Raw genomic sequence first — 230686 nt, forward strand, 5'->3', positions numbered from 1 at the left:
TGCTTGGCGACCATAGCGTTATGGACCCACCTGATCCCATGCCGAACTCAGTAGTGAAACGTAATAGCGCCGATGGTAGTGTGGGGTCTCCCCATGTGAGAGTAGGACATCGCCAGGCTTCAAATTTAGAATGTTGCATAAGCAGCTTTCATGCAAGCTTTGTGTGCTGGTATGGCTCAGTTGGTAGAGCGCACCCTTGGTAAGGGTGAGGTCCCCAGTTCAAATCTGGGTACTAGCACCATTTATTTGTTTAGCGACCATAGCACAGCGGTCCCACCTGATCCCATGCCGAACTCAGAAGTGAAACGTTGTAGCGCCGATGGTAGTGTGGGGCCTCCCCATGTGAGAGTAGGACATCGCTAAATCTTATTTTAAAACCCAGCCTTCGGCTGGGTTTTCTCGTTTATAAGCCCTCATATTTCCCATATCTCTTTATCTCTATATTTATCTATTATGTTATTATTTTGTACTAAACTTGCGTCTGCCTTTCTTTTTCTATAACGTTGATGGAAGTTTAGACGGCTAAACATCTTGTGTCGAAAGGAGTCAACAAAGATGCCAATAAAAATACCTGATCGCCTACCTGCTACTGATATTCTGCGCAGTGAAAATATCTTTGTGATGACAGAGAAGCGTGCTGCTAGCCAGGGGATCCGTCCGTTGAAGGTATTATTATTAAATTTAATGCCAAAAAAAATTGAGACAGAGACACAGTTCTTACGCTTATTATCCAATAGCCCAATTCAAGTAGATGTAGAGCTATTACGAATCGATAATCGTCCAACAAAAAATACTCCTCAAGAACACTTAGATACTTTTTATCGTCAGTTTGAAATGGTGAAGCAACGTAATTTTGATGGATTGATTGTAACGGGAGCGCCGTTAGGTTTAGTTCAATTTGAAGATGTGCTTTATTGGGAAGAAATTCAAATCATCATGAATTGGGCAAAAGAGCATGTAACATCAACTATGTTTGTTTGTTGGGCTGCTCAAGCTGGGCTAAAACTTCTCTATGACTTGCCGAAGCGTACACGAAAAGAGAAATTATCAGGTGTTTATCAACATCGAATTCATGATTGTCATCACCCGGTACTACGAGGGTTTGATGATACTTTCTTTGCCCCCCATTCTCGCTATGCTGACTTCTCTCATGATTATTTAACCAAGCATACTGATCTTGATATATTAGCGACTTCAGAGCAGGCTGGAGTATATTTAGCAGCAACAAAAGATAAACGTAATGTATTCGTAACGGGGCATCCTGAATATGATGTAGATACATTGCATAATGAGTTTGTACGAGATAGCGAACAAGGGATGGAGCCAGCAGTACCTGTGAACTATTATCCTGAGAATGATCCTTCGAATGCACCTATTGCGAGTTGGCGTAGTCATGGTCATTTACTATTTAGTAATTGGCTAAACTATTGTGTATATCAGCAAACGCCTTACGATTTAGAGCACTTCTCCGAAGCGAGTTTTACGAAAGACGAATAATAAAAAAGCCTGCATTGAAGTGCAGGCTTTTTTGTTGATGGAATAATTACTTATTTATTTTTTAATTCCCAAAGCTTGGCTTTTTCAATTAATGGGGTAATGGTTGAACCTTGGATCAGGATCGAGAATACAACCACTGAATATGTCATTACGAGGATGATTTCTCGGACATCGATCCCCTTCTCTGGAATTACCATGACTCCAGCAGGAATAGCCATTGCCATTGCTAATGCTAAACCTCCGCGTAAGCCACCCCAAGTGAGGATCTTGACTGACATTGGATTGTACTGGCGGTAGCGATTGAAGCCCACATATGGCAGTTTGACACTGATGTAACGGCTTAGAAGAACTAAAGGTACCGCAATAATCATTAGGATCCAGTCTTCTTGGTGGAAGCTAAAATCAAGCATGGTCATACCAATTAACAGGAATAAGACCCCATTTAGGAATTCATCAACCAATTCCCAGAAGTGATCTAGGTGCTCTTCACTTTCTTTTGAAAAGCCAATATAACGGGTCCAGTTACCAATCATGATCCCAGATACCACCATAGCAAGTGGGCCAGAGACATGAAGAACTTCTGCTAAAGCATAACCTGCGGTTGGAATACCGATAGTAAGCAGTAATTCCATAGAGTGATCATTGGTTGAGCTAATGAGGTAGTGGAAAACTAGACCAAGAATAAAGCCGTAAGCAATGCCACCAATCGCTTCTTGTAAGAATAGCTGGGTTACGCCCATCACTGTTGGTGCGGTATCACCAAAAGCAATGGTAAACATGGTGACGAAGATAACGAGGCCAAACCCATCATTAAATAAAGACTCGCCTTCGATTTGAGTCGAAATACGGCGAGGCGCATTCATTTTCTTAACGATGGCCAATACAGCAATAGGATCGGTAGGGGAAATCAATGCACCAAAGAGTAAACAGTAAATCAGATCTAGTTGAATTCCGATTAACTGGCAGATACCCCATAAACTGAAGCCAATAAAAAAGGTGGAGAATAAAGTGGCGCCCAGTGCTAATACGGTAATTTCCCACTTTTGATCTTCAAGATGGGGTAACTTGATACCTAAGCCGCCAGCAAATAATAAGAAGCCTAAAATGCCTTTTAATAGGAAATCTTCAAAGTTTATTTTGCTGATTTGAGTCGCGGCAACATCTTCAAGATGGAACCAACCGTTGTGTCCCGCAATGATGATCAATAGTGACAGGATTAATGATCCGGCAGTGATGGCAATGGTTGTTTGCATCTTACCTATTTTACTGTTTACAAAAGCAATAAGCATTGCTGCTGCAGCCAGAAAGCAGAGTGTGCTATAGACCGACATGCGTAACCTCTAGATTGGTGGGTTGTTAGAAAACTTGTGACGAAATAGTAAAACCATCAGTAATTAATGGCTACTGATAATTTGTTTTATTTTGAAAAGCTTTTGTTGTGTAAATTATATTTAGCTTTCTTTATCCCCAATTGAAGTGTGGTAGGATGTTACAAAGCTGTAATGGATTATAAGGATGTAGTGACGTGTTAAACAGCAAGGAATTACTGCATAAGCGGTTGGAAGAGCAAATCCTGATCATTGATGGTGGCATGGGCACCATGATCCAAGGTTATAAATTGGAAGAAGATGATTATCGAGGTCAACGATTTGCTGATTGGCATTCTGATCTAAAAGGGAATAATGATCTTTTAGTATTAACCCAACCCCAGCTGATTAAAGATATTCACCTCGCGTATTTAGAAGCCGGGGCGGATATTCTAGAAACCAACACTTTTAATGCTACAACGATTGCGATGGCGGATTACGACATGGAATCGTTGAGCGCGGAAATTAACTATGAAGCAGCGCGTCTCGCTCGTCTTGCTGCTGATGAATGGACCGCTAAAACACCAGAAAAACCACGTTTTGTTGCCGGTGTTTTAGGACCGACAAACCGTACTTGCTCTATCTCTCCTGATGTTAACGATCCTGGCTATCGTAATGTTACCTTTGATGAACTAGTTGAAGCTTATTCTGAATCGACACATGCCTTAATTCGAGGTGGCGCCGATATTATCTTGCTTGAAACTATCTTTGATACCTTGAATGCTAAAGCTTGTGCTTTTGCCGTTTCAGGGGTTTTTGAAGAGTTGGGTTTTGAACTACCAGTGATGATTTCAGGCACCATAACAGATGCCTCGGGACGTACTCTTTCTGGACAAACAACGGAAGCGTTTTATAACTCATTACGTCATGTTAAACCTATTTCCTTTGGTTTGAACTGTGCGCTTGGGCCTGATGAATTACGTCAGTATGTTGAAGAGTTATCGCGTATTTCAGAATGTGCTGTTTCAGCTCACCCAAATGCGGGTTTACCTAATGCCTTTGGCGAATATGATCTTGAAGCTGAAGAAATGGCGGAACATATCCGCGAGTGGGCGAAAAGTGGTTTTCTCAATATGGTGGGGGGGTGCTGTGGTACTACGCCAGAGCATATCCGCCACATGTATGAAGCGACTCAAAATCTTAAACCTCGCCAATTACCTGATATTCCTATTGCTTGCCGTTTATCAGGGTTAGAGCCGTTAACGATTGATGCTGATACCTTATTTATTAACGTTGGTGAACGTACCAATGTGACAGGCTCGGCTCGATTTAAGCGCTTAATCAAAGAAGAGCTTTATGATGAAGCATTAGAGGTTGCTCGTCAGCAAGTAGAGGCTGGGGCTCAAATCATCGATATTAATATGGATGAGGGGATGCTTGATGCGAAGGCTGCAATGGTACGCTTTTTAAACCTTTGTGCTACCGAGCCCGAAATATCAAAAGTGCCTATTATGGTCGATTCTTCTAAATGGGAAGTGTTAGAAGCAGGGCTTAAATGTGTACAAGGAAAGCCTGTTGTTAACTCTATCTCGATGAAGGAAGGTAAAGAAAACTTTATCACTCAAGCGAAATTACTTCGTCGTTATGGTGCAGCGATTATCGTAATGGCATTTGATGAAGTTGGTCAGGCGGATACTCGCGAACGTAAAATTGAAATTTGTACTAATGCTTATCGTGTGTTGGTTGATGAAGTCGGCTTTCCACCTGAAGATATTATTTTTGATCCTAATATTTTTGCTGTTGCGACAGGTATTGAAGAGCACAACAATTACGCCGTTGATTTTATTGAAGCGGTAGGGGATATCAAACGCACGCTGCCGTATGCCATGGTATCAGGCGGGGTGTCGAATGTTTCGTTCTCTTTCCGTGGTAACAATGCGGTACGTGAGGCTATTCACGCTGTTTTCCTGTATTACTGCTTTAAAAACGGTATGGACATGGGAATTGTTAACGCAGGTCAGCTTGCAATTTATGATGATCTGCCTGATGAATTACGCGATGCGGTTGAAGACGTTGTGCTTAATCGCCGTGATGATAGTACAGAGCGCTTATTAGACATTGCCGCTAAATACCGAGATAGCGGTAATGTTGAAGAAGATCGCAGCGCTGCAGAATGGCGCGGATGGCCAGTTGAAAAGCGTTTAGAGCATGCGCTAGTTAAAGGTATAACCGAATTTATTGTTGAAGATACTGAAGAATCTCGTCAGAAAGCCAGTAAACCACTCGAAGTGATCGAAGGGCCATTAATGGCTGGGATGAACGTTGTTGGTGATCTATTTGGTGAAGGTAAGATGTTCTTACCGCAAGTCGTAAAATCGGCTCGAGTCATGAAGCAAGCTGTTGCCTATTTAGAGCCGTATATTGATGCTGAAAAGCAGGCTGGACAAACCAACGGTAAAATACTTCTAGCAACCGTTAAAGGCGATGTTCACGATATTGGTAAGAATATAGTCGGCGTTGTACTGCAATGTAATAACTACGAGATTATCGATCTTGGAGTGATGGTGTCATGCGATAAAATTCTAAAAGTCGCCAAAGAAGAAAACGTCGATATTATTGGCTTGTCGGGTTTGATCACGCCATCGCTTGATGAAATGGTCCATGTTGCCAAAGAAATGGAGCGACAAGGATTTGATATCCCTTTGCTTATCGGTGGTGCAACAACTTCTAAAGCCCACACGGCGGTTAAGATTGAGCAAAACTACAATCAGCCAGTAGTGTATGTATCTAATGCATCACGCGCAGTAGGTGTTTGTTCTGCGTTATTGTCTGATGAACAAAAGCCAGCGTTTGTTGAGCGTTTAAACCAAGAGTACGATGTGGTACGTGAGCAACATGCGCGTAAGAAACCACGTACCGCACCTATTTCGTTAGAAGAAGCACGTGCTAATGCGGTTAATATTGATTGGCAAAATTATACGCCGCCAGTACCGAAAAAAGCCGGTGTTCACACCTTCACTGATTTCCCTGTAGCTGAAATTCGTAAGTATATCGATTGGACGCCATTTTTCATGACGTGGTCATTAAGTGGTAAATACCCAACGATTCTTCGTCATGAAGTTGTGGGTGAAGAAGCGACTAAGTTGTTTAATGATGCTAATAAAATCTTAGATGAGATCGAGAAAACAGGCATGATTAAAGCTAACGGTGTGTGTGGTTTATTCCCTGCCAATAATGTCGGTGATGATATTGAAGTGTACACAGACGATAGCCGAACTGATGTTTTAACTGTGCTGCATGGTTTACGTCAGCAAACCAAAAAGCCGAAAGGTCCTAACTATTGTTTATCTGACTATATTGCGCCTAAAGAGAGCGGCAAGGCTGATTGGATTGGCGCTTTTGCGGTAACAGGTGGGATTGGTGAATATGACATTGCTGAGCAATTTAAAGCAAAAGGTGATGATTACAATGCCATTATGGTACAGGCTGTTGCGGATCGATTAGCGGAAGCCTTTGCTGAATGTATGCATGAAATGGTACGTAAAGATATTTGGGGTTATGCAGCTGATGAAAATCTGAATAATGACGATTTGATCCGAGAAAAGTATCAAGGTATTCGTCCTGCACCTGGTTACGCCGCATGTCCTGAGCATACCGAAAAAGGTGCTATTTGGCAGTTACTTGATGCTGAGAAAAATACTGGCATGGTACTAACGGAAAGTTACGCAATGTGGCCTGGTGCTGCCGTTTCGGGATGGTATTTCTCACATCCTGATTCTCGTTACTTTGCGGTTGCTCAGATCCAGCAAGATCAGTTAGAAAGTTATGCTGATCGCAAAGGTTGGGATTTGATCGAAGCTGAGAAATGGTTAGGCCCAAATCTTTAATGCTTAATCAATCGTTAAAAAAGGCGCTCAATGCGCCTTTTTGTTTATCGGAACTTTATTTGGGTTAGTTAGAAAGAGCTTATTCCAACAAAGATGCGTGCAGTGTGCGAACCACGTCTTTAGCTTCATCTTCATTAATTAAGAAACATAAATTATGTGGGCTAGCACCGTAGCAAATCATACGAAGGTTATGATCTTCTAGCGCGCCAAAGATATCTTTTGCTGAGCCTTTCGTATCACTCATTTGGTTACCGATAAGTGCAACCAGTGATAGCCCTTGCTCGACGTCAACCACACATAATTGGCTTAATTCTTCAACGACTTGAAGCGGAAGCGTTGGCGCACCGCCACCCGTATCAGTTTGATCTAAGGTCAGTGAAACGCTGACCTCTGAGGTTGTGATGAGATCAACTGAGATTTTATGTTCAGCCAAGATACGAAAGACTTCGGCTAAAAAGCCATAAGCATGGAACATATTTAAGCTCGTGAGTGTCACCATGGTTTGGTTGGCACGTAATGCGAGTGCTCTAAATAGTGGCGCTTCTTCAACGGATTGTCGGATCCAAGTACCGCCTTGCTCCGGTGCTTTTGATGAACCAACAAATACAGGGATCTGTTGACGAACAGCTGGTACTAGAGTTGATGGGTGTAAAATTTTAGCACCAAAGTTTGCCATTTCAGAAGCTTCACTAAAACTGATCTCTTTGATCGGTTTAGCGGCTGATGTAATACGTGGATCGGTAGTGTATAAACCCGGTACGTCCGTCCAAATCTCTAATGTGCTAGCATTTACGGCTTCTGCGATTAAAGCGGCACTATAGTCACTTCCCCCACGACCAAGTGTTGTCGTAACACCCTGGCTGTTTGATCCAATAAAGCCCTGTGATACCACGATATTATTGTCTAATAGTGGTAATAATTGCTCAGTCGCTAATTGCTTAATTGTTTCTGGCTGTGGGATCGCTTTACCAAATTGATCATCAGTACGCATGATGGAACGAATATCTACACGTACAGCTGGGGCGTTTAGCTCGACTAATATTTGACTAAAAAGATGGGTTGAAAGCAGCTCGCCATGGCTAACAATTTGATCGGTCAATTGTGCAGAGGTTGTTGATGCCGCATGTTCAGCTAAGGTTGCGATGTTATCAAGTAGGCCGTAAATAGCGTCTTGAATATTTTCTGGGTGCTGAAGTTGATCAAGAACATCTTGGTGGGTTTGGGTCAGTGTCTGAATGCGCTGTTGGCGGGTCGTTGAATCGCTCACGCCATTGGCAAGTTCTACCAGAATATTCGTGACACCAGAGCAGGCGCTGATTAACACAATTTTAGTGTCTGGATTAGCAATAACAATGGCAGCACTTCGGCTCATTGCGGTGTAATCAGCAACACTGGTACCGCCAAATTTTGCGACAGTGAGTGAATCTGAATGTGTTGCAGCCTTGTCCATAATTAATTTCTCCCTAAATAGTAAACACATCACAAGGTAGGCTATTTTTTCGGGAGTATTCCCGACATCCTGTCAGGAGAGCATAAGAGGTGAATAGTCACTCACCCAGAAGCTCCCCACCAATGTCAATCATTGACCTTGGTGACAGCTAGAAGGATTCAACCTTCATAGCCGATATAACTCATCCCCTAATCAGTTATACCTCGGCGTTACTCTCCCTCTCATAATGGCGATTGGATGGGGTCCTGTCATTATGATACCTAGGTAACGCTCCTCTTCCGTTTTAAGTCGTACTGTTTGAATAATAAGTGCTTGAATAAAATATCATCTTATTGAATAAGATTCATCACCCTGTTGTCAAATGGAATATGACAATTTATTTACATATGATATTTCGTCAATGTGTGTCATGGGATCGGTATAGGTCGCTTGCACCAATGAAAGGGCTCTAATACTCTAAAATAGATAGCAACGCGTTCCACATAAAAATATCGACAGGGACAATGACTTTACGGAGCAAAAGAATGACAATTACCAGCTTTATCCCACCGCATCGAACCCTCATGGGGCCGGGACCATCAGATATTTATCCGCAAGTATTACAAGCGCTTAGTCGTCCTACGGTAGGGCACCTTGATCCATTATTTATCGGTATGATGGATGAATTAAAACAATTGTTGCAATATGCCTTTCAAACCCAAAATGCCTTTACTATCGCTGTTTCAGCGCCAGGTAGTGCAGGAATGGAAGCCTGCTTTGTTAATCTCGTTGAAGCTGGGGATAAAGTACTAGTTTGCCGTAATGGCGTTTTCGGGGAACGGATGCGGGAAAATGTCGAGCGTTGTGGTGGTGTTGCTATCGTTGTGGATAACGAATGGGGGGCGGCGGTTGATCCTGATTTAGTGGATCAAGCGTTACAAAACGATCCTGAAATTAAAATTGTTGCTTTTGTACATGCCGAAACCTCAACCGGCGCATTGAGTGATGCGAAAACATTGGCGGAAATTGCCCGTAAACATGATTGCTTAACGATTGTTGATGCGGTGACATCACTTGGTGGTGTTCCTTTGCTGGTGGACGAGTGGCAATTAGATGCGGTTTATTCAGGTAGCCAAAAGTGTTTGTCCTGCACGCCGGGGTTATCGCCATTAACGTTTTCTCAAAAGGCGATTGATAAGATCCAACGACGTAAAACCAAAGTACAAAGCTGGTTTTTAGATCAAAGTTTGGTGCTAGGTTATTGGAGTGGTGAAGGTAAGCGTTGCTATCACCATACTGCACCTGTAAACAGTTTATATGCGTTGCATGAAGCCTTGGTATTATTGCAAAACGAAGGGTTAGAAAATGCATGGCAGCGCCATCGAAATGTCCATGAAGAGCTTAAAGCAGGGCTTGAAAAGCTTGGGATCCAATTTGTGGTAGAAGAAATGTCACGTTTGCCCCAACTCAATGTGGTTTATATCCCTGAAGGCGTTGATGATGCTGAGGTACGTAATGAGTTGCTGCAACGTTACAACTTGGAAATCGGAGCAGGTTTAGGTGCGTTGGCAGGTAAAGCGTGGCGTATCGGTTTGATGGGCTATGGTGCGAGAAGTGAAAATGTTGCGCTGTGCTTAAAAGCGCTAGAAACCACATTGAAGTAATTTATTGATGAGTAAATAAAAATGGCTACCAATTGGGTAGCCATTTTTTATAGTTATTTAGCAGCAGACGTTGCCTTTGCTTCGCTGTTTTGCTGCTCAAAATTTAAAGATGGGAATAAGAACAGCGCTTCATCTCTGATTTGTGATGCTTGCTCTTTATTGCCGAGGGCATCGTAAGCAAGGATCAGGTTTTGATACAGCGCTGGTCGCGGCCACGTTTTCGCTTTCTCGGTTGCCCATTGAATATAGTCTTCAATTAGTGCTGGCTTATTACTGCTAATTCCGAGTTGCAGTTGGGTCAGTTGTAAATCCCAATCAAAACGGTTTTTCCACGACCATGGATTATTCACCTTAAGTAAGTATTCAATATTTACTGGTCGAGTGGTTTCAAATTTAGTTAACTGCCAACCTGAATACAGGGTCGTTATCATAAAGCTAGAGATAAAAATTGGTACAATAAGTGCGAAAACTTTCAGCCCTAGTACGTAGCTTAATGATTGGCGATGATATTTGGTGGTGAGGTTATCTACCCAAAATATCAGTATGATAAAGATCAGCCAATGGACTAATGAATGGTAGAAAGGATACTCAAGTTGGGTATGCAGAACGATAGGGAAAAACAATCCGATTAACGCTAATTGAGTACCAGCAGGCGCCTTTCTTATCTTTATTATTACTGCAAACGCAGCAAGCAATAAACCGATAAGTGGCACAATACCGCCTTCGTCAGCCCAGAGAAGTAACTCGTTATGTGGGTGATCTAAGCTCGGAACACCTGCATGCTGCGCTGGATCTTCATTGTGCCATAACGCAGTTTGTGTGATGTAAGCGGCTTCAAACTTTCCGTAGCCATAACCTGTTAGAGGCTTAGTTGTAAACATGTCATAGGCTTGTGGGAAGTGGATTGCTCTTAAACTTTCTAAACTGGTGCTGTTTTCTTTTGGTGACCAATTCTCTGTTGATGAAATATTCCATGCCAAACAAAGCCCTAATGTAACCATTAACAACCATAAACGTTGAGCTTGTTTTGCGGCAAAGCGACGTAAATACGGCAGCATTAGTACTATACCGATAATTGCGCCTAGCCAGCCTGTACGAGAGTTCAATACCACTAATATTGGAATCGTTAGTATAGGTGTTATCAGCAAAGTGACATGTTGCCATGACCATTTACCGCGATATAGCGGAATACGTGCTAATAGATACGTACCAATCACAAGCCCTGTTGCAAGAAAACTCGCCATCACATTTGGTTGTTGAAAAATACCATAAGGGCGGTTAGCGATAGTGTCATAGCCGATAGGGTTCTTTGCTGGGATCCAAAGGTATTGGTACCACGCAAATATGGCTTCAATGAGTACCCCAATTAAAATAAACCATAACAAACGTTGGCGTTGCTGGTGGGTAAAGACGAATTGCTGCAAGCTGACAAAAAACAGAAATCCAGCCCATAAGGTAAACAAGCGATTAAACGCCGCTCCAGCATCAGCATTGGAATAAAAAATGGGGATAGTCAGCAGTACACAACAAGCAAACAATAATAGTGTCAGGCGTGAATAACGCCAGATTTGTTGGCGACAAATTTCAAGTAAGCCGAAGGAGATAGCAAAACTAAAAGGGATCCAAACTGCAGCATTAAACGAGAGTTCAAGCCCTGAACCACCTGGATTGTGTTGGAAGTAGTGCATTGCAACAATGAAAATAACACCGATTGTTGCAAGGAAATAGCGTACCAATGGTTTAGAAATCCGTTTCTGTTCTAATCTGGTACCTTCGAGTTGTAACACTGTCATGGTTGTTCCTGAGTATGAATAAGCAAACAGGCTGAGTAAAATCAGCCTGTTATCATATGTTAGCGTGTTTTCATATTCTAACCTAGTAGCGGTTTAAGGAACCTTGCTGTATGTGAGCCTTTTACTTTAGCTACATCTTCAGGTGTTCCTGTTGCAATGATCTCGCCACCACCACTGCCGCCTTCTGGACCAAGATCGATGATCCAATCTGCGGTTTTTATTACGTCTAAGTTATGTTCGATCACCACAATGGTATTACCTTTATCACGCAATTTATGCAGCACTGTTAATAGCTGCTGAATATCGTGGAAGTGTAGTCCGGTTGTTGGCTCATCCAGAATATAAAGTGTCTTTCCGGTATCGCGTTTCGATAACTCTTTTGCGAGTTTTACACGTTGTGCTTCACCGCCTGATAAGGTTGTCGCCGCTTGACCTAAACGAATATACGATAAACCAACATCCATTAAGGTTTGTAACTTTCTTGCAATAGCGGGAACCGGATCAAAGAATTCTCGTGCATCTTCAACCGTAAGCTCTAACACTTCATCAATGGTTTTACCTTTGTAGCGGATCTCTAAGGTTTCACGGTTATAACGTTTTCCTTTACAGGCATCACAAGGGACATAAACATCGGGAAGAAAATGCATTTCAACTTTAATAACACCATCACCTTGGCAGGCTTCACAGCGACCACCACGAACGTTAAAACTAAAACGCCCTGGTTTATAACCACGGGAACGGGCTTCTTGAGTGCCTGAAAAAAGCTCACGAATCGGGGTGAAAATACCGGTATAAGTGGCAGGATTTGAACGCGGAGTACGACCAATCGGGCTTTGGTTAATGTCGATAACCTTATCGAAATGTTCTAGATCTTGGATCTCACGATACGGCGCAGGTGTGCCAGTTGTTGCACCATTTAATTTGTGATGAGCAATTTCAAAGAAGGTATCGTTAATAAGTGTTGATTTTCCTGAGCCAGAAACACCGGTAATACAGGTAAATAAACCAACAGGGATTTCAACATTGACATCTTTTAGGTTGTTACCGGTAGCGCCCAGTAGTTTGACGGTTTTTTCGGGATCAAACGGTGTGCGATCAGTGGGAATTTCAATTGCTTTTTTCCCGCTAAGGTATTGGCCTGTTAAAGATTCTTTTGATTTTAAGATATCTTTAACGCCACCTTGCGCAATGATATTACCGCCGTGAACACCCGCACCAGGGCCAATATCAATCACGTAATCAGCGGCACGAATAGCATCTTCGTCGTGTTCAACTACAATCACGGTATTGCCTAAATCACGTAGGTGAATCAAGGTTTTGAGTAGTCGTTCGTTATCACGCTGGTGGAGACCAATGGAAGGCTCATCTAAAACGTACATCACGCCCACAAGCCCCGCACCAATTTGGCTGGCAAGACGAATACGTTGTGCTTCACCGCCAGATAAAGTATCGGCACTGCGAGATAGGCTCAGGTAGTTTAAGCCAACATTGATTAAGAAACTTAAACGCTCGTTGATCTCTTTTAAGATCTTCTCTGCAATTTGTGCCCGTTGCCCCGTTAAGGCTAATTCATCAAAGAATTGGTGCGCGCCACTAATACTCATTTCACAGATTTGCGGCAAGTTAGTCTCACCAATAAACACATGACGTGCTTCTTGGCGTAAGCGTGAACCATGACAGCTTGCACATGGCTTAGTCGAAACAAATTTAGCTAGCTCTTCACGTACCGAGTTTGATTCGGTTTCACGGTAACGACGTTCCATATTATTGAGGATCCCCTCAAATGGATGGCGTCTTACGGTAATGTCACCACGATCGTTGATGTATTTAAACTCGATCTCTGTATTGCCAGAACCGTTTAAAATGACTTCTTTGACTTTCTTCGATAGCGAATCAAAGGGTGCTTCAACGTCAAACTTATAATGCTCAGAAAGTGATTTAAGCATTTGGAAATAGTAAAAATTACGTTTATCCCAGCCGCGTATAGCGCCGCCAGATAAACTTAATTCGCCATTTTGAATCACCCGTTCGGGATCGAAGTACTGCTGAACACCAAGCCCATCACAAGTACCACAGGCACCGGCTGGATTGTTAAACGAGAACAGGCGTGGTTCAAGCTCTTGCATACTATAACCACAGTGTGGACAGGCAAAATTGGCAGAAAATACCTGCTCTTCACCTTCTTCACCGGACATCGGTGCTATCACTACATTACCGCCTGATAGCTCTAAAGCGGTTTCAAAAGATTCGGCTAAGCGGATCTGTAGATCGTCACGAACTTTGAAGCGATCAACGACCACTTCAATGGTATGTTTTTTATGTAGTTCTAATGTTGGTGGATCGGAAAGATCGCAAACTTCACCATCAATACGGGCGCGGATATAACCTTGTGCAGCTAAGTTCGCCAGCGTTTTTACGTGCTCACCTTTACGCTCTTTAATGATAGGTGCCAGTAGCATTAGCTTACTGCCTTCTGGCATGGCTAAGACTTGGTCGACCATCTGACTCACAGTTTGCGCTGCAAGCGTAATGTCATGGGTTGGACAGCGAGGCTCACCGACACGGGCGTACAATAAACGTAGATAGTCGTAAATTTCGGTAATCGTACCAACGGTTGAACGTGGGTTGTGCGAGGTGGATTTCTGCTCGATGGAAATGGCAGGCGAAAGCCCTTCAATATGATCGACATCAGGCTTTTCCATCAGGGATAAAAACTGACGTGCGTAGGCAGAAAGAGATTCAACATAACGACGTTGACCTTCTGCATACAAGGTATCAAAAGCCAGAGAGGATTTCCCCGAACCTGATAACCCTGTGATAACGATGAGCTTATCGCGGGGGATCGTTAGATTAATATTTTTAAGGTTATGGGTGCGAGCACCCCTGACTTCGATGTTATCCATATCAGTGATGATTCTTTTATTTTATTTAACGACTAGTATTTCACAGCGGATCATAATGAGCAAAAAATACTGAGTAAAAACACAGTGAAATGGATAAAAAAAATCCCGCGGTTAAGCGGGATTGTGTGTTTATTTCTTGCCAGTTTTCTGTTGGGCTAGCTCTTTATGTTTACCTTTTTTGTAAACATGCTCAAAACAATAGTTAGTTGCATCGATATAGCCTTCAACACTACCACAGTCAAAACGTTTACCTTTAAACTTATATGCTAATACACAGCCTGTTTGTGCTTGTTGCATTAGGGCATCAGTAATTTGGATTTCGCCACCTTTACCGGGCTCTGTTTGTTCAATAATGTCAAAGATGTCAGGTGTAAGGATGTAGCGACCAATAATTGCTAAGTTACTTGGCGCAGTGCCGGGCTCTGGTTTTTCTACCATGTTATCAACACGGAATAGATCGTCACGTAGCATTTGACCTGAAATCACGCCGTACTTGTGTGTCTCTTCTTCTGGTACTTCTTCAACCGCGACAATGGAGCAGCGAAATTGCTTATAAAGCTCAGCCATTTGCGCCAGCACGCCTTGTTGTTCTTCATCGGTTACACAAAGGTCATCGGCAAGTATCACAGCAAAGGGTTCGTTACCTACAAGCTCACGTCCTGTTAGGATCGCATGGCCTAAGCCTTTCATTTCACGCTGACGAATGTAAGTGAAGTACGCTGAATCAATAATGTCGCGAATATCAACCAATAGCTCTTCTTTGTTAGTACCACTGATTTGATGCTCAAGCTCGTAATTCTTATCAAAGTGATCCATCAAGGTGTTTTTACCACGACCTGTCACAATACAAATGCGGTTCATGCCTGCTTGGATTGCTTCATCTACGCCATATTCAATCAAGGGTTTGTTAACTACGGGCATCATTTCTTTTGGCATTGATTTGGTTGCGGGTAAAAAGCGCGTACCGTAGCCTGCGGCAGGAAAGAGACATTTTTTTATCATCGTACATCCTAGTATGTATATAAAGTTATTACGTTTTATACTGCTATATTATTAAAGACTTAATGCATATATCAGCAAATAGAGCACCTTTCTTTTTAAATGCGAAAGACTTCATTATTTGCGACTTTAAAGTTTGTTACTTCAGATCGTAGACACGAACATAATCGATTAAAAATTCCTGTGGAAAAATAGAGTTATCTATTCCTTTCTGTCCCCCCCAGCCACCACCGATAGCGAGGTTTAAAATCAGGTACATTGGCTTATCAAATGGCCAGGCTTCACCGTTACGCTGCTGGGTATGATAGAGCTTACCATCGTAGTAGAAGCGAACTTCATTACTATCCCATTCTGTTGCGTAAGTGTGGAAACCATCTTCTAATTTGTCATCTTGGATCACGCCTGGTATGGAGTTACCTAAAGTCTGGTTACGATCCGATTTATGGGTCGTAGAGTATGCAAAGTGTGGGTTGTAGCCAACATACTCCATGATGTCGATTTCACCACATGCAGGCCAGCCAACGGTTTTAATGTTGTCGCCGAGTAGCCAAATAGCAGGCCATGTGCCACGCCCTTGCGGTAGTTTTGCGCGTACTTCAACGCGTTTATGTACCCAAGAATGTTTTCCCGCGGTGGTTAAACTGGCTGAGGTGTAATAGGCGTCTTTACGTTGTTGATACCACTGAGTGCCCTTGGGATTGTAATCTGCATTTGGTACGGTTTCTTTCAGCGCTTCAATCACCAAGTTTCCATTTTCAATACGCGAGTTTTTACTGCTGGTGGTGTAGTACTGATCTTCTTGATTACGAATAAACTTTGTTTCGTATGTCCAATCTTTAGGGTTCGGACGTGTACCTGAATTGAACTCATCCGCCCATATTAAACGTTTGTGTTGTTTATCAACAACGTGAGATGAAGTGTCGTGTTGCGCGGCAAAGCTATAGCCAGAAAATAAAAGTAATGTGCTAGCAAGAAGTGTTTTTTTCATGACAAAACCTATTTGTTAAGTGCTCTATTGAGACGCTTTTTTACGGGTAGCGATAATAATAATGCTGAGTGTGGATATTTAATCATGTCGATAAATGCCGAAAGATCTTTGTGCTTTAACTTGGCAACGATCTCTAAATATTTACGCGCTGTGTTCATATTTTTAGTGCGATATTGCTGAGCGTTTACCGCACTGGCATCAAAGTTAAAGCTATTAACTAATTGGGTGTCATATTTCAGCAAGGTATCGATATGTTCGATATTAATGACACGTGAGATAGACCCTTCGCGAATGGTATAAATATAGCCGCAGTAATCGACAACTTGCGCTTTTGCACCAAAAGCGAGGCAATTAGCCAAGAAATAATAGTCTTCGCCAATCTTCACTTCTGGCCAATATCGCACTTGATGTTGTTTGATAAACGCATTGCGAAACAGTGGCTTAACATAACCTGTTGAATGTACATCACTGAACATTAAATTGGTTGCAATGAGGTGGGCAAGGCTGAAGTCGCCAACAGGTAATTCAGCACGGTTATAAATCGGTGTTGTTTGTACACCATCTGCGGTTTGTTCACAGAAGTTATCAATAATGATGTCGGTATCATTCGCTGCCATTTTTAGCATGACAGAAAGGCGCTCTGGTTGCATCGCGTCATCAGAATCGACCACTGCAATCCATTCACCTTGTGCCGCTTGAAAACCAATATTTCGCGCTGCACCCGGCCCACCATTTTGTTCACTAGTGAGCACTTTTACCCGAGGGTCGGGATGTTTGCTGACAACTTCCACGGTATTGTCGGTTGATGCGTCATCGACCACTAACACTTCAAGCTCAACGTCGGTTTGCTGCAAAACAGAATCAATGGCTTGAGTAATAAATTGAGCAGAGTTCCATGCCGCCATGACAACGGAAACTTGAATTGGATTTGCCATCTATAGAATCTCGTAATAAGTCAGATCAAGTGTAGCTTTTAACGTTGGCAAATAAGCCGTAAAAGAACCCACAGCCATGGGTAAGATCGCCTAAGGAATTGAGGATGCTACGGCTTGGCAGTAATGCATCCGGCAGTAACATCAGTGCGCCTTTTGCTAAGTAAGCGGAGCCTTTGAATAGGCAGCGAGCATAGCTTTTTGCAGGAGAGTTAATGCAAGATTCAATTTGAAACTCGGTGGCACCAATACGGAAACGACGCTTGAGCGCCCATTTCACATTAAGACGCTCTGGGCTAATAAACTCACTAATGATCGCATTTTGTACCCATAATATCTTGCCGTCATGACGACCAACTTGTTGGAACAATGCCTTATCTTCACCACCGAAAATCAGCTGGTTATTAAACGCTAATTGGTTTTGCGCAAAGAAGTGTAAATCAAGCAAAACGTTATTGGTTGCCGCCCAAGAAAGCGCAGCACCATCTGCCAGTTTACGTTCATGGTAAACCTTGGCTGCGGTATATAATGTTGCTGTGTCATCAGGATAAATTGGAAATTGTGGCCCTGTAGTCACTTGAACCTGATTATTTTGTAAGGCGACAAATAACGTTTGGATCCAGTTTGGATCGGCAATTGCGTCATCATCAACAAAAGCCAAATAATCAAAGCCTTGCTGTTGACCGAAGCGTAACCCGTTATTACGTGCGAAAGGGATACCTGCTGTAGTTTCCAATTGATGATGGATAGTAAAAGGGGTGTGCTGATACCGAGCAATCGCCTCAACTACCGCTTGATTGTGAGTTTTATTGTTTTCAACAACCAAAATATCAATGCTAAATGTATCATTGATATTTTGCTGCTGTAGGCTCTCAATACACTGGCAGAATGTCGCCATACGTGAGCCCGTAGTTAAGGTTGTGAGCAGTACTCTTTTCATAATTTAGCCACGAATAAAAACGAACAAGATCAGTGAGTGTCACCGTATTGAGTGAGGTGCTGTTTGCCTAATAAACCACTTACCACGCCGAGGTGTAGGGCAACGCGCAACTTCCAAAAATACTTTTGGCTGGTTTCTTGATTTATAAAGCGCAACGCATAGACATAACTAAATCCTGCTTTAGCGCCAGCGAGGAATGTCTGTTTTAAGCGATTGAAGGTACTCGCGTTATCGAGTAGTAACATCTTGCCGTGGGTTTGCCCACAACGAAAACGACGTTGATACAGCCAGTCATACTCGGTGCGTGCTAGTGGTACATGCTCAGAGGCTTCTGCCTGCTGAGAAAAGGCAATGGTGCCACCTTTCATCGTTAACTGACGAAAGAAAATCGAATCTTCACCGCCAGAGCAACCGTATTCCAAATCAAAGCGCAGTGGGTGCTGTCGAATAAAATCAAGGTTGATTAAGGTATTACCGGAGTTGGCGGTTTCAATCTTGCCACTTGGTGCGATGATTGGCTCTTTTACTGATTGTAAATCGAGCGCTTTCACCCATTCAGGTGCTTGCTCTGGGTAAATACTGCGTACTGGGCCTATCACCACATCTGCTTGTTCGCGTTGTGCGGTATCAAGATGGGCGCTTAGCCAGTTCTCTACCACAAATTCATCGTCATCAAGGAAGATCAAATATTGACTATGATTGAGTGCCCACTCCAAACAAGCATTACGCGCAATTGAGATATTAGAGGCTGGCGCATGGAGATAATGAATCGCTAATGGCGACTGCTTGGCGTAGTTTTCGATTAAGGCTTTTGAATTAGCGTCCACCGAGTTATCAGCGATCACGATCTGTATTTGTTTACCGTCGGGGATCGCGACCTTCGCCAAGCTATCGAGCGTGTCGGTAACTTCTTGGCGATGATATGTACATAAACCGATCGTAATTACATTAGGATCAATCATGAACAGGCTTCCTTCTGAAGGCTGGGAAGAGCAAGGCTGCACAAAAACCGAGTGACCAACCAAAGTGCATGATCATGGCTGGGATCCCTGAAAGCTTAGCACTGAGTGGGAACTGATCTGACTTACCCGTCGCGCCGACGAGTAAACAGGCGGCGATCCACAATAGAGCGGGTAGAGCAAAAATAAAATGCCACTCACTAAGCAATAACGCCATGAGTAATACAGGTACCACTGATAATGGGATCAACTGGCGCAGTTTCGGGATCGTGTGGTGCTTTATACAGTTAGCGGCACGACCTTTGCCATAGTTGTAGTATTGCTTAAATAGCGATTCTGGCGTTTTACGAGGGAAGTAAGTCATGTCCGTTTGACCCGTTAGCCAAATTTTGTAACCCGCATCGGTTAAACGCTTATCTAATTCTGCATCTTCGTTGGCGATGAAGGTTTCATCATAGCCTCCTACCGCGCGGTATGCCGATACTTTCATTAGTGCATGATGACCATGCTCAACCCACTTACCATCATTTTGTGCATTGCGGTGTGGTGAGCCACCGTTACCTAATTTGGAGTTTTGCGCGATAGCCGCTGATACTTGAAAAGGCGTGTGACCTTCGGTGTACATACTGACGACAACAGAATCCGCTTGGTGTTTTTCTGCTTCACTGAGTAAAGACGCAATGAAATCATCTGGGTACTGACCATGAGCATCAATACGAATGAAGTATTCATAATCGTCACCAAATTGATCCACCGCTAAGTTCATAGCAGCACTTTGGATCTTATCTGGGTTGTGAAGCAATACAATGTGATCATCTTTTTCAGACCAACGCTCCACGATTTCTTGCGTGCCGTCATGGCTGCCACCATCAACCACAACCAGTTTACTGTTGTCTGTTAATGATGGAGAAAAATGCGTTAAAAGATCACCAATATGATCAGCTTCGTTTAAACAAGGAATGATAATTAAACAGCTCAAAATATAACCTTTAAGTCTTAGTTAAAAAGCAGAAATCACTAGCGGAAGGTGATTTTTTTATTGGATAAATCAATCGATAAAAAGTGTCGTGAGAATAGGAGCAACAACACGATATAACAGCTTAAAAAGAGAATGGCGCTAAAGCACAAATTGAAAAACTCGTGAGTAAACGGCATTAAAGGCAGATTCATCGCAGCGAATGCAGTAATACCTAATGCGGTGTAAATAGGCCATAAACTTTTTAAATAGCGGTAAAACGAGGTGTTAATTTCACTGGTCACCAAGTAGGTCGAGGTGAAGAAATACAGTGCATTAACACCTAAGAAGCTCCACAGTACTGCATGAATATCAATGGTTGAGGCAAAGTACAATGTCGGCAGATAAATAGCCGCAATGATCATTTGTACTCTAAACCACAAGCGAGATCGGTTCGTCACGATGATCGCAGTTTTGTTGATCATGCTGTAAGAGATAAACAAAAATGCAATACAGAAAAACTGAAAATAACCTGCCGAGGTGATCCACTTTTCTGAGAACAAGAAATTGAAGATCGTCTCAGAATAGATAAAGCCATATACGAACAGTGGAGAGGTGATCGCCCCTGTAATGAATAAAGCTTGGTGGATCGCCCGTTGTAAACTTTGTTGATCGTTTTGGCTGTTGGATAAATACGGCAATGACATGTCATAAGACGTGCCAGTTAAGATATCGTTGATGATATTCGATAAGCGTTTGGCAATATTGAAAAAGCCTAAATCGTATTTACCTATGTTGCTACCAATCACAAAAGATTCAAAGTGGGTAGAAATGCTCTCAACGGTTGTGATTAAGGTGTTATATAAACCAAATTCCCACGTTTCTTTAATTAAGCTCCAGCGGAATGACCAGCCCAACATTTTACGAGTCGGAATGTAGACAGCAACCAAGTTGAAAATCGAAATAATAGTTTGTGATAACACCAGTGCCCAGATATTAAAATCAAAGTAAAGCAAACTGAGGATAGTCAAAGCTGAAACCATCGCACCTAAAATAGTGCGGTAGCCCAAGGCTTTGTATTTTTGCTCACGAACTAATATAAACGTGAGGGTATGACCTGCCGCATCAAAGGGCATTTTTATCGCCATTAAATAGAAAGCGAGATTAAATACCTGAGACTGAAAGCTAAAAAGGTTTAAGGAAATAACAAAGCAAGCGATCAGTGCAAAAGCGAATCCCGATAAACTAAGAAACGCTAAAATGGTACTAAATTCGCGCTTGCCAAACTCGTGGTATTTAACAATCGCGCTTTGCCAGCCTGAGGGCAGAAAACTTGAAATAATATAGATGATGGATAGTGCAAGGGCGACTAAACCAAAGTCTTCTGGAGCCAGTATTCTTGCCGTATAAGTAAATACAGCGAAGTTAATGATCGGCGGAAATAGCTTACTGGAAAACAGCCACAACATACCGGATATGGATGACTTAGACATAGGGATGTTCTTTGATGTTGGTATCTAAGAGAGAGGCTCTCTGGAAAGTAATACGACAAGTGAGAACACTTGCCGCATTGGCGCGGTAATTAGTCGAACTTACCGTCAGTGTCTTTAGACCAACGTGTTAACGCTGTTTGTAGGTTGCCTGGTAGTTCTATGTGGTTTTCAACTAACCAGCCAGGGTAAACATTGGTTGAGCGGATCAACTTCATCACGCGGTCAGGGTGAATACCTATGTTTAGAAAGTTCACCAATTGCAGTAATTTAGCCGCACCAAGTACCACAAATTTTGGCACCATATAGACTTTAACGTCTGGGAAGTGCTCTGCTTTAAATGCCTCGATGATTTGTTCTAGGGTATAACGATCAGGGTAAGCACCGTTAAATAATTCAAAGTTATTGTCTGTTGCACGTGCCACTTCAATGGCAAAGATCAAATCTTCCACATAGATACAGGCTTTAATGGTGTCTTTTCGACCTGGGTAGACAAAGAAGCCTTTACGCATCATTGCTGCAAGGCGAGTAAAGTTGCCGCCTTCACCTGGGCCAAAGACGACAGCAGGACGAACAATAGTCAGTTGATGCTCACTATTGCGTTCAAGCCATGCTTTATGGATTTGTTCAGCTAACATTTTCGAGTAGCCATAGGCTGAGTTTGGCGTTAATGGGCTATTTTCATCTTTTTGCTCTTCACCTGGACCGTATGGCGAAATTGAACTGGTAAAGACGATTTCTTTAATATTATTACGCTCAGCAAACTGACAAACGTTATTAGCCCCTGCAATATTGGTTTCGTAGTACTCGTGAGTGGGGTGCCCTGGTGTGGTGTGAATCGCAGCAAAGTTGTAAATACAGTCAATAGGCTCATCAATCACTAAATCATTGAGGTTTCTAACGTCATGGTTTATGTAAGTAACTTCATCGTGATGCACTTTAGGCTCGCGAATATCAATCGAATAAACCTTCACCCCTTCAGCAATAAATTTCTTGATGTAATGGGAAGCAATGAAACCGGAACCACCAAAAATAGCCACTGTTTTCATGAAATATTACCTTTATTATTTAATCTTTTTGCTTTGTGAGCGCTACTTTCTAGCTCAATCCAGCAAAAACAAAACATGACATGTGCGAGGGTGAATTGGGCAAACCAGTCAACTTCAAGCACACTTCTTGATATGAAAAACACAAAGTACGCAACGGGAATGAAATCACTTTTTTGAAAGTGTCCGCAGGCAATTAAACGAATGTTATAAAGCAGTCGTGCCAGTATCAAAAGGTAGATGGTGAGGCCGACATAACCGAAATGTACTGTCCAATGGATAAACATGTTATGGAAGTTAAATCCCACCCCTGGTGGTACTAAACCAATTTTCCACACCGCATCGCCGATCGGATTTCCAATCTGGAATATAGCATCATAGCCAGCACCTAAAATGGGCGCTTGGGCAATGGCCTTATCCCCTTCAGCCCAAATTAGTGTTCGGCTGGTTAAGGTTGGATCTTTCCCGATTTCAATCATGAAGTGGTTAAATTCAGGAGTGCCAAAGATGATATAGACAAAAATGATGACACACATAGCGAGCAAATAAAGCAGATTAACGGTCGCTTTTTGTGCGCGTTGGGTGATCGCAAAATTGGAGAAATGATATAAACAAAAGCACGCAAAAATAGAGCCAAAAGACGTTACTGTCGCCCCCAGAGATTTGGCTTTTAACAGGACAGCAATAGAAAAGACGATCGACAATAGCCCGATAATCTTTTCGACTTTATTTTTAGCTAGGGTGTAAAACAAACCAAATCCCACGAAAAAACCAATCGAAGCGGTTTGTGCTAAAAAGTTCTTACTACCAAGATAACCAATTAAAACGGTTTCTCCTGTCATACCGTTCGTCTCTACCCGGTGAGAGACTAAGCTCAGCGCCATAATAATAATGACGCTGCCTGATAAGCCGACAAAGAACTGTTCTTTTTTGATGTTATAGGCAACGGCAATACCTATCACAGTTGTTAAAATAAATTGTATTGATGAGCGAAATGTCGCTTCTGGATATTGTGACCATAATACGGAAAGCAAAGCGAGTATCGGGTAGACCATCACCATCCAATTATATTGGATTCCTAATAATGTTCGGTGAAGGTGGAATATAATAACGGTGCCACCGACAAGAATAAATAATAGGGCGGCCACCGATCCTAGAAAGGTATTCCAAACCAGTGCAGAAGTGATAAGGAAAGAGGCAGTAATACCTATTGCAGTATCTTTTTTAATTTCAAGCATCGTTATTATTTAAAGCGAGCGAATAACAGAGAGTTAACCGCCCGCTAAACCTTTTTAAATAGCGGTTACATCACTTTATTGATCATAACGGCATCGATATTGATCCCATATGCACTGAACTTATGTATCGCTTGCTCTATGTCATTACGTTTGGTTTTATTCGCAGCGACAGTTAAGAGATTTACATCTGATATTTTTGCCACAATTAAGGCATCGCTACTAATAAGGCTTGCTGGTGTATCGATAATGATCTTATCAACATGCTGTTTTAATTCATCAAGTATGGCATTAAAACGCGATGATGAAAGCAGCTCTTGGGGATCGGAAACGGGCTCACCAGCGTTAATGACAAGCAAATTATCGAGGTGAGATTTCGCCATAATATCATTGATAGAAAGCGTATTATTGAGCAGCTCACTTAATCCTTTCGGTGTTGATAGTGCCGTTCCACGGTTATGAAGATCGACATGGATCAATGCCACTTTCTCTGTTTGTGCTAATGATTGTGCCAGATTAACAGCAAGTGTAGTCTTTCCTTCATTGGCTAATGCAGATGTGATCATCACGGTACGTTGATCTGGGGTTAATGCTAAATTCAATGCGGTTCTTATGTTACGGATCCCTTCAAAGAAAGCGGGTTTTTCTTTGATATTTAGCGTTTGTTCATCAATAGGACCTTTCTTTTTCGCTAGACGTTTCACAAACGGGAGATCACCTAATGAAAAGAGTGCGAAGTAACGTTCAAACTCTTCTGATGATTCAACCGTGGTATCGAAAAACTGGATAGCAAAAAGAATACAGAGTGCTAAGCCAAAGCCAACAATACCTGCAATCAAAACATTCTTTTTAATATTAGGGCCTGACGGATAAGCTTTTAGTGCGTAGTCCGTAAAGTGGGCAATAGAATCTTTGTAGTTATCTGTTGCAAGAGTTTCTTTTTGGCGATCAAGAAAAGCTTGAAGTAGCCGCTTATTGGTATCCACTTCTTGTTTAAGTGACTGATAATGTAACTTTTTAACAGCAAGTGATTGGAACTCTTCTTTTTTCTTGTTTATTTCAGCGGTGAGATCTTGTTCTTGACGTTGGTTGCTTTCAAGTTCTTTATGAATACCTTCAACTAAACGTGTCAGCATGCGATCTTTGCGCGCACGAATAGCTCTTAGTTGAGATTCTGCTTCAAGCATTTTCTCATGTTTAGGACCGTAGCGTTTTGATAGCTCTGCAACCAGATTTTCAGCATCTGTTTCCGCGTTAGTGATGTCTCGAATTTGTGGGTGATTAGAGATTTCACTGATTGAATCTATTTGGTTGTAACTAAGATGACGATTACCTCTTAGTGTGGTGTAAAGGGACTCTGTTTGTAAGCGTTTATCAGTTACTGCCGCTAACCGATTGGTTAAGTTAATCAATTCACTATTAGCAAGTTCATCAACCGCAATCGTATTAACCAATTTCTCTTTGGCTAAGTAGTCAGTGAGTTTTTTCTCTGAAGTATTAAGTTGCGCTTTTAATTCGGTTAAGCGTGAGGTTAACCAGTCAGAGGCTTTTTTATTTGTCTCTTCATTAATATCGACATAATAATTGATGTAAGCCTGACCTACAGCATTAGCAATATTGGCTGCTAAAGTTGGATCTTTAGAGGTGTACGTCACCATTACTAATTGGGTTTTAGCAACAGGCGTGATCAATAAGTTTTTAGCAAAAATCTGCAATGCTTTTAATTGTTCTGGTGTGGTGTGAGTCAAACTATCATTGACACTTACACTGCCATCAGAAGGCTGTTTTAAATCAATCAGCCATTGCTTAATTCTGGCTTTTATTGAACCGTGTTGTGATGCATCCGTCCCCATAAACGCAGCATTATTCGTGAGATCTAAATTCGAGATCACTTTTGCGGCAATCACATTGGAACGCAATAATGCATATTGTGTGGCATAAAATTCTTTTTGCGTAGGATCGTAATTGGGCAAAGTTTGCAATGAAATCGGTTTTAGTGGTGTTGCATCAATCATTAATGTTGATGTTGCTGAATAAGAGTTCGTTGCTAATGGAGACTTCAAAAAAACGACAGTACAGAAAACCACGGTCAGTAACACAATCCACTGCCAATTATTTTTGATGCGATTAAAATATTTAGAGAAATTAATCGTTTCGTCTTTTACAACCAACTCTTCTGGTGATTTAAATAACATATTAATTTAACTCTATAAAAATTAGAAAAAGCTTTGTCCAACGACAATGATATCGCCAGGTTGAATTTCCATATTGACACTGGCATCGTCAGTTTTTAATTTGTTGTCAGCATCTTTAATGGTGATGTCATCCGTGTCAGCGCGATCGGTAAAACCGCCAGCAAGTGCAACGGCTTTTTCTACACTCAGATTCGGTTGATACTCGTAACCACCAGGTCTTCTTACTTCACCTCCCACGTAAATTTGTTTGAAGTTCAGCAGATTTACCATCACTTGAGGATTAAGAAGGTAGTCACCTTTTAATCCTTGTGTGATTTCATTTTTAACTTGCGATAAGGTACGACCTTTTAATGTGATAGCGCCAAGGTAAGGGTAATTAATTTGGCCACTGTCAGGAATCAGGATTTCATCAAACGATAAATTGTCTTCGCCATAGACTTTTATTTGGATCTTATCACCGGGGGACAGTTGGTAATGTGTTGTATCAATTTGTGCCGCATAAACATGGGGAACAAAGGCAAATAAAAATAAGCATAAGTACGCTTTTAATTTATTTTTCATAGCGAATCCAATTTAAAATTAGCAGAAAAGTAGACAATATTTTGGTCGTAATCATTGATAGGGACGGTCGAGCGATTACTTTCTTTTGTCCATCCAGTAACAAAGGTTAAATAATTTCTAAAGACATACCCGATAGAGGTTTCATAGCCTGTGGTTTTATCGGTTCGAAGACCACTGGTATATTCGTCGGTTAAATAGTTTGCCTTAACTTCGCTGTACAGTCGGTTAAGCCAAAAGTGTTTCCATGAAAAATCGTAATACGTTTCTTTGCGATAATCGTTTTTGGCATCAGGGTCGAGAATTTCTCGTTTTGTCTCTAATCGAAATGTTGAACGTTTTACTGGTGACCAAGCGAAATCACCTCGCCATGTTAAGCCACTAAACGTTGGACGATCGGCTTGAGCAAAGCTTTTATTTTGCCAGCCAAGCATCAGTGAACCATTGGTATCTTTATTGATGCCTAATTTTGATCCCAAAAAGAAATAGCTCGTATTGTTATCAAGAGTGCTGCCTTCAAATCGATTATAGAGATAAGTACGATCTTGATTTTCTATTCGGATAAAAAACGCACTCACATCGGAAGGGCGGTAAGTAAATTGACCTTCCAGTAATAGATCATTGAAGTCATCAAAACGAGTCGAAGATAAATCACCAGGAGCCGGTAAGTATCGGTAGTTCTTAAAACGCTTAGTGTTAAAACCAGCACCAAACTCTAATCGCCCTCGTGCCCATTGTGCCCCATATATGTAATCAAGCATGCCGTGCTGCGCATCGTATTTAACCGGTTCAGTTACATAGGGAAGAAGATCATCGCGAATGTCGGAACGGCCGTCATGTGATTGTATATATTGATATTTGAACTTTATTTTATTACGCATTGTAAAATGCTGCTCAATATCTAATTCTAAGTTTTGATCAATAAAATTATCTTGTTCACTGTTTAAGAACGTTGCTTTCTTAGCATAGTAGGTAAGATCATAAGTATTGGTACTTTTTTCACCATTAATAATAAATCCGGGCGTTAGCTCTATAACAGGAGACGAAATAGGATTTTTGGCTACTTGGGTAATATTATCGTTAATTAAATATTTACTGAAGATAAAAGGACTTACTTTTACATGTAAAGGGTTAGCCCATACAGAAAAAGTCATACAGCTTGATAATAATAGAAGTACTATTTTTAAACGCATGTCTTTTTTGTGTTCTCTAAATTAGATACTAAAAATGAATAAGCCTACGACTCTGAGGCGTGTGTTATATGATAGGTTTCGATTATTTTTTTTACGCTACCGCCCTTAGGTTAAAGCTCCCAAAGTGCTTGTGGTGTTAACGCTAGAGTGACATTTTGTTGTCTTTTCTTTGAAATTAGCTTTAAAACGTCAGAAAAAGGTATCACATTAACTATTTCTGACACTTTACTTGGTGTTTGTTACATCTAAGTTATGGCGTTAAAAGTAAGTCAATGGTAGCTGCAAAATCATAGGGTTACAATTTTATAATTTTCAATAGTGGTAGTTTGTCCTGATATCACAATGAGTGATGATTTAGCTATCCTTGATTTGTACTACTATTGTTTTATCTCGATATAGGATAACGCGATAATTTGTGAAAGTGTCAGAAAATTGACATATTTGCATGGCACAACATTTTGCGCCAGTTGAGGTAAAGATATTTAGCTGATATCCGCTGAAATTGTGATTGCCGTTTTTATTGCGTTGTACTTGGACTATGTAAAAATTCTACTAGCGTGATAAACTGCGCGATTGAGTATAAACTTTCAATAAGCGGCTATTAGAAACCAATAGTACGCTATCAGATTTGGAGTGAACTATGGCCAGTCGTGGCGTAAATAAGGTTATCTTAGTCGGTAACTTAGGAAATGATCCTGAAGTTCGTTACATGCCAAATGGCGGTGCAGTAGCAAATATTACTATTGCGACATCAGAATCATGGCGTGATAAAAATACTGGCGAGCAGCGTGAAAAAACCGAATGGCACCGCGTTGCTTTATACGGTAAGTTAGCAGAAGTTGCTGGTGAATACTTACGTAAAGGTTCACAAGTGTACATTGAAGGCCAATTACAGACGCGTAAATGGCAGAACCAGCAAGGTCAAGATCAGTACACAACAGAAGTGGTTGTTCAAGGCTTTAACGGTACTATGCAAATGCTTGGTGGTCGTCAAAACCAAGGCGGCCAAGCGCAAATGGGTGGCCAACAGCAAAACAATAATTGGGGTCAGCCTCAGCAGCCGGCTTCAGCACCTGCTCCTCAGCAGAACTATGCGCCGCAGCAGCAATCAGCACCACAGCAGCAGGCTCCTCAACAGCCTCAGCAGCAGTACAATGAGCCACCAATGGATTTTGACGACGATATCCCGTTCTGACGGTTACCAGAGGCTGGTTTTTGTTAAGTATTAACTATTAAGTTATTTATAACAGTAGTTTAAATAAAAAGTTTACAGATAGTGTTGTAACTTCTGTAAACTTTTTTTATGCTATCCTTATTACTTTTGGGTTACCTTGTATTTCTGTAAAATTTTGTGAGTTTAGGGACGAAATGAAAATAAAGAAATTTAAAATGGAGAGTGGAGAAAACTACTCCATTCTTTTAGGTGAGGATGGTATGCCGTTGCCATACCACAATCTGTTTGTCACCCTACATTACAGAAATCAATCTAAGGCAAGTAACACCTGCTATCGTGTTTTTGAGCATCTTCGATTTCTAGAGGAAATTTGTCAGTTTGAAAAGATTGATCTCATTGAACGATGCAAGACAGGTAACTTTCTAACCAAGAAAGATTTTGAGAACATCAAAAAGCACTCAACGTTCCAAGTCGAATCATTCCGTGAAATGGTTGCCAGACATAAATCCTCAAATGTAGTGAGTATCAAGAAAAAGAAAGTCGAAACGGCTAGAGCAAATATAGTTGCCAATCCAGATGGCGATATCTCACCACAAACGACTTACACTCGATTAACGGTGTATGCGCAATTTATTGGTTGGCTAGAAGAAGAACTATTCCCCTACAAGGATTCTATGGCTGAGTTTGAGTTGAAAAAAATCAGGGGGAACAAGTTTGCCACCAGTGATGAAGCTCTTGACTGGGGGGATTGGAAATCACTTGAGCCTGTGGAGGAAATGCGAGTTTTTGATGTTGTTCGCCCTGATTCTCCTGAAAACCCTTGGAAGTCGGAATCTCTCCGTTACCGAAACCAACTTATAGTAAACATGTTATTTGCCATTGGTTGTCGCCGAGGTGAACTGCTCAAGATTAGAGTAAAAACGGATAATCATTCATCAGACATTAAGCAACGCTCAGTAGATGGTCGTTATTTCGTGGAGCTTCGCTCTAAAACTGACTACAGCGATACACGCTCAGATAGACCTGAAGCAAAGACCCTAGGGCGATACATACCGATGGACAAGCGCTTGGTTGCTATGTATGAAAATTACCTTATCTATCATCGTTCTAATGCCACTGGTTCTGAACATATCGAGTATTTGTTCGTTACCCACAACCACAAGACACATACCAATGCTGCATTATCTCTAGCTCAGGTGAATAAGATTTTTCGAGAGATTTCTGAGGTTGTTGGCTTTAGGGTTCACCCACACGCAGCCCGCCACACATGGAACGATAGATACAGTAAGCTTGCGGATAGACTCATTGCAGAAGGGAAAACAACGGAAGCTAAATCAGAAGCCGATAGGCGAAAGTTGATGGGGTGGTCGGAAAACTCAAAAAGCGCAAAGCGTTACGCTAAGCGGCATGATGATAAACGTGCTATGGGTATGGCGCTAGAACTCCAAGAAGAAGGCTCAACCGCAATAAACTCAATCGTCGGGCAATATGACGAAGATTTCTAAGTAAAGGAATAATAATTTGAATCACGATTTTGTGAATTTTGATCTTGCTACCGATAGCAAGGTAACAACATGTATTTCATTTAATGGCTTTGAGTTTGATTACCTTTCCGACCGATGGACTCTCAATCGGAATGTCACAGTATTGGTGGATTTCTTAGATTCTTTTGTGCTGCCGTTACAAGAGGATATTCGGGAAACGTTAGTGTTCTACGCTGAGACATCATCTGCTAAACACACGCAAAATATAGCGGTACACCTTAAACTTTACCAAACAATCACAGGTCAAAATGACTTAACTGAACAGGGTTTTGCATCGTTTAAAAATAAGCTACCTAAGAAGGATTGGTATAAGGTATCAATTGTAAGAGGAATGATACGCCAGATGCGATTCTTAGGGTTAGACAAGCATATTGATGACGCAGTATTTAAGCTGACAGATCAATGGAAATTAGGTGGTAATGATAAAGGGGTTGCTGTACTTACTCTTGATCCTGAGACTGGCCCGTTCAGTGATTTAGAGTTTGAAGCGATTGGTCTACATGCTGCCCATCGTTATGCTGAAGGAAAACTTCATGATGATGAGTATGCTTGCCTTTCCATGTTTAAAGCTTCAGGTCGTCGACCAGTTCAAATTGCCTCAATAAAATGTAAAGACTTCTCATATTCTGCTAAGTACACGGGTAGCCCAATGTATGTGGTGCTTATTCCTAAGGCAAAGGTTCGTGGCGGGAAGTTTCGTTGCATCCTTAAGCCATATGCTTTGGTTAACTCTGTCGCACAAGTCGTTGAGCAGCATATCAAAGAGCAGACAGTTAGAGTGGAATATGCCCTTGGTCGTAAGATGACGACTGAAGAGAAAGGTGAGCTACCTTTATTTATCGACGTTGACGTTATTGAGGAAATTCAATCAATTGGCGCTGACTCCTTGATAGATTATTTGAAATCTGAGCTACCTCATATCAAGACGAGTAACCTTACACGCAAGCTAAGTGGTGCTATCAAAAAATTGGGGATTATCAGTGAGCGAACTGGTGAACCATTAAAGTCAACGAGTTACCGATTTCGTTATACTTTGGGGACTAGGGCTGCAAGGGAAGGTGCTGGTACGCTTACCATTGCTAACCTGCTTGACCATGCTGATACACAGAATGTTCACGTTTATACTGCCAATACGCCAGAGCATGCGGTTTATATTTCAAAAATCATGAACCAACCGTTGGCTCGGTATGCTTCTGCATTCGCTGGTAAGTTGGTTGAAGATGAAGCCGAAGCCAATGCTGAAAATGCAGGGGCGGCACGTATTCCTTGCCGTGAAAAAGATTGTGATGTCGGTTCCTGTGGTACAAGTTGTTTCTGCCAAGATTATGCCCCTATTGCATGTTACCTTTGCCCTAAGTTCCGCCCATGGGCACATGCCCCACACCACCTCATTCTTGAATGGCTAGTCGAAGAGAGGGAACGATTAAAAGTAGACACGAATGGTGACATGCAAATCGTCTCAATTAATGACCGTGCCATCCTTGCGGTATGCCAAGTGATCCAGCTATGTAGGGAGTATAACAATGGCTGATGTATTGATTTTTAAGCCTAAGCATGAACTTGAGCATACAAAGAACCAAGCTGATTTCATTGAGTTCGGACGTCAAATTGCACCACTTAACGATAATTATATCTATGAAGAACATTACTGGAATAAAGTAGGTAACTTCACCATTTTTGGAGCTTCGAACCAAAGTAGAAAGCCAGAAGATTTACTAGATCAATCTTTAATTCCTTTTGCAAAGGCTTACGTTACCTATGGTGGTGGGACTAAAGCAGGCATTAACGTTAAGTTCCAAGCTTTACGCGCAATCAATACTGCTTGGCAGCGGTTACACAAGGGTGAAGATTTTGAAACAACCAAACTTACGGGAAAGGACTTCAATGAAGCTCAAACCGTAGTGAAGGAATCGTTAAGTGCAGGTGCTGCTTATCAAGCTGGGCGTGGTTTAAACAATCTTCTCAAGTTTTTGGTAGAGTATAAGTTACTCAAGTCATTTACTTGGAAGAGCGGAATCAGAAAGCCTACTGAAAATGCAACAGGGGACGATGCTGACAAAAAAAGGCAAGACAAAATGCCTGACGATAATGCTTTGATGGCACTTGCCTTCGTCAATGCACAAAAAACAGAAGACTTGAGTCCACGAGATATCTTCACTGTATCGACAATGAGCTTGTTGATGTCAGCCCCTAATCGTGGTTCTGAGCCGCTATATTTGCTTGCCAACCCTTTTTATCATAAAAAGTTGAAAGTTTGGGAAGTGCTTAAAATGGATGGTTTCACGAAAGATGACGTGAAGGCAATCCTTAAATACCAAGAAGAGAATAATATTGTTTTAGGGGCTGCTCGTGGTGTTGTATTTGACGATTTAGGCAATCTAACCGAGGACTCTCAGGAGAGTGATAGTGAATATCTAGACCTTAATGCAACAATCCAACTTAAGGGAATCAAATGGTATTCAGGTAAGGAGTTTGGGCATGCTCACAAATGGATACCAACGTGTATGTATGCCGTTGTTGATATGGCTATTGAACGTTTGCGAGTGCTGTCAGAGCCTGCTCGAACGTTTGCGAAGATGCTTGAAGATACTTCGGACTTCCCTCGACATGAACTTTGCCCTGATGTCCCAGAAGATCAGCTCCTGACGATGGATGAGGCAGCAATGGCACTGGGGCTTGATTTACCGAGTTATGGTGTCCTTTCTGATGCAAATAATCGTAAGAAATGGCACACAGCTAGAAACCAACTCTTAAAGCGCAAGGGCATCTTGCGAGAAAATTATCGAGTTACGCTTCGAGATTTGAATTTAATAGTCCGAAAAGATCTGCCAGAAGGTTTTCCATATATTTCATTTAATAATGGTAATGGGCGTGTAAAGGTTAAGTGGTCTGAAGCGTTATATGCTGGATTCGCTAATGACTTGGATACTATTAAGTCAAGCATTTCCACTGAGTTGCACATCCCGACTATTAATACGTTAAATGAAGACCTTGCACCTACAAGAAAAAAGAACAAAAAAACAGGTGAACTACGAACAGGTGCATTCTCGGTTTTTCAGCGTTGGGGACAAGGAGACTTGAGTATAACCTCACACCAAATCCGTCATATGTTGGACACCATGGCGGCAGTGAATGGTATGGATGGCAAGCTACGGGCGAATTGGGCGATGCGTAGTGACCCTAGACACAACTGTTATTACGACCATACAACTCCTGAGGAGTATGGTGCTGACTTTATTGAAGGCCGAGAAGAAGAGGTTGCTTCCCAAGGCTTGATGGAAAACCCTACCACCGGGGTTACTCAATTTCAGTTGCAGGTTGCGACACCACGAACGCTTCAAGAGCTGAACACTAAAGCAGCACTGACAGCGCATACGAACGAATTTGGTATGTGTGTGACGTCCTATATGGCAGAACCTTGTACGAAGTACAGAGACTGCATTAACTGCGATAAACAGGTTTGTGAGAAGGGTGATGATGGCAAATGCGAGCGTATCCGCAAACGTTTGAAAGACGAAAAAAGGCTGCTCAAAATGGACAAAAAGGCGGTTGATGATGGTGTTCAGGGGGCTGTACAGTTCTATGAACGCAGGAAACTAACTACAGAACGCTGTGAACAACTGCTTGCGATGATGGAAGACCCAAACATTGAGGATGGTTCTCTTATTAGGCTGCTGAACGTAGAAGATGTCACTCAGCTAGATCGAGCAATGGATGCCAATGGTAAAAAGCGCTTACCTAAGATTGAGAACTACCAACGAATCAAAGCCACTCAAAAGACCAAGAGGGTTACGGTTGATGAAATGATTGGTATTGAGAGTATTCCAGAATCATTTGATGACGAACTATTTGATGCTTTAGATGAAATGAATACGATGGATTTTTTTGAGGATTGATTGTTGTGGCTAAACACTTAACAGACACAGATATTAGCAACGTTTGTGAGCTTCTGGATGATTGGCCAACAGACTCCAAACTAACATGGGATAGATTGGTAGAGGCTGTGGCGCATGATTACAAGCTCACTACCACTAGGCAAACATTGCAGAAACAGCCTCGTATTAAGATAGCATATACTGAAGTTAAGAGTCTTGTTTCTGGTAACTCTCCAAAAGCTACTGCTGCTCGCAATAGACTCTTACCATCTAGTTTGAAGGCGGCTGCTGACCAGTTGGAAAAAAAGGAGCGAAGGATCAAGCGACTTGAGACTGAGAATCGTCGGCTCTTAGAGCAATTCCAGACTTGGCTGCACAATGCAACTCAGCACGGCATTACGATTGAGCAACTAAGCGAACCATTACCCTCAAAAAGTAGTAAGTGATGTCACCAGTCCACGCGTATGAACTCATTGCAAAAACGAGCACAGTCCAACCGTTTGGACTCATTGCAAAAACGAGTACAGTCCAACCGTGTGGACTCATGATAAATGAGTCTGTTGCGCCATGTATAAACTTGCGTACACATGACTCTTTCTATCTGCTGTTGACGTTTTTTGAAACCCTTAAAGAATTCGTCCAATTCCGTTGCGCCTGTCTTGTTCAATCTCACTGTATTGAAGATAGCTGACGACTAGTTTTATCGCATCATCATGGAGTATATCTACACTCAAGAGGTATATGTTGCCTTTCCTCACCTCGTCTTGGAGATGGCAGCAGTTATCAGCGAAATGAGACGTGTGCTGATTTCCTACTTCGACGTATTTGATCGAGCATATTTTTGCACTGCTGCCACAGTTTACGAACCTTGCGTTTGTCGACTTCCCTTAACCTTCATCGAACTAGAAACTTGTCCTTCAAACTTCTTTAAAAATCCATCTACATTTAGACCAGAAAAGAACGATAGAGCATATAGCAACGTCTCAGGATGTTCTGCTGATGTCGAACCAACAGCGACAAGACCCGTCGTGATAACAAGGTAAGTGACGTAACCCATTAGGCCAGAAGTAATAGGTCGGAATAAATACCAAACTAACCAAGCTGAATCCCATTGTTTTCTTTGACTATAATTCAAGTACACCGCTCTAAGGCAATATAAGACACCGCCACTGATTGCAACTAGCACACACTCTATAATCGGATTAATTGAAACAACCCATTCAGGGGTTGTATCTATGTTAGCTAAATACCAAACCCATATGGACACAGCTAACAAGGAAATTAGGTAGACACCTACACCTATAGCACTCCATAAATCTCTCAGTGTATATATCTTAGCCTTTGAAGGTTTTTCCAAAGGTGTTGCTTGTTGTTCTTCATTTGGCATTGAATTGATATTCCTTTTTGCCGTCAGTTAGGGCGACATAACTTTGCTCGATCCCTTTTGTTCCAAGGATTAGCATGATGAAATAGTTAAGCTGATGCTGAGAGTCCAAGAAAGTGCTTCTAATAGCCTGAGTGTCGTCCAAAGAAGGGGTAGGTAGGCTACAGGGGTGAGTGTGCCAGTCGCCGAGGTAATGCAGCCCATTATTGAAGTTCTCTTGTATGGTTTTATTTGCTTCACGTTTGTTCCATGAGAAACCAAAGCGTGACCTCTTATCTGCTATGCTGGGCGTAGATACTGATTGGATAGTAACTACTCCTGAGCGAATTTCTCCGAACAGAAAACCACCAGCCTCATTTTTGTTTCCGGTTTGTTTGTAATGATGCAATTGCTTAACGGCTTTTTCCGAAAAATACACCGATAGCCCATCTAGTGATTGAGAGGTGAATTGAACTTGTGTCATTTTATTAGAAGACTTTAAGAATTTTTGAACCGTCATCTATCATTCCGTGTTTCTGTTCCCAATCGTCATTCCATTTACCACCAACAGAATCTAAAAGCATGCGACTACCTACCCATACTCGGTAGCTGTCTGCTTGAGAGCCATTGCACGCTAGCTCGGTAATGGCATCTACTATCATACTATGGCCGAAACTAAGCTCTACACCGCCATACGGCTGAAATACGCCGCCACAGAAGTGAGTATCCTTAGTGGTTCGGTGATTGAACTTAGCGCAGCTTAAAAGTAGGTCTCCGGTGTTATCAAACAAAGAGCCATAGTTGAAGCTACCACTGTTGTTGATGTAGCAATGAGTAGCTACTGCGTGCGCCTCGGTAAAGCAGAAAGCAACGCTACAAGTAAGTCTCCCTCTCTCTATGAGGTCTTGTATGGCTTTGTCTGAGGCCCATTCCGCAGTAGCACTAACGATTAAGTCGCACTCTGAGGTTAGGATGTCTACAGTTTTGCCGTTTTCGAACCACTCTTGTGTCCCTGCATGTAGGACTTCTGCCCAAGGGTAGTTTCTTTCTATATAGTGCTTGCATGCCTCTGCTTTATTAACGCCGACGTAGGTCATGCCAAGAAGGTGTCGACCTACATTCGCAGCCTCTAGTGACTCACCGTCACACAGCACGAACTTACGGAAGCCTGCCTTTACGAGTAACGGGAGTAAACTAGAGCCTATAGAGCCAAGTCCAATAATACCAATGGTAGTTCCACTAGTTGTGGATAAGAGGGGGTTAGAGTCTCTACCTAGAACCCATGACGGGTCTCTTCGTTCCACATCCATACCGCGAACACCTAACTGAATACATCTAGTATCTAGAAAGCGTAGGGGTATATGGGTGTCTCTAAAGCCGTTTCCTATTGTAGATTCGTGTAGATCGAGTTGCCCAGCATGACCTCTCGTTCCTATACCGCCAACGCAGCTCATTGCTGTAATGACTGCCCCATTAGGGGTGTTTGTCTGGATTAAGAACGCAGGGTAGCGACGACTAGAACCTAATATTGTTGCGACTGCTTCTGCCGCCATAACTGGATTGCCACACTGATACTCAAGAATAGAAAGAATTTCTCCGAGATTCGTAGGGTACTCGGATGGCTTCCAAGCTTCACTTAGATTGATAAGTAGGGTAGTTGAACAAAACTTTTGGTTTGGTTTGATTCCGGTGTTGCTTAGCCAGTTATCAAGCTGCTCTTTTGTTTCGGCGAAGATAGTGCCTTTGCTGCTCTCATAAGCCACGTAGATCTCACGAGTCCTAGTGTCTTTGACATTACATAAGCAGGTAGCTTTCTTTTCTTTCAGAGGGGGGGTGTACGAGCGAACCCAATAGCTAAGTAAACCAGCACTGAAGTCGCTATCGAGACTGCCAGAAATTGTATCTTTTACGAGTGAGTGACTGTCTTTGACTAGGTGCTCAACATAAGTAATATCTTGTGGATCGAAAGATACCTCATCCCCCCAAACACAAAGCTTTCCGCGTTCTTCAACGTGCGGATACTTTAGTATTTCCAATGCTGGGTGTGTGTAGATATGCGGTGCACTGAATGGGAAACTGGCTCTGGCCGCCACGATTAACTGGATTGCCTTGTCTTCCTCTGGATGCTTAATTTCAGTTTGGATGCGCCAAATGGCAGCATACAGGCTTGAGGGTATTCCCAAGCCCTTAATATCCCTTTCGGATATTCGTTTAGCCGAATACCCTGTGAAAAGGAGTTGACCTAATGCATCAATAGAATCTGTGCGTTCATTAGGCATAAGTGGTTTTTCCACCTTTTTTAACGGCAGCCGGATTTACAACCTTAGAGAAGTTACGCGCTTCAGCCTTTGTGGTCTTAGTGGGTTTGTTGTTCTCAAACGTAATGAACAGTGAGTTAGGGTTACCATCACTGTCTTCACCTTGCTCCGCGACAGCCAAAAATTGACCGCCATTGTTGCCAGTTAGGATTTTTTCGTATTCATCTCTAGCTAACTGGGAAGGTGGTGTAGAATTACCAAACTCGTTACTGCTGCAAAGAATCAATGCATTTTCGTTCGCGAAGCTCAAAGCCGCGTGAGCTGACGCATTTAATTGTGGGTCATCGCACTTTGATTCACTGTCATTAGATAGTGAGCGCCAAGAGCAGTGGTGAGGGGCAAGAAGCACATCGTAAGCAAGCTCATTAAGTTGCCCTGTAGCTTCAAGTTTGTCATAAAGTACCTCCCAACACTTAACCTCTGCATCACCACCTATGAGGAACGATTTTTTGTGGGTGACATCGCAGTTAAGGGTTTCATCATAGAAAGCATGGTCTAAATCGAATCGGATAATAGTGCTGGAGTTATTCTTTGTTAGCTCTTCTTCGTCTTCAGCTACCTCTTGTTTGTCAGCGGGCGCGAGTAAGTAGGCGTTCAGTGATTGATCGTCAATACCGGACATGTGACCGAACGAGGTATAAAGTTCCGCTACAATCTGTTTAATATCATCGGTCTTTCCGTCCTCATCAGAAGACAAAATAATAACGCGATTGCCTTCGTCGCCAATAGAGCCGCCATCACGGTATAGCTTAACTCGACGCTTAACTTCAGTGTTGAATTTAACAGCATCGTCGCAGAGAGTGTTGTTACCATCGCAACCTGCCGCGGTAGCGCGGCGGAAGACACGAGGGGAGGACCATATTTCATTAATGCGAATCTTGGTTGAGTTGTCGCTCCAGTTATCTGGGTTGCCTCTATAAAACATAGTGCTGAAGCCAGTTATGTGATCTTTGTCTGGATGTGTGAGAACGAAAACGTCAACGTAAGGGCGGCCTTTGTCGTCAGTGTTTAGACGATCTTTTAGTCTTTCCTCTAAATATTCGTAATCAGAACCAGACTTGCGGTAGCAGTCAATTAAAATTGTTTTTCCATTTGCTGTAGTGATTAGGGTCATATCTCCGTTACCAACAGGGAAAACCTCAATTGATGGTACTGGCATAACTTGCTCCATTAGATAAAGATGGTAAAAGCATTAGTTCGCTTTCATATCAGACTGCTAATGAAAAATAAAATACAACGTTTGAAAATAATAACTTATTCACGTTTTTTATTAATTAATTTAGATGTTTACGGCCAAATAGAGCACAAATTTAGTCTGAAGGGATTATCTTGTTGATCAAAGGATATGATTGACTGAACTTCACCATCAATACTGGGCGCTAATTTAAGTGATTTTCCATACTTGTAATTGTTTATGAACTTCTAATTTGGGCAAAGGTACGATGCCACTGCACTAGTATTGGAGTCTTTCTTCGAGTTCATTCGCCATCCGTAGATTTGGGATTCATTTAAAGAAAGCTTTATTGCCGTCGCAACTACACCTACTTTATCCGCTAGCTTCAGGGGTTCTGCTTTAAAATCAGGGGGAGTGTGTAATTCTAGTTTTCTTAGGTGTTATTGTCAGTGGATGTCTTACTTAATTAAGTATTCAAACTGTTGGATTGGTTCAAATAGCGAAAAGCCCGACTGTAATACGCCGGGCTTTTGTTAGAGCTTATCTTTGAATTTGTAGTAGGCATAGATAGTTCCAGCGATGCCACCGAATGCAAAGGCTGCGTTAAAAAAACTTAAATCAGAAATCATTTTTTAATCCTCACTTACTTTAAGGAGCGCACCATTATCAAATATAGATTGGTGATGTTCAGATCCTAACAGTTGAATTTTTCGAATAGTGTGGTATTTCCATTAATCAAGATAGTCTATATAAAACAGCAACTCCCACAGACTAATAGGCAGTATAAGATCAACTTATAATTAAGATTGCCTTATTGTGGGGCATGATTAATCCCGTCTAGTTAACAACGTTAGCGAAGATTTGATGTGACTAAATCGGTTCAGCCTTAAAACATTGCAGAGGTCTATATTGTGATTCTGGACATCGACACACAGCAAAACGCAAAAAATTAAATAATCGACGAAAATTTAACTTTTTATGTTGCTGAATAGGTTAAATATAATTTTTTGTGTGTGGATATAACTTTTCCATTGGTGCTGATTGATACGATTAGAATGGATTACAGCATACAAGATGCTTAATGTTTTTTGTAAAGTTTTATTGTTTCTCATGAGTATTCTTTACGTAATTCTTTACTTTTTTTCTATGTGTTCATTTAAATACTTTTTTTTCAATTATTTATTGTTTGTTTTTTACTCAAGGTAATCACAACCATTCTAAATCCTGTATAAAATAATCATTGAATATTAAGAAGCAGCGTTTAACGCTGCTTTTTTTATATCTTGATAACGATAAGTCAGGCGCTTTTTTTAATAAAATCAATAAAACATTTCGTTTTAGTGTGTTGATAGTTCAACTTTAGGTAGTAGGCAAATGTCGTCTGTTGGGGCAGTTGTAAATGCGTTAAAACAGGGATCAGTAAACCATGGGCTAACTCTCGTTGTACGTTTTGTGGTGAGATTAATATTAGCCCCATATGTTCGACGGCACTTGCGATTAAAATTTCTGGATTTGAGGTAGTGAAATTACCTTGTAAGCGTAGCGTTAACCCATTATCGAAGGCATATTCATGGGCGTGATTATGCTGATTTAGTAGTAAGCAATTATGTTGTGTCAGTTGCTCTGGTGACTCAATAGGATCATATTGCTCTAAATAAGACGGAGAGGCGTAAAATCTCGCATTATCTGAAAATAGGGGGGTGGCGATATAACTGGCAGAATTAAAATTATCGATTTCACTACAAATAATAATGTCGAGATTTAAATCAGGTAATTGTCCTGGCGTGATGGTGTGAAGCGTAATATTGATATTGGGGTATCGCTGACAAAACGCGGCAATAATATTGATCAAAAAATGACTTCCCGTACTTAATGGGGCGCCAACATGTAATGTGCCACTCATCTTTTCATTAGTTGCCGTCGTTTCGGTGATCAGCTGTTGCCAATGTTCTAATAACGTCTGACTTCGCTGAAAAAAAACATCTCCGGCATCAGTAAGTGATAAATGGCGGGTTGTACGTTTTAATAAAGGGACCCCAAGCTGTTGTTCAAGCCAAGACAAACGTTTTGATAAGGCTGAGTTTGATATATCAAGATACTTCGCGGCTTGAGAAAGCGATCCTTGATGAATGACAGCGACAAAGCTTTTAGTGCAGGTGATCCAGTCCATGGTGATAACCTTTCCTTGTTTCTTTCACGCATAATATGAGATTGATTGTTTCATTATGCGATACATTGTGTTTTGCTCAATGTAACGTATCGCGTTAAATGAAAATAGCGCGTGACGGAATGATATTGTGGATATATTAACCTTAAAATGAAAAACACTTCATAATGGTGCTCTACTATATAAGTTGTAGCTGATAATAGTAAATTGATTTGAATAATAGTGTGTAGAGTTAGGATGTTATGAGAAAAGCCTCAGGGATGAAGTTAACTAATCGGTTAGTTGCTTTTGTTACAATGATTGTTATTTGCGCCATCTTCGTTATTTTCATCGGAGGTGCATTGAGTTTTCGTAAGCTTGGTCAGGATTACTTAACCCATTATTTAAACGGTGTTGTTCAAGTTATTGATCAAGAGCTTGCTGATCCTCAAGGTGGCGCATCATTATCTCGTTGGCTACCTAAGCTTTTAAAATCCAGTAATGTTATGGGGTTAACGGTAACGAGTCCACATGGCGTGGTGTACGCCTATAAAAGTATGGAGTCGATTACTGATCCTAATATTCTCTATGACAGTGAATATCAACTTCAACTAAACCCTCAGTACAAAGTGACAATTGAATCTATTCCACCTTATGCTGAGTCTACGTATTCACTCGGTGCGATGTCATTTATTAGTCTCGCTATCGGCATTGTTATTTTTGGTTTAGTACAAGGGGTACGTTGGTTAAAGCTTCAATTACGTGGCTCTGAATTATTAGAAACGCGAGGAAGAATGATTTTAGCCGGAAAGGTTGATGATTATGCGGTGGGTGATGATCATGAATGGCCTGGCACGGCAAGTTTAGCCATGGATCAATTAATAAAAGAACTGAAAGATGCCCGCCAAGGGCGTAGCCGCTTTGATACCTTTATTCGTACCCATACTTTCCTTGATCAACTCACAGGTGCTGCGAATCGTATCCTATTTGATAGTCGCTTAAAGTCCATGCTGCAAGAGCCTGATAATCAAGGCTCGGTTATCTTGTTACGCTTGGCTGATTGGGATGACGTGGTCTCTGAAGAAGGGAAGTTAATTGCTGATGAATTTATCCAAGATGTCAGTATTATTCTGTCTAATTTTATTCAGCGCTTCCCTGACACCATGTTATCGCGTTACTACGATGCTGAATTTGCAATTTTGATCCCACAACAATCAGCGAAAGAAATTAAACTCTTTATTAATCAACTATTGAATGCGCTCGAACGTTTGTCTCCGCCATTATCAATGGAACGAGACAACTGGTGCCATATTGGCGTGACGGACTTCGAAGGTGGGGAGCGGCGAGGTCGTATTATGGATGAAGCTGATATCGCATTGCGTAGCTCGCAATTACAAGGCTCAAACAGTTGGAATCGTTTTACCAAGGAAAGCCATTATGAAGATGATCGAGGCAGTGTGCGTTGGCGAACGTTGTTTGATCGGATTTTAACCCATGGTGGTCCTTTGTTGTATCAGCAGCCTATCTTTAATGCCGAGAATAACATTGTGATCAGTCGAGAAATACTTGCACGTATTCAAGATGAGCATAGAAAATTGATCAAAGCGTCATTCTTCATGCCTATTGTAAATCAAGTTGGATTCAATCAACGTTTTGATCGCGCTGTCATTAATCAGATATTCACGTTATTAAAAAGAGAATTAACACCAGAAGTTTACTCAATAAATATTAGTGCTTATTCATTATTAGATAAATCTTTTACGAAATGGTTATTCAATGAATTATTACAATTGCCACGACCATTACTGAGTCATGTGATATTTGAAATATCTGAAAGTCAATTAGTCAAAAACCTTGATGCCTTACGTCCGGTATTAAAAAAATTAGTAGGGCTTGGATGTAAACTAGCTGTTGATCAAGCTGGACGTACGATTGTAAGTACACACTACGTTAAAGAGGTAAAAGTTAATTACCTTAAATTGCACCGAGGACTTGTGAGAGATATTAATAAACGACAAGAGAACCAGCTTTTTGTAAGAAGTATGCTAGGTGCTTGTGATGACTCAAATGTTCAAATTATTGCTGTTGGTGTTGAAACCGATAAAGAATGGGAAATATTAAAACAATTGGGTGTTTCTGCAGGTCAAGGTCGTCTATTTGCCAAAGAAGATGTGATTTTATAAAAAATAACCATTTGTTTTATTTTAATAAATTCAATGTTTTTTAAACAGTATTAATTAAGTGATGTTTATCAATAATTTTATCGTATATCATTGGGGCGGTAATTAACTGCTGCTAACCTTATCAATAAAAAAGCATCATACAGGATGTATAGCCTTTTTCTGGTCGATTATGAAATACGTATTCTCTAAGCTTTTTCAGCGAGCGAGTTTTCAACCCTCTGCTGCTTTGGTTTTCTATACCGACACGGTTGTCCTTGTCCAAGCGAAAACTGAACATTTTATTGTTGATCGTATGGGGGTCTCTAATGTTTCTGATTGGAGCGATGCTGCACGCAACTTAATTACACAATACCAACTCTCAGGTACCGATTTAAAATTAGTACTAGGGCATGGTTTATATCAAAGTTTAGTGATTGATAAACCAGAAGTGAGTATTGATGAACTGTCAACCGCACTGCCTTTTTTAGTCAAAGATTTAGTCAATGAGTCGCCGTCTGAATTAGTCGCTGATGGTTTTCCTGCCACAGCTAAAGATCGTTTACAGGTTTTTGTCGCATCAAAACAACTGATCACTCAGGTTGTCTTAGCGTGTCATGATTGTGGTTGCCGTGTCTCGGATATCACAACAGAAGACATTGCATGGAGTCGCTTTTCTGATCCTAATCGTAGTCAACTTATTCTCCATGCTGATGTTGATGGTAATCTGCAGTTAACTGCATTTAATGAACAAATGCTGTGTTTTCAACGTCAATTACGTGGTTTTACTTTACCGTTATTTGATCGCCAAGCGCTGGATGGTGGTAGTTTTCAGCTGGATAATTTAGCGCTTGAATTACAACGTTCATTAGATTTCATTAGTGCGCAGTTACGTAATAATCCAATTAGTCAGCTGATCATCAGTTGTGATAACGAAGATAATCAAGCTTTAGCAGAAGAATTAAATAAACGTCTAAATATCAATGTAGAGGCGATTCAAGAGGTTGATCCTTTACTTGATACTAATGCTGCGCGTTTAGGCTGGGCGGCATTACAGCGGCCTAAAAACGCGATAATCAATCTATATTCTGACAATTTACTGCCAACTAAGCAGTGGATGACACTCACCAATATCGTTGCCAGTTGGGTGGCACTTATTGCCATTTTCGCGATGTGGGCGGGTTGGAATGCATGGCAGAACACGATTGAGCAAAAAAAATTAGCGCAACAAACATCCTTATTAAGTGCTGAACAACAAAAACTTGATCATGCCAGAGTACAAGTTGCCGCATTGCTGTCAGATCCTTTAAAAGAGAATCACGCCCATGAGCTTGAAAAAGAAATCGCGGCAAAGCGTGCCACCCTTAAAGTCATTGAAGAGCATGATGATAGTTTAAAGGTTGGCTATGCGGGATTGTTACAGCAGTTAGCTGATGCGGCGAGTAGCGATATCTCGGTTCAACAGATTTATGTCTCAGGCACTTCAATGGATTTAAGTGGGTTAGCACGTAACCCTGATGCTGTTCCTCGCTGGGTAGGAGCATTTAAAACTTATCCATCATTAGCTGAACGTCGTTTCCAAATGATGTCATTGGGTCGTAATGATAAAAATGTCGTGACCTTTCAGTTACAAGCTGAGCGTAAAAGCATCATTAAGGGGGGCGAACAATGATCAAGTGGGATGAGCTAAGTCAGCGTTTTGCTGCTTTGTCAGTGCGTGAGCAATGGTTAATTGCTATCACAGGTTGGTTTGGCATCTTGTTTATTGGCTATATGCTAATTATTGAGCCACAAATGGTGACCTTACAGACGGTTAAAACAGCATTGGTGGATACCAAGAATGATGTGATCACCGCACAAAATCAATTGATTGTTGCGAATAGAAAATTACAGCAAGATCCGGATAAAGCGATTAACCAAAAATTGGCACAATATCAGCAAGAAGATAAAGCCTTACAACAAGCGCTAGAAGCAAAAATTGGTAGTTTGATCACGCCGGTTCAAATGGCTGGCTTGCTAGAGCAAGTTCTACGTCATAGCTCGGCATTAAAATTAGAGTCAATGACGTCATTACCGTCATCCCAACTAGTGAGTGGTGATCAACAGGGGTACTTTGTTCACCCCATTCGCTTAACGTTTAAAGGGCGTTACTTTGATGTGGTGAATTACTTAAATAAATTAGAAGCATTACCGGTTAAATATTACTGGCGAAGCCTGAGCTATCAGGTTGATAAGTATCCATGGGCAAAGGTGGAACTGGAAGTGTATACCTTAGGTGAGAGTAAGGACTTTATTGGTGGATAAGAAAATGACATGGATGGCAGCTTTACTTTTAAGTTTATGCGCCTTCGGTGCTTATGCTGCTCAAGATCCTACTGCACCATTAGGTTGGGTGGCGAGTAAAGCCAAAACGAACCAAGCACAGGCACGATTGCCACAGTTACAAAGTATTATTTGTGATGGTCAGCAGTGCTCGGTGATTTTAAGTGGTCAAGTGGTCAGCCTTGGCGAACGCGTCAATGATTACACTCTGACAAATGTTTCTGAAAGTAGTGTTACTTTAAGTCGTAGTGGCAAAAAGTGGCATTTGGCGTTATTTGCTGAAAATATACGAACGAATTAAGGTTAAATATTATGCGTCGAATTCTTCTAGGGATCACCATTGCATCCTTAGCGGGCTGTTCAACTAATATGGGGCATCAAAACCCTGTTGAAGTGAAGAAGGCCTTAAATGAAGCTGCGAATGAAGCGAGTAGCCGTCCGTTAATGGAGCTACCGTCTGCGGTCAATGCTGATCTTATGCCATCACTTGATAGCAATATTAACCCTGCTAATTCTTCGTTAGAAAAGCGTTTTCGTGTTAATGCTAAAAATGTTGAAGCCAATGCATTTTTTACCAGTTTAGTAAAAGGCACGCCATTTAATATCGTCATTCATCCTGGTGTTACTGGCCGTATTACGATGAAATTAAATGATGTCACTCTCGATGAAGTGCTAAATGTCGTGTCTGATATTTACGGTTATAGTACGACGCGTAAAGGGAATATTATTCAGGTTTTCCCTGCAACGCTACGGACTGAAGTGATCCCCGTTGATTATTTACAATTACAGCGTAAAGGTAAGTCATTAACCTCTATTACCTCCGGTTCTATTAGTGATGGCGATAATAATTCATCATCAGGTGATGATAATAGTAGTAGCTCATCATCAAGTGGTGGTAATACCACAACGGGCGGCACAACGATTGAAACGACCTCGGACAGTGATTTTTGGACACAGTTAGAGAAAGTCGTGAGTGGCATGATTGGCTCTGGTGATGGTCGAAATGTCATGGTATCACCGCAAGCGGGTCTTATTTCGGTTCGCGCCTTCCCTAATGAATTACGTGAAGTTAAAGTGTTCTTGGGCATGTCTCAACGTCGTCTAAAGCGTCAAGTCGTGCTTGAGGCGAAAATTATGGAGGTGACACTTGATGATAGTTACCAACAAGGTATTGATTGGAATAACTTAACGCGCAGCATTGGTGGTACAAATATTGTTGTGAATGGTGTTGAAAATGCAGCAGATATTGTTGCTGGTGCACTACCCGGTGGTAATGCCATCTCAGAACTTTTAGGTGGTCAAACTAACGTTACTATTTCAGATGGTAACTTTAGTGCGGTGATGAGCTTCTTATCAACTCAAGGGGATTTGAATGTACTTTCTAGCCCGCGAGTGACAGCTGCAAATAACCAAAAAGCGGTGATCAAAGTCGGTGGTGATGAATACTTTGTGACAGACGTTTCAAGCAGCAACGTCTCAGGTGATAACAATAATGTTTCGCCAGATGTCTCATTAACCCCGTTTTTCTCTGGTATTTCGTTAGACGTAACGCCACAGATTGACGACCAAGGTGGCGTTTTATTACATGTTCACCCAGCGGTTGTTGATGTGCAGAATGAACAGAAAACGATTGAAGTCGGTACTGAAAAACCTATGGTATTACCGTTGGCAAAAAGTACTATTCGCGAATCTGATTCAATCATCCACGCCCGAACAGGTGATGTTGTGGTGATTGGTGGTTTAATGAAATCAAGCATTAATGATCAAGTCTCGAAGGTTCCTCTGCTTGGTGATATTCCTGGGATTGGTAATTTATTCCGTCATATCAATAAAGTGAAAAAGAAAACTGAATTGGTGATCTTACTTAAACCGACAGTTGTGACTGACAATACTTGGAAACAAGAAATTGAACGCTCTCGATCACTGATTAATGAATGGTTCCCTGAAGAAGGGTAATTCATGTATCTCGAACACTTTGGTTTTAGTCAGCAGCCTTTTTCTTTAACACCGAATACCTCTCTTTTCCATGCGCTGCCATCACATATTGAAGCGATTCAAACCGTGTTGGCAGCACTACAAATGGGCGAAGGGATCACACAGGTATCAGGAGAGGTAGGAACGGGTAAAACCTTAGTGTGTCGTATGTTGATGACCCAATTGCCAACTCATTTTGATCTTGCTTACCTACCGACGCCAGCCTGTAGTGGAATAGAATTAAAGCGTTCATTGGCAAAAGAATTAAGCCTACTACCCAATAGTGACCATGCTTTACTGACAGAGCAAATTCAGGATGAATTAATCACTCGCCGATTGAATGGTCAATCGGTGGTAGTGTTACTCGATGAAGCACAAGCGTTGTCAGATGATGCGTTAGAAGCGATTCGTTTATTCGGTAATTTAGAAACTGAACAAGAAAAGCTACTACATATCGTTTTACTCGGACAGCCAGAGCTTGATCAACGATTAGCCCAGCATCAATTGCGTCAATTACGTCAACGGATCACATTTCGTGCTGTTTTACGGCCATTAACCTTGGCTGAAACTGTTGCATATATACAACACCGACTGTATCAAGCTGGCTATACTGACATGGTGTTTAGCTTGTCGATATGCCGCGCAATTTGGTATGCCAGTGGTGGCATACCAAGATTGATCAATCAACTATGCCATAAGTCCTTACTTGCCACTTTTTGTGAGCAAAAATATATCGTTAGTAAAAAAGAAGTTCTCATGGCTATTCGGGATACCCTTGGTGCTAAACAACCTAAGTGGTCATTTCCTATATTGTGGGGATGGAGTCATTCATGAGTGAATTAAATCGCCGACTTAATGAGTTGAGCCAAGTAAAACTCGCTTCTGCATCACAGCAGGGCTCTCCATTACGTGCAGCAGAAATAGCACCTATACCAACATCAGCATGGCCGAAATGGGTAACTGTTGGTTGCTGCACCATGGCATTTGTCGGTATGGCGTGGTGGTTAAATCAACCTGATAGTGTTGTTACACCAGCCATGGCACAAACAGAAATAGCCGCAGAGCCTATTGTTGATCAACCTGAAACGACGAAAGAGATTGCATCAGTTAAACCGTTATCAACCATTGCAGTGAAAACACCTGTAGCATCAGATGAAATTAAAACGGCAGTTGTTACAGAACAACCACATTCAAAGCGTATTGATAAATCAGTCACAGCTGAGCTTACGAATATGCCTGTCGCTCAAGAATCTCTTGAAAGTGAAGATGAACAAAAAGAGTTACAAAGCTCTTATGATCAAGGCTATGAAAGCGGTTATGAAAAAGCATTGGCTGCGGTTGAGCGAGAGCATAAAGTCCAGTCAAAGCCACCTGCGCCAAAACCTGTTAAAAGTGAATTATCGATTCAAACTGTTTCTTTAACGCCAAAAGAATTGGCGCAAGTTGAATACTTAAATGCAGAAAAAGCCTTAGAGCAGCAAAACAGTAAACAAGCGGTTGTTAATTTAGAGTCGGCTTTAAATTATCGACCGGATTGGATCATGGCAAGGCAACGTTTGGCGGCATTGTATTATGGGCGAGGCAATGTAAGAGAAGCGATTGCGACGCTTGAAAAAGGGCTAGCAAAGCAACCGAATCAACCACAGTTACGTTTAACACTCGCAAAATTATTGGTCAATGAAAACCAAAATCAAGCGGCATTAGCTGTGTTAAATGATAAAAGTGGCAGCATGGATTCACAGTATTTAGCTATGCGTGGCGCGTTAGCACAAAGGTTAAATAACAATGTGGTAGCACTTCAAAGTTATCAACAATTAGTGCGTTTAGCGTCATTTGATGGTCGCTGGTGGATGGGATTAGCGATTGCTCAAGACCGGAGTGGTAATGCAGAGAAAGCCCGTGAGTCTTACCAAAAAGCGTTACAGCTAGGTAATATCTCAGCGTCATCACAACAATTTATTCAGCAGCGTTTAGTTGCATTAAAATCGCATAGGAGCTAGCCGATGCAAATTCGATTACGTAAACGCTTAGGCGATCTTCTAGTTGATGAAAATATCATTACTCAGCAACAACTAGAACAAGCACTGACAAAACAGCAATCAACGGGACGTAAGCTCGGTGACACCCTAATTAATTTAGGATTTCTTACTGAACAGCAAATGCTGCAGTTTTTGGCGCGTCAGCTTGATGTGCCGCTTGTTGATTTAACACGAGTGCAAGTGGATAGCGAACATGTTGGTTTACTTTCAGAAGTAAATGCGCGTCGCTTGCGTGCGTTAGTTTTAGGTCGGCATGGTGATACGGTTCGTGTTGCGATGAGCGATCCTGCTGACTTAGCAGCGCAAGAGGCGGTGTTTGATCAGCTCAGCCAGTACCGGGTTGAACTTGTGATTGCGCCAGAGCGTCAATTGTTGGCTGCCTTTGATCGTTACTATCGCCGTACTCAAGAAATTGCGTCATTTGCAGAGCAATTAAAAGCAGAACACCAAGATCACCACACTTTCACATTTGGCATGGAAGAGGCCGACAATGAAGAAGTGACTGTTGTAAAACTGATCAACTCATTGTTTGAAGATGCAGTGCAAGTGGGCGCTTCGGATATTCACATTGAGCCTGATGCTGATGTGTTGCGTATCCGCCAACGTATTGATGGTGTGCTGCATGAAAACCTGATTGATGAGAGCAGTATTTCTTCTGCGCTAGTATTGCGTTTAAAGCTCATGAGTGGCCTCGATATTTCTGAAAAGCGTCTGCCTCAAGATGGACGCTTTAACATGATGGTACGAAACCGCTCGGTTGATGTGCGTATTTCTACCATGCCAATTCAACATGGCGAATCGGTCGTAATGCGTTTACTTGATCAGTCCGCCGGTATTTTAAGCCTTGATGAAATCGGTATGCCTGATGATATCGTGCAGCGTTTTCGTCGCCAGCTAAAACGTCCTCATGGCATGATTTTGGTCACAGGGCCAACAGGTTCAGGTAAAACTACGACGCTATATGGCGCATTAAGCGAATTAAATAAGCCGGGTAAGAAACTCATTACTGCAGAAGATCCGGTGGAATACCGTTTGCCGCGTGTTAACCAAGTTCAGGTAAACAGCAAGATTGGGCTTAATTTCTCCTCTATTCTACGCACTTTTTTACGTCAGGATCCCGATGTCATCTTAATTGGTGAGATGCGCGATCAGGAAACCGTCGAAATTGGCTTGCGTTCGGCATTAACGGGTCACCTAGTTTTATCGACACTTCATACTAACGATGCGGTAGACAGTGCACTGCGTATGATCGATATGGAAGCGCCAGGTTACTTGGTGGCGAGTGCCGTTCGTGCAGTATTAGCGCAGCGATTGGTACGCCGTATTTGTAGTGATTGTGGTGAAGATGCGGCTTTAGAGCCGGGACAAAAAGCGTGGCTAGAAACCCGTTTCCCATTCTACAACAATCATGTTTTCCGTCGTGGACGAGGGTGTCATAGCTGTAACTTTACCGGTTACAAAGGCCGTATTGGTGTCTTTGAGTTACTTGAGATGCGCCAAGATATGATGGATGCGTTACGTCAAAATAATGCGGTGCTATTTACCCAGCTGGCGAGAAAGAGTGAAGGCTATAAACCGCTGGTGGAATCAGCAATGGAGCTTGCTTTAGCAGGCAAGACCAGCATTGATGAGGTACTGCTTCTTGGTGAAGGTGAAGTACTGGATGTTCTTAACTAGTAGTAGAGACGAAGATGGCAGTATTTAGCTACCGAGGGCGCGGTGAGAAAGGCCAATTAAAACAGGGAACGATTGAAGCATCAAATGCTAATGCCGCAGCCGATCTCTTGCTGCGTCAAGGTGTGATCCCCCTTGAGATCCGAGAAACGCACGGTAAAGCAAAAGGTCAAGCGTTTGATTTAAGTGCTTTGTTTCAAGCGCAATTACCGCTAGAAGTTCTCGTGATCTTTTGTCGACAGCTATACAGTTTAACCAAAGCAGGTGTCCCTTTATTACGGGCTTTTAAAGGTTTATCGCAAAGTGCGAGTCATCCTTTATTAAAAACAACCTTAGAAGCGTTAACCCTTGATTTGACGAATGGTCGCGCGTTGTCAGTGGCGATGCAGCAACATCCTCGGGTTTTTTCTCGGTTATTTATCTCGATGATCCATGTCGGCGAAAATACGGGTCGTCTTGATCAGGTATTGTTACAGCTTGCGAATTACTACGAACAAGAGATGAATACCCGTCGACAAATTAAGTCGGCGATGCGTTATCCCACATTTGTATTAACGGCTATCGTGATAGCAATGGGGATATTAAATACCAAAGTTATTCCACAATTTGCGTCGATGTTCTCGCGCTTTGGCGTTGAACTGCCATGGCCAACTCGAGTGTTGATTGGAACATCGAACTTTTTTGTTCATTACTGGCCGATGATGATTGGCGTATCCGTCGCTATTTGGTTAGGTATACGATTTTGGCGTAATACGCCAAAAGGTGCCGAAAAGTGGGATAACTGGCGCTTACGTATGCCTATTACGGGAAGCATTGTTAATCGTGCTCAAATGGCGCGTTTTGCGCGTACGTTTTCTTTAATGATCCGTGCTGGTGTGCCTTTAAATCAAGCGATTCAAATGGCAGCGGAATCGTTAGGTAATCGCTTTTTAGAAAACCGTTTGATAGAAATGAAGCAAGGGATCGAAGGCGGCAGCAGTATTTCACGAACCGCTACTAAATCAGGGGTGTTTACGCCACTCGTTTTACAAATGATTGCCGTAGGCGAAGAAACCGGTCAAGTCGATGAGTTGCTGTTAGAAGTCGCTGATTTTTATGATCGTGAAGTGGAATATGATTTAAAAACATTAACAGCTCGAATAGAGCCCATCATGTTGGTTGTTGTGGCAGGTATGGTGTTGTTATTAGCTTTAGGTATCTTTTTACCTATGTGGGGAATGCTCGATGTCGCTAAGGGATCGTGAGTTACAGCACAAAAAAAGGTTACAAAATGTTTCATGGCTAATAATTACATTTATATTAATAAGTGTTTTGTTATACGAATGGCAGCAAGTGCAAAAAAATGCCAAGTTGCTTCAGTTTGATTTAACCCGAAATAATTTGTATCAAGGTGCTGTAAACCTGCGTCAGAACTGGGAGTTAAATAATAGACCTCATTATGACAAGGTTGGTGATATTGCGTTTGAATATACCCAATTAGGATGGCCTATTGTATTGAAACAGGGGGAGTTGGACTGCCCTAAAATATGGTCTTTATTGTCAAATGGAATAGGAAGGCCTGAATATAATTCATTTGGTTATAGAAGTACTGATGATTCAAACAGTTATAATACATGTTTATATGATATAGGCATTAAGAAAAAATTGGCAATATTTTATATTAATGACAAAATACATATTGCCAGTAATTTGTCGCAATAGTGTCGAGTTTCTTACAGTAAGGATAGGGAAATGAAAAAAAACGCCGGCTTTTCGCTTATCGAATTAGTCGTTGTGATTATTGTGCTCGGGATCTTAGCGGCAACCGCTTTACCTCGGTTTATGAATATCACCGATCAAGCTAAGCAATCTGCAATAGAAGGAATGACAGGCGGTTTTGCAACGGCTGTGATTTCAGCAAGAGCACAATGGGAAGCGTATGGTCGCCCTGTTGATAGCGGAAATAAGAATACTGTTGATTACGACGGTACTGAATTTAAATTAACCCAAGAAGATACCACGTTAAATATACGTCCTGGTTATCCGTTTGCGTTAAACACCAGTGCAACAACTGATGTGGTCGATATGACGGCGACGGACTGTTTAGATTTGTTGCAAGAATTGATGCAAAACCCACCGTTAGCAACGACATCACGCGATGATCTAGCGAGTGGCAAAGATTTATTTTTCGTCACAGTTGAAGGCACAGGTGCCGCTAAACAGTGTCGTTATTACCAGCTAGCATCAGCTAGCAAAAATAGCTCTGGCGAAGTGAATCCATTCGCTGGGCATTCTTTTACTTACCAGCCGGCAGTGGGCCGTGTTGAAGTAGATTTGAAATAAATGAAAGGAATCAATATGAAAAGTCAAAAGGGTTTTACGCTTATTGAGCTGGTAGTTGTGATAGTTATTCTTGGTATTTTAGCCGTAACAGCGGCACCTAAGTTTATGAATTTACAGACCGATGCGCGTAATGCTTCGCTAGAAGGTTTAAAAGGTGCTATTCAAGGCGCAGCGGGTATTGCTTACGGTAAAGCGGCTGTGAAAGGCCAAGAGTCTGGCGATGGTGCGATTAGTGTTGCTGGTAGCACATTAGATTTAACCGAAGGTTATCCTGATGCAACATCTGCGGCATTAAGCTTAATTGTTAATGGTTTGCATAGTGGTAATACTGAGTGGAAAGCATTTCAGCCTAAAAATGCAGTAAGCGATACCATTTCATATACGTTTGCTAATCAAAAAGCTGATAACACTCAAGCAAAATGTTATGTGACTTATGCACAAGCTACATCAACATCAGCTGCAACAGTAACTGTCACAAAGTGTGATTAATTTTTATAGTTAGTTAAGGTTTCATTGGAGTTAATATGAAGCGCCAAAATGGTTTTACCCTTATTGAATTAGTTGTAGTGATTGTTATTCTAGGTATTTTAGCGGTTACTGCTGCACCTAAGTTTATGAATTTACAAGGTGATGCGCGTCATGCATCGCTACAAGGTTTGAAAGGTGCGATTCAAGGCGCATCTGGCATTGTTTATGGTAAAGCTGCAATTGAAGGTATCGAATCAACATCTGGTACTGTTAGTGCTGGAGCTGATAATGTCGCAACACTTTTTGGTTATCCGGAAGCAAGTGATAACGGTATTGTAAAGGCGATCGTTGGTACCGGTTCTGATGGTGACTGGGCATCGAAAGTTATTGGTACTGGCACAACAAAGGATGCAAAAGTTGTGTTTGCCCCAAAACAATATTCAACTCAATTAAGTGAAATTTCGGCTGTTGCTGCAGATGGAAGTTCAACAACTCCAGCTAATAAAGTTCCTAAAAATTGTTACTTAGTCTACGTACCAGCACAAAGTGCAACTGTACCTGCAAAAGTACAACTAGCTGATAATGCTTGTAAGTAATTTTAAACTTCGCTTCGTTTCGATGCTATTTAGTAAATAAGAGATAAAAAATGAAAAAGCAACAAGGTTTTACTTTAATTGAGTTAGTAGTAGTGATTGTTATTTTAGGTATTCTAGCGGTAACGGCGGCGCCTAAATTTATGAACCTTCAAAATGATGCGCGTAATGCATCGCTTCAAGGCCTAAAAGGAGCAATCCAAGGTGCGGCAGGTATTATGTACGGTAAAGCTGCGATTAATGGTGTAGAAAGTTCTAATACAGCTACAGAGGTTGATGGAATTAAAACCATATTTGGCTACCCAACAGCAAGTTCAGCAGGTATTGCTCTTGCAGTTAAAGGGTTAGAGTCAGATTCAACTGAGTGGGCTCCTGTCAATGGCTCTACTGGTGCTGAGACTGCTGGTGCATCGATTTCTTATACATTGAAAAACCAAGCAGATAAAGCTAGTGATACTAAGTGCTCTGTAACTTACACTGCTGCAACTTCTGCTGCTGCTGCTACAGTAGTCGTTCATGATTGTGAATAATTAGCAATTAGCTAAAACAAAAGGCGCAGTCACCCGGCTGCGCCTTTTTTGTTTTAATCTGATAAATTATATAACAATAAAATAGGTCATGTTTAGGTGGTAATGTGAAGCAGCAACAAGGTTTTACTCTCGTTGAACTCATTATGGTGATCGTAATTATAGGGATCATCAGTGCCACTGCTGCTGCTCGCTTTTCAGGTCGGAGCGAGTTTGATGCACCGCTTACCCGTGATCAGGCGATTTCTGTTATTCGCCAAATTCAAATATCTTCGATGCAAGGGCATCGCACTCCCTTAAATGTTTCTTCGCCATGTTTAGGCGTCTGCAGTGCCGCTAATTCAGAAACTGATGGTAGCTTGCGTCAATCACAAACCAATACCGAGTTTTCATTGGTTGATGGTGGAAATGCACGTGCTAAGTTGTACTTTAATTTGCTTGGGCAGCCAGTCAATGCAACATCTACGTTAGTGTGTGCTAACGGTTGTACCATTACGATTACGGCAAAAAATAACCAAACCGCCAGCATTTGTATTAATAGCCAAGGTTATGTATATAAAAAGGAAGATAAAGAGGTGTGCAGTAAGTGAATACTCACATAAAACAACGCGGTTTTACCCTTATTGAAGGGATCATCACTATTGTATTACTCGCGATTGCGATGATCACCTTGGTGAGCTTTCTTTTTCCTCAAGTTGAGCGCTCTGCGGTTCCTCAATATCAAGCGCGTTCAGCGGCAATGGCTGATGCGATTTTTAATGAAATATTAGCGCGTCAGTTCGACCAAAACTCAAATCCTAATGGCGACAGTGTTTATCGCTGTGGTGAGGATGATGCTAAAGGAAATCCTAATCCATGTACCTTGCCAGCACGTTTAGGGCCGGATGATTTTTTAGAAGCAACGAATCCAGCAATGGCTAATGATGTCGATGATTTTATTGGCTGTTGGGGAGATACAACGCAGTGCCCTAACCCTTATACATATAACGGCAATAATTATGTTAAACCCAGTTTAACTTCTCGCCGTGGCGAATTAACTGATTTAGTACCCAGTTTATCAACCGCAAACTATACCCATATTCATGCCACCATTAATGTTGAGAATATGTCCGAGTCTCTACCGACTCTGAAGAAAATCACAGTGAATGTGGATGCTGGACGCTATGGTAAATATGACTATATCGCCTATAGGGGGAATTATTGATGGCTAAGCCGCGCGGTTTCACGCTATTTGAAATGGTGATAGCAATTGTCGTGCTATCTATCATTATGATTGGTATTGGTAGTTATATTGCGATTGGTGTAAAGGGGTATACCAATACCGTTGATCGCGAGCGTCTGCAGTCTCAAGCCCGTTTTTTAGTTGCACGTATGACCAAAGAAATCCGTCATGCCGCGCCGAACAGTTTAAGTAATACATCTCATTGTCTGAGCTTTTATCCGATTATTGCTCCAGCGGTGTATTACGATAATTTACCGAATAACAGCAATACGATTGCGATCACTCCGTTACGTTTTTCTTCTAACTGGAGTAGTAGCGGTAATTTTGTTGCAGTGGGCTTTGCCTCATCTGAGCAATATAAAAATAACACCATAACTGTGAGTAGTATTACTGCGCCAGCTTCAAAAGATGAGACGTATCAATTGACATTAACGTCGCCAATCAAGGAGGCATCTTCTCCCGGTAATCGATTATATTTATACAAAGATAAGATCAGTTACTGTCAAGTGGGGACTACTATTGTGCGCAAGGTCAACGATGGTGATGGCATATTAATGGCTGAGAACATCGATAAATTTATACCTAATGTACAAACGGCGGGATTAAACAGTAATGCGATAGCGTTATTTACTATTCAGTATTTAGACTCACGCACTCAAGAAAAGTCAGATTATAACCATAGTGTACAGGTGATGAATGTCTTATAGCAGTTATAACAAGCAACGTGGTAGTGGCTTAATGATAGTGCTGTTCGTCATTATCGTTATGGGGCTCATGGCAATGGTGATGACGAAAATTGGTACCTCTAGTCAAACCATGACTACCAAAGAGGTGCTTGGAACACGAGCATGGTTTACAGCCCATTCTGCCAATGAAGTTGTATTAACTCGACTTTTCCCACTTGGAAACCCATTTCAGAGTGATTCCGATAAATGCATAACTTATCCATCATCTGAAATTGAAAAAATTATGCCGCCATTCCAAAAAGGGTGCCAAGTAATAAAGGTGGTATGTACAACGAAAAAGATTAGGTTATCAAGCGGTAAAACAGTCAATGAGTACCACCTAGAAAGTACAGCTACCTGCGGTAGTCATAACGTGGCGATGACACGTACCCAAGAAGTGTGGGCGAAAGATTTAAATGATTAAAAATTTTGTTTTTTTTATCTCCTTAATGATGTTGAGCGGTACGGCGTTGGCGAGTGAAGATGGGCCAGTATTCGACTTTGGGCAAAGTGATATTTCACGCCCCAATGGCTGTATTAACCAAGAATGTGAAATTGTCTTAAATAAAGAATTTACAACTAAACCGTTAATTTTCCTCATGCCGACCATTACAGATAATGGTCTTGATGCACCATCATCTTTAAAGATTACCCGAATTTACAAAAAAGGTAAGACGTATGCATTTGGGGTAAGACAGGTTTATCCGAAAGTATCGAATGCAATTCGTTTAGAAGATGAGGATAGTCTTTTAGGCTCTTGGGAGTCATGGGAAGCGAAATGGCATCATTTTAAAAATAAAACCTATACCTTATATCGTATTCCTATGCGTAAAATCACCTATTTTGCGATGGAAAAAGGCACCATTGCATTAGGCAATAATGGTCGTATTACTGCGGCAGAACTGACAGTACATAAACAGCTTGATGCTAAAGATCCTAAATTTCAAACCGGTAAAGGTGATATCGATTACGGCAAATTAAATCCATTAATAAAGAAAGGCAAAGTAACGCCGGTTACGATTCCTAGTGGATTTAAAAGTAAAACACCTGGAGGAATCGCAGAAATTCAGCCAAGAAATAAACCGTCTGTTATTTCGGCTACAGGTACAGAATCAGAGTGGATAACGCCGTTTATTATTCGTGGCACGATAAATCAAGGTACGAGCAATAATGGCCATTTTTATTTAGGCGTGGATAGCTCTGAAACTCAATATGTGCTTAATCATAATGTGACGATTGGTTATTTATTAGTTGAAGGTAGTGGTTTATACAAAGGGTTACAGTTTGCTTTAGGTCCAGCAGAAACGCCCAATACCCTAAAAGGGAATTATCATGGGATTGAAAAGATCACTAAGCCTGTTACGGAGCAATGTGCAGGCTTTACTGATTTAAAAGGCAGCGATTTTGATTTTTCGGATCAGTCAAAAAATCCCATCTTAGTGATTGCCTCTAAAAACTCCCGTTTAGGACCTAACGGAGGGTGGATCCGGTTATGTAAAAATCAACAAAAGCCGGGTAAAGATGTTCTTGAAGTAAGCTTTGTTACTGATGAAGACTTAAATGAGCATACTAACCCAGAACGTCAACATGCCAATGAGATGGTTGGTTTTATGGCTTTCCAGCGTCGTGCATCAGAAGAAGTCTGTAATGTATTCCCAGGTCCTGCTCAGACATGGCAAACCTCTACTGGCGCATTTAACGCTAGCCATAATGTCTTAATTAAAGGTTCAGCCGTAAAAGAAGGCAAACGCTATATAGGTTTTAAGACAATTAATTCAAGTGGTGGTGAGAATAATTACTGTAATGGCGAAGAATGTCATACGGCTCAGCCTTACCCGAGCTTATTTGCTAAAAAACAAGTGTTAGATACATGGCCTGCTGTTGATGATGGCGATTTACAATCGCAGCGAGACGTTGGCAATAAAACGGTATTTTGGTTTAACACTATTAATTTAAGTAATAAAGATATTATCTTTCCTACGGGCTCTGTTGTTCATGTGAAAAAGATGAGTTTGATCAGCTCAACCATGAAGCCACTATCTGGGATTGCTGACGATTTACTGATTGTTGTTCATGATTTAAAACCGGTGAATGATATTCTCCATGATTATATTGAGCTAAACAAAGGTAGTCAGATCACAGGCTTAATTTACTCTGAGCGTAATCTTATGATGAGTGATGGCTTGAGTAACCAGATCACGCGAATTACCGGTGCAGTAACGGCGCCTAACATCACGATGACTGGCGATGTGAATAATATAGAAACAGAGATTATAGGTAGTAGTGCCTGTTTTGATCCAGAGCCTGAACCTAAATTTGAACTTACAATCACACCGACAAAAGTCACGAAGACCTTATGTCATGCCCAGCAAGTTGATTTTAATGTGACATCGGAGGATGGTACTAAAGAATTTGATGGTGATATTACGGTTAATATTACCTCATCAACAGGCGGTATCTGGGCGGATAATTCAGCGCTCGCATCTTCTCATCAGTTTACTGCGGGTACACATACATTTACGTTGCCTGTAAAAAATCAACATGCAGTTATTTGGGTATTACCCACGGGGTCGGAGACGCTGAAAATAACGGCAAGTATTGAGTTTATGGCTGGTGATGAACCTAAAGGTCAATATACCTTTATCCCTGGCGGTTTCGCGATTGATCTAAATGATGGCCACAATATCGTGGCGGGAAAAGACGTTACCGCCACAATTAAAGCCATGACATGCCCAACTGGTAAGAATATCAAGCTAGTTGAAAATTATACTGGAACACGGTTATTAGACTTTTCAACGGAATATCAAGCGCCGAAAAAAGCAGCCGATCCCAATAACCCTATTACTGTCGAGATTGTAAAAGGAAAGCATATTGAATCAGCGACAGGCGCATCTAAGCAAGCAAAAGTAGAGTTCGAGAAAGGGAAATCTGAACCGCTTACTTTGCGTTATCGTGATGCGGGTGTTATTGCTTGGCATGTCTCTGATCCAAATTGTACTAGTGATAGCTGCACGTTAACGACAACCAAAACGAAGGAAGCAAAAGCGTTACGTGAGCTGCTGCCTAATGGGTTAACCGGTTCTGTTGCAATTAATGCAAAGCCGTGGATGTTCGCGATTTGTCCGTTAAAGCCTAATGAAGCTAATACATTAGATACAGCAGATGGCACGTCTAAAAGTGGTGAGGGGTATATTGCCGCGGGGTTACCTTTTAATGTGCTGCTTAAGCCTTTAGTGTGGCAGGAAGGTAGCTCCCAAGGAACAGTTATTGATTCATCTGATAATAAATACTGTAGCTATTCTGTAACGGAGAATTTCCTTGCTCCAGATGCGCCAACTATGGGAAATGGGTTGTTGATGCAGGCTCACCTAGCCTCACCTTCTAGTGGCGTTATGGGGACATTTACGCAAGGTCAAATGACAGTAAAACCGACCTTGAAAGGGGTATTACTTACTGGTAATAGATGGTCTGAAGTCGGCAGTATTTGGCTACAGGTTGGGATGAACGATTATATAGAGAATGGCAATAATATTAATCAGAGTAAACGTCAAATAGGGCGTTTCTATCCTAAGTATTTTGCTTTTTCTAAGAATGAAGTAACACCTGCGATAGGTTCATTCACTTATATGGATCAGCCATTTGATGCTGGGTTCACGATTAATGCTTTTAACGCGAATAATCAACCCGTTCAAAATTATGCCTTATTTGATCCGTCTCTTCAGAGTAAGTTTAGATTACAGTCGGGGAATAATAACGGGGGGTACGTACCATTAGATCTACGTTTAAAACAAATGCGCAGTGATAAATCGTTAATGTCTCCTAAAATCGGTGATTGGCAGCAAAATAGCCAAGGTAACTCTGAGGTTGTTTTTAAGCCGTCTAAACTGATATTCCAACGTAAAGAAAAAGATACTAACACCAGTATTGAAGATGGACCGTTTGACCAATGGCAGTTGCGAGTGAAACAAGGTGAAGCGTTTCCTGATCACGTAACATGGGCGGGGGAAGAGGTTAATGCACAAGGTGCACTAGTGGGAGTTAACGATCTCCGTTATGGACGCATGGTATTAGAAAATATCGGTGGTGATATTCGTAAATCACTAGCAGTGCCGTTAAGAATTGAATATTGGGATGGTACAGCATTTGTTAAAAATACGGATGATTCAGTATCGCAGTTTAATGGGGCAAATTACTGTCGCCAAGTGATCAGTATGTATCCTGAAAATAGTAAGAGCAGTGCTTATACATCCGGTAGTGGTAAAGTAATGATGGGCAAAGCCTTATCTGGAGACTTTATGGCGAACCCAAGCCAAATCTCTGGATATGGTACCAGTTCAAATAGTACTACTTTTAAACAACAGGTAAGATTTTGGCAGCGTTTGAGTGCGGTGAAACCAGGGGTAAAAGATAAAAACCCCATTAACTGTTTTGGCGCGTACTCTCATCAACCTTGGCTACGATACAATTGGCGGAATTTAGGTGATGAAGACCCATCGGCTATTGTGACTTTTGGCGTATATCGAGGTAATGACCGAATATTATACCGAGATGAGCCAGGGATCCCTGCTGCTGATTACCAGTAAGTCTTATTTATTCATCAGAAAGCCGAGAGTGTGATCTCTCGGCTTTTTTGTGTGTAATTATTTACTCTGAATGTAGATGTTTGCGTTATTAATAATTAAGATATTAAGTTGAAATTAGTCAAATACCCTTAAGGCACGGACTCGCTTTTTATTTTGGGTAAAAGGATGTTTATGCGTTTATGTCTTAAGTTAATCAACGTTTTATTTTTCAGTTTATTCTTTGCATGGCAAGCGCATAGTGCTCAGTATGAATTTGGTACATTTGATACCAGCACCTGTTCATCATTTATTTTACCTGAATCAGCAAACTCCTATGAGGATCAATCTGGTTGTGTTGTTAGATTAAAAAATGCATATGCGACTAAACCGCTTGTATTTTTAATGCCAACAATACCCAGCGATAATCCAGATAATGACGCCCCTCAGACCCTTGCTTTGTTAAATGTTACAAAAAAATCTTTTTCCGTAGCACAAATAGTTGCGCCACTGTCTAACTCCTATTCGTTATCACGTAATCAAATGCCAGTGATTTCTTATTTGGTTATTGAAGAGGGGGTTACAACATTTGAGGATGGACACCGAGTATTCGCAGGCAGTGTGAATACGAAAAGATATTCCGCAGATGGTAAAAGGTCTTCACCAGCTTATGAAAGAGTGGATCTCTCCTCGTACTCTTCATTGTTGAGTGAATCGCCGATTGTTCTCTCAGAAGTCCAAACGAAAAACAATGAACGCTGGTTAACGACCGCAACTAAAAATATTTCATCAATCGGATTTGACCTAGGTCTTGAAATTACGCGTGTAAATAAACGTGATATTGACGTTGAGGAACATGAGAAAATTGGTTATTTAGTCAGTGTTCCTAATATTGGTGAAACCAATGGTTATGACTATGAATTTTCATCAGGTGATATCGTTTCAAATTCGGGTAAACTGAAGCCATTACAGTACACATGTAATACTCCTATTAATCTTCGTCAAACTTATACCACTGTTCCAAATTTTATCGCCGGGAAGTTGCAGCGCCAAGGTGGACAAGGTGGCTGGGTTCGTCAGTGTAAGAAGTCCTTAACACAGGTGAGTTTTGTTGTTGATGAAGATATCCCACCATGGACGTATATAGGTCAACGCGCACATATAAAAGAAAAGGTGGGCTTTTTTGCTTTCGCTAAAAAGCCGCTGGCCAATAATATTTGTAAATATTTTCTAAGCCCAGCTCAAACATGGCAAGGTAATAGTGATCCGAGTTTACAAATTGGGAAAGATAGTCGACTAATAAATACGGTTGAAATCAAAAATAAAAGGTATGTCGGTTTTCGCCAAGAAAGTATAAATAATTACCTTGATAAAGGTTGTGATGATTCTCCATGTAATGAGAACCAAGATTTAATTGTAAAGAAAGAAAATAAGCCTCAACTTCCTAGCTTTAAAGAAAATAAAAGTAATAATGTCTTTGACGCTGGAAAACAAATTGAACCAGAGATCCCATACAGTGAATATAAAAATTTGTCTGTTAGAGGCGGATCTATAACGTTAAACAAAGAGATGAAAATTGAAACATTATCTTTAGATTCAAATAGTCAGCTAACATTAAAAACGGGCACCTACTGGATTGATAGTTTTATCGTAAATGGTTCTCGAATTGTTATTCCAGAAAATAATAAAGTAGTTATCTATACCAGAGGTTACTCTTTTAACCATACATCAGGAACTAATGGCGCTTTAATTAATGTAGATGGCAGTCCTGATAATTTGGTGATCTACGCCTATAATGAGCCACCAACTTCGACTTTGTTATTTAAAGATTTTAACGCAGTGTCTAACAGCTCTATTGTAAAGGCGCTTATCTATTCAGAGAAGAAAACGAACTTAAGTAACAATGCGATAGTATATGGTTCGGTAACGATTAATCAGATAGAACTAATTAATAAATCAAAAATTATTGGTGAAAGTGAGTGTTTTGACCCTAAACCTGATAATTATATTTTAGAGATTGAGCCATCAACTGCATTTTCATTAACCTGCGATTATTTGCCTGTTACGTTTAGTGTTAAAAATGAAGACGGAACGCTAGCTGACACCTATTCTGGTTCAGTATCAGTAACCACCAATATTTCAACAGCTGGAAAAGCATCGTGGTTTCCAATCAATAGTGAAACGCCTTATAAAGATGTTTCAGAAGTCGCTGACGTTAATATTAAAAATGGTGTTGGTCAGTTGCGGCTTAAAAGTCATGATTATATCGGCAATATAGCGGTTAAAGGACAATTAAATAATTCCCCATCAACCAACACCGTTAATGGTCGTTATACGTTTGTACCGTTTAAATTTGATATTTCGCCAAGTCCAATAAAAGTCATTGCGGGTAAACCTAGGGAAAATATTAAAGTAAAAGTCCTTGCTTGCAAAAATGATCAAGTAACGATTGCAACAGGTTATCAAGGTGATAAACCGTTAGTTATGACGAGTACTTTCTTACAGCCAGCAAGCCAGGGTAATGGCGACTTACAAATAAAGGCTATGAATAGTGACTGGCAAACGTCTCAAGAAACATTTTCTTTTGATAAGGGGTTAGCGACCTTTGCGCTGAAATATCCCGATGCAGGTATTGTAGGGTTAAACCTTGCAGATCCTAATTGCTCGTTATCAACCGGCTGCGATATTTTTTCTACAGATGATGAATTACCAACAGAGTTTGGGAGTTGGAAACAATTAGAAGGCTCTGTTGAAGTGCATGCCCGCCCATGGACACTTGCCGTGTGTCCCAAAAATCAAGATGGTGAATATATAAAAGCAGACGGTACATCATCATCAGGTGAAGGCTTTGTGGCATCGGGTGAGAAATTTGATGTTGATGTAAAACCTATTGTCTGGCGCAATGCGGGATCTGAAACTGCAGATATTAATAGTCGGTATTCAAGTAGCATTGATTTGTGTGAAAGCACAATTACACCTAACTTTTATAAATCAGATGCTCCAGCTGCAAATGTTAAATTATCTATTCCATCAGATCATTCAATAACACCTATGAATGGTGAGCCAGGTGAATTGCAAGGCATTAAAGTACAAGAACATACTAAAGCTTTAACCTATAAAGATTTATCTTGGAGTGAAGTCGGCAGTGTGCGTTTACAAGCGAATACGGCAGCACAATATTTGGGTATGGATGTTAATCAAGGCTATCGCAATATTGGCCGTTTTTACCCTAAATATTTAGAGCTTCAACCTAACCGCATTATATATCCAAACGGACATGATCAATTTGCTTATTTAAGCCAGCCATTTAATGTTCAAGTCATGATTAAAGCGAAAAATGCGTTGGGTAATCAAGTGAATAACTACAACAACTTTGATTTGGCGTATCAAGCTGATGTTGCACTGACTGCGTATGAGGATCCATCATTAACGAGCTTAAATCATCGTTTCTCATATCATCATATAACAGGCTTGACAGAGAAGAGCTTTAAGGGAAACTGGAATCGTGACGTTCAACAAACATGGCTATTAGCACGTAAGGTTATTGCAGCTATCAACCCAACAACAGAGGAAGATGGTCCTTGGTCTTCAAGTAATAGCCGCTTTGGTGGGTATATAACAGAAAATCAAGATCCCATATCTATTCGAAGTAGTACATCGGTTAAAAACGATGTTATCGATACATATACCATCGCACAGTTCGAAGAAACGCCTAATTTACGTTATGGGCGAATGGTTCTAGATGATGCGATCAGCCCATTTGATCAACCTGTTAGTCTGCCGTTAAAGATTGAATATTGGGATGGTAGTGAATTTCAAACCCATACTGATGATAGTGGCTCAACATACAACAGTAATTATTATTGTAAGCTGGCATTACATCCGGGTGATGGGACTAATACATCGACGTTAACAACTAATGTAACGGGAAAGGTCAGCGTTGGTGAAAGCGATGAAATTGAAGCTCATCCACAACTATCACCGCCTGCTAATTATAAAAAACAACAAACCCGTTTTTGGTTACGTATTGCAACCAACACACCAAGTAATATTGGTTGTAGCCAAACCAACAAAAAGCACCAACCGTGGCTAACCTATAATTGGCGAGAATTAGGTGATGAAGATCCATCCGCGATTGTGACATTTGGTGTATATCGTGGGAGTGATCGCATCGTTTATCGAGGTGAAAAAGGGTTAAATTAGGCCTTAGCGCAAATAAATTGCAAATCTGTGGTAGGTTTGACAATCCTTACCTTGTTTCAGTGTCTAGCGCTTGGTACATTTAGTGCAATTTAACGAATTTTGAGCTTTCAGGATTAGCCGAAGACTATGTTTAAAAAACTTCGTGGCATGTTTTCTAATGACCTGTCTATTGACTTGGGTACTGCCAACACCCTTATTTATGTCAAAGGACAGGGCATCGTTCTAGATGAACCCTCTGTGGTTGCAATCCGTCAAGACCGTGCAGGCGCAACAAAAAGTGTTGCAGCGGTAGGTCATGACGCAAAATTAATGCTTGGTCGTACACCAGGTAATATTGCTGCTATCCGCCCAATGAAAGACGGTGTAATTGCTGATTTCTATGTGACTGAAAAAATGTTGCAGCATTTTATTAAGCAAGTACATGACAACAGTATTCTTCGCCCAAGCCCTCGTGTGTTAGTTGCGGTTCCTTGTGGCTCAACGCAAGTTGAACGTCGTGCAATCCGTGAATCAGCACAAGGTGCTGGTGCTCGTGAAGTTTACTTAATCGATGAGCCAATGGCGGCTGCTATCGGTGCTGGTATGCCAGTGTCTGAAGCAACGGGTTCTATGGTGATCGATATCGGTGGTGGTACAACAGAAGTTGCAGTGATCTCACTTAACGGTGTGGTTTACTCATCATCGGTTCGTATCGGTGGTGACCGTTTTGATGAAGCCGTTATCAACTACGTACGTCGTAACTACGGTAGTCTTATTGGTGAAGCAACCGCTGAGCGCATTAAGCATGAAATCGGTTCAGCGTACCCAGGTGATGAAGTGCGTGAAATTGAAGTGCGTGGTCGTAACCTTGCAGAAGGTGTACCGCGTAGCTTTACGTTAAATTCAAATGAAATCCTAGAAGCTTTACAAGAACCACTAACAGGTATTGTATCTGCAGTAATGGTTGCACTAGAACAGTGTCCACCAGAGCTTGCATCTGATATTTCAGAGCGTGGCATGGTACTGACGGGTGGTGGTGCACTACTTCGCGATTTAGACCGTCTACTTACAGAAGAAACAGGTATTCCTGTGGTTGTTGCTGAAGACCCACTAACATGTGTGGCTCGTGGTGGCGGTAAAGCGTTAGAAATGATTGATATGCACGGTGGCGATCTCTTCAGCGAAGAGTAATAATGCCTGCGTTAGTTTTCTATAAAACAGGTTATAGCGTTAGATGAAACCTATCTTTGGCAGAGGACCCTCTCTGCAATTACGCCTGTTTCTTGCCATATTACTATCGGCTAGCCTTATGCTAGCCGATAGTCGTCTTGATGCTTTTGCCAATGTTCGTTATTTTTTGAACTCAGCAATCGCTCCGCTTCAGTATGCGGCTAATTTACCGCGTGAATTACTTGATGGCCTTAATGGTCAAATGAGTTCTCATCAGCAATTATTAGTTGAGAATAAAGCGTTGAAGCGTGATTTGTTGGTGATGAAAAGTAATGTTTTATTGCTTGATCAATTACAGCAAGAAAATCAGCGTTTAAGAAATTTATTAGGTTCACCGTTTGTTCGTGGTGAGCGTAAAATGATCGCCGAAGTGATGGCGGTCGACTCTGATCCTTATAGTCATCAAGTGATGATTGATAAAGGGCGTGTTGATGGAGTATATGAAGGCCAGCCTGTTATTAATGATAAAGGTATTGTTGGGCAGATCTCCTATGTTGGCGCGCATAATAGTCGTGTTTTATTACTGATTGATCCGACGAATGCTATTCCAGTACAAGTTGTGCGTAACGACATTCGTGTTATTGCAACAGGAACTGGAAAGAGTAATGAGCTTCAACTTGAGCATGTCCCAAGCAGCACGGATATTCGTGTAGGTGATTTATTGGTGAGCTCTGGGCTCGGTGGTCGCTATCCTGAAGGATATCCGGTTGCACGTGTAACTGAGTTCTCTTTTGACAATAAACGCCCATTTGCACAAATTATCGCTAAACCAACCGTGCAATTTGACCGATTACGTTACTTATTATTAGTCTGGCCAACCGATAGAATGAAAGCGGCAGAAACGTCAGCCACAAAATCGATTGCGCCTTCAAGTGCGGTTTCAACCATTTCTCCTGCAGTTGCTGTACCAGCAAATGGTGTAAAATCAACAGCGCCTATTGAGAACAAAAAGCCGAGCAGTGAGGTGAATAATGCCAACTAGCCAAGCACATGGCCGAATTTGGATTTGGTTGTCATTCGTTTTTGCGCTGGTGCTGCAAGCAGCTCCTTGGCCCGGAATGTTGGAACCGTTTCGACCTTCATGGGTTTTACTGGTTACTTGTTATTGGGTATTAGCCTTACCACATCGTGTTAACGTGGGAACTGCTTTAATTATCGGCTTATTGTGGGATTTGATTTTAGGATCTACGTTAGGTGTCCGCGGCTTAATGATGTCGGTGATTGCTTACATTGTTGCTTTAAATTTTAGAGTACTTCGTAACCTGTCATTAGGACAACAAGCGATTGTCTTCGCGCTGTTATCATTAGCCGGTAAGCTTATTGAATACTGGGCTGAATACTTAGTCTCAAATGTAACTTTTGAGCCACAACAATTATGGGCTGTCGTATTAAACTTTATATTATGGCCATGGTTGTTCTTATTATTACGGCGTATACGTCGTAAATTTTCGATTCGTTAATCGCAATAGCATAAAGGGGAAGCCAATTGGTCTTCCCCTTATTTATAATTAAATGTTTTTAAAGTATAAATGTAAGTTTGAGGTGTATCATGGCTGCTATTCAATTATATCTTGCTTCAGGTTCGCCTCGTCGAATGGAGTTATTAAATCAGTTAGGCTATCAGTTTGAACGTGTTGTGGTAGATGTCGAAGAATGCCACCAAATAGGCGAAAGCCCTGAAAATTATGTTCAGCGTTTATCGCGCGATAAAGCCTTAGCTGGAGTAAAAGCAGCACCGGCTGATTTACCTGTTTTAGGATCGGACACAATTGTTGTGGCTGATCAGCAAATATTAGAAAAACCTGTCGATTTTAATGATGCAGCGCGTATGCTGAAAATGCTGTCTGGTCGTCAACATCAAGTGATGACCGCAGTGACAGTCGCAACGAAAGAAAGGATTGAAACTAAGCTAGTGATCACGCAAGTGTGGTTTAAGCCTTTGTCAGATAACGAAATCAAAAAATATTGGCAAAGTGGAGAGCCACAAGATAAAGCGGGCAGTTATGGCATCCAAGGCTTAGGTGGCAAATTCGTTGAACGTATCGATGGCAGTTTTTATGCAGTGATGGGGTTACCGCTAGTGGAAACCGACATCCTGTTACAAGATTTTTTAAAGTTATAAGTAGAGGCAACCATGAGCACTGAGCTGCTGATCAATGTGACGCCGAGTGAAACCCGTGTCGCAATGATTGAACATGGCGTATTGCAAGAGATCCACATTGAACGTGAATCGAAACGCGGTATCGTCGGAAATATTTACAAAGGGCGAGTAAGTCGCGTACTTCCTGGTATGCAGGCGGCATTTGTCGATATTGGGTTAGATAAAGCTGCATTTTTACATGCTTCAGATATTGTTCCCCACACGGAATGTGTGGCTGAAAATGAGAAAAAACAATTTCAGGTGCGCGACATTTCAGAGCTGGTTCGTCAAGGGCAAGACATTGTCGTACAGGTGGTGAAAGATCCTCTGGGAACTAAAGGTGCGCGGTTAACGACTGATATTACCTTACCGTCTCGTTACCTTGTTTTCATGCCGGGAGCAAGCCATGTTGGTGTATCTCAGCGGATTGAAAGTGAGAAAGAGCGTGATCGTTTGAAAAAAGCGGTTTTACAGCATTGTGATGATTTAGGCGGCTTTATTATTCGAACGGCTGCAGAAGGGGCGAATACTGATGAAGTCGCTCAAGATGCTGCTTTTTTAAAGCACTTGTGGCGTAAAGTATTAGAGCGTCGTGCTAAGTATAAGCCACGTTCGATGTTGTATGGTGAGCTAGGGCTTGCGCAACGTATCTTACGTGATTTTGTTGGTACTGAAATTGATAATATCAAAGTCGACTCACGCCAAGCATTTGATAAATTAAAAGAGTTTACAGATGAGTTCGTACCTGAAGTGACAGATAATATTGAATATTATTCAGGTCAGCAGCCTATCTTTGATCTCTATGATACCGAGTCTGAAATTCAGCGCTCCTTAGATCGTAAAGTTGAAATGAAGTCTGGCGGGTATTTGATCATCGATCAAACAGAAGCGATGACCACGGTTGATATTAATACCGGTGCGTTTGTTGGGCGAAGAAATCTCGACGAGACTATTTTTAATACCAATATTGAAGCAACGAAAGCTATCGCACGCCAATTACGGTTACGTAATTTAGGCGGCATTATCATTATTGATTTTATCGATATGATTTCAGAGGAACACCAACAACGCGTTTTACAAGCGCTTGAGCAAGCACTTTCTTATGATCGAGTGAAAACCAATATTAATGGCTTTACGCAATTAGGCTTGGTTGAAATGACGCGTAAACGTACGCGTGAAAGTATTGAACATGTGTTGTGTGGCACGTGTCCATCTTGTGATGGTCGTGGTACGGTGAAAACAGTTGAAAGTGTTTGCTATGAGGTATTGCGAGAAATAACCCGAGTCAATCGTGCTTACGATGCTGATCGATTTATCGTGTATGTTTCATCCGCGGTGGGTGAGGCCCTTATGGGGGATGAATCGCATGCATTAGCTGAGCTTGAGGTCTTTATTGGTAAACAAGTAAAAATAAAGCCTGAGCCGCTGTATAACCAAGAGCAGTTCGATGTGGTAATGATGTAATGATACCAATGGGGAAGAGTCAGTGAACCGTATGGTGGCAAAAACCTTACGTGGTGTATTGTGGTTAGTGGTTATTGTTGCAGTAACATTGGCTATTTTGATCAGTACTCTCCGCTTTTCTCTTCCTCACCTTGACCATTATCGTCAGCCAATAGCGCAGTGGCTTTCTCAGCAAACACATACCCAAATATCGGTAGAAAATATTGATGGGCGCTGGCTACAATCGGGGCCCGAAATAAAATTTAACCAATTATCGGTGGCTGAAAATAATCATTCAGCACCATTAGTGAAGGTTGGGCAAGCCGAGATCTATTTAGATTTCTGGCAGTCAGTGCTGACATTTAGACCCGTCTTTAAACATGTCCAAATTGAGCAATTCGATTTAGATATTACACAACTTCCACGTCGTGCTTCGAAACCCTCTTCTGATATTTCTTTTGTTAAACGGTTAGAGCAATTTTTTTTCACGCGTATTGATAATGTGACATTAAAAAACGCGACGGTTACCGTTCCTTCTCCTTCAGGTAAAGCATTACATCTAGCGGTTACACAACTTAACTGGCGCAATGAGGGAGGGCATCATTTTGCTCAAGGTTCCGTTGGATTGATTAATAGTCCATTAGGCCAAGTTGAAGTAAAAGCAGACATTACCGAACAAGGTGGTTTGTCTAGTGTGAATGGAACGCTATATCTCAAAGGAAAAAACATTTCGGTCACACCATGGTTAAATAAAAAATTTACCGGTGTCGCTGATATTTCAGACAGTAAATTGAGTATGCAAGCGTGGTTATCGTTAGATCAAGGCACGATAAGTTCAGCGATGATCCAACTTGCCAAAAGTCATATTGATTGGACGACCCAACATAAATCACACCAAATTGTTATTAACGGTGGCGTTGTTGCGCTAAAGCCCACCTTCGATAAACAGCAACGCGTATGGCGGATTGATACCGAGCAATTTGATATAGCTACCGATAAGATATCGTGGCCTAAATTTGATATCGCAGCGCAATTTTCACTTAATAAGCAATGGCAGCCTATAAATTGGAAAGCCGCACTGACCAATATCAAATTAGATCGATTACTACCATTGCGATCTTTTTTACCCAAGTCGAATAGTATTACGGAAGCGATCACTGCGTTACAACCGACAGGGCTGGTGACAAAAATTCGGGTTGCTGGCGAGCAAGATAAGCCGATCCATTTTTCATTAAATCTTGATGATTTAGCATTTAAACAGTGGCAGTTACTACCTGGTATTAATAAGCTAAATGCGCGTATTGCTGGTGATACAACACAAGGTGCAGTGAAAATTCGAGTCGATGATGATGCTCTGCCTTATGGTAAGGTTTTTCCGAAACCATTAAACATCAATGACGCGACGATTGATGCATATTGGAAACATGATAATCAAGGCACCAGTTTATGGAGTGATAAACTGAGTGTGGCCACCCCAGATCTCAATGCAAAAGGGCAATTTAGACTCGATTTTTATCAAAAATCGCCTGCATGGTTGGCTTTTTATGGTGAAGCGTCGGTTAAAGATGCTGGGCAAACATGGCGTTATTTACCTCGACCAGCGCTTGGTAATAAATTAACCCATTATCTAGCTACCGCGATAAAAGGCGGTACGGTGAAAGACGCTGAACTGCTCTGGTTTGGTCCTTTAAACACATTTCCTTATCCTAATCATGATGGTGTCTTTGAAGTTAAAGTCCCACTGAAAAAAGCAAAATTTCAGTTTGATCCTGATTGGCCATTATTAACAGATCTCAATCTTAATTTAGGCTTTAAAAATGATCGTATGACGATTGATGCCAGTCATGTAAAAACGTTATCAGCCGTTGGCTCTAATGTGGTTGGTGGGGCAAAATTAGCCCCTGATGGGCATTTGAAACTAGCATTTGATCTTGCCGCTAGTGGCAAAGATGTTACAGAGTACATGCTGAAAACGCCATTAGCCGATTCTGTAGGGAGCGCATTACAAACAGTGAGGGTGAATGGGCCTGTTACAGCTAAATTAACCCTTGATATACCTTTTGACGGCAGTGATGTGGATGCGAAAGGTCAGGTGTTTTTTAAAAATAATCGTATCGATTTACGAACACCAGCTCTGACTGTTGATAATACTTACGGTAGTTTAACCTTTGATAATGCCAAAATTAGGGCTGAAGACTTAAGCGGTAAATTATTTGATCAACCGATTAGGCTTGGATTTACGGGTAATAATGTTGCAAACAATCATTATCGAGTAAATGTTGATGTGGCTGGTGATTGGCAAGTCGCTCGATTGCAGCCTTATATTCCTAAACAGTTATTGCATTATCTTTCAGGAACCAGTGATTGGAAAACAAATGTCCAGGTAGATTTAGAAGGTGATTATTTTACTTACAAAGTAAAAAGTCTATTACCTCTTACCCACATTAAGAGTGATTTACCCTATCCGTTATCTTATCAACCTAAGCTCAATCAATCGCAGTTTATGACGGTGAATGTTGATGGCAATGCACAAAGCTTTAATGGGCAACTTCAGATGCCTGATGCGGCTTATCAAGCACGTGTGAACCTTATTGATGGAAAACCACAATTAGCAGCCAGTGATTTGATGATTGGTAAAAAAGAGATTCAGTCATCATTAGGTATTGGACATGTGGTGAATATCGATACTAAGGCATTCAATGTTGATTCGTGGATCGCTTTTGCGAATAAGTGGCAACAATCAAACACCAATAAAAGCCATGGTAATGAGGGGATTGTATGGCCGATTCCAAGCAAGATAGAGGCAAAAGTTAAGCAGTTAACCTTGGGCGGGTTAGTGTGGAATGATGTTAATTTGCATGTCAAACATGGTCATCAGTGGTCCGCGAAATTAGAGAGCCGACAAGCTGAAGGCTATATTACTTGGGATCAGAAAAATACAGTGAATGCGATCTTTAAATCCCTTCATCTTAACTTTCCACAATTAGATAAAAAGTCAGTTACTCAGCAGCAAGCTGATATTACTAAAAAAGCGCCTCCTCTATTATCTCCGATAGTCACAGCGCTAGATCGTAAGGTAATGGCTGCGATCCCTGCTATTAAACTTACGATATCGGATGCATGGCTACAGGGTTATCGATTAGGGCAAGTCAATGCTGTACTTGAGAAGTCCTCAAATCAATTAACGTTGAAAACGTTCAATATTAATGCTGGTAATATCAAATTAGATGCTAATGGACGTTGGTATTTTAAAGATAACCGTAATCATTCGGCGTTAAGTTTCATGGTGAAAGGTGACAATAGCTCCGATTTAGTAGGTCGCTTTGGTATTGAAGGTGGCGTGCAAGATGCATCGTTTGATACGAGTATTTCAGCCGCATGGCAAGGATCACCTTGGGCGATGGATCGCCGAACATTAAATGGCAAGGTGAAAACAGATATTGGCAAAGGGCTAGTCAGTGGCGCATTTGGCGCAGGACGATTGCTTGGCCTGTTTAGTTTAGATTCTATTATTCGAAAAATGCAGCTCGATTTCTCGGGGGTATTTGATAATGGCTTAGCGTTTAACTATATCAAAGGAACAGGAATAATTAAGCAAGGCACCTTTTATAGTAACGATATCAAGATGCAAGCATTAGCCGGTGATATGTACATTAAAGGTAAGGTTGATCTGGTGAATGAAAAGGTCGATGCAAATGTGAAGTTTATTCCTGACTTTACCTCGGGCTTACCTGTTTTAACCGCTTTTGCTGTTGCTCCACAAACAGCGTTATATGTGTTAGCTATTTCAACGGTGTTATCACCCGTGTTAGATGTGATCACTCAGGTTAATTATCAAGTAACGGGTTCGATTGAAGCTCCGAACGTTGTAGAGCGCTCACGCTTATCTGGTGAGTATACTGTGCCTGATGAGTAAGCTAAATGAATGGGTTGCGTTAATTTTTATCAGTGGTACAACAAAGAGATAGTAATAAATACGTTATATGTTGAGTATAACAAGTGTATAGGCCCAGGGAGAAGGTCATGGCGAAGATTGGTTTAGTACAAATGAATTCGGGAGCCGATCCTGAACATAATCTCACTAAATTAAAAAAGAAAGTGAAAGGGCTTCAGCTACAAGGGGCTAAATTGGTTGTTACTCCTGAAAATACCTTAGTTTTTGGTAGTAAAGCAGATTACCAGAAATGGGCTGAACCTCTCAATGACGGCCCATTTCAAAAAGAATTATCAGCATTAACTGAAAAGTTAGGCATTTGGCTTTTACTGGGCTCAATGCCTATCTTACAACCCGATGGTTCAATCACATCAACCAGCTTGTTATATAACGATAAAGGCCAACTCCAAGAACATTATAATAAGCTGCATATGTTCGATGTCGATGTTGCCGATAAACACCGTAGCTATCGAGAGTCTGATACTTTTAAAGCGGGTGATGAGCTTAAAGTCGTAAAAACACCGTATGGCAATATCGGGATGTCGATTTGCTATGATGTAAGATTTCCATTGCAATATAGTGCATTACGCGCACAAGGTGCTGATATTATTGTTGTGCCCGCAGCGTTTACTAAGTTAACAGGTAAAGCGCATTGGGAAGTATTATTACGAGCTCGTGCTATTGAAACTCAGTGTTGGGTGATTGCCGCTGCACAATGGGGCGAGCATAATGAAGGGCGAGAAACATGGGGCCACTCAATGATTATTGATCCTTGGGGGCAAATTGTTGCCTGTCAGCAGCAAGGCACCGGTGTTCTGACTGCCAATATTGATTTACAATTATCTGAGAAGATCCGCGCCAACATGCCTGTTGCTGAACATACTAAATTTTATGTTCAACCGCGCTAAATAATTTAAGAGCAAATTAATGACCCTTAACACCGTAGAAAATACCATGCTAGACCAATCAGGTCTTGGCCGTGATGAACTGCATAATATCCTTGGGCTAATTGCAGCAAGAGATGTGGATTATGCCGATATTTATTTCCAATCTTGCTGGCATGAGTCGTTAGTACTGGAAGACAGTATTATTAAAGATGGTTCGTTTAATATCGATCGTGGTGTAGGTGTACGTGCGGTTGCTGGCGAGAAAACAGGTTTTGCATATTCTGATCAAATAAACCTATTGGCATTAACGCAAAGTGCCAAAGCGGCACGTGGTATTGTGCGCCAAGGGGGAAGTGGCAAAGTACAAACTTTCAGCCCACTAACACCATCAGGTATTTATGCCCCTATTAATCCATTAGGCAGTCTTGATAAATTCCAAAAAATTGCATTACTGGAAGAAATTGATCGTTATATTCGTACTAAAGAGCCATTAGTCACGGAAGTGTCGGTTAGCATCAATGGTGTCTATGAAGAGGTGTTAGTTGCCGCGCTTGATGGCACTTATGCGGCAGATATTCGCCCGCTTGTTCGTTTATCTATCAGTGTTCTGGTTGAAAAAGGCGATAAACGTGAGCGTGGTAGTGCGGGTGGCGGTGGTCGTTACGGTTATGAAATGTTCTTAACTGAAACCGATGGTAAAAGCCAAGCATTGTATTTTGCTGATGAAGCTATCCGCCAAGCATTGATTAACCTAGAAGCAGAGGCAGCCCCTGCAGGTACCATGCCGGTGGTTTTAGGAGCTGGTTGGCCTGGCGTGTTGTTACACGAAGCTGTCGGCCATGGCCTTGAAGGCGACTTTAACCGTAAAGGTTCATCGATGTTCTCTGGTCAGTTAGGTGAGCAAGTCACATCACCGTTATGTACCATTGTCGATGACGGTACACTGGTTGATCGTCGTGGCTCTATTAACATTGATGATGAAGGCACACCTTCACAATACAATGTGCTGGTGGAAGGCGGTAAGCTAAAAGGCTACATGCAAGATAAGCTTAACGCACGTCTAATGGGCGTAGCGCCTACTGGTAATGGTCGTCGTGAGTCATATGCGCATTTACCTATGCCTCGCATGACAAACACTTACATGCTGCCTGGTGAACATACACCAGAAGAAATTATTTCCAGCGTGAAGAAAGGCATCTACGCCCCTAACTTCGGTGGTGGTCAGGTTGATATCACATCGGGGAAATTTGTATTCTCTGCATCAGAAGCTTACTTAATTGAAAACGGTAAGATCACTCGTCCAATTAAAGGCGCAACTTTAATTGGTAGCGGTATTGAAGCGATGCAGCAAGTTTCTATGGTTGGTAATGACTTAGATATCGACCGTGGTGTGGGTGTGTGTGGTAAAGCGGGACAAAGTGTACCTGTGGGTGTTGGTCAGCCAACCCTGAAAATTGATTCAATGACAGTAGGCGGCACTGAGTAAATCTTCTCGCACGTCTATTTGATAAAGAAAAAGCCAGCATGAATAATTCCTGCTGGCTTTTTTTATTTTTACTTTATCACAACGAAAAGAGGTGAGTGATTACTTATCTTCTAGGTATAAAGATTTAAGGTATTGGAAAATTTCACGGTAAGCCTTACCTGGCTTCTCTTGTGATTTTTCTTTTGTTGCTTGGCGAACAAGTTGGCGTAAATGTTGGCGATCAGCATCTGGGTGATCGACTAAGATAGCATTGATCATGCTATCGCCATTTTCGATTAACTTATCCCGTTTTAGCTCAAGCTTTTTCAGCGCAACAGTATGCTGAGAGTGCTTATTACGTAATTTATCGAGTGCCGCTTGGATTGGTTCAATGTCGATAAAGCGCATTTGCTTACCGATATATTGAAGTTGACGACGACGTGCTTCTTTATTAAAGCGCTGAGCGTCTTTAATTGCATCCATCATTTCGTCATCAAGAGGCATCTTAGCGAGTGCATTAGGTGTTAATTCAACTAACTCTTCACCAATTTTTTGTAGCGCATCCATGTCGCGTTTCATCTCGGATTTACTTACCCAGATGATTTCTTCTTCTTCATCCCAAGGGGCTTTCTTGTTTTTACGGCTCATAATGGGCTCACTAACACTATCAATAGCTCTATTTTATCAGTTTAATAACGATTTTGGGCGTAAATTACATTATTCTATAACCAATAAGCAAAACTCTAACCTTAAGTGATTGTATGGACGTAAGAGAACAGGTAGCCCAGCAGCGTGTTGAACTGGAAGCTGCGGTTGCGAAAGCACTGGAAGTCGCCGGTAAACAAGCGGATGCCGCCGAAGTAGCCATTAACAAAACAACAGGGATCAGTGTCTCTACACGTATGTGTGATGTTGAGAATGTTGAATTTAATAGTGATGGCGCATTAGGGATCACTGTTTATCGCGGAAATCGCAAAGGCAGCGCATCAACTTCTGATTTAAGTGAATCAGCAATTGCTCAGACAGTAGCAGCCGCACTGGATATTGCTAATTACACTTCAGAAGATCCTTTTGCAGGGCCAGGTCCGAAAGAATTAATGGCACGTGATATTCCTGATTTGGATTTATTCCATCCAGATGAGCCAGAGCCCGATCGCGCAGCAGCGATTGCTATTGCTGCAGAAGAAGCCGCATTAGCTTATGATCCTCGAATTAAACAAAGTGATGGCGCAAGCTATGATAGCCATTACGGTGTCCGTGTTTATGGAAACAGCCACGGCATGTTGGCAAGTTATGCCTCAAGTCGTCACAGCATCAGTTGTTGTGTGATAGCGGAAGGTAAAAATGGTGAGATGGAGCGAGATTACAGCTACACCACTTCACGTTTAGCCTCTGAGATGTGGACACCAGAGCGTGTGGGTCGCCATGCAGCTGAGCGTACAGTGGGGCGTGTTGATGCGCAGAAACTGACAACCCGTGAAGCACCTGTGATGTTTGCAGCGGATATTGCCACAGGCTTGTTTGGTCACTTAGTGATGGGGATCAGTGGTGCTAATCTGTACCGTAAATCTTCTTTTTTAGTTGATAAGTTAGGTGAGCAAATTTTCCCTGAGTGGTTAGGTATTAGCGAGCGTCCACATATTTTACGTGGTATGGCGAGTACCCCGTTTGATAGCGAAGGTTTAGCCACTTATGACCGTGAAATCATTACCGACGGTGTGCTACAAACTTACTTATTGACCAGCTACGCTGCCCGTAAAATGAATATGCAACCAACAGGTCATGCGGGTGGTATTCATAACTGGATGGTGAAATCGACCGGTGAGTCTTTTGAGCAAATGCTGAAGAAGATGGATCGAGGTTTATTGGTCACAGAGCTAATGGGTCAAGGCGTGAATATCGTAACGGGTGATTACTCGCGTGGTGCAGCGGGTTTCTGGGTTGAGAATGGTCAAATTCAATATCCAGTGTCTGAAATTACGATTGCCGGTAATTTAAAAGATATGATGCAGAATATCGTTGCTATTGGTAATGATACTGAAACTCGCAGTCAGATCTTAACTGGCTCGATGTTATTAGATTCAATGAAGATTGCTGGTGAGTAATTTTTGCTAAATTGATTAAAACGAAAAGCCCGAATCAACATGATTCGGGCTTTTTTTATTTATTCATATTACAGGAAAGGGCTGTTTTTAGGGGGTAATGAAGATAGTCGCAAGACCAAGGAATACCATTAAACCGACAATATCAGTACACGTCGTTAATGCCATACCGCCAGCTAATGCTGGATCGATCTTGAGTTTTTTCAATCCAATCGGGATCAATACACCCGCAACACCGGCGACAAATAAGTTCGCGAGCATTGCACCGGCCATAATAGCACCTAGCATTAAACTGCCTTTCCAAACAACGACAACCGCACCGATAATTAACGCCCATATAAAGCCATTAATTAAACCAACACGGGCCTCTTTACTTAGTAGCCAGCGGGTGTTGGTATCACCGATGTGACCGACAGCTAAACCACGAATAACCAGAGCAACGGTTTGGTTACCGGCAACGCCACCCATTGAGGGAACGATAGTCATCAATACAGCAACAGTAGCCATCTGTTGTAAAGTGTTTTCAAACATGTTGGAAACAGAGGCTGCAGCGAGTGCTGTTAATACGTTAACACCTAACCAAATACTACGACTTTTGGCTGATTTTAAAACCGGCGCAAAGGTATCTTCGTCATCGTCCATACCCGCCATACTCATCATTGAGTGTTCGGCTTCTTCACGAATGAGATCGACCACGTCATCGATAGTAATACGACCAAGTAATAGATTATTTTGATCGACAACAGGTGCTGAAACCCAGTTACGACGTTCAAACAAATTGGCGATTTCACTGTCAGGCATATCGACAGGAATAGCTTCATCTGCATCTTCCATCACATCTTTGATTTCAATATCAGGCTGTGTCGTAATTAGTGTAGCAAGAGATAAATGGCCTATTAAGGTTTCGTTGCTATCAACGACATATAAAGCATCTGTCGCTTCAGGTAACTCGCCTCGCATACGCAAATAACGTAAGACAACATCAGCGGTAACATCACCACGAATGGTGATGAAGTCGGTACTCATCATACCGCCAGCAGTATCTTCAGGGTACGCGAGCGCTTTCTCGATACGATGACGGTCAGTGCTATCCATTTGCGCCAGTACTTCTTGATAACGTTCATCAGGAAGACTACGCAGTACATAAGCGACATCATCGCTTTCCATCCCCTCGGTCACAGCAGCCAGTTTCTCTGGCTCCATTTGCGAGACGATACCATCTTTTACATCTTCAGATAGTTCATCAAGGATTTCACCTTGCTCTTCAGGATCGGTCAGTTGCCATAGTACTTGACGTTCTTTCGGAGGAGAGGCTTCCAACAGATGTGCAATATCTTCCGGCTCCATTTCTTGAAGGAGTCGGCGAACATGGACAAACATGCCATTTTCTAATGCAGTATTAACTTCTTGGAGTCGTTGATGGGTTTGATCTTGTTCTAATACATCCGCCATAGGTATTAGGCCCACTTATATTTTGATGGCGCAATAAGTTGAATTTTAACGTAATCACCTAGCTTTTGTCTCACATGTTTTACGTATAATGAGCAGATTTATCCTTCTCACATATATCACATACACAATTACTCGGTTATTTAACGGAAAGTTATCACCAGTTGCCTACAGAGTTATTAATAATAGCGGTAATTAAAGCAGAATTTCAGATTTAGTTGTCAATGACACATGAGAAAATCATTTAAAGTGTAATTGAAAAGTGAGTGGCATTGAGTCTTAAACGTAATGTTTAATTTTCTTCATCAAATCCGGCTTCAATTAAAGCGGAAATAGCGTTAAGTGCTGAGACTTCGTCTAAACCTTCAGCACTTACCATGATTTTTTGTCCTTGCGCAGAATCAAGCATTAAAAGCCCCATGACACTGTCAGCAGTGGCTGATACATCAGCATTACTCACGGTGATCACTGCGGTAAAGCTTTGTGCTAGTTCAACCAGTTTAATTGCCGCGCGTGCGTGTAAGCCGAGTCGGTTTTTAATAAATAATTCGCGTTGGACAGTCATTGTTTTTCTTCTAATGTGCGGTGACGAACTTGGACTTGTTGACCGTGGTGTTCAAAGTAGTCAGCAAGAGATTGTGCAATATAGACAGAACGATGTTGGCCGCCAGTACAACCAATGGCTACCGTGACATAGCTGCGGTTGTTTTTTTCAAGCATTGGGAGCCAAGTTTCGATGAAATTACGAATTTGGTAATTAAGTTGATTCACTTCACTTTGGCTGGAAAGAAAATCTTTTACCTCTTGATCTAGCCCTGTTTGGGGTTTGAGTTCAGGTACCCAATGAGGGTTGGGTAAAAAGCGAACATCAAATACATAATCGGCATCTGAAGGTAAACCATGCTTAAAGCCAAATGATTCAAAAACAAGAATCAGCTCTTTTGCTTCTCGACCTAATACGCGAGCACGAACGGTTTCACTTAAATCATGAATGGATTTATTTGTGGTATCGATAACTAAATCAGCGTGCTCTTTTAAATCACCTAATATGGCACTTTCAGAGGTAATCGCTTGCTCTAGAGTCATATTTTGCCGAGATAAAGGATGTAAGCGACGAGTTTCGCTATAACGTTTAACTAACTCTTTATCATCAGCATCGAGAAAAACAACGTTAACATCAACATCGTTCTCAAGTGATTTGAGAATACGCTGTATTTCACCTGGCTGCTGAGGCATGTTACGTACATCAATACTGACTGCTATATCTTGCTCAGTATGGGCAATGTCTTTGACAAATTGCGGCAGTAGAGTAACAGGTAGATTATCGACACAGTAATAGCCGAGATCTTCAAGCACACGTAAGGCGACAGATTTTCCTGAACCAGAACGGCCACTTACAACCATTAACATCATGGTTTATTTACCTCGGTAATTGGGATATGGAGTAAAAGCTCACGATTCATCGGTAAGGATATGATACAGCTCTTGATCGCTAGTTGCATGACGCAGTTGTTTACATACTTGCTTGTTACCTAGCTTTTCAGCCATGCTTGCAAGCGTTTTTAAATGCTCTTTACATTGTTCTTCTGGTACAAACAGCGCAAACAGAAGATCAACGGGCTGATTATCAATTGCGTCAAAATCAATCGGTTCTTGGCATTGAATCAGTACGGCAATGGCTTGATCGCTATTACTGATACGTCCATGAGGGATCGCAATACCATTACCAATACCTGTAGTCCCCATCTTTTCACGATTGAGCATACATTCGAATAGTGGCTGTGGGTTTTGATCGAGATGAGCGGCAGCTATCTCACTAATGAGTTCTAGCGCGCGTTTTTTGCTGGAGCAAGGGACTGCACTTTTAGTGCAGTCCAGGCTCAATACATGACTAAGTTGCATAGTTAGTGGCTGTTGAGCTTATCTTTGTGTTTGTTTAATTGACGGACGAGTTTATCAGTCAATTCATCAATCGCAGCATACATATTTTCAGAATCCGCTTTTGCGTGGATTTCCCCTGCGTTAATATGTAGCGTAGCTTCAGCGATCTGTTGAAGCTTTTCAACATTAAGTATTACTTGGACATTGTTTATTTTATCGAAGAAGCGCTCAAGTTTTTCAAACTTGGTCGTGACATACTCACGAAGAGAATCGGTTACATCAACATGGTGCCCTGTAATATTGATTTGCATAGACATCTTCCTTTTGTTGGATCTGACCTGTTAATCTAGATCAGACGTTTTCGCTGGTTCGACGGCGGAATACCTAAGGATTCACGGTACTTAGCGATAGTCCGCCTTGCTACCATAATGCCTTGCTCGGCTAGTAGTGTCGCAATTTTGCTGTCACTTAATGGCTTCGCTTGGTTTTCTGCTGCAACAAGTTTCTTCACCAGTGCGCGGATGGCAGTAGACGAACATTCGCCACCATTATCCGTACTGACATGACTTGAGAAGAAGTATTTCAATTCAAAAATACCTCGAGGTGTATGCATATATTTTTGCGTTGTGACTCGAGATATGGTGGATTCATGCATTTCTACGGCAAGGGCGATGTCATTTAATACCATGGGTTTCATCGCTTCTTCGCCATATTCAAAGAAGTCTTGCTGATGTTCGACAATGCAGCGAGCAACTTTGAGTAATGTTTCATTTCGACTTTCTAAACTTTTGATCAGCCATTTAGCATCTTGCAGGTGAGTACGAATAAATTGGCTATCTGCACTATTACGGGTATTTTTGCTTAATGCTGCATATTGTTCATTGACTTTAATACGAGGCACGCTGTCAGGGTTGATAGTGACTACCCATTTGCCGTGATCTTTAAACACAGAGACATCTGGTACCACATATTCGGTGTCTGAATGAATAACACGATTGCCTGGACGCGGATCGAGCGAATGGATCAACGCCATTACGGCTTTTAAATCGGCTTCTTTTAGTTTGGTTTCACGCATCAGTTGTCGATAATCACGATTGCCTAAAAGAGCAATATGATCAGACAGTAGCATTTTGGCTTCAGTGAGCCACTGGGTCTCTTTTGGGTAGGTAGCCAGTTGCAATAACAAGCATTCTTGCAAATTACGAGAAGCGACACCGAGAGGGTCAAATTGTTGTACGCGTTTTAATACCGCTTCAACTTCATCTAGCTCAAGTTCATCATCATCAAAACTCTCTAGAATATCTTCTGCAGAGCAGGATAAATATCCTTTTTCATCAACGGCATCAATGATAGCTGTTGCAATGGCAAGATCAGTTTCACTAAATGGGGTTAGCTGAACTTGCCACATTAGGTAGTCTTGTAACGATTCCGTGGTTTCCCCTTGATAGGCAGGAATATCATCGTCAAGTGCAATGCCCGTACTGCCTGTTCCTGCGCTATAAACATCATCCCAAGTGGTATCGACGGGGAGTTCTTCTGGCATTTCATTGGTATCGATAACATCGGCGGTGTCAAAGCTTTCAATATCATCAATATTGTCAGAGGCATCGTCTGTTGAAGATTCTGTCGCAGCTTTATCATCGTTTGTTGAAAGATCTTCATTTTCTTCCAGCTCTAGCAATGGATTTCCATCTAGGGCTTCTTGAATTTCCTGTTGGAGATCCAAAGTAGATAACTGCAGCAGGCGAATAGCTTGCTGTAGCTGCGGCGTCATGGCCAGTTGTTGGCCTAGCTTAAGCTGGAGCGAAGTTTTCATTAACGTAGATATACCTTGTCGTTATTATTTTTATGCTGTGGCTTTTTCTTCAATAGCAGACCTATGTAATGTGTTATAAGCGGAATTGGTCACCTAAGTACACGCGCTTAACATGCTCATCGTTGAGAACATGTTCAGGTGTACCGTTAGCGATTAACTGTCCTTGACTTACGATATACGCATGCTCACAGACATCAAGTGTTTCCCTTACATTATGGTCTGTTATTAAGACGCCAAGCCCACGATCACGTAAATGTTCAATGATCTTTTTGATGTCGATCACAGAGATGGGGTCAACACCAGCAAATGGCTCATCAAGTAAAATAAATTTAGGGTTTGCGGCTAATGCTCGTGCAATTTCAACACGGCGTCGCTCACCACCTGATAATGATTGGCCAAGACTGTTACGGATATGCTGGATGTTAAACTCATCCAATAAATCTTCTGCTTTGTCTTGGCGCTCTTCTTTCGTTAATTCTTTGCGCGTCTGGAGTACCGCCATCAAGTTATCATAAACGCTTAAGCGGCGGAAAATCGATGCTTCTTGAGGTAAATAACCGATACCCATACGTGAACGGTTATGCATGGGCTGTAGGCTAATATCGTCACCATCAATGGTGATCACACCTTCATCTCGTGCAACTAAACCTACAATCATATAAAACGATGTCGTTTTACCTGCCCCGTTAGGTCCTAATAGACCGACGATTTTTCCAGATTCAACCTCAAGGCTAACATCAGAAACAACTTTACGTCCGTTATAGCTTTTTGCGAGGTGTTCTGCTTTTAGAATAGCCATAGATACTGTTTATTTCTTGTTATTGTTCAATTGATTTGGTTGGATGACGGTAGTTACGCGCTCTTTGTCGCCACTTTTTGCAACCAAACGTTGTTCATCGATCTTATAAGTGATGACATTACCTTTGATTTCACTGCCATCTTGTATCAAGACTGCGTGATCCGTCATTTTCAAAAATTCTGTTTTTGTGTCATAGCGCATTTTTAATGCTTCGCCATCAATAGGCTTACCATCATCCATAATTTGATGGAAGGTGGCAGGGTTACCATAAGCAACAATAGTTTGCTCTTTGGCGTTGCTATTTGGGCGTGTTACAACAACTTTATCAGCATGAATATCAATTGTGCCCTGACGTAATCTTACATTGCCAGTAAAGGTTGCAATGTTATTTTTTACATCAAGTTCTTGGCTATTCGAGCTGATATTAATCGGTTGTTTAGTATCACTTTTTAATGCCCAAGACGATGTGCTAACACACAATAAGCATAGTAGAGCACTAGTTTTCAGTCGGTTCATATCTACTTTTCACATTTTTTAAGAGTTTAGCGACTTTACGTTTCATATTACCCGTCATACCTTCACCCTGGTTTTGGAAGGCGGGGCCTATAATCATGACATGGTCTTGAGTATTAAAATCTTGAGTTTCAATATTCAATTGCAAGTTATCTGTTTTGATCACTTGGATATCTGAATCGGGTAATAAGTTAAACATACGAACATTGCCATGAAGATTCAGTACCTTATTTTTATCTAAGATAGCGGTATTGGAGCTGATCCGCCATTCTGCATTCTTACCTTCCTTAAATACCCACAATACAGGTTTTACAAAATCGGTCTCACCACTTTTTTCAAAGTATTCAAGATGATCTGAATCGATTTGATAACTACGAATACCTGTGGGGTCAAAGGTTGTATTACTGATATCGTTACCAATGAACATTGGCTTTTCATCATCAGGTTTTACTTGATGATCTTGTTGCCACTGTTGTTCAAGTTGGTTGTAGCCTAACCATGCACAAAATATTACCAGAAGTACATAGAGTAGCCTTTTTAAAGTCATAGACTTAAGCCTTTATCATGTTTCATTGTTCTAATTCGTTACGCGTTATACTGAGTATGCTACTACATCACGCCTGCTTTTAATAAATCATGCATGTTTAATGCACCAACCAGTTGAGCGTTTTCAGTCACAAGCAACCCATTGATTTTACGATCTTCCATTATTTTTAACCCTTCAGCTGCGAGCAGTTGAGGAGAAATGGTTTGCGGGTTACAAGACATCACATCACCGATACTCGTATTGTGGATATCAATATGGTTATCGAGTAAACGGCGTAAATCACCATCGGTAAATATCCCGCTAAGTTGTTGCTTATTATTAACGATAGCCGTCATGCCTAAGCCTTTTTTTGAGATTTCTAGCAAGGCATCTTTAATGCTGGCTGTTTCTTCAATAATAGGCAGCATTTTACCGGTATGCATGACATCCGCGATACGCATTAATAATTTTCGGCCAAGTGCTCCACCTGGATGAGACAAAGCAAAATCATCTGCCGTAAATCCACGTGCTTCCATAACTGAAATTGCTAATGCATCACCCATCACAAGTGTTGCTGTCGTACTTGAGGTTGGTGCTAGATTTAATGGGCAAGCTTCTTTATCTACAGTGATCTGTAAGTTGATAACGGCCATTTTTGCCATACTGGACGTTGGCTTGCCTGTCATGCTGATCATGGGAATTCCCAATCGTTTAATAACAGGCAGTAACGCTAAAATTTCAGCTGCTTCGCCAGAGTTAGAAATTGCGATCACAACATCTTCTTGTTTGATCATGCCTAAATCACCATGGCTTGCTTCACCAGGATGTACGAAAAAGGCAGGTGTACCGGTACTCGCCAGTGTTGCTGCTAGTTTTCTACCAATATGACCCGATTTACCCATTCCCATCACAATGACTTTGCCTTGGCAATCGAGTACCAGCTGACAGGCTTTATTAAAGCTATCATTAATATATCGGCTGATGTTTTGTAATGCTTGAATTTCAATATCCAGCACTTTTTTGCCATGACTAGAAAAGTCAAAGGAGCGAGACATCTGATTATTCTCCATTATGCGGAAATATTTAAGAATAGGTAAGCTTGGTAAGCAATAAAGCACAGTACCAAAAGACCGCCTTCAACACGATTGATTCGACGACGTTTACCTAATGCCATTAATAATAACAATACAGACAGTCCGAGCATGACATAAAAATCACGCCCCATCGCAAGAGGACTTAATACTGATGGGTTTAGCAGCCCAGGTATACCCATTACTGCTAAAATATTAAAGACATTGGAGCCGATGATATTACCTACCGCCATATCATCTTCACCCTTGTAAATACTCGCGATAGAAGCGGCAAGCTCAGGCAAACTGGTACCAACAGCAATGATCGTTAAACCAATCACTAAGTCACTCATGCCGTAGTGTTTAGCAATAACTACGGCTGACTCTACTACCATATCAGATGAGTAAAGCAGTAAACCTAAACCAATAAAGACCCAGATAATAGCGGATGAGTTTTTAACGCCGGTTGGGATCTCAGCTTCTTGCTCTTCAGCAAGAGGATCGTTTTTGCTCGACTTGCTGATTTTTAACATCGCAAGTAAAAACAGGACAAAAAGCACGGCAAGAAAAGCGCCTTCCATTCGGCCTAAATAATTATCCCACAGTAAGAGGCCAGCAATAACGGTCACGCCTAACATTAGCGGTAATTCACGGCGAATAATGGTTGAACTGATTGATAGTGGCTTCAACATTGCCGTTATACCTAAAATCAGAGCAATATTGGCGATATTAGAGCCAAGCACATTACCTACTGCTGTATCGGTTTTACCTGCAAGTGCTGCGGTCGCTGAAACCATCATTTCGGGTGCCGAAGAGCCCATTGCCAGTATTGTCATACCGATAACAAGTGGCGCAACACCAAAATTTTTAGCCAGTGCTGCAGCGCCATATACTAATCGATCGGCACTCCATACTAATAACACTAACCCTACACAGAGCAATACAATGGCTTCGAGCATTCTAATCCCTTTTAAAAATGGCACGTTAAAAACGAGTACAGTAAATCTAGCGTTGAATCGCTTTTGATATTAGGCCGTAATTTTGACGGTTAGCAAAGCAAAAGGGAAGTATAACAAATGACTAATTCTCTCTATTGTGAACATTTATGAGGGAAAATAACAATCACGATGAATTTATCATGATGGATTGTAAAGCCTTGCTATTTTTAGGGATGATACAAATATTTGAATAGCGTTCAATTGTTAAGTTAAAATAATACAAGAAAAGGTTAATAAGAATCGTTATCCAAGTAGTTGGCGTTTAAAATAACAGCAATACGCCTTAACACTGTAACAATAGATGAGATATGAACCGACTAACTTGAGTTGATGTTTTATTCTCCTTATTATCCTTAGCTATAATGGTTTTCACGCGATAAATATGATTTTTCCCGTGGCTAAGCCATAATGTATTGATTTTTAATAATAATTAGTGTTTTTAATGAGAAATTACCAGTAATTAGAGGCGAATACGAAGCAATGGCTAAAAGCGATATACTGATTTCGATTAAAAACCTAACATTTTCTCGTGGAGAACGATTCATTTTTGATGATATTTCCCTTGATGTGCCACGAGGAAAAGTAACCGCAATTATGGGACCTTCGGGCATAGGTAAAACAACATTACTCCGTTTAATTGGTGGTCAAATTGTGCCAGATAACGGCGAAGTATGGTTTGATGAGTGGAATATCCCAACCTTAAAACGCAGTGATTTATATCAAGCTCGTAAACGAATGAGTATGTTGTTTCAATCGGGCGCGCTTTTTACTGATATGAACGTTTTCGACAATATTGCATTTCCGTTGCGGGAACATACCGATTTACCTGACGATTTATTGCGTAGTTTAGTGTTACTGAAATTAGAAGCAGTAGGGTTACGTGGTGCGGCGCAATTGATGCCGAATGAGTTATCTGGCGGTATGGCACGTCGAGCGGCCTTAGCTCGTGCCATTGCTCTTGATCCTGAATTAATGATGTATGACGAACCTTTTGTCGGACAAGATCCCATTACGATGGGCGTGTTAGTTCAATTAATCAGTAGTCTCAATAAAGCATTAGGTATGACATCAGTCGTCGTTTCTCATGATGTACCCGAAGTGATGAGTATCGCTGATCATGTTTACTTACTATCAGGTGGTAAAATTATTGGCAGTGGTAGCCCTCAAGAATTACGAGAAAATCCAGATCCTCGCGTACGTCAGTTCTTAGACGGAGATGCTGATGGCCCCGTTCCTTTTAAGTTTCCAGCGCAGCCATTAGAGCAAGATTTATTTGGTTAAGCGTTATTCACGATGCGTGTCATGCGCATCTGTTATTCGATGGATTACGAGCAAAAAATGATTGTTGATGCAATAGCTGATTTAGGGCGAAGTGGTATTGAAAAATGCCAAACAATGGGCCGAGCAACGTTAATGTTGTTTGGCGCATTGGTGAGTAAGCCTCAGCCAAGAAAAATGTTTCCGTTATTAATAAAGCAACTGTATTCAGTTGGTGTTTTATCAATAGCGATTATTCTTGTTTCAGGTTTGTTTATCGGCATGGTGCTGAGTTTACAAGGTTACCTTGTACTGGCTGACTTTGGTGCCGAAACGAGCTTAGGACAAATGGTTGCATTGTCTTTACTACGCGAATTAGGTCCGGTAGTGACAGCACTGTTGTTTGCTGGGCGAGCAGGATCTGCACTTACCGCTGAAATAGGTTTAATGAAAGCCACTGAACAGCTGTCAAGTATGGAAATGATGGCGGTTGATCCGCTGCGTCGAGTGATTGCACCACGTTTTTGGGCTGGTGTTATCTCAATGCCATTATTAGCACTGATGTTTAGTGTTGTAGGTTTATGGGGGGCGCAAATTGTTGGCGTTGATTGGAAAGGGATTGATTACGGTAGTTTCTGGTCGGTTATGCAATCGTCAGTGAACTTTAGTTATGACATAGGGAACAGCATTATTAAGGCTGTTGCTTTTGCTATAACGGTAACCTGGATTGCGGTATTTAATGGTTATGATGCCGTTCCTACTTCTGAAGGGATCAGCCGAGCAACGACACGAACAGTGGTGAATTCATCACTGGCGGTATTGGGCTTAGATTTTATTTTGACTGCACTGATGTTTGGTAGCTAATTCGTAAAGAAACCAACATGGTCTTAGTGTGACAAAACAAATTAAATGGATAAAAGCATGCAACAAAATAAACGTTTAGAACTGTGGGTTGGCATTTTTATGTTAGCCGGAATTGCAGCATTATTAGTATTAGCTTTCAAAGTTGCTAACCTACAAAGCTTTGGTAGTAATGAAAGTTACACATTAAAAGCCCATTTCGATAATATCGGTGGTTTAAAAGTCCGCTCTCCCGTGAAGGTCGGTGGTGTAACCGTTGGTGAAGTGACAGCTATTAACCTTGATAAAGAAACCTATATTCCGATGGTTACGTTATCGATTAACAAAAAATTTGGTTATTTCCCTGAAACGAGCTCGGCTTCAATTTTAACATCTGGCCTTTTAGGTGAGCAGTATTTAGGTATTTCCCCTGGGTTCGTTGATGACGATGTCGAGATGCTACATAACGGCGATCTTATTGAAGACACGAAATCTGCGTTAGTATTAGAAGATATGATAGGCCAAGTGCTATATAGCATTGGCGGTGACAAAAAAGACTAGGAGCACCAATGAAATTTTTACGATGCCTAATGCTGGCTTTTCTTGCCCTACCGATGTTGGTGCAGGCTGCAACAATCGATCAGACCAATCCATACACGATGATGGATAAAGTTTCTGTTCAGTTATTTAAAACCTTAAAAGCAGAGCAGCCGAAGATCCAAGCCAATCCAGAAGAGTTACGTATTATTGTTAAAAAAGAGCTATTGCCTTATATCAATACACGTTATGCCGCTTATAAAGTGTTGGGTTCAAATTTAAAGAAAACTACCGCAGAGCAGCGTGATGCATTCACGGAAGCGTTCACTGAATATTTAGTAGCATCTTATGCTCAGGTGTTAACGCAGTATACTGATCAGAAAATTCAGATTGAGCCTGCCAAAGCGGTTCCCGCAGATCGTAGTATCGTGTCAGTACGCGTTGATATTGTCGATAATCAACGCCCACCTATTCGTCTTGATTTTAAGCTACGTTTAAATAAAAAGACAAAAGAATGGCAAGGATTTGACATGGTTGCTGAAGGAGTCAGTATGATTTCGACTAAGCAAAGTGAGTGGAGTGGTGAGCTTCGCACGAAGGGAATCGATGCGGTAACGCAAAACCTACGCGATCTTGCTGCTAAGCCAATTCAGATCGAGAAAAAATGATCATGTCTGAGGATAGGATCAAATGGCAAGCTCTCGGTAATGACCAATATTGCTTGTCAGGTTGTTTAGAACGTGACACAGTGCCAGCTTTTTGGCGACGTAGAAACGAGTGGGTACCTGATTCAAACAAGGTCTTGCTCGATCTAGGTGGTTTGAGTCGAGTCGACTCAGCTGGCATGGTGATGTTATTGCATCTTCACCAGCAATTAAGCAGCGCAGGATGTGACTTCACCCTGCTTAATGTGCCCGAGCAGCTAAAAACATTGTTACGCTTGAGCCATGTTGAACCCATTTTAGCCGCTAGCATGCAGTGAGCTTTAGAGAGGATAGCTTGTGGAAATCTCCGAGATTAAACAAATTTTAGAAAACGCCTTAGATCTTGATGAAGTGATTGTTAAAGGTGAAGGTAGTCACTACGAAGTTATTGCAGTGAGTACGATTTTTGACGGCATGAGCCGAGTGAAAAAACAACAAACTATTTATGGTCCGTTAATGGATCGAATTGCAGCAAACGACATTCACGCATTAAGTATCAAAACGTATACACCTGAAGAATGGATGCGTGATAAAAAGCTAATGTCGTTATAACGAGGTAAACGATGCAGAAGTTTCGTATTCAGGGCGGTGGTCCACTAAGCGGTGAAGTGTCAATTTCTGGCGCTAAGAATGCAGCATTGCCGATTTTATTCGCCGCTTTGCTTGCTGAAGAGCCTGTAGAAATTGCAAATGTTCCAAAATTACGTGATATCGATACGACAATGGAACTACTTTCTCGTTTAGGCGTAAAAGTATCACGTAATGGCTCAGTTCATATCGATGCAAGTGATGTGAATGAGTTTTGTGCTCCTTACGATTTAGTGAAAACGATGCGTGCTTCTATCTGGGCACTTGGCCCATTGGTTGCTCGTTTTGGTCAAGGTCAGGTTTCACTACCTGGCGGTTGTGCGATAGGCGCGCGCCCTGTTGATCTTCATATTGTAGGTTTAGAGCAATTAGGCGCAACAATCACGCTTGATGAAGGCTACGTGAAAGCGAGTGTTGATGGTCGCCTGAAGGGCGCACATATCGTGATGGATAAAGTCAGTGTTGGTGCAACAGTAACGATTATGTCAGCAGCAACATTGGCTGAAGGCACAACGGTTATTGAAAATGCAGCACGTGAGCCTGAAATTGAAGATACAGCTGCATTTTTAAATGCACTTGGCGCAAAAATTTCAGGTGCAGGTACTGCAACCATTACCATTGAAGGCGTTGAGCGTCTTGGTGGTGGTTACCACGAAGTGGTTGCTGACCGTATTGAAACGGGAACTTTCCTTGTTGCTGCTGCTGTTTCTGGTGGCAAGATTATGTGTCGTAATACCAAGCCTGAATTAATGGAAGCGGTATTAGCAAAGCTTGAAGAAGCAGGCGCTTTGGTTGAAACGGGTGAAGACTGGATCAGCCTTGACATGACAGGACGTGAGCTTAAAGCGGTCAATATCCGTACCGCGCCACATCCAGGTTTCCCAACAGACATGCAAGCGCAATTCTCACTACTGAACCTCATTGCCAAAGGCACAGGTATTATTACTGAAACGATTTTTGAAAACCGTTTCATGCATATTCCTGAGTTAATTCGTATGGGCGCTCACGCTGAGATTGAAGGTAACACTGTTATTTGTGGTGATACTGCAGGTTTAAGTGGTGCTCAAGTGATGGCAACAGATTTACGTGCATCAGCAAGCCTTGTGATTGCAGGTAGCATTGCGAAAGGTGAGACGATTGTTGATCGTATTTACCATATCGACCGTGGTTACGAGTTTATCGAGCAGAAGTTTAGCGCATTAGGTATGAACATCGAACGTATCTAAGATGTCTTATTTTTAAATAAGAAATGTCTAAACAAAAAAACGCCTCACATGTGAGGCGTTTTTTTATATTTGTTATGTGTAATTATCGCATCGGTTTATTCTCAGAGGCCGGGCGATTAGCCACCGTTACAGGAATGATCATGGGTTTACCATCACGTAGAATTTTTACATTCACATGCGTACCTGGGCGGATATCAGTAACAATATCTCTAACGCTTTGTACATTCGTGACTTGTTTACCTGCAATCTCGACCACGATATCATTTTTTTGAAAGCCAGCTTTTGACGCAGGGCCGTTAGGATCCATACCTTCTACGATAATGCCATTTACCTGATTGGCATCATACAGTCTTGCCATAACAGGGTTAATCTCACGCCCTTGAATACCAATCCAACCACGGATAACACGCCCATCAGCGATCAGCTTATTCATAATTTTGATGGTTAGTTGGTAAGGGATAGCAAATGAAATACCGTAGGTTTCAATATTCGTTGCTTGTTGGAAAGAAGCGGTATTAATACCAACGAGCTCTCCACGGGTATTGACTAATGCCCCACCTGAGTTACCACGGTTAATCGCGGCATCTGTTTGGAGAAAATCTTGTGGGCCATAAAAGCTCATGCCTGAACGCCCTGTTGCTGAAATAATACCAAAGGTTGTTGTTTGACCTAGATTATAGGGATTACCTATGGCAAGAACGACATCACCGACTGTCGCTTTGTAGTCTGGATTAACTGGGATCACGGGTAAATTATCAGCATTAATTTTCAAAACCGCGAGATCGGTTAATTGATCTAAGCCAATCAGTTGTGCGTTTAAAATGCGGCCATCTTGCAGTGCGACAATGACTTGATCCGCATTGGCGACAACGTGATAGTTCGTCACGATATAGCCTTTATCACTCATGATCACCCCCGATCCTAATCCTTGGGTGATTAACTCTGGCTCTGGTCGTGATTCATTATTTTCATAGCGACGGTTATAAATATTCACCACCGCAGGCGAAGCGCGTTTAACGGCGTAGTTAAATGATAAAGGGGCGGGCGCATCGTCTAATTGGGGTAAAGACACCGGTGATGATGGGCGCAAACTTGGTACAGCAACAAGTACAACACATGCTGTGATAAGGCCGAGCAAAATAGAACGACCAAGAAAAGCCAACATCAAGAGTCCTTAAAGTAATAAAGAGAGTGAGTGGCAAGAAGAATACCATTCATACTTAGAGAGACCAATAATAAAGTCAGAGCGCTGTTTCACCCTGACTTTATTTGAAGGTTAATGATAAACGTATTATTACCTAATGATCAGGTACAGGACGTTGTTTCCACGCTTGACTTCCATCGCAAGCACATCAGGTTTTGCTTCAAGTGCTTTACGAAGTTCACCGAGGTTATTTATCTTATTACGGTTAAGGCCAATAATAATGTCACCTTTTTTTAGCCCATAACGTGCAGCGATAGATCGCTCATCAAGCTTTGATACCTTAACCCCTTTGACTTTATCGCCAGCAACCGTATTGGTAAATTCAGCACCGGCTAGGCTAGGGTGGAGATTATCAGCCTTCACTTTGTTTTCACTCGCCGCTTTTAAGGTCACATTAACGGTTTGCTTTTTACCGTCGCGAATAATACCTAAAGTGAGTGCCTTGCCTGCGCCCATTGTCGCTATTTTCGCTCGTAACTCACCAAAGGTACGGATTGGGTTGCCGTTCACTTCGGTAATGATATCCCCCGCTTTCAGCCCTGCTTTTTCAGCAGAAGAGTCGGGCATGACTTGGTTAACAAATGCACCGTGGTTCGTTGAATACCCGAAGGTTTTAGCAAGCTCTGCGGTTAATTCTCCACCTTGAATCCCCAAAATCCCGCGTTTTACTTGACCAAATTCTAAGAGTTGATCAGTTAAGCTTTTCACCATATTGGAGGGAATAGCAAAGCCAATACCGACATTACCACCGTTAGGGCCTAAAATTGCGGTGTTAATACCAATTAACTCACCATTGAGATTAACTAATGCACCGCCTGAGTTACCACTGTTGATAGCAGCATCGGTTTGAATAAAGTTTTCAAAGTTTTCGACATTTAAGCCACTACGGCCCAGTGCCGAGACAATTCCTGATGTTACCGTTTGACCTAAACCAAATGGGTTACCAATTGCGATAGCAAAATCACCGACACGTAACTTATCGGAGTTCGCCAGTTTTACTTCCGTTAAGTTTTCAGGTTTGTCTATCTGTAGTAATGCAATATCGGACATGCCATCACTACCAATAAGTTTGGCATCGATTTCGCGTCCATCAGAAAGTTGGACACTGATTTCATCTGCGCCATCAATAACATGATGGTTAGTGACGATATAGCCTTTCTTTGCATCAACAATAACCCCAGAGCCTAAACCTCTAAATGGACGCTCTTGGACTTGCTCTGAAGGAAAGTCTGGACCAAAAAAATAACGGAAAGATTCAGGTAAACGCTGCTTAGAAACATGCTTACCTTCAACAGCAATACTCACAACCGCGGGGGTGACTTGCTCCAACATTGGTGCAAGGCTTGGTATAGGTTGGTTATTAACAGAGGTAGGTAATGCTGCAGTTGCAGTTACTGGGGTAAGAGCAGAACTGATACCTAATGCTAACGCAGTAAGAACAAGAAAAGGCTTTTTAATCATTATTGAGCTCCAATTTACAAGTAAAATTAAGACCTATAAAAAGAAGTCAAAGTTCACTTTCACTCACTCTTATTACGAATAAACAACAAGTGAAAGTGAATAAATGTGACAGTTAACTCGCTTTTGGCTCGGCATGTAGTTGAGCTTTTTCTTCTTCTGTTACTGCGGTGTTTTCACCGTTAAATAATCCCGTCGCGCCATTGGCATAATCGCGCGGTGCTTGCTCAACACTCTCATCTTCTTTTGGCCCGTCTTTCACCGTTTCTAAACTCGTGATGCGTTTTGCAAAAGGATTATCTTGTGCTGGAAGGTTTGGCATTAACTCGGTAGAAGTCTTCGCCATATGCTCATAAAGTTTGCTGTAATCTTTAGCAACATTGTCGAGTAAATCAGCACTGCGAGCAAAATGATCAACGAGTTCTTGGCGGAACTGTTCGAGCTCGTACTTTGACTTATCAAGCTCTTTTTTGAGTGTTTTTTGCTGTTTTACACTTTTGTTTGTTAGACGAACGGCAAGAGCACCAACTAAGATCCCTGCTAAAAATATAATAATGGCCCAAGTCATGGTCATGAATAAACTCCTTGTGACTTATACGAATATTCGTGTATCAATGTTTATCAACGATGGCTGTCACGTTACTATACCGTGAGGTTAAGCGACATGATACTCAATAAATATGATGTAAGAGTCATGAAGTGGCTCTGCCTCTCATAATTAGAGATAACTCACGGATGTAACAGGTAAGGTTAGAATGACGCCACTAGAAAAATATCAACAAGATTTACAGAAAACGGATTTTTTTGCAGATCCAGCACAAGCCAATGCCGTTTCCCATCTTGATAATTTATATCATCGTATAATAGCGCCTAAACCTGAGCCTAAACTGTCTTTCATCCAACGTTATTTTAAATCTAATTCAACTCAAGCAGATATTGTGCCAGTGAAAGGATTATATTTTTGGGGCGGGGTAGGACGAGGGAAAACTTATCTTGTTGATACTTTTTATGACTGTTTACCATTGGAACGTAAAACGCGGATGCACTTTCATCGCTTTATGCATCGCGTGCATCAAGAATTAAAAACATTAGATGGTGTTGAAAATCCACTGGAACACGTTGCTGATAAATTTAAACAAGAAACAGATATTATTTGTTTTGATGAGTTTTTTGTTTCTGATATTACCGATGCAATGATTTTAGGTACCTTGCTTGAAGCGTTATTTAAGCGAGGAATTAGTTTAGTCGCAACATCGAATATTCCACCATCAGAGTTATATCGAAATGGTTTGCAACGTGCGAGATTTTTACCAGCTATCGCATTGATAGAACAGCATTGTGAGATAGTGAATGTTGATGCTGGGATTGATTATCGCTTGCGAACGTTAGAACAAGCTGAGATTTATCATTACCCATTAGATGAATGTGCAACAGAGAATTTAAAACGTTATTTCGAACAGTTAACCTCAGAGCCTCGTAATCAGCAAACAATGATCACAATTAATGCGCGGCAATTGATGGTACAGCGAGAGGCGGATGGTGTCGTGCAGTTCAGTTTTAATCAATTATGCCAAACGTCACGTAGTCAAAATGATTACATGGAAATAGCACAAATCTATCATACGGTTATTTTATCTGAAGTACCGCAAATTACAGAGCAGGAAGACGATGCTGCACGGCGCTTTATTGCCATGGTTGATGAGTTTTATGAGCGTAATGTCACTTTGATTATTTCTGCGGCAGTACCTCTTGAGCAACTTTATCAACAAGGACGATTAACCTTTGAATTTAAGCGATGTTGCTCACGTTTAATCGAAATGCAAAGCCATGAATACTTAGCAAAGCCGCATCTAGCATAGAAATCGCGTTGTTAACGGTTATCGTATTTAACGATAATCAGGATTTATCGACTGCTTTTGCCTTAAATTGTCGTTAATAAGAAAAAAAGACATTTTTTTTAGGAAAAGAGGTGATTTTTTCCTCACCCTTCCCTATAATCTTGCGACCCACCGTACCTGTGAAGGCGAAAGCCTGGAGTGCCAACCACTCGAAGGGGTGATGACTGGGCTCTTATACAGAGGGACCATCATTTGATGGTTCTAGTAAGTGAAACTATTTAAATTATTGGGTATTAATTAGCATGAAAACTTTCGTTGCTAAACCAGAAACTGTAAAACGTGACTGGTATGTTGTTGACGCTGAAGGTAAAACTCTAGGTCGTCTTGCAACTGAAATCGCTTCTCGTCTACGTGGTAAGCACAAGCCGGAGTACACTCCACACGTTGACACTGGTGACTACATTGTAGTTATCAATGCTGAGAAAGTAGCAGTAACTGGTAACAAGCGTACAGATAAAATGTACCACCACCACACTGGCTACATCGGCGGCCTTAAGTCAATCAGCTTTGATAAGCTAATCGACAAGAAACCAGAAATGGTTATTGAAACTGCTGTTAAAGGCATGCTTCCTAAAGGTCCTCTAGGCCGTGCTATGTACCGTAAGCTAAAAGTTTACGCAGGTACTGAGCACAACCATGCTGCACAACAGCCTAAAGTACTAGACATCTAATTGGGAATTATGACAATGGCAGAGAATCAATACTACGGCACTGGTCGCCGTAAAAGCTCAGCAGCTCGCGTTTTCATCAAACCGGGTACTGGCAACATCGTTATCAACAAGCGTAGCATCGAAGAGTACTTCGGTCGCCCAACAGCGCGTATGGTTGTTCGTCAACCTCTAGAGCTTGTTGAAATGACAGAGAACCTAGACCTATACATCACTGTTAAAGGTGGTGGTATCACTGGTCAATCTGGTGCAATCCGTCACGGTATCACTCGCGCTCTTATGGAGTACGATGAAACTCTACGTCCTGCTCTACGTGCAGCTGGCTACGTTACTCGCGACGCTCGTTGCGTTGAGCGTAAGAAAGTTGGTCTACGTAAAGCACGTCGTCGTCCACAGTTCTCTAAGCGTTAATTTTCGCTTCCAGATTTTATCTGGTTACTGTGTACAGAAAGCTCAACCCTCGGGTTGGGCTTTTTTTTATTTATTAATAGCTAAACAATCAGCTTCCTGCCTTATTTTCTCCACTTTTACCGCTCTCAACACGGCCAAAAATTAAGTTTAAGTAACGATGTTATCGTTGGAAGGTAAAAAGAACGCTTTGCTCAGATTTAGTGCAAAAGAGTCGCTTTAACTTGTCAAAATATCGTCTGTTACATATCCTTTTTATGTTGGAAACAGTTTGAATGTGTAATTTTACTGTTACCTTTTCGTTGGAAGTTAGCCGTGGCTCCAAGGACGCATAAGGACATAATAATCCAAGGCGGGAGTAAGGGAGAATATTGGATGAGCAATGTGCCAGTAAGCAAAGGACGACGTCGCTTTCTGACCGTAACAACCTCGGTTGTTGGTGGGTTAGGAGCTGCAGCTGTTGCCGTTCCTTTTATCAAATCATGGAATCCGAGTGCGAAAGCAAAAGCCGCCGGTGCTCCTGTCGAAGTTGATATCAGTAAGTTAGAAGATGGACAAATGGTTCGCGTTGAATGGCGAGGAAAACCTGTGTGGGTTGTTCGTCGCAGCAAGGCTGTTTTACAAGAGTTAAGTACCCATGATGGCGAATTGCGGGATCCTTCATCAGAAGAACCTCAGCAGCCATCTTATGCACAAAATGAATTCCGTTCAGTGAAGCCTGAAATCTTTTTAGCCTTGGGTATTTGTACTCATCTTGGCTGTTCTCCAACTTATTTACCCGATAGCTTTAATGAACAAGTAAGTGGTATATCGTCTGGGTTCTTCTGTCCATGCCACGGCTCTACCTTTGATATGGCCGGTCGTGTGTTTGCAGGCGTGCCTGCACCATTGAATCTGGTGATACCTCCATATCAATTCTTAGATGACAACACGATTATCGTTGGTGTTGATGGGGAGGCCGTATAATGAATGCGCTACTAGGTTGGATTGAAAAACGTTTGCCCGTCACGAATGCTTATAGAAAGCATTTATCTGAATATCCGATGCCGAAAAATTTCAACTTTTGGTACATCTTTGGTTCTCTTGCCATGCTGGTGCTTGTTAATCAGATCGTAACAGGGATCTGGTTAACCATGAACTATGTACCATCAGGTGAAGGGGCATTTGCTTCCATTGAATATATCATGCGAGATGTAGAGTATGGTTGGCTGCTACGTTATATGCACTCGACAGGTGCTTCCGCGTTTTTTGTCGTGATTTATCTGCATATGTTCCGCGGCTTGATCTACGGATCTTACCAAAAGCCTCGTGAGCTACTGTGGTTATTCGGTATGTTGATTTTTCTCATTCTTATGGCTGAAGCGTTCATGGGATATTTGTTGCCATGGGGACAAATGTCATTCTGGGGCGCACAGGTTATTATTTCGCTATTTGGTGCAATACCTGTAATCGGTGACGATCTAACTCTTTGGATCCGAGGGGATTATGTTGTCTCAGGGGCAACGCTAAACCGTTTCTTTGCATTACATGTTATTGCGCTGCCAATCGTATTGTTGTTGCTCATTGTGTTACACGTATTAGCACTTCATGAAGTGGGTTCAAATAACCCTGATGGTATTGAGACAAAACTGCCGAAGGGCTCTAAAGGTGAAGGGTATAAAACACAATTTCGTTTTCATGAATACTACAGCAATAAGTATGACATCATTGATTCAATCCCATTTCATCCTTATGGAACAGTTAAAGATCTGATTGGTGTTGCTGTTTTCGCCTTTTTCTTTAGCTATGTGATCTTTTTTAACCCAGAAATGGGAGGGTACTTCCTTGAGCCGCCAAACTTTGAAGCTGCAAATCCACTAAAAACACCTGAACACATTGCGCCAGTTTGGTATTTCACGCCGTTCTATGCGATTTTGCGTGCGGTACCCGATAAGTTATTAGGTGTGGCGGCAATGGGAGCATCGATTGTCTTTTTATTCCTGTTACCGTGGTTCGATCGCTGTAAAGTTCGCTCTTTCCGTTATCGTAGCAAAGTGCACTTTATCAATATTTGTCAGTTCACAGTTAGCTTTATTGCACTAGGTGTTTTAGGTACATTACCGGCAACTCCTACTTATACATTGCTTGCACAGATATTTAGCTTTGCTTACTTTATGTTCTTCATTTTATTGTTCTTTTACAGTAAAAATGAGGCAACGAAACCGCTGCCAGAGAGGGTGACATTCAAATGAGAAAATTGATTGTAACGCTGCTGGCAATGCTTCCTACTTTTGCTTTTGCGGCAGGTAGCAATGTACCTTTAGATGCGGCGAATAATGACTTAACAGACAAAGCATCACTTCAACGTGGCGCAAAGACATTTATGAATTATTGTTCTGGATGTCATTCAACCCAATACCAACGCTACGAGCGAGTGGCAGAAGATCTTGGTATTCCACCAACGTTAATGAAAGAGAATTTGATTTTTGATCAAAATGCTAAAATTGGTGATTTGATGACAAATGCGATTTCAACCGAGTATGCGGCAGCCTCATTTGGCGCCCCTGCTCCTGACTTAACTTTGGTTGCGCGTGTTCGAGGTACTGATTGGATCTATACTTACTTACGATCCTTCTATGCCGATCCTAGTCGTCCATTTGGTGTTAATAATTTAGTGTTCCCAAGTGTCGGTATGCCGCATGCTCTCGAAGAGTTACAAGGTGCACCACATAAAGCATTTGAGACCAAAATGATTGACGGTGAGAAAGTGCAAGAGTTTATCGGGATCGAATCTGATGGTACTGGAGAGCTGAGCGCTGAAGAATATGACGATATGGTGCGTGATTTAGTTAACTTCCTTGATTACTCTGCTGAGCCAATGAAGCTGGAACGACAGCAAATGGGCTTGTGGGTGATGGGCTTTATTGCGGTATTCTTTGTTTTAACTGTATTGTTGAAGAAAGAATATTGGCGTGATGTCCACTGATAAGGTAATCTAGTGGGTTAAGAATCTCGCAATGGGGGCTTAAGCCTCCATTGCTTTTTGTGTATTAAATATACTGGAGGGGTTGATGGCTGTTGCTGCCAATAAACGCTCTGTGATGACTCTGTATTCTGATGCTTCAGACATCTACAGCCATCAGGTGCGTATCGTACTAGCCGAGAAAGGTGTTAGTGTTGAAATCGAGCTGGTTGATCCATTGAATCTACCTGAAGATCTGTTAGAGCTGAATCCATACCAGTCAGTTCCTACATTGGTTGATCGTGAATTAGCACTATACCAAGCGAACATCATTATGGAGTACTTGGATGAGCGTTTTCCTCACCCACCTCTAATGCCGGTTTACCCTGTTGCTCGTGGTAACAGCCGTCTAATGATGTACCGTGTTGAGCGTAACTGGTACTCACTTGCAGAGAAGATTAATACTGGCACTGCCGATGAAGCTGACAAAGCACGTAAGCAATTACGTGAAGAGTTACTTGCATTAGCACCAGTATTTGCAGAATTCCCATTCTTCATGAGTGATGAGTTCAGCTTGGTTGACTGTTACCTTGCTCCACTACTATGGCGTCTACCTGAAATGGGTATTGAACTAAGTGGTGCTGGCGCAAAAGAAGTGAAAACTTACATGACACGTGTATTTGAACGTGACTCTTTCCTAGCTTCATTGACTGAAGCTGAACGTGAAATGCGTTTAGCTGGCCAGTAATATGGATATGGAAAAAATGACACCGCGTCGTCCTTATTTGTTGCGGGCATTTTATGATTGGTTAGTGGACAACGATCTCACACCACACTTGGTTGTTGATGCAACATTACCAGGTGTACAAGTACCAATGGAGTTCGTTAGTGATGGTCAAATCATCCTAAACGTTGCTCCTCGTGCTGTGGGGAATTTAGAACTGGGTAATGAAGCGGTTAGCTTTAATGCGCGTTTTAGTGGTCGTCCACATTCTGTTATTGTACCTATGTACGCTGTGCTTGCTGTTTATGCGCGTGAAAACGGAGCAGGAACAATGTTTGAGCCAGAGCCTAGCTATGAATCAGATATGCCAGTCTTTGATGATGTTGATGATATCGAAGATATGATTGATGAAGCATCAGAGCCTAGCTCTCCATTTGCCGTGGTTAGTGAAACTGAAACTGCCGGTGATGATCCTGACGATGAGCCGCCACGTCCTCGCGGTCGTCCAAGCTTACGTGTTGTGAAATAGATAGTTTCTCTTTAATAAAAAAACGCAGCCAATAGGCTGCGTTTTTTTATATCGATAAAGGGTGATTAGCGATTTTGACTCGGTTCGAATAATGTCACAACTTTTTTAACGCCATTGATATTCCGTGCAATATTGATCGCAATTTCTTTTTGGCGTGGCGTCACATAGCCTAAAAGGTAGACTCGCCCCCCTTCGCTGATCACTTGGATCACCGCTCCTGTTAACTGCTTGCTCGCGATGAGTTGAGATTTTACCTTGGTGGTTAGCCAGGCATCATAACTAATGTCACCTACGCTAAGTAAAGGTCTCACTTCAAGTTGGTTATACAGATCTTTTACATTAGCAATATGCTTAACTTGCTGAGCAAATTGTGCTTTTGCAGCGGCAGAAGTGGCTTGACCAATCAGTAGTACTTTACCGTTAAGCGAGATACTGTTGGCACTGATTGAGCGGGTAAATTGGCGGCTATTTGCCAGACCCGAAATATCCATTTCTACTTTTTGATCTTGCCAATGTTGTTCTATATCTCGTGGATCTTGCGTGGAAAAACTCGAACATCCTTGTAATACAATGCTAAAAATTAGCAATAGGCGGCATACCCAGTTCATTGATTATCCTTCGTGGTGCGGGAAGAGTACTTGGTCAATAAGATCGCACAAGCAATGTACTGTTAGTAAGTGGACTTCTTGAATACGTGCGGTACGTTGAGATGGGATACGAATTTCAACATCTTGTATACCAAGTAACCCTGCCATTTCGCCGCCATCTTTACCTGTTAAGGCGATGATAGTCATATCACGTGTAAGTGCAGCTTCCATTGCTTTGATAATGTTCTTGCTATTACCGCTGGTTGATAATACAAACAGAATATCACCGGCTTGACCGAGTGCGCGCACTTGTTTTGAAAACACTTCGTCGTGGTGATAATCATTAGCAATTGCTGTCAAAATTGTTGTGTCAGCCGTTAATGCTAAAGCGGGAAGGCTTGGGCGCTCAGTTTCAAAGCGATTAATAAGACATGAAGCAAAGTGTTGTGAATTAGCTGCTGAGCCACCATTACCGCAACATAAAATCTTATTGCCGTTTAATAGGCTCTGAACCATGACTTGGGCAGCTTTTGAGATGGAATCTGGAAGTGCTTCTGCTGCTGCAATTTGAGTTTGAATACTTTCGGTAAAACTTTCGCGAATGCTATCTAGCATGATTAACCTTCAACTAAGATGTTGGTATGCCACTCAATATGGTGTTCTTGACCTTCAATTGTCACGACATCAAACCGACATTCGGTTTGATCGATTGAAAAGCCATTTTTCTGTAACCAAAAAAGGGCGGTGCGTTTTATTTTTTGTTGTTTATGCCAATTCACCGCTTCTGAAGCCGAACCGAAATGGCGATGTGTCCGGTATTTTACTTCAATAAAGACAAAACATTTACCATGTCGCATGATTAAATCAATTTCACCACCGCGACAGCTAAAATTTCGTTCGATAAGCTTAAGACGGTGGCGAGACAGAAACTGTTCCGCCATCCGTTCATAAGTTTGACCTTGTTGTCGTTTATTCAGGTTGAATACCGTCTGCAGTGAATTTACCCCAGTCAATGTGACGATGGATCACACATTGGCTATCGGCACTTAATTTGCCTGTAACACCTTGTGTTGTGTAATCACTCATCGCACGTAATTGTGGTAATTCGTTACTTAAAAGGTAAGCATCCATACCAAAAGCATGAAGGCGAACACTGGTATTACCTTCATTTGGCCACAATTGGTTGAAACGCTCCATATAACTTGCCGGTGGATTGATTAGAAGTGGAATATCACCGATTTCTACGCCTTGTATTTCTGGAGAGTATCCTTTGCGATCTGGATTACTTCGAGAGCTAACATAAATTTGTGGTGGGTTACCACTTGGTGGTAATGATGCTTCAATAAATGGCTTTATAGTCATCAATTCATTTTTGCTAGCAACGATATATATCGCATCTGTCTTACTACCTGGTGCACGCCCAAATACCTGACGGATTTGCTGTGGTATCTCATCGCTTGCACCAAATGTAGCCACTTGTGCTGGTTGACTATTTAAGCTTGTCCACTCTTGATTAAAAGCAGAACTTACTCGCTGACCATAACTGTTTGATGGTACAAGTACGACAGGATCACGATGACCTTCATTGAAAATATGCTCTGCAGCTTGCTCGGCACTTTGCTCTGGCGAAAGAGCAAAATAACACGCATTAGGGTGGTTGCTGGTAATTTCAGGTGGCATATTTAACGCCAACGTATTGATATGAGTGGTGTTATCTTGTTGAAACTCTGAAATCTTATTCTTACGCAGTGGACCGACAACAAATTGAGTGCCATTTTGCTGTAATTTTGCCACGATAGAAGCCATTGGTTCTGCTTCTGTATCATAGATATTAAGATTGGTATCAGCGCTTCTGTTAGCATCATCCATCATTGCATCTATAAAGCCATCACGTACATTTTTACCTTGTGCGGCAAAGCGACCAGATAATGGTAAAAGCAAAGCGACACGATCTAGCTTAATGGCTTTAAGGTTCATTACCGCTTCAAGTTCTTTGGGTAAGTATTGATTAGCTGGATGGTACGGATGTTGGCTTAACCATTGCTCAACTGCGCTTTTTAATTTGCCTGGTTGACGGCTAGCGCTATTTTTTAACATGGCAAGCTCAACCCAACCTTTTAATACGCCTTCATCACTACCAATTTTGGCGTTACTCAGCTGTGCGTTGGAGTAGCCAGATAAATCATTCCACAGGTTATTCCAGTTGGCTGCTTTTTGATCCCGATTTAAGTAAAAATCAAGTTTACTGCGTTCACGCGCGGCTTGAAATTTATGGTTAAGTTGATCTAATAATTCAGCACGGAAAGTGTAATAACGTTGATACTGACTTTTCGTTAACTGCCAAGACGGTTGGAAATTTAGACTATTAAGTGCTTCTTGATATTGCCCTTGATGATAGCGGATCGCTGCACGAGCAAGTTGCCATTCAGCAATTTGCAAAGGGCTCATAGATTGTTGTGATAGTTTGGTAACTTGTTGGTCAGCTTGCTGCCATTTACCTTCTTCTATCATTGCTTTAAGGGCTAATATTTCCCAGTTAATACGCTCTGCACCCTTACTGGCTTGAGCTTTACTGAGGTAGGCGGCTGAGCTTTGAGCGGCTGCCGCAGTGATATCCGTTAATGGAGCCTGCTGATTGTACAGGTTTGGCGTGCTACAGCCTGCTAAAATAACAGCAAGGGCTACAGGCGCCATTAGTCGTGATACACTTTTACGCTTATGGGTAAAATTGGGCATTGAATTCATTCAACTGTGACAAATTACTCTTGATATTAATTGCAGATGAGATCTAAGACAAATGAGTGAAACCAATTCAAGCATGGTTGATGTTGCTACGTTATACATCGTACCTACACCCATCGGTAATTTGGCTGATATAACACAACGAGCATTAGACGTGTTAGCAAATGTAGATTTGATTGCTGCTGAAGATACTCGCCATACATCACGCTTGTTATCCCATTTCTCTATCTCAACCCGCACCTTTGCGCTTCATGATCATAACGAGCAGCAAAAAGCTGACTTCTTGATTGAAAAGCTTCAGTCAGGTACCAGTATTGCGTTGGTATCAGATGCTGGTACGCCGCTGATCAGTGATCCAGGGTATCATCTTGTTAATCGCTGTCGTCAAGCGGGGGTAAAAGTTGTGCCATTACCAGGCCCATGTGCAGTGATCACTGCCTTGAGTGGTGCAGGCTTACCGTCTGACCGATTTAGCTTTGAGGGCTTTTTGCCACCCAAAAGTAAAGGTCGCCGTGACTGTTTTCAAGCGTTAGCAAACGATGAGCGTACGTTAATTTTTTACGAATCGCCACATCGTATTAATGATTCCCTGAGTGATATGTTAGCCGTGCTTGGTGCTGAACGCCAAGTAGTATTAGCGCGTGAGTTAACAAAAACTTATGAAACAATCCATGGTGCGCCATTAGGAGAGTTAATTGAGTGGCTTGCTGAAGACAGTAATCGTGTTCGTGGTGAGATGGTGGTTTTAGTCGCCGGTCATCGCGCGCAAAAAGAAGAACTATCAGCAGAATCATTACGTACACTGGGCTTGTTAGTCAAAGAATTACCATTGAAAAAAGCGGCTGCACTAACAGCGGAAATTCACGGTGCGAAAAAGAATGCGCTGTATAAGTGGGGGTTAGAAAACCTAGGCTAAAAATAAAATTAACGGCTGCTAATTTTTTTGTGGGCTGTATGACTAGATTTGGTGGGAATTAGCTTTTTTGCTGTTTTTTTAGTCAGGCTGTAATTTTGTTTCGTTTTTCGCTAGCAACTGTGATCGTTGTCTTATACAATCCGTGCCGGAGTTGGTCAGGTAATCGCTGCTTCATTGATGTCCTTTGGGAGACTGATGAAGGGGAGGAAAGTCCGGGCTCCACAGGGCAGGGTGCCAGATAACGTCTGGGGGGCGCAAGCCCACGACAAGTGCAGCAGAGAGCAAACCGCCGATGGCCTATTGCTTGCAATAGTGCACAGGTAAGGGTGAAAGGGTGCGGTAAGAGCGCACCGCGCAGCTAGTAATAGTTTGTGGCAGGGTAAACTCCACCCGGAGCAAGACCAAATAGGTCCCTAATGGCGCGGCCCGCGTTGGGGACGGGTAGGTTGCTTGAGTCTGTGAGCGATTGCAGACCTAGACGAATGATTGCCGCCGCGCAAGCGGAACAAAACCCGGCTTATCGACCGACTCCCTACATTTAGAGAAGGTGGTGTTTGGATAACAAACACCACCTTTTTTTCGTCTTATTCCCGCATAAACATAACTTTCGCTTGATGACTACAGAGTATGTTAGAACTCTGTTTGAATTACTGTCAGACGCTTGACATCGTTTTTGTCTCATACGTACACTTTATGGTGGGAATTTGTGGGGAAAAGTGGTGCAGTCGCATTCTCTTTGTTTTTAATTCTGCTAAAGTCGGTTACTACGGCTGATTTTTAGTATCATTGAATGGGCATGTGAATGTTAAGAGGCGCAACGGTTATATCGCTCGATAACAAAGGGCGCATTGCGATTCCTAAGCGTTATCGTGCTGAGGTAATAAATCATTGCGATGGCTTATTCATATGCACTATTGATCACCAGTTTTCTTGCTTGTTGCTCTATCCCATGAATGAATGGGTACACATTGAAGCGAAGTTAGCGACATTATCAAGCCTTCATCCTGCGGAGCGTCGAATTCAACGTTTGTTACTCGGCCACGCTAGTGAATGTGATATGGATGGGCAGGGACGAATTCTACTTCCTGCTACCTTACGACAATACGCGCACTTACAAGATAAGATTATGCTTGTAGGCCAATTAAATAAATTTGAAATTTGGTCTGAATCTTTGTGGCAACAGCAAATTGAACACGATATCAACCTTCAGGCTGAGGATGCGATAGCACAGTCATCGCGCCTTAGTGAGCTTTCACTTTAGCTGAACTTATATTTATGTCTGAACAATTTGAGCACGTTTCCGTTTTACTGAATGAATCTGTAGACGGATTAGCAATTAAACCCGACGGTATTTATATCGATGGTACCTTTGGCCGTGGGGGACACAGTCGCCTTATTCTTTCTCATTTAGGTGAGAATGGTCGTCTATACAGCATTGACCGAGATCCTCAAGCGATTGCTGAAGCTCAGAAGATTGATGATCCTCGCTTCGAAATTATCCATGGCCCATTCTCTGGCATGGAAAAATACATGGAAGAGCGTGATTTAATTGGTCGTGTTGATGGTGTGTTACTGGATTTAGGTGTGTCATCACCGCAATTAGATGATGCAGAACGCGGCTTTAGCTTTATGCGAGATGGCCCGCTTGATATGCGTATGGATCCGACATCGGGTCAGTCAGCCGCGGAATGGTTGGCTGAAGCGGAAGCGGATGATATTGCATGGGTACTAAAAGAGTTTGGTGAAGAGCGCTTTGCCAAGCGTATTGCTCGCGGTATTGTTGAGCACCGTGAAAACCCAGAAAAAGAGCCACTAACACGTACCCGTGAATTAGCAAGCTTAATTGCGGCGGTATCGCCGTTTAAAGATAAGCACAAACACCCAGCAACACGTAGTTTTCAAGCGATTCGTATTTACATTAACAGTGAGTTAGATGAAATTGAAACAGCGCTAAACGGTGCGGTGAATATTTTAGCTCCTGAAGGTCGTTTATCAGTGATCAGTTTCCACTCATTGGAAGATCGTATGGTAAAACGCTTTATTCGTAAACAGAGCAAAGGACCTGAAGTTCCAGCAGGTTTACCGCTTACTGAAGAACAAATTAAAGCTTTAGGTAGCGCTGCACTTAAAACGGTAGGCAAGGCCATCAAACCATCTCAAGATGAATTAGGGTACAACACACGAGCGCGTAGCTCTGTACTAAGGTTGGCTGAGCGTCTATGAAGCAACCTACAGAATCATCATTGAATCTGGCTCGCCTGATTGGACGTGATCTCGTCACTGTCGGGCTTGTTCCTCTCATTCTTTCTTTTATTATTCTCGCATCAGCATTGTCAGTGGTGTACATCACCCATGACACACGCCAGCAAATTGTGAAACAAGAACAATTGTTAACTGAACGTGAAGGATATGATGTGGAATGGCGAAATCAGATCCTCGAAGAAAATTCGCTTGCAGAGCACAGTCGTATTGAACGATTAGCTGAGACTGAACTCAAAATGCAACGACCATCCGCTGATAGTGAAATTGTTATCCAATAAACATGAAATTATTCAATCGTTCGACGTCGAAAAATAGCGTAACCAAGAAAGCGAAACCATTTATTAAATGGCGCTTTACTGTTGTTTGTATTTTTATCCTGTTAGGATTTTTCGGCTTAATTGCTCGTGCCGCTTATATTCAGGTACTGGAACCGGGTCGCCTTATTCAAGAAGGTGATGCGCGTTCTTTACGTACTAAGTTGATGCCTTCTGCGCGCGGTATTATCTCTGATCGTAACGGTGAACAGCTGGCTGTTAGTGTGCCTGTTCAAGCTGTATTCGCAAACCCTGCAGAAATATTTAAGCATGGTGGCTTAAGTGATGTAGAGCGATGGCATGCATTAGCTGATGTACTGGATCTCGATCGCACTTGGCTATTACATGAATTAGAAACAAAGAAAAATCGCCGCTTTATTTATCTTGCTCGTCAAGTTAGTCCTGCAATGGCAAATTACGTCCATAAATTAAAACTTCCCGGTATTGGCTTAAAAGATGAATCTCGTCGTTTTTACCCTTCAGGTGAAGTTAGTGCACACTTATTAGGTTTTACCGGTATTGATGGCCATGGTCTTGATGGTGTCGAGAAAACCTACGATGGTTGGTTAACGGGTGAGCCGGGTCGACGTACCGTACGTAAAGACCGTTACGGCCGCGTGGTTGAAAATATATCTCAACAAAAGCGTCAACCGGGTAAGCCATTACAGCTCAGTATTGATCAGAGAATTCAGGCTGTCGCGTATCGAGCGGCAAAAGAAGGCGTGATGGATATTCCTGCAACGTCAGTTAGCATCGCTATATCTGATGTGCGTACGGGGGAAATTTTGGCGATGGTTAATGCGCCGTCGTTTAACCCAAATAATCGCAATGATCGTCAACCCTATAAGATGCGTAACCGCGTCATTACCGATACTTTTGAACCTGGCTCTACGGTTAAGCCATTTGTCGTGTATACCGCGATGAAACACGGTATTGCGAATGAACATACCTTAATTGCGATCCCTCAAAGTAAGCATTTCCGTGTTGGTAGTAAGGTTATAACCGATGTTTCACGTGTTGAACCGTTAGCGACGGTACAGCGCATTCTACAAAAATCGAGTAACATCGGGGTGACCAAGTTGTCACTCGCAATGCCTGTTGACTACATCCTTGATACGTATCGTAAAGTCGGTTTTGATGAGCCATCTGGTATTAACTTGATTGGTGAAACAACAGGCCACTTCCCTAACCGTTACCGTTGGTCTGATATTGAACGTGCGACGTTAGCGTACGGTTATGGTTTATCGTTAACACCGATTCAGTTGCTGCATGCTTACACAACGTTGGGCGCGTATGGCATTAAGCGACCACTATCAATACTAAAGACTGAAAGAGTCGTACCGGGTGAGCAAGTGCTCGATCCAGCGATTGTTAAAAAAGTCTTGTTAATGATTGAGTCAGTCACCGATAAAAAAGGTGGTGGCGGTGGTTGGCGTGCAGCTGTTCCTGGTTACCGTGTAGGTGTGAAGACGGGTACCGCGAAAAAAGCGATTGCTGGTGGTTATGGTGATGATTATTTCTCCTATACTGTCGGTGTTGCACCGATCAGTAAACCACGTTTAGCGATCGTCGTTATGGTTAATGAGCCGAAAGGTAAAGTTTTCTATGGCGGTGCTGTTGCTGCGCCAATTCTATCTAAAGTATTAGGCAGTGCTTTACAGATTTTAAATGTGCCGCCAGATGCCGATACGTTACATAAAGTTGATCTGGATAAGGGAGTCTAAATAATGGCATCGTCGAAGAGTGTGATGAAATTAGGGGCGCTGTTATCACCATGGCTTGCAATTGATAAGTTGCCTCTTGAACTTACAGAAAGCCAGATTGACGCGATAACATTAGACAGTAGAGAAGTCACCGCAGGAAGTTTATTTACAGCGGTGAATGGACATACTGTTGACGGTCGTCGATTTATTGATACGGCGATAAAGGCGGGTGCAAGCGCGATTATTGCAGAGGCTGATGGGATCGCTAATGAAGGCGATATAGCGCTTAAAGATGGCGTGTATATTGTTTACCTTCAGGATCTTAATCATAAGCTTTCCGCAATTGCTGGACGTTTCTTTGATCATCCCGATCAAAAGCTGGCACTGTATGCCGTCACGGGAACCAATGGTAAAACCACCATCAGTCAATTATTAGCCCAATGGGCGAACCTTGTTGGCTACAAAGCGGGTGTGATGGGGACGACCGGAAATGGTTTGTTGGTTGATTTAAAACCTGCTGCTAATACCACAGGTAGCGCGATTGAAATTCAACAAACTTTAGCTCAACTGGTAGAGCAAGGGGCTGATTTTGCTGCGATGGAGGTTTCATCGCATGGATTGGTTCAAGGTCGTATCCGTGATCTTCATTTCAAAGCGAGCATCTTTACCAATTTAAGTCGTGATCACTTAGATTATCATGGCAACATGCAAAATTATGCTGACGCTAAAAAGTCATTGTTCACTGAACATCAAAGTGGCATTGCGATCATCAATGCAGATGATGCTGTCGGGGCGTCATGGCTTAAAGATATACCGAATGCGGTGGCGGTAGCGATTGATCCACAAGCGGTTGTCAACCATGCAGGGCTAAAGCTGTGGGCAACAGAAGTGCAGTTCAGTACCCAAGGTGTCACCATTGAGTTTGACTCGAGTTGGGGACAAGGTAAGTTTACTGCGCCTTTGGTTGGTTCATTTAATGCCACCAACTTGTTGTTAGCATTAGCCACATTACTCGCGACAAACCATTCAATGGCGGATTTACTTGAAAAAGCCCCCCAATTACAAGCAGTAATTGGACGCATGGAAGTTTTTCAAGACACTGACAAAGCTATGATGGTGGTCGATTATGCTCATACGCCGGATGCGTTAGAGAAAGCATTGCAAGCACTACGTGTGCATTGTGACGGTAAGTTATGGTGTATTTTTGGTTGTGGTGGTGATCGTGATAGCGGTAAACGCCCTATGATGGCTGAAGTTGCCGAGCGCCTTGCAGATCAAATTATTCTGACTGACGATAACCCTCGCAGTGAAGATCCTAAAGATATTGTTGACGATATGCTTGCTGGTCTTATTTCTCCAGAATCCGCGACTATTATTCATGATCGTGAAACGGCTTGTCGTCATGCACTTACTCACGCTTCTTGCCAAGATATTATCTTAGTGGCAGGTAAAGGGCATGAGGATTATCAAATTCTCGCTGATCGCACTATTCATTATTCTGACCGCGAAACGGTAGCTGCATTATTAAAGGAGTTGGCATGATTGACGTTCAACTAAGTCAGCTTGCATCGGCATTAAATGCCGAGTTAATTGGCGCTGATGTTGCAATTGCTGCAGTATCGACAGATACACGTAATATCCCATCAGAAACGTTATTTATCGCGTTAAAAGGTGAGCGTTTTGATGCTCATGATTTTTGTCAAACAGCGAAGGATAATGGTGCAAAAGCGCTGTTGGTAAGTAAACCCTTACCGGTTGAATTACCACAGTTAGTGGTTAGTGATACACGCATTGCTTTAGGAATGATGGGTGCATGGCTCAAAGCACAAATGACTGAAAAGTATGGCTTAAAGACATTAGCATTAACTGGAAGTTGCGGTAAAACAACGGTAAAAGAAATGTCTGCTGCGATTTTGGCTAATAAAGGTCAAGTCTTAGCAACCGCTGGTAATTTTAATAATGACATTGGTGCGCCACTGACGTTATTGCGTTTAACGCCTGAATATCAATATGCAGTTATTGAGCTTGGTGCTAATCATCAAAATGAAATCTCGTATACCACAAATTTAGTTAAGCCTAATGTAGCGTTGATTAATAATATTGCAGCTGCGCATTTAGAAGGCTTCGGCTCGTTACAAGGTGTAGCAAAAGCCAAAGGTGAAATCTTCGAAGGGTTGGTAGAAAACGGTACTGCGATTATTAATCTCGAATCGAATGATTTAGCGTTATGGCAGCCACTATTAGCAGATCATCAAGTATTAACATTCTCGACAGACTCGCATCAAGCGGATTATTTTGCCGAGAAGATAAAGATTACCACTCAAGGGTTAGCCTGTTTTACAATGTGCGCCCCAATCGGCAAGATCGAGATTAATTTAGCACTTGCGGGCATGCATAATGTGTCAAATGCATTAGCTGCTGCGGCGTTAACCGTCTCCTTAGGGGCGACATTAGCTGATGTTAAAGCTGGGCTAGAAACCATGGCGAATGTAAAAGGTCGTCTTGATATTACAGAGCCTCATGCAGGGTTACGTCTGATTGATGATACCTATAACGCCAGTGTTGCTGCGGTAAAAGCTGCGATTGATGTGTTAGCAAGCTTTGAAGGTAAGCGCTACTTCATTTTTGGCGATATGGCTGAACTGGGTGAAGAAAGTGATAATCTACACCGAGAAGTGGGCGAATATGCTCTAGAAAAACAGCTTGATTGTGTGATGACGTTTGGTCACTCAAGCGCTGTGGTTAGTGAGCTCAATCAAGGACAACACTTCAGTGATAAAGATTCGCTAATCATGTCACTGAAACAACAATTACAACAATATTCTCGTCAACCTGATATTGAGACTGTCACTGTGCTAGTAAAAGGTGCAAGAAGTTCAAAGATGGAAGACGTAATTGCAGCCTTGCAGGAAGATAAATAATGATTTACTGGTTAGCTGAACAATTTCAGTCAACACTCCCTTTTTTCCGATTGTTCGAATACCTAACATTCCGAGCGATCATGAGTATTCTAACAGCATTGCTGTTTTCGTTATGGATGGGGCCTCGGATGATTGCCCGTTTGCAAATGTTGCAAATTGGTCAAGTCGTACGTAATGAAGGTCCTGAATCACACTTTAGCAAGCGTGGTACTCCAACGATGGGCGGTATCATGATCCTAGCAGCAATAACATTTACTGTATTGCTTTGGTGTGACTTAACTAACCCTTATGTCTGGGCTGTATTGGTTGTCATGTTGGGTTATGGTGCAGTCGGTTTTGTTGATGATTATCGTAAAGTTGTTCGTAAAAACACGGACGGTTTGATTGCGCGCTGGAAGTACTTCTGGCAATCAGCGATTGCACTTGTTGTCGCATTTGCACTATATGCATACGGTAAAGACACGGCTGCGACTCAGCTTGTGGTGCCTTTCTTTAAAGATGTTATGCCACAACTAGGTTTGTTCTACATCGTTATGACTTACTTTGTGATTGTCGGTACCAGTAACGCCGTTAACTTAACTGATGGTCTTGATGGCTTGGCGATCATGCCGACCGTCATGGTATCGGCAGGCCTGGCTTTTATTGCATGGGCAACAGGTAACTTTAACTACGCCGAATATCTTCATATTCCGTACATCAAAGATGCTGGCGAGCTAGTGATTGTATGTACTGCTATCGTTGGTGCCGGTCTTGGTTTCTTATGGTTTAACACTTACCCAGCCCAAGTCTTTATGGGCGATGTGGGCTCATTAGCACTGGGTGGCGCACTGGGTACGATTGCTGTGCTTGTTCGCCAAGAGCTACTACTTGTGATCATGGGTGGTGTGTTTGTAATGGAAACCGTATCGGTAATTCTACAAGTAGGATCATACAAACTACGAGGCCAACGTATCTTCCGTATGGCGCCTATCCATCACCATTACGAATTAAAAGGCTGGCCAGAGCCACGTGTTATTGTGCGCTTTTGGATTATTACACTGATGTTGGTATTGATTGCGTTAGCAACGCTTAAGGTTCGTTAAAAATGAAAGGCTTGGCTGGTGTGAATACAATCGTTGTTATCGGTCTAGGTATGACAGGGTTATCTGTTGTCAATCATTTAATGCGTCTACCACAGTCACTGACCATTAAAGTCATTGATACTCGTGACAATCCGCCCGGCCAAGATCAATTGCCAGATTCTGTTGAGCTATGTAGCGGTCAATGGAATAGCGAATGGTTATTGTCTGCGGATTTGATCGTTACAAGCCCTGGTATTGCACTAGCAACGCCAGAGCTTGTCGTTGCAGCTGAAGCCGGTGTTGAAATTGTTGGTGACATTGAGCTGTTTGCGCGTGAAGTTGATAAACCTGTTGTGGCAATTACTGGCTCAAATGGTAAGAGTACCGTAACGAGCTTAGTCGGTGAAATGGCAAAAGAAGCGGGAGTTAATGTTGGCGTTGGCGGTAATATTGGCTTTGCAGCCCTTGATATGCTGGCGCAACAACATGCACTTTATGTATTAGAGCTTTCGAGCTTCCAGTTAGAAACGACGACTTCTCTTGAGTTAACAGCCGCTGTTTACTTAAATCTTTCAGAAGATCACATGGATCGCTACCCTGGCGGTTTAGCACAATATAGCCAAGCAAAGATGCGTATTTTTGATCACGCAAAGCTGGCTGTTTTCAATCGTGATGATTTAGCAACCAAACCGACTCAATTTAGTGGTGCAATGACAAGCTTTGGTTTTGATGATCAAGACTATGGCATTGTCTTAGTGAATGGCAAAGAGTGGCTAGCGGTGAACGGTGAAGCTGTAATGGCTGTGGCTGATATTGCTTTAGTTGGCCGCCACAATGTTGCCAACTGTTTAGCAGCACTTGCACTTGCTGATGCAGCAGGGATCCCGCGTGATGCAGCATGTCGTGCAATGCAACGTTATACCGGCCTTGCGCATCGTTGCCAACTTGCGGTTAATCGTCATGGTGTTCGATGGGTTAATGATTCAAAAGCCACGAACCTTGCAAGCACGTTAGCTGCGCTGAATGGTTTGCAACTTGAGGGCAAATTGCATCTATTGATGGGCGGCGATAGTAAAGGAGCCGAGTTCAGTGAACTAAAACCGGTTTTAGCTGACTTAAACGTACAGTTGTATAGCTTTGGTCGTGATCGACACTTATTTAACGATGTTGTTGATAACGCCATCAGTGTTGAAACCATGAGTGAAGCTATGGTCTGTATTAGCCGCACCGTTCAATCTGGAGATATGGTTTTATTATCGCCTGCTTGTGCTAGTTGGGATCAATTTGCCAACTTCATGGCACGTGGTGATGCTTTTGTTGAACAAGCGATTCAGTTACAAGATTCGGTTTCAGGAAATATTTGATGTTAAAAATGATCCGTAATGGATTTGCCGCTGTGGGGGGCTGGTTTATTAAGCCTAGTAAGCCCTGTTTGTATGACCGCCAATTGGTTTGGATCGCTATTGCATTGATGATCACAGGCCTGGTGATGGTGACATCGGCTTCTATTCCTGTCGCGACACGCCTTACAGGTATTCCATTTTATTTTGCCTATCGTCATGCGTTTTTTCTTTGTGGTGCAATTTTTATTGCTGCCATTGTATTGCAAATACCATTAGCTAAATGGAAGCAATATAGTTTCCCGATGTTGTTGGTATCCATAATTTTACTTGCAGTTGTGTTAATCATTGGTCGTTCAGTTAATGGTGCTGCACGTTGGATCCCATTAGGCATATTTAACCTTCAGCCTGCCGAGGTTGCCAAGCTCTCTTTATTCATATTTCTTGCAGGTTACCTCGTCAGACAATATAACCAAGTGCGCGGTAGCTTCATTGGCTTCTTAAAACCGCTTGCCGTCTTGGGGATTCTTTGTGTGCTATTGCTGATGCAGCCCGATTTAGGTTCATCGGTAGTAATGTTCGTTACCACTATCGGTATGCTATTTATCGCTGGTGCAAAACTTTGGCAATTTTTGATGATGCTAGGTACCGCTCTTGTGGGTATTGCCTTTCTGATCGTTTTAGAACCCTATCGTATGCGCCGCGTAACGTCATTTCTTAACCCATGGCAAGATCCTTACGGTAGTGGTTATCAGCTCACTCAGTCATTAATGGCATTTGGTCGTGGTGAATGGTTTGGACAAGGCTTAGGTAATTCAATTCAAAAGTTGGCTTATCTTCCTGAAGCGCACACAGACTTTGTATTTGCGGTATTAGCTGAAGAGTTAGGCTTAGCTGGCGTTATTGTTGTACTGTGTTTACTGTTTGCGCTGGTTTACAAGGCCTTAATGATTGGTCGTAAATGTCTTGAAAGTGGTTTGCTGTTTGGTGGATTTCTGGCATTTGGCTTTGGCTTTTGGTTTGCATTCCAAACCCTTGTTAACGTTGGTGCTGCTGCAGGTATTGTTCCAACTAAAGGTCTAACGTTACCACTTATCAGTTACGGTGGTTCCAGTTTATTTATTATGGCAGCTGCGGTTGCCATTCTGATTCGTATTGATTTTGAGCAGCGCGTCGCGGAGAAATTTGAGTCAGCAGAGCCGGCTGAAATTGATGATGAAGCGCTTGATAATATGGACGGAGCGGTGCAGCAAGTTGCTATCGACCCTGAGGCTTTACTTAGTGAGCCTACTCAATTAAATAATGATAAAAAAGACGCTCATGGCAAAGAATAAACGTTTATTAGTAATGGCGGGTGGTACTGGCGGTCATGTTTTTCCTGGTCTTGCTGTTGCACAAAAATTGCAACAACAGGGGTGGGAGATCCGCTGGTTAGGTACCGCAGATCGTATGGAAGCAGATTTAGTGCCTAAGCATGGCATTGAAATCGATTTCATCAAAGTGAAAGGGTTACGTGGTCAAGGTGTACTGCGTTTACTGACTGCACCATTTAAGATTGTGGGGGCTATTTTACAAGCCCGTAAATATATTAAAGCATGGCAGCCTGATGTTGTACTTGGCATGGGAGGTTATGTTAGCGGTCCTGGCGGTGTTGCGGCTTGGTTATCAGGTGTTCCTGTTGTATTGCATGAGCAAAATGCCGTAGCAGGTTTAACGAATCAGTGGCTGTCAAAAATTGCCGCTAAAGTACTACAAGCATTTCCAGGAGCATTTCCAAATAAAGACGTTGTGGGCAATCCTGTTCGCCATGATGTGACAGTTTTACCTGCTCCTGTAGAACGATTTGCAGAGCGTACAGGGCCGATTCGTATTTTGGTGATGGGCGGCAGTCAGGGTGCACGTATTTTGAACCAAACCATGCCTGAAGTGGCAAAGGTGTTAGGTGATAGCGTTACCATTTGGCACCAAGCAGGTAAAGGTAGCCAGCAATCAACAGAACAAGCTTATAACGAACAAACCACCACACCTCACAAAGTTACTGAGTTTATTGATGATGTTGCTGCCGCTTATAGTTGGGCTGATTTAGTGGTTTGTCGCTCTGGGGCGCTAACCGTTTCTGAATTGTCTGCTGCCGGTGTTGGTGCCATCTTTATTCCATTTATGCACAAAGATCGTCAACAAGCACTCAATGCCGATCATTTGGTGCAATGTGGCGCTGCAAAAATGATTGAGCAAATGGATTTGACGGCGTCAAATTTAGCGAATGAAATTCAACAATTAGATCGTCATACGCTTGAAACAATGGCGTGTGCTGCACGAGAAGCTGCTATTATCGATGCCGATGAACGAGTAGCTAACGTGATTAAATCACTAGTAAAAAATTAATACGGGAACAAAGTGATGAATAAACTGGATAACCAGCAATTAGCAAAAATTCGTACAATGGTGCCAGAGATGCGCCGTGTTGAGCGAATTCACTTTGTTGGCATTGGTGGTGCAGGTATGAGCGGCATTGCTGAAGTACTTGTAAACGAAGGCTACCGTATTAGTGGTTCTGACATTGCGCCGAATGCTGTAACAAACCGTTTGACAGCGAAAGGTGCAGAGATCTTTTTTGGTCATTCAGCTGAAAATATTCAAGGTGCTAGCGTTGTTGTTGCTTCTACGGCAATTAGCAAAGAAAACCCTGAGCTGATGGCGGCGACTGAATTGCGAATTCCTGTTGTACGCCGTGCTGAAATGTTAGCAGAACTAATGCGCTATCGTCATGGTATCGCTATTGCTGGTACGCACGGTAAGACAACAACGACAGCATTAACGACACAGATTTATTCTGAAGCGGGCTTAGATCCAACGTTTGTTAATGGTGGCTTAGTAAAAAGTGCAGGTACTAATGCACGTTTAGGTTGCAGTCGTTATTTAATCGCAGAAGCAGATGAAAGTGATGCCTCTTTCTTGCATCTTCAACCTATGGTGTGTGTGGTCACTAACATTGAAGCTGATCATATGGATACTTATGGCGGCGATTTTGAAGTATTAAAGCAAACCTTCATTGATTTCCTACATAACCTACCATTTTACGGGTTGGCGGTAATGTGTATTGATGATCCTGTGGTACGTGAATTACTGCCGCGTGTGGGTCGTCCAATGCTAACTTATGGTTTTGCAGAAGACGCAGGTGTTCGCATTACAAATTATACGCAAACAGGACAGCAAGGTCATTTCACTGTATTACGCAAAGATAAACCAGCGCTTAATATCACCCTGAATATGCCCGGTAAGCATAATGCTTTAAATGCAACGGCAGCGATTGCTGTTGCTACAGAAGAAGGCGTTGATGATGATGCTATCATGCGCGCGTTAATTGAGTTTGAGGGGACGGGTCGACGTTTTGATCATTTAGGGGAGTTTGAAACGGGCAATGGTAACGTAATGCTGGTGGATGATTATGGTCATCACCCAAGCGAAGTGGATGTAACGATTCAAGCTGCACGTGCTGGGTGGGCGGATAAACGCTTAGTGATGATTTTCCAGCCTCACCGTTATAGTCGTACTCGTGATCTCTATGATGATTTTGCAAACGTCCTCGATCAAGTGGATGTATTAGTGATGCTTGATGTTTATTCTGCTGGTGAAGCACCTATTGCTGGAGCTGATGGTCGAGCGTTATGTCGTACTATTCGCTCTCGTGGCAAAATTGATCCTATTTTCGTACCTGAAGCCGAAGAGTTGCCAGCCATTCTTGCAAATATTATTCAAAATGATGATTTAGTTTTGACACAAGGTGCAGGTGATGTCGGCAAAATAGCGCGTCAGCTAGCAGAAATGAAGTTGAATATCGAGACGATGAAAAAAGACGTATAAATTAGTATATGGCAACATGTATACGTCGAAAATGATAATAGCTGGCTATAGATTGTGTAGACAATAGCCAGTTATTTTGTTTTTTTCGATATTTTGGTAGATATATACAAAATTATTCTCAGGTTGTGTACATAAAACGCCTCATGAGTGTTGGAGTGGGTCGAGTTGCTCGGTATAATCGTTTAACTTTGCTTATAACATCTGAGATAGCTGTCAGCTAATTTATACCTATATGGTAAGGTGAAGCTGAATGAGTAAAGCGAAGAGTAAACAATGACTGAAGAAGTCGTAGACCAAGAGTATATACACCCATCGCCAAAAAAGTGGTCGCGCTGGGGTGGATTGGCGTTTTTCCTCTTTGTCATTGGTTTTACGGTTTGGTTATTCAGTGCAACAAAAAGCTGGATGACAGATACTAACCGACTGCCCTTGTCACAATTAGTGATTCAAGGACAATTGCATTATCTAACCAAAGACAATGTACGCCAGACGATATTAACAATTGATCATCTTGGTACTTTCATGACCCAAGATGTTAATACTATTCAGGCTCATGTAGAGGCACTGCCGTGGGTTGCTCATGCTGCAGTACGAAAACAATGGCCTGATACGATCAAAGTTTTCATTGTAGAAAACCAACCAGTAGCGCAATGGGATCATAAATATTTGGTTAATAAAGAGGGCCAAGTATTTAAAGCGCCTGCTGAGCAAGTTGCAGATTTAAACCTTACTAACCTCTCTGGCCCTGAGGCTAGCAGTGAAGAAGTATTAGCTGCATTGCGAGAAATGCGTCCCTTACTGAAGAACGCTGGCTTAAGTATCGCGTCGTTATCATTAAATGAACGTCGAGCTTGGCGAATCTTATTAGCCAATGGCATTACGCTTGACTTGGGCCGAGAGGCTCGAATGGAGCGTCTTAAGCGTTTTATCGAAATTTATCCAGAATTAGTAAAACTGAATAAACCGATAAAATATGTGGATTTGCGTTATGATACTGGCGCAGCTGTGGGTTGGAAAACAATACCGGAACATGATGCTCATGTATCGGATACCAAATAAGAGCGTGTGTTAATGACTAAGGCTGCAGATCAAAAACTTATCGTTGGTCTTGATATCGGCACATCCGAAGTTACGGCTTTGGTTGGGGAAGTGCTGCCCGATAACACGGTGAATGTTATCGGAATGGGAAGCAGTCCGTCACGCGGAATGGACAAAGGCGGGGTCAATGACCTTGAATCTGTTGTTAAATCAGTACAACGAGCCGTTGATAAAGCTGAATTAATGGCTGAATGCCAAATCAGTTCCGTGTACTTGTCGTTATCAGGTAAACATATTAGTTGCCAAACAGAAAAAGGCATGGTGCCAATTTCTGAAAAAGAAGTGACACAAGACGACGTCGATAATGTTATTCATACGGCGAAGTCAGTAAAATTAAGCGATGAACAACGAACTTTACATGTAATTCCTCAGGAGTTTGCTATTGATTATCAAGAGGGGATTAAAAACCCTGTTGGTTTATCAGGAGTTCGTATGGAAGCCAGTGTTCATTTGATCACGTGTCACAATGACATGGCGAAAAACATCGTTAAAGCAGTAGAGCGTTGTGACTTGAAAGTTGATCATCTGATTTTTTCAGGATTAGCATCAAGCTATGCTGTACTGACACCGGATGAGCGAGAGCTCGGCGTATGTGTTGTCGATATCGGCGGCGGTACGATGGATCTTGCTATTTGGTCTGGTGGTGCATTACGACATGCGGCAGTAATTCCGTATGCGGGTAATGTAGTAACCAGTGATATTGCTTATGCATTTGGTACACCGCCGGGTGACGCTGAAGATATTAAAGTGAAATACGGCTGTGCGCTGAGTGAATTGGTGAGTAAAGATGCTAAGGTTGATGTCCCAAGTGTTGGAGGTCGACCATCTCGTAGCTTACAAAGCCAAACACTAGCAGAAGTGATAGAGCCTCGTTACAGCGAATTGCTGGGGCTGGTTAATCAAAAGCTGTTAACAGTACAAGAACAGTTGCGTGAAGCGGGTGTTAAACACCACTTAGCTGCGGGCATCGTCCTAACCGGGGGCGCTGCACAAATGGAAGGTTTGACAGAATGTGCAGAACGGGTGTTCCGTCACCAAGTGCGTATTGGCCAACCTTTAGAGTTAAGTGGTTTAACTGACTATGTTCAGGCCCCAACTTATGCAACTGCAGTAGGCTTACTGCATTACGGAAAGGACAGTCAATCATTTGATGAAAATGAATTAGAACCGAAACGTTCAGTTACTGGTTTATTTTCACGAATTAGTGGTTGGTTAAAAAAAGAATTTTAAACCTGATGCGAACAGGATAACGGAGAGAACACATGTTTGAACCGATGATGGAAATGTCTGATGAAGCGGTAATTAAGGTCATTGGCGTTGGCGGCGGCGGCGGTAATGCTGTCGATCACATGGTACGTGAATCTATCGAAGGCGTGCAGTTCATTAGTGTTAACACTGATGCACAAGCACTACGTAAAACAAGCGTAAGTACAGTTATTCAAATCGGTGGTGATATCACTAAAGGTTTGGGTGCGGGTGCTAACCCACAAGTAGGTCGTGATTCTGCACTAGAAGACCGTGAAGCAATCAAAAAAGAGCTAGAAGGCTCTGATATGATCTTCATTGCTGCTGGTATGGGTGGTGGTACTGGTACAGGTGCTGCTCCAATCATTGCTGAAGTGGCAAAAGAGCTAGGTATTCTTACTGTTGCGGTGGTGACTAAACCATTTAGCTTCGAAGGTAAGAAGCGTATGGCTTTTGCTGAGCAAGGTATCGATGAGCTTTCTAAGCATGTTGATTCATTGATTACGATTCCAAACGAAAAGCTACTAAAAGTACTTGGTCGTGGAATCACATTGCTTGACGCTTTTGCTAAAGCAAACGACGTTCTTAAGAACGCTGTTCAAGGTATTGCTGAGCTAATCACACGCCCTGGTATGATCAACGTCGACTTTGCTGACGTACGTACAGTAATGTCTGAAATGGGTCATGCGATGATGGGTAGCGGTGTTGCTTCTGGCGACGACCGTGCTGAAGAAGCGGCTGAAATGGCAATTTCTAGTCCACTACTTGAAGATATCGATCTAGCGGGTGCACGTGGTGTCCTTGTTAACATCACTGCCGGTATGGACATGCGTCTAGACGAATTCGAAACTGTGGGTAACACAGTGAAAGCATTCGCTTCTGATAACGCAACTGTTGTTATCGGTACATCTTTAGACCCAGATATGACTGATGAACTGCGTGTAACAGTTGTTGCTACAGGTATTGGTAAAGAAGTGAAAGCGGATATTACGCTAGTGACTTCATCTAAGCCTGTTCAAGCGACAGTAGCACAAGAAAAAACAGTTGTTGCTGAAGAAAAGACAGTAACTAATAATGATGGTCAAGCAACGGCAGCTAAGCCACAAGCTGATCATGATTACTTAGATATTCCTGCATTTTTGCGTAAACAAGCTGACTAATATCTATAGTTAATAGGTGATGCTGATTGAGTATATAAAAACTCAATGAGACTAAATATATCGGTATTGAAATATTTGGTTTTATCGCAACATAATCAGTAACTTATTAGTGCCTTTAACGATTAGTTTAAAGGCACTCACTTAGCCTATGTCAAATTATTTTGGATATTTAGTAGCTTATGGTATTATTTATGCCCATTTCGCGTAATTGTGCCTGATAATGGGTGTTATTTAGCCTTGTTGCTTGTGACAAAAGTTTGTTTAACAGTTGAGATATGAGCAGATGATCAGACAACGTACACTTAAAAGCATTGTGCAAACGACTGGTGTGGGTCTCCACTCTGGACGTAAAGTGACGCTTATTCTGCGTCCTGCAGCCGCTAATACAGGCGTGATTTATCGTCGTACAGATTTAAATCCTCCTGTGGATTTTCCTGCAAATGCAGATTCTGTGCGTGATACCATGTTATGTACAGCTCTTGTAAATGAAGAGGGCGTGCGTATTTCAACGGTTGAGCACTTGAATGCAGCACTAGCAGGTATGGGTATCGATAACGTGATTATCGAAGTTAACGCACCTGAAATTCCTATTATGGATGGTAGCGCGAGCCCATTTATCTACCTGCTTCAATCTGCAGGCATTGAAACGTTGAATGCGCCTAAGCGTTTTTTACGTATCAAAAAACCTGTTCGCATTGAAGATGGCGACAAATGGGCGGAGCTCGTTCCTTATAACGGTTTCCGTCTGGATTTTGCTATCGAGTTTAACCACCCTGCGATTGAATCAGATCAGCAGCGTCTAGTGTTAGATTTTTCAAGTAAGTCTTTTGTTAAAAATATCAGTCGCGCTCGAACCTTTGGTTTCATGCGTGATATCGAATACTTACAATCACAAAACTTATGTTTAGGTGGTAGTTTCGATAACGCTATTGTACTGGATGATTATCGTATTCTTAATGATGATGGTTTGCGTTTTGACAATGAGTTAGTGACTCATAAAGTATTGGATGCCATTGGTGATCTCTACATGTGTGGTCATAACATTATTGGTGAAATGCGTGCTTATAAATCAGGACATGCATTAAACAACCAGTTATTACGTGCAGTACTTGCTGATCAAGAAGCCTATGAATGGTCCACTTTTGAAGATGAGCAGCAGGTACCGGTTACTTTTGCTCAACCAGGAATGGTTCTTGCTTAATACCAAATGCGAAAAGAATTAAAAAACGCCGAGCAGTTGCTCGGCGTTTTTGTATCTGGTTTTATTTACACTAACGTTTTTGTTTTTGTGCTAATAAAGCAAGGCGTTCTAAGCGTTTTTTTACTTTTTCTGGCGCGGTTGCGGCCGTTGCTAAGAGGTGCTGAGCAGCAACTTCTGTGATGGGCTTTTGTATAATATCGGGTATTTTTTCTTGTTGCTGCTTCTGTACTGCAGCAAGAGAAGGGTTCACTTTTATTTCAATATCTTGCAACTTAGGCAATAGCGTTTCTCGTAACTTCATCATCAAAGTGTGGCGTTCGTAATTAAGACGCATCGACCAAGCTGCAGATTCGGTTTCTACAATTAAAATACCTTGACGATAATTACTCACACGGCAATGTTCAGCACAATTGATATGCTGCTTTACCGCGGTATTTAACTGGCTTAATGCGATAGCTCGTTGTTGAATATTATTAAGCCCAGTTTGCTCTAAAAGATCCCCGGTAGTTTGGGGACGGTGATCTCTCATCGTCTGTGATCCTAAGTAATGATGTTGCTCAAAGTTGAAAAATTGCGGATATGATCCTAATTTTGCGAATATAAAAAGTGTTAAGCCTGCTTTTCTCATAGGCGATGACACTAATATGACTTATTATATCACTCATATAGGTTAATATATCTTGAAAGATGTACCTGCAAGTGTTGTTACTGCCAGCGTTGTATTTAAGCGTTAAATTGCCATCTCGTTTTATTTGGTGATGGTTATTGATGAAGCCCCCTTGAAAAGTGGTTTTCATGACGCAATATTAGTATGACACAGTTTCAGGATTATCCTCTTAGTCACCATTGTGGCGATTCTAGTGGGACAGGGATTGCTTACGGTCCCCCAGAGAATGAAACCAGATTAAGCGATTCAGCAATAGATACGCTGATATAACAAAGAGAAAACGGCATCGCCATGTTATCAAAACTACTGACTAAAGTTATCGGTAGCCGTAACGACCGCACTCTGCGTCGTATGCGCAAAATTGTTGATCAAATCAATAAGCTAGAGCCTCAATTTGAAAGCCTACAAGATCATGAGCTGAAAGCAAAAACAGCTGAATTTCGTGAGCGTTTAGAGCAAGGTGAAACGCTAGATCAACTACTACCAGAAGCCTTCGCGACCGTTCGTGAAGCATCCAAGCGTATTTACGGTATGCGCCACTTCGATGTCCAGCTGCTTGGCGGTATGGTATTGAATGATTGTAAAATTGCAGAAATGCGTACCGGTGAAGGTAAAACTCTGACAGCAACTCTTCCTTCATACTTAAATGCTTTAACAGGTAAAGGCGTTCATATCGTAACCGTGAACGATTACCTAGCAGCACGTGATGCCGAAACTAACCGTGAGTTATTTGAATTCCTCGGCATGACTGTAGGTGTAAATGTTCCTAATATGTCACCACCGGCAAAAAAAGAAGCGTATGCCGCAGATGTCCTTTATGGAACAAATAACGAATTTGGCTTTGACTACTTGCGCGATAATATGGCATTCCGTCCAGAAGATCGTGTTCAACGCGAACGTTTCTTCGCAGTAGTCGATGAAGTTGACTCCATCTTAATCGATGAAGCACGTACTCCGCTTATCATTTCAGGTCCTGCTGAAGACAGCTCTGAAATGTACATTAAGATCAATGAATTAATTCCTTTACTAGTTCGTCAAGATAAAGAAGATAGTGAAGAGTACCGTGGTGAAGGTCACTACACAGTCGATGAAAAATCGAAGCAAGCTTATTTAACTGAAAATGGTCAGGAGTTTGTTGAAGAGCTATTGATTAAAAATGGCTTAATGGCAGAGCACGATACCTTGTACTCTCCAGCAAACATTAGCTTGTTGCACCACGTAAATGCGGGTTTACGTGCACACGTACTCTTTGAAAAAGACGTTGATTACATCGTTCAAGATGACGAAGTGATCATCGTTGATGAACACACTGGTCGTACAATGCCGGGTCGTCGCTGGTCAGAAGGTCTTCACCAAGCCGTTGAAGCGAAAGAAGGCGTGAAGATCCAAAACGAGAACCAAACGTTAGCATCGATTACTTTCCAGAACTACTTCCGTTTATACGATAAGCTTTCTGGTATGACAGGTACGGCTGATACTGAAGCGTTTGAATTCCAGTCTATCTACGGTCTAGATACGGTTGTACTTCCTACTAACCGTCCAATGGCGCGTATCGATAACGGTGACTTGGTTTACATGACAGAAACAGAAAAGTTTGCTGCAATTAGCCAAGATATCAAAGAGCGTGTACAAAACGGTCAGCCTTGTTTGGTGGGTACAGTATCGATTGAAAAATCAGAGTTACTGTCTAATGCGCTTAAGAAAGAAGGCATTAAACATAACGTACTAAACGCAAAATTCCACGAAAAAGAAGCGGATATTATCGCAGAAGCGGGTGCGCCGGGTGCGGTAACTATTGCAACTAACATGGCCGGTCGTGGTACCGATATCATGCTGGGTGGTTCGTGGAAGACTGATGTTGAAAAACTCGATAATCCAACTGAAGATCAAATCGCGAAGATCAAAACCAAATGGCAAGAAAAACATGATGCAGTCTTAGCGTCAGGTGGCTTGCACATCATTGGTACTGAGCGTCACGAATCTCGTCGTATCGATAACCAGCTACGTGGTCGTGCGGGTCGTCAGGGGGATGCAGGTTCTTCTCGTTTCTACCTATCTATGGAAGATGGCTTAATGCGTATCTTCGCTTCAGATCGTGTTTCAGGCATGATGAAGAAGTTAGGTATGGAGCAAGGCGAAGCGATTGAGCACCCTTGGGTATCAAAGGCTATCGAGAACGCGCAACGTAAAGTTGAAGGTCGTAACTTTGATATTCGTAAGCAGTTGCTTGAATTTGATGATGTTGCTAACGATCAGCGTAAAGTGGTTTACGAATTACGTGATGAATTAATGCATGCTGAAGATATCAGCGAAATGATTGAGCACAACCGTGAAGACGTGCTAAATGCATTAATGGATAGCTACATTCCACCACAATCGCTTGAAGAAATGTGGGATATCAAAGGGCTAGAAACTCGCCTGAAAGATGATTACGATCTTGAGCTACCAATTCAACACTGGCTTGATACCGAAGATAAACTTTACGAAGAAGCACTTCGTGAGCGCATTGTAGAAAAAGCGCTTGAAGTTTACCGTGAGAAAGAATCAGTTGTTGGTGCTGAAGTGCTACGTAACTTCGAGAAAACAGTGATGCTACAGAACCTTGATACGCTATGGAAAGAACACTTAGCGGCAATGGATCACTTGCGTCAAGGTATTCACTTACGTGGTTATGCACAGAAAAACCCTAAGCAGGAATACAAGCGTGAATCGTTTGAACTGTTTGAAGAAATGCTAGATAACTTGAAGAGTGATGTTGTTTCTATCTTAAGCAAGGTACGTGTACAGCAGCAGGAAGAAGTTGATCGCATGGAAGAAGAGCGTCGTCAAATGGCAGAAATGCTAGCACGTCGTCAACAGTTCCAGCATCAAAGTGCAGAAAGCCAAATCACTGATGAGTCATCAGAAGAGCCTGAAGCTCAACAAGGTACTTACGAGCGTGAAGAGCGTAAAGTAGGTCGTAATGAGCCTTGTCCTTGTGGTTCTGGTAAGAAGTACAAGCAATGTCACGGTAAGATCAATTAAGATTGTTCTTATTGTAGATACTAAAAAAGTCGCTCTAGGGCGACTTTTTTATTGGCTGAAAATCAAGGCTAATGATGTAGATTCTAGTGGATCTTCAGCTAATTTATTAAGCGAAAGACTGCTGTATTTTATCGAGTACAGCTTGATTAGCATCAGGGAAAGGGTAATCAGCAAGTGCATTGATAGCGACCCACTCCCCCGGTTGACCTTCTTTACCAAAGGCTTCGCCATCAAATTGATGGATCAGAAAGAAATCAAACTTTAATGATTTATCTGAATAATCATGAGCAAGGCTAATAAAAGGTTCAACGTCAGTGGCATGAATACCGACTTCTTCTTGCAGTTCACGGATAACCGCTTGCTTTGCTGTTTCACCTGTTTCTACTTTTCCGCCAGCAAACTCCCATAAGCCACCTTGATGCGCTTTATCGGCACGGCGGGTAATGAAAATATGCTTTTTCTCTGTATCTAAAATAATGCCTGCCGCAATCCAAACTTGCTTCTTATCCATACTGTTAGTAACCCATATCGTCAGACCAGCCATCTGAATCTGATAGATCAGGTGCACCGGGAATAGATTTTTCTTCTTCCGCCCATTCGCCAAGATCGATCAATTGACAGCGTTTGCAGCAAAAAGGACGAAATGGACTCTGCTCACCCCAAACCACTTCAGTTTTACAGGTAGGACACTTTACGACAGTAATATTGGTATTGGTTGTTGATTGAGACACAAAAACCTCAGCAAATGGCTAATTTAAATTCAATATCGCTTGCGACAGGATCTCCTTCCACAAAGGGAGAGAAACGAATAGCAAAGCGACTACGATGTCCCGATATCATAGGATAAACGCCATCTTTAGCGCAAATTTCTAGCCGTAATAAACAGGCATCTTCAGCGTCATACTGGAAGAAGCCATTACGGGCATGATTGGTTTTATATTGTGCGCTTTCTCGGGTTAACTTCAACCAGAGATTGAGTGCTTCGTTAAGTTCTGAAAGCTCATGTAACCAGCTTTTCATTGCCTGTTGTTTGTGTTCATCGCTAAGGTGCAGCCAGTGATGTAATGAGGGCAGATCAAAACAACAACTACCACCTGGAATCGAGAAACGTTGTTTTATACTGGAAAGAAAACGATCTTCTCGTAGATTCTGTCCTAGGCGAGGAGATGAAATTAACGCTTTATGGGCTTGTTCCATCGAATCGATCATTTGTTGCAGCGCATACTCGTCAACACCATCAATGTTTAACCAATTCATCAGTTGCTGACGTTGTTTCTCTATATCTTTGGCAAGATCGGTTTTAACTTGTACTTGGTCTAAGATCTCAAGCAAATCAAAAAGGGCATGGAAGAAGATTTTATATTGCCAAGGATCATTTTGGTTGCTGCTGTGATGCATTTGTTGCAAGAGATAATCAAGGCGTAAATAAATACGGACTTTTTCTGTCAAAGGGTGTTCATAGCGCGTCATTTGCGTAGCTTGCATAAAGGGAATACCAAACAGGAGCCAAGATCGTAATAAGAATTATCATAGTTAAGACGTCATTTTACTACAGCTCATGATCCATTTTGAGATATTGCCTGTGAAGTTGCGCGATTTGTAATGTTAATGCTGGACTATCACCAAAATTAGTAATGACATCATCTGCGGCATCCAACCGTTGTTGGCGCGTTGCTTGGCTCGCTAAGATATTTTTGATTTGCTCAATTGAGACATTATCACGTTGTTGTGTTCGTTCGATTTGGGTTTGCTCATCGACATCAACAACCAATAAACGATTGGTGAGGGTTTGTAGGTTATTCTCAACCATTAATGGCACAACTAACAAACAATAGGGAGATTTGCTCAATTTAATATCATGGAGCATTTTTTCACGGATCAATGGGTGAAGTAGCTCATTTAACCATTGCTTTAATTCAGGCTGACTAAAAATAGCCTCACGCAGTTTTGCCCGATTTAACGTACCATCTTCAAGTAAAATATCAGCACCAAGTTTTTCGATAATAGTGTTCAAACCGACGGTATTCGGCTCGACGACTTCACGTGCAACAATATCTGCATCAATAATATCAATGCCGTAGTTATCAGCAAATAAGTTAGCAACCGTGGTTTTACCGCTACCAATTCCGCCTGTTAGGCCAATGACAATACTCATTATCTACATTCCTAAGTACGAAGTAACATACCAATTCACAATAGGCTCGCCCCATAACAATGCAATCCAACCCGCAACCGCAAGGTAAGGGCCGAATGAGAATGGCGTCTGGTTATCAGCATCTTGCATTTTGAGTAACACAATACCGCACAGCGCGCCGACTAAAGATGAGAGTAACACTACAAACGGTAGTAACTGCCAGCCAAGCCAAGCACCTAATGCGGCGAGTAATTTAAAGTCACCATAGCCCATGCCGTCTTTTTTTGTCAGTAGCTTAAAGACCCAGAATACGCTCCACAGCGATAAGTAACCTGCCATTGCACCAATCACCGAATCGGTCAGAGATACAGGGCTAATACCCATTACAGAGAGCAAAATACCCGCCCACATTAACGGTAAGGTAATTTGATCGGGCAATAGCATTTTATCGATATCGATAAAGGTAAGCGCAATTAACGCGAAGGTGAAAAAGATCACCGCGATTGCCCACCATGTTGGCGGCAGCATCAGTGATACCGTTAAGCTCATAACTGCGGTCAGTAATTCAATAGCTGGGTAGCGTTTGCTGATTGGCGCTTTGCATCCTTTGCATTTGCCGCCTAGAGCAAGCCAGCTGATCACTGGAATATTCTCCAGCGCACTAATAGCGTGATTGCAGTGTGGGCAGCGTGAACGTGGCACACTTAAATTAAAGACCGAATCGTCTGGCTTGTTATCCATTTCAGGAAAACATTCTTGGCACTCTTTACGCCATTGACGCTCCATCATGATCGGCAAGCGGTAAATCACCACATTTAAAAAACTACCGACTAACAGACCAAAAATAACGGCAAAAAGGGGATATAACCAAGGGTAATAGGAAAGTACTGCCATGTGAGGATCTCTTAAAAATTAGGCGGTTATTGTAAGGCAAACGGCTAGGTGTTCCTAGCCGATGATTATGTGAAATGAATACAGTGATTAACTTATAAGGTGGTTACTAAAATAGTATTAACCCATCACACTCATTAACGTGAAGATTGGCATATACATAGCAATCAGTAAGCCACCGATTAAGCCACCCAAAATAATAATAATGAAAGGTTCTAAAATTTGTCCGAGGTTATCAACGGTATTATCAACATCGGCTTCATAGATTTGCGCCATTTTATTAAGCATGTCATCAAGTGAGCCCGATTCTTCACCAATCATCACCATTTGTAACATGAGTTCAGGAAAGACCCCTGATTGACGTAGGGCTAAATACAGCGGCATACCGCCAGCGGTACTTTCGTAAACTTCTTCGATTGCCTTTTCGATATACAGGTTACCACAGGTTCTTCCTGCTGATTGAATACCGGATAACAGTGGAATACCTGCCATGAAAGTAGTGGCTAAAGTACGAGCAAAACGGGCAATGGTGGCTTTTAATAACACATCGCCAAAGATAGGCAACTTTAAGGCAAACCGATTAGCTTTATAGCGAAAATCATCAGATTTTTTATAAAAATAGCGGTAAAGAAAAACGGCTATTCCAACACCAGCTCCAAGATAGACGCCATAAGCGATAAGAAAATCTGAAGCATGAACAACAAATTGGGTAAATAATGGCAGTTCAGCATTAAAGCTTGAAAAGATTTGGGCAAACTGCGGAATAACAAAGACTAACATCATTACGGTAACAAGCACGGCAGTTAACGTGACCATTGCAGGATAAATCATCGCCTTGATAACTTTTTTTCGCATCGCTTCGTTTTTTTCGCGATATACCGCAATACGGGCAAAGACTTGTCCTAGGTGACCGGTTTGTTCACCAGTTGCCACCAAATCACAGAAGAATTTATCAAACAGAGGTGAACTTGAGCGCATCGCGCTAGACAGCGAGGCGCCAGATTCCACTTGGGTGGTGATTTGCAATAAAGTAGCTCGCATTTCGGCTTTATTATAACTACCTGCCATTAATTGCAAGGCTTGCACCACAGGCACACCGGATTCTATCATGGTGGCGAGCTGACGGGTTACTGCAGTGACATCTTCCCCTTTCATTTGATCGCGCATTTTGGTCAAAAAAGAGGGGGAGGTTTTCTTGATTTTTTTGACCACAATTTTTTGTTCAAGCAGTTGGTGACGCACTTCTTGTTCTTGAAAGCCCAAAGTGGTGCCAGAGACTTTACGTCCTGCTTGGTTGGTTCCCCGCCAGTTGTAGTAACGAATTTTAGTGGCTGCTGTACTCATAAGCGGAATTCTCTATCAAACAATTAATACAAAGTAGGGAAGGTTATAACTGTAATACCCGTTGTAATTCGGCAAGACTGGTAATGCCGTCAGTTAGCTTTTCAATGCCTGATTCTTTGAGTCGTTTCATCCCTTGCTGGGCGGCAATATCTTCTAATTGCAGCGCGGTAGCATTGGTCATTAAGGCTTCGGCGATTTCGCGGCTAAATACCATGACTTCATAAATACCGACGCGCCCTGCGTAGCCTTTATTGCAATCATCGCACCCTGCGTTATTGGCTTTATATACACTGGAATTTTGCGGTAGGTTTAATCGCTGACAGGTGATTGGGTCAAGCGAGTGGGGCTGTTTGCAGCTGTTACATAAACGACGGGCAAGGCGCTGGGCGATAATTAAGCTCAGCGATGAAGCGAGGTTAAAATCTTCCACTCCCATATTGGTTAAACGGGTAATGGTTTCAGCGGCAGAATTCGTATGCAGGGTTGATAATACCAAGTGCCCCGTTTGAGCAGCTTTTACTGCAATGGAGGCAGTTTCTAAATCACGAATTTCCCCTACCATGACAATGTCGGGATCTTGACGCAAAAATGAACGCAGGGCATCGGCAAAGCTTAAACCGACTTGTTGATTAATTTGTACTTGGTTAATACCGGGTAAGTTAATTTCTACTGGATCTTCGGCAGTCGAAATATTGCGCTCATCGGTATTTAAAATATTTAGCCCAGTATATAGCGAGACGGTTTTACCGCTACCTGTTGGACCGGTAATTAATATCATCCCTTGTGGGCGCTCAAGGGCAGTTAAATAATCGGATTTTTGTTTATCGTTATAGCCGAGAATATCAATATTAAGATTAGCGGCTGAGCTATCTAATATCCGCAGTACGACTTTTTCACCCCATAGCGTCGGTAGGGTCGAAACACGTAAATCAATCGCCAAATTATCAGAGAGTTTTAGCTTTATTCGTCCATCTTGTGGTTGACGGCGCTCGGCAATATTGAGCTTTGACATAACCTTTAAACGGGTCGATAAACGGCGTGACAAACTCGCTGGTGGGGTTAAATGCTGATGCAAAATACCGTCACAGCGAAAACGAATTCGATAGTTATGCTCGTAAGGTTCAAAATGAATATCAGAGGCTTTACGACGCACAGCATCTAATAACACTTGGTTGATATAACGGGTAACGGGGGCGCTGTCTTGGCTTAAATCGGTAGCATCATCGAGCTCAGCATCGCTAATATCAACCAGTTCACCTAAATCGGCATCACTGACTTGTTTACTGTGGCTAGTTTCACCAATATCACTGCCGTAAACACGGCGAATGGCAGATTCTAACTGTTTGTTTTCTAAAATTAGAAACTCAACAGTTTTACCGATTGCAAAACGAAATTCGTCTTGCGCATCCACATTAGTGGGGTCGCTAACCCCTAGAAATAGGCTATTGGCATCTTGAGTTAATGGCAGTGCGCGATGACGCAGTACTAACTCACGTTGGTAAACACTTTGACAACAACCGTCATAGTCATAGTGGTGAACATCAACTTTTTGTAAGCCAAATAAATTAGCGAGGTTATCGGCTAAATCTAGGTCACTGAGGACACCTAAACGGGTTAAGGCGGTCGGGACGTTAATCCCTTCCGCCGTTACAAACTCGACTACTTGTTGTTCTTGCTCTGGGCTAATTAAATTAGCTTGAGCCAAGATAGAAGCGAGATTGGTTTGCATTAATACTACTTATGGGTTAGCAATGGATGCATTCGTACATCCTTTAGGATATGTTGATGATGAGGTTGCATCTGTTTTACATGTCCAATTACCAGCACCATCACGAACAACAGCAAGCTTTTTACCCGAATTTTGACCACCAGTAAATTTAATGACAATTGAACCAGCACTTGAAGCAGACGCGTCTGCTAATGTATAGATGGTACCAATTGCAGTTGAAGGTGCGCCAATGTTTGTTTTAGCTTCTGCGACAGAATAAGCTGGAAAATTAGCATCAGTTGCGATTTTATCTTCTAAATTTACTTTTAATCCTGCAATAGTCGCAAGACCTGCACCTAGCTCTGATTTTTTTATGTAATTTTGATATTGCGGCACAGCAATTGCTGCTAATACACCAATAACCGCTACTACGATCATCAATTCAATAAGTGTAAAACCCTGTTGTTTTTTCATTTCTCTGTCCTTAAGTAACAAAATAATAAATGCGTTAACGTCATAAATTCGCGAATGGAATTAAGTTCAGGATAGAGGCTTTATTGTTAGAGTGAATAATAAAAAAGGGATAGCTCGGCATGGGTAGTAAAAAAAAATAATGCGTTGCAGAAGTTGCAAAGAGCAAAGCGAGTAACCGCGCGTAATTAGATTTGATTTTTATAAAATTCAGTAAGATGTGAAGTAGAAAGAGAAAAATCAGTAGTTATTCTTCTCTTTCTTTATAAATAGATATGTCAGTTAAATAAAATCGTCATATAACTCTGTTAGGGCAAGTTATATGCTTGAGTGTATTACTTAGAACACCTTTATTTGAAACGCATGGAAAGATCCATGGCTTTTACGTGTTTGGTCAGTGCGCCTACCGAAATATAATCTACCCCCGTTTCCGCACATTCTCGGATATTGCTTAGGGTAATATCACCTGAGTTTTCTAATGCCACACGTCCAGCGTTAAACGCGACGGCTTCACGCATCATGGCTAAGGTAAAGTTATCCAGCATCACAATATCAGCGCCGGCTTCAATGGCTTGTTTTAGCTCTGCAAGACTTTCGGTTTCAACTTCGACAGGTTTATTGGGGTTAAGCTGTTTCGCTGTAGTGATGGCTTGCTCAATACCACCACAAGCAATGATGTGGTTCTCTTTTATAAGGTAAGCATCAAACACCCCAATACGGTGGTTAAAGCCACCGCCACAAGTCACGGCATATTTTAATGCGCTACGCAGACAAGGAACAGTTTTACGGGTATCGAGTAGGCGAGTGTTGGTGCCTTCTAACTGTTTGACATATTCAGCTGTTAATGTCGCGCAACCGGATAGGGTTTGGATAAAGTTCATCGCGTTACGCTCGCCGGTAAGCAGCGCTCGTGACGGGCCTGATAGGGTACACAAGGTTTGATTAGGCTCAACCACATCACCATCTTCTACGTGCCAATCAATGGTGACTTCGCCACCGAGTTGCTTAAATACTTCATCAGCCCACATTTTTCCGCAAAATACGCCATGTTCGCGAGTAATAATAGTGGCAACGCCTTGGCTATCGGCAGGAATTAGATTGGCTGTAATATCGAGATTGGCATCAATCTCGCCACCTAAATCTTCGCGAAGTGTATCGGCAACAGTACGGCTGATCTCGATTGGGAGAAGTTGTTTAAGGTAAGCGAGGCGGGCACTGCTATCGTGTTTGTGTTCCATATCTGTCTTCTTGTATCCATTGCGCGTTTAGCAGCAAAAGTGCTGCGAATGATGGCGCAAATCATACCGTGAGAAAGGAGTGGGATAAAGTGAATACGGGTTAATCGAATGTTAATCACCAAATATTTGGTTGTTTCTATCTATTACTGCGATAGGCAAAAGCGATGAGAGGAAATTGGCTTTTCAATATAAGCTAATGATACTTTACCTGCTAATTTGGTTTTAGTAACACGTAAATAGAAGATGGATTATGACGTTATTGATTAACGATGATCATTGGTTACAGACAGCAAGGCGTGTGCCATCCCCTTTTTGTGATAATAGACCTCATGACGAGATGTCATTGCTGGTGGTACATAATATAAGCTTACCACCGGGTAAATTTGGTGGTCCTTATATTGAGCAGCTGTTTACTGGGCAATTAAACCCTGCAGATGATCCGTATTTTGAAATTATTCATCAGTTTCGTGTTTCTGCTCACTGTTTGATCCGTCGAGATGGTGAAATAGTGCAGTTTGTGCCTTTTAATCAGCGTGCTTGGCATGCGGGGGTATCAAAGTTTGACGATCGGGATAAGTGTAATGACTTTTCAATTGGCATCGAATTAGAAGGCACAGAGCACCTGCCGTATACTTCTGAACAATATCAAATGCTGACAAAATTGACTCAATCTTTGATGAGCCGTTATCCCGCTATCACCCGAGAGCGTGTAACAGGGCATGAATTTATTGCCCCTGGACGAAAAACCGATCCCGGTTTATCGTTTGATTGGCGACGGTTTAAAAAACAGCTTTAAAAGGGCAGTTATTAGACTAAAGTTTTATTTACGAATGGAAATTGGTCAAATTGGTCTGACCAATTTTCATAATCACTCTGCTTTTTATTCCTTCCTATCACCTTTTTCGTTGCTTGGCTGTTTCTAGCTCTGAATATGTAATGTTTTATTAATAAGTCAAAAGTTTAATTTTTTGTTAAAACCAACTTCGTTCTATGATTTCAATCAAGTTGCGTGTGGACATCTTTATTTATTTCTGTAAACTTTCACCCGGTAAAATAATTGGTAATACCAATTATCCGATGATTCGGTCTTTATGAAACGGGATTAATATAAGAAGCGTCGATAAAAATGACTTATAAACGCATTAAACAACCAAAGCTTTCTGATGCTATTGAGCAGGAATTGGAGCGCTTGATTTTAGAGGGAATTTTGTCCCCAGGTCAGCAATTACCTCCAGAGCGAGAGTTGGCAAAACAATTCGATGTTTCTCGTCCTTCCGTTCGTGAGGCGATCCAACGTTTAGAAGCAAAGCATTTGCTTACTCGTCGCCAAGGCGGCGGAACATTCGTAAAAGAAAAGTTATGGCAAAGTTTTTCTGAACCCTTATTGGATCTATTAGCGACTCATCCGGAAACACAATTAGATTTATTGGAAGCTCGCCATGCACTAGAAGGCTTAGCCTCTTATTTTGCGGCATTGCGAGGTAACGAAGAAGATTTTGTTCGCATTCGCGATTGTCATCAGCGTATTCAAGACGCGCAGCAACAAGGGGATTTACCCTTAGAAGCTAGCGCGGTGATGCAATATCTTATTGCGGTAACAGAATCGGCTCACAATGTGGTGTTACTGCATATTATTCGTAGTTTAGCGCCGCTACTTGAGCAAAACGTATTACAAAATTTCGAACTCCTAAACCGCCGACCTGAGGTGGTGGAGAAAGTAAGAAAGCACCGAGCTAATATTGTGCAGGCGATTGTTTCTGGTGAGCCTGAAAAGGCCCGTGAAGCATCGCACGCACATTTGGCTTACATCGAGGAAACCTTGTTGGATTTATCGCGTGAAGATAGCAGGCGTGAACGCTCTCTTCGTCGGATTCAACAGCGCAAGGACGGGTTAGAGTCTTAACTTCATACCTAAAAACGAAGTTAGACCTAGTCGCGACATTGTTAGTAGATTATCAACGAAAGGATAGATCGCATGTCTGAAGTCATGAAAAGTGACGTGGATGTACTGGAAACTCAAGATTGGTTAGAAGCACTTGAATCAGTAGTCCGTGAAGAAGGTGTAGAACGCGCACAGTTCTTACTTGAGCAAGTATTAGAAAAAGCTCGTTTAGATGGTGTAGATATGCCGACTGGCGTAAACACAAACTACATCAACACAATTCCAGCAGCACAAGAACCCGCGTATCCAGGTGATGTAACATTAGAGCGTCGTATCCGTTCTATCATCCGTTGGAACGCAATCATGATCGTTCTACGTGCATCTAAGAAAGATTTAGACTTAGGCGGCCACATGGCTTCTTACCAGTCTGCTTCTGCTTTTTACGAAGTATGTTTCAACCACTTCTTCCGTGCGCCTAACGATGTTGATGGCGGTGATTTGGTTTACTACCAAGGTCACATTTCTCCAGGAATTTACTCTCGTGCGTTTGTTGAAGGTCGTCTAACTGAAGAGCAGCTAGATAACTTCCGTCAAGAAGTTGATGGTAAAGGTATTCCTTCATACCCACACCCTAAACTAATGCCTGAATTCTGGCAGTTCCCAACGGTTTCTATGGGCCTAGGTCCAATTTCTGCGATCTACCAAGCGCGTTTCCTTAAGTATTTAGAAGGTCGTGGCCTTAAAGATACTTCAGCTCAGCGCGTATACGCGTTCTTGGGCGATGGTGAGATGGATGAGCCAGAATCACGTGGTGCTATTTCTTTCGCTGCGCGTGAGAAACTAGACAACCTATGTTTCCTTATCAACTGTAACCTACAGCGTCTAGACGGCCCAGTAATGGGTAACGGTAAGATCATTCAAGAGCTTGAAGGTCTATTTAAAGGTGCTGGTTGGAACGTTGTTAAAGTGATCTGGGGTAACAACTGGGATGCACTACTAGCAAAAGATACGACGGGTAAGCTTCTACAGCTTATGAACGAGACTATCGATGGTGACTACCAAACGTTCAAATCTAAAGATGGCGCTTACGTACGTGAGCATTTCTTTGGTAAGTACCCAGAAACTGCAGCACTTGTTTCTGACATGACTGATGAGCAAATCTTCGAGCTGAAGCGTGGTGGTCACGATTCTTCGAAACTATTTGCAGCATTTAACAATGCAAAAGAAACAAGCGGTAAGCCAACGGTGATCCTAGCTAAGACTGTTAAAGGTTACGGTATGGGTGAAGCGGCTGAAGGTAAGAACATCGCTCACGGTGTTAAGAAGATGGACATGACTCACGTTCAATACTTACGTGATCGTCTAGGTCTACAAGATCTTATCTCTGAAGAAGATCTTAAGGCTCTGCCTTACCTAAAACTGGAAGAAGGCTCTGCTGAGTACAACTACTTACACGCTCGTCGTGATGCGCTACACGGTTACACACCTAAGCGTAGTCCTAAGTTTACTCAAGAATTTAAAGTGCCTGAGCTTGATGCATTTGCGCCACTACTAAGTGAGCAGAAGCGTGAAATTTCAACCACTATGGCTTATGTTCGTGCGCTAAATATTCTTCTTAAAGATAAAGCAATCGGTAAGAACATCGTGCCAATTATCTGTGATGAAGCGCGTACGTTCGGTATGGAAGGTCTGTTCCGTCAGGTTGGTATCTACAACCCAGATGGCCAAACTTACACACCAGAAGATAAAGGCATTGTTTCTTTCTACAAAGAAGCAACATCTGGTCAGGTACTTCAAGAAGGTATCAACGAACTAGGTTCAATGGCATCTTGGGTTGCTGCTGCAACATCTTACAGCACCAACGATCTTCCAATGATCCCATTCTACATCTACTACTCAATGTTCGGTTTCCAACGTATTGGTGACATGGCATGGCTAGCAGGTGACCAACAAGCACGTGGCTTCCTACTAGGCGCTACTGCTGGTCGTACAACACTGAACGGTGAAGGTCTACAGCACGAAGATGGCCACAGTCATATTCTTGCAAACACAGTACCTAACTGTATCTCTTACGATCCAACGTTTGCTTACGAGCTAGCGGTTATCATGCAAGACGGTATTCGTCGCATGTACGGTGAAAATCAAGAGAACATTTACTACTACCTAACAGTAATGAACGAAAACTACGCAATGCCAGCAATGCCAGAAGGCGCTGAAGCAGGTATTCGTAAGGGTATTTACAAGCTTGAGTCTCACGCTGGTGATAAGTCTAAAGTTCAGTTAATGAGCTCTGGTACTATCATGAACGAAGTACGTAAAGCGGCACAGATCCTAAGTGAAGAGTACGGTGTAGCGTCTGATGTTTACTCTGTAACATCATTCAACGAACTAACTCGTGATGGTCAAGATTGTGAGCGTTACAACATGCTTCACCCAACTGCAGAGAAGAAGGTTCCTTACCTAACAACTGCAATGGGTTCTGAGCCTGCAATCGCTGCAACGGACTACATGAAGAACTACGCAGAACAAGTACGTGCATTCATGCCATCTGAGTCTTACAAGGTTCTTGGTACTGATGGTTTCGGTCGTTCTGATAGCCGTGCAAACCTACGTCGTCACTTCGAAGTGAATGCTGGCTACGTTGTTGTTGCTGCACTTTCTGAACTCGCTAAACGTGGCGATATTGATAACGCTGTAGTTGTAGATGCAATTGCTAAGTTCGATATCGACGCTGACAAGATCAACCCGCTATACGCATAAGAGGCAAATTAAAAATGGCAATCGAAATTAATGTACCAGACATCGGTGCGGATGAGGTTGAAGTAACTGAGATTCTTGTTAGCGTTGGCGACAAGGTTGAAGAAGAGCAATCACTGATCACTGTTGAAGGCGATAAAGCTTCAATGGAAGTTCCTGCTTCTCAAGCGGGTATCGTTAAAGAAATCAAAGTTGCTGAAGGCGACACGGTTTCTACTGGTTCTCTAATCATGATTTTCGAAGCCGAGGGTGCAGCTGAAGCTGCACCTGCTCCTGTGGCTGAAGCAGCGCCTGCTGCTCCAGCTCCAGCAGCAGCGGCTGAACTGAAAGAAGTTCATGTTCCAGATATCGGTGGTGATGAAGTTGAATGTACTGAAATCATGGTATCTGTTGGCGATACAGTAGAAGAAGAGCAATCTCTAATTACTGTTGAAGGTGACAAGGCTTCTATGGAAGTGCCTGCACCATTCGCTGGTACAGTTAAAGAAATCAAAATTGTAGAAGGCGATAAGGTTTCTACTGGTTCTTTAATCATGGTATTTGAAGTGGCCGGCACTCCGGTGGCTGGCTCTGCACCTGTTGCTCAAGCAGCAGCGCCTGCTCCAGCAGCACCTGCAGCATCTGCAGCGAAAGAAGTTAACGTTCCTGATATCGGTGGTGACGAAGTAGAAGTTACTGAAATCATGGTATCTGTTGGCGATACAGTGGAAGAAGAGCAATCGCTAATCACTGTTGAAGGTGACAAGGCTTCTATGGAAGTGCCTGCACCATTCGCTGGTACAGTTAAAGAAATCAAGATCGCAGAAGGCGATAAGGTTTCTACTGGCTCACTAATCATGGTATTTGAAGTGGCTGGCACTCCGGTTGCTGGTGCAGCACCTGCAGCGGCTCCTGTGGCTCAAGCGGCAGCGCCTGCTCCTGCAGCAGCACCTGCGGCGGCTCCAGCAAAAACTGAAGCGCCTGCTGCAACAGGTGATTTCGTTGAAAACAACGAATACGCACACGCATCACCAGTTGTTCGTCGTCTAGCTCGTGAGTTCGGTGTTAACCTTGCGAAAGTTAAAGGTACTGGCCGTAAGAACCGCGTTCTTAAAGAAGACGTACAAAACTTCGTTAAAGATGCACTTAAGCGTCTTGAGTCTGGTGCAGCAGCTTCTGCGTCAGGTAAAGGCGATGGCGCAGCGCTTGGTCTACTACCTTGGCCGAAAGTTGATTTCAGCAAGTTTGGTGAGACTGAAGTTAAGCCACTATCTCGCATTAAGAAGATCTCTGGCGCTAACCTACACCGTAACTGGGTAATGATCCCTCACGTTACACAGTGGGATAACGCAGATATCACTGCGCTTGAAGCATTCCGTAAAGAGCAAAACGCGATTGAAGCGAAGAAAGACTCTGGCATGAAGATCACACCACTTGTGTTCATCATGAAAGCGGCTGCTAAAGCACTTGAAGCATTCCCTTCATTCAACTCTTCTCTATCTGACGATGGCGAGAGCTTGATCCTGAAGAAATACGTGAACATCGGTATCGCAGTCGATACGCCAAACGGCCTAGTTGTTCCTGTATTTAAAGATGTGAACAAGAAAGGTATCTACGAGCTATCTGAAGAGCTAATGGCTATTTCTAAGAAAGCACGTGCTGGTAAGCTAACTGCATCTGATATGCAAGGCGGCTGTTTCACTATCTCAAGCCTTGGTGGCTTAGGTGGTACTGCATTCACACCAATCGTGAACGCACCAGAAGTAGGTATCCTAGGTGTATCTAAGTCTGAAATGAAACCAGTATGGAACGGTAAAGAGTTCGAACCGCGTCTACAACTTCCATTATCACTATCATACGATCACCGTGTGATTGATGGTGCTGAAGGTGCGCGCTTCATCACTTACCTAAATGGCTGTCTATCAGACATCCGTCGTTTAGTACTTTAAGGTTTCACATCCACAACGCCATGCCTACAATGCGTAGGCATGGAATTGTTGTGTAGCTCACAGGCTGCAGTAATTTATTTTTCACTCTGTTAACAGGTCTGTAGACTTGTTGTCCATCTGAAAGATAAACGTATATAAATACGTAAAAGTTACCTGATAGCTTGTTAGGGATATAAGACTTACAACGAGGTCATAATGAGTAAAGAAATTAAAGCCCAGGTAGTGGTGTTGGGTTCAGGCCCTGCTGGTTACTCTGCTGCATTCCGTTGCGCTGACTTAGGTCTAGATACGGTTCTAATTGAAAAATTCAACACACTAGGTGGTGTATGTCTTAACGTGGGTTGTATCCCATCAAAAGCATTACTTCACGTAGCGAAAGTTATCGAAGAAGCAAAAGCAATGGCTGAGCACGGCGTTGTTTTTGGTGAACCACAAACAGACATCGATAAGATCCGTCTGTGGAAAGATAAGGTAATTACTCAGCTAACTGGCGGTCTTGGCGGTATGGCTAAGATGCGTAAAGTTAATGTTGTGAACGGTTACGGTAAATTTACTGGCCCTAACAGCATTGTTGTTGAAGGTGCTGATGGCCCAACAACGGTTAACTTTGATAACGCGATTATCGCGGCGGGCTCTCGCCCAATCGAACTACCATTCATTCCGCATGAAGACCCACGTATTTGGGATTCAACAGATGCGCTAGAGCTTAAAGAAGTTCCTGAGAAGTTACTTGTTATGGGCGGCGGTATCATCGGTCTTGAAATGGGTACGGTTTACCACGCGCTAGGTTCTCAAATCGACGTTGTTGAGATGTTCGATCAAGTGATCCCAGCTGCGGATAAAGATATCGTTAAAGTATTTACTAAGCGTATCGCGAAGAAATTCAACCTGATGCTTGAAACGAAAGTAACAGCTGTTGAAGCAAAAGAAGACGGTATTTATGTAACGATGGAAGGCAAAAAAGCACCTGCTGAGCCTGTTCGTTACGATGCTGTTCTTGTTGCTATCGGTCGTGTACCAAACGGTAAACTGATTGACGCTGAAAAAGCGGGTATCAATGTTGATGAGCGTGGCTTTATTAACGTTGATAAGCAAATGCGTACTAACGTTGCTCACATTCACGCAATTGGTGATGTTGTTGGTCAACCAATGTTGGCTCACAAAGGTGTGCATGAAGGTCACGTAGCGGCTGAAGTTATTTCTGGTAAGAAGCACTACTTCGATCCTAAAGTTATTCCTTCAATTGCTTACACTGAGCCAGAAGTTGCGTGGGTTGGTAAGACTGAGAAAGAAGCGAAAGCGGAAGGCATCAACTACGAAGTTGCTACATTCCCATGGGCGGCATCAGGCCGTGCTATCGCATCTGATTGTGCTGATGGTATGACGAAGATGATCTTCGACAAAGACACGCACCGTGTGATCGGTGGTGCTATCGTAGGTACTAACGGTGGTGAACTACTTGGTGAAATCGGTCTAGCGATCGAGATGGGTTGTGATGCTGAAGATATCGCATTAACTATCCACGCTCACCCAACACTACACGAATCAGTAGGTCTTGCTGCTGAAGTATTTGAAGGCTCTATCACTGACCTTCCAAATGCAAAAGCGGTAAAGCGTAAGAAGTAATTACTACTTGTTATGATAATAAAAAAGCGCCTAAGGGCGCTTTTTTGTTGTCTGCTGTTTAGCATTGCTAACATTTAATTTCAGGTTACAACTTAAACGTACCGACCATGTCATCAGGACGTTGTGATAGTTGACGTAATGCTTGGCTTGAATCAGCTAATTGCGCGGCTGTTTCTGCGGTTAGCTGAGTGGTTTCATTTATCTCTTCAATATTACAATTAATGTCTTGTACCACGGTTGACTGCTCTTCTGTCGCGGTAGCCACTTGGGTATTCATATCGGCAATTAAACTAATACGCTCAGAAATCGACACTAAAGCAACAGATGCTTGATCAGAAGCTGATACCCCATTTTCAGACAGCTGACGGCTTTGCTCCATCGCAACCACGGCATTGGATGCTTCTTGCTGGAGGCGGTTGATCATCGCTTGGATCTCGTCGGTAGAATCGGCAGTACGACTAGCAAGATTACGCACTTCATCGGCCACGACCGCAACCCCTCGTCCTTGTTCACCAGCACGTGCTGCTTCAATAGCGGCATTGAGGGCAAGTAGGTTAGTTTGTTCTGAGATCCCACGGATCACATCTAAAATACTACCAATCGACTGGGTATTACTTGCCAGTGAGTCAATAACATCGCTGACTTGGCTAATATCCGATGACAGTTGATTTATGGTATTACGTGCTTCGCCAACAACGGTTTGACCATCATGGATTTGATACTTAAATGTTTGTAATTCATAAAACGGCTTATATTTATGAGCAAATGAGCAGACCATGCACAACGTGACAACGCAATACTGATCAATGAAATGAAAATACGCCGTTATGTATCTGCAAATTTGTTACAAAACTTTAGTGATTTACGTCACTAAATATGACCTGTAGCTAAAAAAGAGAAAATAAAACTAATGTGAAACAAGCGTCTTTTATTTTATGCGTTATAAATATTGAGGATCGCTTTACACATTATGAACAAAGAATTTTCCTAAAATGTGAATGTTGTAAAAAAGCAGTAGTTTTTAAGTTTACGTTAAAAATGGTATAATACTGCACAGTTTTGGTCTCTCCTAAAGGGTTTTGGCTCTGACAATGTTCAGCAAAACATGATTATAAGAATCTAGAGATCACTCACTTCCAAGGATGTTTGGCCTATGGTGCCAGACCGTAATATGAGGAATATGTCGTGCTTGAAGCCTACCGTAAACACGTCGAAGAGCGTGCTGCTGAAGGGGTTGTTGCTAAACCATTGGATGCTGAACAGGTTGCCGCTCTTGTTGAGTTACTAAAAAATCCGCCAGCAGGCGAAGAAAGTGTTCTGCTGGATCTACTAGAAAATCGTATTCCCCCGGGCGTTGATGAAGCGGCATACGTAAAAGCGGGTTTCCTTGCTGCGATCACTAAAGGTGACGCGCAATCACCTATCGTAAGTAAAGAAAAAGCCGCAGAGTTACTCGGCACAATGCAAGGTGGTTACAATATCGAACCACTTATTTCTTTGCTTGATGATGACACGCTAGCTCCGATTTCAGTTAAAGCGTTATCTCATACATTATTGATGTTTGATGCGTTCTACGATGTAGAAGAAAAAGCAAAAGCAGGCAATGTATTTGCTCAGCAAGTTCTCCAATCATGGGCTGATGCTGAGTGGTTCCTATCTAAACCAGCATTGGCTGAAAAAATCACCCTGACTGTATTTAAAGTCACAGGTGAGACCAACACCGATGACTTATCACCAGCACCTGATGCATGGTCTCGTCCAGATATCCCACTTCACGCGCTTGCGATGCTGAAAAATGAACGTGAAGGTATCGTGCCTGATCAACAAGGCTCTGTGGGTCCGATCAAGCAAATCGAAGCGTTAAAAGAAAAAGGTCATCAGCTTGTTTATGTTGGTGATGTTGTAGGTACAGGCTCTTCTCGTAAGTCTGCGACTAACTCTGTGCTTTGGTTCATGGGCGATGATATCCCTTATGTACCGAACAAGCGTGCGGGTGGTTATGTTTTAGGTGGCAAGATCGCTCCTATCTTCTTTAATACGATGGAAGATGCAGGCGCACTACCGATTGAAGTTGATGTAACTCAACTCGCGATGGGTGATGTGATTGATGTGTACCCATTTAAAGGTGAAGTTCGTCGTCACGAAAGTGATGAGCTAGTGTCTACTTTTGGGCTAAAAACGGATGTGCTGATTGATGAAGTACGTGCGGGTGGTCGTATTCCATTGATCATTGGTCGTGGCCTAACCGATCGTGCGCGCCAATCATTGGGTTTACCATCATCGGATATTTTCCGTCGTCCTGTTGCGGTTGAAGATAGCGGTAAGGGTTATACTTTAGCGCAGAAGATGGTAGGTAAAGCATGTGGTGTTGAAGGCGTTCGCCCAGGCACTTACTGTGAGCCTAAGATGACAACGGTAGGTTCGCAAGATACCACAGGTCCTATGACTCGTGATGAATTAAAAGACTTAGCATGTCTTGGTTTCTCTGCTGAACTTACGATGCAGTCGTTCTGTCATACCTCGGCTTATCCGAAACCGATTGATGTTAATACTCACCACACATTACCTGATTTTATTATGAATCGTGGTGGTGTATCACTTCGTCCGGGTGATGGTGTTATTCACTCATGGCTAAACCGTATGCTACTGCCTGATACCGTAGGTACAGGTGGTGACTCACATACCCGTTTCCCATTAGGTATTTCATTCCCAGCTGGTTCTGGCCTTGTCGCTTTTGCTGCGGCAACAGGTGTTATGCCGTTAGATATGCCTGAATCTATTCTGGTTCGCTTTAAAGGTGAGATGCAAGAAGGGATCACGCTACGTGATCTGGTTCATGCGATCCCATACTACGCGATTCAGCAAGGTCTACTGACCGTTGAGAAAGCAGGTAAGATCAACGAATTCTCTGGTCGAGTACTGGAGATCGAAGGTGTTGAGCACCTAACGGTTGAGCAAGCATTTGAGCTATCAGACGCATCGGCAGAGCGTAGTGCGGCAGGTTGTACGGTTAAGCTTTCTGAAGAATCGATTGCAGAATACTTAAATTCAAACATCGTGATGCTGAAGTGGATGATTTCTGAAGGTTATGGCGATCGTCGTACCATTGAGCGTCGTATTACTGCGATGGAAGAGTGGTTAGCCAATCCTGAGCTAATGACCGCAGATAGCGATGCTGAATACGCACACGTGATTGAAATTGACTTGGCAGATATCAATCAGCCAATTCTATGTGCGCCAAATGATCCTGATGATGCGCGTTTATTGTCTGACGTTCAAGGTACACAAATTGATGAAGTGTTTATCGGTTCATGTATGACGAACATTGGCCACTTCCGTGCAGCAGGTAAACTGCTAGAGAAATTTGGTGGTCAGCTAGATACACGTTTGTGGGTCGCACCACCAACGAAGATGGATAAAGATCAGCTAACGGAAGAAGGCTACTACGGTATCTTTGGTCGTGCTGGGGTTCGTATTGAAACGCCGGGATGTTCACTGTGTATGGGTAACCAAGCACGTGTTGCAGATAAGGCGACAGTGATGTCGACATCAACCCGTAACTTCCCGAACCGTTTAGGTACAGGCGCGAATGTTTACCTCTCATCAGCAGAGCTTGCAGCTGTTGGCGCTATTTTAGGTCGTATTCCAACGAAGGAAGAATACCTAGAATACGCGAAACAAATTGATGCAACAGCGGCGGATACTTACCGTTACTTAAACTTCCACCGTATGGAAGATTACACTAAGAAAGCGGATGAAGTGATCATTCAACAACCAGCTTAGTCATTGTGCTTAGTTGTTGATTAAATAATAAAAAACGCCTCGAATATTCGAGGCGTTTTTTGTTGGTATGGAAAAAGTTTTTATTAGCGACCTAAGGTGTAAATCGCTGCGACATTACGTGCTGTGAGCTCAACGTTAATTGCAGCTTCTGCAAGTGCTTCAGCTAAACTTACCGAGCGTGGTACGACACTGAATACCGCATCAATACCGTGCTCATAAACAACATCACAGTCATAAGATAAACATCCTGCAATACCAATGACAGGTTTGTTAAAACGCTTGGCCGTACGTGCCACACCAATCGGGGTTTTACCGTGAATCGTTTGGCTATCAATGCGGCCTTCACCAGTGATCACTAAATCAGCGTCTTTTAATACATCTGCTAAATTGACCGCATCCATAACGATTTCTATCCCTGGGCGTAACTGTGCGTTAAATAGTCCAAGTAAAGCAGCTCCCATACCGCCAGCAGCCCCTGCACCTGCCATGTCTTTTACATCAGTACCTAAATCGCGTTTAATGATTTCTGCATAATGGGCGAGGTTGCTATCGAGTTGCACTACCATCTCAGGTGTTGCACCTTTCTGTGGGCCAAATACCTGAGATGCACCTTTTTCTCCACACAGTGGGTTATCGACATCACAGGCAACTTCTAATTTGACCTGAGCAAGACGAGGGTCGATATTACTAATATCAATATGGTGTAAGCGAGCTAACGCACCGCCGCCGAAGCAAATTGGGTTGTTGTTTTCATCCTGTAGACGTATCCCCAACGCTTGTGCCATCCCGATACCACCATCGTTAGTTGCGCTACCACCGATACCGACGATGATGTGTTCAACTCCTTTATCTAATGCTGCGAGAATTAATTCACCAGTCCCAAAGCTGTTGGTTAACATGGGGTTTCGCTGCTCAGGGCTAACAAGATGTAAACCGGAAGCTGCAGCCATTTCAATAATCGCGGTTTTTCCATCCCCCATTAAGCCGAAGAAGCCATTCACTTGTTCGCCTAACGGTCCTGTTACTGTGCACTCAATAATGCGACCGTTGCTAGCATCCACCAATGATTGAACTGTGCCTTCACCACCATCAGCCATGGGAAGCTTTATGTATTCAGCGTTTGGTAATACTTGGCGGAAACCGTTTTCAATCGCGGTAGCCACTTCCATTGCCGTTAAGCTTTCTTTGTAAGAATCAGGAGCAATAATAATTTTCATAATAATGAGCTCTAAACGAAGAGAAGGAATACGAGCATTTTTGTTATGGTTACGTCATTGTGTAGCACGATTTGCGTCTACTTGTGGTATTGAGTTGCATTTCTTGAGTAGATCCTGACAATGGGCGGCAGCATATAGGCTGTATTTTATCAGCTTATTAAAGCAAGAAGATCATCTATGAGGAACGAAAGGTATGGACTACGAATTTAAAAAAAATACCTTGGACGGTACTTATCACGCTATTTTCTCTATGGGTCATGAAGTATTGGGTCGTTGGATCATTGAAGAAATAGGTAAGGATACCGAGAAGCTCGATCTCATCATGGATCAACTTAGTGCAATGAAAAACAGTAGCCAAGAATGGCGTTTAGTGGGGGAGGAATTAACCCTATTATTGCAAGATAATGAAGCCTTGGTTCAAGCTAACTGTTTGTTTTCAGAAGAAGAGGAAGACTTTGAAGAGGATTTTCATTTCTATGATGAAGAAAGTCTTTCTGTTTGTGGTTTTGAAGATCTTGAGCAAGTGTTAGAAGGTTGGCGTACTTTTATTGCGCGTTTTTAATTTTCTTATCGAGCTTTAAAAATAGAATTGATTTGAGGCGTTTTTATGCTTCATGTTAGTGAGGAGGCTGCACTGTGATGGTGCAGCCTTTTTTCGTTAATTTTCTTTAAATATCTTAAGCTATTGAATTTTAATGTAAATAAAAGTTGGCACAATGCTTGTTTGTTAAATAACTGTAAACATCAAGGATTGGGTATTTGAGGAGCAAGCAATGAAGATAATTAACGCCATTATTAAGCCATTTAAATTAGACGACGTACGTGAAGCATTAGCCGATGTCGGTGTAGAAGGTATGACCGTCTCGGAAGTCAAAGGATTTGGCCGACAGAAAGGGCATACAGAGCTTTACCGTGGTGCTGAATATCAGGTTGATTTTTTACCTAAGGTGAAAATTGAAATTGCAACGCAAGCTCAGAATTTAGATGCCATTGTTGAAGCTATCAGCAATGCCGCACAAACCGGGAAAATCGGTGACGGCAAAATTTTTGTTTACGATCTTGAGCACGCGGTACGTATTCGTACCGGTGAAGTGGACACAGAAGCACTGTAGTTCACAACAATAAAAGAATTGATGAATTGGGTTATTAGGGGAAGACGACCATGGAATTATCAACAACAGTAATAGAATTACGTTATGCGTTAGACACATTTTTCTTTTTGCTCTCTGGCGCATTAGTGATGTGGATGGCGGCAGGTTTTGCGATGTTAGAAGCAGGCCTTGTACGTTCGAAAAACACCACTGAAATTTTAACTAAAAATATTTGTTTATACGCTATCGCTTGTACCATGTATCTACTGGTTGGTTACAACATTATGTATGTCGATAATAGTGCGGGTGGTTGGTTACCCTCGTTTGGAGCATTAATTGGTACGCAAGCTGAAGGCGCTGATCACTCTTTAGAATCTGACTTCTTTTTCCAAGTTGTCTTCGTTGCGACTGCGATGTCTGTTGTTTCTGGTGCGGTAGCTGAACGTATGAAGCTATGGTCATTCTTAATCTTTTCTGTAGTGCTAACAGCGGTTATCTATCCTGTAGAAGGTTACTGGACATGGGGTGGTGGTTTCCTATCAGAAGCAGGCTTTAGCGACTTTGCAGGTTCAGGTATTGTACATATGGCAGGAGCTGCAGCAGCACTAGCGGGTGTATTGTTACTGGGAGCACGTAAAGGTAAGTATGGTAAAAATGGCGAGATTTACCCAATTCCGGGTTCAAACATGCCACTTGCGACATTAGGTACATTTATTCTGTGGTTCGGTTGGTTTGGTTTCAACGGCGGTTCACAGTTAATGGTATCTGACTTTGAAAACGCAACGGCTGTTGGTCAAATTTTCCTAAATACGAATGCCGCAGCTGCCGCTGGTGCCATTGCAGCACTAGCAGTATGTAAAACAACATGGGGTAAAGCTGATTTAACTATGGTGTTAAACGGCGCGTTAGCCGGTCTTGTAGCTATCACGGCAGATCCATTATCGCCATCACCTGTTGCTGCGTTAATTATTGGCGTGGTTGCTGGTGCATTAGTTGTGTTTAGTATCATTGCGCTTGATAAAGTGAAGATTGATGATCCAGTAGGCGCGATTTCAGTACACGGTGTATGTGGTTTATTTGGTCTAATGGTCGTGCCATTTAGTAATGCTGATGCAAGCTTTATGACTCAGTTATTTGGTGCTGCGGTTATCTTCGGTTGGGTGTTTGCAGCAAGTTTAGCGGTATGGGGTGTACTAAAAGTCACGGTTGGTATTCGCGTAACAGAAGAGGAAGAACTGGAAGGTATGGATTCACATGATTGTGGTGTTGATGCTTACCCAGAATTTGTTAGCGTGAAATAAAATGTAAGCAATTGATTAATTTGTAGATAAAAACTCGCCACCTAGAAATGGGTGGCGAGTTTTATTTTTGATTGTAATAAATTGTAACTACTGGATTGCGAAGGTAAGTGTTTTACGTATAATGAATCTTATTGAGAAACGTTATCATTACATTTTGCATTTAAGGGAATAATCAATGAAAAAGCTTTTAGCTTCAGCAATCCTTATGGGTTTAGCCGCTCCTCAAGTTGCCACTGCGGCTGAAGAGGTTAATGTTTATTCATACCGCCAACCTTTCTTAGTTGAGCCTATGTTTAACGAATTCACAAAAGAAACTGGTATTAAAGTTAATGTGAAGTTTGCTAAAAAAGGTCTTGCTGAAAAGCTTGAGCAAGAAGGTGAATACAGCCCTGCTGATGTTGTCCTAACAACCGATATTAGCCGTTTGGTAGAGCTATCTGATAAGAAATTAGTTCAGCCAGTGGATAGCAAGCTGATTGATGGTAATGTTCCTGCACAGTTTCGTGATAACGAAGATGAGTGGTTTGCTCTAACATTGCGTACGCGAAACGTATATTCATCAAAAGATCGTGTAGGTAAGCTACCAGCGTCTTTTGATTATGCTGATTTAGCAAAGCCTGAGTGGAAAGGTAAAATTTGTACACGTTCAGGTAAGCACCCATACAATGTTTCACTCGTTTCATCGATGATTGCACATTACGGCGAAGCAGAAACGAAAACATGGTTAGAAGGTGTGAAAGCAAACCTTGCTCGTAAACCTCAAGGTAACGACCGTGGACAAGTTAAAGCGGTTAAAGAAGGCCTATGTGATTTAGCGATTGGTAACAGCTACTACCTAGGTAAGATGGTTAACGATGAAAACCAAAAACCATGGGCTGAAGCGGTTTATATTAATTTCCCAGGCCAAGAAGGTAATGGTACGCACGTTAACGTAAGTGGAATGGCAATGGCGAAATACGCGCCAAACCAAGCTAACGCACTTAAGTTAATGGAATTCTTAACGTCTGATAAAGCACAAGAAATGTACGCTGAAGTGAACTATGAATACCCAGTTAAAGAGGGTGTGAAGCGCTCAGAGCTTGTGGCATCTTGGGGTGATTTTAAAGCTGACGATGTATCACTAGACAAGATTGCACAGTACCACAATGCAGCAACAAAACTGCTGGATGAAGTGAAGTTTGATCTGTAATTAGTTACAAAATAAATGGGGTGCTAAGCCCCATTTTTGCATCATGCTTGGTAAATTTCACAATAAGTTGTGGTAGTTTCCTCTTCCCATCACTAGGGAATGTCGATACTTAATCTTGCCGTTTTTCTTATGGTTGAGATATTGGAAAATACTAAGTAGTAGTCAATGAAAGAAAAGTTTTTGTTCTGGAAAGCCGGTAGTTGGACCTTTGCTCTGCTACTGGTTTTTCCCATTCTGGCAATATTTTTTACTGCAATGGGTAATTCAGATGAGGTGTTTGGTCACCTAATGAATACGGTGATGCCTACCTATGCCTTTAATACTGTTGCTTTAGTTTTTGGCACGGTACTGTTATCTCTGTGCTTCGGTCTTCCTACTGCTTGGTTAATGGCAATGTGCCGCTTACCAACTGAAAAAACACTTCAATGGGCACTTGTTTTACCTTTAGCTATGCCCGGCTATATTGTTGGTTACCTCTATACTAATTGGTTTGACTACGCGGGCCCAATTCAGATTTTTTTACGTAGTATGTTCGGCTGGCAGCATGTTAGTGACTACTGGTTTCCTGACCTTCGCTCATTAGGCGGGGCATGTTTTGTTTTAGCATTAGTACTGTATCCTTATATTTATCTTCTTGTTCGTGCTGCTTTTATGGAGCAGAGCGTCAGCTTATTGCAATCAGCACGTTTGCTTCGTTGCACACCCTGGGAAAGTTTCCGCCGCATTTCACTGCCGTTAGCACGTCCGGCTATTGCTGTTGGTGTGTCGCTTGTGGCGATGGAAGCATTAGGAGATTTTGGTACGGTTAGTTACTTTGCCGTTAATACACTAACGACAGCGGTTTATGATACGTGGCTAGGTTATTCTAATCTTTATGCTGCCGCGAAAATCTCAGCCATCATGTTGCTTGTTATTTTCTTTTTGATCAGTTGTGAGCGTTTCAGTCGTCGTAAGCAAAAGATGTTTCAACATCAATGCGATAACGATGGGGATGTTAAGTACAACTTAAGAGGATGGAAAAAGTGGCTAGCACTCGTATGGTGTTGGGGGCTTGTTGGCTGTGCTTTTATTTTTCCTCTGCTACAACTGGGTTATTACGCTGTTGAGTATTTTAGCCAAAGTTGGACACCTGAATTTAAACAGTACAGCTTAAATAGCTTATTTGTCTCGATTACTGCTGCTGTTATAGCGGTAATGTTAGGGCTTTTGGTTAACTTTTATCGACGCCTTGATGGTAACGGTCTTAGCCAAATACCAATCCGTTTATCGTCATTAGGCTACGCAGTACCGGGTACTGTGTTGGCGATAGGGGTGATGATCCCACTAACCAGTGCTGATCATCTGGTTAATGATATTGCGATGAGCCTAGGGCTAGGTCGTCCGGGGTTAATTTTCTCAGGCACGATATTCGCGATTATTTTTGCCTTTGTGGTCCGTTTTGCTGCCGTTGCGATTGGTAGCATTGAAACAAGTTTAACTAAAGTATCGCCATCATTAGATATGGCGTCGAAAACCATGGGTTATGCCTCAACGGCGATGTTGAGAAAAGTCCATTTGCCGTTAATACGTCGGGGTTGTTTAATTGCGGGGTTACTGGTGTTTATTGAGTCGATGAAAGAGCTCAATGCAGCTTTGTTGCTGCGGCCATTTAATTTTGAAACCTTAGCGACTTACGTATTTAATTTTGCGTCAGATGAACAGCTAGAGCTAGCTGCATTACCGGCTATTTTGCTGGTGGTTGTGGGTTTAATTCCCTTGGTATTGGTTAACCGATCTTTGGAGCAAAAGAACTAATGAAACATGCATTATCTGTCAGCGGCTTAACCTGTAGTTACCATGGTCAGGCTGTGTTGCAAGACTTATCGTTAGCGGTTAACTCAGGTGAGATCGTTTGTCTGCTAGGCGCAAGTGGCTGTGGTAAGACAACGCTGTTAAAAGCGATTGCAGGATTGCTGCCTTTAGAACAAGGCTTAATGTCGATTAATGGGCGGACAATTGTTGATAAGCAGCAATGGGTACCACCAGAAAAACGTAATATTGGGATGATTTTCCAAGACTATGCCTTGTTCCCGCATTTAACCGTGGCGCAAAATATTGCCTTTGGTCTACGCCATTGGGATAAAGCCCGTACAGACGCCAAGATCCAAGAAATGTTAACCTTGGTGCATTTAACAGGGTTAGAGGATCGTTATCCACACCAATTATCAGGAGGACAACAGCAACGTGTCGCGATTGCTCGGGCACTGGCGTGTGAGCCTGATTTGATTTTGTTAGATGAGCCATTTTCTAACATAGATACACAAGTACGACATAGTTTGATTCGTGATATTCGAAAAATCTTTAAAGCGCAGGGAGTGACAGCGATCTTTGTTACCCATAGCCGTGAAGAAGCTTTCGCTTTTGCTGATAAAATGGCAGTAATGAATCATGGTGTGATTGAACAATTTGGTAGTGCTACAGAGTTGTATTATCAGCCAAGTAGTCGATTTGTTGCTGATTTCCTCGGTACCGGGTCTTACCTTCCAGCGACGGTAAAAAATCAAACGCGTTTGCTGACACCATTAGGTGAGTTAGCGTTAGCGTCTAATGAAACGTTACTTGATGAGACGTCTGTTGATTGGCTATTAAGGCCACAAAACTTGCGTGTCATGCTACAAAACGATGGTGATGGTGAAATTATCGAACAACAATTCATGGGAGATAGCTGTCGTTACACGGTTGATTTTTCAGGTTATAAATTGATTGTTAATTCAAATTTATTGATGAATGTTGGCGATCGTGTTGCAGTTGAAGTTGAGCCCCATTTACCAGTGGTGTTTGCGGTTGCGTAGCTGTTTGCAAAGAGATAGTTGAGCTCAATAATAATAAAGCCTGCATGATGCAGGCTTTATTATTTATGCACTTGAATTAGCGATTTAAAGCTAATGCTTCAAGGTAGATTTCAGCTTGTTCTTGGAGTGCAGTTTGATCTGGCAGTAAATTAGCTTGGATATAAATTACGTAACAAATACCGTGTAATAATTTCGCTAAATCATCGGCTTTTTGTGCGGTAGTAATTTCACCATTATCGATAGCTTGGGCAAACGCATCACGTACTTTATGAAGGTTATTACGGTTGGTTTCAACAAATTGTGGCCATACTTCATCACGTACCGAAGTACTCCATTCAAACCATACTTTAATCCAATCTTGTTGCTCTAAAACTGTATCGATAAGATTGTGACTTATACAGGTTAAACGTGCATGCAGTGTCTTGTTTTTATCACCCAAACATTCTTCTAGTAATGCACTAAACTCGTTTTCAACTTCAATGAGTACTTGTTCAACCAGTGACTCACGGGTTGGAAAGTAATTAAACACAGTTGCAACGGAAACGTTTGCCATTTCAGCGATATCAGCATGCCCTGCACGACCGATACCTCTTCTGGCAAAAACTTCTAATGAGTAATCAAGAAGTTGTTGTCTTCTCTTTTCAGGTGAAAGACGAGTACGGGTTTTTTTTGTAATCGTATCCATAATTAATAATCCCTAGCCTAAGAATAAAAACTGTTTATGCATCTGCTTTAATAAAGCTAGGTTACATAATAAACAACTGTTCGGCAAATATAACTAATCTAAAGTGTTTCGGATTATTGACACTATTGATTAAATAACCATTATTTCAAAGGAGTGGTACAATGCGATTCCTTTGAAATAAGTAGCCTGTGATGGCTAGTGCAGTCGCACAAGTGGAGAAGAAAATGAAACATACAATTGAAGTAATGATTTCTGAGCAGGAAGTTCAAGAACGTGTTAAAGAGCTAGGCAAGCAAATTACTGAGTGTTACAAAGATTCAAAAGATCTAGTGATGGTAGGTTTATTGCGTGGTTCTTTTGTGTTCATGGCAGATCTTGCACGTGCGATTGACTTGCCTCATGAAGTCGATTTTATGACTGCATCAAGCTACGGTAATACGATGGAAAGTAGTCGTGATGTGCGGATTTTGAAAGATCTTGATGATGACATCAAAGGCAAAGATGTACTGCTGGTAGAAGATATTATCGATACCGGTAATACATTACATAAAGTGTACGAGATCTTATCGCTGCGTGAACCTAACTCGATTCGTATCTGTACCTTACTTGATAAGCCAGAGCGTCGTGAAGTGGACGTGAAAGTTGATTGGCACGGTTTTGTTATTCCTGATGAATTCGTTGTGGGTGTCGGTATCGACTACGCACAAAAATACCGTCATTTACCTTTCATTGGTAAAGTGGTTCCGGAATAAAAAAAAAGCGACCTGATGGTCGCTTTTTTTATCATGATCGATTCTAAAGCTTAGTTAGTTTTTTCAGTAATATGATCATTGATAGACTGTTCTAACGGTGGCAGCAGTGAAGACATTGCCGATTGGTAGCCGACTTCAAGCGTTTCACGACTGGTTGAGGTAACACCAAGATCTTTAAGTACGCCATTGCTTGTACTATAGATCCAACCATGAATCTTCACTTCTTGTCCGCGTTCCCATGCTTGCTGCAAAATGGTTGAGTTACCCAAGTTATAGACTTGCGAGGCTACGTTAATTTCAGATAATTTATCATCCCACTCTTGGCGAGGAAGGGCACCTAAATCAGTACGGTGCTTTAAGTAAAGGTCGCGAATATGCAGTAGCCAGTTATTGATTAAACCTAGCTGTGGGTTTTCAATGGCAGCGGTAACGCCACCACAGCCATAGTGACCACAGATAATAATATGTTTTACCTTCAGTACATCAACAGCATACTGAACCACGGATAAACAGTTAAGATCGGTGTGGATCACTTGGTTGGCTACATTTCGGTGGACGAATAATTCACCAGAGACAAGTCCCGTTAAACGTTCTGCGGGAACACGACTGTCTGAACAACCGATCCAAAGGTATTGTGGATGTTGTCCTTTTGCCAGTTCGGTAAAGTAGTCAGGATCTTCATTTTTAATGTTCTCTGACCAAGATAGGTTGTTTGCGAAGAGCTGCTTAATATCTGCCATGATGATACCTTATATTGATATGTTCCTTACTATACACAAGCTTCGCTAATAGCAAATCGGATTAGTGATAGATAATTAATAATTCCTTTTAATTTTGTAACAGAAAGATTGCAATTTATGAACGCTTTAGAAATAAAAAATGTAAGAAAAACTTACAAAGGCGGTGTGGAAGCTTTAAAGAATATGAGCTTAACCGTTGATGAAGGGGATTTTTTTGCGTTATTAGGGCCTAATGGTGCGGGAAAATCGACCACTATTGGCATCATTAGCTCACTGGTGAATAAGACCTCGGGCTCGGTAAAAATCTTTGGTTATGATTTAGACTCTGAAAAAGTCGATGCGAAAAACCAGCTAGGGTTAGTGCCACAAGAATTTAATTTCAATCCTTTTGAAACGGTTGAGCAAATCGTGATTAACCAAGCAGGTTATTACGGTGTAGAGCGATCGCTTGCTAAAGAGCGTGCTAAGAAATATTTATCACAGCTTGATTTATGGGGTAAGCGCAGTGAGCGTGCGCGTAATTTATCCGGTGGGATGAAGCGTCGATTAATGATCGCTCGTGCATTAATGCATGAACCTAAGTTGCTGATTTTAGATGAGCCAACCGCGGGTGTCGATATTGAATTACGCCGATCTATGTGGACGTTTTTACGTAAAATAAACCAAGAAGGGGTGACGATTATTCTTACCACTCACTACTTGGAAGAAGCCGAAATGCTGTGTCGTAATATCGGTATTATTAATCATGGTGAATTGATTGAGCATACCTCAATGAAACACTTATTGGGAAAGCTTGAATTAGAAACGTTTATTTTAGATATCAACCCGCAACAGACGCCACCAAACCTGATTGGCTTCAATAGCCTATTGGTTGATAGTGCGACGTTGGAAATTGAACTGAAAAAAGGCGAAAGTTTAAATCCTGTATTTAGTCAATTAACAGAGCAAGGGATTGAGGTTAAATCGATGCGCAATAAGAGTAACCGTTTAGAGGAATTGTTTGTCACTTTGGTACACCAAGCACAGAATAATAAAGGGGTTGAGGTGTGAAGAAACAATATTGGATCGCTTTTAAAAGCTTAATTGCCAAAGAAATCCATCGATTTACACGTATTTGGGTGCAAACGTTAGTCCCACCTGCCATTACCATGACCTTGTATTTCATTATTTTTGGTAACTTAATTGGTAGCCGAATAGGTGATATGGAAGGGTTTAGTTATATGGCCTATATCGTTCCTGGTTTGATCATGATGTCAGTGATCACTAATTCTTATTCTAATGTAGCGTCATCTTTTTTTAGTGCTAAATTTCAGCACAACATTGAAGAGTTATTGGTTGCGCCAGTTCCTAACTACATCATTATTGCCGGTTATGTCGGTGGTGGTGTCCTACGTGGTTTAGCCGTAGGGACATTAGTTACGATTGTGTCATTGTTGTTTGTAAAGCTTCATATTGCACATATTGGTGTGATTGTAGCCACCGTGGTAATGACATCGATCGTGTTTTCATTAGGCGGTTTAATTAATGCGGTATTTGCCCGCACGTTTGATGATATCAGTATTATTCCAACGTTCGTGCTAACGCCGTTGACCTATCTTGGTGGGGTGTTTTACTCGATCAATCTACTGCCTGAATTTTGGCAAGGTGTATCGAAGATCAACCCAATCGTTTATATGGTGAATGCCTTCCGTTACGGCTTTCTTGGCGTCTCTGATGTGGGAATTGGTACATCGTTTGCTGTATTGAGTGTTTTTGTTATTGCGTTGTATAGCGTGGCATACTATCTAATATCACGCGGTATTGGATTACGTTCATAACGTGATATTTGAGATAAAAAAATACCGCTTAATGAGCGGTATTTTTTTATTAATCGTTATTACTAACGTTTATTCAGCGACATCTTCATCTGATGTTTGAGTCGGTCCCAAGTCAACAACTTGGTTATCAATCAGGCGGACTTTACCTAATTGAGATGACATCAAGATCACTGCTTGCTGAGTTCCTTCGGTGACAGGCAGTAAGGTGACTGCATCACGAATGAAACATTTATCAGGCTGTAAACCTGCCGCACGTAATTGATCATTGGCATCGATTACAAGCTCGTCATAGTCAGTGCGACCACCACGCATTTGGCTACTGACCCAACGCATAGTACGGGCAAGTACTGGCGCTCGTTGACGTTCATCAACGGTTAGTTTGCCATTGCGCGAGCTCATGGCTAAACCGTCCATTTCACGTACTGTAGGTACACCAACAATTTTGATATCAAGCTCAAGGTCGATAACCATTTGACGAATAAGCGCCAATTGTTGGAAGTCTTTTTCACCAAAGCAGGCTACATCTGGCTGAACAATATTAAAAAGTTTATTAACTATGGTTGCTACACCACGAAAATGACCAGGACGTAATTCGCCTTCTAAGATGCTAGATAGGACTGGCACTTCAACAAATGTTTGATTGTCTAAGCCGGCAGGGTACATAACCTCTGGCGTTGGTGTGAATACCACATCAACCATATTTTGTTGACTTAGTTTTGCAATATCTTGCTCTAACGTACGTGGGTACGTTTGTAGATCTTCTGCCTTATCAAACTGCATTGGATTAACAAAGATACTAGCAACAACAACATCGGCATGTTTACGTGCTTTACGCATTAGCGTTAAGTGGCCTTCATGCAAATTACCCATTGTTGGAACAAAAGCGATACGGCGACCCTCACGGCGCCAGGTACGAATTTGCTCTCTTAGTGGGGCAATCTCGGCGAATGTTTGCATCTTTTATTCCTTATTCAAAGGTATGTTGAGAGCCTGGAAATTCACCTGTCTCAACATCTTTAATATATTTAGTGACAGCCGCACGCATGTCGCCAGTTTCTGCGAGGAAGTTTTTCGAGAACTTCGGCATATAATTGGCAGAAATACCGAACATATCGTGCATAACTAGAATTTGACCATCGGTACTGTTACCTGCACCAATACCAATCACAGGGATCTCTACTGCTTTGGTAATGCGCTCAGCAAGGCTAGCTGGTACACATTCAAGAACAATGATCTGTGCGCCTGCATTTTTTAATAGGATAGCGTCTTTAACCATTTCATCGGCTTTGTCGAGATCACGGCCTTGTACTTTGTATCCACCAAAAATATTGACTGATTGTGGTGTTAAACCGAGGTGAGCACAAACAGGGACGGCACGTTCAGCTAGCATAGAAATGGTATCTGCTAACCATGCACCGCCTTCTAGTTTGACCATATTAGCGCCAGCACGCATTAGCTTTGCTGCATTTTCACAAGCTTGTTCTGGCGTTGCATAACTCATAAATGGCATATCAGCCATCAGTAATGCATTGGGGCTACCCGCACGAACACTACGCGTGTGGTAAGCGATTTCTTCTACAGTAACAGGAAGCGTATCTTCACGGCCTTGTAAAACCATGCCAAGAGAATCACCAACCAGTAATACTGGCATTTCCTGCTGCTCAAATAATTGAGCAAAACTTGCATCGTATGCAGTGACTGATGCGAACTTACGACCTTCTTGCTTCCATTTCATGAGATCGTTGATAGTAATTTTCTTCATAGCTTTTCCTCGCCCTGATAGATTTTTATTTTTGCCAGATAGCTAAGCCATTTAGGTCTACCTGATCCAATAGAGTGGATAAAGGGGTGTTGTCAGGTAGGGTTAACTTAGGGCTTATCTCAGCTAACGGGTAGAGTACAAATTCTCGTACTTTCATACCGTAATGTGGAACGGTTAAACGTTCGCAGTGGTGCATGAGATCACCGTATAACAGAATGTCGAGATCCAAGGTTCTTGGCCCCCAACGTTCATTTTTACGTACTCGACCATGTTCAAGTTCAATGGCTTGGGTTTGATCAAGTAATGCGAGCGGCGCTAAATCGGTATCGATTGCTACCACGGCATTGATATAATCGGGTTGGTTCTGCGGTCCCATCGGTGTACTGCTATATAGGGATGAGACAGCAATGACCGTCATATCGGGATGTGCGTGTAACGCATCAATGGCGCTATTAGCTTGGGCGATAGGATCGCCCAAGTTACTGCCTATTGCGATATAAGCTCGGATCATGATGATTTCGGCTGTGGCTTTTTACGGCGTTGCTGCGGACGGCGACGACGTGGGCGACGACTGCCACTTTCATTCAGGTTTAGCACCATTTTACCGCGTTGGTTGCGATCCACGTTTTGGAATTCACTCCACCATTGCGCTAACTCTTTAACATCATGACCTTCAAATAGGGCACGCATTTCTAAGAAGTCGTAAGCGGCACGGAATTTAGGATGTTCCATGGTTTTAAACGCACGCTTGCCACTGCGACGAGCAAAACGTAATTGCTGTTGCCAAATATCGCGAACTGTCGTGGTATGGCGGCGTGGGATCGCAATCGTACGAACTTGATCATCAAGAATATCGTTACTAGCCACCATAAAGGCGTCGTAGAACGATAAACCACTAGCAAAAGACACTTCTTCTGCTCGGATCATCATTGGATACCACAGCATTGCCGCATAGATAAAGGCAGGGTTTACGCGTTTATCTTCTGCAATACGCTTATCGGTAGATGCCAAGATGTGCTCAATCATCTTCTCTGTTTGGCTGCTGTTATCTTCAGTAAAGTGCTCGGCCAAAATAGGGAAAAGTTGTTGGAACAGGTTGTATTCGCGTAGCATACGGTAGGTTTCTAAACCTTGCCCTGATTGCAGCAGTTTGAGGCTTTCTTCGAACAAACGTGCCGATGGAATATCTAGCATGAGTGGCGCAAGATCTTTGATCGGTGCTGCCGTTGCAGGATCTATTTCCATGTCTAGTTTCACCGCGAAACGTACTGCGCGTAGCATACGTACAGGATCTTCACGGTAACGGGTTTCAGGATCACCCATTAAGCGAACAATACGATTGTTAAGATCGTGAACACCGTTGGCGTAATCGGTCACCGTAAAATCTTTCACACTGTAATACAGTGCGTTGATGGTGAAATCACGACGCTCTGCATCTTCTTCGATCGTGCCGTAGACGTTGTCACGAAGTAACATACCTTCTTGGCTACGCGACGAGATTTGCGGTTTTTGTTTGCTATCTTTTGGTGTCGTCGTTTGTACTGGCGCGTCGGAATGGTGTCCGCGGAATGTTGCCACTTCAATAATGTCACGACCAAATAGGATATGGGCAAGACGAAAACGACGACCAATTAAGCGACAGTTACGAAATAGCTTTTTAATGTCTTCTGGTGTTGCATTGGTTGCAATATCGAAGTCTTTAGGTTGTTTGTCTAGTAGTAAATCACGTACGCCGCCACCTACTAAGTAAGCGTCGTAACCGGCTTTGTTTAGACGATATAGTACTTTCAGCGCATTTTCGCTGATATCTTTACGTGAAATGCTGTGCTCTTGGCGTTGGTAAACTTGCAAAGTTTGTTCCTCTGGAACGCGAGTACTACTGTCGCGATTCAATACTTTACGGCAAAAGCTGGCTACTCGATTAAAGATAATACACCCCATTATGTGCATCTGGTTCAACAAACAGCCGTATATAATATATCACGGCAGACTATTTTAGAATGCTAGTGTGATAGCGGTGGTTTTTGGTAGCTTATCGAGCTGCCAATGTTCAACGCCCCACAATAAAATTTCTTCTACAGTTAGTTCAGCAAGTTCTGCTGGCGGCGCAAGGCCTAAAAATTGTAGCGCTGCAACTAAAGCCGGGCGAGGATTGTTTTTATCAATCGCTGGCGCATGGTTTTGTTTTGACAATTTATTGCCATTTTCCGTTACAGCGAGCGGTAAGTGTAAATAGCTTACAGGGGCATGACCAAGTTGTTGGTATAAGCCGATTTGACGTCCCGTAGGTTCAATTAAATCAGCACCACGAACAACTTCAGTGATCCCTTGTTCGATATCATCAAGCACAACCGCAAGATTATAAGCAAATAACCCGTCTCGACGTCGAATGATAAAATCCTCTCCCGCAACAGTCGTTGGTAGGGCGATTTTACCATGTAATTGATCATCGAAAAGAGTGATAGGTTTGTCCACTTTTAAACGAACAGCACTGTCTTTAGGCTGTTGATTGAGGTTACGACAGGTACCTGGGTAAAAACCGCCAGCTTCTTTGATTGCTTTACGACTACATTGACAATAATAAGCATCGCCTTGGGCTAACCATTGGTCGATTTGACTTTGGTATGCATCATGACGTTGGCTTTGATACATAATTCCACCGTCCCACGTAAAGCCATAAGCTTCAAGAGTACGAAGAATATCATCTGCAGCACCTGGCATTTCTCGTGGTGGGTCGAGATCTTCCATTCTGACAATCCAGCGCCCTTGGTGTGACTTGGCTTGCAAGTAGCTACCGAGTGCGGCTATCAATGATCCGAAATGAAGTGGCCCTGATGGTGATGGCGCAAAGCGTCCTATATATTGTGTCGTCTGTGTCATAAATTATGAACAATAAAGCAGCCTAGACCTGATTAGGTGACTAGGCTCGGCGTTAAAATATGTTGACCAGAGCTAGGGGATACTGCTGCAAGGCAACCCTCCAAACTGAATAAGACTCTTAATACAGAACCTTATTCAGTTTGGTGCGAGCTAATCTTAAGCTCAATTGAGCGTGATTAGAGCGCAAGCAATGTTCAACATGGATAAGTCGCGCTAATAATAGCGCCACACAAATTAAATCGCACGTTAGTGTAAACGAAAGAGGGAGCTTTCGCTCCCTCTAAAATTAGGCATTAACGCAGGTGACGTAATTAGCCTGCCATTTGCTTTTCTTTGATTTCTGCAAGTGTCTTACAATCAATGCAAAGTTCTGCTGTTGGACGAGCTTCTAAACGACGAATACCGATCTCGATACCACAAGAGTCACAGAAGCCGAAATCATCTTCTTCAATGCGCTTTAGCGTTTTTTCGATTTTTTTGATCAGTTTACGTTCACGGTCACGGTTACGTAATTCAAGGCTGAATTCTTCTTCCTGAGCTGCACGATCGACAGGATCTGGGAAGTTAGCGGCCTCGTCTTGCATATGGTTTACTGTACGATCAACTTCTTCACGAAGCTGATTACGCCATGCTGAAAGAATCTTATGGAAGTGATCGCGTTGAGCTTCACCCATATACTCTTCACCAGCTTTTTCCTGGTAAGGTTCAACCCCAGCAATAGCCAGGATGCCTAGTGATTTTTTAACGTTGCTCTCTGGCATATAGCATCTCCTAATGTACCTAATAACCGTCACTGGTTAATTTTGGGCGGTATCTATAGCAGAAAGGGTTGGCTGTGGCAATTAATGTCTTTCTTCAATTCTATACCAATGTGAAGAAACCATCATTTTTCAGTTTGAATGACGAAATTCTATACAATTAGTCAGCTTGATTTGCTCTTTATTGAGCTCTGCTTTGTAGCAAAGAACCTCAACACCAGCCTTCACTGCTTGCGTTAATAGCTGAGCGTATATTGGATCAATATGATCAGCTACTGATACGTTATCAATTCCCGAATGTAATACTGCAAATAAAAGCACCGCTCTGTTGCCTTGATCGACCATCTCCATTAACTCTCTAAGGTGTTTTTGGCCTCGAGTGGTTACGGCATCAGGAAAATAACCTTGTCTATCTTTCCCTAATAAGGTGACGCTTTTTACTTCAATATAGCAGGGTGGTCGACTTTCTGACTCAAGTAATAAATCAATGCGACTATTTTCAGTGCCATATTTAACTTCAGCTCGCAGTGATGTGTAACCTGTTAGTTCATCAATTACGTCATTTTTAATGGCTTCTTCCACTAATCGATTGGCTTGAGCTGTGTTTACACAAATCCAATCATTACTCAGTGTTTGAGTGAGCTCCCAACTATTGGGGTATTTACGTTTTGGATTATCAGAGGTGGAATACCAAACGGTACTGCCAGGCTCGGCACAACCGGTCATGGCACCTGTATTAGCGCAATGGATAGTGCGAATGTCATTATTATCAAGTTCAATATCGGCTAAAAAACGCTTATAACGTTTGATCAGTTTGGCCGCTTGTAAAGGTTGCGCAAATTTCATAGTTCTCTCAGTGGCTGATTATTGTTTTTCGTTGTAGGTTACCTTTTCGCTACAATGGCAATTAAAGGCATGGCATTAGCCGATAAATTCGATCATGACATAAGGTACTCAGCTTGTCACAACTCCCAATAGTAGACGTATTACCCAATTTATTATCAGCACTGACATCTTCATCTCAACTGATTTTAAAAGCGCCACCGGGGGCAGGTAAGTCGACATTTCTACCGCTTTCATTATTACAACAAAATATGTTTACCGGACGTATCGTAATGTTAGAGCCAAGACGATTAGCTGCAAGAAATATTGCGGGATATTTAGCTCGTCAGTTAGGTGAGAAAGTTGGGGAAACGGTCGGCTTACGTGTACGAGGTGAAACCAAAGTCAGTGCAAAGACCAAGCTTGAGATTGTCACCGAGGGGGTGATGACACGGATGCTGCAACAGGATCCTGAGCTGACTGGCATTGATTTACTGATCTTCGATGAATTTCATGAGCGTTCTATTCACGCCGATACCGCATTAGCGTTAGCACTCGAAGTACAGCAAGCGCTTCGCGATGATTTAAAGATTCTGGTGATGTCAGCAACCTTATCTCAGCAAGCATTGATAGCGCTATTGCCTGAGGCAAGTTATATCGAATCACAAGGACGCTGCTTCCCTGTTGAATATCGCTACGCTGGGCAAACTGAACCTAGAGATCTTATTGAAAAAATGGCACAAGCAATATGCCAATTACTCAACACTGAATCAGGATCTATGCTGGTATTTTTACCGGGTGTCGGCGAAATTAAACGGTTAGAGCAAGCGTTACAGGATCGTGTCGACAATAAAACTATGATTTGTCCGCTCTATGGTCAATTGAGTATTGAACAGCAGCAACAAGCGATCAGTACGCCAATCAATGGGCAACGTAAAGTGGTGTTGGCGACGAATATTGCTGAAACCAGTTTAACCATTGAAGGTATTCGATTAGTGGTTGATAGCGGGTTAGAGCGTATCGCACAGTGGGATCCAAAATCAGGTATTAGCCGCTTACAGCAAGTACGTATTGCACAATCATCTGCAGAGCAACGAGCAGGACGAGCTGGACGTTTATCGGCGGGTATTTGTCTGCGAATGTACAGTGAAGAGCAACTAAAGCGTCAACCAGCAACCCCGCAGCCTGAAATTTTACGTAGCGATTTAACCTCATTGGCAATGGAATTAGTGCAGTGGGGTTGTCACGATCCCGCTGAATTACAATGGCTTGATATTCCTCCCGCAATCGCATTGCAACAATCTCGTGAATTATTGGTACAACTCGGCGCCATAGATACGCGAGGTCAACAAACTGAGCGAGGAAAACTGATCCAAGGTTTAGGTGCCGACCCTCGTCATGCCGCGATTCTAGCCTTTGCCCTTGAACGCTACCGAGCGCAACAGGATGAGACAATATTGTCGACAGCAGCCATGCTTGTGGCGTTATTAGAAGATCCGCCGCGAGGGATGGACAATCCGGATCTCGGTTTTCAATTACATTTATTGGAAAGTCAAAAGCTTGTCAAATCGGGGCATTATTGCCAGCGGGCGAAACAAACCCGACAAAAACTTTATCAACACCTTGATGACAAACCTAAGAGCACGTCATTAATAGTGAATAACCTATGGTTAGGTGCATTGTTAGCAGCAGGTTTTCCTGATCGTATTGCGATGACACGTAACTATGATGGACGTTATCAGTTGGCAAACGGCCAAGGTGTGATACTCGATGTTGATCAAAATTTAGCATCTGAACATACCTTGGTGGTGGCGGATGTGGTGAAAACACGGCAAGGTGACAGTCGAGTATTTTCTGCTGTGTCTGCTGATTTAGCCCAATTACAACTGATGCACCCTCAGTTATTTACCAAGAAAGACTGGCTGGATTGGGATGATAAAAAAGGGCGCTTAAGTGCTGAGCATCGGATCTATTGTGGCAAACTCATCGTTAGTCGAGATATTGCTGCCGATCCTGATCCCGCGCTTACCAGTGAAGCGTTGGTTAATGCAATAAAACGCAAAGGGTTATCGGTATTAACGTGGACAGATAAAGCCTCTTCATTGCTGACACGTGCACGTTGTGCTGCTCGCTGGTTACCTGAACTTGAGCTTCCTGCATTAGATGAAACAGATTTACTTGAAGCGGCTGATCGTTGGTTACTGCCTTATATGAATGGGATCAAAACCATGAAAGGTGTCGCTAAGTTAGATGTAGTTAGCGCATTAGAAGCGTATTTAGGTTGGGATAAAAAGCAACAAGTCGATTTGCTACTGCCTACGCATTATCAAGTACCAACAGGGACGACGATAAAGATCCGATATCATGAGCAACAGCAACCCGTGCTTGCGGTGAAGTTACAAGAAATGTTTGGTGAAAAAGTGTCGCCTTGTATTGCTAATGGCAAAGTGGCATTGGTATTGGAATTATTGTCTCCCGCACAAAGGCCACTGCAAATTACCCAAGACTTAGCTGCTTTTTGGCAGGGCTCTTATAAGGAAGTACAAAAGGAAATGAAAGGTCGATACCCTAAACACCCATGGCCGGACGATCCTGCTAATCATGTACCTACACGTAAAACCAAAAAGTATATCTAGCAATAGACCTGTATATATAATCAGGTATAGTGTTCATTATTAGCCATAATCACGTTTTTAGGAGCAATGGTTGTTGCTCCTATTTTAAGATAGGAATGACCTTAGTTGATGCATTATGATTAAGTTGCCTCTTCATTTTCAGTCAAGAAAGCATGTTGCACCGCCCAAAGACAGTGGTGGAAAAAAGCCGACGACACCACGAAAGAAAACCCCAGTAAAACCTACAGCAAAAAAGCCCACTAAACGTACTCCTGCTGCGAGTGCAACTAAAAAGGCGCCGGCTAAAAGAACAGCCAAGAAAAAAACAAAAAAATCGGTTAAAACAGATCGTCCCTGGTTACGTAAACTGGGTTGGCTGAGCTTTAAAATCGGCTTAGTGGTTGTTGCCGCAATGCTGGTGATAGGGATTTACCTTGATACGATTGTACGTAATAAAATGGATGGTCAAATTTGGGATTTACCGTCTGTTGTTTATGGTCGAGTATTAACACTTCGCCCAGATCAACATATCAGTATTATGGATGTGCGCCGTGAATTGGATTTATTGAAATACCACAAAGTGCACACGCCAACCCGTATTGGGGAATACTCTGCTTCATCAACTCGCATTGAATTGATCCGACGTCCGTTTGATTTTCCTGAAGGAGCTGAGAAAAAACAGCATGTGTTACTGACGTTTTCGGGCACTACGTTAACAAGTATTAAAGATCTCATCACCAAGCGTTCGTTAGGCTATTTCAACATTGAACCTAAAATGTTAGGCATGTTGGGCCTTTCAGGCAATGAGCAGCGTATTTTTATGAAGCGCGATGAGTTTCCACCACTCTTAATTGATGCATTGCTCGCAACAGAAGATAGAGATTTCTATCAGCATGATGGTGTATCACCATTGGCGATCATTCGTGCCATGTTCGTGAACTTACGTGCAGGTCGAACGGTACAAGGAGGCAGTACCTTAACTCAGCAGCTCGCGAAGAACTTATTTCTAAGTCGTGAACGTAGCCTATGGCGTAAAGTTCGTGAGGCCTATATTGCGGTTATTATTGATTATCGCTATAGCAAAGATCGGATATTAGAAGCTTACCTTAACGAGATCTATCTTGGTCAAAATGGCGGTAAAGAAGTTCATGGTTTCCCATTAGCAGCAAGATTGTATTTTGGTCGTCCATTAGAAGAGCTCACATCAGCACAGTTAGCCATGCTGGTGGGCATGGTGAAAGGGCCTTCTCAGTTTAACCCTTGGCGACATCCAGAGCGTACGCTAGAGCGTCGTGATTTAGTCCTTAGCTTATTGCTGAAAAATAACACCCTTACTGGAGCTGAATATGAAGCTGCGGCTTCAAGCCCATTAGGGGTACAAAAGACACCGAAGATCGCGAGTCGACAGCCTGCTTATTTCCAGCAGCTACAACGTGAATTAGAGCGTGATGTCGGTGATATTTACAAGTCAGGTAAAGGGCTACGTATCTTTAGTACCTTAGACCCATTATCACAGCAATCAGCAGAGCAAAGTGTTGCCGCAATGGTGCCAAAGCTGAATAAAAAAGCAGGGCTTAAAGTAGAAACAGCAATGGTGGTTGTTGATCGCCTAAGCGGAGAAGTACGTGCTATTGTCGGTGGTAGTCGCCCAGGTTATGCAGGCTTTAACCGTGCGTTAGATGCGAGCCGTCAAATAGGTTCATTAGCCAAGCCTGCGGTGTATTTAACGGCATTGAGCGAGCCTAATAAGTTCAATCTAGCAACCAGCTTGGATGATAAGTCGATTGTATTACGTGGTAGCAAAGGTACTACATGGCGTCCACGAAATTACGATCGTAAATTTAGAGGGCAAGTACCACTTTATTATGCGTTAGCGAACTCATTGAATGTGCCTACCGTTAATCTGGGTTTAAAAGTTGGGCTGGGAAGTGTGATTAATACTATGAGCAAACTTGGTGTCGATCGCGATGAAATTCCTAAACTGCCATCAATTCTGCTAGGTTCATTTACCTTATCACCTTATGAGGTGGCACAAATGTTCCAGACCATCACAAGTGGTGGTCGCAGAGCAGATTTAACGGCATTGCGCGCGGTTGTTGATCAGAAAGGTAGGATTCTTTATCAAAACTACCCTAAAGCCTCTCAAGTGGTGCCAGAGCAGGCAGCATGGCTAACAACCTATGATATGAAGCGAGTCGTGAGTCAAGGTACCGCACGTTACTTACAGAGTAAATTTAGTGCCGCGAAATTGGCAGGTAAAACGGGGACCACGGATAAAAACCGTGATAGCTGGTTTGCAGGTGCTGATGGGCATGAAGTGGCGGTAGTATGGGTTGGACGTGATGACAATACGCCAGTGCGTTTAACGGGCTCTAGCGGTGCATTAAGAATTTATGCTGATTACTTAACCCGTCGTAAGCCAGCGCCATTAACGCTGCCATGGCCTAAGCAGATCACCACCATGAAGTATGATAAGCAAGCCAATGGCACATTAATACCAAACTGTAACGGAAGTGTCTCCTTGCCGGTTTGGGATAAAAATGGGCAATTAAAAGCGCAGTGTTCAAGCAATAAACCTGCCGCTTGGATCACTAATATGTTCACTGGTGGTTAACCGCGTGTATTCATCATTATAGGTAAAGCCTCGCTCATGTAGCGGGGCTTTTTTTGTCTCAAAGGGGGGATGTGATTAGAAAGAGGAGATTTTCTCAAGACGAAAAAAAACCTCATCAAAGATGAGGCTTCAAAAGATGGTGCCGACTACCGGAGTCGAACTGGTGACCTACTGATTACAAGTCAGTTGCTCTACCTACTGAGCTAAGTCGGCACGTTTTGTTCTTTTTGTCATAACGTCAATAACGTTACTTTTTAATATGGTGCCTCGAGGCGGAATCGAACCACCGACACGAGGATTTTCAATCCTCTGCTCTACCGACTGAGCTATCGAGGCAGAAGTAGTGATGGTTAAGTCTCTACTTTTGCATTCTTACGTGAGTAAGAAAATAAATGGTGCCGACTACCGGAGTCGAACTGGTGACCTACTGATTACAAGTCAGTTGCTCTACCTACTGAGCTAAGTCGGCACACTTTATTTTGGCTCCTCTTGCTGGACTTGAACCAGCGACATACGGATTAACAGTCCGCCGTTCTACCAACTGAACTAAAGAGGAATTGTCTCTTTTATCTGACTTGACGTATCAAGCGAGATTAATATGGTGCCTCGAGGCGGAATCGAACCACCGACACGAGGATTTTCAATCCTCTGCTCTACCGACTGAGCTATCGAGGCAAACACAGCAATTACATTGCTATTTTTGCATTTCTTACGTGAGTAAGAGAATAAATGGTGCCGACTACCGGAGTCGAACTGGTGACCTACTGATTACAAGTCAGTTGCTCTACCTACTGAGCTAAGTCGGCACACTATATTCTTTTAATTTCCCCGCTCTGTTGAGCCAAGAAATAAATAGTGGCTCCTCCTGCTGGACTTGAACCAGCGACATACGGATTAACAGTCCGCCGTTCTACCGACTGAACTAAGGAGGAACAGATTGTGGTTGCTTTGCACCATACTTCGAAAGGGAAGTAATGGTGCCTCGAGGCGGAATCGAACCACCGACACGAGGATTTTCAATCCTCTGCTCTACCGACTGAGCTATCGAGGCAACGGAGCGCTATTAAAAGGGTTTTCAGCCTTTTCGTCAACACTTTTTTTCATAAAAAAAGATAAACAGTGTCGTTTGTTGGCTTTTTGTTCGTTGTGGTGTGATTTTGATATTCATTATTGAGATTTCATCAAGTTAAGCAAATTAAGAGATGAAATCTCAATTATAAATTTTATTTTTCTGGCGGCGTGTAACCGTCGATAATCACATCTTGACCTTCAAACAAAAACTTCACCATTTCAGTTTCTAATAACTGGCGATGTTCAGGGTTCATCATGTTGAGCTTTTTTTCGTTGATCAACATGGTTTGCTTACCTTGCCATTCAGCCCATGCTTGCTTAGAAATATTATCAAAAATACGTTGGCCTAGTTCACCTGGGTAAAGTTGAAAGTCTAAACCTTCAGCGTCTTGTTGTAGTCGAGTACAAAAAACAGTACGACTCATGAAATATTCCTTACTGTAACTCGCTGATATACAGGCTCAGCGAAAATGAGTGATTAGTTGATAGTTATACCAGAGTCAGTGACTGGCATCTAGCATCACTGAGCGGAAATAAAAGCGGTAAAAACCGTCTTATTTTTGATGGTTTAACGAGTATGCCAAACTGTCCAAAATTTTCTGTACTGGTGCTGCTAATCCGATTTTTGGTGGATTATTAAGATCATACCATTGACCTGAAGCTTCATTGATTTCTGTAGGTTGTGATTTAAGTTCGTATAAAATCGGCACGATATCAAGATGATAATGGCTAAACGTATGACGAAAAGCAGTTAATTGACTTTGCTGTTCGATAAGTGACAGTTGTTGACCTAATTGTTTGTCTAATAGCGACGTTAAATCAGCATTGTCATGTTGAGGGAAGCACCAAAGACCACCCCAAATACCGACCTGTGGGCGTTGTTCTAACCAAACTTTATCGTCGCACTGTAAAATAGCGAACCATGTTTGTTTTTCAGGCAAGGTTTTTTTGGGTTTTTTACCCGGAAAATCGGTTTGTCGTAATTCTTTGAGTGCAATGCATTGTGTGCTTACGGGACATAATTCACATTTAGGTTTACTACGGGTACAAATCATTGCTCCCATATCCATCATGGCTTGGTTATAGCGTTCGACTCCCATCTCGGGCGTATTTGTTTCTGCTATTTGCCACAACGTGTTTTCAACGGTTTTCTTACCAGGCCAGCCTTCAATCGCGTAACAACGGGCAAGCGTACGTTTCACATTGCCATCTAAGATAGGGTGATGTTGAGCGAGTGAGAGTGACAGAACAGCACCAGCCGTTGAACGACCAATACCCGGTAATGCTTGGACTTGATCGATATCTGTTGGGAAAATGCCGTTATGTTCACTAACAATTAACTGAGCTGCTTTATGGAGGTTACGTGCGCGAGCGTAATAGCCGAGCCCTGTCCATAAGTGTAAGACTTCATCTTGCTCGGCAGCCGCTAAGTCTTGCACGGTAGGGAAGCGCTCCATAAAACGTTCAAAGTAAGGGATCACGGTTGCTACTTGGGTTTGTTGTAGCATGATCTCTGAAAGCCATACTTTATATGGGTTTTTTTTTTGTTGCCAAGGTAGAGTTTTGCGGCCGAATTTGTCATACCACGCTAAAATGGCATCGGAAAATGTCGTACTCAATGTTGTGCTCACTTTACAGTTTATAGCTACTTATCTTTTATACTGCGCAAAAGGATATGGCATTTGCCAATGAAGAATAGCTATCGAGTTATTTTTGCTACACAGTGAAAATTGGTGTCCGCTAGTGCAATCACTTATACTGCAAACAGAAGTGCAACGTTATTTATTGTCTATTATGGGCAAGATTGCACCATAAACTGGCCATTGTCGCAATTGATAGACTTGAATTGAGTCGATAACTTTGGATAATGCCGATCCGTTTCTTTTTTGTTTGGATAGTTATTAGCATGAGCGAAGTTTCAAAGAAGTCAGGTGAAGTGACCCTGACCGAATTTACCGAAGATGGCAAACTGGTTCGTAAGATCCGTAGCTTTGTCCGTCGTGAAGGCCGTTTAACTAAGGGCCAAGAACATGCGATGGAAAACAATTGGCCAACTATGGGTATTGATTTCGCCAAGCAAATGCTGGACTGGAAAGAAGTATATAATCGTGAAGCGCCAGTCGTGTTGGAAATTGGTTTTGGTATGGGGGCATCATTAGTTGAAATGGCTAAAAATGCCCCTGAGAAAAACTTTATTGGGATCGAAGTACATAGCCCAGGTGTGGGTGCGTGTCTAATGGGTGCGGAAGATGCGGATTTAACTAACCTTCGTGTAATGTGTCACGATGGCGTTGAAGTGTTTGAATACATGATCCCTGATGGTAGTTTAGATACCGTACAGCTATTCTTCCCAGACCCATGGCATAAAGCACGTCACCATAAGCGTCGTATCGTTCAGCCTGAATTTGCTGAAATGCTGCGTAAAAAGCTTAAAATTGGCGGTATTTTCCACATGGCAACTGACTGGGAAAACTACGCTGAGCATATGGTTGAAGTGATGGATGCAGCGCCTGGTTACCGCAATACGGCAACAAACGGTGCTTATATTGATCGTCCAGAAGATCGCCCATTAACCAAATTCGAAGCTCGTGGTCACCGCTTAGGTCACGGGGTTTGGGATATGAAGTACGAGCGTACTGAATAATTTCTCTTTGGTATTATATGCTGAAGAAATAAGACATTATTGATTTAATGACGCTTGGTTAAATCAATGAAAAAGCCAACCTTGTGTTGGCTTTTTTTCCCCTTGGAGAAAGAGATATGAAGCCAACAGCTACACTGCTAAATGAAATATTAGATGAAGTGAGACCATTGATAGGTCAAGGAAAAGTGGCTGACTATATTCCGGCTTTAGCTAACGTACCTGCGAGTAAATTAGGTATAGCAGTGTGCTATAACGACGGAGAAATTATTCAGGCGGGTGATAGCCAAGAAGGTTTTTCTATTCAATCTATCTCTAAGGTGTTGTCGTTAACACTTGCAATGACCTTATATGAATCGGAAGAGTTGTGGTCTCGAGTTGGAAAAGAGCCATCAGGTCAAGCGTTTAACTCCATGATCCAGCTTGAGCTAGAAAAAGGCATCCCACGTAATCCGTTTATTAACCCAGGTGCGATTGTGGTGTCGGATTTACTGCATAGTCGTTTATGTGCACCGCAATACCGGATGTTGGAATTGGTACGAGAGCTTTCTTGTAATCCGAATATTGTCTACGACAAAGTCGTCGCTAGCTCTGAAATGCAACATAGCGATCGTAATGCTTCCATTGCTTATTTAATGCGTTCATTCGGTAACTTTGATAATGAAGTGATGCCAGTGCTCACTAATTATTTTAGTTATTGTGCGCTCAAGATGAGTTGTGTCGATCTCGCCAGAACATTTAGCTATTTAGCAAATAAAGGGCTTCCTTTAGGCGCGAAAAAAAGAATTATCAGCCAAACTCAAAGTAAGCATATAAATGCATTGCTTGCGACTTGTGGTTTGTATGATGGCGCAGGTGAATTTGCCTATCGTGTTGGTATGCCAGGAAAGTCTGGCGTAGGTGGTGGTATTGTTGCGATTGTACCGGGTGAGATGACGATTGCAGTATGGTCGCCAGAACTTGATCAATCCGGTAATTCTGTTGCAGGGACTGCAGCGTTAGAGAAGTTATCTGAGCGTATTGGACGTTCTATTTTTTAGTGAGCCCGTATACATAAACCGCGAGGCTCACATTAGGGGGAGAATCGTATGTTAATGAATAAGGGGTTTCACGAATTAAAAACATCGATATTAGGCGCAATAGTAGCGATGTTCAGTTTCTTTACGGTATCAGCTCATGCGGTTGAATGTGAGCCACTATGGCATAACTCACTGAGTTTAAATGAAGGACGGTTAACCTTAGTACAAGGTAAACAAGAATTTATTGTGGATGCTAAAGGGCGGATGTTTTTCGATGTACATAAGGTCGCACTGAATTCTAAACAAACACAATTATTATCGGACTATTACGAGCTTTTAGATAATGACTTGCCCTATTTGTTGTCGCATTCTCAGCGTATTGATAAGCAAGTGTGTGAATTTGTTTCGCTACGAATAGAACAAGAACAACGGTTGCAAGATGCGATTCCTGCATTAAAAAACTGGCGCAGCGTCACGTTAAATTAGTTAGTATGTAACAAGAGAAAAACGAGCACTGTGAATAACATAGTGCTCGTTTTTTTATTAGATATTATTCGTTATCATCGTCAACGAAGGCGGCTAGGAGATCATTTAAGAACAATTTACCGTGCTCGGTGATTTGCCAATGATCGCCCGTATCTTGGAGATAGTTTTGCGCTATCGCCCAATCAATTGTCGGTTCTATGGTTGTTAACGCTAAACCTGTTCTTGCGACAAAATCTTGCTTTGGACAGGATTCTAATAAACGAAAACGATTCATAAAGAACTCGAATGGACGTTCACCATCAGCAACCTTATTCTCTTGCGTTAAATACGGTTTATCCGCTTGTAAATATCCACGAGGGTGTTTGACTTTAACGGTACGGATGATTTGCCCATCAGCAAAACTGATTTTGCCATGTGCGCCACAACCAATGCCAAGGTAATCACCAAAACGCCAGTAGTTAAGGTTATGCTGACATTGTTTTCCCGGCTTGCTATAGCCTGATATTTCATATTGCTGATAACCGGCTTCTGTTAAAAGCTGATGACCTTGCTCAAAAATATCCCACAAGTCGTCATCATCAGGCAATGTCGGTGGTTTTGAGTAATACAGGGTATTGGGTTCAATTGTCAGCTGGTACCAAGACAAGTGCGGTGGATCGAGTGCGATCGCTTGTTTTAAATCACTGATCGCATCACTCACGCTTTGATCCGGTAAGCCATGCATAAGATCGACATTAAAGCTGTTTAATCCCGCTTTCTTTGCAAGGCCAGCTGCACGAATTGCTTCATCTGCGCCATGAATACGGCCAAGACGTTCGAGTTTTTCATTTTGAAAACTTTGAATACCAATAGAAATACGGTTTACACCAGCTTGGCGATAAGCTTCAAAACGACCCGCCTCTACTGTGCCAGGGTTGGCTTCCATAGTAATTTCAATATCATCACTAAATGGAATGCGTTGCTCAATGGCTTTTAATAAACGACCTATCTCACTTGGAGAGATCAAGCTAGGCGTCCCTCCACCAATAAAAATTGAGTGGAGAGGTCGTGCTCCATTGATTAACTGATAAGCGCTAAGATCGGTTTCTAAGTCGTCAATTAAGGCATCAATATAATCAAGCTCAGGAAGATCTGTCTTTAAGGCGTGAGAGTTAAAATCACAATAAGGACATTTTTGTACACACCAAGGGATGTGGACATATAAACTCAGTGGTGGAGGTACAAGCATTTAATCGGCCTTTAATGCGCTAAACAATTGCTGTAGTGCTTTACCACGGTGTGATAGTTGCTTTTTACGAGCAGGTGAAAGTTGAGCTGAAGCACATTGATCTTCAGGTACCCAAAATACCGGATCGTAACCAAAACCATTTTCGCCATGACGTTCAGTTAAGATGCTGCCTTCCCAAGAGCCATGGCAAACCAGTGGAGTAGGATCGTTTTCATGACGCATCATCACAAGCACACAATGGAAACGTGCAGTACGTTGCTCGGCAGGGACATCTTTCATTTCTGCAAGTAGTTTATCAATGTTGTCAGCATCTGATGCGTCTTCACCGGCAAAACGTGCAGAATAAATACCAGGAGCGCCGTTGAGGTGATCAACTTCTAAGCCAGAGTCATCGGCAATGGCTGGAAGGCCCGTTTCCTTTGCGGCATGGCGCGCTTTAATGATCGCATTTTCAATAAATGTGGTGCCCGTTTCAGCAACGGATGAAACGTTATAATCACTTTGCGCGACTACATCAAAACCAAAATCAGCCAGTAAATCGGCCATTTCTTTCACTTTGCCTTGGTTGCCTGTTGCTAGTACAAGTTTACTCATTTTGATGCCTTTTGAACGTCAAGCTATGTAATATTGGCGGCTATAATAACGGTTGTTATCGTAATAAAAAAGGCGCGAGTGCGCCTAGTGATTGTAGAAGAGATTGATGCTCAAGTGGTTACTTGTCAACGAAGAAGGTCTGCTTAAAGATCAGTGTTTCTTTTTTACCGTTAGAGTAAATAGTGATCGTAAAATTAAACGTTTCATCATTAGTGTGTTTAAATTCAGCAAGGTAATAAATTGATTTACCTTCTTTTATTTCTCTAAAATTTAACTTCTTTTGCTGCCCTAATACATTACGAGCAATACCGGTTAATTGTGCTTTAACCGCTGTTTTTTCTTGTTTACTGGTATCAAGAATTGCAATATTGACCAAGGCACTGTAACGGCTACGCTGAATTTTATAGTGGCTGGCAATCTCTGGGGTTAAAAATGTTGAGGCAAAACTAGAATAATGTACTTCTAAGTCGCCAAATTTTTTGAATTGTCCGGCATGGCTAGGTAGCGTGAAAACAAGCAGTAGCAGGCTGAGTAATATTTTCATGAACGATCCTTATCTTTCAGTGAGTCACTGAAGTATTTCCTTTCTGTCGCGATGTGTTGCTTGACTTGATGATTGTAGTTAAGAGTAAGGGGATAAAAAAAGCGAATATCGGTGATTGATATTCGCTTTATTGAACCAATCAAATTACATGATGGTGGCGATCTCTGAGGGAATAACTTTCGGGGCTTCAATCCGAATTTGTTTGTGCCGACCTTGTAAGCCTTTTTCTACATGAATTAACCCCTTAGCGACCTTAAATTGTTTTGCAAGGTACTTTACTAAATGGGCATTGGCTTTTCCGTCTACCGGTGGCGCGGTAATGGCAATTTTTACTTCGTTGCCATGCAAGCCAACGATCTGATCGCGGCTTGCTTTCGGTTGGATATAAAGTCGAATAATGAGATCGTCATCATCACGAAAGATGGTCTTTTCTGTCACAGCATGTACCACACGTTACCAACTAAAGACCCCATCGCGTAGTTAGCAAATTGTAGTGCAATAAAGATCACTAGAACACTCAGATCTAAACCGCCCATTGCAGGAAGAACACGGCGAACAGGTGCCATTAGTGGTTCTGTTAATTGGTGCATGACATATTCGATAGGGCTTCGACCTTGGCTAACCCAGCTTAAGATTGCACGGATCAATAGTACCCAGAACAATAAACTACCAGCTGCTTTTAATAATGCTAATAGCCCTAAGAACAGGAAGCTTGGTTCAAAGGAAAAACCACCACTGCTGATTGAAATAATGATGATAAATTTAGCGACACACAGTACATAAGCAAACAGTACCGTTGCCATATCTAGCGAACCAATTGATGGGATCACGCGGCGTAATGGCGCAACGATCGGTTGAGTCGCTTTAACAATAAATTGTGAGAAGGGATTATAAAAGTCTGCACGAGACCATTGTAACCAAACTCGTAATAATACGACCATGATGTAAAGATCAAAGCCGGTTTGAACTAGATAAACGAAAGGATTCATAGATAAACCTTAAAACAATTGTTCCATTTCTTTAGCTCGAGATACGGCTGCTTGCATCGCTTTAGCAACAATATCTGAGAATTGATGTTGATTAAATGTATTAATAGCTTCAGCTGTCGTGCCACCTTTTGAAGTGACTTGATCACGTAGTGTCGACAATGAAGTATCTGGATTCGCTTTTACTAATTCAGCGGCACCTAAAGCGGCTTGCTGAACCAGTAAGCGCGCAGTATCGGCATCAAACCCTTGGTTCATCGCTTCTTGCTGCATTGCTTCCATAAACAAAAAGAAGTAGGCGGGAGCACTGCCTGCTGCGGCAATAATACCATTGATACCTGATTCTTCTTGTACCCAACAAATTTCGCCTACGGCTTGTAATAGTTGAGTGGCAAATAATCGGTCGGTTTCTGTGAGTTGTGGGTTTGCATATAAGCCGCTCATCCCCTTACCAATTAAAGAGGGAGTATTTGGCATTACACGAACCAATTCAACTTGCTGGCCTAACATTTCACATAAGCGCTCGCAATTAATGCCAGCGGCAATAGAAATCACTAATTTTCCCGCAAAGTTAATGTCTTGCAGTGGTTTACACACTTCTTCCATAAGTTGTGGTTTAACCGCAAGAACAACAACATCAGCATCTTGAGCAGCATTTAGGTTATCGCTAGTGGTATGAATACCAAAGTCACGCGCTAAAGGTTCACGGCGAGCATCGCTAGGGGCGGTGGCCGTAATCTTTTTTGCATCGTAACCGCTAGCAACTAATCCTGCGATAATTGAGCGAGCCATATTACCTGCCCCAATAAAAGCAATTGAGCGTTGTTCCATGTAAAATCCTTATAAATAGGTACAAACTTAATGTTTTTTACCTTAATTGAGCTGTCGTTATCATGAACAGTACGAATATTAGTAATTATTCTTTGTTACCGTAATCACGAGCACCAAAAATCGCGGTGCCAATACGAACAATTGTACTACCTGCTGCAATTGCCGCTTCCATATCACCACTCATTCCCATTGATAATGTATCAACATTGGGATAAGTCAATTTCAACTGTTCTAGTGTATCAGCCAACGCTTTAAAAGTGGCAAATTGGCTGTCGTAATCTGTGGCCGGTTGTGGAATCGACATTAAACCGCGCAGTTCAATATTTGGCATTGCAGCTATTTCTGCGGCCAGTGCAGGCACTTCAGCCAAGGTTATTCCCGATTTTGTTGCCTCAGCGCTGCTATTAACTTGCAGTAAAACTTGCAGCGGTGCCATTGACGTTGGACGTTGATCGCTTAAACGTTTTGCTGTTTTTATACGATCAATAGAGTGCACCCAATCAAAATGCTCTGCGACAAGGCGAGTTTTATTCGATTGGATCGGCCCAATAAAATGCCATACAAGCAAGTTTTTCTCCGGATGGCTCGCAAAGTGATTAACCTTATCAACACCTTCCTGTACGTAGTTTTCGCCAAAGGCATACTGGCCTGCAGTAATGGCTTCTTCGATCGCTTCCACTGGCTTGGTTTTACTTACTGCCAATAGTTGCACGGAATCTGCAGCCCTGCCGCATTTTTCAGTTGCTAAGGTGATCTGGTTGATGACCTCAGCAATATTTTGTTTGATACTAGTCATAATTGATTCTTGGGGAAAATTTATGGATATCACCGAATTACTGGATTTTAGTGTAAAGCATAACGCATCGGATCTACATCTTTCTGCAGGTGTTCCACCGATAATTCGTGTTGATGGCGATGTTAGAAAGCTCAGTATGCCAGCACTTGATCACAGTGAAGTACACCGTTTAGTGTTTGACATTATGAACGATGCCCAGCGCCGTGAGTATGAAGAAAACTTAGAAGTCGATTTTTCATTTGAAATTCCCGACATCGGTCGCTTCAGGGTTAATGCTTTTCATCAGTCTCGTGGTTGTTCGGCGGTGTTTCGAACCATTCCTATTCATATTCCAACATTGGAATCGTTAAACGTTCCTGATGTTTTTTATGATATTGCCCAGCTTTCACGTGGCTTGGTATTAGTAACAGGTGCGACTGGCTCGGGTAAATCGACCACCATTGCTGCGTTAGTTGATTATATCAATACCAACTATAACCGTCATATTCTGACGATTGAAGATCCGATTGAATTTGTTCACAGCAGTAAACGTTGTTTGATCAATCAGCGAGAAGTGCACCGTGACACATTGGGCTTCCAAAACGCACTGCGTTCAGCACTGCGTGAAGATCCCGATGTGATTTTAGTGGGTGAGCTTCGTGATCAGGAAACCATCAGTTTAGCGTTAACAGCAGCTGAAACGGGGCACTTAGTTTTAGGTACCTTGCATACCAGTTCTGCGGCAAAGACGGTCGATCGTATCATTGATGTTTTCCCTGGTAGTGATAAATCTATGGTTCGCTCTATGTTATCGGAGTCGTTACGCGCAGTGATATCACAAAGCTTATTAAAGTGTGTGAGCGGTGGTCGTGTAGCCAGCCATGAAATTATGATGGCAACACCTGCGATTCGTAACTTGATCCGTGAAGATAAAGTCGCACAAATGTTTTCAATGATCCAAACCGGCTCATCGATGGGAATGCAAACCATGGAGCAAAGCGTGAAGATGCTGGTGGCAAAAGGCTTAGTTGAAGCTGAAGAAGGTCGTCGTATTGTTGATACCAGTCAGCGCGGTTTCTAATAACACCTCAGGTTTAACGAGGTAGGAAAAGAGATGAATTTAGATAGTATATTAGCGCAAATGGTTGAGCGTAAAGCGTCGGATTTATATATCACCGTCGGCTCAGCATGCTTACTGAAAGTTGATGGCAACTTACATCATCTTGGCGAATTACTTGATCGCGCAGCAGTGGATTCGTTGTTCCACGAAGCGATGGACGATGAGCAATATAAAGAATTTGTTGCGACCCGTGAGGCCAATTTTGCCATTGTCCGTAATGGTTGTCGTTTTCGATTAAGTGCATTTTGGCAACGTGAATTACCCGGTATTGTGGTCCGTCGAATCGAAACCAAGATACCGAATATTCATGATCTTAACCTACCGCTGGATATGGAAAGATTAGCACTGGCTAAACGTGGTTTAGTACTGGTGGTTGGGGCGACAGGCTCGGGTAAGTCGACATCAATGGCGGCAATGACGGGGTTTAGAAATCAAAATCGTAGTGGCCATATTTTAACGGTTGAAGATCCGATTGAGTTTATCCATGAACATAATAAATGCATCATAACTCAGCGTGAGGTTGGGCTTGATACTGCCAGTTATGAAGTGGCATTGAAAAACTCACTACGTCAAGCTCCAGATATGATCTTGATCGGCGAGATCCGAAGTCGTGAGACGATGGAATATGCGATGACGTTTGCCGAAACAGGGCACTTGTGTATGGCAACACTACACGCGAATAACGCCAACCAAGCACTTGAACGTATTCTTCATCTTGTACCAAAAGAGCGACGTGAGCAGTTTTTGTTTGATCTGTCGTTAAACCTGAAATGTATTTTAGCACAACAGTTGATCCCTGATGCCAATGGTGTCGGACGACATGGTGTTTATGAACTGCTGCTCAATACGCCACGTGTCGCTGATTTGATCCGTCGCGGTGAGTTACATGAAATTAAAGATGTGATGGCAAAATCAAATCAGGCTGGAATGGTGACATTTGATCAATCGTTATATGCATTATTTCGAGATGGGAAAATCACCGAGCAAGATGCACTGCACCACGCTGATTCACCGAATGATCTTCGCTTAATGATTAAAGTGGGTGATCCTAATAATAAAACGTCAAACAGTACCAGTACGCTATCTGGGGTGAAATTAGATCTTCAGTAATATGCTTGTGATGATCCTAACGCATTAGGATCATCATAAACTAGTTACTTATATTTAATGCTTTATTTGAGTTTTATTTTAACCTATTGAATTTTATTTAAAATCATTTAAATTATTTTAGTGATAATTGTCGGAACAGCTTTTGAGTTCAAGAGGTACAAAAGCTGTACAAGCTGTACAAACAAGAAACAGCAAGGCCTTGAAGGAGGATCTTAGTACAGGTTTTGATCGTGTTTAGCTTTATGATGATCAATAAGAAAAAAGCTGTACAAGGTTCGACAATTGTTAGATTTTAGATAATAAAAAAGACAAGTACCTCAACAGCACTTGTCTTTTTTGTTTCAGAAACTTGTAATATTAAGCGCTGTATTGACGTTCAAACCAGCTTTCTAAAATAACGACAGCAGATTGTGAGTCGATATTACCTTTACTTAATGAGCGATAACCACCACGCTCAAACAGTTCTGCTTTTGCTTCAACGGTACTTAAACGTTCATCGTGTAGTTCAACTTGGCAACCAAAACGACCATGTAAGCGATTAGCAAATTTTTTCGCCCGTGGTGTAATGCTTTCAAGCTCTTTACCTTCAAGGTCTAAAGGTAATCCTACAACGACTAAATCAGGTAGCCATTCTTTTAAAATCTTTTCAATATCATCCCAATTGGGGATGCCATCTTTGGCTTTTAAAGCGGCAAGGGGAGTAGCGGTTCCTGTCAGCTCTTGACCAATAGCAACACCAATACTTTTGGTGCCGTAATCAAAACCTAATACACTGCGAGATTGACTCATGCGTGACCTATGTCTAAAGAAAGGTTTGCTGGTGTAAAGCCAAGTTTTTCAATTGCTTTATGCCAACGTTCGTCGATAGGAGTGGAAAAAATAATGGTGTCATCTGCTTCAATGGTGAGCCAATTGTTATCAACCAGTTCTTGCTCTAATTGCCCCGCATCCCATCCGGCATAACCTAGCGCGACCAGAAATTGGTTTGGCGCTTGTGCAGTACCCAGCTCAGATAAAATATCCAGTGAGGTGGTCACGGCTAATTCGTTATTCACAGGTAAACTTGAGCTATATTCACCTTTCGTGGTGTGAAGTACAAAACCACGATCTTCAGAAACGGGTCCACCATTAAGTACCAGTGATTCTAAGCTAATAGGATCGGCAACAGGTAGCTTTCTCTCAACTTCTATTTGCTCCAACATATCAGCAATAGAAATATCGATAGGTTGGTTAATAATGATCCCCATTGCGCCTTCATTATTATGCTCACAAAGATAAATAACACTTTGCTTAAATTGAGGATCTTGCATAGTGGGCATCGCCACTAAAAAGTGGTTGGTCAAATTCATCTACAACACCAGAGTTTGATACAAATCAGCGAGCGTTCACTCGTTACTGATAGGTAAAAAAGCAGCGACATTGCCGCTGCATTCTTAATTTGAGTATGGTTGATGATTGTCAGTAAAGCGATATTACTTCGCGTTTACTCGACGTTCGATAGCATCCATTAATTTACCTGTAATTGAGATATCAAAAGCCGCTTCAATCTCGCGGATACAGGTTGGGCTAGTCACATTAATTTCCGTTAGCTTGTCACCAATCACATCAAGTCCAACAAAAATGAGGCCTTTTTCTTTTAGAACTGGCGCAACGGTTTCTGCGATCTTACGATCAGTTTCACTGATTGGACGCGCTTCACCACGTCCGCCAGCAGCTAAGTTACCGCGAGTTTCCCCTTTAGCAGGAATACGTGCTAGGCAGTAAGGCATAGGCTCGCCATCAACCACTAAGATACGCTTATCACCATTACTAATATCAGGAACAAAGGTTTGTGCCATGCAGTAGTTTTGGCCCATATTAGTTAGCGTTTCAATGATAACCGATACGTTAGGATCGCCTTTCATTACACGGAAAATTGACGAACCACCCATACCATCAAGTGGCTTTAAGATCACATCTCCGTGCTCTTGGTGGAAGGCTTTTAGTTTCTCGGCGCGACGAGTAACAATAGTGGTTGGTGTTAGCTCAGGGAACCATGCCGTAAACAGCTTTTCATTACAGTCACGTAGGCTTTGTGGCTTGTTTACAATCAGAGCGCCATTATCTTCGGCACGCTCAAGGATGTAAGTCGCGTAAATGTATTCAGTATCGAAAGGAGGATCTTTTCGCATTAGTACAGCATCAAGATCTGATAATTCAATTTCTTGCTCGCTGTGAAAATCAAACCAGTGATCAGGATCTTGTTGTACTGTGACGACACGCGTACGGGCAATCGCTTTACCTTGCTCTAAAGATAGATCATTCATTTCCATGTAATGAATTTCCCAGCCGCGACGCTGAGCTTCTAACATCATAGCAAAGCTAGAATCTTTCTTGATATTGATAGACTCGATAGGGTCCATCACGATACCCAGTTTGATCATTGTGTTCTCCTAATCTCTAATTTAGCCTAAATCACCGAAGCGTACTTGCAGTGCGGTGATGGCTGTCATTGCGGTGGTTTCGGTACGAAGTACGCGAGGCCCCAGCAAAATTTCATCAAATTTATATTGTTCTGTCATGCTGATTTCATCAGCAGATAAACCGCCTTCAGGGCCAATCAATAAACGAACATTAGTGACTGGTGTTGGAAGCGTGTTTATCGAATAATTAGCGCGAGGGTGTAAGTTGAGCTTTAGACCATCATATTCTTCAGCACACCATTGTTCCAGTTTCATCACTGGGCGAATAGTAGGGACAACATTACGACCACATTGCTCACAAGCTGCAATGGCGATTTTTTGCCACTGTTCGAGTTTTTTTTCAAAACGTTCAGCATTTAATTTAACGCCACATCGTTCTGAAATTAGCGGTGTAATGGTATTCACCCCTAACTCGACGGATTTTTGAATGGTGAATTCCATTTTATCACCACGTGAAATCACCTGACCTAAATGGATATCTAGTGGGGATTCAATACTGTGTTCAACCCGAGATTGGATCTCTACTTCAACGCTTTTTTTACTTGCGTTGGTGATCACGGCGGGAAACTCTGCATTACTGCCGTCAAACATTAATAGTTCTTGGCCTACTTGCATACGCATAACGCGACCAACATGGTTAGCAGCATCGTCACTGAGCATTACCTTGCCGTGGGAAGGTAAAGATTCTGGATGATAAATACGTGGAATTCTCATAATGCGGTCATCTATGCAATAAAAAAAGAGTAATGACGAATCTTAACATGGATGAGCAATTCGCCAATTATTCAGGCTTAAATAAAACATGTTATTTCTATCGCAACATGTTTGTTATGGTTAGAGAGAGCCATGAAAATGTTATGTATGCTCTCTCATACATAACAAGTTACGGTGCTGAAACGTTTTAGGCGCATCGACTCGCGAGGATTGGATTAACATTGCCTTGGATCTTTTCAATCTTAGCTGCACGTTCACATTCCCATTTAGATACAGGGTACTGTTTATCCCAACTATTCATTAATTGGCGTTGTTGACGACTCATTTTATATTTTGGGTATACGGCTTCAAAGTACATATAAGTACGAGCAATCACCCCGCGAGCACGCTCTGGCGGTTGAGCATCATGATCCTTTTTATCAATGATCATGTCGCAACTACCAAATGAACGATAATTTTTGCTGTTGGTTTTAGGCAGCATTACATAATTATAGTTTTGTCGTGCAGCATTAACGGCGCCAATGGCAGGGTATAAATTATAAAGGTCGGATTGCATTAAGCGGTATTCGTTATTGGCTTTTTCTGCACATTTACGGCCTTTAAAGGCTTTTCCTTTACTATCAACACAAACGGCAGCACCTTCACGCCATTCACTAAAAGCACGACCAAAGTTCTCGGCTGGAACGACATGCTCCGCTTCCCAGCGTTTAACGCGTTTTTTATACACTTCAGTAGAAAAACCGGAGGGTAATGTCACGTATTTTTTATTGTTGAAATCAGCACCACAGTAAATGGTTTTCATGTCTTGAGGAGAAATATAAATTTCCGTTTGCATGATTTTTTTTGCTTTGCTGAAAGAGGGATTAGTCGTGTTGCCAAGTTCGCTTGGCTTATAAGAGGTCGCAAATGCGGTAACAGGTAATAGTAGGGCAATAGCAAAACAGCTTGAGATACGTGTCATGAATGTAGTTCATTAATTATTTATCGTATCACTAGCTTACTGATATTTTTCTCTTTGAGAAGCGTGTCGCAATTATTTGTAACTGTGCTTTTTGATTATTTTCATACAGAATCGTACGCTACTGAGGCGAATACACCAAAACTTCACGGCATCGGCGACAATGGTAGTTGGCTTGTCCACGTAAGATACGGTTGTGCCGGCGAATGGTTAACGGATATTCGCTACAGCTACATTTATAGAGATAAGTGTCACCTGAGACTGAGCTGACATCAAAGCTATGTGTTGTTCTTGGTGCTACTTGAAACACTTCTCGCATGATCAATTGCCACTCTCTACCATGCGGTTTTACCCGGCCAAACAGTTTAAACACAATTAAATGTGCCACTTCGTGTGGAACAACTTCGTTTAGAAAAGCGTCTGCGTTTTCATTGAGTAAAACTGGGTTAAAACGGACTTCCCAGCTTTGTAAGCGTGCACTTCCCGCAATTTTCCCTCGTTGGGTAAAAGTCACCGTCGGCATTTTTAAACGTTTATTAAGGCGTTGATTGGCGGTTTTGATGGCGTGTTCGACACGTTTGATAACTTGTTGTTGCAGTGAATTCATTGTTACTCGTTCTTGGTTATTGAGATCGGCACTATACACCGAAGATAACGCGCTGGCGAGAGTAGGGAAGCAAGGTGTTTTTATTGCACATAGATAAACGGCAAGTAATAAAAAAGGACGCCTAAGCGTCCTTTTTTTTTGTGCACGATTAAGTGTATTACTTAATGTTTGCGAAATCGCGAAGTGCAGCTACTTTGTCTGTTTTTTCCCAAGGGAACTCTTCACGACCAAAGTGACCGTAAGCTGCAGTCTTCTTATAGATTGGTTGTAGAAGATCTAGCATTTCTTGTAGGCCATATGGGCGTAGGTCGAAGTGCTGGCGTACAGCTTCAATGATGATCTCATGTGCTACTTTTTCAGTACCAAATGTTTCCACCATGATAGATGTAGGATCGGCTATACCAATAGCGTAAGAAAGTTGGATTTCACAACGATCTGCCATGCCAGCTGCGACGATATTTTTTGCTACATAACGTGCTGCATATGCTGCAGAGCGGTCAACTTTTGATGGATCTTTACCAGAGAAAGCACCACCACCGTGACGTGCAGCACCGCCGTAGGTATCGACGATGATCTTACGACCAGTCAAACCACAGTCACCCATTGGGCCACCGATAACGAAACGACCGGTTGGGTTGATAAAGAATTTTGTCTCTTTATTTAACCATTCAGCAGGCAGTACTGGTTTGATGATTTCTTCCATTACTGCTTCACGTAGATCAGACGTTGAAATTGAATCACTGTGCTGAGTTGATAGAACAACCGCATCAATACCAACAATTTTACCTTGATCGTAAGCGAACGTTACCTGAGATTTTGCATCAGGACGTAACCAAGGAAGGGTGCCGTTCTTACGTACTTCAGCTTGACGCTGAACTAAGCGGTGAGAGTAAGTGATTGGCGCAGGCATGAAGACTTCAGTTTCATTGGTTGCGTAACCAAACATGATACCTTGGTCACCAGCACCTTGTTCTTTAGGATCGGTTTTATCAACACCTTGGTTGATATCAGGAGACTGTTTACCGATGGTGTTCATTACTGCACAAGAGTTTGCATCAAAGCCCATATCTGAATGGACATAACCGATTTCACGTACGGTTTCACGTGTTAGCTCTTCAATATCAACCCAAGCAGATGTGGTGATCTCACCACCAACCATTACCATGCCGGTTTTTACGTAAGTTTCACAAGCTACACGCGCTTTAGGATCTTGTTCAATAATTGCATCCAATACAGCATCTGAAATTTGATCTGCAATTTTATCTGGATGACCTTCTGATACCGACTCAGAAGTGAATAAATGTTTTGCCATCGGTAGTCTCACTTTCTTTTGAATTTAGTCGCACGGTAGCGTTTATAACGCTGTTATATAGCTATATGTACGTTTGTATGTATAGAGCTACTTCCGTCTAGACGTCTATAATACATCGAGAACAGATAAAATCAACAATATGAAAACTAGGGTTTCTTATTGTATAAAAAAATTGAATAGCTCTATTGTGGTGGTTGATAGACATAGTTTTCATCTAACGTACTGATAAATAATTATATTTATCTTAAATGTTTACACTGTGGCCTTTTTTAACTTAAAAATGTAATCACAAATTGACTATATAAAGTTTCTTTTATTAAAAATAACGATAAACAGACGTTGTATACCTGAGTACAAGCAATATTTAATCGGCTATAAAGTCCGCTTCGTATGCTGGTGGATTTAGTTATAGATTGCGGTATCTATAATATGACAAGAATTTATTATCTTTTTTCTAGCAGATTGATGAGATCAACGGTACCTGCTTGAGCGCGAGACACGTAATTTGCCATGATCAAAGAGTGGTTAGGCAATAAACCAAATCCCATACCATTTAAAATCATTGGACTCCAAACCGTTTCTTGGGTTGCTTCAAGCTCACGAATTATCTGATTAATCATGACCGTTGCTTTTTCTTCTTCTAACAGTGGTTCAAAATCATGTTTCATTGCTTTCATTAGCAGCAATATGGCCCAAGTAGAGCCTCGTGATTCGTAAAAAACATTATCAATTTTGAACCAGCTTGTTTTCGGCGAATTGAGTGAAACTTCCTTACCTTCTGTTTTGCTATCCATTATTAACTGTGGCTCACCCACAGATGAGCCAAGGTCTTGTGAAATAGTGCCTAAGCGTTTTTGTACTACTTCAAGCCAAGCCACTAAATTATCATCCCGTGAATAAAATTGTGCTGGATGGCGAGATGCCGAAAGGTGGTCACGGTATCGAGTAAGGGCGTCAATTGCATTTTGATATTCAGACTCGGCACTTGGAAAGTTCCAGCTATGGCTATTGATATTGAGCGCGGGTTGGGCTTCTTTTAAATCTGAATCGACATGGCTTTCATTTTGAGGACGGCTAAGATTATCTTTTAGTACCAGTGCCATATCTCGTACTTGCGTTAATACCCCCGTTTCCCATGCTGGCATGTTATCCATTAATAAGCTGGGTGGTAATTTATCGTTAGTAAGGAACCCACCTTGCTTATTAATCAGTAATTCTGAAATATGAATCAGCGTTGTGGTGGTCTCATACCCAGTCGTTAAAGTTTGTTGATTGAGCTTGGCTTGCTCTGCCGCATAACTGTCTGGATTAAATGTATCTGGTTCAAATGACCAATAAACAGACAAAAAGTAAAGTACGACGGTGAAAAATACTGCGCCAATAATGACTTTTACTTTCGACATAACCACCTCTTTGGAATTGCTTAATATGAACTTTTTTTCATTTATCTATTAGCTATATGTAAAAAAGTGAAGGTTTGTTAATGCCAATCCTAATCTTAAACGCCGTTTATTAATGCGTAGGAAAAGACGCTGAATGAACAAATAGTGACTTTTTAATACGTGATTTTTCGCTGTTTTAAGCCTATAAATCAGTGATATTTTAAGGTTAAAGTAGAGGATATACGCGAAAATATTGATGAGTGGTGAGACTATCTATTTGGTTCTATTAGAGATTAAGTCTGCTTGGTGAGAGATGTCACAATTATGGTGATTCTGTATCTAGCTTGGTATACACTAACGCAGCTTAGTATTTTTGTAGCACGGATATGACACTAAAAGTCGCAATAAATGGATTCGGTCGCATTGGTCGCAGTGTGCTTCGCGCATTGTATGAAAGCGACAAACATCATCAGATTAACGTCGTGGCTGTTAACGAATTAGCAGAGCTGGAAGCAATGGCTCATCTACTTCAATACGATTCTAGCCATGGGCGTTTCAAAAATCCTGTCAGTCATGATCAGGAGCATCTTCTTATTGCCCATAAAAATGGTCGCCAAGATCAAATTCGTATCCTCCACCAACCTGATCTAAAATTATTGCCTTGGCATGATCTTGATGTCGATATTGTTTTAGATTGTACCGGTAAGTTTGGTTCTCGTGATGACGGTTTAGCGCATATCGCATCAGGCGCTAAAAAAGTATTATTTTCCCATCCTGCTAGCAAAGATATTGATTGCACCGTTATCTATGGTGTTAATCATCAACAATTAACATCTCAGCACCGCATTGTTTCCAATGGTTCATGTACGACCAACTGTATTGTCCCCATTATTAAAATCTTAGATGATCAGTTTGGTATTGAATCAGGCACTATTACGACCATTCATTCCGCTATGAATGATCAACAAGTCATTGATGCTTATCATCCTGATTTACGCCGAACGCGCGCAGCAAGTCAGTCAATTATTCCTGTTGATACTAAGCTACACCTTGGAATTGGTCGTATATTTCCGAAGTTTTCCGACAAATTTGAAGCGATTTCTGTGAGAGTGCCCACAATAAATGTCACTGCTATGGATTTGAGTGTCACAGTTAAAACAAATGTGAAAGTTAATGACGTAAATCAATCATTAAAAAATACGTCTCGTTGTACATTAAGTGGTATTGTGGATTACACAGAAGCGCCTTTAGTGTCGATTGACTTTAATCACGATCCCCATAGTGCAATCGTTGATGGCAGCCAAACTAGGGTAAGCAACCAGCATTTAATTAAATTGTTGGTGTGGTGTGACAATGAATGGGGCTTTGCTAATCGTATGTTGGATACAGCGTTAGCAATGCATGCAACCGAAAATACGGATGCTGAAAAGTAAAATAGTAAGAATTACTGGGCTTGGCGTTGGAACATTAATGACGACAGGCTGTCAATTTTATGAACTTTTATTTTTAATAATGTTTGAGAGGACAAAACATGTCTGTAATCAAGATGACTGATCTGGATCTAGCTGGTAAGCGTGTATTTATTCGTGCTGACCTAAATGTGCCAGTAAAAGACGGTAAAGTAACTTCAGATGCACGTATCATTGCATCTCTACCTACAATTAAGCGTTGCCTAGAAGCAGGCGCTAAAGTAATGGTTACTTCTCACCTAGGTCGTCCAACGGAAGGCGAATACGCAGAAGAATTCTCTCTACAGCCTGTAGTTAACTACTTAAACGACGCACTAGATTGTGACGTTAAATTAGCAAAAGATTACCTAAATGGTCTTGAGCTAAATGCAGGCGAGCTTGTTGTTCTTGAGAACGTACGTTTCAACAAGGGCGAGAAGAAAAACGAAGACGAACTATCTAAGCAATACGCTGCACTTTGTGACGTATTCGTGATGGATGCATTTGGTACCGCTCACCGTGCACAAGCATCAACTTACGGTGTGGGTATGTTTGCACCAGTTGCATGTGCTGGCCCTTTACTAGCAGGCGAGCTAGAAGCATTAGGCAAAGCAATGGACAACCCAGCGCGTCCAATGGTTGCTATTGTTGGTGGTTCAAAAGTATCAACTAAGCTAACTGTACTTGAGTCACTATCTAAAATTGCTGACCAAATTGTTGTTGGTGGTGGTATTGCTAACACATTCATCGCGGCTGAAGGCAACGATGTAGGTAAGTCTCTATACGAAGCAGACCTAATCCCAACGGCTAAAGCGCTAATGGCAAGCACTGACATCCCAGTAGCAACGGATGTTGTATGTGCTAAAGAGTTCTCTGACACCGCTGAAGCAACAGTTAAATCAGCATCAGACATCGCAGCTGACGACATGGTTCTTGACCTAGGTCCTGATTCAGCACAAGCGCTTGCTGACATCATCATGAATGCGAAAACGATTCTTTGGAACGGCCCTGTAGGCGTATTCGAAATCGAGCAATTTGGTAAAGGTACCGAAGTTGTTGCGAATGCAATCGCAGAATCTGCAGGTTTCTCTGTAGCGGGTGGTGGTGACACACTAGCGGCTATCGATAAGTACGGCATCAAAGATAAAGTATCTTACATCTCAACAGGTGGCGGTGCGTTCCTTGAGTTCGTTGAAGGTAAGAAATTACCAGCAGTTGAAATGCTAGAGTCTCGCGCTAAAGCATAATTATTTTGGGCGTGGGAGCCGAATTTACGCTAAATATGAGTGTTGCTTCCACGTTTAAATGTTTGTGATAGCTATCAACTTTCAGTAGAATAGCAAGCAATCGCAAACGTTTGCACAAGAATTTTTCCACAGACAACAAAGTAAATAATAGGACTATTGTTATGTCTAAGATCTTTGATTTTGTAAAACCTGGTGTTATTTCTGGCGACGACGTTCAGAAAGTATTCGCAGTAGCTAAAGAAAACAACTTCGCACTTCCAGCTGTTAACTGTATCGGTACAGATTCTGTTAACGCTGTACTAGAAGCGGCAGCTAAAGTTAAGTCTCCAGTTATCGTTCAGTTCTCTAACGGCGGTGCTGCATTCTTTGGCGGTAAAGGTCTTAAACTAGAAGGTCAAGGTCCACAAATCCTTGGCGCTATCGCTGGTGCTAAATATGTTCACGCTGTTGCTGAGTCTTACGGTGTTCCTGTAATTCTTCACACTGACCACGCTGCTAAGAAACTGCTTCCTTGGATCGACGGTCTACTAGACGCGGGTGAAGAGTTCTTCGCTCAAACTGGTAAGCCTCTATTCTCTTCTCATATGATCGACCTTTCTGAAGAGTCGCTAGAAGAGAACATCGAAATCTCAGCTAAGTACCTTGCGCGTATGGCTAAGATGGACATGACACTAGAAATCGAACTAGGTTGTACTGGTGGTGAAGAAGACGGCGTTGATAACTCTCACATGGACGCATCTGAGCTTTACACTTCTCCAGAAGACGTTGCATACGCATACGAGAAACTAAGCGCTGTTAGCCCACGTTTCACTATCGCTGCTTCTTTCGGTAACGTACACGGTGTTTACCAAGCAGGTAACGTTGTATTAACTCCAACTATCCTACGTGATTCTCAAGCATACGTTTCAGAGAAGTTTGGTCTTCCAACTAACTCTCTAGATTTCGTATTCCACGGTGGTTCAGGTTCTTCTGAAGCTGAAATCCAAGAGTCTATCGGTTACGGTGTTATCAAAATGAACATCGATACAGATACACAGTGGGCTTGTTGGGATGGTATTCGTCGCTACGAAGCTGAAAACCACGATTACCTACAAGGTCAAATCGGTAACCCAACTGGTGAATCAGCGCCTAACAAGAAATACTACGATCCACGCGTATGGCTACGTGCAGGTCAAGTATCAATGGTTGAGCGTCTAGAAAAAGCTTTCGCTGATCTAAACGCAGTTGATGTTCTTTAATCGAACTTCAGCTATATAAAAAGTGAAAAGCCCGCTTTTGGCGGGCTTTTTTTTTGTATTTCATAATGGATTGTACTTAAATTGTTGTTTAGTGATATTTAAGTTAATTTATGTAAACATCATTTTTTTTAGTAGCTATTTACTAATAAAAACAGGAATAATTGGTATCAATATTCCGTAGTGTGTTTTTTCGCGATGAGATAGACAAACGGAAAGACAGTTCTAATGGCGTAACTCCTAGAATAATCACGCTATCTACGACTTACGCTATAGATTTATTTTAAGTAAACATAAGAGAGAGCACTTCAAATGACTGAGAGCGTTACAGACAAGGTTGTCGAAAAAATTTCTGATAACACATTAACTAATGGTGTGTTACACGCTGGAAACTGGCTGAGTAATAACCAGGATCTTTTGATCCAATACGCAGTAAATCTTGTATCAGCACTGCTAATCCTGTTTGTCGGCAATATGATCGTAAAAGCCGTTGCTGGCGCAGTTGCTAAAGTATTACGTAAAAAAGATATGGATAACGCGGTTGTTGAATTTATTCACGGCTTAGTTCGTTATCTACTATTTGTTATCGTATTAATTGCTGCACTAAGCCGTATTGGCGTTCAAACTGCTTCAGTGGTAGCAGTGATCGGTGCCGCGGGTCTTGCGGTTGGTCTTGCTCTTCAAGGCTCTCTATCGAACTTTGCTGCAGGTGTTCTGATTGTTGCTTTCCGTCCATTCAAATCTGGCGACTTCGTAGAAGTAGCCGGTGTGTCTGGTGCTGTAGAATCTATCCAGATTTTCTCTACTGAGCTACGTACGCCTGACAACAAAACAGTAGTCGTACCAAACTCATCTATCATTGGTAACCCAATTACAAACTATTCTCGTAATGCGACACGTCGTATTGATCTTGTCATTGGTGTTTCTTACAGCGCTGATCTTCAAAAAACCAAAGAAGTACTTAAGCGTGTTGTAACTGCTGATGAGCGTGTTCTTAAAGATCCAGAGCCAACAATTGGTGTTGTTGCACTTGCTGACTCTTCAGTGAACTTTGTGGTACGTCCATGGGTTAATACGCCTGATTACTGGGCGGTATACTTCGATCTTAACCAAGCAATTAAAGAAGAGCTTGATAAAGAAGGTATCGAAATCCCATTCCCACAAATGGATGTTCACCTAAATAAAGTTGATGCTTAATTTATTTAAAGCATAACGAATAGAAATGGAGCCTAATTGGCTCCATTTTTTTTATCTACAGAAAATAGAAATAGTCATTAATTAATCATAAAGGAACGATGTTCAAAATAAATAATCTAATAAGGGATAGATTTCATTTTTTTGGGGTCAAAGTTGATAGATTATTTATCTTATGACTACGATAAATAAAAATAACTCTTTGTTAGCGAGGATTGATAATGAAAAAACACCTATTAGCTATATTATTAAGTACCAGTGCACTTATCTCTACAGGCGCTGTTGCCGCTGATCTATCATTTCCTCATTTAGAAACAACAGGGCGCGGTGAAGTCGTGGTGAAGCCTGATATGGCAGTATTCTCTGTGGATGTGGTTGCGACACAACCAACAGCTTCAGGTGCAAAGCAAGCTGCAGATCAGGCTGTGACTAAGTTTATTGAGCGTTTAACCAAAGCGGGTGTTGAACGTAAAAATATTAATAGTGCCAATATTTCTCTTTCTGCACAGTACCGTTATCCGAAAGATCAGGCACCAGAGTTCACAGGCTTTAAAGCAACCCGTAATGTGGTTGTAACGGTATACAAATTAGAGAATCTTAATACTTACCTTGATGGTGCATTAGGTGATGGTATTAATCAGATCAACAACATTACGTTGAAAGTAAAAGATCAGAAGAAATACCAAGAAGAAGCACGCCAAGCTGCGATTACCAATGCCAAAGAAGTGGCTGCATCTTTAGCGAAAGGCTTTGGTGATAAAGTTGAAGGTGTATGGCAGATTGATTACAACACGGCTTCTCGTCCAATGCCGTATCGAATGGCTAATTATGTCGGTAGTGCGATGCAAGACTCCGCAGCGGTTAACCAAAGCTACAGTGAGAATAACATTGTTATCTCTGATAGTGTGAACGTGATTTTCAAGTTAGCCAAATAATCGTAATTGCTGTTAGTTGATGGAATAAAAAAGGAGAGCTGATGCTCTCCTTTTTACTATTTATTCACGCTGTAATTAGTGAAGAATACGCGCACGAATAGTACCTTCGATTGTTTTCAGTTTTGCTAGTGCTTCTTTTGAACGTTCAGTTTCAACATCAATGACGACATAACCAATTTCAGCGCCTGTTTGTAAGAACTGAGCAGCGATATTGATACCTTCTGAAGCAAAAATTGTTGTGATTTGGTTTAAAATACCTGGGCGGTTTTCGTGAATATGGAGTAGACGAGAACAACCACGGTGCTCAGGGAGTGATACCTCAGGGAAGCCAACAGCAGATAACGTTGAACCATTATCTGAGTATTTCACTAGTTTACCTGCCACTTCAATACCAATGTTTTCTTGTGCTTCTTGGGTTGAGCCTCCGATGTGAGGCGTCAAAATAACGTTATCAAATTGCAGTAGAGGGGATTCAAATGGGTCGTTATTGGTTTTCGGTTCAACAGGGAATACATCGATAGCTGCGCCTGCAATATGTTTGCTTTCTAACGCACTACAAAGCGCATCAATATCCACGACGGTACCGCGTGCAGCGTTAATAAAGATAGAACCTGGCTTCATGCGTGCAAATTCTTCTGCACCCATAATGTTTTGTGTCTCTGGTGTTTCTGGTACGTGCAGTGAAATCACATCGGATTTATTTAAAAGCTCACTTAACGATGCGACTTGTGTTGCATTACCTAAGGTTAATTTACTTTCAATATCGTAAAAACAAACGCGCATTCCGAGGTTTTCAGCCAAGATACCAAGTTGAGTACCAATATGACCGTAGCCGATAATACCTAGGGTTTTACCACGCGCTTCAAATGAGTTGTCTGCAGATTTTATCCATTCGCCACGATGCGCTTTAGCGTTCTTTTCTGGAATGCCACGTAAAAGAAGAAGAAGTTCACCTAAAACAAGCTCAGCAACACTACGGGTATTTGAAAATGGTGCGTTGAAAACGGGGATACCGCGACGCATAGCTTCATCTAAATCAACTTGGTTAGTACCAATACAGAAACAACCAACAGCGGTAAGTTTTTTCGCTGCAGCAAAAACTTCAGGTGTTAATTGTGTTCGAGAGCGAATACCAATGAAGTGGGCATCTTTTACCGCTTCTAGTAGCTCTTCACCAGCAAGTGATCCTTTGTGGTACTCAATGTTGGTGTAACCTGCTTGTTTTAGCACTTCTAGAGATGAAGGGTGTAGTCCTTCTAATAATAGAATTTTAATTTTATCTTTATTGAGTGAAACTTTGGCCATGGTTCTCATCCTTAAAAACGCAGCTAACTGAATGTAAAACAAAGAAATGTCAGGTGGTGAAATGTCTTCTTTACAGCCACAGTAGCGAAATGGTTAAACGTTTGCTAATAGCTTATTAATAAAGTATCAAAAAATAGCCACTATGGGTAAGAATATTACAAAAAAGATAATAAAAAACGGCATAAGCTAGAATTAGAATCAATAAGCTATGCCGTTTTGAAAGGAAATAACATTTATAATGGGATCAATAGCGTTTGATCATTTCGAATAAAACGCGATCATTGTATGTTATTTCTCGAATTTTTTTACACCGTCAGGTGAGCCAACCAATAATACATCTGCGCCACGGTGAGCAAATAGACCAACAGTTACAACACCGGGTAGGGCGTTGATCTTATCTTCCATTGCTTTAGGATCGGTGATCTTCATGTTATAGACATCAAGGATCATATTACCGTTATCAGTCACAACGCCTTCACGGTAAGCTGGATCGCCACCAAGTTTTACTAACTCACGGCCAATGAAAGAGCGCCCCATAGGGATCACTTCAACTGGAAGCGGGAATTGACCCAATACGTCAACTTGCTTGGTATCATCAACGATACAGATAAATTTTTTCGCAATTGCAGCCACGATTTTTTCACGAGTAAGCGCTGCACCGCCGCCTTTAATCATGTCGTAGTCTGCGTTAATTTCATCAGCACCATCGACATAAATATCAAGTGAAGCAACTTCATTTGCATCAAATACAGTAATGCCTAGTTGTTCAAGACGTTCAGTTGAAGCGACTGAACTTGAAACAGCACCTTTAATTTCTTCTTTGCGAGTTGCTAAGGCATCGATGAAGTGATTAACCGTAGAGCCAGTACCTACACCTACAATTGTTCCTTTCTGTACGTATTCAAGTGCTGCCCAACCTGCTGCTTTTTTCATTTCATCTTGTGTCATGCCATTCTCCTCGTTATGACTAATACGCCGAGTAAGCGTTGATGCTAATTATAACGAATTGGAAATCGTTCGTCAGTGCGATTATGAACAATCACAATGCAAAATAAGAAATAAAAACATAAGGTTATTTATAACAATTAGTTAGATTATCCATTTTCATTGAAACTAAAGTAAACGATTGCTTCAATAGGGGGATTTGATGCTCGCATTTGTATTGTTACCAACAATAGATCTTTGACGGGGTAATGATTTTAGGTAACGGCACATCCCATTGTTCACTTGGTAATTGTTCTACATGTTGGCAATCATGGGCTAACCCTAGCGGGTAAGGGCCTTGTTTATGCTGATGCCACTGACTAAGAGTGCGATCATAGTAGCCCCCTCCCATACCTAAGCGTTGCCCGGAGTTATCAAAAGCCACCAATGGGGTGCAAATAATATCTAATTCATTCACAGGTTTGACTGCTCGCACATCGAGAACGGGCTCTGAAATTTGATAGCGATTTTTACGCATAGGGGTGTTCGAGGTGTAGTGAAGAAATAACAAGTGTCCTTTGCTAAAAGGATGCAACACTGGTAGATAAACAGATTTTCCGTTTTGCCATAACCAGTCGATAATGGGGTGAGTGCTGATTTCACCGTCATTGGTCAAATAAAGCGCAATATGTTGACTCGCCAGAAATTGTTGGCATTGCTTAATTTGTTTAAGTAATTGTAGGCTAGCGTGCCTTTGTTGTTCTGGAAGAAGTTGTTGTCGCTGTATGCGGATCTGTTGTCTGATTTTTTGTCGTGGGGTTACAAGCTGTGGTGTCATTTGGCTCAATCCTTGAGTTGGGATTTTGCTAAATTGTATGAATATGTTAATGAAATGGGAAGTAAAACAGAGGAGTTCCCCAAGGTGCCGTTGCGAAATAATGCCCTTGAACCAGACGTTCAAGGTGGATCGGCAACATTAACCGTAGGCTTCTCAGTCGAGCTGAGCATGCTCAATAGCTAATAAAAGCAGATCCTGGGTATTTGCTTATCGGCTCGGGGACGTTCATTCACTGACGCACACCCCAGGGTTAATTCATTATCAACGCTTTGAATAATTTTGCAATGCTTTATCTAATTTTTCTTCTAGTGCACTGATCTTATTGGATAAAACGCCAGCGCTTCCGTTATGTTCTAGTCGCTCTGCATGTAACTCGTTGCAGATGTTAAGCCCTGTAAAGAGTAACAGTTGCTCTACATTGGATACTTTAGTGCGCTCTGACATATCTTTCAAGCGTTGGTCAAAATCAGAAGCGGCAGCACGAAGTGCATCCTCTTGACCAGTTGGGCAATTAACTTTGATATTTCTGCCGAATACTTGAATTTCTACAGCCTGAGTACTCATAAATCTTCGGTTTGCTCCATGCCTAATGGGTATTCATTCCGCTTTTGCTTGTCGCCAAATCATAGGAAAAGCGGTTACAACATGCAAGCGGCTATACTTCACTTTGTGCTCAATAGCTTCTAACTAAACAGATATTAATCACACCAAATTGATGGGTGGTTAACTATTGAACGTTATGCTCGGCGTTATGATTTGCCGAACAGAGCTTAAGTGTTAGCATAACACAGGCGGTTACTGACCCATTGTTATTTCTGCTTTAGAAATTCAGTAAAAATGTAATTATTGGTGTTTGCTTGATTTGAATTATTTAAATCAAGTGGATATAGCAATGTGAAAGTAACAATAGAGCGCTTTGTTCGTTGTTTGATCTAAAAATAAAGGTAATAAACCATGAGTGAAATAACCCTACCTACATACCAAGCTGTTGAATCTGCCTTAAAAGAGCAAGGGCTTGCAGCGGCACCTGCTGAATTACATGGTTTATTAAGTGGCATGATTTGCGGTGGTTTAGCGATTGATGATGAAAGCTGGGTTGGACCTGTTAGTGATTATGCCAACGAAGGTGAGCCATTAACCGACGGCGCTAAAATAATGATCCGCTCTTTGTTTACGACAACAGCGAATGAGCTGTTTAGTGGTGGCTTTGAGTTTTCATTACTGATGCCAGATGATGATGAGCCATTAATGATGCGAGCAGATGCATTAACGGAATGGGTTACTAGCTTTATTTCTGGTTTAGGACTGATGGATCTCCAAAAGAACCAATTATCTGAAGCTGTCACTGAAGCTTTAGCTGATCTTCAAGAGATCGCTCAGTTAGGTATTGATGAAGATGACGATATAGAAGAACAAGCAGCCTTATTTGAACAAGTTGTTGAGCATGTTCGTATGTGTGTATTGAGTTGTCACTCTGAATTAGGTCAGCGTCCTGTTGCTGAAGATACAGAGGAAAAACCAACGTTACACTAAACGTTGTTTTGTGAAGGGATAAATAGTGAAGCACTATGATGTTGTAATTGCTGGTGGTGCAATGGCAGGAGCGAGTCTTGCTATCGCATTAGATGTATTGAGTCGTCACTCATTACGTGTTGCAGTGGTTGAAGCTGTGATGCCTGAGTTTGATACTCATCCGGGTTATGATGCAAGAAGTATCGCGTTATCGTATGGCACGACCCGTTTACTGGATAACATTGGTATGTGGTCAGCCTTGCGTGATGTTGCAACACCGATAAACGATATTCATGTTTCAGATCGTGGTCATGCAGGCATGGTCCGAATTTCATCACAAGAGCAGGCGGTTGATGCGCTAGGTTATGTGATTGAACTTGCAGATGCTGGTGAAGTTTTTCATCATAAACTGCAGCAGCTAGAAAATATTGATCTATATTGTCCTGCCAGTGTTAAGCAAATTGAGCGCAGCGTAGATAACGCAACTATTGAGCTTGATAACGGTGAACGCATACAGGCGTCATTGCTGGTGGCTGCTGATGGGGCTATTTCTCATTGCTGTCAGTTGGTGAAGCTTGGTCGCTCAGACTATGATTTTGAACAAACTGCTATTATTGCCAATATTACAACCTCTGAGCCTCATTATAATCAAGCATTTGAACGCTTTACAGAACATGGTCCGGTTGCCTTACTGCCAATGTCTCAAGGGCGAAGCTCTTTAGTATGGTGTGTACCACCAGAGCAACAACAAGTGATCATGGATTTATCTGACGCAGAATTTCTTGCCAAGTTGCAACACGCGTTTGGGTGGCGTTTAGGTGCGTTAGTCCAAACGGGTAAACGCTCATGCTATCCATTGTTACTTCGTCAATCAAACTCGCTTGTATCGCATCGTTTTGCCGTGATTGGTAATGCGGCACAAACATTACATCCTATCGCAGGACAAGGATTTAACCTCGGTATTCGAGATGTAGTGACACTTGCAGAAGAGATCGTTTCAGGTCGTCAACAGGGTAACGATATAGGTTTACCTGAGGTGTTAGGGCGTTATCGTGAACGCCGTATGCCTGATCGTCAAAATACCATTATGATGACAACAGGATTGGTAAACTTATTTGCTAATGATAATCCATTGCTGACAGCTGGACGAAATATCGGTTTGGTTACAATGAATCTTTCAAACACATTAAAAGCACCGCTATTGCGTCGTGCTATGGGACAGGTAGAACGATAGCTATGATGCAAAGTGTTGATGTCGCGATTATTGGCGGCGGAATGGTGGGCTTAACGTTAGCTGCAGCATTGGCTGAAACTGAACTTCGAGTTGCCGTTATTGAAGGACATTTACCTGATCCTCAATTGCAGTCATTACCTGATTTACGTGTATCGGCATTAAGCCGTGCCAGTGAACGTATTTTCCGTCGCTTAGGCGTATGGGGAGGGATTGCAAGTCGTCGTATGAGCCCATATTCGGAAATGACCGTATGGGAGCAAGATAGCTTTGCTCAAATCCATTTTGATGCGCAGCGATTAGCTCAGCCTGATCTGGGGCATATTGTTGAAAATCGAGTCATTCAGCTAGCCTTATTAGATCGTGTAAAGCAGCTTAGTAATGTGACCTTATTAGCGCCAGAGCGCTGTGAAAACATCGCGTTTGGTGAATCAGAAGCCTGGCTAACATTAGCTTCTGGTAAACATCTGACGGCGAAGTTGGTTGTTGGTGCTGATGGGGCAAACTCTTGGGTACGTCAGCAACTCGATATTCCATTAACCCATTGGGACTATGGTCATAGTGCCATTGTGGCCAATATTCGTAGCCAAGAGCCACACATGAAAGTGGCACGACAAATTTTTCGGCCACAAGGGCCGTTAGCCTTTTTACCGTTATCTGAACCTGATTTATGCTCTATTGTGTGGTCTGTACCGCCAGAAGAAGCTAAACAATTATGTGATATGTCGGATGAGTTGTTTAATCAGCATCTAACGACTGCATTTGATAATCGCTTAGGTTTATGTCGCGTAGAAGGTGAGCGTCAAGCATTTCCACTGCGTATGCGTTATGCGCGTGATTTCGTTCGTGAACGGGTCGCGTTAGTCGGTGATGCTGCACATACTATTCACCCCTTAGCTGGACAGGGAGTAAACCTTGGTTTGCTTGATGCAGCGGCTTTGGCACAAGAGCTAAAAGCATTATGGCTAGCAGATAAAGACATTGGTAAACAGGCGCATTTACGTCAATATGAACGTTGGCGTAAGGCTGAAGCGGCGAAGATGATCACTGCGATGCAAGGATTTAAAGATCTGTTTTCAGGTTCAAATCCAGCGAAAAAACTATTCCGTGACATCGGCATGTTAGTAGCAGATAAAGCACCAGGTGTGAAAGACGAGTTTATGCGTAAAGCGTTAGGTTTGAGTGGTGAATTACCAGAGCTTGCTCGCTACGAAAAATAACATGCGTGTTACTGAATGTTGAAAAAGTCACCTGATGGTGACTTTTTTGTTTTTCGTGACTAACAAAATGGATTTTTTCACCTACAGTAAATATCAGAGATAAATAATGTGCGTTAATTTATATAGATCTGACATGGTGACAGTAGTGTTTTAACGATTCCCGCTACTTTTATAAGGATGTGAAAATGAGTTACGTTCCTCTTGAATTACAATATACCCATAGCCATGAATGGATTCGTTCTGAAGGTGATGGGATTTATACTATTGGTATTACCGACCATGCTCAATCATTGCTTGGGGATATGGTTTATATTGAATTACCTGACATTGAATCGTCCACAGATGTGGGGGAAGAGTGTGCGATGGCTGAATCGGTAAAAGCGTCCTCAGATATTTATGCCCCCTTGTCTGGTGTTGTGATTGCTATTAACGATGAATTAGATTCGGCGCCAGAGCTCGTCAATAGTGATCCTTATGGTGACGGTTGGTTATTTCAGATTAGGGTGAATGATGATAACGAACTGAATGATTTATTAATGGCGGAAGACTACGCCACCATTATTGTTGAAGATGAAGAGCTGTAAGATCAAAAAAGCCCATTTTGATATGGGCTTTATCGTTAGCAATAGTGTTTAAGCTTCATAGGTTTCACGTAAGCGTCTTACTTCTAAATTCACCTCATTCACGGTATCGTAATGACGTTTCTTTGCTTTGATAGGAACCAGTAGTAAACCATTTTCAAAATGGTACCCACCGCGTCCGTCAATGTAGAGGCGACCACTAAATAAGCGACTGATATGTTTGGCGATTAATTTTGGTAAGTAGCGTTTAAACATCCGCATAATACTGCTAACTCCAACCTTCCTGGCTATTGACGGCGCTAAGTATAGCAGCTTGTGCATGACACTTCTGTGACATAATTAGCATATGCTGTTTCCTATATGTAACTATCTAACTTATTAATTAGAAAAGAAATAAAAATCCAGACAATTATTCTGATTTTAAGTTTTTTGGTATTGTCGAATAAAATAAACAGATTCTATTTTTTAAGGTAGTTCGCGTCATCTTCACGCCTGTTATCTTCTCTTCGCTACAATATCCGCGCATGGTACTTTCATCTTCATTATTTTTTAAAGCCGTTATATTGGGATTTTATTTTGTGAATTTATAAATCATCAATGTGTTTAGATAAGAAAAATTTTTATTGCTTGTTACGTATCTAGATCAAAGTAATGTTTTTGGCATACGCCAATAATTCACCATAGTTAGATGGATAAGGTGAACCATGGCTAGGCCTAAGATTGAACGTCGAATAGGATGTCGTCCTGCGTACAGTTGCTTTAAGCCCAATGGCGTACCGATGAAAGAACTCGTGTCATTACGTTTAGATAGCGATGAATTAGAAGCACTTCGGTTAGTTGATATGCAAGGTTTGCAACAGCTAGAAGCGGCAAAGCAACTCGGTGTCTCTCGTCAAACATTAGGCAATATAGTGGCATCGGGACGAAAAAAAGTGGCGCAAGCGTTAGTTCAAGGGTTGGCGTTAGAACTTGACGGTTATATGCCAACACCATGAACGCTTTTATTTTGATAAGTGATAAAAGCGATCATATTCGTTGTGAGCGCTCGGTTAAGTGAGTGAGGAAAAATTATGGCAATGGCGATTGCGTTAACACCCCGTGAGCAGGTTGCAGGGCACTTTGGTAAAGCGGCTGTTTTTGTTATTTACGATCAGCAAGGACAGCAAGTTGCTAGAATTGAAAATACAGGTAGTCGCGAACTAGGCTGTAAGCATAAAAAAATAATTCAGCGTCAACTGGTTGAGTATGGCGTGTCTGAAATTGTCTTAGGTAATATTGGTCAGCGTTCACTGGCTCGATTATTAAAGGCAGGCTTTCATGTTAGTCGAGTTGCACCACGCACAACATTGGCTGATGTGTTATCAGGTAGCGCAGTAAAAGAAGCGTTAACATCGGCAGAGCAAGGTCGTGATTGTAAGCGTGAAAAAGGCGCATGTGGCTGCGGTTGCGGCACTAAAAAGAAAGCGCCTGTTGCTAAAGTAGGGATGTCATCATTATCGCCTGTTAGCGGTTTAACAAAAATTGGCGGTTTTAAGTTGTGACCACATTTCTGTTAACACTAGGTATTTTTCTGCTTGTTATTTTTGCTATGGCGATAGGTTGGTTTTTAAAACAACGTACCATCAAAGGCAGTTGTGGTGGTTTAGCCAACGTGGGTGTTGATAAAGAATGTAACTGCGATGAACCTTGTGACGAACACAAGTTATACCAAATTCAAGAACCTCAATCGGGTAAGTAGTCGTAGAAAGCAGAGTATGCATGACTCTGCTTTTTTGTTATCCGTTATTATTGCTGGAGTTGTTTTACCTGTTCGATAACCGTACTGGCAACTCGTTGACGTAGCCACTCATTACGAGGGTGAGTGCCATTGCGATGTAGCCATAATAAACGAATATCAAAATCAGCAATATCGACAGGGGTTGGGCATTGGGTCAAATCATCATGAAACAGATCTAATTGTGCCATTAAGCGAGAAACCACACACAGTAAATCCCTTCCTTTGAGTAAATGGCGGATGGTCAAAAAGTTACGTGAACCTACCGCGACTTGACGTTGTAAGGCATGATTTTTTAGTTGCTCATCAACTTGGGTGGTGAGTTGTCCATCTGGTGAAACTAAGGCATGCGGATGCGCACTATATTGTTCTATGGTGATAGGGGCATTGAGTCCTGTTGCTTTGCTATCGAATAAACAAACATGATCTTCGGTATATAAATATTGGCTACTAATGTCTTTGCCCATATTTGTCATTGAGCCAATCACCAAGTCTAATCGTTGATCATTAAAAACGGTTTGATAGTTATGCCGATCAACATTAAAGAAGCTGAGATGACTATGTGGTGAGCAAGTATGAATGGCATCAAAAATGGCGGGGGCGAAAAGTAACTCTGCGTAGTCGGTTAGGCCTATTTTAAACGTTCCAGTGAACAGCTCTGGCTCAAATGTGCTCGGTTGTAATAACTCTCTAGTGATTAAGTTTAGAATTTTTTCGACAGTGACCGAGAGCTCTAACGCTTTTTGTGTTGGGATCATATTATGTCCTTGACGTTCAAATAAAGGATCGTCAAGGAGTTGCCTTAAACGCGACAAATTATGACTCATGGCAGATTGTCCAATCGCAAGTTTGTTTGCTGCCTTCGTAACACTTTGTGTTTCCAATAGAGCGGAAAAGGAGATCAGTAGGTTGAGATCAACCCCACGCCAGTTGATATCTTTTTTATGTGAAGGAGAAACAGACATAGTGTGGAATACCTAGTTAGGAATAACATTAATAAGCGAAATTGGCACAATAAAAGAGCGAGTATCAAAGAGTGCTAATTGCAAGAGTAAAATATGCAACAAATTGCAATTGATAAAAAACAGCTTGTGAGTTCGCCTTGTTTTATATCGATTATCTGTTTTTTTATCAAGCTGGTGCCTTTTTAATCTGTAGAGTAATACTCGGACTTATCAGATAAATAGGGATGATGATGGCTAGAACACGTACTAAGAAAAAACCAAAGGTTTGCCTTGTTCTACAAGGTGGTGGTGCATTAGGTGCTTATCATATTGGCGCGTATCAAGCACTGGAAGAAGCGGGATACACACCAGACTGGTTTGCTGGCATTTCCATCGGCGCGTTGAATAGTGTCATCTTGGCAGGCAATAAACCTGAAGATCGTTTAAATAAATTGACTGACTTTTGGGATCGTATATCAAGACCAGAAACTGATGTTGATTTATTACCAGCCATGGCACCGATGTTTAATACTTTTAGTGCATCTCAAGCATTAACAATGGGCCAACCTGGCTTTTTTGTACCTCGTATTATTAATCCATGGTTGTCATTGCCTGGTGAATCAGCAACCAGCTTTTATGATACTAGCCCGTTATTTTCCACTATCGATGACCTGTCTGATTTTTCTCTTATTAATCAACAGAAAGCCCGTTTAACTGTTGGCGCAACAAGTGTCACCAAGGGAGAGTTGGTATTTTTTGATAGTCATACACAGCCATTACAACCCGCTCATGCTATTGCGAGTGGATCTTTACCACCCGGTTTTCCAGCCACCAAAATTGGTGATGATCATTATTGGGATGGTGGGTGCGTTTCCAATTCACCGATCAATGGTATTTTAGATTTAGCTGAAAAAGATGAAGATTTACTCGTCTTTATGGTTGATTTATGGAATGCGAAAGGTGAATTACCACAAACCATGAGTGAAGTGTTATGGCGTGAAAAAGAGATCCAATACGCGAGTCGCTCTTGTGATCATATTGAAGCGCTTGTAGCAAAACGTAATCTTGATCATATTTTAGAACATTCAAAAGATGTTGTTGATAGTGAACAAGTGCCTGATGTGGTGTCACTAAAAATAGGCAGGCATATTGATATCGTGCATATTACGTTTGATCCACTGAAAGGCCATATTCCATTAAGTGATGCAGAGTTCTCACGTCGTTCTATTCGTTTACGCCGTGAAGCCGGCTATGAAGATATGACGAAAGCTATTAAAGAATCGCCATGGACGCAAAGAAGTAAAAAATTACCCACGCATTATCATCCACGCCAAGACCACGGTGGATGGGTAGAAGATGATGAGATAAGTAAAGCTAGTTAACGTGTTAGAATTAAATGAAAGCCCCTTAGTTTGGGGCTTTATTTTTAATGGATTAGTCTCGGCTGATATCACCAAACATAGGATCACATAAGATCACTAAATCATCGGTAGCTAACTCAAGCCCAGCCATACGATCACCACTACTAATGTTCACTTTAGTATGTTGCTCTATTTGATGATCGAAAATAATAGGTAGTGGGCGTTTCAAGCCTAATGGCGCAACCGTGCCAATGACTAAACCTGTGATTTTTTCAACATCAGACGCATCAGCACAGGTCATACGACGACAACCAAATAGCTCACGGACTTTCTTAGGATCAACAGCATTCGGGCCTGGTACACAGGCTAAAACATGAAACCCTGCCATATCTTTGAGCAAAATGGATTTGACCAGTTGCTTTGGGTCAACCCCACGTTCTTGAGCCGCTTCCTCTATAGTTTTTGCTGGCTTGCTGTGATGAAGAAGGCGAAAATCAACGCCTTCTTCTTCAAGAAAACGGGTAACAGCAGTATCGATAGAATTATACGTCATCATCTAAAGCGTAAGGTAATGGATGTTTTTCCCAGATAGCATCTGGTTGTAATGCAAATCGAAATTGTGCATCGTCATCGAGATCGTTTGGTAATACCACTAAAGCTAACGCTTGTTGATCATTAAATTGGTAGCCAGTGATAACCGTACCACCTTTACGCCAGTTTTCACCAACGCTACGTTCAAGTGCATCACCTGCCTGTGGGCATTGTGTGGATTCACCGCTCACGATGTACATTGCGCGTTTGTTAATACCACGGTATTTTGCACGAGCAACCGTTTCTTGGCCTGTGTAACACCCTTTTTTAAAGCTAATACCATTAACCGCCTGAAGGTTCATCGCTTGTGGAATAAATTCAAGTTCAGTTACTGCTTCAACACGGGGGAGGGCTGCTTTTATATCGTATAAGTTCCACAACGCAGCATCGGTTAGCGTTGCGTTAGCCGCAAAGTGTTGAGCAACCGTTTCAGCATGCTCAGGTGGTGTGATAACAAACCAACGTAAGTTATCTACTTTTACCGCGGTTGCTGTGTCGTTATGACGGACATCATCATTACCTGTAAAGTAGTTATCAATCGCGTTTTGAGCTTGTTCTCCACTAAGACCTAGGACTACGTCAGTTGATTGATTAATGTCGGTTTTAGAGAAAACCGCGTATTTTTTTAGCTCAGGGATCTGGGTTGCCATGACAGTTTGGCGTTGAAGATAACCATAGCCATTGTTGATATGGAAAATACGCATCACAGTACGCATTTTACCTTTTGCATCACAATGTGCTGCTAATGTTGATTTACCCGCTTCTAGTGATACAAGATCACAGGTTAACTGACCTTGTAAATAGGCTTTACTGTCGGCACCAATTAACGTGACCATCCCCCAGTCATCAAGCTTACTTAATGCTAAAGCTGGAAGAGGATCTTGCGATGATAAAGCAAGGGGGGAAAACGTTAGATTTGTTGACCAAGTACTCATATCTCTGTCCACAGAATGTTGTCATTATTACGACATGGTATACCAAGTAAATGAAATAATTAACCATCGTCTCGCTGTGGAAATCAGACAAGAGTCATTGAGAGGGGATTTATCGTTTTCATGTCTCATCTTTAATGATTGCTTGTTTAAGCGCATGGTCGGGAAGTGATGTCACTGCTACTATAAATAGCTGTTTCTCTTTGTTTTAAATCTACAGCATTAAATAGGTTTTTAGTTCTAGTTATCGAGGTTAAATATGTTAAGCGCGGAAGATAAAGCACGAGTTAAATGGGCATGCCGACGTGGAATGCTAGAGTTAGATGTGATTATTATGCCGTTCTTTGAAGAGCGTTTTGATGAACTATCAGAGCAACAGCAGCAAGATTTTATTAATCTATTAACGTGTGATGATCCTGATCTTTTTACATGGGTGATGAAACACGGCCGCAGTGAAAATGAAGCCCATGCAAATATGGTGGATATGATTGTTGCTCACAACAACAGTAAATTACGCTGATCTTTATTTATTCCCATCTAAATTACAGATAGCCACATTAACGGTAGCTTACCTGTGTGTGGCTATATTCCTCTTATTCTCAAGTTCCTTACTTATTCTTCCTATTACTTTGATTTTGTGTGAGAAGCTGTATGACGAATACCTTAATTCGGCGATATACAGTTATCGATTACAAGGGCGTTTGCGACTTTCTTCTGTAGGGGAAGTTTATTATCAACAGCAACGAGGTCGCGTGATTTATGCTCGCCCGTTAACCCGTTGGTTGATCATATTTAAAGTGGAGGGGCTATCTCATCGTTGGGTTATTGTCTGGCGTGATAGTTTGTCCGAACGTCATTATCGCCATTTAAAAATGTTTACTTATCTTTACTTCTCGTTCCGTTAATTTTGGAAAGCCTCAGTTTGTACTAGTTAGATTGTGAGCTGAATTCAGAGTTTTTATCTTTATTTAAAATTTTTATTACATTTTTATTTCAATTCGCGGTAAAAATATATATTGATAAAAATAATAATAAATATAAAAACAGGAATTAAAAATGAAAATAAAACATAAGTTAATGGGGCTCAGTGTTATCTCTGTTATCGCTTTAGTTTCTGTACTTGCTATGAGTAAACTAGCTAACGACAGAGTTGAAACTATCGGTCATGTGGTGCAAGGGATAGGTCAACTAGAAGTAACATTGCTTAACTTAAGGCGTAATGAAAAAGACTTTTTGATGCGTAAGAACTTGAAGTATCGCGCTAAGTTTCAAAATAATATCAGTTTATTCAAGCAACAACTCTCTCTCTTAAATCAAGAGTTATCCGATCTGTCTATCGCTGTTCCTGAACTTGATAAATTGCCTGTTGCGATGACAAATTACCAGCAAAAAATGATGGCGTTAATTTCAGCCTATGAGGTGCAGGGCTTAGATACTTCGCAGGGTAAATACCGCACCTTTTTATCTTCTTCTGAAAAAATCAATCAGTTAGTGGTTGAGAAAGACATCAATGCGCCAGCATTATATGAACTTATTCAAACGGCTAAGTTGTTTGTTCTTACTGGTGATCCTGAATACGCCACGTTATATCAACAACAGTTGGCGAAGAATAACGCCCAGTTTGTGGCTGATTATGGCAATGCATTTAGTGTTTTTACCGCCGCTGTTGAGGCTGTATTACAACAAAAAATGATTATTGGGCTCAGTTACAACCAAGGATTACGAGGAGATATTCGCACTCAATCCCATTTGGTTGAGAAGACATTTGCGACTGTTAGTGAGCGGTTGACGCAGCTGATTGATGAGCAAAAACAAAAGATTATCGCGATAACCAGTGTGGTTGTAATTATAATTATAGCGCTATTACTTGGCTTATCGTGGGTTATTAGTATGTCGATTCAACGCCGGTTAACCAGTTTAAGTTCGTTAATGGCTCAAATTGCAAAGAGCCATGATTTAAGTTTACAAGCAGATCAAAGCGGTAATGATGAATTTAGTCAAATGGCTCAAAATTTTAACTATCTATTAGCACATTTACGTCAGTTGATTGGAAATGTAAAAGCCGCTGTAGAGCAACTAAGCGATGCATCAGGATCATTACAGCAACGAAGTCGTGATACCGAAAAGGCAATGAAACAACAACAAGAAGAGACTAATTCTGTTGCCACTGCTATTACTGAAATGGGCATAACTATCCGTGAAATATCAAACAATACTGAAGTGGCAGCTGCGAATGCTGAGCGTAGCCAGCATATTGCACAAGAAGGTATTGATGAAGTGAGCGCGACGAAGGATCGTATTCGTTTATTGGCCGTGAATTTAGAAAATACCAATGGGGAAGTCGAAAGTTTATCGAGTTTATCTGAAGAAATTGGCTCAGTATTAGATGTAATAATGTCGATTGCAGAGCAAACGAATTTATTAGCATTAAACGCGGCAATTGAAGCGGCAAGGGCTGGAGAGCAAGGTCGAGGTTTTGCGGTTGTTGCTGATGAAGTTCGTTCTCTGGCATTACGTACACGCCAATCGACAGAAGAAATCACAACCATTATTAGTTCGTTACAGCGGCAAACAGATCAAGTAGTAACGCATATTGTGGATTGTCGCGAGCAGGGCGAAGCCAGTGTAGAGCAAGTTAATAGTGCTGAGCATAAGATTGCGAGCATCATGTCAGAAATGCAGCAAATTATGGATATGAGTACACAAATAGCGACTGCTGTGGAGCAGCAAAGTATCACTTCTGAAGATATTACGGTGAACATTACTTCTATTCGAGATATTACAGAAAACAATTTTCAGGTTGCTCATCAAAATGCCGTGGTAGCAAATGTAGTGGCAGAGCAAGCCGAAGAATTAGACAAAGCTATTACTGGCTATAAAGTGTAGTGGTTGTAACGAAAAAATCCCGACATTTGGTCGGGATTTTTATTGAAGCTGGCTACTGGTAACTTAGCGATTTTCAGGTACTAATACGGTGGGTTTGGCATTTTCGTCTAACTCTGGGTAATCCAGAGTATAGTGAAGACCGCGGCTTTCTTTTCGCTCAATAGCACAACGAATGATGAGCTCAGCAACTAATACAAGGTTACGTAGTTCAATTAAATTGTTTGAAACTCGGAAATGACTGTAATACTCGCTAATTTCATTTTTCAGTAACTCTATTCGGTGCATGGCACGTTCAAGTCGTTTGGTTGAACGGACAATACCGACATAATCCCACATAAATAAACGTAATTCGTGCCAGTTATGTTGGATAACGACTTCTTCATCCGAGTTACTGACTTTACTTTCATCCCATATCGGTAGCGCTGGTGGTATGACAATGGTATCCATTTTTGCTTGAATATCTTTTGCTGCTGACCAAGCATAAACCACACACTCTAGCAGTGAATTTGATGCCATACGATTGGCACCATGCAAGCCTGTGTAACTCACTTCACCAATAGCATATAAACCATCAATATCCGTTTTACCTTTTTTATCAACCATAACGCCACCACAGGTATAGTGAGCGGCGGGAACAATAGGAATAGGCTCTTTCGTGATATCAATGCCGTAGCTTTGTAGCTTTTCATCAATCATCGGGAAGTGTTTTTTAACAAAGTCTGCAGGTTTATGACTGATATCAAGGTACATGCAGTCAGCGCCTAAACGTTTCATTTCATAGTCGATGGCACGGGCAACAATATCACGAGGCGCGAGCTCTGCACGCTCATCAAATTCAGGCATAAAACGAGAGCCATCAGGACGACGTAAATACGCCCCTTCTCCACGCAGTGCTTCTGTTAGCAAGAAAGTCTGGGCTTCAGGGTGGAATAAACAGGTTGGGTGAAACTGATTGAACTCAAGGTTTGCCACACGACAACCAGCACGCCACGCCATGGCGATACCATCACCGGAAGAAACGTCTGGGTTAGAGGTATATTGATAGACTTTTGAAGCACCGCCAGTGGCTAGAATAACGAATTTAGCCCCCAGTGTTTCTACCATTTCTTTATCACGATTCCACACATAAGCGCCTAATACGCGGTTTGATTCGGTATCTGGGTTAAGTTTTTTTTCAGTGATTAAATCGAGCGCATTATGACGTTCTAAAATGGTAATATTGGGATGATTACGGGCTTGATCTTGAAGTGAGGTTTGCATTGCCATGCCTGTTGCATCAGCGGCATGGAGAATACGACGATGGCTGTGGCCGCCTTCACGGGTTAAGTGAAAACGAGGGTTATCATCACTATCAGATTCTTCACGATCAAACGGTACGCCGCCATCAATCAACCACTGAACACATTCTTTAGCATTCTCGGCAATAAAACGAACGACGTCTTTATCACATAAGTGGGCGCCAGCAATAAGGGTATCTTCAACATGTGAATCGATGCTGTCTGATTCATCAAATACTGCAGCTATTCCGCCCTGTGCGTAATAAGTTGCGCCTTCATTCAGCGGTCCTTTACATAACACGGTAACATTGGCAGAAGAAGAAAGGTGTAGTGCTAATGATAGGCCAGCGGCACCGCTGCCAATAACCAGTACATCGCAGTTATGTTGATGAATCTGATTCATACTTGATCTCATATCCTTTTGTTATCTGTCCGTATCCTAACAAACTCACGTCAAATTAGCATGAAAATTGTACGACAAATAAGTTTTATAGACGATTAAGTATTCAAATATATCGCATGACAATTTTTATACCTAGCGTCAATGCGCGAACGAATGGCGATAAAAGGTGAATAACAAAAAACTTATGTCACGTAATAATCCTAAAACTTGTTATTAATTTTGCTTTTTTCACGCTGAAAAGCCCGTTAATATCGTGAATTAAGGTAAGATAGTGATCACTTATATACACCGTGCATAAGTCACAGTGATAAAAGAATTAGTAAAATAAGCCGAAATTATTTAATGGGCGTAGGAACTTTGCCATTATCCTCCGGTCATAAGTAGTGCTCATGCTCATAAATATTTCATAACTCAATGATTTGTTTAAGGTGACACTCGGCTTATTTCGCGTTACGACGCCGAACAAATCATGATATAGCATTTTTGATAGAGCACTAACGCAAGTATTTGTGGCTTTATTTAGCTAATGCAATATTGAGTAAAGACAGATATAGGAGTACACGCTCGAATGAGCGAGCAGCAAACTGATCAGGTATTAATTGAGCGAGTACAGCGGGGAGATAAGCAAGCTTTCAACCTTCTGGTTATTAAATACCAGAACAAAGTTTGTAACCTTGTATCACGTTATGTCAGTAATTCTGGTGATGTACCAGATGTGGCGCAAGAGGCGTTTATTAAGGCGTACCGAGCGTTGCCAACATTCCGTGGTGAGAGTGCCTTTTATACATGGCTCTACCGAATTGCAGTCAATACCGCAAAAAACTATTTAGTCGCTCAGGGGCGTCGTCCGCCTGCATCTGATGTTGATGCAGAAAATGCGGAATACTATGAAAGTGGTAGTGCGCTGAAAGAAATTTCGAACCCTGAGAACCAAATGTTGTCAGATGAATTGAAGCGGGTTGTTTTTAGCACGATTGAAGCGCTACCAGATGATCTCAAAACCGCAATCTCATTACGTGAACTGGATGGTCTAAGTTATGAGGAAATTGCAGAGGTAATGGGATGTCCAGTAGGTACAGTTCGCTCTCGTATATTCCGTGCACGTGAGGCGGTTGAAAAACGTATCCGTCCTCTCATGCAGCAATAATGTTGCACCCAACGGTGGAAAAAATGGCTGATAAAGAAAAGATCTCGGCATTACTTGATGGCGAAGAGCTAGATCAGAGCATTATAAATGCGCTGACTGTTGACAAAGAAGATGAGCTTATATGGCGTGACTACACCTTAATTGGTGATGTGTTACGCGGTGATGCTCCGCAATGCAAAGAATGGAATATTGCAGCGAATGTCGCATTAGCGTTAGACGATGAACCTGCCCATTCAGTTGGACATACTGAAACACCCGTTGCGGTTGTTGCAGAGCCAATTTCGCAAGCAATTGAAGATCAACCAACACCATTTAAAGCCAAGCACACGTTACCGTCATGGCTTACTCAATTTGGCCAAGTGGCCGTTGCTGCTTGTGTCTCTTTAGCTGTTATTGTTGGCGTCCAGCAGTATGATAATGAAGATAATTCATCAGGTTCAACTAACAATGATGTGCCTGTGTTACAAACCATTCCGTTTACAGGTAAAGCGGAACCGGTAAGTTTAAATACCAATATGGCAAGCAATACAGATCGTGCACCAACTGAAGCGCAGTTGATGGAGCAACGTCGTCGTATTAACTCCATGTTGCAAGATTATGAGTTACAGCTGCGTTTTAATGCGCAAGACGGCAGCCTTGATCACTCTTTACTTAAACAACATAATTCTGTGGCAGATTAATGAAAAAGATTCTGGTCGGTGCGATAGCATTGGTCAGCTTGCTTTTGCCTCTCCAAGCCTTTGCTGAAGCTGAAAAGCCTTCGGCAGAGGCTTTGTTGCTTCAAATGGAGCAGGCAAGCCAAAAGCTGAGTTACGAAATATCTTACATTCGAGTAAAAAAGAACAGTATTGATACCTTGCGTTATCGACATGCGTTAGAGGATGGTCAAGGCTATAGTCATTTACTCTACTTAAGTGGCCCTCCTCAAGAAGTGATTCAACGCGGTAATGAGGTGAGTTACTTTGAGCCCGGTCTTGATCCATTCACCGTAAAAAGTGCAAAAATAGTGGCGCCTATCATGCCGCTGATGAAGGCTAATATTCAAGAATTAGCCCATTACTATGATTTCATTTCAATGGGCCGCGCACGAGAAGCGGGCGTTACCTGCGATGTTATCCGTATTGCACCCAAAGATGGCGAACGTTACTCATATTTAATATGGATTGATCAGCTAAGTCACTTAGTGATGCGTGCTGATTTATTAGATCGAAATGGTGATTTATTAGAGCAATTTCGCGCTGTTTCTTATGCGGTGAATCCGAAAGTGGCTGAAATGCTCAGCAAGTTAAAAACGGTAAAACTACCAGAAGTGGTAAAATTACCAGTACAAGAAAAAGCTAACCTTGATTGGAAAGTATCATGGTTACCAGATGGCTTTAAATTAATTTCAGGCGATCGCCACCGCCTATTAATGACAGAGCGCCCGGTTGAAAGTCGGATGTACAGTGATGGTTTATTTAGCTTCTCTGTATATGTGTCTGATATTGATAGTTATGCGTTAAGTGGGCAACTTGTCCGTCAAGGTCGCCGAACATTGAGCAATATAGTTAAAGACAATAAAGAAATTACGGTTGTCGGCGATATTCCGCCACCAACAGCAAGACAGATTGCAGAAAGTGTCACTTTCGATAACACTAAAGGGACACCCAATAAGGCAGTAAAAGGTAATTAGTCATGATGCGCACTTTAGCGACAGTGACCGCTGTTGAAAAAGGAATGGTAACGGTAAGTTGCCAGCAACAAACAAGCTGTGGCCATTGTGCATCACGTGATAGTTGCGGAACAGGCATTGTAACGAAAGCAATGCCTGGTCGTGTCCATGATGTAAAAATAGCGACGCAATCACCGCTCTCTATCGGGCAGGTAGTTGAAATCGGCTTATCTGAGCGAAGTATGTTAAGCTCTGCCTTATTGATCTATATGCTCCCATTGCTTTTTTTACTGTTAGGCAGTGCATTGGGGCAATGGGTATTTGTTGATTTAGCCCACAGTAACGAACTGGGTGTTATCAGTTCTGCTGTTATTGCGACAACGTTAGGATTACTGATTGCACGGCACTATGCCAAACGCTTAGAAGGTAATTCAGCGTATAAGCCAACCCTTATTCGAGTTCTCGGCGCACCGATTTCATCAGATAAGCTGATAAATGCCGCATCGAAAGATAGCGAGTAGCGTTTAAATTCGGTAGAATCCGACAACTTGATCGTAAGATCCCATTCATTTTAATCACGAGCTAGTCACGCCATTCATGAAGCACATTCGTAACTTTTCGATTATCGCACATATCGACCATGGTAAGTCGACCTTATCCGACCGTCTAATTCAAGTTTGTGGCGGCCTTTCTGATCGAGAAATGGCTTCACAAGTTTTAGATTCTATGGATCTTGAACGCGAACGCGGTATTACCATCAAAGCCCAGAGCGTGACGCTCGATTACACGGCTAAAGATGGTGAAACTTATCAATTAAACTTTATCGACACACCGGGACACGTAGACTTCTCATACGAAGTTTCTCGTTCACTTGCTGCTTGTGAAGGCGCATTGCTGGTGGTTGATGCGGGTCAGGGCGTTGAAGCTCAGACTCTTGCTAACTGTTACACTGCCATTGAGATGGATTTGGAAGTAGTGCCAATCTTAAATAAGATTGACTTACCTGCGGCTGAACCTGAGCGTGTAGCTGAAGAAATTGAAGACATTGTTGGTATCGATGCTATTGATGCTGTTCGCTGTTCAGCGAAAACAGGCTTGGGTGTTGACGATGTTCTTGAAAAGATTGTTGAAGCAATTCCTGCACCTGAAGGTGATCCAGATGCGCCATTACAAGCGCTAATCATTGACTCATGGTTTGATAACTACTTAGGTGTTGTTTCTTTAGTTCGTATTAAAAACGGTAAGCTAAAGAAAAATGACAAGATTAAAGTTATGACCACAGGTCAAATCTGGGGTGTTGACCGTTTAGGTATTTTCACACCAAAACAAATTGATACAACAGAGCTAAATACAGGTGAAGTTGGTTGGGTTGTTTGTGGTATTAAAGATATTCTTGGCGCACCTGTAGGTGATACTTTAACGCTGGCAAAAGGTGGTTGTGAAACCGCGCTGCCTGGCTTTAAGAAAGTGAAACCGCAGGTATACGCAGGTCTATTCCCTGTTTCTTCTGATGATTATGAAAACTTCCGTGATGCTTTAGGTAAATTAAGCCTGAATGATGCGTCATTGTTTTATGAGCCAGAAAGCTCGTCTGCGTTAGGTTTTGGTTTCCGTTGTGGTTTCTTGGGTATGCTTCATATGGAGATTATTCAAGAGCGTCTAGAGCGTGAATATGATCTAAACCTGATCACTACAGCACCGACTGTAGTGTATGAAGTGAAGAAAACAGACGGCACAATGTTGTACGTTGATAGCCCAGCTAAACTGCCAGCAGTGAATGATATCGAGATTATGGGTGAGCCAATTGCTCGCTGTAATATTTTGGTGCCAAGCGAATACTTAGGTAATGTTATTACCTTATGTATTGAAAAGCGTGGTGTACAGGTTGATATGGTTTACCACGGCAATCAAGTTGCACTAACGTATGATATTCCAATGTCAGAAGTGGTTCTGGATTTCTTTGATCGCTTGAAATCAACATCTCGTGGTTATGCGTCACTTGATTATAATTTCCAGTGTTACCAAGAATCAGACATGGTACGTGTTGATATTCTTCTTAATGGTGAGCGTGTTGATGCACTTGCTATCATTACTCACAAAGATAACTCACAATCTCGTGGTCGTGATGTTGTTGAGAAAATGAAAGAGTTTATCCCTCGTCAGATGTTTGATATTGCAATTCAAGCCGCGATTGGTACGCATATTATTGCTCGCTCTACCGTGAAGCAATTACGTAAAAACGTAATCGCTAAGTGTTATGGCGGTGATATTAGTCGTAAGAAGAAACTGTTGCAGAAACAGAAAGAAGGTAAGAAGCGTATGAAGCAGATCGGTAACGTAGAACTGCCTCAAGAAGCATTCTTAGCGATTCTTCATGTGGGTAAAGATAAATAATTATCTTTAGCTAGTAAGCTTCAAAACGATTAGAAAGTGCTTATTTATTAATTAAATGGCACTTTCTTTTACTCTGACGCTCTAAATGGGGCAGAGCAGATCAACATTCTTCTGTTGGTCGGGTTAAACATAAGGGATAACATGGCAAACACTTTTTCTTTGATTCTGGTACTAGCTACGCTAGTAACAGGGATCATTTGGGCACTTGATAAGTTTCTTTGGGCACCGAAGCGTCAATTAAAAATAGCTGCAGCAGCTGAACAATCCGGTGGTCAAGTTGATGCTAAAACGCTAGAAAGTGTTGCGCCACAGCCTGCATGGGTTGAATCAGCAAGTTCAATGTTCCCTGTCATTGCTTTGATCATGGTATTCCGCTCTTTTATTTATGAACCTTTTCAAATTCCATCAGAATCAATGCTACCAACTTTATACGTAGGTGATTTTATTCTGGTTGAAAAATTTGCTTATGGTCTACGAGACCCTGTTTTCCACGATAAAATCGTCAGTACAGGTGAGCCAAAGCGTGGTGATGTAGTGGTGTTTAAATTCCCACCTCAGCCAAAGATTGATTATATTAAGCGTGTTGTTGGCCTACCTGGCGATACTGTTCGCTACAGTGAAGATAAGCAACTGTGTATTCAACCTAAAGGTACTTCAGTATGTAAACCGGTTAAATTAACCGATATGACTGATAGTGACTTTAAGCAAGGAATGGCACGTTTAGTTGAGTTTAAAGAACAACTGGGTGATGTTGATCACCATATTCTGATCAACCCATTACGTCGTGATCGTCGTATGGCATATGAGCCTCGTCCTGGTATTGGTGAGTGGGTTGTACCAGAAGGAAACTATTTTGTTATGGGTGATAACCGTGACAATAGTGCTGACAGTCGTTACTGGGGCTTTGTGCCAGAAGCGAATCTTGTTGGCAAGGCGGTAGCTATTTGGATCAGCTTTGAGTTTGATCGACAAGCAGATAGTTTACTTCCATCTTGGATCCCTACCGGTGTACGTTTTAATCGTATCGGTAGCATTAAATAATCGAGAGAAAATGACAACTCCAGCGAATAGGCTTCAGCGCAAGCTGGGCTACCAATTTACTAATTGTGAGTTGATGACATTAGCACTGACACATCGCAGTGCTAATGGCACCCACAATGAGCGCCTAGAGTTTTTAGGTGACTCTATTTTAAGTTTTGTTATTGCTGATGACTTATATCACCGTTTTCCTTCAGTGGATGAAGGTGATATGAGCCGAATGCGTGCAACACTAGTCCGTGGAAAAACATTGGCAGAGCTAGGTCGGGAATTCGAGCTTGGCGACCATTTGTTACTGGGACCTGGCGAGTTAAAGAGTGGTGGCTTCCGTCGCGATTCAATTCTTGCTGACTGTGTTGAAGCAATCATTGGCGCGATTTATCTAGATAGCGATGTTGAGCAAGTACGAAGTATCGTATTGGCTTGGTATAAAACTCGTCTTGATACGATTGAGCCAGGTATCAATCAAAAAGATCCAAAAACACGTCTTCAAGAGTGTTTACAAGGTCGTCGTTTACCGCTACCTGCATATACTGTAACTAAGGTACAAGGTGAAGCTCATAATCAAGAGTTCACAGTACAGTGTGACGTAACAGGTTTGGATAAACCTGTAATTGGCAAAGGCGGCAGTCGGCGCAAGGCAGAGCAGGCAGCAGCAGAACTTGCACTAAATCAGTTGGAATCATGACAGATAAACAACATTGTGGCTTTATCGCCATTGTTGGTCGACCGAATGTCGGTAAATCAACCTTGCTAAACCGTTTAGTGGGGCAGAAGTTATCTATTACTTCTCGTAAACCACAAACCACGCGCCACCGTATTATGGGTGTAGACACACGTGACGGCTATCAAGCTGTGTATGTTGATACTCCAGGATTGCACATTGAAGAAAAACGTACAATTAACCGTTTAATGAACCGTGCTGCAAGCAGTTCATTAACCGATGTTGAATTAGTATTGTTTTTAGTTGATGGCACTATGTGGACGGCTGACGATGAGATGGTATTAAACAAGCTGGCAAAGAGCCAGTTACCAACGGTATTGTTAGTGAATAAAGTTGATAACGTAAAAGATAAGCATGAGCTATTCCCTCACTTGCAAGAGCTTGCAAGTAAGATGGAGTTTGTTGATGTGATTCCGGTATCAGCAAAGCATGGTACAAACATTGATGCGGTAGAGAAAATCGTACGTCAGCACTTACCTGAATGTGAGTACTACTTCCCTGAAGAATACGTAACTGATCGTTCTCAACGCTTTATGGCCTCTGAAATTATCCGTGAAAAGCTGATGCGTTTTACGGGTGATGAATTGCCATACGCTGTGACGGTTGAAATCGAGCGATTCGACTACAACCCTGAAACCGATGGTTTCGATATCAATGGTTTGATTCTGGTTGAGCGTAAAGGCCAGAAGAAAATGGTGATTGGTAAAGGTGGCGATAAAATCAAAGTGATAGGGCGCGAAGCGCGTTTAGACATGGAAGACTTGTTTGAACGTAAAGTTTACCTTGAACTTTGGGTTAAAGTGAAATCAGGTTGGGCAGATGACGAACGTGCACTGCGTAGCCTTGGTTACATCGACGACTTATAAGGGTAGTAATGGAAGGGCTACAGCGTTGTTTTGTCCTTCATTCTCGTCCCTATAGTGAGACGAGCCTGATCCTTGATGTATTTAGCGAGGATCATGGCCGTCTTACTCTTCTTTCTAAAGGCGCTCGCCGTAAACGTTCTAATCTAAAAGGCACACTCCAACCTTTTACTCCCTTATTTATGAAGTGGAGTGGTAAAGGTGCGATGCCTGTTCTCACTCATGCCGAACCTATCAGTATAGGTTTACCCTTACGCAGCTATATTTTATATTCAGCAATGTATGTGAATGAAATACTGGTACGTGTATTGGGCAACCATACCCCTTACCCACAGTTGTTTCTGGATTATTTGAATGTGCTTAGAGAGCTAGCACAAGCGGATAACCCAGAGCCTGCTTTGCGCCGCTTCGAGCTTTCTCTGCTACATCATCTAGGCTACGGGATTGATTTTCTGCATTGCGCTGGTAGTGGATTAAGTGTTGAAGATGATATGACCTATAACTATCGCGAGCAGCAGGGGTTTATTGCTTCAATGAAAATTGGTTTATTAACCTTTCGTGGTAATGAATTAAAAGCCATTGCTGCGAGGCGATTTGAAACCCCAGAGCAGTTGCGGGCAGCAAAACGATTTACAAGGATGGCATTAAAACCATATCTTGGTTCTAAGCCATTAAAAAGCCGGGAATTGTTTATCCCGCGAGGAAGGAGAATCGGAACATGAACAATATATTACTTGGCGTGAACATCGATCATATTGCGACATTACGTAATGCACGTGGTACACGTTACCCAGATCCTGTTCATGCTGCAGAAGTAGCCGAGCGAGCAGGCGCTGATGGCATCACTATTCATTTGCGTGAAGATCGTCGTCACATTAATGATCGTGATGTGCGTATTTTACGTGAGACGATCCAAACTCGCATGAATTTAGAAATGGCCGTCACTGATGAAATGGTGGCAATTGCGTTAGATGTTAAGCCTGAATATGTTTGCTTAGTACCAGAAAAGCGTGAAGAGTTAACCACAGAAGGTGGTCTAGATGTCGCAGGTCAACTTGAAAAAGTAAAAGCGGCAACAGAAAAACTTACAGCTGCTGGGATCAAAGTGTCACTTTTCATTGATGCTGATCGCGCGCAAATTGATGCAGCTCATGCATGTGGCGCACCGTTTATTGAGCTTCATACTGGGCAATACGCAGAAGCGACAACCGAAGAGGCACAATCGGATGAGCTGAAGAAGATTGCTGCAGGTGCAAGCTACGCTCACAATTTAGGTATTAAAGTAAATGCAGGACATGGTTTAACTTATCACAATGTTAAGCCGATAGCGGCATTGCCAGAGCTGTATGAACTTAACATTGGTCATTCTATTATGGGACGAGCAATGTTTGATGGGTTAGAAAAGTCAGTGGCTGATATGCGTTTGCTAATGCAGGAAGCGCGTGGTTAATGGCGATTGTTGGTTTAGGGACTGATATTGCTGAAATTGAGCGAGTCGAAAAAGTCTTTGCTCGCTCAGGTGATGCGTTCGCCCAGAAAATACTGTCTAGCTCTGAGCTTGAACAGTTTCAGCAATTGAAGCTAAAAGGGCGCTTTTTAGCAAAACGTTTTGCGGTAAAAGAAGCAGCATCAAAAGCACTCGGTACCGGTATTGCGTGTGGCGTCTCTTTCCATGATTTTACGGTTAAAAATGATGAGCGTGGTAAGCCATTACTGAGCTTATCAGGTAAAGCAAATGAACTAGCGCAAGCAATGGGCGTGAATCATGTTCACCTTACCATTGCTGATGAGCGTCATTATGCTGTTGCAACGGTCATTTTAGAACGTTGAATCGTGATTCGTTTTTCACGTTAATAAATAAAAAGCGGTAGATAATATATCTACCGCTTTTTTGATCGTTAGCTTATCTGTTTTAAAACAAAAACGGGTTAGTTTCGATAGTCTTTAGACGCTTTGACAATGTTATCCATTTCATCAACCAGCTCTAATAGCTCTGGTTCAATATTGGACAGGGTTGCATTAGCCTTAAGTGCGGTTTCAATTTCCAAACATAAATTCTTCAGGCGTGGAACACCGCTGTAAGCGCAGCTACCGTGTAATTTATGAATCGGTGGCCAGAGTTCAACATCTTTACCATCCAGTGCTTCATTTACCAGCATTTCTACCTCAGGCATGAAATCAAGCAGCATTTGCAGCATGTCATAGGCTAAATCTTCTTTTCCTGCCGCTTGTTTTAACGCTAAATCCCAATCAAAACTAACGTGGTTATTGTTTATTACTGGAGCGACATCATTAACTTGTCCTTCAAGCGTCACTGGCATTCTGTTTACAGATGGTGGCGTTGCTTGCGGTGTGGTTGGGGCAATCCATTTTGCTAAAATTTGCTGCAGAATCTGCTCTTCAATCGGTTTGGTGAGGTAATCATCCATACCTGCATTGATTAAGCGCTCGCGCTCACCTGCCATAGCATGAGCGGTAACAGCAATCACTGGGGTATTTTTATTAAGTGCTGTTTCATGGATTTTCTGACAGGCTGTCACGCCATCCATTTCCGGCATTTGAATATCCATAAAGATCAAATCAAAGGCTTTACTTTGAGCATATTCAACCGCTTTTTTACCACCGGTTGCGGTAATAACGGTTTCCACTCGTTCACCAAGTAGTGCAGAGATCAGTTTTAAGTTCGCTGGGTTATCATCAACCGCCATCACCGTTAGTGGTTGTAGTGTTTCGGTAGTGGTGGGTAATAAAGGTACTTCTAATTCACTTTGCTGCTCATCATCATTATCGCAGAGTGCTTCAAACAGTTTACGTTGCGCCAGCGGTTTACCTAGACAGGCTGACACACCTGTTTGGGTCAGTTTTTCTGATAACGCAAGTTCTGTTGTCGGTAAGCAAACCAAGACCTTTTCAGCGGTTTGCTCTGCTTTAAATACATCATTGAGTATGACTGGCAGTGGTGGCTGCTCACCCGGCGATAAACACAATAGAGCGAAGTCATGGTGATCAATATCATCAGGCATAGAAGCGCGGTAAGTAACATGTACGCCTGCTAACATTAGACGTTGCTGTATCACTGATGCTGCTTGCATGTTGGCCTCAACCAGAAGTAATGACTTACCTTCAAGTGAAGTGGTATCAATAGGCTGTGATACAGGTAGATCTGTTTTGTTCATTTTGATGGTGAACCAGAAGGTCGAGCCTTGGTGTAAGCGACTAGTTAAGCTCACTTCACCGCCCATTTGACTTACCAGTTTCTGGGTGATCACTAGACCTAATCCTGTACCGCCATAACGGCGAGAAATACTGGCGTCGGCTTGGCTAAATGCTTGGAATAATTGCGCTTGCTGACGCTCTGAAATACCAATACCAGTATCGCGGACCATAAATTGCAGGGCGATATTATTATCGACTTCGGATTTTAACTCGACAGAGACATCAATATTGCCATGCTCGGTAAACTTAACTGCATTACCAATTAAGTTAGTGACCACTTGCTGAATACGTAATGGGTCACCAATTAAGCCTGCTGGAATACGATCATCAATCTTCAGTGTCAGCTCTAGGCCTTTTTCGTGGGCACTTGGTGCAAGTAAGCGCATGACTTCATCGAGTGAATCTGTAAAGTCGAAAGGAATGTTTTCCAGTAACAGTTTACCCGCTTCGAGCTTCGAGAAATCGAGAATGTCATTGATGATGGTCAGCAGGTTATTGGCTGAATTCTCAATCGTTAATAGGTAATCTTTCTGGCTAGTGTTCAGTTTGGTTTTGAGCATTTGTCGGGTAAAGCCAATGACCCCATTTAGCGGAGTGCGGAGCTCATGAGACATATTGGCTAAAAACTCTGATTTCACCCGTGCCGCTTCCTGCGCACGCTTTTTCGCAATATCTAATTCAACGTTCTGAATTTCTAGCTGCTCTAAGGTTTCACGTAGATCGGATGTTGCTTGATCGATACTTTGTTGCATTTCAATGTGGTATTCCGACAACGAAATTGCCATAGCATTAATACCGTTTTTCAGGGTATCTAATTCGCCCAACAATCGGCCTTCAATTCGAATATCAAGGTGGCCGCGACGGATCCTATCTACCACACTGATCATATGAGAAATGGGTTGTGTTACGTCTTGCATCAAGCGATACGCAAACAATGATGACAGGGTTAAGCCCAGTAATAACACCATTAAGGCGGTAAATACTTCTTGGTATTGTTGTAGACGTAGCGTGCTGAGATCCAGCTCGATAGCGATATAGCCGAGGGCTTTACCACGAACATCGCTACCAACATTCGTTCCAAATTGACCTTCGGTAAGAATGGGCGCGCGTAATATTAAGGTGTTATCGGTTAACTGGGTATCCAGTAGCCGAGGAATAGGTTTGCCCTTTGGGTACATGAAGGAATCAAAATTACGGTGAAAGTTAGATGTGGCAAAAATATGGTTATGGTTATCAAACACCGCGATGCTGCGGATGATGTCGGAATGTTTTCTATGGGTATAACCAATCAACCGACGAATTGCTTCTCGGTTTTTTTCTGTCATGCCGTATTCCGCTGAAATCGCTAACGGCTCGATGATACTTGCACCTGTAGAAATCAGCTGATGTTCTAGATCCTGATAACGGCTCATGGTGAAAAAAGCGCTTAATAATAAGCCAATAATAAGTGTAGGTGCTAATGTCAGAGTAAATACTCTGGCACGAAGTCCATATCTGGTCATGGTTCTCTTAATTACAAGCAGATAAATCTGTGGGAGAATTGGCTCCCATCAGTAGCACTAGATTAAATAAATCAGTGCTGTTCGACAAATACTCAATGCCTGAACAGTGAGCAAAATTTTATGGCACGCTTTTTTAAGCCTCAAAAACGTAAAACTGATACGAAGCATAAAGAAATAACTATCAGCCGTTTAGATCATATCGGCGCTGGCATCGGCCATTTGAACAACAAACCTGTTTTCATTGATGGTGCATTACCCGATGAAACCGTTGTTGTGCAATTGACGGAAGACAAAAAAAATTATGCCCGAGCTCGCGTGATCAAACGTTTAAAAGACAGTGCTGCGCGTATTAAACCTCATTGTCCAATCTATGACCAGTGTGGCGGTTGTAACTTGCAACATTTATCCCACCAAGGTCAAGTTATCGCCAAACAACAGACGCTAAGTGAATTGATGGCGAAATTTGCGATCACAGAAAAAGACGATGCCTCACAAGTTGAGCCTATTGTTGGGCAAAGTGAACATTATCGTCGCTGTGCACGTTTTAGTGTCCGTATGCTACCTAATGGCAAAATGGTATTTGGCTTTCGTAAAAAACAGAGTAAAGACATCGTTGATGTGAATGCTTGTCCTGTTTTGGCGACCACACTTAATGATTTGTTACCGCCATTACGTGAACTGTTAAGCAACCTTAAAGGACGTAAACATGTTGGCCATATAGAATTGGTCAATGCAGATAATGGTCGCGTATTGTTAATTCGTCATTTGCAGCCATTCAATGACAACGATCTCGCAGCGATTAAAGCTTTCGCTACTGAACATGCATTGATGCTATTTTTAGCGCCGTCGTCAGATGAGCTTGACCATGTGTTAGGTGAGGAGCCGTACTACGATATTGACGATGTAAGACTGACGTTCTCACCAAAAGATTTTATTCAGGTTAATCGAGACGTAAACGTAAAAATGGTTGAGCAAGCGATAAATTGGCTTGATATTCAGCCGCAGGATAGGGTACTCGATTTATTCTGTGGGCTAGGCAATTTCAGCCTTCCGCTAGCAAGACGAGCGAAAGCGGTAGTCGGCGTGGAAGGTGTTGATGAAATGGTCGCGCGAGCGACTGCTAATGCGGCAGCAAATGGTCTAGATAACGCAACATTTTATCAAGCAAATTTGGATGAAGATGTAACGAAACTAGTGTGGGCGCAAGAGCAATTTGATAAGATTTTACTAGACCCAGCACGAGCTGGGGCGGCTGGCGTGATGCAGCATATTGTAAATTTAGCGCCAAGCAAAGTGGTCTATGTATCATGTAACCCAGCAACATTGGCTCGTGATAGTCAAATGTTGTTGCAGCAAGGGTATAAGTTGGCACGTCTTGGTATGATGGATATGTTCCCTCATACAGGGCATTTAGAATCAATGGCGTTGTTTGTTAAAAGCTAATCACCATAAAAAAAATAGCAATGTGATGTAAGACAATCATCGGTATTCAGAGAAAACAGGATAGAAACATGGTCGCAGTTCGCGGTGCGCATTTAAAGGAAAATACCACATTTGAGCTTGTCTCGTGGGTCGAGAGTTTACGTCAAGATGCAAAAGTATCGAGTCGGATAGAAGGAACATATCAGCGTTGTATTGAACTTGCCGCTGAACAAGAAAATGGTCAGTTACTGTTGTGGCGTGGTCGTGAGCTAGTTGAAATCCTTGTCACCTTGAGTATGGATGCTGATACGTTAATTGCAGCCTTGTTATACCCATTAGTGGAAGGTGGTTGTTACAGCACTGACGCGTTAAAAGAAGAATATAGCGGGACGATTTTACATTTAGTTCAAGGTGTTGAACAAATGTGTGCAATCAGTCAGTTAAAATCAACGGCGGAAGAAACTGCGCAAGCTGCGCAGGTGGATAATATTCGACGTATGTTACTGTCGATGGTTGATGATTTCCGTTGTGTGGTTATTAAATTG

General features: G+C 42.0%; 206 protein-coding genes, 9 tRNA genes, 2 rRNA genes, 2 other RNA genes, 2 pseudogenes and 1 riboswitch (1 of these 222 cut by a window edge). Of the genes and pseudogenes, 123 read left to right on the forward strand and 98 right to left on the reverse strand.

What is annotated here, in order from left to right; all coding sequences use genetic code 11:
- Positions 1-2 precede the first annotated feature (2 nt).
- From rrf (C9J40_RS06635) to metA, 4 genes are all read left to right on the forward strand, one after another.
- Positions 3-118: ribosomal RNA gene (rrf, locus tag C9J40_RS06635) — 5S ribosomal RNA — on the forward strand.
- 47 nt (positions 119-165) lie between these two features.
- A tRNA-Thr gene (locus C9J40_RS06640) sits at positions 166-241 on the forward strand.
- Positions 242-249: 8 nt separating this feature from the next.
- Positions 250-365 (forward strand): 5S ribosomal RNA (gene rrf / locus C9J40_RS06645).
- A gap of 190 nt (positions 366-555) precedes the next feature.
- Positions 556-1497, forward strand: coding sequence for a homoserine O-succinyltransferase (gene metA, locus C9J40_RS06650; protein ID WP_045185647.1), 942 nt, complete (start codon positions 556-558; stop codon positions 1495-1497).
- 50 nt (positions 1498-1547) lie between these two features.
- Here the strand turns inward: metA and C9J40_RS06655 are convergent, their stop codons facing one another.
- Positions 1548-2828: a sodium:proton antiporter gene (locus tag C9J40_RS06655; protein WP_107246262.1), complete on the reverse strand. Its 1281-nt coding sequence runs from the start codon at positions 2826-2828 to the stop codon at positions 1548-1550.
- Positions 2829-3022: 194 nt separating this feature from the next.
- On the opposite strand from C9J40_RS06655, the gene metH reads away from it, so the two are divergent.
- Positions 3023-6691: a methionine synthase gene (metH, locus tag C9J40_RS06660; protein WP_107246263.1), complete on the forward strand. Its 3669-nt coding sequence runs from the start codon at positions 3023-3025 to the stop codon at positions 6689-6691.
- A 79-nt stretch (positions 6692-6770) separates the two neighbouring features.
- Here the strand turns inward: metH and lysC are convergent, their stop codons facing one another.
- Entirely contained in the window at positions 6771-8141 is a 1371-nt protein-coding gene (lysC, locus tag C9J40_RS06665; RefSeq protein ID WP_107246265.1) for a lysine-sensitive aspartokinase 3, read from the reverse strand.
- 101 nt (positions 8142-8242) lie between these two features.
- A riboswitch (Lysine riboswitch) is annotated at positions 8243-8427 on the reverse strand.
- Positions 8428-8665: 238 nt separating this feature from the next.
- Between lysC and C9J40_RS06670 the strand changes: the two genes are divergently transcribed.
- Complete coding sequence (locus C9J40_RS06670; protein ID WP_107246266.1) at positions 8666-9784, forward strand: alanine--glyoxylate aminotransferase family protein; 1119 nt, start codon at positions 8666-8668, stop codon at positions 9782-9784.
- Between the two features lie 53 nt (positions 9785-9837).
- Here the strand turns inward: C9J40_RS06670 and C9J40_RS06675 are convergent, their stop codons facing one another.
- From C9J40_RS06675 to C9J40_RS06740, 14 genes are all read right to left on the reverse strand, one after another.
- Positions 9838-11577 carry a PglL family O-oligosaccharyltransferase gene (locus tag C9J40_RS06675; RefSeq protein WP_107246268.1) on the reverse strand — a complete coding sequence of 580 codons (1740 nt, stop codon included), beginning with the start codon at positions 11575-11577 and terminating at the stop codon, positions 9838-9840.
- Between the two features lie 77 nt (positions 11578-11654).
- Positions 11655-14480: an excinuclease ABC subunit UvrA gene (gene uvrA / locus C9J40_RS06680; RefSeq protein ID WP_107246269.1), complete on the reverse strand. Its 2826-nt coding sequence runs from the start codon at positions 14478-14480 to the stop codon at positions 11655-11657.
- A 129-nt stretch (positions 14481-14609) separates the two neighbouring features.
- Complete coding sequence (galU, locus tag C9J40_RS06685) at positions 14610-15482, reverse strand: UTP--glucose-1-phosphate uridylyltransferase GalU (protein ID WP_107206487.1); 873 nt, start codon at positions 15480-15482, stop codon at positions 14610-14612.
- A 136-nt stretch (positions 15483-15618) separates the two neighbouring features.
- Positions 15619-16467, reverse strand: a complete 849-nt coding sequence (locus C9J40_RS06690; protein ID WP_107246271.1) for a glycoside hydrolase family 16 protein — start codon at positions 16465-16467, stop codon at positions 15619-15621.
- A gap of 8 nt (positions 16468-16475) precedes the next feature.
- Positions 16476-17402, reverse strand: a complete 927-nt coding sequence (locus tag C9J40_RS06695) for a glycosyltransferase family 2 protein (protein ID WP_107246272.1) — start codon at positions 17400-17402, stop codon at positions 16476-16478.
- Positions 17403-17427: 25 nt separating this feature from the next.
- Positions 17428-18339 carry a glycosyltransferase gene (locus C9J40_RS06700; RefSeq protein ID WP_107206490.1) on the reverse strand — a complete coding sequence of 304 codons (912 nt, stop codon included), beginning with the start codon at positions 18337-18339 and terminating at the stop codon, positions 17428-17430.
- A gap of 29 nt (positions 18340-18368) precedes the next feature.
- Entirely contained in the window at positions 18369-19301 is a 933-nt protein-coding gene (locus C9J40_RS06705) for a glycosyltransferase family 2 protein (RefSeq protein WP_107206491.1), read from the reverse strand.
- Positions 19294-20277 carry a glycosyltransferase family 2 protein gene (locus C9J40_RS06710; RefSeq protein WP_107206492.1) on the reverse strand — a complete coding sequence of 328 codons (984 nt, stop codon included), beginning with the start codon at positions 20275-20277 and terminating at the stop codon, positions 19294-19296. Before C9J40_RS06710 ends, C9J40_RS06705 begins: the two co-directional genes overlap by 8 nt.
- A 38-nt stretch (positions 20278-20315) precedes the next feature.
- Positions 20316-21746 carry an oligosaccharide flippase family protein gene (locus C9J40_RS06715; protein WP_107246274.1) on the reverse strand — a complete coding sequence of 477 codons (1431 nt, stop codon included), beginning with the start codon at positions 21744-21746 and terminating at the stop codon, positions 20316-20318.
- An 89-nt stretch (positions 21747-21835) separates the two neighbouring features.
- Positions 21836-22792: an NAD(P)-dependent oxidoreductase gene (locus C9J40_RS06720; RefSeq protein WP_107246275.1), complete on the reverse strand. Its 957-nt coding sequence runs from the start codon at positions 22790-22792 to the stop codon at positions 21836-21838.
- Positions 22789-24027, reverse strand: a complete 1239-nt coding sequence (locus tag C9J40_RS06725) for an O-antigen ligase (protein ID WP_107206495.1) — start codon at positions 24025-24027, stop codon at positions 22789-22791. The genes C9J40_RS06720 and C9J40_RS06725 overlap by 4 nt, the downstream gene beginning before the upstream one ends.
- A 65-nt stretch (positions 24028-24092) precedes the next feature.
- Positions 24093-26219 (reverse strand): polysaccharide biosynthesis tyrosine autokinase, encoded by a 2127-nt coding sequence (locus C9J40_RS06730; RefSeq protein WP_107246277.1) that lies wholly within the window; start codon positions 26217-26219, stop codon positions 24093-24095.
- A 21-nt stretch (positions 26220-26240) separates the two neighbouring features.
- The gene (locus C9J40_RS06735) at positions 26241-26780 is read right to left on the reverse strand and encodes a polysaccharide biosynthesis/export family protein (protein WP_107246278.1); all 540 of its coding nucleotides are present in this window, start codon (positions 26778-26780) and stop codon (positions 26241-26243) included.
- Positions 26777-27970, reverse strand: coding sequence for an outer membrane beta-barrel protein (locus C9J40_RS06740; RefSeq protein WP_107246280.1), 1194 nt, complete (start codon positions 27968-27970; stop codon positions 26777-26779). The genes C9J40_RS06735 and C9J40_RS06740 overlap by 4 nt, the downstream gene beginning before the upstream one ends.
- Before the next feature lie 640 nt (positions 27971-28610).
- Between C9J40_RS06740 and C9J40_RS06745 the strand changes: the two genes are divergently transcribed.
- The 4 genes from C9J40_RS06745 to C9J40_RS06760 all read left to right on the forward strand — a co-directional run bounded on the left by C9J40_RS06745 (position 28611) and on the right by C9J40_RS06760 (position 34584).
- Complete coding sequence (locus C9J40_RS06745) at positions 28611-29165, forward strand: single-stranded DNA-binding protein (RefSeq protein ID WP_005371054.1); 555 nt, start codon at positions 28611-28613, stop codon at positions 29163-29165.
- A gap of 239 nt (positions 29166-29404) precedes the next feature.
- Positions 29405-30649 carry a site-specific integrase gene (locus C9J40_RS06750; protein ID WP_233220305.1) on the forward strand — a complete coding sequence of 415 codons (1245 nt, stop codon included), beginning with the start codon at positions 29405-29407 and terminating at the stop codon, positions 30647-30649.
- Between the two features lie 16 nt (positions 30650-30665).
- Positions 30666-32219: a site-specific integrase gene (locus C9J40_RS06755; RefSeq protein ID WP_107246283.1), complete on the forward strand. Its 1554-nt coding sequence runs from the start codon at positions 30666-30668 to the stop codon at positions 32217-32219.
- Positions 32212-34584: an integrase gene (locus C9J40_RS06760; RefSeq protein ID WP_107246284.1), complete on the forward strand. Its 2373-nt coding sequence runs from the start codon at positions 32212-32214 to the stop codon at positions 34582-34584. Before C9J40_RS06755 ends, C9J40_RS06760 begins: the two co-directional genes overlap by 8 nt.
- Positions 34585-35422: 838 nt before the next feature.
- Here C9J40_RS06760 and C9J40_RS22225 read toward each other — a convergent pair.
- The 6 genes and pseudogenes from C9J40_RS22225 to C9J40_RS06795 all read right to left on the reverse strand — a co-directional run bounded on the left by C9J40_RS22225 (position 35423) and on the right by C9J40_RS06795 (position 41588).
- Entirely contained in the window at positions 35423-35698 is a 276-nt protein-coding gene (locus C9J40_RS22225) for a hypothetical protein (RefSeq protein WP_233220304.1), read from the reverse strand.
- A 241-nt stretch (positions 35699-35939) separates the two neighbouring features.
- A complete protein-coding gene (locus C9J40_RS06775) occupies positions 35940-36446 on the reverse strand; it encodes a Mov34/MPN/PAD-1 family protein (protein ID WP_107246288.1) in 507 nt (168 codons plus the stop codon).
- Positions 36415-38205, reverse strand: a complete 1791-nt coding sequence (locus tag C9J40_RS06780) for a ThiF family adenylyltransferase (protein ID WP_107246289.1) — start codon at positions 38203-38205, stop codon at positions 36415-36417. The genes C9J40_RS06775 and C9J40_RS06780 overlap by 32 nt, the downstream gene beginning before the upstream one ends.
- Positions 38198-39403, reverse strand: a complete 1206-nt coding sequence (locus tag C9J40_RS06785) for a cobalamin biosynthesis protein CobQ (RefSeq protein ID WP_107246291.1) — start codon at positions 39401-39403, stop codon at positions 38198-38200. The genes C9J40_RS06780 and C9J40_RS06785 overlap by 8 nt, the downstream gene beginning before the upstream one ends.
- Before the next feature lie 293 nt (positions 39404-39696).
- Positions 39697-39862: pseudogene (locus C9J40_RS06790) on the reverse strand (IS3 family transposase); the annotation flags it as partial.
- A gap of 853 nt (positions 39863-40715) precedes the next feature.
- The gene (locus tag C9J40_RS06795) at positions 40716-41588 is read right to left on the reverse strand and encodes a LysR family transcriptional regulator (protein ID WP_107246292.1); all 873 of its coding nucleotides are present in this window, start codon (positions 41586-41588) and stop codon (positions 40716-40718) included.
- Positions 41589-41827: 239 nt separating this feature from the next.
- On the opposite strand from C9J40_RS06795, the gene csrD reads away from it, so the two are divergent.
- From csrD to tldD, 28 genes are all read left to right on the forward strand, one after another.
- Positions 41828-43747: an RNase E specificity factor CsrD gene (gene csrD, locus C9J40_RS06800; protein WP_107206500.1), complete on the forward strand. Its 1920-nt coding sequence runs from the start codon at positions 41828-41830 to the stop codon at positions 43745-43747.
- Positions 43748-43916: 169 nt separating this feature from the next.
- Positions 43917-45395 carry an MSHA biogenesis protein MshI gene (locus C9J40_RS06805; RefSeq protein ID WP_107206501.1) on the forward strand — a complete coding sequence of 493 codons (1479 nt, stop codon included), beginning with the start codon at positions 43917-43919 and terminating at the stop codon, positions 45393-45395.
- Entirely contained in the window at positions 45392-46027 is a 636-nt protein-coding gene (gene pilO / locus C9J40_RS06810; protein WP_107206502.1) for a type 4a pilus biogenesis protein PilO, read from the forward strand. Before C9J40_RS06805 ends, pilO begins: the two co-directional genes overlap by 4 nt.
- Positions 46020-46346 carry an MSHA biogenesis protein MshK gene (locus C9J40_RS06815; protein ID WP_107246294.1) on the forward strand — a complete coding sequence of 109 codons (327 nt, stop codon included), beginning with the start codon at positions 46020-46022 and terminating at the stop codon, positions 46344-46346. The genes pilO and C9J40_RS06815 overlap by 8 nt, the downstream gene beginning before the upstream one ends.
- 11 nt (positions 46347-46357) lie before the next feature.
- A complete protein-coding gene (mshL, locus tag C9J40_RS06820) occupies positions 46358-48001 on the forward strand; it encodes a pilus (MSHA type) biogenesis protein MshL (protein WP_107246295.1) in 1644 nt (547 codons plus the stop codon).
- Positions 48002-48004: 3 nt separating this feature from the next.
- Positions 48005-48853: an ExeA family protein gene (locus C9J40_RS06825; protein WP_107206505.1), complete on the forward strand. Its 849-nt coding sequence runs from the start codon at positions 48005-48007 to the stop codon at positions 48851-48853.
- A complete protein-coding gene (locus tag C9J40_RS06830) occupies positions 48850-50019 on the forward strand; it encodes a lipopolysaccharide assembly protein LapB (RefSeq protein WP_107246297.1) in 1170 nt (389 codons plus the stop codon). Before C9J40_RS06825 ends, C9J40_RS06830 begins: the two co-directional genes overlap by 4 nt.
- 3 nt (positions 50020-50022) lie before the next feature.
- The gene (locus C9J40_RS06835) at positions 50023-51735 is read left to right on the forward strand and encodes a GspE/PulE family protein (RefSeq protein ID WP_107206507.1); all 1713 of its coding nucleotides are present in this window, start codon (positions 50023-50025) and stop codon (positions 51733-51735) included.
- 14 nt (positions 51736-51749) lie between these two features.
- Positions 51750-52976 (forward strand): type II secretion system F family protein, encoded by a 1227-nt coding sequence (locus C9J40_RS06840; protein ID WP_107246298.1) that lies wholly within the window; start codon positions 51750-51752, stop codon positions 52974-52976.
- Complete coding sequence (locus C9J40_RS06845) at positions 52957-53433, forward strand: hypothetical protein (protein WP_107206509.1); 477 nt, start codon at positions 52957-52959, stop codon at positions 53431-53433. Before C9J40_RS06840 ends, C9J40_RS06845 begins: the two co-directional genes overlap by 20 nt.
- Positions 53434-53463: 30 nt before the next feature.
- On the forward strand, positions 53464-54054 hold the full coding sequence (locus C9J40_RS06850) for a type II secretion system protein (protein ID WP_107246300.1): 591 nt from the start codon (positions 53464-53466) through the stop codon (positions 54052-54054).
- Positions 54055-54069: 15 nt separating this feature from the next.
- Positions 54070-54543 carry a prepilin-type N-terminal cleavage/methylation domain-containing protein gene (locus C9J40_RS06855; protein WP_107246301.1) on the forward strand — a complete coding sequence of 158 codons (474 nt, stop codon included), beginning with the start codon at positions 54070-54072 and terminating at the stop codon, positions 54541-54543.
- A gap of 35 nt (positions 54544-54578) precedes the next feature.
- Positions 54579-55118 carry a type II secretion system protein gene (locus tag C9J40_RS06860; RefSeq protein WP_107246303.1) on the forward strand — a complete coding sequence of 180 codons (540 nt, stop codon included), beginning with the start codon at positions 54579-54581 and terminating at the stop codon, positions 55116-55118.
- A 50-nt stretch (positions 55119-55168) separates the two neighbouring features.
- Complete coding sequence (locus tag C9J40_RS06865) at positions 55169-55645, forward strand: prepilin-type N-terminal cleavage/methylation domain-containing protein (protein ID WP_107246304.1); 477 nt, start codon at positions 55169-55171, stop codon at positions 55643-55645.
- A gap of 104 nt (positions 55646-55749) precedes the next feature.
- Positions 55750-56232, forward strand: a complete 483-nt coding sequence (locus C9J40_RS06870) for a prepilin-type N-terminal cleavage/methylation domain-containing protein (RefSeq protein ID WP_107246306.1) — start codon at positions 55750-55752, stop codon at positions 56230-56232.
- Positions 56229-56846: a prepilin-type N-terminal cleavage/methylation domain-containing protein gene (locus C9J40_RS06875; RefSeq protein WP_107246307.1), complete on the forward strand. Its 618-nt coding sequence runs from the start codon at positions 56229-56231 to the stop codon at positions 56844-56846. Before C9J40_RS06870 ends, C9J40_RS06875 begins: the two co-directional genes overlap by 4 nt.
- A complete protein-coding gene (locus tag C9J40_RS06880; RefSeq protein WP_107206515.1) occupies positions 56846-57571 on the forward strand; it encodes a PilW family protein in 726 nt (241 codons plus the stop codon). The genes C9J40_RS06875 and C9J40_RS06880 overlap by 1 nt, the downstream gene beginning before the upstream one ends.
- Entirely contained in the window at positions 57561-58013 is a 453-nt protein-coding gene (locus C9J40_RS06885) for an MshP protein (protein WP_107246309.1), read from the forward strand. Before C9J40_RS06880 ends, C9J40_RS06885 begins: the two co-directional genes overlap by 11 nt.
- Positions 58006-62172 (forward strand): DUF6701 domain-containing protein, encoded by a 4167-nt coding sequence (locus tag C9J40_RS06890; protein ID WP_107246310.1) that lies wholly within the window; start codon positions 58006-58008, stop codon positions 62170-62172. The genes C9J40_RS06885 and C9J40_RS06890 overlap by 8 nt, the downstream gene beginning before the upstream one ends.
- 171 nt (positions 62173-62343) lie before the next feature.
- Positions 62344-66351, forward strand: a complete 4008-nt coding sequence (locus tag C9J40_RS21985) for a DUF6701 domain-containing protein (RefSeq protein WP_158259547.1) — start codon at positions 62344-62346, stop codon at positions 66349-66351.
- A 126-nt stretch (positions 66352-66477) separates the two neighbouring features.
- Positions 66478-67521: a rod shape-determining protein gene (locus C9J40_RS06900; protein WP_005371106.1), complete on the forward strand. Its 1044-nt coding sequence runs from the start codon at positions 66478-66480 to the stop codon at positions 67519-67521.
- A gap of 43 nt (positions 67522-67564) precedes the next feature.
- Positions 67565-68542 carry a rod shape-determining protein MreC gene (gene mreC, locus C9J40_RS06905; protein ID WP_107246312.1) on the forward strand — a complete coding sequence of 326 codons (978 nt, stop codon included), beginning with the start codon at positions 67565-67567 and terminating at the stop codon, positions 68540-68542.
- Complete coding sequence (gene mreD / locus C9J40_RS06910) at positions 68532-69020, forward strand: rod shape-determining protein MreD (RefSeq protein ID WP_107206520.1); 489 nt, start codon at positions 68532-68534, stop codon at positions 69018-69020. Before mreC ends, mreD begins: the two co-directional genes overlap by 11 nt.
- An 89-nt stretch (positions 69021-69109) precedes the next feature.
- The gene (locus C9J40_RS06915; RefSeq protein ID WP_107246314.1) at positions 69110-69682 is read left to right on the forward strand and encodes a nucleoside triphosphate pyrophosphatase; all 573 of its coding nucleotides are present in this window, start codon (positions 69110-69112) and stop codon (positions 69680-69682) included.
- Between the two features lie 12 nt (positions 69683-69694).
- Complete coding sequence (gene rng / locus C9J40_RS06920; RefSeq protein ID WP_005371112.1) at positions 69695-71164, forward strand: ribonuclease G; 1470 nt, start codon at positions 69695-69697, stop codon at positions 71162-71164.
- A gap of 31 nt (positions 71165-71195) precedes the next feature.
- Positions 71196-75059 (forward strand): YhdP family protein, encoded by a 3864-nt coding sequence (locus C9J40_RS06925; RefSeq protein WP_233220306.1) that lies wholly within the window; start codon positions 71196-71198, stop codon positions 75057-75059.
- A 107-nt stretch (positions 75060-75166) separates the two neighbouring features.
- Positions 75167-75985 carry a carbon-nitrogen hydrolase family protein gene (locus C9J40_RS06930; protein ID WP_107206523.1) on the forward strand — a complete coding sequence of 273 codons (819 nt, stop codon included), beginning with the start codon at positions 75167-75169 and terminating at the stop codon, positions 75983-75985.
- A 19-nt stretch (positions 75986-76004) separates the two neighbouring features.
- Entirely contained in the window at positions 76005-77450 is a 1446-nt protein-coding gene (gene tldD / locus C9J40_RS06935) for a metalloprotease TldD (RefSeq protein WP_107206524.1), read from the forward strand.
- A 99-nt stretch (positions 77451-77549) separates the two neighbouring features.
- Here the strand turns inward: tldD and yjgA are convergent, their stop codons facing one another.
- A complete protein-coding gene (yjgA, locus tag C9J40_RS06940) occupies positions 77550-78077 on the reverse strand; it encodes a ribosome biogenesis factor YjgA (RefSeq protein WP_107246317.1) in 528 nt (175 codons plus the stop codon).
- Positions 78078-78190: 113 nt separating this feature from the next.
- On the opposite strand from yjgA, the gene pmbA reads away from it, so the two are divergent.
- Positions 78191-79534 carry a metalloprotease PmbA gene (gene pmbA, locus C9J40_RS06945; RefSeq protein ID WP_105061026.1) on the forward strand — a complete coding sequence of 448 codons (1344 nt, stop codon included), beginning with the start codon at positions 78191-78193 and terminating at the stop codon, positions 79532-79534.
- Between the two features lie 87 nt (positions 79535-79621).
- On the opposite strand, the gene mgtE is transcribed toward pmbA, so the two are convergent.
- The 11 genes from mgtE to C9J40_RS07000 all read right to left on the reverse strand — a co-directional run bounded on the left by mgtE (position 79622) and on the right by C9J40_RS07000 (position 88544).
- The gene (gene mgtE / locus C9J40_RS06950; protein WP_107206526.1) at positions 79622-80983 is read right to left on the reverse strand and encodes a magnesium transporter; all 1362 of its coding nucleotides are present in this window, start codon (positions 80981-80983) and stop codon (positions 79622-79624) included.
- A gap of 289 nt (positions 80984-81272) precedes the next feature.
- Entirely contained in the window at positions 81273-81545 is a 273-nt protein-coding gene (locus C9J40_RS06955; RefSeq protein ID WP_107206527.1) for an HPr family phosphocarrier protein, read from the reverse strand.
- On the reverse strand, positions 81542-82393 hold the full coding sequence (rapZ, locus tag C9J40_RS06960) for an RNase adapter RapZ (protein WP_107206528.1): 852 nt from the start codon (positions 82391-82393) through the stop codon (positions 81542-81544). The genes C9J40_RS06955 and rapZ overlap by 4 nt, the downstream gene beginning before the upstream one ends.
- 39 nt (positions 82394-82432) lie before the next feature.
- Positions 82433-82882: a PTS IIA-like nitrogen regulatory protein PtsN gene (ptsN, locus tag C9J40_RS06965; protein WP_107206529.1), complete on the reverse strand. Its 450-nt coding sequence runs from the start codon at positions 82880-82882 to the stop codon at positions 82433-82435.
- A 2-nt stretch (positions 82883-82884) separates the two neighbouring features.
- Positions 82885-83172, reverse strand: a complete 288-nt coding sequence (hpf, locus tag C9J40_RS06970; RefSeq protein WP_005371137.1) for a ribosome hibernation promoting factor — start codon at positions 83170-83172, stop codon at positions 82885-82887.
- 35 nt (positions 83173-83207) lie between these two features.
- A complete protein-coding gene (locus C9J40_RS06975; RefSeq protein ID WP_107206530.1) occupies positions 83208-84677 on the reverse strand; it encodes an RNA polymerase factor sigma-54 in 1470 nt (489 codons plus the stop codon).
- A 73-nt stretch (positions 84678-84750) separates the two neighbouring features.
- Positions 84751-85476: an LPS export ABC transporter ATP-binding protein gene (lptB, locus tag C9J40_RS06980; RefSeq protein ID WP_005371141.1), complete on the reverse strand. Its 726-nt coding sequence runs from the start codon at positions 85474-85476 to the stop codon at positions 84751-84753.
- A 9-nt stretch (positions 85477-85485) separates the two neighbouring features.
- Positions 85486-85992: a lipopolysaccharide transport periplasmic protein LptA gene (gene lptA, locus C9J40_RS06985; RefSeq protein WP_107206531.1), complete on the reverse strand. Its 507-nt coding sequence runs from the start codon at positions 85990-85992 to the stop codon at positions 85486-85488.
- A complete protein-coding gene (gene lptC / locus C9J40_RS06990; RefSeq protein ID WP_107206532.1) occupies positions 85973-86536 on the reverse strand; it encodes an LPS export ABC transporter periplasmic protein LptC in 564 nt (187 codons plus the stop codon). The genes lptA and lptC overlap by 20 nt, the downstream gene beginning before the upstream one ends.
- A gap of 62 nt (positions 86537-86598) precedes the next feature.
- Positions 86599-87570 carry a KpsF/GutQ family sugar-phosphate isomerase gene (locus tag C9J40_RS06995; RefSeq protein WP_107206533.1) on the reverse strand — a complete coding sequence of 324 codons (972 nt, stop codon included), beginning with the start codon at positions 87568-87570 and terminating at the stop codon, positions 86599-86601.
- A 14-nt stretch (positions 87571-87584) separates the two neighbouring features.
- On the reverse strand, positions 87585-88544 hold the full coding sequence (locus C9J40_RS07000; RefSeq protein WP_107206534.1) for a calcium/sodium antiporter: 960 nt from the start codon (positions 88542-88544) through the stop codon (positions 87585-87587).
- Positions 88545-89063: 519 nt separating this feature from the next.
- Here C9J40_RS07000 and mlaF point away from each other — a divergent pair.
- From mlaF to murA, 7 genes are read left to right on the forward strand one after another with little or no spacing between them, the layout of a single operon-like run.
- On the forward strand, positions 89064-89864 hold the full coding sequence (mlaF, locus tag C9J40_RS07005; protein WP_107206535.1) for a phospholipid ABC transporter ATP-binding protein MlaF: 801 nt from the start codon (positions 89064-89066) through the stop codon (positions 89862-89864).
- Between the two features lie 57 nt (positions 89865-89921).
- Positions 89922-90704 carry a lipid asymmetry maintenance ABC transporter permease subunit MlaE gene (gene mlaE / locus C9J40_RS07010; protein WP_107206646.1) on the forward strand — a complete coding sequence of 261 codons (783 nt, stop codon included), beginning with the start codon at positions 89922-89924 and terminating at the stop codon, positions 90702-90704.
- Positions 90705-90761: 57 nt separating this feature from the next.
- Positions 90762-91241, forward strand: coding sequence for an outer membrane lipid asymmetry maintenance protein MlaD (mlaD, locus tag C9J40_RS07015; RefSeq protein WP_005371156.1), 480 nt, complete (start codon positions 90762-90764; stop codon positions 91239-91241).
- Between the two features lie 8 nt (positions 91242-91249).
- Positions 91250-91885: a phospholipid-binding protein MlaC gene (gene mlaC, locus C9J40_RS07020; protein WP_107206536.1), complete on the forward strand. Its 636-nt coding sequence runs from the start codon at positions 91250-91252 to the stop codon at positions 91883-91885.
- Positions 91882-92199: a lipid asymmetry maintenance protein MlaB gene (locus C9J40_RS07025; protein WP_199187038.1), complete on the forward strand. Its 318-nt coding sequence runs from the start codon at positions 91882-91884 to the stop codon at positions 92197-92199. The genes mlaC and C9J40_RS07025 overlap by 4 nt, the downstream gene beginning before the upstream one ends.
- A gap of 19 nt (positions 92200-92218) precedes the next feature.
- A complete protein-coding gene (ibaG, locus tag C9J40_RS07030; protein ID WP_005371165.1) occupies positions 92219-92473 on the forward strand; it encodes a BolA family iron metabolism protein IbaG in 255 nt (84 codons plus the stop codon).
- 11 nt (positions 92474-92484) lie between these two features.
- Positions 92485-93735 (forward strand): UDP-N-acetylglucosamine 1-carboxyvinyltransferase, encoded by a 1251-nt coding sequence (gene murA, locus C9J40_RS07035; protein WP_105061019.1) that lies wholly within the window; start codon positions 92485-92487, stop codon positions 93733-93735.
- An 82-nt stretch (positions 93736-93817) separates the two neighbouring features.
- Here murA and degS read toward each other — a convergent pair whose 3' ends face one another.
- From degS to zapG, 3 genes are all read right to left on the reverse strand, one after another.
- The gene (gene degS, locus C9J40_RS07040; RefSeq protein ID WP_107206537.1) at positions 93818-94900 is read right to left on the reverse strand and encodes an outer membrane-stress sensor serine endopeptidase DegS; all 1083 of its coding nucleotides are present in this window, start codon (positions 94898-94900) and stop codon (positions 93818-93820) included.
- A gap of 129 nt (positions 94901-95029) precedes the next feature.
- A complete protein-coding gene (locus tag C9J40_RS07045; RefSeq protein WP_107206538.1) occupies positions 95030-96400 on the reverse strand; it encodes a Do family serine endopeptidase in 1371 nt (456 codons plus the stop codon).
- 112 nt (positions 96401-96512) lie between these two features.
- Positions 96513-96971 carry a Z-ring associated protein ZapG gene (gene zapG, locus C9J40_RS07050; protein WP_107206539.1) on the reverse strand — a complete coding sequence of 153 codons (459 nt, stop codon included), beginning with the start codon at positions 96969-96971 and terminating at the stop codon, positions 96513-96515.
- Positions 96972-97152: 181 nt separating this feature from the next.
- Between zapG and zapE the strand changes: the two genes are divergently transcribed.
- From zapE to sspB, 8 genes are all read left to right on the forward strand, one after another.
- The gene (gene zapE / locus C9J40_RS07055; RefSeq protein ID WP_107246318.1) at positions 97153-98256 is read left to right on the forward strand and encodes a cell division protein ZapE; all 1104 of its coding nucleotides are present in this window, start codon (positions 97153-97155) and stop codon (positions 98254-98256) included.
- Positions 98257-98537: 281 nt separating this feature from the next.
- Positions 98538-98966, forward strand: coding sequence for a 50S ribosomal protein L13 (gene rplM / locus C9J40_RS07060; RefSeq protein WP_005371187.1), 429 nt, complete (start codon positions 98538-98540; stop codon positions 98964-98966).
- 15 nt (positions 98967-98981) lie between these two features.
- The gene (rpsI, locus tag C9J40_RS07065) at positions 98982-99374 is read left to right on the forward strand and encodes a 30S ribosomal protein S9 (RefSeq protein WP_005371189.1); all 393 of its coding nucleotides are present in this window, start codon (positions 98982-98984) and stop codon (positions 99372-99374) included.
- Between the two features lie 372 nt (positions 99375-99746).
- Positions 99747-100337, forward strand: coding sequence for a ubiquinol-cytochrome c reductase iron-sulfur subunit (petA, locus tag C9J40_RS07070; protein WP_107206541.1), 591 nt, complete (start codon positions 99747-99749; stop codon positions 100335-100337).
- A complete protein-coding gene (locus C9J40_RS07075; protein ID WP_105061013.1) occupies positions 100337-101602 on the forward strand; it encodes a cytochrome bc complex cytochrome b subunit in 1266 nt (421 codons plus the stop codon). The genes petA and C9J40_RS07075 overlap by 1 nt, the downstream gene beginning before the upstream one ends.
- Positions 101599-102336 (forward strand): cytochrome c1, encoded by a 738-nt coding sequence (locus C9J40_RS07080; protein WP_107206542.1) that lies wholly within the window; start codon positions 101599-101601, stop codon positions 102334-102336. The genes C9J40_RS07075 and C9J40_RS07080 overlap by 4 nt, the downstream gene beginning before the upstream one ends.
- 85 nt (positions 102337-102421) lie before the next feature.
- Complete coding sequence (sspA, locus tag C9J40_RS07085; protein WP_005371197.1) at positions 102422-103060, forward strand: stringent starvation protein SspA; 639 nt, start codon at positions 102422-102424, stop codon at positions 103058-103060.
- Between the two features lies 1 nt (position 103061).
- Complete coding sequence (gene sspB / locus C9J40_RS07090; protein ID WP_107206543.1) at positions 103062-103565, forward strand: ClpXP protease specificity-enhancing factor; 504 nt, start codon at positions 103062-103064, stop codon at positions 103563-103565.
- A gap of 65 nt (positions 103566-103630) precedes the next feature.
- Here sspB and C9J40_RS07095 read toward each other — a convergent pair whose 3' ends face one another.
- The 4 genes from C9J40_RS07095 to C9J40_RS07110 are packed head-to-tail and all read right to left on the reverse strand — an operon-like array spanning position 103631 to position 106888.
- The gene (locus C9J40_RS07095) at positions 103631-104173 is read right to left on the reverse strand and encodes a BON domain-containing protein (RefSeq protein WP_107246320.1); all 543 of its coding nucleotides are present in this window, start codon (positions 104171-104173) and stop codon (positions 103631-103633) included.
- 3 nt (positions 104174-104176) lie between these two features.
- Complete coding sequence (diaA, locus tag C9J40_RS07100; protein WP_105061009.1) at positions 104177-104767, reverse strand: DnaA initiator-associating protein DiaA; 591 nt, start codon at positions 104765-104767, stop codon at positions 104177-104179.
- A 2-nt stretch (positions 104768-104769) separates the two neighbouring features.
- Positions 104770-105129 carry a YraN family protein gene (locus C9J40_RS07105; protein ID WP_255418317.1) on the reverse strand — a complete coding sequence of 120 codons (360 nt, stop codon included), beginning with the start codon at positions 105127-105129 and terminating at the stop codon, positions 104770-104772.
- Positions 105122-106888: a penicillin-binding protein activator gene (locus C9J40_RS07110; protein WP_107206545.1), complete on the reverse strand. Its 1767-nt coding sequence runs from the start codon at positions 106886-106888 to the stop codon at positions 105122-105124. The genes C9J40_RS07105 and C9J40_RS07110 overlap by 8 nt, the downstream gene beginning before the upstream one ends.
- Positions 106889-106949: 61 nt before the next feature.
- Here C9J40_RS07110 and rsmI point away from each other — a divergent pair, with 61 nt between their 5' ends.
- From rsmI to lpxC, 17 genes are all read left to right on the forward strand, one after another.
- Positions 106950-107810, forward strand: coding sequence for a 16S rRNA (cytidine(1402)-2'-O)-methyltransferase (gene rsmI / locus C9J40_RS07115; protein WP_005371210.1), 861 nt, complete (start codon positions 106950-106952; stop codon positions 107808-107810).
- A gap of 147 nt (positions 107811-107957) precedes the next feature.
- An RNA gene (gene rnpB / locus C9J40_RS07120) (RNase P RNA component class A) lies at positions 107958-108346 on the forward strand.
- 266 nt (positions 108347-108612) lie between these two features.
- The gene (gene mraZ / locus C9J40_RS07125; RefSeq protein WP_107246323.1) at positions 108613-109071 is read left to right on the forward strand and encodes a division/cell wall cluster transcriptional repressor MraZ; all 459 of its coding nucleotides are present in this window, start codon (positions 108613-108615) and stop codon (positions 109069-109071) included.
- Between the two features lie 14 nt (positions 109072-109085).
- Positions 109086-110033: a 16S rRNA (cytosine(1402)-N(4))-methyltransferase RsmH gene (rsmH, locus tag C9J40_RS07130; protein ID WP_045083943.1), complete on the forward strand. Its 948-nt coding sequence runs from the start codon at positions 109086-109088 to the stop codon at positions 110031-110033.
- Entirely contained in the window at positions 110030-110350 is a 321-nt protein-coding gene (gene ftsL / locus C9J40_RS07135) for a cell division protein FtsL (protein WP_045083944.1), read from the forward strand. Before rsmH ends, ftsL begins: the two co-directional genes overlap by 4 nt.
- A 2-nt stretch (positions 110351-110352) precedes the next feature.
- Positions 110353-112110 carry a penicillin-binding transpeptidase domain-containing protein gene (locus C9J40_RS07140; RefSeq protein WP_107206547.1) on the forward strand — a complete coding sequence of 586 codons (1758 nt, stop codon included), beginning with the start codon at positions 110353-110355 and terminating at the stop codon, positions 112108-112110.
- 3 nt (positions 112111-112113) lie between these two features.
- Positions 112114-113631 carry a UDP-N-acetylmuramoyl-L-alanyl-D-glutamate--2,6-diaminopimelate ligase gene (murE, locus tag C9J40_RS07145; RefSeq protein ID WP_107246325.1) on the forward strand — a complete coding sequence of 506 codons (1518 nt, stop codon included), beginning with the start codon at positions 112114-112116 and terminating at the stop codon, positions 113629-113631.
- Positions 113628-115010 carry a UDP-N-acetylmuramoyl-tripeptide--D-alanyl-D-alanine ligase gene (gene murF / locus C9J40_RS07150; protein ID WP_107246326.1) on the forward strand — a complete coding sequence of 461 codons (1383 nt, stop codon included), beginning with the start codon at positions 113628-113630 and terminating at the stop codon, positions 115008-115010. The genes murE and murF overlap by 4 nt, the downstream gene beginning before the upstream one ends.
- Positions 115010-116092: a phospho-N-acetylmuramoyl-pentapeptide-transferase gene (mraY, locus tag C9J40_RS07155; RefSeq protein ID WP_107206550.1), complete on the forward strand. Its 1083-nt coding sequence runs from the start codon at positions 115010-115012 to the stop codon at positions 116090-116092. Before murF ends, mraY begins: the two co-directional genes overlap by 1 nt.
- 2 nt (positions 116093-116094) lie before the next feature.
- Complete coding sequence (gene murD / locus C9J40_RS07160) at positions 116095-117435, forward strand: UDP-N-acetylmuramoyl-L-alanine--D-glutamate ligase (RefSeq protein ID WP_107246327.1); 1341 nt, start codon at positions 116095-116097, stop codon at positions 117433-117435.
- Positions 117435-118745, forward strand: coding sequence for a cell division protein FtsW (ftsW, locus tag C9J40_RS07165; RefSeq protein ID WP_107206552.1), 1311 nt, complete (start codon positions 117435-117437; stop codon positions 118743-118745). The genes murD and ftsW overlap by 1 nt, the downstream gene beginning before the upstream one ends.
- Entirely contained in the window at positions 118732-119796 is a 1065-nt protein-coding gene (murG, locus tag C9J40_RS07170; protein ID WP_107246329.1) for an undecaprenyldiphospho-muramoylpentapeptide beta-N-acetylglucosaminyltransferase, read from the forward strand. Before ftsW ends, murG begins: the two co-directional genes overlap by 14 nt.
- 15 nt (positions 119797-119811) lie before the next feature.
- Complete coding sequence (gene murC / locus C9J40_RS07175) at positions 119812-121275, forward strand: UDP-N-acetylmuramate--L-alanine ligase (protein WP_107246330.1); 1464 nt, start codon at positions 119812-119814, stop codon at positions 121273-121275.
- Between the two features lie 273 nt (positions 121276-121548).
- Entirely contained in the window at positions 121549-122334 is a 786-nt protein-coding gene (locus C9J40_RS07180; protein ID WP_107206555.1) for a cell division protein FtsQ/DivIB, read from the forward strand.
- Between the two features lie 12 nt (positions 122335-122346).
- A complete protein-coding gene (gene ftsA / locus C9J40_RS07185) occupies positions 122347-123603 on the forward strand; it encodes a cell division protein FtsA (RefSeq protein WP_005371239.1) in 1257 nt (418 codons plus the stop codon).
- Between the two features lie 32 nt (positions 123604-123635).
- A complete protein-coding gene (ftsZ, locus tag C9J40_RS07190; RefSeq protein ID WP_005371240.1) occupies positions 123636-124778 on the forward strand; it encodes a cell division protein FtsZ in 1143 nt (380 codons plus the stop codon).
- Positions 124779-125061: 283 nt separating this feature from the next.
- Positions 125062-125979, forward strand: a complete 918-nt coding sequence (gene lpxC / locus C9J40_RS07195) for a UDP-3-O-acyl-N-acetylglucosamine deacetylase (protein WP_005371241.1) — start codon at positions 125062-125064, stop codon at positions 125977-125979.
- Positions 125980-126049: 70 nt separating this feature from the next.
- On the opposite strand, the gene C9J40_RS07200 is transcribed toward lpxC, so the two are convergent.
- Positions 126050-126508 (reverse strand): DUF721 domain-containing protein, encoded by a 459-nt coding sequence (locus C9J40_RS07200; protein ID WP_199188055.1) that lies wholly within the window; start codon positions 126506-126508, stop codon positions 126050-126052.
- A gap of 429 nt (positions 126509-126937) precedes the next feature.
- Here C9J40_RS07200 and secA point away from each other — a divergent pair, with 429 nt between their 5' ends.
- Entirely contained in the window at positions 126938-129670 is a 2733-nt protein-coding gene (gene secA / locus C9J40_RS07205) for a preprotein translocase subunit SecA (protein ID WP_107246332.1), read from the forward strand.
- 106 nt (positions 129671-129776) lie between these two features.
- Here secA and mutT read toward each other — a convergent pair whose 3' ends face one another.
- The 9 genes from mutT to nadC all read right to left on the reverse strand — a co-directional run bounded on the left by mutT (position 129777) and on the right by nadC (position 137456).
- The gene (gene mutT, locus C9J40_RS07210; protein ID WP_107246333.1) at positions 129777-130181 is read right to left on the reverse strand and encodes an 8-oxo-dGTP diphosphatase MutT; all 405 of its coding nucleotides are present in this window, start codon (positions 130179-130181) and stop codon (positions 129777-129779) included.
- A gap of 4 nt (positions 130182-130185) precedes the next feature.
- A complete protein-coding gene (gene yacG / locus C9J40_RS07215; protein WP_107206559.1) occupies positions 130186-130401 on the reverse strand; it encodes a DNA gyrase inhibitor YacG in 216 nt (71 codons plus the stop codon).
- A 7-nt stretch (positions 130402-130408) separates the two neighbouring features.
- On the reverse strand, positions 130409-131155 hold the full coding sequence (zapD, locus tag C9J40_RS07220) for a cell division protein ZapD (RefSeq protein WP_369917495.1): 747 nt from the start codon (positions 131153-131155) through the stop codon (positions 130409-130411).
- A gap of 64 nt (positions 131156-131219) precedes the next feature.
- Positions 131220-131825, reverse strand: coding sequence for a dephospho-CoA kinase (coaE, locus tag C9J40_RS07225; RefSeq protein WP_107246335.1), 606 nt, complete (start codon positions 131823-131825; stop codon positions 131220-131222).
- Between the two features lie 3 nt (positions 131826-131828).
- Positions 131829-132698: an A24 family peptidase gene (locus tag C9J40_RS07230; RefSeq protein ID WP_107246336.1), complete on the reverse strand. Its 870-nt coding sequence runs from the start codon at positions 132696-132698 to the stop codon at positions 131829-131831.
- A gap of 117 nt (positions 132699-132815) precedes the next feature.
- Positions 132816-134039 carry a type II secretion system F family protein gene (locus tag C9J40_RS07235; protein ID WP_107246338.1) on the reverse strand — a complete coding sequence of 408 codons (1224 nt, stop codon included), beginning with the start codon at positions 134037-134039 and terminating at the stop codon, positions 132816-132818.
- 43 nt (positions 134040-134082) lie between these two features.
- Positions 134083-135768 (reverse strand): type IV-A pilus assembly ATPase PilB, encoded by a 1686-nt coding sequence (gene pilB, locus C9J40_RS07240; protein WP_107246340.1) that lies wholly within the window; start codon positions 135766-135768, stop codon positions 134083-134085.
- 9 nt (positions 135769-135777) lie between these two features.
- Positions 135778-136221: a pilin gene (locus C9J40_RS07245; protein WP_107246341.1), complete on the reverse strand. Its 444-nt coding sequence runs from the start codon at positions 136219-136221 to the stop codon at positions 135778-135780.
- A 347-nt stretch (positions 136222-136568) separates the two neighbouring features.
- A complete protein-coding gene (nadC, locus tag C9J40_RS07250; protein ID WP_107206565.1) occupies positions 136569-137456 on the reverse strand; it encodes a carboxylating nicotinate-nucleotide diphosphorylase in 888 nt (295 codons plus the stop codon).
- 250 nt (positions 137457-137706) lie between these two features.
- On the opposite strand from nadC, the gene ampD reads away from it, so the two are divergent.
- From ampD to lpdA, 5 genes are all read left to right on the forward strand, one after another.
- Complete coding sequence (gene ampD / locus C9J40_RS07255) at positions 137707-138252, forward strand: 1,6-anhydro-N-acetylmuramyl-L-alanine amidase AmpD (RefSeq protein WP_107246343.1); 546 nt, start codon at positions 137707-137709, stop codon at positions 138250-138252.
- A gap of 330 nt (positions 138253-138582) precedes the next feature.
- Positions 138583-139359 (forward strand): pyruvate dehydrogenase complex transcriptional repressor PdhR, encoded by a 777-nt coding sequence (gene pdhR / locus C9J40_RS07260; protein WP_107246344.1) that lies wholly within the window; start codon positions 138583-138585, stop codon positions 139357-139359.
- 72 nt (positions 139360-139431) lie between these two features.
- Positions 139432-142098, forward strand: a complete 2667-nt coding sequence (aceE, locus tag C9J40_RS07265) for a pyruvate dehydrogenase (acetyl-transferring), homodimeric type (RefSeq protein ID WP_107206568.1) — start codon at positions 139432-139434, stop codon at positions 142096-142098.
- A gap of 14 nt (positions 142099-142112) precedes the next feature.
- Entirely contained in the window at positions 142113-144023 is a 1911-nt protein-coding gene (gene aceF, locus C9J40_RS07270) for a pyruvate dehydrogenase complex dihydrolipoyllysine-residue acetyltransferase (protein WP_107246346.1), read from the forward strand.
- Positions 144024-144218: 195 nt separating this feature from the next.
- The gene (gene lpdA, locus C9J40_RS07275; RefSeq protein ID WP_107206570.1) at positions 144219-145649 is read left to right on the forward strand and encodes a dihydrolipoyl dehydrogenase; all 1431 of its coding nucleotides are present in this window, start codon (positions 144219-144221) and stop codon (positions 145647-145649) included.
- A gap of 85 nt (positions 145650-145734) precedes the next feature.
- Here the strand turns inward: lpdA and C9J40_RS07280 are convergent.
- Positions 145735-146355 (reverse strand): annotated as a pseudogene (locus C9J40_RS07280) (methyl-accepting chemotaxis protein); the annotation flags it as partial.
- A 479-nt stretch (positions 146356-146834) separates the two neighbouring features.
- On the opposite strand from C9J40_RS07280, the gene acnB reads away from it, so the two are divergent.
- Complete coding sequence (gene acnB, locus C9J40_RS07285; protein ID WP_107246347.1) at positions 146835-149432, forward strand: bifunctional aconitate hydratase 2/2-methylisocitrate dehydratase; 2598 nt, start codon at positions 146835-146837, stop codon at positions 149430-149432.
- An 83-nt stretch (positions 149433-149515) separates the two neighbouring features.
- Here the strand turns inward: acnB and C9J40_RS07290 are convergent, their stop codons facing one another.
- Complete coding sequence (locus tag C9J40_RS07290; RefSeq protein ID WP_107246349.1) at positions 149516-150649, reverse strand: glycerate kinase; 1134 nt, start codon at positions 150647-150649, stop codon at positions 149516-149518.
- A 193-nt stretch (positions 150650-150842) separates the two neighbouring features.
- Here C9J40_RS07290 and C9J40_RS07295 point away from each other — a divergent pair, with 193 nt between their 5' ends.
- From C9J40_RS07295 to C9J40_RS07320, 6 genes are all read left to right on the forward strand, one after another.
- Positions 150843-151211 carry a YacL family protein gene (locus tag C9J40_RS07295; protein ID WP_005371287.1) on the forward strand — a complete coding sequence of 123 codons (369 nt, stop codon included), beginning with the start codon at positions 150843-150845 and terminating at the stop codon, positions 151209-151211.
- 211 nt (positions 151212-151422) lie between these two features.
- Positions 151423-151761 carry a P-II family nitrogen regulator gene (locus C9J40_RS07300; protein ID WP_008987933.1) on the forward strand — a complete coding sequence of 113 codons (339 nt, stop codon included), beginning with the start codon at positions 151423-151425 and terminating at the stop codon, positions 151759-151761.
- A 50-nt stretch (positions 151762-151811) separates the two neighbouring features.
- Positions 151812-153041: an ammonium transporter gene (locus tag C9J40_RS07305; RefSeq protein ID WP_107206573.1), complete on the forward strand. Its 1230-nt coding sequence runs from the start codon at positions 151812-151814 to the stop codon at positions 153039-153041.
- A gap of 175 nt (positions 153042-153216) precedes the next feature.
- On the forward strand, positions 153217-154230 hold the full coding sequence (locus tag C9J40_RS07310) for a Fe(3+) ABC transporter substrate-binding protein (RefSeq protein ID WP_107206574.1): 1014 nt from the start codon (positions 153217-153219) through the stop codon (positions 154228-154230).
- A 165-nt stretch (positions 154231-154395) separates the two neighbouring features.
- Positions 154396-156024, forward strand: coding sequence for an iron ABC transporter permease (locus tag C9J40_RS07315; protein WP_107246350.1), 1629 nt, complete (start codon positions 154396-154398; stop codon positions 156022-156024).
- The gene (locus C9J40_RS07320) at positions 156024-157061 is read left to right on the forward strand and encodes an ABC transporter ATP-binding protein (RefSeq protein WP_107206576.1); all 1038 of its coding nucleotides are present in this window, start codon (positions 156024-156026) and stop codon (positions 157059-157061) included. The genes C9J40_RS07315 and C9J40_RS07320 overlap by 1 nt, the downstream gene beginning before the upstream one ends.
- 76 nt (positions 157062-157137) lie before the next feature.
- Here the strand turns inward: C9J40_RS07320 and C9J40_RS07325 are convergent, their stop codons facing one another.
- Positions 157138-157746 carry a TetR/AcrR family transcriptional regulator gene (locus C9J40_RS07325; protein ID WP_107206577.1) on the reverse strand — a complete coding sequence of 203 codons (609 nt, stop codon included), beginning with the start codon at positions 157744-157746 and terminating at the stop codon, positions 157138-157140.
- 224 nt (positions 157747-157970) lie between these two features.
- Between C9J40_RS07325 and hpt the strand changes: the two genes are divergently transcribed.
- Positions 157971-158498 (forward strand): hypoxanthine phosphoribosyltransferase, encoded by a 528-nt coding sequence (gene hpt / locus C9J40_RS07330; RefSeq protein ID WP_107206578.1) that lies wholly within the window; start codon positions 157971-157973, stop codon positions 158496-158498.
- Positions 158499-158548: 50 nt separating this feature from the next.
- Here hpt and can read toward each other — a convergent pair whose 3' ends face one another.
- The gene (gene can / locus C9J40_RS07335; RefSeq protein ID WP_105060977.1) at positions 158549-159238 is read right to left on the reverse strand and encodes a carbonate dehydratase; all 690 of its coding nucleotides are present in this window, start codon (positions 159236-159238) and stop codon (positions 158549-158551) included.
- Positions 159239-159355: 117 nt separating this feature from the next.
- On the opposite strand from can, the gene C9J40_RS07340 reads away from it, so the two are divergent.
- Entirely contained in the window at positions 159356-160288 is a 933-nt protein-coding gene (locus C9J40_RS07340; RefSeq protein WP_107246352.1) for an ABC transporter ATP-binding protein, read from the forward strand.
- Complete coding sequence (locus tag C9J40_RS07345; protein WP_107206580.1) at positions 160285-161055, forward strand: ABC transporter permease; 771 nt, start codon at positions 160285-160287, stop codon at positions 161053-161055. The genes C9J40_RS07340 and C9J40_RS07345 overlap by 4 nt, the downstream gene beginning before the upstream one ends.
- 69 nt (positions 161056-161124) lie before the next feature.
- Here C9J40_RS07345 and panC read toward each other — a convergent pair whose 3' ends face one another.
- From panC to sfsA, 7 genes are all read right to left on the reverse strand, one after another.
- Positions 161125-162012 carry a pantoate--beta-alanine ligase gene (panC, locus tag C9J40_RS07350; protein WP_107206581.1) on the reverse strand — a complete coding sequence of 296 codons (888 nt, stop codon included), beginning with the start codon at positions 162010-162012 and terminating at the stop codon, positions 161125-161127.
- A 10-nt stretch (positions 162013-162022) separates the two neighbouring features.
- The gene (panB, locus tag C9J40_RS07355; RefSeq protein ID WP_107206582.1) at positions 162023-162817 is read right to left on the reverse strand and encodes a 3-methyl-2-oxobutanoate hydroxymethyltransferase; all 795 of its coding nucleotides are present in this window, start codon (positions 162815-162817) and stop codon (positions 162023-162025) included.
- A gap of 25 nt (positions 162818-162842) precedes the next feature.
- Complete coding sequence (gene folK, locus C9J40_RS07360; protein WP_107206583.1) at positions 162843-163328, reverse strand: 2-amino-4-hydroxy-6-hydroxymethyldihydropteridine diphosphokinase; 486 nt, start codon at positions 163326-163328, stop codon at positions 162843-162845.
- Positions 163325-164758, reverse strand: coding sequence for a polynucleotide adenylyltransferase PcnB (gene pcnB / locus C9J40_RS07365; RefSeq protein ID WP_255418453.1), 1434 nt, complete (start codon positions 164756-164758; stop codon positions 163325-163327). The genes folK and pcnB overlap by 4 nt, the downstream gene beginning before the upstream one ends.
- A 54-nt stretch (positions 164759-164812) precedes the next feature.
- Complete coding sequence (gene gluQRS / locus C9J40_RS07370; protein WP_107246353.1) at positions 164813-165697, reverse strand: tRNA glutamyl-Q(34) synthetase GluQRS; 885 nt, start codon at positions 165695-165697, stop codon at positions 164813-164815.
- Between the two features lie 311 nt (positions 165698-166008).
- The gene (dksA, locus tag C9J40_RS07375) at positions 166009-166458 is read right to left on the reverse strand and encodes an RNA polymerase-binding protein DksA (RefSeq protein WP_006647288.1); all 450 of its coding nucleotides are present in this window, start codon (positions 166456-166458) and stop codon (positions 166009-166011) included.
- 129 nt (positions 166459-166587) lie between these two features.
- Positions 166588-167301 (reverse strand): DNA/RNA nuclease SfsA, encoded by a 714-nt coding sequence (sfsA, locus tag C9J40_RS07380; protein WP_107206586.1) that lies wholly within the window; start codon positions 167299-167301, stop codon positions 166588-166590.
- A 113-nt stretch (positions 167302-167414) separates the two neighbouring features.
- On the opposite strand from sfsA, the gene hrpB reads away from it, so the two are divergent.
- Both hrpB and mrcB read left to right on the forward strand, forming a co-directional pair.
- Positions 167415-169913, forward strand: coding sequence for an ATP-dependent helicase HrpB (gene hrpB / locus C9J40_RS07385; protein WP_107246355.1), 2499 nt, complete (start codon positions 167415-167417; stop codon positions 169911-169913).
- A gap of 115 nt (positions 169914-170028) precedes the next feature.
- Positions 170029-172506, forward strand: coding sequence for a penicillin-binding protein 1B (mrcB, locus tag C9J40_RS07390; RefSeq protein WP_107206588.1), 2478 nt, complete (start codon positions 170029-170031; stop codon positions 172504-172506).
- A gap of 137 nt (positions 172507-172643) precedes the next feature.
- Here mrcB and C9J40_RS07395 read toward each other — a convergent pair.
- The 10 genes from C9J40_RS07395 to mutY form a co-directional block, all read right to left on the reverse strand.
- Positions 172644-172719: transfer RNA gene (locus C9J40_RS07395), tRNA-Thr, on the reverse strand.
- 47 nt (positions 172720-172766) lie between these two features.
- Positions 172767-172842, reverse strand: a tRNA-Phe gene (locus C9J40_RS07400).
- A gap of 57 nt (positions 172843-172899) precedes the next feature.
- Positions 172900-172975 (reverse strand) — tRNA-Thr (locus C9J40_RS07405).
- 11 nt (positions 172976-172986) lie between these two features.
- Positions 172987-173062: transfer RNA gene (locus C9J40_RS07410), tRNA-Asn, on the reverse strand.
- Positions 173063-173105: 43 nt separating this feature from the next.
- Positions 173106-173181, reverse strand: a tRNA-Phe gene (locus tag C9J40_RS07415).
- A gap of 55 nt (positions 173182-173236) precedes the next feature.
- A tRNA-Thr gene (locus C9J40_RS07420) sits at positions 173237-173312 on the reverse strand.
- A gap of 50 nt (positions 173313-173362) precedes the next feature.
- A tRNA-Asn gene (locus C9J40_RS07425) sits at positions 173363-173438 on the reverse strand.
- A gap of 43 nt (positions 173439-173481) precedes the next feature.
- Positions 173482-173557, reverse strand: a tRNA-Phe gene (locus C9J40_RS07430).
- A 172-nt stretch (positions 173558-173729) separates the two neighbouring features.
- Positions 173730-174002, reverse strand: a complete 273-nt coding sequence (locus tag C9J40_RS07435; protein WP_006647282.1) for an oxidative damage protection protein — start codon at positions 174000-174002, stop codon at positions 173730-173732.
- A gap of 129 nt (positions 174003-174131) precedes the next feature.
- Positions 174132-175196 (reverse strand): A/G-specific adenine glycosylase, encoded by a 1065-nt coding sequence (gene mutY, locus C9J40_RS07440; protein WP_107246356.1) that lies wholly within the window; start codon positions 175194-175196, stop codon positions 174132-174134.
- Positions 175197-175483: 287 nt separating this feature from the next.
- Between mutY and trmB the strand changes: the two genes are divergently transcribed.
- The 3 genes from trmB (at position 175484) to C9J40_RS07455 (ending at position 177723) form a co-directional block, all read left to right on the forward strand.
- Positions 175484-176221 (forward strand): tRNA (guanosine(46)-N7)-methyltransferase TrmB, encoded by a 738-nt coding sequence (trmB, locus tag C9J40_RS07445; protein ID WP_107246358.1) that lies wholly within the window; start codon positions 175484-175486, stop codon positions 176219-176221.
- 116 nt (positions 176222-176337) lie between these two features.
- Complete coding sequence (gene glsB, locus C9J40_RS07450; protein WP_107206590.1) at positions 176338-177258, forward strand: glutaminase B; 921 nt, start codon at positions 176338-176340, stop codon at positions 177256-177258.
- A gap of 48 nt (positions 177259-177306) precedes the next feature.
- A complete protein-coding gene (locus tag C9J40_RS07455; RefSeq protein ID WP_107246360.1) occupies positions 177307-177723 on the forward strand; it encodes a hypothetical protein in 417 nt (138 codons plus the stop codon).
- A 64-nt stretch (positions 177724-177787) separates the two neighbouring features.
- On the opposite strand, the gene hemW is transcribed toward C9J40_RS07455, so the two are convergent.
- The 7 genes from hemW to C9J40_RS07490 form a co-directional block, all read right to left on the reverse strand.
- On the reverse strand, positions 177788-178951 hold the full coding sequence (gene hemW / locus C9J40_RS07460) for a radical SAM family heme chaperone HemW (RefSeq protein WP_107206592.1): 1164 nt from the start codon (positions 178949-178951) through the stop codon (positions 177788-177790).
- Positions 178952-179545, reverse strand: coding sequence for an XTP/dITP diphosphatase (locus tag C9J40_RS07465; RefSeq protein WP_107246361.1), 594 nt, complete (start codon positions 179543-179545; stop codon positions 178952-178954).
- A gap of 118 nt (positions 179546-179663) precedes the next feature.
- Positions 179664-180089, reverse strand: coding sequence for a DUF4426 domain-containing protein (locus tag C9J40_RS07470; RefSeq protein WP_107246363.1), 426 nt, complete (start codon positions 180087-180089; stop codon positions 179664-179666).
- Between the two features lie 144 nt (positions 180090-180233).
- On the reverse strand, positions 180234-180527 hold the full coding sequence (gene yggU, locus C9J40_RS07475; RefSeq protein WP_005371336.1) for a DUF167 family protein YggU: 294 nt from the start codon (positions 180525-180527) through the stop codon (positions 180234-180236).
- Entirely contained in the window at positions 180524-181078 is a 555-nt protein-coding gene (locus C9J40_RS07480; protein ID WP_005371338.1) for a YggT family protein, read from the reverse strand. Before C9J40_RS07480 ends, yggU begins: the two co-directional genes overlap by 4 nt.
- A gap of 9 nt (positions 181079-181087) precedes the next feature.
- The gene (gene proC / locus C9J40_RS07485) at positions 181088-181906 is read right to left on the reverse strand and encodes a pyrroline-5-carboxylate reductase (RefSeq protein ID WP_107246365.1); all 819 of its coding nucleotides are present in this window, start codon (positions 181904-181906) and stop codon (positions 181088-181090) included.
- 85 nt (positions 181907-181991) lie between these two features.
- A complete protein-coding gene (locus C9J40_RS07490; RefSeq protein ID WP_107206594.1) occupies positions 181992-182702 on the reverse strand; it encodes a YggS family pyridoxal phosphate-dependent enzyme in 711 nt (236 codons plus the stop codon).
- A 22-nt stretch (positions 182703-182724) separates the two neighbouring features.
- On the opposite strand from C9J40_RS07490, the gene C9J40_RS07495 reads away from it, so the two are divergent.
- Complete coding sequence (locus tag C9J40_RS07495; RefSeq protein WP_005371345.1) at positions 182725-183762, forward strand: type IV pilus twitching motility protein PilT; 1038 nt, start codon at positions 182725-182727, stop codon at positions 183760-183762.
- 33 nt (positions 183763-183795) lie between these two features.
- Positions 183796-184911 carry a PilT/PilU family type 4a pilus ATPase gene (locus C9J40_RS07500; RefSeq protein WP_107206595.1) on the forward strand — a complete coding sequence of 372 codons (1116 nt, stop codon included), beginning with the start codon at positions 183796-183798 and terminating at the stop codon, positions 184909-184911.
- A 357-nt stretch (positions 184912-185268) separates the two neighbouring features.
- Here C9J40_RS07500 and ruvX read toward each other — a convergent pair whose 3' ends face one another.
- The 8 genes from ruvX to C9J40_RS07540 all read right to left on the reverse strand — a co-directional run bounded on the left by ruvX (position 185269) and on the right by C9J40_RS07540 (position 192367).
- Positions 185269-185700 carry a Holliday junction resolvase RuvX gene (gene ruvX, locus C9J40_RS07505; RefSeq protein WP_107206596.1) on the reverse strand — a complete coding sequence of 144 codons (432 nt, stop codon included), beginning with the start codon at positions 185698-185700 and terminating at the stop codon, positions 185269-185271.
- Positions 185697-186260, reverse strand: a complete 564-nt coding sequence (locus C9J40_RS07510) for a YqgE/AlgH family protein (RefSeq protein ID WP_107206597.1) — start codon at positions 186258-186260, stop codon at positions 185697-185699. Before C9J40_RS07510 ends, ruvX begins: the two co-directional genes overlap by 4 nt.
- A gap of 123 nt (positions 186261-186383) precedes the next feature.
- Positions 186384-187334 (reverse strand): glutathione synthase, encoded by a 951-nt coding sequence (gene gshB / locus C9J40_RS07515; protein WP_045084456.1) that lies wholly within the window; start codon positions 187332-187334, stop codon positions 186384-186386.
- A gap of 21 nt (positions 187335-187355) precedes the next feature.
- A complete protein-coding gene (gene rsmE, locus C9J40_RS07520) occupies positions 187356-188087 on the reverse strand; it encodes a 16S rRNA (uracil(1498)-N(3))-methyltransferase (RefSeq protein WP_045084455.1) in 732 nt (243 codons plus the stop codon).
- A 187-nt stretch (positions 188088-188274) separates the two neighbouring features.
- Positions 188275-189048 carry an endonuclease gene (locus C9J40_RS07525; protein WP_107206599.1) on the reverse strand — a complete coding sequence of 258 codons (774 nt, stop codon included), beginning with the start codon at positions 189046-189048 and terminating at the stop codon, positions 188275-188277.
- Positions 189049-189166: 118 nt separating this feature from the next.
- A complete protein-coding gene (locus C9J40_RS07530) occupies positions 189167-189652 on the reverse strand; it encodes a SprT family zinc-dependent metalloprotease (RefSeq protein WP_105060955.1) in 486 nt (161 codons plus the stop codon).
- Positions 189653-189809: 157 nt separating this feature from the next.
- Positions 189810-190964, reverse strand: a complete 1155-nt coding sequence (gene metK, locus C9J40_RS07535; RefSeq protein WP_107206601.1) for a methionine adenosyltransferase — start codon at positions 190962-190964, stop codon at positions 189810-189812.
- A 443-nt stretch (positions 190965-191407) separates the two neighbouring features.
- Entirely contained in the window at positions 191408-192367 is a 960-nt protein-coding gene (locus tag C9J40_RS07540) for a DUF2333 family protein (RefSeq protein WP_107246366.1), read from the reverse strand.
- 365 nt (positions 192368-192732) lie between these two features.
- Here C9J40_RS07540 and epd point away from each other — a divergent pair, with 365 nt between their 5' ends.
- The 5 genes from epd to C9J40_RS07565 all read left to right on the forward strand — a co-directional run bounded on the left by epd (position 192733) and on the right by C9J40_RS07565 (position 198405).
- Positions 192733-193779 (forward strand): erythrose-4-phosphate dehydrogenase, encoded by a 1047-nt coding sequence (gene epd, locus C9J40_RS07545; RefSeq protein WP_107246368.1) that lies wholly within the window; start codon positions 192733-192735, stop codon positions 193777-193779.
- Between the two features lie 98 nt (positions 193780-193877).
- Positions 193878-195041, forward strand: a complete 1164-nt coding sequence (locus C9J40_RS07550) for a phosphoglycerate kinase (protein ID WP_107206604.1) — start codon at positions 193878-193880, stop codon at positions 195039-195041.
- Between the two features lie 161 nt (positions 195042-195202).
- Positions 195203-196279 (forward strand): class II fructose-bisphosphate aldolase, encoded by a 1077-nt coding sequence (gene fbaA / locus C9J40_RS07555; RefSeq protein WP_105060950.1) that lies wholly within the window; start codon positions 195203-195205, stop codon positions 196277-196279.
- Positions 196280-196588: 309 nt separating this feature from the next.
- Positions 196589-197473 (forward strand): small-conductance mechanosensitive channel MscS, encoded by an 885-nt coding sequence (gene mscS / locus C9J40_RS07560; RefSeq protein WP_107206605.1) that lies wholly within the window; start codon positions 196589-196591, stop codon positions 197471-197473.
- A 218-nt stretch (positions 197474-197691) separates the two neighbouring features.
- A complete protein-coding gene (locus C9J40_RS07565) occupies positions 197692-198405 on the forward strand; it encodes an oxidative stress defense protein (protein WP_107206606.1) in 714 nt (237 codons plus the stop codon).
- Between the two features lie 75 nt (positions 198406-198480).
- Here the strand turns inward: C9J40_RS07565 and serA are convergent, their stop codons facing one another.
- The 5 genes from serA to zapA form a co-directional block, all read right to left on the reverse strand.
- The gene (gene serA / locus C9J40_RS07570; RefSeq protein ID WP_107206607.1) at positions 198481-199710 is read right to left on the reverse strand and encodes a phosphoglycerate dehydrogenase; all 1230 of its coding nucleotides are present in this window, start codon (positions 199708-199710) and stop codon (positions 198481-198483) included.
- Positions 199711-199998: 288 nt separating this feature from the next.
- A complete protein-coding gene (gene rpiA, locus C9J40_RS07575) occupies positions 199999-200658 on the reverse strand; it encodes a ribose-5-phosphate isomerase RpiA (protein ID WP_005371376.1) in 660 nt (219 codons plus the stop codon).
- A gap of 217 nt (positions 200659-200875) precedes the next feature.
- The gene (locus C9J40_RS07580) at positions 200876-201472 is read right to left on the reverse strand and encodes a 5-formyltetrahydrofolate cyclo-ligase (protein WP_107246369.1); all 597 of its coding nucleotides are present in this window, start codon (positions 201470-201472) and stop codon (positions 200876-200878) included.
- A gap of 72 nt (positions 201473-201544) precedes the next feature.
- Positions 201545-201726: non-coding RNA, 6S RNA (ssrS, locus tag C9J40_RS07585), on the reverse strand.
- A 7-nt stretch (positions 201727-201733) separates the two neighbouring features.
- A complete protein-coding gene (gene zapA / locus C9J40_RS07590; protein ID WP_107246371.1) occupies positions 201734-202036 on the reverse strand; it encodes a cell division protein ZapA in 303 nt (100 codons plus the stop codon).
- 390 nt (positions 202037-202426) lie between these two features.
- On the opposite strand from zapA, the gene C9J40_RS07595 reads away from it, so the two are divergent.
- The 4 genes from C9J40_RS07595 (at position 202427) to gcvH (ending at position 206019) form a co-directional block, all read left to right on the forward strand.
- Positions 202427-203005: a YecA family protein gene (locus C9J40_RS07595; protein ID WP_107206610.1), complete on the forward strand. Its 579-nt coding sequence runs from the start codon at positions 202427-202429 to the stop codon at positions 203003-203005.
- A gap of 25 nt (positions 203006-203030) precedes the next feature.
- Positions 203031-204218 carry a 2-octaprenyl-6-methoxyphenyl hydroxylase gene (ubiH, locus tag C9J40_RS07600; RefSeq protein ID WP_107246372.1) on the forward strand — a complete coding sequence of 396 codons (1188 nt, stop codon included), beginning with the start codon at positions 203031-203033 and terminating at the stop codon, positions 204216-204218.
- Between the two features lie 2 nt (positions 204219-204220).
- A complete protein-coding gene (locus tag C9J40_RS07605) occupies positions 204221-205435 on the forward strand; it encodes an FAD-dependent 2-octaprenylphenol hydroxylase (protein ID WP_199188056.1) in 1215 nt (404 codons plus the stop codon).
- A 185-nt stretch (positions 205436-205620) separates the two neighbouring features.
- The gene (gcvH, locus tag C9J40_RS07610) at positions 205621-206019 is read left to right on the forward strand and encodes a glycine cleavage system protein GcvH (RefSeq protein WP_107246374.1); all 399 of its coding nucleotides are present in this window, start codon (positions 205621-205623) and stop codon (positions 206017-206019) included.
- Between the two features lie 48 nt (positions 206020-206067).
- On the opposite strand, the gene C9J40_RS07615 is transcribed toward gcvH, so the two are convergent.
- Positions 206068-206277, reverse strand: coding sequence for a DUF1107 domain-containing protein (locus C9J40_RS07615; protein ID WP_199187043.1), 210 nt, complete (start codon positions 206275-206277; stop codon positions 206068-206070).
- Between the two features lie 443 nt (positions 206278-206720).
- Here C9J40_RS07615 and C9J40_RS07620 point away from each other — a divergent pair, with 443 nt between their 5' ends.
- The 3 genes from C9J40_RS07620 (at position 206721) to nqrM (ending at position 207754) form a co-directional block, all read left to right on the forward strand.
- The gene (locus tag C9J40_RS07620; RefSeq protein ID WP_107246376.1) at positions 206721-207011 is read left to right on the forward strand and encodes a DUF134 domain-containing protein; all 291 of its coding nucleotides are present in this window, start codon (positions 206721-206723) and stop codon (positions 207009-207011) included.
- 75 nt (positions 207012-207086) lie between these two features.
- Positions 207087-207557, forward strand: coding sequence for a NifB/NifX family molybdenum-iron cluster-binding protein (locus C9J40_RS07625; RefSeq protein ID WP_107246377.1), 471 nt, complete (start codon positions 207087-207089; stop codon positions 207555-207557).
- The gene (gene nqrM / locus C9J40_RS07630) at positions 207554-207754 is read left to right on the forward strand and encodes a (Na+)-NQR maturation NqrM (protein WP_005371409.1); all 201 of its coding nucleotides are present in this window, start codon (positions 207554-207556) and stop codon (positions 207752-207754) included. Before C9J40_RS07625 ends, nqrM begins: the two co-directional genes overlap by 4 nt.
- A 47-nt stretch (positions 207755-207801) precedes the next feature.
- On the opposite strand, the gene C9J40_RS07635 is transcribed toward nqrM, so the two are convergent.
- On the reverse strand, positions 207802-208755 hold the full coding sequence (locus C9J40_RS07635; protein WP_107206616.1) for a LysR family transcriptional regulator: 954 nt from the start codon (positions 208753-208755) through the stop codon (positions 207802-207804).
- Between the two features lie 230 nt (positions 208756-208985).
- Between C9J40_RS07635 and C9J40_RS07640 the strand changes: the two genes are divergently transcribed.
- Positions 208986-210116: a patatin-like phospholipase family protein gene (locus C9J40_RS07640; RefSeq protein ID WP_107246379.1), complete on the forward strand. Its 1131-nt coding sequence runs from the start codon at positions 208986-208988 to the stop codon at positions 210114-210116.
- A 52-nt stretch (positions 210117-210168) separates the two neighbouring features.
- Here C9J40_RS07640 and C9J40_RS07645 read toward each other — a convergent pair whose 3' ends face one another.
- Positions 210169-210648: an aminoacyl-tRNA deacylase gene (locus C9J40_RS07645; protein WP_199188060.1), complete on the reverse strand. Its 480-nt coding sequence runs from the start codon at positions 210646-210648 to the stop codon at positions 210169-210171.
- Complete coding sequence (gene ygfZ, locus C9J40_RS07650) at positions 210638-211621, reverse strand: tRNA-modifying protein YgfZ (RefSeq protein ID WP_107246380.1); 984 nt, start codon at positions 211619-211621, stop codon at positions 210638-210640. Before ygfZ ends, C9J40_RS07645 begins: the two co-directional genes overlap by 11 nt.
- Before the next feature lie 256 nt (positions 211622-211877).
- On the opposite strand from ygfZ, the gene C9J40_RS07655 reads away from it, so the two are divergent.
- From C9J40_RS07655 to C9J40_RS07665, 3 genes are all read left to right on the forward strand, one after another.
- Positions 211878-212138: a succinate dehydrogenase assembly factor 2 gene (locus C9J40_RS07655; RefSeq protein WP_005371425.1), complete on the forward strand. Its 261-nt coding sequence runs from the start codon at positions 211878-211880 to the stop codon at positions 212136-212138.
- Positions 212110-212523, forward strand: a complete 414-nt coding sequence (locus C9J40_RS07660; RefSeq protein WP_107206650.1) for a protein YgfX — start codon at positions 212110-212112, stop codon at positions 212521-212523. The genes C9J40_RS07655 and C9J40_RS07660 overlap by 29 nt, the downstream gene beginning before the upstream one ends.
- A gap of 151 nt (positions 212524-212674) precedes the next feature.
- Positions 212675-214504: a methyl-accepting chemotaxis protein gene (locus C9J40_RS07665; RefSeq protein WP_107246382.1), complete on the forward strand. Its 1830-nt coding sequence runs from the start codon at positions 212675-212677 to the stop codon at positions 214502-214504.
- Positions 214505-214567: 63 nt separating this feature from the next.
- Here C9J40_RS07665 and nadB read toward each other — a convergent pair whose 3' ends face one another.
- Complete coding sequence (gene nadB, locus C9J40_RS07670; RefSeq protein WP_107206620.1) at positions 214568-216184, reverse strand: L-aspartate oxidase; 1617 nt, start codon at positions 216182-216184, stop codon at positions 214568-214570.
- 568 nt (positions 216185-216752) lie between these two features.
- On the opposite strand from nadB, the gene rpoE reads away from it, so the two are divergent.
- From rpoE to acpS, 11 genes are all read left to right on the forward strand, one after another.
- Complete coding sequence (gene rpoE, locus C9J40_RS07675; RefSeq protein ID WP_107206621.1) at positions 216753-217331, forward strand: RNA polymerase sigma factor RpoE; 579 nt, start codon at positions 216753-216755, stop codon at positions 217329-217331.
- A 23-nt stretch (positions 217332-217354) separates the two neighbouring features.
- The gene (locus tag C9J40_RS07680) at positions 217355-218011 is read left to right on the forward strand and encodes an RseA family anti-sigma factor (RefSeq protein WP_199187045.1); all 657 of its coding nucleotides are present in this window, start codon (positions 217355-217357) and stop codon (positions 218009-218011) included.
- Complete coding sequence (gene rseB, locus C9J40_RS07685) at positions 218011-219003, forward strand: sigma-E factor regulatory protein RseB (protein ID WP_107206623.1); 993 nt, start codon at positions 218011-218013, stop codon at positions 219001-219003. The genes C9J40_RS07680 and rseB overlap by 1 nt, the downstream gene beginning before the upstream one ends.
- Before the next feature lie 2 nt (positions 219004-219005).
- The gene (locus tag C9J40_RS07690; RefSeq protein ID WP_107246383.1) at positions 219006-219503 is read left to right on the forward strand and encodes a SoxR reducing system RseC family protein; all 498 of its coding nucleotides are present in this window, start codon (positions 219006-219008) and stop codon (positions 219501-219503) included.
- 76 nt (positions 219504-219579) lie between these two features.
- A complete protein-coding gene (gene lepA, locus C9J40_RS07695) occupies positions 219580-221376 on the forward strand; it encodes a translation elongation factor 4 (protein ID WP_107206625.1) in 1797 nt (598 codons plus the stop codon).
- A 141-nt stretch (positions 221377-221517) separates the two neighbouring features.
- Positions 221518-222417: a signal peptidase I gene (gene lepB / locus C9J40_RS07700; RefSeq protein ID WP_045150084.1), complete on the forward strand. Its 900-nt coding sequence runs from the start codon at positions 221518-221520 to the stop codon at positions 222415-222417.
- Positions 222418-222427: 10 nt separating this feature from the next.
- Positions 222428-223102: a ribonuclease III gene (gene rnc / locus C9J40_RS07705; RefSeq protein ID WP_107206626.1), complete on the forward strand. Its 675-nt coding sequence runs from the start codon at positions 222428-222430 to the stop codon at positions 223100-223102.
- The gene (gene era, locus C9J40_RS07710; protein ID WP_005371444.1) at positions 223099-224004 is read left to right on the forward strand and encodes a GTPase Era; all 906 of its coding nucleotides are present in this window, start codon (positions 223099-223101) and stop codon (positions 224002-224004) included. Before rnc ends, era begins: the two co-directional genes overlap by 4 nt.
- Positions 224005-224012: 8 nt before the next feature.
- Positions 224013-224723: a DNA repair protein RecO gene (gene recO, locus C9J40_RS07715; protein ID WP_005371446.1), complete on the forward strand. Its 711-nt coding sequence runs from the start codon at positions 224013-224015 to the stop codon at positions 224721-224723.
- Positions 224720-225451, forward strand: coding sequence for a pyridoxine 5'-phosphate synthase (gene pdxJ / locus C9J40_RS07720; protein WP_045128801.1), 732 nt, complete (start codon positions 224720-224722; stop codon positions 225449-225451). Before recO ends, pdxJ begins: the two co-directional genes overlap by 4 nt.
- Positions 225451-225831: a holo-ACP synthase gene (gene acpS, locus C9J40_RS07725; protein ID WP_105060928.1), complete on the forward strand. Its 381-nt coding sequence runs from the start codon at positions 225451-225453 to the stop codon at positions 225829-225831. Before pdxJ ends, acpS begins: the two co-directional genes overlap by 1 nt.
- Positions 225832-225929: 98 nt before the next feature.
- Here the strand turns inward: acpS and barA are convergent, their stop codons facing one another.
- On the reverse strand, positions 225930-228719 hold the full coding sequence (barA, locus tag C9J40_RS07730; protein WP_107246385.1) for a two-component sensor histidine kinase BarA: 2790 nt from the start codon (positions 228717-228719) through the stop codon (positions 225930-225932).
- A 120-nt stretch (positions 228720-228839) separates the two neighbouring features.
- Here barA and rlmD point away from each other — a divergent pair, with 120 nt between their 5' ends.
- Both rlmD and relA read left to right on the forward strand, forming a co-directional pair.
- Positions 228840-230162 carry a 23S rRNA (uracil(1939)-C(5))-methyltransferase RlmD gene (rlmD, locus tag C9J40_RS07735; RefSeq protein WP_107246386.1) on the forward strand — a complete coding sequence of 441 codons (1323 nt, stop codon included), beginning with the start codon at positions 228840-228842 and terminating at the stop codon, positions 230160-230162.
- 68 nt (positions 230163-230230) lie between these two features.
- Positions 230231-230686, forward strand: partial view of a GTP diphosphokinase gene (relA, locus tag C9J40_RS07740; protein WP_107246388.1) — the start only. Its footprint extends 1779 nt past the window's final position; the window shows 456 of its 2235 coding nt (coding positions 1-456); the start codon lies at positions 230231-230233; its stop codon lies beyond the right edge, outside the window.

This window comes from Photobacterium sp. GB-72 (assembly GCF_003026095.1).
Taxonomy (GTDB): domain Bacteria; phylum Pseudomonadota; class Gammaproteobacteria; order Enterobacterales; family Vibrionaceae; genus Photobacterium.

Coding starts and splice junctions, on each gene's coding strand:
- metA (WP_045185647.1), top strand. CDS start 556: ATGCCAATAAAAATACCTGATCGCCTACCTGCTACTGATATTCTGCGC.
- C9J40_RS06655 (WP_107246262.1), bottom strand. CDS start 2,828: ATGTCGGTCTATAGCACACTCTGCTTTCTGGCTGCAGCAGCAATGCTT.
- lysC (WP_107246265.1), bottom strand. CDS start 8,141: ATGGACAAGGCTGCAACACATTCAGATTCACTCACTGTCGCAAAATTT.
- C9J40_RS06670 (WP_107246266.1), top strand. CDS start 8,666: ATGACAATTACCAGCTTTATCCCACCGCATCGAACCCTCATGGGGCCG.
- C9J40_RS06675 (WP_107246268.1), bottom strand. CDS start 11,577: ATGACAGTGTTACAACTCGAAGGTACCAGATTAGAACAGAAACGGATT.
- uvrA (WP_107246269.1), bottom strand. CDS start 14,480: ATGGATAACATCGAAGTCAGGGGTGCTCGCACCCATAACCTTAAAAAT.
- galU (WP_107206487.1), bottom strand. CDS start 15,482: ATGATAAAAAAATGTCTCTTTCCTGCCGCAGGCTACGGTACGCGCTTT.
- C9J40_RS06690 (WP_107246271.1), bottom strand. CDS start 16,467: ATGAAAAAAACACTTCTTGCTAGCACATTACTTTTATTTTCTGGCTAT.
- C9J40_RS06695 (WP_107246272.1), bottom strand. CDS start 17,402: ATGGCAAATCCAATTCAAGTTTCCGTTGTCATGGCGGCATGGAACTCT.
- C9J40_RS06700 (WP_107206490.1), bottom strand. CDS start 18,339: ATGAAAAGAGTACTGCTCACAACCTTAACTACGGGCTCACGTATGGCG.
- C9J40_RS06705 (WP_107206491.1), bottom strand. CDS start 19,301: ATGATTGATCCTAATGTAATTACGATCGGTTTATGTACATATCATCGC.
- C9J40_RS06715 (WP_107246274.1), bottom strand. CDS start 21,746: ATGTCTAAGTCATCCATATCCGGTATGTTGTGGCTGTTTTCCAGTAAG.
- C9J40_RS06720 (WP_107246275.1), bottom strand. CDS start 22,792: ATGAAAACAGTGGCTATTTTTGGTGGTTCCGGTTTCATTGCTTCCCAT.
- C9J40_RS06725 (WP_107206495.1), bottom strand. CDS start 24,027: ATGCTTGAAATTAAAAAAGATACTGCAATAGGTATTACTGCCTCTTTC.
- C9J40_RS06730 (WP_107246277.1), bottom strand. CDS start 26,219: ATGTTATTTAAATCACCAGAAGAGTTGGTTGTAAAAGACGAAACGATT.
- C9J40_RS06735 (WP_107246278.1), bottom strand. CDS start 26,780: ATGAAAAATAAATTAAAAGCGTACTTATGCTTATTTTTATTTGCCTTT.
- C9J40_RS06740 (WP_107246280.1), bottom strand. CDS start 27,970: ATGCGTTTAAAAATAGTACTTCTATTATTATCAAGCTGTATGACTTTT.
- C9J40_RS06745 (WP_005371054.1), top strand. CDS start 28,611: ATGGCCAGTCGTGGCGTAAATAAGGTTATCTTAGTCGGTAACTTAGGA.
- C9J40_RS06750 (WP_233220305.1), top strand. CDS start 29,405: ATGCCGTTGCCATACCACAATCTGTTTGTCACCCTACATTACAGAAAT.
- C9J40_RS06760 (WP_107246284.1), top strand. CDS start 32,212: ATGGCTGATGTATTGATTTTTAAGCCTAAGCATGAACTTGAGCATACA.
- C9J40_RS06775 (WP_107246288.1), bottom strand. CDS start 36,446: ATGACGGTTCAAAAATTCTTAAAGTCTTCTAATAAAATGACACAAGTT.
- C9J40_RS06780 (WP_107246289.1), bottom strand. CDS start 38,205: ATGCCTAATGAACGCACAGATTCTATTGATGCATTAGGTCAACTCCTT.
- C9J40_RS06785 (WP_107246291.1), bottom strand. CDS start 39,403: ATGCCAGTACCATCAATTGAGGTTTTCCCTGTTGGTAACGGAGATATG.
- C9J40_RS06795 (WP_107246292.1), bottom strand. CDS start 41,588: ATGGACTGGATCACCTGCACTAAAAGCTTTGTCGCTGTCATTCATCAA.
- csrD (WP_107206500.1), top strand. CDS start 41,828: ATGAGAAAAGCCTCAGGGATGAAGTTAACTAATCGGTTAGTTGCTTTT.
- C9J40_RS06805 (WP_107206501.1), top strand. CDS start 43,917: ATGAAATACGTATTCTCTAAGCTTTTTCAGCGAGCGAGTTTTCAACCC.
- pilO (WP_107206502.1), top strand. CDS start 45,392: ATGATCAAGTGGGATGAGCTAAGTCAGCGTTTTGCTGCTTTGTCAGTG.
- mshL (WP_107246295.1), top strand. CDS start 46,358: ATGCGTCGAATTCTTCTAGGGATCACCATTGCATCCTTAGCGGGCTGT.
- C9J40_RS06825 (WP_107206505.1), top strand. CDS start 48,005: ATGTATCTCGAACACTTTGGTTTTAGTCAGCAGCCTTTTTCTTTAACA.
- C9J40_RS06830 (WP_107246297.1), top strand. CDS start 48,850: ATGAGTGAATTAAATCGCCGACTTAATGAGTTGAGCCAAGTAAAACTC.
- C9J40_RS06835 (WP_107206507.1), top strand. CDS start 50,023: ATGCAAATTCGATTACGTAAACGCTTAGGCGATCTTCTAGTTGATGAA.
- C9J40_RS06840 (WP_107246298.1), top strand. CDS start 51,750: ATGGCAGTATTTAGCTACCGAGGGCGCGGTGAGAAAGGCCAATTAAAA.
- C9J40_RS06845 (WP_107206509.1), top strand. CDS start 52,957: ATGTCGCTAAGGGATCGTGAGTTACAGCACAAAAAAAGGTTACAAAAT.
- C9J40_RS06850 (WP_107246300.1), top strand. CDS start 53,464: ATGAAAAAAAACGCCGGCTTTTCGCTTATCGAATTAGTCGTTGTGATT.
- C9J40_RS06855 (WP_107246301.1), top strand. CDS start 54,070: ATGAAAAGTCAAAAGGGTTTTACGCTTATTGAGCTGGTAGTTGTGATA.
- C9J40_RS06860 (WP_107246303.1), top strand. CDS start 54,579: ATGAAGCGCCAAAATGGTTTTACCCTTATTGAATTAGTTGTAGTGATT.
- C9J40_RS06865 (WP_107246304.1), top strand. CDS start 55,169: ATGAAAAAGCAACAAGGTTTTACTTTAATTGAGTTAGTAGTAGTGATT.
- C9J40_RS06880 (WP_107206515.1), top strand. CDS start 56,846: ATGGCTAAGCCGCGCGGTTTCACGCTATTTGAAATGGTGATAGCAATT.
- C9J40_RS06885 (WP_107246309.1), top strand. CDS start 57,561: ATGTCTTATAGCAGTTATAACAAGCAACGTGGTAGTGGCTTAATGATA.
- C9J40_RS06890 (WP_107246310.1), top strand. CDS start 58,006: ATGATTAAAAATTTTGTTTTTTTTATCTCCTTAATGATGTTGAGCGGT.
- C9J40_RS21985 (WP_158259547.1), top strand. CDS start 62,344: ATGCGTTTATGTCTTAAGTTAATCAACGTTTTATTTTTCAGTTTATTC.
- C9J40_RS06900 (WP_005371106.1), top strand. CDS start 66,478: ATGTTTAAAAAACTTCGTGGCATGTTTTCTAATGACCTGTCTATTGAC.
- mreC (WP_107246312.1), top strand. CDS start 67,565: ATGAAACCTATCTTTGGCAGAGGACCCTCTCTGCAATTACGCCTGTTT.
- mreD (WP_107206520.1), top strand. CDS start 68,532: ATGCCAACTAGCCAAGCACATGGCCGAATTTGGATTTGGTTGTCATTC.
- C9J40_RS06915 (WP_107246314.1), top strand. CDS start 69,110: ATGGCTGCTATTCAATTATATCTTGCTTCAGGTTCGCCTCGTCGAATG.
- rng (WP_005371112.1), top strand. CDS start 69,695: ATGAGCACTGAGCTGCTGATCAATGTGACGCCGAGTGAAACCCGTGTC.
- C9J40_RS06925 (WP_233220306.1), top strand. CDS start 71,196: ATGGTGGCAAAAACCTTACGTGGTGTATTGTGGTTAGTGGTTATTGTT.
- C9J40_RS06930 (WP_107206523.1), top strand. CDS start 75,167: ATGGCGAAGATTGGTTTAGTACAAATGAATTCGGGAGCCGATCCTGAA.
- tldD (WP_107206524.1), top strand. CDS start 76,005: ATGACCCTTAACACCGTAGAAAATACCATGCTAGACCAATCAGGTCTT.
- yjgA (WP_107246317.1), bottom strand. CDS start 78,077: ATGAGCCGTAAAAACAAGAAAGCCCCTTGGGATGAAGAAGAAGAAATC.
- pmbA (WP_105061026.1), top strand. CDS start 78,191: ATGGACGTAAGAGAACAGGTAGCCCAGCAGCGTGTTGAACTGGAAGCT.
- mgtE (WP_107206526.1), bottom strand. CDS start 80,983: ATGGCGGATGTATTAGAACAAGATCAAACCCATCAACGACTCCAAGAA.
- C9J40_RS06955 (WP_107206527.1), bottom strand. CDS start 81,545: ATGACTGTCCAACGCGAATTATTTATTAAAAACCGACTCGGCTTACAC.
- rapZ (WP_107206528.1), bottom strand. CDS start 82,393: ATGATGTTAATGGTTGTAAGTGGCCGTTCTGGTTCAGGAAAATCTGTC.
- ptsN (WP_107206529.1), bottom strand. CDS start 82,882: ATGCAACTTAGTCATGTATTGAGCCTGGACTGCACTAAAAGTGCAGTC.
- hpf (WP_005371137.1), bottom strand. CDS start 83,172: ATGCAAATCAATATTACAGGGCACCATGTTGATGTAACCGATTCTCTT.
- C9J40_RS06975 (WP_107206530.1), bottom strand. CDS start 84,677: ATGAAAACTTCGCTCCAGCTTAAGCTAGGCCAACAACTGGCCATGACG.
- lptB (WP_005371141.1), bottom strand. CDS start 85,476: ATGGCTATTCTAAAAGCAGAACACCTCGCAAAAAGCTATAACGGACGT.
- lptA (WP_107206531.1), bottom strand. CDS start 85,992: ATGAACCGACTGAAAACTAGTGCTCTACTATGCTTATTGTGTGTTAGC.
- lptC (WP_107206532.1), bottom strand. CDS start 86,536: ATGACTTTAAAAAGGCTACTCTATGTACTTCTGGTAATATTTTGTGCA.
- C9J40_RS06995 (WP_107206533.1), bottom strand. CDS start 87,570: ATGTCTCGCTCCTTTGACTTTTCTAGTCATGGCAAAAAAGTGCTGGAT.
- C9J40_RS07000 (WP_107206534.1), bottom strand. CDS start 88,544: ATGCTCGAAGCCATTGTATTGCTCTGTGTAGGGTTAGTGTTATTAGTA.
- mlaF (WP_107206535.1), top strand. CDS start 89,064: ATGGCTAAAAGCGATATACTGATTTCGATTAAAAACCTAACATTTTCT.
- mlaE (WP_107206646.1), top strand. CDS start 89,922: ATGATTGTTGATGCAATAGCTGATTTAGGGCGAAGTGGTATTGAAAAA.
- mlaD (WP_005371156.1), top strand. CDS start 90,762: ATGCAACAAAATAAACGTTTAGAACTGTGGGTTGGCATTTTTATGTTA.
- mlaC (WP_107206536.1), top strand. CDS start 91,250: ATGAAATTTTTACGATGCCTAATGCTGGCTTTTCTTGCCCTACCGATG.
- C9J40_RS07025 (WP_199187038.1), top strand. CDS start 91,882: ATGATCATGTCTGAGGATAGGATCAAATGGCAAGCTCTCGGTAATGAC.
- murA (WP_105061019.1), top strand. CDS start 92,485: ATGCAGAAGTTTCGTATTCAGGGCGGTGGTCCACTAAGCGGTGAAGTG.
- degS (WP_107206537.1), bottom strand. CDS start 94,900: ATGTTGGCTTTTCTTGGTCGTTCTATTTTGCTCGGCCTTATCACAGCA.
- C9J40_RS07045 (WP_107206538.1), bottom strand. CDS start 96,400: ATGATTAAAAAGCCTTTTCTTGTTCTTACTGCGTTAGCATTAGGTATC.
- zapG (WP_107206539.1), bottom strand. CDS start 96,971: ATGACCATGACTTGGGCCATTATTATATTTTTAGCAGGGATCTTAGTT.
- zapE (WP_107246318.1), top strand. CDS start 97,153: ATGACGCCACTAGAAAAATATCAACAAGATTTACAGAAAACGGATTTT.
- rplM (WP_005371187.1), top strand. CDS start 98,538: ATGAAAACTTTCGTTGCTAAACCAGAAACTGTAAAACGTGACTGGTAT.
- rpsI (WP_005371189.1), top strand. CDS start 98,982: ATGGCAGAGAATCAATACTACGGCACTGGTCGCCGTAAAAGCTCAGCA.
- petA (WP_107206541.1), top strand. CDS start 99,747: ATGAGCAATGTGCCAGTAAGCAAAGGACGACGTCGCTTTCTGACCGTA.
- C9J40_RS07075 (WP_105061013.1), top strand. CDS start 100,337: ATGAATGCGCTACTAGGTTGGATTGAAAAACGTTTGCCCGTCACGAAT.
- C9J40_RS07080 (WP_107206542.1), top strand. CDS start 101,599: ATGAGAAAATTGATTGTAACGCTGCTGGCAATGCTTCCTACTTTTGCT.
- sspA (WP_005371197.1), top strand. CDS start 102,422: ATGGCTGTTGCTGCCAATAAACGCTCTGTGATGACTCTGTATTCTGAT.
- sspB (WP_107206543.1), top strand. CDS start 103,062: ATGGATATGGAAAAAATGACACCGCGTCGTCCTTATTTGTTGCGGGCA.
- C9J40_RS07095 (WP_107246320.1), bottom strand. CDS start 104,173: ATGAACTGGGTATGCCGCCTATTGCTAATTTTTAGCATTGTATTACAA.
- diaA (WP_105061009.1), bottom strand. CDS start 104,767: ATGCTAGATAGCATTCGCGAAAGTTTTACCGAAAGTATTCAAACTCAA.
- C9J40_RS07110 (WP_107206545.1), bottom strand. CDS start 106,888: ATGCCCAATTTTACCCATAAGCGTAAAAGTGTATCACGACTAATGGCG.
- rsmI (WP_005371210.1), top strand. CDS start 106,950: ATGAGTGAAACCAATTCAAGCATGGTTGATGTTGCTACGTTATACATC.
- mraZ (WP_107246323.1), top strand. CDS start 108,613: ATGTTAAGAGGCGCAACGGTTATATCGCTCGATAACAAAGGGCGCATT.
- rsmH (WP_045083943.1), top strand. CDS start 109,086: ATGTCTGAACAATTTGAGCACGTTTCCGTTTTACTGAATGAATCTGTA.
- ftsL (WP_045083944.1), top strand. CDS start 110,030: ATGAAGCAACCTACAGAATCATCATTGAATCTGGCTCGCCTGATTGGA.
- C9J40_RS07140 (WP_107206547.1), top strand. CDS start 110,353: ATGAAATTATTCAATCGTTCGACGTCGAAAAATAGCGTAACCAAGAAA.
- murE (WP_107246325.1), top strand. CDS start 112,114: ATGGCATCGTCGAAGAGTGTGATGAAATTAGGGGCGCTGTTATCACCA.
- murF (WP_107246326.1), top strand. CDS start 113,628: ATGATTGACGTTCAACTAAGTCAGCTTGCATCGGCATTAAATGCCGAG.
- mraY (WP_107206550.1), top strand. CDS start 115,010: ATGATTTACTGGTTAGCTGAACAATTTCAGTCAACACTCCCTTTTTTC.
- murD (WP_107246327.1), top strand. CDS start 116,095: ATGAAAGGCTTGGCTGGTGTGAATACAATCGTTGTTATCGGTCTAGGT.
- ftsW (WP_107206552.1), top strand. CDS start 117,435: ATGTTAAAAATGATCCGTAATGGATTTGCCGCTGTGGGGGGCTGGTTT.
- murG (WP_107246329.1), top strand. CDS start 118,732: ATGGCAAAGAATAAACGTTTATTAGTAATGGCGGGTGGTACTGGCGGT.
- murC (WP_107246330.1), top strand. CDS start 119,812: ATGAATAAACTGGATAACCAGCAATTAGCAAAAATTCGTACAATGGTG.
- C9J40_RS07180 (WP_107206555.1), top strand. CDS start 121,549: ATGACTGAAGAAGTCGTAGACCAAGAGTATATACACCCATCGCCAAAA.
- ftsA (WP_005371239.1), top strand. CDS start 122,347: ATGACTAAGGCTGCAGATCAAAAACTTATCGTTGGTCTTGATATCGGC.
- ftsZ (WP_005371240.1), top strand. CDS start 123,636: ATGTTTGAACCGATGATGGAAATGTCTGATGAAGCGGTAATTAAGGTC.
- lpxC (WP_005371241.1), top strand. CDS start 125,062: ATGATCAGACAACGTACACTTAAAAGCATTGTGCAAACGACTGGTGTG.
- C9J40_RS07200 (WP_199188055.1), bottom strand. CDS start 126,508: ATGAGAGATCACCGTCCCCAAACTACCGGGGATCTTTTAGAGCAAACT.
- secA (WP_107246332.1), top strand. CDS start 126,938: ATGTTATCAAAACTACTGACTAAAGTTATCGGTAGCCGTAACGACCGC.
- mutT (WP_107246333.1), bottom strand. CDS start 130,181: ATGGATAAGAAGCAAGTTTGGATTGCGGCAGGCATTATTTTAGATACA.
- zapD (WP_369917495.1), bottom strand. CDS start 131,155: ATGCAAGCTACGCAAATGACGCGCTATGAACACCCTTTGACAGAAAAA.
- coaE (WP_107246335.1), bottom strand. CDS start 131,825: ATGAGTATTGTCATTGGCCTAACAGGCGGAATTGGTAGCGGTAAAACC.
- C9J40_RS07230 (WP_107246336.1), bottom strand. CDS start 132,698: ATGGCAGTACTTTCCTATTACCCTTGGTTATATCCCCTTTTTGCCGTT.
- C9J40_RS07235 (WP_107246338.1), bottom strand. CDS start 134,039: ATGAGTACAGCAGCCACTAAAATTCGTTACTACAACTGGCGGGGAACC.
- pilB (WP_107246340.1), bottom strand. CDS start 135,768: ATGCAAACCAATCTCGCTTCTATCTTGGCTCAAGCTAATTTAATTAGC.
- C9J40_RS07245 (WP_107246341.1), bottom strand. CDS start 136,221: ATGAAAAAACAACAGGGTTTTACACTTATTGAATTGATGATCGTAGTA.
- nadC (WP_107206565.1), bottom strand. CDS start 137,456: ATGGAACACAAACACGATAGCAGTGCCCGCCTCGCTTACCTTAAACAA.
- ampD (WP_107246343.1), top strand. CDS start 137,707: ATGACGTTATTGATTAACGATGATCATTGGTTACAGACAGCAAGGCGT.
- pdhR (WP_107246344.1), top strand. CDS start 138,583: ATGACTTATAAACGCATTAAACAACCAAAGCTTTCTGATGCTATTGAG.
- aceE (WP_107206568.1), top strand. CDS start 139,432: ATGTCTGAAGTCATGAAAAGTGACGTGGATGTACTGGAAACTCAAGAT.
- aceF (WP_107246346.1), top strand. CDS start 142,113: ATGGCAATCGAAATTAATGTACCAGACATCGGTGCGGATGAGGTTGAA.
- lpdA (WP_107206570.1), top strand. CDS start 144,219: ATGAGTAAAGAAATTAAAGCCCAGGTAGTGGTGTTGGGTTCAGGCCCT.
- C9J40_RS07290 (WP_107246349.1), bottom strand. CDS start 150,649: ATGAAAATTATTATTGCTCCTGATTCTTACAAAGAAAGCTTAACGGCA.
- C9J40_RS07295 (WP_005371287.1), top strand. CDS start 150,843: ATGGACTACGAATTTAAAAAAAATACCTTGGACGGTACTTATCACGCT.
- C9J40_RS07300 (WP_008987933.1), top strand. CDS start 151,423: ATGAAGATAATTAACGCCATTATTAAGCCATTTAAATTAGACGACGTA.
- C9J40_RS07305 (WP_107206573.1), top strand. CDS start 151,812: ATGGAATTATCAACAACAGTAATAGAATTACGTTATGCGTTAGACACA.
- C9J40_RS07310 (WP_107206574.1), top strand. CDS start 153,217: ATGAAAAAGCTTTTAGCTTCAGCAATCCTTATGGGTTTAGCCGCTCCT.
- C9J40_RS07315 (WP_107246350.1), top strand. CDS start 154,396: ATGAAAGAAAAGTTTTTGTTCTGGAAAGCCGGTAGTTGGACCTTTGCT.
- C9J40_RS07320 (WP_107206576.1), top strand. CDS start 156,024: ATGAAACATGCATTATCTGTCAGCGGCTTAACCTGTAGTTACCATGGT.
- C9J40_RS07325 (WP_107206577.1), bottom strand. CDS start 157,746: ATGGATACGATTACAAAAAAAACCCGTACTCGTCTTTCACCTGAAAAG.
- hpt (WP_107206578.1), top strand. CDS start 157,971: ATGAAACATACAATTGAAGTAATGATTTCTGAGCAGGAAGTTCAAGAA.
- can (WP_105060977.1), bottom strand. CDS start 159,238: ATGGCAGATATTAAGCAGCTCTTCGCAAACAACCTATCTTGGTCAGAG.
- C9J40_RS07340 (WP_107246352.1), top strand. CDS start 159,356: ATGAACGCTTTAGAAATAAAAAATGTAAGAAAAACTTACAAAGGCGGT.
- panC (WP_107206581.1), bottom strand. CDS start 162,012: ATGCAAACATTCGCCGAGATTGCCCCACTAAGAGAGCAAATTCGTACC.
- panB (WP_107206582.1), bottom strand. CDS start 162,817: ATGAAGAAAATTACTATCAACGATCTCATGAAATGGAAGCAAGAAGGT.
- folK (WP_107206583.1), bottom strand. CDS start 163,328: ATGATCCGAGCTTATATCGCAATAGGCAGTAACTTGGGCGATCCTATC.
- pcnB (WP_255418453.1), bottom strand. CDS start 164,758: ATGGGGTGTATTATCTTTAATCGAGTAGCCAGCTTTTGCCGTAAAGTA.
- gluQRS (WP_107246353.1), bottom strand. CDS start 165,697: ATGACACAGACGACACAATATATAGGACGCTTTGCGCCATCACCATCA.
- dksA (WP_006647288.1), bottom strand. CDS start 166,458: ATGCCAGAGAGCAACGTTAAAAAATCACTAGGCATCCTGGCTATTGCT.
- sfsA (WP_107206586.1), bottom strand. CDS start 167,301: ATGAAATTTGCGCAACCTTTACAAGCGGCCAAACTGATCAAACGTTAT.
- mrcB (WP_107206588.1), top strand. CDS start 170,029: ATGATTAAGTTGCCTCTTCATTTTCAGTCAAGAAAGCATGTTGCACCG.
- C9J40_RS07435 (WP_006647282.1), bottom strand. CDS start 174,002: ATGAGTCGTACTGTTTTTTGTACTCGACTACAACAAGACGCTGAAGGT.
- trmB (WP_107246358.1), top strand. CDS start 175,484: ATGAGCGAAGTTTCAAAGAAGTCAGGTGAAGTGACCCTGACCGAATTT.
- glsB (WP_107206590.1), top strand. CDS start 176,338: ATGAAGCCAACAGCTACACTGCTAAATGAAATATTAGATGAAGTGAGA.
- C9J40_RS07455 (WP_107246360.1), top strand. CDS start 177,307: ATGTTAATGAATAAGGGGTTTCACGAATTAAAAACATCGATATTAGGC.
- hemW (WP_107206592.1), bottom strand. CDS start 178,951: ATGCTTGTACCTCCACCACTGAGTTTATATGTCCACATCCCTTGGTGT.
- C9J40_RS07465 (WP_107246361.1), bottom strand. CDS start 179,545: ATGAGTAAACTTGTACTAGCAACAGGCAACCAAGGCAAAGTGAAAGAA.
- C9J40_RS07470 (WP_107246363.1), bottom strand. CDS start 180,089: ATGAAAATATTACTCAGCCTGCTACTGCTTGTTTTCACGCTACCTAGC.
- C9J40_RS07480 (WP_005371338.1), bottom strand. CDS start 181,078: ATGAATCCTTTCGTTTATCTAGTTCAAACCGGCTTTGATCTTTACATC.
- proC (WP_107246365.1), bottom strand. CDS start 181,906: ATGGAACAACGCTCAATTGCTTTTATTGGGGCAGGTAATATGGCTCGC.
- C9J40_RS07490 (WP_107206594.1), bottom strand. CDS start 182,702: ATGACTAGTATCAAACAAAATATTGCTGAGGTCATCAACCAGATCACC.
- C9J40_RS07495 (WP_005371345.1), top strand. CDS start 182,725: ATGGATATCACCGAATTACTGGATTTTAGTGTAAAGCATAACGCATCG.
- C9J40_RS07500 (WP_107206595.1), top strand. CDS start 183,796: ATGAATTTAGATAGTATATTAGCGCAAATGGTTGAGCGTAAAGCGTCG.
- ruvX (WP_107206596.1), bottom strand. CDS start 185,700: ATGAGTCAATCTCGCAGTGTATTAGGTTTTGATTACGGCACCAAAAGT.
- C9J40_RS07510 (WP_107206597.1), bottom strand. CDS start 186,260: ATGAATTTGACCAACCACTTTTTAGTGGCGATGCCCACTATGCAAGAT.
- gshB (WP_045084456.1), bottom strand. CDS start 187,334: ATGATCAAACTGGGTATCGTGATGGACCCTATCGAGTCTATCAATATC.
- rsmE (WP_045084455.1), bottom strand. CDS start 188,087: ATGAGAATTCCACGTATTTATCATCCAGAATCTTTACCTTCCCACGGC.
- C9J40_RS07525 (WP_107206599.1), bottom strand. CDS start 189,048: ATGACACGTATCTCAAGCTGTTTTGCTATTGCCCTACTATTACCTGTT.
- C9J40_RS07530 (WP_105060955.1), bottom strand. CDS start 189,652: ATGAATTCACTGCAACAACAAGTTATCAAACGTGTCGAACACGCCATC.
- metK (WP_107206601.1), bottom strand. CDS start 190,964: ATGGCAAAACATTTATTCACTTCTGAGTCGGTATCAGAAGGTCATCCA.
- C9J40_RS07540 (WP_107246366.1), bottom strand. CDS start 192,367: ATGTCGAAAGTAAAAGTCATTATTGGCGCAGTATTTTTCACCGTCGTA.
- epd (WP_107246368.1), top strand. CDS start 192,733: ATGACACTAAAAGTCGCAATAAATGGATTCGGTCGCATTGGTCGCAGT.
- C9J40_RS07550 (WP_107206604.1), top strand. CDS start 193,878: ATGTCTGTAATCAAGATGACTGATCTGGATCTAGCTGGTAAGCGTGTA.
- fbaA (WP_105060950.1), top strand. CDS start 195,203: ATGTCTAAGATCTTTGATTTTGTAAAACCTGGTGTTATTTCTGGCGAC.
- mscS (WP_107206605.1), top strand. CDS start 196,589: ATGACTGAGAGCGTTACAGACAAGGTTGTCGAAAAAATTTCTGATAAC.
- C9J40_RS07565 (WP_107206606.1), top strand. CDS start 197,692: ATGAAAAAACACCTATTAGCTATATTATTAAGTACCAGTGCACTTATC.
- serA (WP_107206607.1), bottom strand. CDS start 199,710: ATGGCCAAAGTTTCACTCAATAAAGATAAAATTAAAATTCTATTATTA.
- rpiA (WP_005371376.1), bottom strand. CDS start 200,658: ATGACACAAGATGAAATGAAAAAAGCAGCAGGTTGGGCAGCACTTGAA.
- C9J40_RS07580 (WP_107246369.1), bottom strand. CDS start 201,472: ATGACACCACAGCTTGTAACCCCACGACAAAAAATCAGACAACAGATC.
- zapA (WP_107246371.1), bottom strand. CDS start 202,036: ATGAGTACTCAGGCTGTAGAAATTCAAGTATTCGGCAGAAATATCAAA.
- C9J40_RS07595 (WP_107206610.1), top strand. CDS start 202,427: ATGAGTGAAATAACCCTACCTACATACCAAGCTGTTGAATCTGCCTTA.
- C9J40_RS07605 (WP_199188056.1), top strand. CDS start 204,221: ATGATGCAAAGTGTTGATGTCGCGATTATTGGCGGCGGAATGGTGGGC.
- gcvH (WP_107246374.1), top strand. CDS start 205,621: ATGAGTTACGTTCCTCTTGAATTACAATATACCCATAGCCATGAATGG.
- C9J40_RS07615 (WP_199187043.1), bottom strand. CDS start 206,277: ATGCGGATGTTTAAACGCTACTTACCAAAATTAATCGCCAAACATATC.
- C9J40_RS07620 (WP_107246376.1), top strand. CDS start 206,721: ATGGCTAGGCCTAAGATTGAACGTCGAATAGGATGTCGTCCTGCGTAC.
- C9J40_RS07625 (WP_107246377.1), top strand. CDS start 207,087: ATGGCAATGGCGATTGCGTTAACACCCCGTGAGCAGGTTGCAGGGCAC.
- C9J40_RS07635 (WP_107206616.1), bottom strand. CDS start 208,755: ATGTCTGTTTCTCCTTCACATAAAAAAGATATCAACTGGCGTGGGGTT.
- C9J40_RS07640 (WP_107246379.1), top strand. CDS start 208,986: ATGGCTAGAACACGTACTAAGAAAAAACCAAAGGTTTGCCTTGTTCTA.
- C9J40_RS07645 (WP_199188060.1), bottom strand. CDS start 210,648: ATGACGTATAATTCTATCGATACTGCTGTTACCCGTTTTCTTGAAGAA.
- ygfZ (WP_107246380.1), bottom strand. CDS start 211,621: ATGAGTACTTGGTCAACAAATCTAACGTTTTCCCCCCTTGCTTTATCA.
- C9J40_RS07655 (WP_005371425.1), top strand. CDS start 211,878: ATGTTAAGCGCGGAAGATAAAGCACGAGTTAAATGGGCATGCCGACGT.
- C9J40_RS07665 (WP_107246382.1), top strand. CDS start 212,675: ATGAAAATAAAACATAAGTTAATGGGGCTCAGTGTTATCTCTGTTATC.
- nadB (WP_107206620.1), bottom strand. CDS start 216,184: ATGAATCAGATTCATCAACATAACTGCGATGTACTGGTTATTGGCAGC.
- rpoE (WP_107206621.1), top strand. CDS start 216,753: ATGAGCGAGCAGCAAACTGATCAGGTATTAATTGAGCGAGTACAGCGG.
- C9J40_RS07680 (WP_199187045.1), top strand. CDS start 217,355: ATGGCTGATAAAGAAAAGATCTCGGCATTACTTGATGGCGAAGAGCTA.
- rseB (WP_107206623.1), top strand. CDS start 218,011: ATGAAAAAGATTCTGGTCGGTGCGATAGCATTGGTCAGCTTGCTTTTG.
- C9J40_RS07690 (WP_107246383.1), top strand. CDS start 219,006: ATGATGCGCACTTTAGCGACAGTGACCGCTGTTGAAAAAGGAATGGTA.
- lepA (WP_107206625.1), top strand. CDS start 219,580: ATGAAGCACATTCGTAACTTTTCGATTATCGCACATATCGACCATGGT.
- lepB (WP_045150084.1), top strand. CDS start 221,518: ATGGCAAACACTTTTTCTTTGATTCTGGTACTAGCTACGCTAGTAACA.
- rnc (WP_107206626.1), top strand. CDS start 222,428: ATGACAACTCCAGCGAATAGGCTTCAGCGCAAGCTGGGCTACCAATTT.
- era (WP_005371444.1), top strand. CDS start 223,099: ATGACAGATAAACAACATTGTGGCTTTATCGCCATTGTTGGTCGACCG.
- recO (WP_005371446.1), top strand. CDS start 224,013: ATGGAAGGGCTACAGCGTTGTTTTGTCCTTCATTCTCGTCCCTATAGT.
- pdxJ (WP_045128801.1), top strand. CDS start 224,720: ATGAACAATATATTACTTGGCGTGAACATCGATCATATTGCGACATTA.
- acpS (WP_105060928.1), top strand. CDS start 225,451: ATGGCGATTGTTGGTTTAGGGACTGATATTGCTGAAATTGAGCGAGTC.
- barA (WP_107246385.1), bottom strand. CDS start 228,719: ATGACCAGATATGGACTTCGTGCCAGAGTATTTACTCTGACATTAGCA.
- rlmD (WP_107246386.1), top strand. CDS start 228,840: ATGGCACGCTTTTTTAAGCCTCAAAAACGTAAAACTGATACGAAGCAT.